Source organism: Pirellulaceae bacterium, assembly GCA_029243025.1.
Taxonomy (GTDB): domain Bacteria; phylum Planctomycetota; class Planctomycetia; order Pirellulales; family Pirellulaceae.
On the sequence record JAQWSU010000002.1, the window covers coordinates 1 to 230,686 of the forward strand.

The window sequence follows — 230,686 nt, forward strand, 5'->3', positions numbered from 1 at the left end:
CGGTTTTGTGAAGGATCCTACCGTTTCGGCACAAGGATTTCCGACGGATCGTTCTGAGTCTGCCGGCGAGTCGCCTCGAGTGAATCCTCCAGCCGGTTTTGTGAAAGATCCTACCGTTTCGGCACAAGGATTTCCGACGGATCGTTTGGAATCTGCCGGCGAGTCGCTCGGAGTGAATCCGCGAACAGAGTGGGTCAAGGAGCTAACGGTCTCGGCCTCAGAGAATTTGCCTACGGAAAGGCTTGGGTTTGACGGGGTAAGTTTGCTGCAAAACTCAGCGAATTTCTCGAAACAAAACGAGTTGAAAAAGGATGTGACCGTATCACAACCAACGGTTGGGGATCCACTGATGTCGCGGCGCCCGTCTTCGCGAAGCGGCGATAACCCGTTCAGTGTAGAGAACACAAGATCCTCACAAATTTCCTTCGACTCGCAGGCGGCCTTCTTTGAGTCTGCCCCACGTTCGGCCAGTTCTGTTTCTCAGGCTAGATTAGTGCCAGAATCGGTTCAGTCAAATCAGACCGTCGCCGGTCATAAGCCAGGGTCAAAACAGCAGTGGGCGCAACCGACTGCAAACCCTTCGAGGACTTCCATTCAGGTTGATTCCCAACCAATAGTGCGGGTTCAGCCAGGTCTGCGTTCTAAGTCGACAGCGACTGCCGCGACGACTGTAGTCGCCGCGGAATCCGATTTTCATCATGTGGTTTATCCGGGATTAATTCACGCAACGTTGCCCCCAAGCTGCAATTGTGCTTCACCGGTGGCTGAATTCTGGCGGCCGGAAGGCATGGATTTACCTTGGCCGCCCGACGAATACATTTGCGATGGTGGGGACGCTGATGCTCGCGTTACTGTCAATCGTGAATCTCAGGTTTCTGGACTCAATCTCGAGGACACGGTTGCTCATTACGACACGGAGGATGGACGTACAATCGTCACGCCTTCAAATTCTGTGTGTATCTACTCACCTCGTTTTGCGTCCGTTCGGAAAATAATCGGGGTTCGCGAGGATGATCGGCTGCTCAGTCCTGGACTGGTTGATCTGCCTTTACCTCCGATGGTCGAGGACTTGACGCGTCCTCCTTTGGTGATTGAACAGCCGCTACCACCGAGACGGTTGCTAGATATTGACGGTCCGTTGGCACTTCGTGACCGAAGACGAGGGCTCGAGATCGACCAGGCGGTTCGTGTTGCTGAGCTGGTTCGAGAATTCCAGGCCTATGAAGATTATCAGATCATGCGTATTGGGATTGATAAATCTGCAGATAAGGCGCGAATTATTGAGCATATCACGGCAGCGATTGAGTGGTCGCGTGCAGAGGCTCTTGAGGTCATCATCGATGAAGAGATTGCCAACGCCGACACGGCGATCCAACGTACGGGTGTTGTCTATCAGATTAAGGATGGACCTCCGTGCCTGCGGATCATCAAGCTGGCAAATCGGGGCGATGCACTCCCTGGCGAGATCGTGGAATTCACTCTTCGTTATGACAATATTGGTGAGCAAACCGTTGAGAATGTGACGGTGATCGATAACCTCACAACACGACTGGAATACGTTCCTGGCTCGTCGCAAAGCGACCGAAAGGCCGAATTCTTTGGCGACGAAAATCAAGGTGAATCACTCGTTCTGCGGTGGGAGATTCAAGAGCCTTTGCAACCCGGTGACGGAGGTTTAATCCGGTTTAAATGCAAGGTTCGTTAGTGTCGACGGCTTGACACTTGTTGTTCGACCAAGGGACCTTTCGCTAGAATGTCCCAGATTCGTGCTGGCTTGCCTCATGTTCAATTGAGCGTTGGCGCGCTTCACTCGTCGCTTCTGATGCGTGATTGAGTTCTGAGATGTGACTTCACGTTTCTCTGCCGGTGCAAGGAGATTTGCATGCAGCCCAACTGGATTGCCGATCGCACGCAAGCTTTTGACAGTAGTGGTATTCGGAAAGTTTTCAACTTGGCTGCGAAAATGACCAATCCGGTCAATCTTTCCATCGGACAACCTGATTTTGATGTGCCGGAATCAGTACGTATGGCGGGAATCGATGCCGTTCAGTCCGGGAAGAATGGATATGCCTTGACGCAGGGCATGCCCGTTTTGCGAGACAAGCTTCAGCTTCGTGTTGATGAGCAATATCAGCATGCGGATCGCCAAGTCTTTGTCAGTTCAGGTACGAGCGGTGGCCTGGTTCTTAGCCTGCTTGCCATGGTGAACCCGGGTGACGAAGTTATCGTTTTTGATCCCTACTTCGTGATGTATAAGCCACTTGTGCAGTTGGTCGGAGGCATTCCGATCGTGATTGACACTTATCCGAACTTTGAGATTGACGTGAATCAAGTGGCTGCAGCAATTACTCCCAAGACAAAGTTGATTCTGTTCAATAGTCCCTCAAATCCTACCGGAATTCTTGAGGGCGAATCCCAGACGAAGGCAATGGCCGAGCTTGCAGCGGATCGCGGAGTTGTCTTGGTGTCAGATGAAATCTACGGAGAGTTTTGCTATGACAAGCCATTTGTCTCCCCTGCGGTCTATAACGACCAATGTGTTGTGATCGACGGGTTTTCAAAGAGTCACGCGATGACGGGTTGGCGAGTTGGATATGTGCATGGTCCTGAGGCCGTTATCGACACGATGGTAAAGCTTCAGCAGTACACCTTTGTGTGTGCCCCGCAACCGGCGCAGTGGGCAGCTGCCACGGCGATGGACTGTGATGTGTCGCTCTTAATGCATGCCTACCGCGAGAAACGCAATCGCATGGTGGACGGTTTGAACAAACACTACGAACTCGCGCTGCCAGGCGGCGCTTTTTACGTGTTTCCCCGGGCGCCAAAAGACAATGGCACAGAATTTGTCAATCAGGCAATTGAAAACAATCTGCTCGTAATTCCTGGGGGGATTTTCAGCGAACGCGACACTCATTTTCGAATTTCTTATGCGGCCGATGATGAAACGATCGATCGAGGAATCGAAATCCTGCAGAAATTGGCTGGGGGAGTATAAAAAAAGAGGCCGTTACCGGGAGTAACGGCCTCTTTTCACATCAGCGCTTCGAGATGAGTGCTACGCACTCTTTGATTGTGGGGGTAGCTTGAAAAGTTTCTCGCGACCTTCCACGATATCGTCGGTGATTAGGAACTTGCTGCCAGCTTCTTGATCGGGCAGGTCATACATGATGTCGAGCATTACTTCTTCGATGATCGATCGAAGACCTCTGGCACCCGTGTCTTTTCGGAGCGCCTTTTTGGCAATGCTGCAGAGAGCACCTTCGGTGAAGTCCAACTCGCAGTGCTCCATGCGGAAGAGACTTTGGTACTGACGAACCAAGGCATTCTTGGGTTCGGACAGGACCTTCACAAGCCCTTCCTCGTTCAGCGGGGTCAATGCCGAAGTGACGGGTAAACGGCCGACCAATTCTGGAATGAGACCGTATTCCAGGATGTCATCACTTGTGACGTTCGGCAGCAACTCACCCAGCCCTTTTTCCGTATCGTGCTCGGTCGGCTGACCAAATCCGATACTTCGACTGCCGAGGCGTTTACGAATAATGTCCTCGACTCCGACGAATGTACCCCCGCAAATGAACAAAATGTTACTGGTGTCCATCTGGATGTATTGTTGCTCAGGATGCTTGCGCCCGCCTTGCGGTGGGACATTTGCTGTTGTTCCTTCCAGCATTTTGAGCAGGGCCTGTTGCACTCCCTCACCGGAAACATCGCGAGTGATCGAGACGTTTTGTGAGGTCTTGCCGATCTTGTCAATCTCATCAATGTACAGCACGCCACGTTGAGCTGCTTCGATGTCAAAGTCTGCCGCATGTAGTAATTTGAGCAGGAGGTTTTCTACGTCTTCACCAACGTAACCTGCCTCGGTGAGCGTGGTGGCGTCGCCAATCGCGAACGGCACATTCAAGACTCGGGCCAGGGTTCGCGCTAGGAGCGTTTTGCCCGATCCGGTTGGTCCAATCATTAAAATGTTGGACTTTTCGATTTCGATGTCAGACCCTTCCCAGCCTAACGCCAAACGCTTGTAGTGGTTGTGGACAGCGACGGCCAAGACTCGCTTCGCCGCACTCTGACCAATCACGTACTCGTCGAGTTGATGAACGATTTCGCGTGGAGCGGGAATATCATTGAACAACTGCTTGGTTGTTCCACGACGTCGCTGCTCTTGTTCCAAGATTGATTGGCACAGTTCGATACATTCTCCGCAAATGTAAACGTCGCCGGGGCCCTCCACGAGAGGACCCACGTCGCGGTAGCTTTTGCGACAGAACGAACAGAAGGCGTTCTTTTTTGTGGTGCCTCCCCCTCGTCGGGTTGTTGAACCATCCTTACCAGCGGGCATGATTGCTCCTTTCGGCTCGTCGGCACGCCAGCTTTTCTATTGCTGGCTGTGTCCGGCCTGGTGATTGTCCCTGGTGTTTTGCTCGATTGGCCGCTGTGTCAACTAGACAAGCTGTTTTGGCCGTTTGGGTCATCCGTGTCCGCACATTCACCTCGAGCCTAACTACGAAATCGATGCCCTCGCTGTTCTGATCTATTCAATTAAATAAATCAGAAAAGCTTTCCCTGGCACGACAGGTCAGCGGTTAACATTCCGGGCCAACCGGTAGAACCTGTCTTAATTTGAATCATCCTCTCGCTTTACCTTGGCTTGAAGTTCCTCAGCCAGGATCGTTTTTATATCTCGGAATTCTGTATCGCTCAGGACACCTCGGTGACGCATTTCTCGAAATTTTGTGAGCATCGTGCTGGAGGTTTCGGTGTCTTCGGACTCACCGCGAAACCTTCGCACAACGTAAACCCCGATGACCGATAAGATCGCCAAAATAGCCAGGGAGATGATTACACGAGCTTGCGGACTGCGCAGGAAATCGGTCATGGGGGTCATGGGGCAGTTCGGATTGTCCTCGCGGCCATCGGAGACAGTTTCAAACGGAAGATATTATGCACATGCGGTATACGGAGTCCAGGAAGAAGAGCCAATTTGGGGATGTCATAGGGGAAAATCCGGCCGGTTGATCAGCCAGAGATCCTGTGCGAGTTAAGTGTCCGCTATCGGAACTAGTAGCCACATCCAATTGGCAGCTTGTTGGAGGTAGAAACTCGGTGTTTTTTGCTGGCCTGTCGGTCAATCTCGCCTCTTCATTCTACTCACGATTCCCCTTCCGACTCGGTAATTGTTAGAATTTGGGCAGGGGACCGCGGTAACCGGCGTATTTAGGACGAGGGTACAGGGATTCATGGCGATTCAATTTCAATGCCCCCATTGTGGGAAGCAAACTGAAGTGGCTGATCGTTACGCCGGTAAATCGGGGCCCTGTGTTGCCTGCGGCCAGACGATTCTAATTCCCGGTGTGGCCGCCGACGCTGTTGCGTCGACGGCCGATGGTCGTGGAGGGGCGAATCGAAATCCCATGGTGTTGATGATGCTTCTCCTCGGTGGGGGCTTCTTATTATTTGCCATTGTGATTATTGGGTTGCTTATCGCCCTGCTGTTGCCGGCTGTTCAGGCTGCTCGTAGCCACTCGCACCAGGTTCAGTGCTGCAATCAAGTGATGCAAATCGCCCAGGCATTTGAGCACTACCAACAAGTTCACGGCCACTATCCGCCCGCTTACACAACCGATCAGCAAGGTCGTCCTCTCCATAGCTGGAGGGTGCTGATTCTTCCCTATCTTGGGCCTGATGAGGTTGCCTTGTACGATCAGTTTGACTTGAATCGGCCATGGGACGATCCGGGGAATCGGGAATTAGTCGACCAGATGCCTGCCATTTACGCCTGCCCGTCGAATGAGACGGCATCAGCAATGAGCGAAACCAGTTACTGCGTCGTGGAGGGGCCCGCTTTCATGTTCGATGCGGACAAAACCGTTTCGAAAGAAGATCTAATTGGAGCTGGGCAACCTGTGCTGATGCTTGTCGAGGTCAACCATTCGTCGATCGAGTGGACGGAACCAGTTGATGTTGATGCGGCGAGACTGGCATGCGGGATTAATAGTGGCCTGCAAGGCTGTTGTGGGAGTGAACACCGTGAGGGAATTGTCGTCGCAAACTCGGATGGCTCTACCCGAATGGTTTCCGAGGTAACTGCGCCGGCCGAATTGGTTGATATGGCAACTCTGGGGGAAGTCCCGGTTGAAGTTGAGTAGCAAACGAACGGTTTCCTCGGCTGAATTCTGACGGTCTGCCAGACGGATTCTTGGCAGGAGCCCTGTCAGCTACTCCTCGACTGAAAAAAATCTCAAGCAGCCAGTGGGGGAGCGCCGATGAACCCCTACGTAGGTCTGTAGTCATCGCTTGTGTCCGGGGGATGAGTTCGTGGGCAAGTTGTTTTCGTTGGCTGTAGTGGGGTTTTCATTCAGCAGTGCCTGCGGCGCGGTTTGTGCCCAGTCGACATTTGCGGAAAGACCTCCCGGTGTCGAACCGATCGTAACTCGTGAACATCTGTTCTCGATTCCTTTTTATCTGAATCCTCGTCAGCGGCGACCCGAGGAACTGTTTCTCTATGTTTCAGGGAATCAGGGGAAAAATTGGTCGTTGTATCAACGGCGTGCACCCCACCAGGTGAAATTCGATTTTCAAGCTGGCGGCGAAGGTGAGTTTTGGTTTGTCATCAGGACACCTCGCTCGGGAGCAGCACCGGATAGTTATTCTCATCCGGAAAAAATCGTGATTGTGGATCAATCGAAACCAGAGCTCGAGCTGAACGTTGAACTCGGAGCGACGGGGCAGGTCAAGGCCAGTTGGGATGCAAATGATCCCGCTTTGGACACCAGTACGTTTGAGCTGTCGTATCAACTTCCAAACGACGAGCAATGGCGACCCGTTACCGTTCGTTTGCCTGTCTCGCGTGGCGATAAAACGTTTTCAGGTGAAGTCTCTTGGGCTGTATTTGGCCAAGAAGGAAAGGCTCTGGTCCGCGTTGAGGTTTTGGATCGAGCTGGTAATAAAAGCGTCATGCAAGATCGGGTGACGCTTAATCCCGTCGCATTGCACAAAACTAACTCGGATTCTTCCAACGCCCATGCGCATTTAGCCGCCAAGCCTGATTTACATAAAACAACCTCGGAGAGTACAGAATCAAAGACCGATCTGCCCCCACCTTCGACTTACGATGCAAAGCTTCCGCTAACGCTGACTGAGCGGTTGATAGATCATTCTGGAATTCGGGACGAGCCCCAACCAACCCGTTCGCTTCCAGCTCGTGACAACGGTTGGACATCGACGGCGCAGGATCAATCTGGAAGTGATCCTTTTGGGAATTCATTCGGATTGGTCGACCCGATCTTGGATCCGCTTGATGCGCTGAGTCGAGCCAATACCGAACCTGTGGCTGGCCGATATCCGCTGCCGGTTGCCAATCAGTTCGTACCGAATGCCAGTGGACCGAATGCCAGTGGACCACCAGCGACACCTGGTCCTTCCGTGCCGGCGGTGCAGGTCACCGATTCCAACCGCTTTAATTTGGACTACGAAATTTCTGATACGGGCGAATCAGGAATTGCGCGCGTTGAATTGTGGATCACCAGAGACGACGGCCGATCCTGGAACCCGTTTGGCGTGGACGAAGATCGTGAAAGTCCCTTTCAGGTGGAAGTACCCACGGAGGGTAAATTTGGTTTTCGGCTTTTGATTCACAACGGACGAGGAGCTTCATCGCGGCCGCCTCAACCTGGCGAAGCCGCAGATCTGTGGGTTGCTATCGATCGGTCCCCACCACAGGGAGCGGTCCGCTCGGCTCGATTTATCGAGGGAGCCCAGGGAAAGCAGTTAACGGTTAGCTGGGACGTGGCTGATGCAAATCTGGCGGCGGCACCGATCCAACTGAGTTACTCAGATCGTCCCGACGGTCCCTGGATGCCCTTAGATCGGCCGGTGGCCAATACAGGGCGACACGACTGGAAGTTGGATTTTCGTTTACCGCCGGAAATCTATTTGAAGCTAAGCGTGCGAGATCTTGCGGGGAATGGGGCCGAGATCCTTTACGATCAGCCTGTAAGAACAGTCAGTCCGCCTCCCTCAGGTCGAATTCGAGCGGTGCGCCCGATCGAAAAGCTGTAACAAGCGAGGCGCCCCCGTCTCCCTTTTCAAGGGGAGTTGGTCACGTTAGGCTGTGCGGAGTCCGTTATTTTCATCGGTGGGGCTTTTCGCAGGCTGGGCCATTCTCATGTCCGAATCCATTCATGCTTTCGACTTCATTCAGCAAGGTCAGGTTGATGAATTGCCTGGTGTGATTGCGATTGCAGGAGACGAGCGTTTCTTAAAACGCCAAGTCTTTGAGCTGTTAATGCCTGCTGACGCGGATGTTTCGGATTTCGTTGGGGATAGCTGCGAATGGCGTGATATTCGGGATGAATTACGAAGTGGTTCGCTGTTTGGAACGGGGATGCGTCGTGTTCTCGTATCGGACGCCGACGGCTTTGTCTCGCAACATCGGAGTTCGCTTGAGGAGTATGTTGCCAAACCTTCGCGGTCCGCTGTGTTAATGCTTGACCTCGGGGCTCTTCCATCCAACACGAAGTTGTACAAGGCGATTGTTGCCAGGCAGGGAGTGATCAATTGCCGGTTGCCAGAAACCAAAGGTGGTCGTAGTAAGTCAGTGGACACCGTCCGACTCAAAAAATGGGTCACTCGTTGGGCTGCAGCAAAGCATCACATCAAACTCAATGATCAAGCTGCCGATGAGTTGGTCGATTTGATTGGATGGGAGCTTGGGTTGCTGAATCAGGAAATGGCCAAACTGGCTCTGTTTGTTGAAAAGGATGGCAAGGTGGATGTGGCGCTTGTCGACCGGGTGGTGGGAGGCTGGCGGACTCAGACGACCTGGGACATGTTGGATGCGGCCGCAATGGGAAATGCCGCACAAGCGCTTGAGCAATTGGATCACTTGTTGCAGTCTGGGGATGCTCCGCAAGCACTGTTTGGATCGATCGCCTGGTCGTTGAGGCGGTTTGCTGCTGCAACTCGAATCTATCAGCGAATGGAGCGCACATCCGGACGTGGTAATTTAGCAGCTGCTCTCGAGCAGGCCGGATTTCGCAAGTGGCCGAAGGAAGCAATTCCCAAAGCAGTTGAACAACTCAAACAGATTTCTCGTGCACGCGCCACGCACCTCTATCGCTGGTTGTTGGATGCGGATCTGTCACTCAAGGGAAGTCATTCATCGCCACAGCGAGCTCGTTTTGCGCTCGAAAAGCTCATCTTTCAATTAGCTCGTCAACGTTAAAATCTGCGAACTATCGGCTGCGAAAATAATTGGCCGTTCGCTCAGGTGGATCGCTTCTTGATCAGTCCACCGACCACAACGTCGGTTGCTTTGCCGTGCAGTGTCCAACCTAGCAATGGAGAATTGCTGCTTTTGGATTTGAAATGTGACGTATCGACTTCCCATTTCAGGTGAGGGTCAATCACGGTCACATCGGCGTCGGATCCGGCTTTGAGAGAGCCCTTGTGTGCCAGCTTCAGGATTTGAGCCGGGTTCGTTGTGAGTTTTCGTATTGCAAGTGGCCAGTCCATGTGACCTGGGGTGACGAGCTTCGTGCCCACCATTCCGAGGCTCGTTTCGAGGCTGATCATGCCGAAAGGAGCCACGTTGAAAACGTGCATTTTCTTTTCGGTAGCCCGGGGCGCGTGGCCACTACAGATCACGTCAAGCGTTCCATCGATCAGGCCTGCCAAACATTCATTGAGATGATCTTGCGAACGCAGGGGCGGGTTTAGCTTCAGGTTGGTATCAAAACTTCGCAGACTTTCGTCGCATCCAACGAGGTTGGTGAGACTTAGTCCTGCCGTCACTCGAACGCCGCGAGCTTTGGCACGACGAATAAGTTCAACACTGCCACTGCTGGATATCTTGAGTAGATGTAGAGATCCCCCGGTGGCTTCCGCCAGGCGGATATCACGTCCCGTCATGACGTCTTCCGCCTCGGGCGGCATCCCAGACAAGCCCAGAATGGTGGAGACCAGGCCTTCATGCATCACTCCATCGTGGTTTAGTTCTGGCACTTCAGGTTGATTCAGGATGGGACGATCGAACATCTGACTGTATTCGAGGGCACGACGCATTAGCTCGGCGTTGAATATTGGCCGATTTGCATCGGTGAAACCGACCGCACCAGCTGCAGCGAGTGAGCCGATTTCAGCCAGTTCTTCGCCAGCACGATTCTTACTCACACATGCGAGTACAAAAACGTTGCAGTTGTTCGCACGCAACGCTTGGTACCCGATGAATTCGACGTTGGCCTGGGTGTCGGTCGGGGGATCGGTAGAAGGCAGGCAGGCAATCGATGTGAAGCCGCCTTCGATTGCGGCAGCTGTACCCGTTTCGATCGTCTCGTCATCTTCCCAACCCGGCTCTCGTAATTCGACGCAAATATCAATCAATCCCGGTGCCACAATCTTGCCTGTCGCGTCAATCGTTTCATCTGCGTCCTGAGTCGACACGTCGATGCCAGCTACTTTGCCGTGTTCAAGCAATAGGTTCGATACACGATCCAAGTCCTGGCTTGGGTCGACAATGCGTCCATTCTGGATCAAGATTCGCGTCATGGGGGAAGCTGTTTTCTCGAGGTGGACTACGTTGAACAGACGAGCCATAAGGCTGCCATTCGGACAGCAATGCCATTTGTTACTTGATCGAGGATGACCGAATGAGCTCCGTCAGCAACTTCGGTGGTTACTTCGACGCCCCGATTGATCGGACCTGGTGCCATGATGACGATTTTGTCTTTTGCCCGAGACAAACGATCACGATTCATCGCATACAGTAACGCGTATTCCCGGACCGATGGAAAAGGTCGTGTGTATTGTCGCTCAAACTGGATGCGCAGCAGATTTAACACGTCACATCGGGGGAGAATGTCATCGAGGTTGTGCGCGACTTCGACCCCGAGCTCTTCCCAATGTTTCGAAACAAGCGTCGATGGTCCACAAACGATGACGTGAGCGCCAAGTTTTTTAAGGCCCCAAATATTGGATCGGGCTGTGCGACTGTGTGCAATGTCCCCGACCAAGGCGATAGTCAATCCCGCAATGCGGCCAAGCTTTTGACGAATTGTGAGAATGTCAAGCAGGCCTTGCGTCGGGTGCTCGTGTGGGCCGTCACCCGCATTCAATACTGCAGTGTCGAGCGTTTTTGCTAGCACATGTGGCGCGCCGGGCGAGCGGTGTCGGACCACCACCACGTCGACGTTCATTGCCTCGATGTTTTTCGCCGTATCGATGAAAGATTCACCCTTTGACAGGCTACTGCTTGACGCGCTGAATTCCACCGTATCGGAACCTAAGCGACGGGCCGCCAAGGAAAAGCTGGTTCGAGTTCGTGTCGAATTCTCAAAAAACAGATTCGCCGTTGTCCGACCTTCAAGAACGGGGATCTTTTTCTGGCAATTGTCCGTCACGGAGCGAAAGTAATCCGCCGTATCCAGGATTGTCGTAATTTCATCAGCACTCAGACTTTCAAGGTCGACGATGTGACGACGTTTCCACGATTCGGGCTTCGTAAGTGTTAGATTCCCGTCGTCCATACAAATATCAGTCTCAGCTCAAAGGTTCGTATTTTAGTTACGTTAGATTGTACGGGCAAATTGCCGCAGATTTTATCACCAAAGCTGGAGGATTCAACCGGCTACCAGCGACCTGTGCGCAAAAAATCAGAAATCAAGCGGATACTTTTCGGAGAAGTTGGATAGAATCAGAGGGAGTAGGGATGAGTTAGGGGGATTCGAGGTATCTGGAGATCGTAGCATGCCCGAACAAATGGGTTTGATAGGAGTTCACTGCTCGACGGAGCAGACGCATCTCGCGGACTATCTCGCCGCTCGTGGCTATCGGATTGAGAGGATGGATCAGGGAGCTGTCTACAATATTCCAGATGTCATCGTCACGGATCAGGAAAAATTGCCAGAGTTGGCGTTGGCTCCCGAAGCTCAAGAGCATTTAGGCGTGGTCGGAGTTGGAGTCTCCCAGGGGGTTGATGTGACGCTCGGTTCTGACGTTCAGGGCCACGAGTTGGCGGTCGCTGTTGAACTGGTCATGCAGATTGTGTCCCTCCGTCGGCAGCGTGATCAGGATCGTAAAGAGAGCCAGCGATGGTACGCACTGGCGATGTATGATCCCCTCACCGGCTTGCCAAATCGCCGTGCTTGGCAAAATGAACTAACTCGCCGCTGTGGAAAGTCCGCGTCGCTTTGCGTGGGCTTGATTGACATCGATTTTTTCAAGCGTGTGAATGATTCCGGCGGTCACGATCTGGGCGATGCCGTGTTAAGGGAAGTGGCTGTCGCGATGCGCGCCCATCTTCGCGAATCTGACTTTGTCGCACGCATCGGCGGTGACGAGTTTGGGCTCCTGCTTTCAGAGGTTGCTGTTGAGGAAGCCCACAAGGTTGTAGACCGGATGCGAGACCATGTTTTTCAACACCTCGGTCACCGTGGGATGCCACGGGCCACTACCAGTGCCGGCTGTGCTATCGTGGACAGTGGCAAGAGCAACGAATGTGAAGACCTCTACCATGCTGCGGCTCAATCATTGCACGCAGCCAAGCAGCAGAGCAGGAATTGCACGGTGATTTATCGCGAAGCGCACGTCAATGATTGGAGTTCGCCGACCGTCTGAAGCGACTACCGCCGCTGCGAATGCATTGCTATTTTTTGTCATTCATGAGGATCGCCTTCAAGTCCATACGTCGACGCGTCGATGACTGGTCGAGACGAATGCAAGGGGGGACTTGAATTCGTCTACACGTGTTACGTGAGAGCGTTGATCGTGTGAGAGCAGGAAAGCAGGATCTTAAAACCTTGGTTTGAGCTGCCTGATCTTAACTCTCAAACGCAATCAAGCGAATGTGATTCATGGCAATGCCAGCAAGTAAGGAGTGCCTGCGATGTCCCCCCGTTCTTTGATCACTCTGATTCTGTTTGTCGGTCTTCTCTGCACGGCCAATGGGTGCGCGAGTTTCACCCCCAAAATTGCCTTACCTGGAACGGAACAAGAATCAGCGGAGATAGCGGCCACGCCGCAGGCTGCCTGCTGGGTTGAAATGCGTCCTGTTTCCGGCAAGGCCAAACGGGTTGAACTGCCCGTCGTTCCGGACATGCGGATCGAACAGGTATTGGACGAAAGTAAGGCCAGTTTTCGCCGAATGAACGTTTACATTTTGCGGTCTTCACCGGACAATCCTAACCAGCATGTGAAACTTGAAATCCGCTTCGATCGAGATTCGGGCCAAGTCAAATGGGATACCGATTATGCGATCCATGCCGGGGACCGAGTGATTATCAAGGAAGAGACAATGACCGTTTTTGATGAGGCATACAACACCTTGTTGGGCCCTGTGATGGGACGAATCGGCCGTTAGGCCTTCTGCTATCGCTATCGTTGGGCCACGCGCCAACGTGTTCGGAATAGCCAGATCATTGCCGTCAGCAAGAGTGAGTTCAGGGCAGCGGTGAAAACAATGTAGGCGGACCACATGCGCCAACTCGGCGGAAAAGATCGGTTTTCGGTCTTGTTGTTATTCCAGTTGGTCATGATTGTTTCGGTGTTCAGCGGTACGGAGAACGCGGCGGCGAACGGGCTGCTAACGGAAATTGTCTGGGCGGAGCTCATATCCAATCCGCTCCTGCTACCGAAGGTGTTCGCAAATGCGGTGATGGCCAGCGGTGCACAATAAAGCAGACCAATGACTAGGTAGGTGGTTATAAGACTGGTCGTGGTCTTTCGAAACACGACGGAACAAAATAACGCGATCACCGCGGTTGTCAGGCACGACATCAGAATGATTCCCATGTAGGCACCCACCGCGAGGAAATTTTTCCAATAGAATGTGACCATTAAGCATGCCAAAAATAAAGGCCACACGAGGAAGAGAGTGAGGACACTGGAAATCCTTAATCCTGCAATCAGTTTGCCAAACAAGATTGTCCAAGGTTTCAGGGTTGTCGTAAGCAGCAAATCAAGCGTTTGACGTTCCCGCTCACTCGTGATACTACCTGCTGAGAAAACTGGACCGACTAGCATGTTGAAGATGACGACATAGCCAATGTACCAGCCGGCGCGCTGCGGGTACATAAAAAGGCAACCCGCCATGATGGGAATCGCGAGAACGATGCTGATTTGAATTACGAGTCGGAGCATCAAAGTGCCCTGGCTGAAAATTTCGCTGTGAATTTCTTTGTCGTAGACCGGATTCGTGTTGTCCGGCATCAAATCTTCGCGTTTGGGTGGTGCAAACAGTCTGTCGGGAAACTGGTCTCGTTGGATGATGAGTCCGACAACGTGCTGAGCTTCGTCCTCGAGATCAACGACTTCCTTGCCCTCACTTCCCACATCTGGCGGATGGAGCAGTCTTGCGGAGGTATTCAGAAATAACGCCACACAAGCGGCTGCGCAAATGATGGGAAACATGGTGGCGGTAAAGATGAGCCGTGTCTCCCCCTGCCCTTCGAAACTCATCCAAATCAGGATGGCAAGCAAGGCGAGCGGAAGGATCAAGAGGTATGAGGCGACGAGGGATGCTGCTGTGCGACTAAAATAACTGCTGCAGGCGATGCTGATCATTCCAAAGGTGAGTACCGATAGAAACAGCCCCAAATAGGCCGCCAGCACTTCATAAAACGACACGCCACCCAATGGTAGGCAAAGCATAACAATTGGTAGGGAGGCGAAAATCAACAAGGCAAGATGAACGAGTGACGAGAATAATTTTCCGAGCGTGATGGCTGTTGGTTTGAGGGGACTTGCCAAGAGCATCTCGTACGTTTTTCGTTCCTTCTCGCCGGTTATGGCAGCTGCTGCAAAACTAGGAGCCATGAGTGAAGCCAAAATGTACTGTCCCAAGAAGAACAGGTTGACAAGCGACTTGGCTTGATCGGCATTGGCTTCGAGTCGGGTTTGTTGCGGCCAAGCAAAATAAACGACGCACGCCAACACGATTTGGTAGACGAACAGCAGAACGAATGCTCGTTTCATGCGGAGATTGACGAGCAGTTCGCGCTGAAGTACGGGGTTTTCAAGCAGGTACATTGAGACGCTCTTTGCAGTTCTTCTCGCGGCAACTCGGGATGGCCCCGAGTCCACCTGGCCCCGAGTCCACCTCGATTCCGGGACAGCTCCCTCAAATCGTTCAGCATCGGACAAGGTTACGCGGCGATGCTGATCCTTTGCTCATTGCAGACGGTGAGCTCGAACACGTGAACTTAATAATTCCGTGGGGTGATCCGCCCTTGCACGCGCGACGGGAGCCCAACAATGCGAAGGAATCCTTCCGCGTCGGTTTGGTTGTAGGAACCCCCTCCTTCCATCGTCGCGATTCCTTCGTCATACAGACTGTTCGGACTCGAACGTCCGTCGACGATGATGTTTCCCTTATACAGTTTCAAACGCAGCTTGCCGGTTACATGCTGGGTCGCTTCGCGAATGAAGGCGAATAGCGCGTCCATTTTGGGGGTGTACCACAAACCGTAATAGACCTCTTCGGCCACTTCTGGAGAAAGTCGATCACGCAGGTGGATCAAGTCTCGATCAAGGGTCAGCTGCTCAAGTACCAGCAGTGCATCGTAGAGAATGGTCATTCCCGGTGCTTCGTAAACCCCCCGACTTTTCATGCCCACAAATCGATTTTCGACCATGTCGATACGGCCAACGCCATGACGACCACCAATTTCGTTCAGCTTCAAGACGATGTCCAGCGCGGTGCACTGGTCACCATTGATGGCTGTCGGCACGCCGGCTTCAAAGTCAATCGAGATCGTTTCCGGTTCGTCGGGTGCCTCTTGGGGTGAAATCGTCATGCCGAAGTCGACTGCTTCGACGCCGTTGACGTCGAGATCTTCAAGCTCGCCCGCTTCGTAGCTGATGTGCAAGCAGTTTTCGTCCGAGCTGTATGGTTTGGCGGTTGAGGCTTTGACCGGAATGTTTCTCTGCGCACAGTAGTCGATCATTTCTGTCCGACCTGGAAAGGCTTGTCGAAATTTTTCAATTCGCCAGGGTGCGATCACTTGTACAGCCGGATCCAGAGCTTCTGCCGCCAATTGGAAACGGCATTGGTCGTTACCCTTCCCTGTCGCACCATGGGCGTAGGCATCGGCACCCACTTCGCGTGCTACCTGAAGACAAATTCTGGAAATCAATGGACGAGCGATTGAAGTCCCCAGCAAGTAAATGGATTCGTACTTTGCTTGCCACTGGAGCACTGGGAAGGCGAAATCACGGCAGAGTTCTTCTTGGGCGTCAATGATTTGGGCGCTGACGGCGCCGCAATCTTTAGCTTTCTGCAGAATGGCTTCTCGGTCCTCACACGGCTGGCCAAGATCAACATAGACGGCGTGCACCTCGTAACCTTCGTCTTGTAGCCATCCAAGAATCACGGAAGTATCGAGGCCGCCGGAGTAGGCCAGTACACAACTCGGCATGATCAGTAACCTTTCCTCTGAGTCGTCGATAGTGGGAATTGCCCTAGCGGGTCGCACAATGAACCACCGGCAGGAACCACTGGCAGCCCGGCCATTTTGGATTGCAGCGCGTAGACTGACAAGGCTTGATCAAGCCAAGTCCGCGGTGTGTTACTGGTTTTAGGGGGATCGGGCGTTTTCTCGAGCTGAAAAAACCGGTACGTTAGGGAGTATGGACCGTGAACAGTTAACGAAATTGTGTCGACGATTTGTCGCTGGCGAACTCGAAAGTCGTCGGTTTTTGGCGGAATGTTTGGCGGCGACAACCTCTCAATCGGACGAGGTTGCCATTGATCTGGATCGGGTTGATCGCTGCGGATTTCCTGAGGTGGTGTTCGGAGAGGGGAAATCTCTTGACGCGATCAAGGCGGCAGTGCGAGCCTTAAACGATCAAAATCAGCCTGTTTTGGCCACGCGAGTGTCGCCCGAGCAAGCGGCGGCAGTGAAATCAGAGTTCGTCGACGTGGAGTATAATCAGGTGGCCAAGACTCTGAGGTTGGGAGATCAACCGACGCTGATGGGCCGAGTTGCTGTGATTACGGCGGGAACTTCGGATCGTCCCATCGCCGAAGAGGCTCGAGAGACGCTCCATTGGATGGGGATTCGAACCCATGTGATTACCGACGTGGGGGTGGCTGGTCCTCATCGCTTAGCTGCTCGTTGGATTGATTTGCAAGCTTTGGATGCGGCCGTCGTGATTGCAGGAATGGAAGGCGCTCTGCCCAGTGTTGTCGGTGGGTATGTTGATTGTCCCGTTGTGGCGGTGCCCACCAGTGTCGGATATGGAGCGAGTTTCGACGGTTTGGCCGCATTGCTTGGAATGTTGAACAGTTGCGCTGCCAATGTTACGGTTGTTAATATCGACGCCGGCTTCAAAGCAGGCTATGTTGCTGGACTCATTGCTCACCAAAAGCATCGGGCTGGCACGTCTGATGGCGACCATCACTAAAGTGCGAAACTCTTGAAATTGATCCGACGTATCGCCGACATAACCCCCGAACTGCAATTCGGGGCAGTTACGATTGGTAATTTTGATGGTGTCCATCACGGACATGCCAAGATCCTTCGAAGGCTAATCCAGCATGCGCGTCGTGTCGGTGGGCCGGCAGTCGTATTTACGTTTGATCCCCATCCGGTTCGTCTGTTGAGACCGTCTCTAGCTCCTCCGCCGTTGACTTGGACCGAGCGAAAGATGGAGCTGGTGGCTGAAATTGGTGTGGATGCTTTGGTGGCTTACCCCACGGATGAAAAATTGTTGGATTTGTCACCGCAAGAGTTTTTTTCGGATATCATTTTAGACACGTTTCGAGCCCAAGTCGTGGTCGAAGGCCCAAACTTTTTTTTTGGCAAGGATCGCGCTGGAGACGTAAAACTTCTTACTGAACTCTGCCGAGTAAATTCAATCACTGCCGACACGGTAAAACCGGTGGAAAGCGATGATCGGTATGTTTCCAGCAGTCGCATACGCGATCACATTGCGGCCGGTGATGTTGCTTTTGCTCGCGAAATGCTGACGCAACCCTATCGGATTCGAGGGGTGGTAATTCATGGTTCCGCTCGTGGTGCCGGAATTGGATTTCCCACTGCCAATGTTGATGCTGTCGATACCTTGCTACCCGGACCGGGTGTCTACGCTGGCCGAGCCTACTGTGAAGCTGGGGTCTGGCCGGCCGCTATCAACCTGGGTCCGAATCCAACCTTTGGGGACCAATCTTGCAAGTTGGAAGTGCATCTCATCGGGTTTGATGGTGGACTCTACGGTCAGTCGCTCGAGGTGGACTTTCTAGCGAGGCTGCGCGACGTTCAGTCGTTCGATGGAATTGATCCGCTGAAAAAACAGTTGCAACTCGATGTCCTCAAGGCCACGGAAGTCTGCCAAGGCTTTGCTACCAGAGCGGGAGAATTGCCGTGAATCAGACTCTCGCTTTCATTGAGGACCGCCTGATGGATCGGCTCCAGATAAATTGGCTTCTGCACGAAGGAACAACACGATGAAGATTGATTGGCCAAGATTCGTGGAAGTTATTAATGCGAACGAACGTTTTCTGCTCACGAGCCATATTCGACCGGATTGCGACGCTCTCGGTAGCGAGCTTGGAATGGCAGAAGTGCTTGAAGCACTCGGCAAAAATGTTTTGATCGTTAACGGCCAATCGACGCCGCCCAATCTGTCCTTTATCGATCCGAGCGGTCGGATTCGAACAATTGCAGAGGACGTTCAGCCGTCGGATTTGCTCGATCGCCAAGTGTTGATGGTGTTGGATACCAGTGCATGGGCCCAACTCGGCCCGATGGGCGACGTCCTCAAATCAACATCCGCAAAAAAAATCATCTTAGATCACCATCTTAGTGAAGATGATCTGGGAGCCGAAGCGTTCAAGGATCCGCAGGCTGAGGCCACTGGCCGCTTGGTCGTTGAAGCGGCTGAAAAGCTCGGGGTCGAATTGACACCTGCCATGGCCACGCCGCTCTACGCTGCGATTGCGACAGACACCGGCTGGTTTCGTTTTCCTTCAGCTGGCAGCGGTACTTATCGAATCGGAGCCAAGTTAATCGATGCTGGAGCGGATCCGCCGACCATCTATCGAGATTTGTATGAGCAGCAGACGTTAGGGCGGTGCCGACTACGTGGCGTGATTCTTTCTCGCCTTGAAACGGAACTCGATGGTCGTTTTGTTCATACTTACGTGCTCAAGGAGGACTTCGATCGAACCGGGGCAACTCCGCAGGATACCGAGGATGCCATTAATTTGTCATTGACGATCAGCGGAACTGAATTTGCCGTGATTTTGGTTGAGCAGGCCAACGGAGGGGTCAAAACAAGTTTTCGCAGTCGCTGCGGTTTGGATTGCAGCAAGGTTGCGGAACATTTTGGTGGCGGAGGACACAAGGCGGCTGCCGGTGCATTTATTGAGGAAGCTTTCGAGTCGGCACAGGCAAAGGTGCTTGACCACGTGCGCAGCCTGCTGCGATAATCACCGTCCCCCCCCACCTAGAATTTGTCGGCTCTTGTCGGTAAAGGGTCGAAGTCTGAACATGGCTTTGCTCAAGGCAATGTCAAAAGGAGAAACAGAGGATGAATGAGTCTCATTCCTCGGAGCATTCTGACCGTGATTCGGAAGCTCCTCGCCGCAGTTTTCTGATGAGATTTACGACAGGCCTGCTTGCGGCCAGTCTTGGGCTGCTGCCGACGTTATTTGGATTCCTTTTTTTTCTCGATCCCCTGCTGCGAAGACGCGGGGCGGGTTCGACTTCGGGAGAGGAACAGTCGCATCGGGATTCGGAAGGCTTTATCAAGCTTGACGCGAAGGTTGATGCTTTGCCCGACAATGGTGCACCCATGTCGTTCAAGGTAGTCGATGATAAGGTGGATGCCTGGAATAAATTCACGGGTGTGGAGGTTGGCACCGTCTGGCTTCGCAAAAAGCCTGATGGAACCGTCATTGCCTTCAACACCATTTGTCCGCACCTTGGCTGTGCCGTTGATTATCGCTCCGGAAAACGAGACTTCTTCTGTCCGTGCCATACGAGTGCCTTCAATTTAGATGGAGTTAAACAAAATCAAATACCTCCCCGCGGTATGGATCAATTGTCAACCAAACTCAAGGCGGAAACGGGCGATGCAATTTGGGTTAAGTACGAGAACTTCTTAGCAGGCCGTAAGGAGAAGGTACCCGTCAATGGATAAGTTGCTTAATTGGCTCGACGATCGGACTGGGTACCGAGACCTTTTAAACGATGCGCTTTACGAGTCGATACCGGGTGGGGCCCGCTGGCGCTACGTTTGGGGAAGCACGCTGGTCTTTACGTTTGCGATCCAGATGATCACGGGCGTATTTCTCTGGATGGCGTATAGTCCCAGTGCGCAAACCGCTTGGGAGAGCGTTTTCTACATCGAACACCAAATGTATTTTGGTAGCGTTGTCCGCGGTATCCATCACTATGCGGCTCAAATGATGGTTGTCTTGCTGGCGGTGCATCTATGTCAGGTGATAGTCGATGGTGCCTATCGAGCGCCCCGCGAGATAAACTTCTGGATCGGTTTGATCCTGATGCAAATTGTGCTCGGCTTGTCGCTGACTGGCTACCTTTTGCCTTGGGACCAAAAAGGCTACTACGCCACGCAGGTCACCACGAAAATTGTGGGTGCAACGCCGCTTGTCGGGCAAGAATTGCAGACGTTGGCTCAGGGAGGAACTCAGTATGGTCATCACACCCTCACCCGCTTTTTCGCCATGCACGCCGGAGTTTTACCCGCGACGTTGATTTTCTTTCTAGTCATTCATATTTATGTTTTTCGTCGGCACGGCATCACGGTCCCAGACCCTGATCGGAAAGAAACCGAAGCTTTCTGGCCCGACCAAGTCTTTCGAGATGCCGTGGCTTGCCTGGGCATTTTTGCAGTGATCCTCGCGCTGGCTCTGTTCAAAGGTGCCGAATTAAGTGGACCGGCGAATCCATCCGAAGCGTATTCTGCAGCTCGACCCGAATGGTACTTCTTGTTCCTGTTTCGCTTCTTAAGATTCGAAATTGTGGAACACTACGGCTTGGCGTTTGGGGCGATCTATGTTCCTGCGGCCGTGATGTTGATCATCGCTCTCATGCCTCTGATTGCCTTGGTACGTGGTGGGCATCGATTTAATGTTGCATTTACTGGTGTGTTGATGGTTTTGATCATCGGACTAACGGGACTCTCGCTCTACGAAGACTCAGTGGATACCCAGCACCAAGCTGCCCTCGCCGAGGCAGCGCGTGACGGACATCGAGCAGTTGAACTGGCCGGCGGTTCCGAGATGATTCCAATCGAAGGAGCTGGAGCCCTTTTGCGCGAAGATCCATTCACTCAAGGTCCCCGCTTGTTTTCCCAGTATTGCGCTTCGTGCCACCGGTACGATGGTCATAACGGTCGAGGACGATTGGTGATGGACTTGAATGCGGAAACAGGTGTTGAGGCCGCATCGCTCCCGACGGCTCCTGATCTGGCAAATTTTGCCGATCGAGAATGGTGGCGGCGCGTTTTGACCGATTACAGACAGTTGATGTCTCCGCTACAGCATGCGGGCTATGATGTCGAGAGTTCTACCGAGGAGGGAATGCTCTCTTGGTTTGACGAAAATGCCGAAGCATTGAGGGATGAAGCAAATCGTGCCGATGTGGACGCGATGGTGGAGTATCTCGTTTCGCAAAGCCAGCGGCCCGGATTGAATCTGAATGAAGAACTCGTCCAACGTGGTGAGGAAATCTTGAGTTCGGGTTCGCTTACCCAGGGTGAATTCACCACTTGTGACAATTGCCACGCTGAGCTGGGCGGTGAATTTGTAGTGGGAACAGACAACGGAGGCATCCCCGAACTGAATGGTTACGGGTCGACTGCTTGGTTGAAAGCGTTTGTTGAAAACGCGGGTAGCGAGCAGTTTTACGGCGAAAAAAATCAGATGCCCGTCTTTGCCGAAAAAATTTCCGCCAAGAATCTCGATCTGATCGTTCGTTGGATGACTGGTGACTACGCGGAGACTGAAGTGCACGATTATCCGTCGAAAGTGAAGGAACTGCAGGAACAATTGGCCCCCCAATCGTCGGTCGTTGGAGAGGCTGGGCCCGCACCATCAAAGTGACCCGTTCGAAGTGGGGTCTAGAATCGACGTTTTCCGCATTATCGCTAGAGTTTAACGGTCAGGCTGCCGAAGAAATAAGGTGTCGCGCTGCGAATGAATTTCGCTGGCGCCGGCCCGATTGGGCAGAAAGATGATCGAGAATGTGGTGCAGTACTTGCGGAAAAGATTTGCCCGTACTTCCGACGGCCGATGACCCGGAGGCGTTCACCTGTATCGGATGTCGCCAGACGTCGGTACATTTCGCGAGTGAGATCACGCGCTGGGATACGGCCCATCTGCGGGTGGAACGCGAAGCTGATTCGGAACATTTGGACGATGTGTGTCCGGTAGAACCCCCACCGGTTTTTGACGCGGACTTCGAATGGCACGATGCTCATGTTCGGCCAACACTCGCCGATCGAGAATCCTCTTTACAACCTGCGATCAAAACGGATCTGCCGCCCAAAAATCAAGGAAAGCGACGCCGACTGCGGACATGTTCCTCGTTCACTTGTTGGTCCCTGTTGACTCTTGGCGTGGCTCTTTTCGCGTGCGGGGGAGCCTTGATTGCCTATTCGTTGACGGGCGATCGCGATGAGCTCTGGAACCTGGGAGCACCCATGGCACTTGCCGGTCAAGCCATTTTTCTCATTGGACTTGTCCTGCAACTCGATATCATCTGGCACCAAAGTCGACAGACATCGCGGAATCTGTTTCACTTGGATGATCGATTGGCGCAGTTGCAAGATGAACGTGAGCTAGTGGAAGGTTCCGATTTGCAGCCTAGCCCGATTGCTCGGCAGAATGGAGCTGAGAGCCGTAACCCTCAGGTGCTGTTCAAGGACTTAAAAGGCCAACTCGATACGCTGTCAGAGAAGATCGCATCGAAGTCGCCGCAGTAAGTAATGGTGCCACTCCAGTGTCACGAGCTTTGGGCTCGAAGAAGTGTGTCGACGATTTTCGATGGCGATAGATCGGCAAGCAGCACATCAGGTTTTTCCTCGGCGAGTTCTTCAATGGGAAAACCGCCCGTGGCAACCGCGACGGAATTTGCACCGATCGCCTTTGCACAGCGAATGTCGTTTGCCGTATCTCCGATAACCCAGACATCGCGGGGGGCAATCGATTTCTGTAAGTGGGCTCTGGCGCTCTCTAAGGCCGTTTTCGCAACATGATTGCGGGACGTATGGTGATCCCCATATCCACCGAAATCGAAATAATGCCAAAGGTCGTAGTGACGAAGCTTTGATTCTGCTCCCGCTTCTAAGTTGCCGGTTAGCAGTCCCAAATGAGAGTGCGGGCACGCATGCAGTTGTCCGATGGCTTCCTGCACGCCAATCAAGACTTCACCCGGTCGTTCTGCCAAAAAAGTCTGCAGATGTTTGAGATAGGCGTCTCGAAATCGAAGCCAGTTTTCTTCCGTTACAGCAATCTGATGGGCTTCGAACAGATCGCGAGTGATTGCTCGATCCGTGCGGCCAGCAAAGCGGATCGGATCGCGTTTCAATTCGACCACACCAAAGCTGTCGGTCAGGGTTGAAAAAGCGGCTTCCTGCCCGGCCCCGCCACTCACAATCAGTGTCCCATCGATGTCGAATAGCCAGATTTTCATTGTCTCTCGCTGCTTAGCTTGATTCCATTAACGTCAGTGGAATCTCGAGTTCTTCTTGTTCTTCCGTGCCCAAGCCACGAATGATCTTGAGTTCGATTGGTTGGCCCACCTTTTGGCTTTCCAGAAATGTAAACCATTCATCTAAATTGCTGATCGGATCTCCATTCGCAGCAATAATCAAATCTCCATAGTCCACCATCTGCCAGGTTCGATAACCACGACGGTATTTTACAGCGCGCGTTGGTTCTAAGCCGGCTTGATCCGCGGGTGTATCCGGAAGAACGTCGTGAAACAAAACGCCTTTGAGTTTCTGTTGACGTGTGAACCAATCGTGCACCGGAACAACCCCAATGGCCGGTCGTGTCAACTGTCCGTTACGAATTAAATCCGGAACGATGCGGTTGACGGTGTCTACGGGGATCGCAAAGCCAATTCCGGCGTAAGCGCCGGATGGACTGTAAATCGCCGTGTTGACGCCAATCAGTAGCCCGGCGCTGTCGAGTAAAGGTCCCCCTGAATTTCCCGGGTTGATGGCTGCGTCCGTTTGGATCACGCCGTCAATTGTGCGACTCGCATTGACGGTCCCTGTTTTTTCGTTGGTGCGGATCTCTCGGCCGAGAGCGCTGATGACTCCTGTGGTCAGCGTGTGGTCGAGTCCAAACGGGTTTCCAATTGCAAATACCTTTTGACCGACACTCAAGTTGTTTGACTCGCCAAGCAAGATCGGTTTGAGCGTGTTTTTGTCAGCGGTGATTTTCAGTACGGCAAGATCTTTGCCAGGAGCTCGACCCACCAGAGTGGCATCCCACACGGACTGATCTGAAAGCGTCACCTGTGCTCGATCTGCGTTGGCGATCACATGATCGTTTGTGACGATGTGGCCCTGTTTGTCCCAGACAAATCCCGATCCACCGCCTTGATTCAGTTCGGTTTCATTGAACGAGAGCGAATTTTGAGATCGCTGGGTAGTCGTTATAAACACCACGGCGGGCGCGTTTGCTCGAAACAGCTCGATGGTGGATTCTTCATCCTGAGCAAGCTGGCCACGTGGCGTGATCGGTCTCGGTTGTGCATTCGGGTCGTGAAGTGCACGGGATTTCCACTGCCCGTACCAAACGGCTGCTAGATAACCAACTAACAGCATCAAAATGTAGGGAAGCATGCGTGCGAGAAGAGGACGCGGTGCAGACGGATTGGCTTCGTAGTTCATAAATGGCCAGGGCCGTTTCGAGGCGTGGAGGGGAAACGATTGCTGACTTGTCAGCGATCTCCTAGCTTATGATCGACTGCGCGGATTCGCAACGCCGTTTCGAGCACGATTCTTCAGCTTGGACCAAGCGCATCGCCGTCAGCAAACCCGTCAGCAATTGGCGAATCAAAGAGATTGGAGTCGTGAATTTGACACAAATCGCGTCCTTGGGCGGCCTCGATTGGTGCGAATGGAAAAAGGCGAGCTGCCATTTGCGGCAGGAATCTACAGAAATCAGACCACTCCGCGGAGTCGGGTATGCTCTGATTTTGCCCTCCTCGCGTGATAAGGAGCAACGTCCGTCGAGATCGTTCCGAGAGTCAGAGCCAATGGTTGAGCTCTATCTGCCGTGAGTGCGAGATTTTGAGCATTTCCGTGTGAGAATCGTACATCAGAATCAAAAGAGTGTTCATTCGCCGACACGGCGTCTCAGTGATCGGAATCAGTGATGGCTCAAATAAGTTGTCACCTAGGGCTTGGTCTCGGTGTGTCGAATGGTCGAGCTGCGATACCAGATGCGGTGCCGGGGCACGTTTTGCGAGTCTGAACGCCCATGATCGGGATGCTGAGAATGCCGCAGTACGATTTTGACTTGCGGGTTTTACACGGCTGCAAGGCGAACTGTGATTTCGGCGTGCATTTGGGCGTTGTTTATGCGGAGATCATCCTGGCGTCATTTCGATAGCAGCGCCAGGCCAGCCAGAAAACTACTCGGGTACGACGGCCACCAATTCCTCGGAAACCGCTTCGATTGCCTCATTGGTGATCGATCGGCGCTCTTCGGCAAAGCCAATCAACAGGGCTAAGTCGCACAAACGGTTGATTTGCCGAGGATTTCCGTGGGTGACGGCATGAATTCGTTCTAAGGCCAACTCGTCAAAAATCGGCTCGGCGGCCCCGGCTTGGTTGAGCCGATGATTCACGTAGCTGACACTTTCGTCGAGGTCCAATGGCCTCAATAGGCACTTAACTGCCAAACGTTCTTCGACACCCGGATGTCGATCGATCGTCGGCAGAAACGACGTCTGTCCGACGAAGAGCAAGGTCAAGCCGATACCATGTTGGCTTTCGAAGTTAAGCAGCAATCGCAGCATGTCCAAGGTGGTGACCTCGGTGATCAGTTGAGCTTCATCAACCACCACGACTGCATGCCTTCCTGCCTCGCTGTTCTCCCGCAGAGCTTTCTCAATCCTACGCACCGCGGTTTCCGTGGGCAGTGGCCCGCAGTTGCCCGAATCTGGATTGAGTTCTTCTGCCAAGTAGGTCAGAAGTTCATTGGTCGGCATTTGGGGGAATACTAAATGGACTTTGGGTGTGATCGTTTTGGGAAGCATTCGAAACATGGTTCGGATGAGCAACGATTTACCCAGGCCGGGGGCCCCGGTCAGGACTGCGCCATCACGCCGACTTTCGATGGCGTAACGCAGTTTTAGTAGGGCCGCTTGATGCGTTTCGCTCGGATAGTAAAAGGACTCGTTCGAGTTGTTTTCGAACGGCTTATGTGTGAGTCCCCAGTACGATTCGTACATGATTTAATTCCTAAGCGGTCTTTTTGAGGTTGATGTGATCTGCGATCGAAAAATTCTCAATTGTTTCAACGATCCGATTCGAGTGTTGTTTCAGGTGTCGTTTCATTTGCAACAAGGCGTCATCCGATGTCTGGCGAACATCACGTATGATGAAGTGAGCGGCTGTTACATCTTCCATCTCGCTGCTCCACACGGGGCGTCCCGCAGAGGTATCGAGTAGAATGAGATCAAACGCGTTGATGAGCGATCCGACCATCGTGCGAAGTGTTTGGCCAAACCCGAGCTCGCCAATTGACCAATCGCTGCTAATCATCGGGAGAATTGAAAACCGATTCTGGAGTGATCGAATACAGCATTCTTCCAGCGGCTCTTCACCGCTCTCAAATCGTTCCCAGCCAAATTCGACCGATAATCCCAGCGTTTCTGCCAGATTCGGCTGATCGTGATTGGCGTCGATGATCAATACTTCGTGCCCCTGTTGTGCCATGAAGTAGGCAAGTCCAATCGCGAGGGTTGTTCGTCCTTCGCCCGGATTGCAGCTGTGGATACTTATCAGCTTTTGCTGGTCATGAAACACATCGCGAATCAAGGATCGCACGCTGTACAGTTGCTCTTGGAGTCCATCGTGCATCTGGAGACAAGGCGATGGAAGCTGAAACTCGTCGACTTCCCAAACGGGTTTGAACGACAGCGGGGGCGACGTTACGACGGTTGGTTCCATCCTGACAACGGAAGCTGTTTGCTGTAGCGATGGCGTTGGCTCCTGAGGCTCAACAGGCGTTGACTCCTCGGGTTCTAACGTGGGAGGATTGGTCTCGAGTGAAACGGACTTGCACTCCCCTGCCGGATTGACATGCGGCCGTTTTGCCGTTTCTCTCGACATCGTGTGGTCGTCCGCTGTCGGGTTGTCGAGCGAACGAATAGTCGTGTCGACGATAAATCCCGTGTAGTTGCGGTTGGTCGGGGTTTCGACTTCGAGCGGTTCGTCAATTATTGACGTGGATTGGCCGATCGGGGCGGAGGCGAGCTGATCGGGTGTCGAATCGGCCACTTCGACGTAAAGCTCCGTATTCGCTTTATCTCCGGAAACGGCCTCTGGGGCGATTGGTTGATCTTCCTTTGAGAATGCTCGAATGAACGCTTGGTCCAATGATGTCATTGTCTCGACCTTCCTGGTGTTGCGCGTGATGTTGTTACCCGTCAAGAATCAATTTCGCCGTTGTTCTATTCCCTTGCCGTACGGCGGGTAACGGGTGGCACCACATAGTCGGGATCTTTGTAAGTGGACGGGTCTGTTGTTTGATAAGAGTACTGAGGTTGCAAATCCTGCGTGTACGGTTCCACAGTCTGAGGGCGACTCGGTTGAAGTTCGCGACGACGAAAAGTGGGTGTGCGATTTGCTTGCGGTACCTGATTGAGATTGGTCTCAACAACAGGCCGTTGCTCGATTGTCAACGGGTCCAACGCGGGGGCCGACTTGTTCTCGTTTCGCGGCCATTCAGATTGATTTAGTCGGGTTGTTGGAGCAACCGTTGTTCTCGACGGTCGAGACTTGGTTTTGGCAAAAGTTGATTCGATCGCTGTTCTCGAGGCGATGTCAACTCGCTCCCGGGAAGAAATCTCAGCCTGTGTGACTTGAGTTTTCGGACTGACTGGAGGAGCGTTGCGTTCGATGATGGAGACATTGTTAAAGAGAGCTTCTGATGGCGGATCTGCGTTTGTGATTTTTTGTCGATCTGGTTGGGTCACCGCCAGAGACTGGTTCTCTGACTTCCGCAAGGGCGCTTCCGTGATGGGTTTGATAACGGTGGACGAATCCTGATTGACGAGGTCATTCGGGGTTGGTTGACTTGAGCGACCCTGAATGAAAAACCAGACAAAAATCAACGAAATGGCAATGCCGATGCCGGGTAATATGCCCCGAATCGCTTCAGGCAGCCGCCGAGGCAGCTTAAGTTCTGCCTGGCTTCTGGCGGTCGACCAGTAGACGTGGATCGTGTCTCGAAGTCTTTTTTCTGTGCCCGTTTTTTCATTCTTGGGCGAATCTGAAAGCTGGGAATTTTCCGGCATCTTCCCTGAGGCCGCTGCTTCGAAATCGATTTTTTCACCATCCGTTTCGACCATCTCCATTGGCTGGTGGTTCCAGTTTGGAATGGTCAAAATGGGACGAGCGACTCGTGTCGGCTCGTCTTCCTTTGTGGGGGTGTTAAGATGTCGAGGGGCGATGGGCTTCATTGGTTCTTGTCCAGACGTAACTTAGCCAGTTAAGCTTTATGCTATCGAGAGGTAATGGAGCGGTCGGCAAGGCGGACCGCCAGCCTCTATAATCGGCCTCCTTATGACTGATCTTGAGGGTTAGGTAAGCTTTTCCGGTTAACCGTCACCCGATGAACTATCCTGGCAATCGGTCGAGCGGTGGCTGGACGGATCAAAAATGGGGTGACCGTACGGCCGTAATGTGACCGTAATCGCGTAAGGTGGCGGTCTTCGTCGCTGAAATTGTGCTGTAAGCAGCTAGAAACCATCAAAAAGATCGAATTCATGATTTTGCGATCCTCCGTGAGTCAGACCGAACAAAACCTCCGAGAACTGTTGCAGGATCGAATCCTCGTCCTCGACGGTGCCATGGGAACGATGGTGCAAGCATTGCATCTGGAGGAGGCCGATGTTCGAGGCGAACGATTTAAGAATCATCCCGTTGATCTGTTGAACTTTGTGGATGTGCTTTGCCTGACCCAGCCGGACGCTGTCACCGAGATTCACGGCAAGTATCTCCAAGCTGGGGCTGATATCGTCACTACGAACACTTTTGGGGCGAGCCCGGTTGGAGTGGAAGAATTTCGGCTCGATCCGGAAACAGTCAAAGATATTAACCAAGCGGCAGTGGATTGTGCACGACGTGCCACCGAACGATTTTCGACCGCTGATCGTCCTCGGTTCGTAGCCGGATCGATTGGGCCCACGACGAAGCAAACGGCAATCTCAACCGATGTCGAGGATCCAGGTTTTCGGGGTGCAACTTTTGATCAAATGGAGGCGTCTTATTTCGACCAAGTGAAATCGCTTGTCGAAGCAGGGGTCGACATTTTGATGCCGGAAACAGTAATCGACACTTTGAATCTCAAAGCCTGCCTGTTTGCGATCCAGCGTTACATGGATGAAGCAAACGTGACCGTTCCGGTGATGATTTCGACCACCTTCAATGAAGCAGGTGTGACCTTTGTTTCCAGTCAATCCGTCGAGGCGATGTGGAATTCCATTTCACATTTTCCTTTGCTCAGTGTCGGGATGAACTGTGCCTTGGGGCCAAAATTGATGCGTCCGCACATTGAAGAGCTTTCAAAAGTCTCGGACGCATTTATCAGCTGTCATCCGAATGCCGGACTGCCCAATGAAATGGGCCAGTACGACATGAGCCCGAAGAAATTAGCGGAATGGATGGCAGAATTCGCTCGTGAGGGTTGGTTGAATATCGTTGGTGGGTGTTGCGGAACGACCCCGGAGCACATTCATGAGATTTTTGGGGCGACTAGTGGGATTTCGCCGCATCAACAGCAGACGATTGCGCGGTTGCCGCGACTCAGCGGGACACAGTCATTGACACTGCGTCCAGATGCCAATTTCACCATGATTGGCGAACGTACAAATGTGACCGGTTCGAGGAAATTTGCTCGGCTCATCCGAAATGGTGAATTTGAGGAAGCGGTCGAAGTCGCACGACAACAGGTTTTGAATGGTGCGAGTGTGATCGATATCAATATGGACGATGCTCTCTTGGATGGTGAGCAGGCGATGACTCGATATCTGAATCTTATCGCGGGTGAGACCGATATCAGTGCTGTTCCGGTGATGATCGATAGTTCTAAATGGTCGATCATTGAGGCGGGACTCAAGTGTGTCCAGGGAAAAGCGATCGTCAACTCCATAAGTCTCAAGGATGGAGAGTCTGAGTTTATTGAACGGGGTAGGCTGATTCGTCGTTATGGTGCCGCGGTCGTTGTGATGGCATTCGACGAAACGGGGCAAGCGACAGGGATTGAGGATAAAGTTGCCATCTGTCGCCGAGCCTTCGAAGTTTTGACCGAACAGGTTGGTTTTCCAGCAGCGGACATCATTTTTGATCCTAACATCCTCACTGTGGCGACGGGCATTGCTGAACACGACAACTACGCGGTCAACTTTATCGAGGCAACTCGGCGCATCAAGCTGGAATGTCCGGGGGCGCTGGTTTCTGGCGGTGTCAGCAATATTTCATTCTCATTTCGCGGCAACGATGTAGTCCGGGAAGCAATGCACGCGGCGTTTCTCTATTATGCCGTCAAAGCTGGGATGGATATGGGCATCGTCAATGCGGGGCAACTCGCGGTTTACGACGAAGTACCGAAAGATCTACTGGACCGTGTCGAAGATGTGATTCTGAATCGCCGCGAGGACTCTACCGATCGACTCTTGGAACTAGCCGAGTCCTTCAAGGGTCAAAAAGGAACCGTTTCCAAAGAAGATCTCGCTTGGCGCGATGTTCCTGTGGGAGATCGGCTCAAGCATTCTTTGATCAAAGGCATTGATAAGTTTATCGAGCAAGATGCTGAAGAAGCCCGCCAAATGGCCGATCGATGTCTTGCCGTGATCGAGGGGCCGTTGATGCGTGGAATGACGGTCGTTGGAGATCTGTTTGGCGAAGGCAAGATGTTCTTGCCGCAAGTCGTGAAATCGGCTCGAGTGATGAAAAAAGCAGTGGCCTATCTGCTGCCCTACATGGAACAAGAAAAGATCGCCGCGGGAATTCAGGATCAGTCCGCCCGGGGCAAGATTCTCATGGCGACTGTGAAGGGGGACGTTCACGATATCGGAAAGAATATCGTGGGTGTGGTCTTGGGGTGTAATAACTACGAAGTGATTGATCTTGGGGTGATGGTGCCCTCTGAGAAAATTCTGGCTGCCGCTATCGAACACGGTGTCGACATGATTGGACTGTCCGGTTTGATTACTCCGAGTCTTGATCAGATGATGCATGTTGCACGCGAAATGGAACGTTCCGGCATTGAGATCCCGTTGCTGATCGGCGGCGCCACGACGAGCGCAAAACACACGGCAGTAAAAATTGCACCCAATCTGAGTCAACCAACGGTGCACGTGATTGATGCTTCGAGATGCGTCGGTGTCGTTGATCGCTTACTCAGTCCAACCATGCGTCGCGAGTTGGTGCAGGAAAACCGCAATTTGCAACAGCAATTAGTGGCTTCTTACCAACAGCGGGATGTAAAGCTGAGCCCTTTTGCCGAAACTCAACAAAAGCCGTTTCCAACCGATTGGGAGCAAGTATCGATCGAGAAACCAAGCTTTATCGGAGTTCGAACACTCAGTAACATCGATCTGAATCAATTGCGTGAATTCATCGACTGGTCGCCCTTTTTTATGGCCTGGGAAATGAAGGGGAAATATCCTGCAATTTTACAAGATCCAAAGTTAAAGGAAGTCGCTCAGGAACTGTTTGACGATGCAACGAAGCTGTTGCAGGAAATGATCGATCAGGGAAAACTTGAAGCCAAAGCCGTTTATGGTTTTTGGCCGGCAGAATCCGATAACGAAGATGTCATTTTGTTCGAAGACGATAGCCGCACCACACCCACGAATCGGTTCCACTTTTTGCGTCAACAATGGGAACGAAAAGGACAGGATCATTTTCGCTGTCTCTCCGATTACGTTGCACCCCGTTCGTCGGGGCGCCAAGACTACTTGGGAGCCTTCGTGGTGACGGCTGGCCTCGGAGCAGAAGCTCTTGCCGAGTTTTATGAGGCGCAACATGATGATTATCGTTCCATCCTGGTGAAGGCACTGGCCGATCGGCTCGCTGAAGCAGCAGCAGAGTGGTTGCATCAAAAAGCTCGAATTGATTGGGGGTTTGGCTCCAAGGAATCTCCGAACAAAGATGATTTGATCAATGAGAACTACCGCGGTATTCGCCCGGCGCCAGGTTATCCGGCATGCCCGGATCACACCGAAAAAGAGGCTCTGTTCAACCTCTTGGGCGCGGAACAGGAAATTGGCGTTTCCTTGACGGAGAGTTTTGCCATGATGCCGGCCGCAAGTGTGAGTGGTTTTTACTTCGCCCATCCGGAAGCTCGCTATTTTTCGGTGGATCGACTCACGAGTGATCAAGTTGCCAACTACGCGGCGCGTAAGGGGATGACGGTTGCAACCGCGGAAAAATGGTTGGCTCCAAATCTTGGCTACGAGCCAGGCTAGTAGCTGCTAATTCGGTTAATCATCGACCTGCTTTCCGGTTCTTGCCAAGACCCTGGTAAGATGCAGGCCTACTGCGATTTGCCCGTTATCCATCCTTGGCGTCGTGGCAAACAAGGCTGGATCGGCGCGAAACTGCGAGTTTTTCACATGATTGGCACCGTCAGATCACTGTTCGGCCTCCTCCTCTGCTCAGTGTTTTTTAGCAGCTCTTGGGGTGATTCGGCTGACCATGGCTACCGGTTGTTGGTTGACAAAGCCTATTTGCCAGCTGATTTCGACCAGGAAACGTTTGACCAAGTCTGGCAAGTCTGGCCTGAACCGCTGCGATCAAAAGCTTACAAAGCGACAGTTGCCGAACGCCGGAAATTAGCTTTCGAACGCTACGGGCTCAGCCAGAGACCCGGAGAGCGAGCGGGGAAGCCGCTGCAGTATGTGGTTTCGGATGATGGTCAGTGGTCGATGAACTGCTTTTCCTGTCACGGTGGCCGGGTGAATGGTGTCGTCACCCCAGGGGCGCCCAACACCGACTTTCGACTTGCCACGATGACCGCCGAGATTCGTCTCACAAAGTTGAAAGCGAGTAAGCAGCTCACGCGAATGGATGTGGGTTCGCTCTTTATGCCGCTAGGAAGCAACACTGGCACAACGAACGCAGTGATGTTTGGCGTAGCGCTGATGGCCTACCGACAGCCTGATTTGAGTTTTTCTGGGAGGCGATTGCCACCACCCATGGTCCATCACGACATGGACGCCCCGCCGTGGTGGAACATTTATCGCAAGGAAAAACTCTATATCGATGGCTTCGCTCCGTCAGGCCCTCGGCCTCTCATGCAGTTTATGCTGGTCGAGGAAAATGGACCCGAAAAATTTCGGGAGTGGGAATCTGATTTCGAACATGTATACTCCTACATTCAGTCTCTGCGAGCTCCCGAGTACCCCGATAGGATCGACCAGGTTTTGGCAAAACAGGGCCAAGTGGCCTTCCGACGCGCATGTGCTGAATGCCACGGTTCCTACGGTGAGGCGGTCGATTACCCGGAACGCACGATTCCGCTGGACGAGATCGGTACGGATCCGGTTCGACTGCGAGCTTTGACGTCGGTTCACCGCAAAGGTTACGGAGAGAGCTGGTTCGGGCATTTTGGTACCAAAACTGTCGAACATGATCCGGTCGGCTACGTCGCTCCACCTCTCGACGGTATCTGGGCCTCGTCGCCCTATCTTCACAATGGAGCCATCCCAACTCTCTGGCACCTTTTGCATCCGGAAGAACGTCCCGTTGTTTGGAGACGATCGGCACAGCAGCTCGATTTCAGCCGAGTTGGATTGCACGTGGACGAATTCGAGCAAGTTCCAGAAATCGGCCGTTCTGCGACTGACCGACGTGAGTTTTTCGATACGCGGCGGATTGGAAAATCAGCTTCGGGCCATGAATTCGTCAATCGGCTATCGGATTCGGAAAAGCATGCAGTTTTGGAGTATTTGAAGACACTCTGACGGCGACCCGAGAAGCGATGCCCGCCCCTATTCGCTTTTATCGGCGGGTGTTAACATATTCCGATCAAAGGATTCGATTGGCCGTTTGCCGTGAAAGGTACCCGATTACCATGACGCAATTACTGGAAGCTCGTAACGGGAAGATCACACCCGAGATGGAGTATGTGGCGGAGCTCGAAAGCCTGAGTTCCGAAGACGTTCGAATAGAAGTTGCCGAAGGACGAATGGTGATCCCGGCCAATCGTGTCCACCTCGATGCATGCTTGAAACCGATGGCGATCGGCATTGGGGCGTTGTGCAAAATTAACGCGAACATTGGTAATTCGGCTGTAACCAGCAACGTCGACGAAGAGCTCACCAAGTTGCAAACGGCGATCCACCATGGTGCCGATACGGTCATGGATCTCTCAACCGGAAAAAATATCGACGACATTCGAAATGCGATTATCCAAGCCTCTCCGGTGCCCATTGGCACGGTTCCGATCTACCAGATGCTCGAAGAGCTTGGTGGCGAAATCGAAGATATGCGACCACAGCACTTTCTCGACATGGTAGACCATCAGGCAAAGCAAGGGGTCGACTATATGACGATTCATTGTGGCGTGTTGCTCGAACACCTTCATTTGTCAATGAATCGGGTGACGGGGATTGTGAGCCGAGGCGGCTCTTTGATTGCAAAGTGGATGATGGCCCACCGCAAACAAAACCCGCTCTACACGCACTTTGGTGACCTCTGCGAGATCATGCGACAGTACGACGTGACCTGGAGTTTGGGGGATGGTTTGCGACCCGGGTCCATTGCGGATGCGAGTGACGATGCCCAGTTCGCGGAATTAGATGTTCTCGGCGAACTGGTCGAACGAAGCTGGGAACACGGGACGCAGGTGATGGTAGAAGGTCCTGGCCACATTCCAATGGACCAGATTGATATGAACATCAAGCGTCAAATCGATGTTTGCAAAGGTGCTCCGTTTTACGTGTTGGGCCCGCTCGTCACCGATATCGCTCCTGGCTATGATCACATCACCAGTGCGATCGGCGCTGCGATTGCTGGTTGGAGTGGGGCAGCAATGTTGTGCTACGTCACGCCGAAAGAACACTTGGGACTTCCTGACGAGGAAGATGTGAAGCAGGGAGTGATCGCTTACAAGATCGCTGCTCATGCTGCCGACCTGGCCCGTCATCGCAAAGACGTTCAAGAACGAGATGATGCCCTTAGCAAGGCCCGTTTCGAGTTTGATTGGGCCGAGCAATTTCGGCTCTCGTTAGATCCCGAAACAGCTCAGCGATATCACGATGAAACACTGCCGCAAGACACCTTTAAGAGCGCACACTTTTGCAGCATGTGCGGTCCCAAGTACTGCTCGATGAAGATCACAGAAGATATTCGCGAAATGGCAAAACAGGGCGAATTAGTCGAGATCGAAAACCCCGTATCCTCTTAATGGCTGCGGTGGGATTCGGGTAGACCCACTCGAAGGCCGCTCAACTTTCCGCCTTTAGGGGGCGATTGTTGCTTGGACGATTGCTTGATCCGGCTGCGGCAGTGACACGATCAGTGAGTTGCTTTTCACGTCGAAGTTAATCGACCCGCGACCGGTTGGCTGAAATTGTGCCGGTCCGATCTTTCTCACGATCTTTTCACTTAATTCTTCATATGACTCGCCAGCCGGAAGGGGATAAAATTCCACATCCATATCGGTCGAAATCGCCTCAAGGGATGTGATTTGTAAGGTGGCGTTGTCAAGAATTCGATAGGTCAGCCCCATGGGCTGCAGCAGCTTGGCCAAGGCTTCTTTCAGCGGAAGGTCCTGGCAGAAGAACTTCATCTGGTCCCTGGGAGACCATCCTGCGAGGTGCAGTGCATACCAATCGACAAGCAGCTTGATGTCAGCTTGATCCTCGATCGAGGCGGCGATTGCGTCGAGATTGGCGTCACGCCAGACTCGCAAGGTAATCGGCCGTTGGCTCGCTCGTAGTAAGTCCCTTTTGGGGGTCAGTTCGACAAATTCCGGTCGAATCCTACTTTGGGCAATGCTTCCTCTAGCGAGCCGAAGTCGTTCGCAAAGCAGTAGGATTTGATACTGAACCGTATCGTCGTGCTCAATGACCAAGGTCGTGCCATCCACCTGGCATTTGCCTTCACCGCCCTGGGAGGCCCAAGATCCGTACTCTACAAACTTTTGCAGCCATTGCGAAAAGGCTGCCATGCTTTCGGGATTGTTGTCGCACAAATCGCCCACGCGATGGTTCAGTTGGGTCAGTTTACCTTGACTGGATTTTGCCGTGGTGACAATCAGTTGTCCATCAACCACGAAATAACCCAAGTGCAACTCGCCGAGTAACTTTGTTAGGACTTGCCCGACCGTCGATTCGTTTCGAATTAACAGGTCAACAGGCTTATTGGCGGTGAGGTTGCGTCGTCCCAAACCATTTGGATCAATTGTGATGGGAATAGTGCTGTAATTGCTGATCGTTCGTAATGCATTTGCAAGCGAGACACTCTTGAATTCGACCGCAATGATCGGGTCTTCAAGCCGAGATGCAACATCCACTTTGTTCGGAATGGGGCGAGTTGGTTGGAGCGGTTTGACCAAAACCGTTTTCTGTTCGGCGACGTTTGGTTTTGGCTTCGGTTGCGTCGGCACGGGGGGGGGGAACTGTTCAGTCGAGTCAGGAGATTGAAGCCAGCGGGCAAAACTGGCGAGATCGTCATCAGCCAAGTCGATTTGTTGATTATCTTGAGGTTCGTTGGGGAGAGTTGTCGGCGAACTCTCCGATTCCTGTTGTTCTTGTTCAACGACTAATGCCGGCGATGGTTGCTCGATCGGGGTGTCCTCGGAGCTCGTCTTTGGCTCGGAAGTCGGCCTCTTTTCGATGTCTGGTGCCGTGACAGTTGTTGACTCATCGTTACTCAGTCGGTTAGCAGTGTCGTCGGATGGGTCGGGTATTGAAGGCTCCTGGGAAGTTGGCTGATCTGTTTCGGTGATCGCAGTTGCTTGGGACCCATTCGTAATCGCTGGCTTGACACCTCCGTCGGCTGCAGGTTGGGAAAGCATGAATCCAGCGAGCCCGAGCGCGGCTGTGAGGCCGAGTATGCAGCCACCGATGACGATCACGTACGAATGCCGGTTTGCTTGCTGGCTGGGGACAGTTTCTGCGAGCTGATCGGTTTCATTGGACTCATTCTTCTCAGTAGATGGCTGCACAGGCTGAGCCGTTTCGACGGTGGCAGCCGCTTCGGCGAACGATTCTTCGGGGAGCTCACTAGAGCTGTCTTGATTTCTCCAACGTTGGGAGGTTGCTTCGGCCTCTTCGGAGGTGTGGTTAGCAGGACCCGTTGCTTCCGTTTCGCTCGTGGTTGGGTGGTCAGTTGCCTGCGTTGGCTCATCAAGGAATTCGTGGAGATTGTCGAAAGAGCCGGAGAGCATTGAGGAATTCGCAGCCGTCTCTCTGTCGCTCTCTGACAGTTGCGGGGGATCATCGGTGGTTGAGCTCTTTGGAGACTCCACCAGAACCATGCTGCCGCATTTGGGGCAAGGCAAGATTTGGCCAATGGCTTGCGCGTCGCGCACCGTCAGCCGGGCTCTGCAGGTTGTACATGCGATGCGAAACGCTTCCACGCCCGATGTCCTATCTCAGTTTTGTGTTCCAAGTAGATCGGCAGACAGAGGAGAACGAGAGACCCGATCTCGAGGGTCCGTCTCGCTGCCGAGCCCGAATTCTCTATTTACTCTATTTTAGTCATTGATTCGAGGGATTTGCCAGGAATTGTTTTGGCAAAGAATAGCCTTTTTGAGTCGCGGCGGTGCGGGTGGTAATCAGGATGGTTTTACCGGTTGATTCGTCACTAGGGGCCAGCACCCAGACGAGTTTTTGCTCTACCGACGAAAGTGAATCGGTTCGAACCGGGTTCGCTTGTCGGACTAGCTGCGTGAGAATCTCGTCGACCGTTTTTTGCTTAAGCTGGACATCTCGGATCTGTTGATTTCGAGTAATTCCGGCCAATTGGAGGTCGCTGCCGACGATCTTGATCTGAATGTTTTCCGACGGAAAAGTATCTTTGAGGACCGCAGTGAAGTCTCGCAGCGCGAATTCCAGCGAGAGTTGAGGAAACGACAGATTCATAGAATGCTCGAGAATCCTGCGCCAGTCCGTGGGTTCGGGGCTTGAGGGCGGTTCTTGCGGGGGACTGGCACCGGAGGCTTCGATGGCCAATTGGGAGGCAAGCACCAGATTGTGAGCCGATTTTTCGGGTGCCACAAAATTGATTACCGCACATTGGTCCGTCACTCCAATCCGAGCTTGATCATGAAGAAAACGAAGCATCAGCGGGAATCGCAGGGCGATGGGTTGCCAAAAACGTTCAATGGTTGTGCGCCCAAGATAGTCATTCACTTTCTCGGGAAGGCTGCTCAATCGTTGTCGGCAGGTAGCGGCCAACCGAAATGGATCCTGATCCAAAGAAGAGGCAAGTCGGACTTCACCGTAGAACGGGTTCTCAAAATGAAGGCTCACGGTGGCAGCTTGGACTTCGTCTCCAAGAAAATTAGAGATCGGCCCACGCAGCGCAGTGTAGATTCCGCGGAGTGTTTCTCGGCCATCCGCGTTCAGGAAATGTGGATCAAATAGCAGCGTGAGATGGCGTTCTCGATCTGTGAGGCGCCGGAGCCTCTCGATTTGACGTTTTAGCAGCGGAGGCGTACCGCCAGTTTTCACTATTTCGGTGATTTCTGTTTCGTCAGCAAAACAGATGACGTTTGGATCTTCTTTCGGCACGATCGCATGGTAGTCGGCTATTTGCCAGCGTTTACCGTCCGGAGAATCTTGATGGTTGATTCGTGTTAACAATTCTGTGACGGTGGGCTCCGAGTTGAATTTTGCGACGATTGTGACTCGGGGGGAGCCAACATCTTGGGGGGTAAGGGCGATCAGCAATTGATCGATTTCTGCCAAGGAAAGTTGTAACTCCTCAAACAGAGCTTGCACGTGATCGTTTAATGGTCCCAGGGCGTTCAGAACCGCCGGTCCTTCATCGGATTCCAGCATCGCGCGTGGGCGAGCAATTAAGAAAAATTGAGCCGCTGGCGGGCTGTAGGAAAGTTCAATTGGCTCACCCTTTGTCGGAGACTGCCAGAGCGTCTGACCGTCGTCGTCGATCAGCGATTCATCTTTTGCAAGGTTGATTGCTGTTGGGGAGGCTACTGGTGTGGGGCTAACGCCCTGCTCTGTTTTTGACTGGTGTGTTGGATCCGCAGGACTCTGAACTCGGGGCGCACGCCAGTTGATGATCAGTCCGATAGCAAGCATCAAGATGCTTATCGTAACGGCTGCCATGCCAAATCGTTGCCAAGTCGGGCGGGAATGCGTCGGAGATTGGCCTGCTGTCACTTGGGAGGAGCCCGTATCGACGATGGGAGTTTCGATGACCGGCGTTGGTGATGTTTTGAAGCTGGCGACTTCTGGCGGGCCGCTCGCGACGGTCGTTGGAATAGATTCTGGTGGTGCGACAGGTTGAATTGGTGTCGAGCGATTCTGAGGGGAAACCAGATGGGTTGGAATCCGCTCTCGTTGTTTTTCAAGATGTGACAAATAGAACCCTTCTGTCGATCTTGGTCGGGCCAGGCGTGCTTTGGGTGCGCCTCCCAGAAAAGCCTCTAGCTTTCTTGCGACTTCGGCACTCTGCTGGTACCGGAGTTCTGGGTTCTTCGCCATCATGAAGGAGGACACTTCGCTCAATCCACTTGGCATTGCACGAAATTCATCGAGTGGGCGAACCGGTTCCGTGGCATGACGCTGCATTTTTTCAGCGACTTCTCCATCCGGAAAAGGCGGTTGGCCTGATAGCAGTTGATAAAAAATACAACCTAGTGCGTAGATGTCCGAAAGCGGAGTGGGCGCTTGTCCCTGCCTTTTCAACTCTGGAGCCAGATAGTCCGCTTGGTCCAGCAAGCGTTGTTTGGGATCGGACGCGGTGAAATCAACAGGGGCGTTTCGTTGCAGTGGCAGTCGACGCAGTCGTGAATGGTTGCCCGGCTGCAAGACCAGTTCGTTCGGAAGCACGAATCCGTGGATGAGGGTAGCTGTGTGGATTTGATTGAGTGCGAGAGCAATTTGGTGGGTAATTCGTATCGCGTCACCGCTGGGTAACGGTTGTTCCTTTGCGAGCAGGCTGCGAAGGGTGATTCCCTCCACATCCTCAGAGATGGCAATTCGAAAGGGACCGTCCTGAATGGTCTCATAGCAGCGGTCCAGATGAGGATGATCGAGACTCTGGTGCCGTGCTGCTTGGGATTCGATTTCTGCCCAATCGTCCGCAGATCCGTGCCAGAAATGTAATAGGACACGGTGATTGGTTGGCCGGTGTACGCCGGCAAATCGACGAATTCCGAGTCCACTTTCCACTCGGTCGTTGACCCGGTAATCGCCGAAAAAAAACGGTCCTGGCTTGCCGGCTAAGAGAACCTGTGCCTGATAAACGCTGAGTCGTTTTTCACTCACTAGCCAACTGGCAAGTGTTCGTGCGTTGGCGTCAACGTTGGCTCCACTGACTGCCTGAAAGCGATCATGCAATGTGGTGCATTCACTGGCACTAAATAGAGAGCTCGTGCGAGCAAGCTTCCAAAATTGTTCGATCGGAACGGACATGCCGACGGGGCCTCAAAACGGGGTGAGGATTTCCGGCTCCTGCCTGGAGTTGAACCGAGCGGCCCACCACTTTCCGCTAGATCTCAGTCTATCATCGACCGTCCAGTTCGGGTCTAAAATGGACGAAATCCTCGGTGCTCCAACGAGTCTGCTGCATTTGCTTTAACGCTTGGCTGCGGCTGATCTGCTTTCTGAAACCTGACGAATAATCTCACTCGCTCGCTGAATCTGTTCGGTTGTGACGTCCAAATGAGTGAGTGCTCGCACGCGTTTGTGCGACTCGCAGAGCATATGAACGTTGAGGCAAGCTAAATCTTCTGCAAACTCATGAGCTGAACCTAGCTCTGAATCGACGTCAAAGAAGACAATATTTGTCTCGACGGAGTCTTGAGCCAAGCGGATTCCAGGCGTGTCTTGAATGGCTGTCGCCAACAGTTGAGCATTGGCATGATCTTCAACCATGCGGTCGAAGTGATTGCGCAACCCGAATAAGGCACCAGCGGCGATGATGCCGGACTGTCTCATTCCGCCGCCAAATAGTTTGCGGTGTCGGCGAGCTTCCTGCATAGCCTCCGCAGATCCGACGAGCGCGGATCCCACGGGCGCACCAAGTCCTTTACTAAAGCAGACGCTCACGGTGTCAAAATCAGTACAAAGGTCAGCCAAGGATATTTTGGTGGCAGCGGCTGCATTGAACAATCTGGCTCCATCGAGGTGGGTCCGGAGTCCGTTTTTATGCGCCCAAGTGCAGATGGCAGTGACTTCCTGCTGCGGTTGAATCTTGCCACCCCCTCGATTGTGCGTATTTTCCAGGCAGACCAGTCTTGTTCGTGTGAGGTGGTCGTTCTCTGGGCGGATCATATGCTGTAATTGTTCGAGCGTGACCACACCGTGGCCACCGTCGACCGTCCTTGCGACCACTCCGCTGAGTTGGGCGAATGCCCCCTGTTCGTAGTTGAAGATATGGCAGTTGGTATCGCAGAGGAATTCATCGCCCGGTTTGCAATGGACTCGGATGCCAACTTGGTTGGTCATCGACCCGGAAGGCATGAAGACCGCTTGTTCCTTTCCAAGCAAACCGGCAATTTCTTCTTGCAATTCGGCGACCGTTGGATCGACGTCAATGACGTCGTCCCCGACATGGGCAGCAGCCATGGCCTGCCGCATTTCGGCTGTAGGGCGGGTGACGGTGTCACTTCGTAAGTCTATACGTTCATGCGACATAATCGAGGCTCGGCGGATCGTTTGGTGGAATTGACATGAGCCTACCAATCGCCTTTGCCAGATTCCAGGGGGCAGTCCGAGAGGGCATTGCGTGGGCTAGGCGGCAACTGCGATTCGAGACAAAATACTCCGGTGAATTCTCTTTTTCTTGACGGTATAACGGATCAAATGGCTCCAATAAATCTCAATATCGATTTCATTGATATCCGCGAGGGCGACGCTCAACCCACGTTGGAAGCCCTACGACGGAAACTCAGCCCGCGAGGCGACGTCACCAGTGATGCGAGTCGTTTGCGGACGATTGAGGTGTTTGGCGAACCGCTTACACCGATGCAGGTAGTTGAAAAAATCTGCAGCGATGTTCAACAGCAAGGAATGAATTCCTTATTGGACTACTGCCAAAAACTTGATGGTGCCGAACTGAGTGCGGACACGTTGCGGGTTCCAGCAGCTGAGCTCGCCGCCGCCCATCAGCAGGCGGATCCGGATTTTCTCAGAACGATTCGCCGGATTCGCGAAAACGTGAATGAATTTCAGTCAGCCATTTTACATCAGGATGTGGAGGTAACCCGAGAGGTCGGCGTATCGCTGAAGCAGCGATATTTGCCGCTACGACGAATTGGCATTTGTGTTCCCGGTGGGGCCGCTGCCTATCCCTCAACGGTCCTGATGACTGCGGTTCCCGCACAGGCGGCGGGTGTCGATGAAATCGCTGTTGTTGCTCCTCCAACACGCTTCGGTGCTTACAACCCGGATATTCTTGCCACCTGCCATGAATTGGGGGTCAGCGAGGTATATCGAATGGGAGGTGCTCAGGCCGTGGCAGCGCTCGCCTTTGGGGTGACCGGCATCGAACCCGTAGACAAAATTGTGGGGCCGGGCAATTTGTTCGTTGCACTGGCAAAAAAAACGGTGTTCGGAGAAGTTGACATCGATTCTATCGCTGGGCCGAGTGAGGTTGTCGTTTTGGCCGATGGGGGGGCACATCCTGCGGACATTGCCGCGGACATGCTTGCTCAAGCGGAACACGCTCCGGGCGCAAGTATTTTGATCGCGTGGGAAGACGATGTGCTGAAAAACAGTCTGGTTGAACTGAATCGTCAAGTTGCAGAACTTTCTCGCAGCGAATTAACTGTGCAAAGTTTAGAGAACTTTGGAACTCTGATCCGTGTCACGGATGAGGAGGAGGCTTGTCGCTTGACCGATTTTATCGCACCCGAGCATCTACACATCGCGACCGCGAATGCGGATGAACTTTGTCTGAAGATTCGCAATGCTGGGGCAACGTTCCTTGGTTACTTTACCCCGGTCGCCTTGGGAGACTATGCTGCTGGGCCGTCGCACGTGTTACCCACCGGTGGAACCGCTCGCTGGGCGAGTGGTTTATCGGCCAATGATTTTCTTCGATCAGGAAGTGTGATTCAGTATTCAAAAAAGGCTCTCCTTGATATTGCCGAAGATGTAGGTCGTCTCGCCGATAAAGAAGAACTAACTGCCCACCGGGCAAGCGTTGACGTTCGCTTACGTTAAGGCTTTCTAGTGCGGCAACCTCGAAGGCAGTTGTTATGAAGTATGTTCGTCCAGACATCGCCGCAATGGCCGGCTACGTTCCAGGTGAACAGCCGCAAGTCGGTAAGTTCATCAAGTTGAATACGAATGAGAATCCGTATCCGCCTTCGCAAAAAGTGATTCAAGCAATTCATTCTGCTGCTGAGACGAGTCTAATTCGGTATCCAGATCCGTTGGGAACACCGTTCTGCATGCGAGCAGCACAACTCTGGGACGTGGAGCCGGATTGGATTCTCTGTGGAAACGGTAGCGATGATATTCTGACCATTCTGACGCGTGCGATGGTGGCTCAAGGTAAATTGCTCAGATTGCCTTATCCGAGTTATGTCCTGTACAAGACCTTGTCGCAGATTCAAGGAGCTCGCAGCGAGGAGATCAAATTTTGTCCCGATTGGTCACTTGATCAAAGTTTTACTCGACACGATCCTGATCTGGGGATCGCTTATCTGCCGAATCCGAATAGCCCGTCGGGGACCGTATTGAATCCGGAGGAGGTTTTGGAAATTGCTAATCGGCTGGATTGTCCGCTGCTCATCGATGAGGCTTATGCTGATTTCGCCGATCAAAATTGTGTGCCCCTTGTGGCCCAAAATGAAAAGATTATGGTGTCACGCAGTTTGAGCAAGGCGTATGGATTGGCCGGATTGCGATTTGGTTATCTAATTGCGCAGCCTCAGATCATTGCACAGCTGAGAAAAGTGAAAGACTCCTATAACTGTGATGCGCTTTCGATTGCTGCGGCCACTGCGGCAATCGACGATCAGGATTGGCTACGAGACAATGTGGAAACCGTCCGCAAGACCCGTGAGCGAACACAAGTGGCTTTGACCCAACTCGGATTTTCGGCGCAACCGTCCCAAGCGAATTTCATCTGGTGTACTCACCCTGAACGGACTCTCAAAACACTTTATGAAGAAATGAAAGCTAAGCGGATTCTGATCCGATACATGCACTATCCTGAATGGGGTGAGGGCATCCGAATCACCGTGGGGAGAGAAGGGCAAATGGACGCCTGTTTGTCGGTACTGGAGTCGCTTCTTTAATCGATGGTTGTCGGTAACAGGTGCAAGAAAGTTGTGCAAGAAAGTCAGGGAGCCCTCGTCCCACCTTCCTTTCAAAAAGTGATTCAATCATGTCGCGTTTAGCCAAGATTGACCGGAAAACTGCCGAGACGGACATTCAGCTCACGCTGGACTTGGACGGTACGGGAGTTTCTCAGATTAGCACAGGCGTCGGTTTTTTCGATCACATGTTGGATCTGTTTTGTCGCCACGGTTGCTTTGATCTCTCTGTCGAAGCGCGAGGCGATTTGCACGTTGATCAACACCATACGGTGGAAGATGTTGGAATCTGTTTGGGGCAAGCCCTCAAGCAGGCGGTCGGTGATAAGCGAGGGATCCGACGCTATGGACATTCTTTATTGCCGATGGAAGAATCTCTTGTGACCACCGTCGTCGATTTGAGTGGTCGTTTCTATCTTGTTTTTGCCGCAAGCTTTCCCTCAAGTAAGATTGGCGATTTTGACAGTGAGCTTGTGCAGGAGTTTTGGCAAGCTTTTGCTGCGAATGGGCTGATGAACTTGCACATCGTGCTCCAGCATGGTTCCAATAGCCACCACATCAGCGAAGCCATGTTTAAGGGGGTCGCTCGAGCCACCCGCATGGCGGTCGAACTCGATCCTCGCGTGACTGGAGTCCCGAGCACGAAAGGCACTCTCGGCTGATCAGACGGCGTTTGCCCACCCGGCAATCGCCGGTTCGGACCAGCGTTTTCGTGCGGTGTCCCACGAGTTTCAAACTACTCGTTCACGTAAGTTTCTAAGAATCTCGCCAAGCGATGGAAATCGCTGTCCGGTTTGATGTATCGAACTGTCGTGACGAGAGTTTCCGGATCGATGAGGGTGTTGAAATCGACATAATGTAAGTCGAGTTGACCCGATACGGAAACCATGACGCCGTTGAGACCTTCCTCGACCAGAGCACGATAGGCACCGACACCAAGTTGTCCTCCGAGCATGACATCGAAAGCACGTGGTTTGGCACATCTCGACTCATATCCAAGTTGCAGGCCGGTGACTTTGCGGCTTCGACCGGTTTCTTTTTGGTAGGCTTCCGTGATGAGTCGAGCAAACAAGCAACTCAAGTTCACTTCGGAGATCGCGATGTGGCCATGGTCATCTCTGTCAATCCCTTCCAAGTATTTGTAGGGCAGGTATTCGGCGAGTCCTTCGGCCATCACGATGACACCAAACGGTTTGCGATCGGCTTCGCGTGCGAGCATCACTTTGATCATCTTGCCAACGACTCGGTCGATCTCCATGATCTTTCGAGTTTCCGACTCGCCCGTCACTGAATTCGTGATGGTTTCACTCGTCGCGTACTCGCCCGCGATATCCTCGATACTAATCACGAGACTTGCTTCACCCGCGATGGCGGCCCCATAGGCAAGCCAGCCGGCGCTACGTCCCATCGTTTCGCAGAGGAAGTAAGATCGTCCGGCTTCTGCGTCGTAGATCAGATTTCGGATTTCACTCGCGATGAATTCGACAGCTGTGAAGTAGCCGAAGGTGAAGTCGATGCCCATGTAATCATTGTCGATCGTCTTCGGCAGGTGAACTACCGGGATGCGACGGGCGTCTTCGTGCAGGCCGTCCTGAAAAACTTTCAGTTTGTTAGCTGTTTTAAGTGTGTCATCGCCACCAATAGAAATCAATGCATCGATTTCCAGCGAGCGAAGTGCTTCGTAAACTCGCTGCAGAGGGGCTGACTTTTCCGGGTCGTCGAAATCTGCCGGAGCGGAGATCAGCTTGCCCGGATTACTGCGCGCCGTGCCGAGCATGATTCCTTGTGAGTTCCTTGTGCGTTTCAGCACTTGGGAATCGATCACGCGGTAGTGTTCATCCGCCTTCAACGGCCGTTCCGGCGAGTAATCGATCAGATTTGAGTAGCCATGCAAGATGCCCGTCACGTGAATGCCGTTCCTCAGGAATGAGGCAGCAGCCGTTGAAATGACGGCGTTGGCGGCCGGGGCTGGACCTCCGGCAAATAAAATGCCGACGCGACGAATGGAGTCGTTTCTGGGCACAAATCACTCCGAACTGCAATTGGATAGTGGGAAAGCGAGCCTATTTTGAGCGGTCAAAACAGCGAGCTTTGAGGGCTTGTTGTTTTGGTAATCTGACTGGAAACAATCTGAGCGCGAGACCAGCGTCCCGAGTGGGCCTGATTTTAGTGGCTACGCCCCGCCTCGCCAAGGACGCCAGTTCACGCTGTGAACGGAGTTTCAGAAAGTTCGCTCGACAAACGTCGTATCCACCCAGCCATCCGCAAAGGTCGTGTCACGAAGAATCTTTTTGTGGAAGGGAATAGTCGTGTTGATCCCCTCAATTCGCAGCTCATCAAGGGCACGTGACATGCATTCAATCGTCTCGTTTCGTGTCGGTTGATGAACGATCAGCTTACCGATCATAGAATCATAATAAGGCGGAACCGTGTAGCCGGCGTGAGCGTGTGAATCGAATCGGACGCCTAAACCCCCGGGGACAATCATTTTGGCAATCGTTCCTGCACTTGGACGAAATCCCTGGGCGACGTCCTCGGCATTGATTCGGCATTCCATGGCGACGCCATTGATTTGGATATCCGACTGAGTCAGCCCGAGTGGCTCTCCTGCCGCAATGCGTATTTGGGATTTGATCAAGTCGATTCCCGTAACCATCTCGGAAACGGGATGTTCGACTTGGATTCGTGCATTGACCTCGATGAAGTAGAAATTGTTTTCTTTGTCGACGATGAACTCAACTGTGCCCGCGTTGGTGTATTTAGCATGTCGGATCATTCGAACCGCAGCTTCACACATCGAGTGTCGAGCTTCGTCGGATAGGTTGGGCGCTGGACTTTCTTCGACGAGTTTTTGATGACGACGCTGTGTTGAACAGTCTCGTTCCCACAAATGAACTGCGTTGCCATGGTGATCAGCAAGAACTTGTACCTCAATGTGACGCGGATTTTCGATATATTTTTCCAAATAAACGCCGCCGTTTCCAAAGGCCGCTTCGGCTTCTTTCTTCGCTTGTTGTAAGGCCGACTTCAAGGCGAGGTTGTTGGCCGCAACTCGCATGCCCTTGCCGCCTCCACCTGCTGTGGCTTTGATCAGGACCGGAAATCCTATTTCGTGAGCGATGCGGACCGCTTCTGCATCACCTTCGATTAGGCCGTCACTGCCTGGAACCACCGGAACTTCGGCGTCTCGAGCAAGTGAACGAGCTTGGTTTTTGTCGCCCAACTGTTCCATCGCCTCGGGCGAGGGGCCAATAAAGTCAATCTTGCAGCTGCGACAAACCTCATTGAAATGAGCGTTTTCCGCGAGAAAACCGTAGCCAGGATGAATTGCTTCAACATTGCCCACTTCGGCTGCGCTGATCACGTTGGCAATCTTCAGATAGCTGTCCGCTGACTTGGCGGGACCGACACAAATGGCTTCGTCGGCCAGGTCAAGGTAGGCGCTACCACGATCGCCTTCGCTGAAAATAGCAACGGTCTCGATGCCCATTTCTCGACAAGCCCGAATGACTCGTAAGGCAATTTCACCACGGTTGGCAACCAGGATTCGTGTGTACATTCGCTATTTGCTCGTGTTCACTTTAAAAAGTGGTTTACCAAACTCGACCGGCTCTTCATCGTCGATAAGAACAGCGACGATCGTGCCGGACGTTTCCGCCGGGATTTCATTGAAAACCTTCATCGCTTCGATGATGCAGACGGTTGTGTCAGCGGACACGTTGTCACCGACCTTTACAAAGGAAGGCGAGTCGGGATTCGGTCGGCCGTAGAAGGTACCCACCATCGGACTCTTGATGATGACAACGTTTTTGTCATCCTCGGCGGGGGCGGCAGGCGCTTCCACGGGGGATAAAGCAGGCTCAACCGGCCGCGCTACCTCGGGAACTTGTGCGGTGGGTAATGCAACAACCGCATCGGTCTCGTTGCCGCGCCTCAGTCGAATCCGTTGCTCTTCTCGCCGAAGGTCGATCTCGGAAAGTCCATGCTCTTCCATCAATTCGACAAGTTGCCGAATGCGTTCCACGTCAAAGACTTCTTCCGGATTGGGCTCTGAGCCCGTCATATGAGTCTCCCCAAGACAGATAAAAACGATCAGTTAGAAATCATCCGACGTCTGGCCGGCGTGCACCGTCCAAATCAGTCAACAATACACGAGTCTAAATCTTTGGGGACGTCTGAAAGCACATCGTGACCATCACGCGTCACCAAAATATCATCTTCGATACGCACCCCGCCCCAGCCTGGAAGGTAAATGCCCGGTTCGATGGTAATCACCATTCCGGCCTTCAGCGGCTGTTCTTGTTTTATCGCCAAACGCGGTGCTTCGTGAATCTCCAATCCGATCCCGTGACCCAAGCCGTGGCCAAATTTCGGACCAAATCCGGCTTTGGCAATGACGTCGCGAGCAGCAGCGTCCACGTCACTCATCAAGGCACCCGGCCTGATTGCGTTGATCGCCTTAAGCTGAGCTTTCAACACAACTCCATAAATACGCTCGAGTTTCGGCGAGATTCTACCGGTCACCAAAATACGCGTCAAGTCGCTTGCGTAGAGCGTGGCCCGGGCTCCCCAGTCAATCAAAACAAAGTCACCCTCTTCAATTCGTTGATCTGTTGGCACGGCATGCGGGAGAGCTGCTCGAGGTCCAACTGCAACAATTGGCGAGAAGCTGCAGCCGGTGCCGCCAAAGAGGCGAATCTGGTGCTCAATTTCGGCTGCGATCCGTTTTTCCGTTTGCCCACCCTGGAGAGCTGCCCGAATCAGGGCGAATGTTTTTTGCGCCAAACGAACCGACTCGCGAATTTCATTGATCTCGTGGCGATCCTTGATTTCCCGTAAGGCTTCGATCAAACCGGAAGTGTTGCAGAGTGGCGTTGCCACAAGTTGGTCACAAAGACGGCTGTAAATACCCAGGGTTAGCGTGTCTTCCTCAATTGCCAAACCGCTTAGTCGCTGTTTTTTTGCTATTTTTGCCACCAGTTGGAGGAGCGAGACCCCGGTGGATCGAGAAATCACCTCTAAGCCCGGGCATTCCTCGGCCAATTGCGTGGTATATCTCGAATCGGACAATATCCAAGCGTCCTGCTGGGTGAGCAGCAGATAACTGTCATCGCCGGTGAAACCCGTCAGATAGGTGACATTCGTGAAGTTTGTCACCAGCATCGAGTCCGCGCCTGTTTTCTTCAGTGAGCGACGGAGCTTGTTCAAGCGAGCGAGAAACCGATCATGCATCTCGGTGGTTCCTTTTCTACGGGACAATCAAGATCGTGTTTGCTACCAAGTCAAAGCGGACTTGGCAAGGCAAGCTTGTCGTTGTCGTTGTTGATCGCATCGCTTGACAATCTGGCATTCCGTCCAAAAACTGGAAGCGAGTTGACGAAGTTTCATAAGGAGAAGGTTTTAGAAGGAGAAGAGTTGCGGATGAACGAATCCAAATCCGAATGGGTTGTTTCCACCACCGATGCGACGTTTGTTCAAGATGTGATTGAACGCTCTCGTGTGCTGCCAGTCGTGGTTGATTTTTGGGCGGACTGGTGCCAGCCTTGCCGTGCACTCACCCCGTCTCTCGAAAAGTTGGCAGAGGAAAATCAGGGGCGATTTCTGCTGGTTAAGGCAAATACGGAGGAAACGCCGTCCGCCGCAGCTCAATTTGGCGTCCAATCGATTCCCTCCGTTTTTGGACTCCGTGATGGAGAAATTGTTGACGGTTTTAAGGGAGCCTTGCCTGAAGCTGACATTCGCGTTTGGTTGCAGCGAATGATGCCGTCGGAGTCGGAACAGTTGGTGGAGCAGGCGAAATCGATTTTGGCAGATGACGAAAAAGGGGCCGAACAACTGCTTCGGCAGGCTGCCGAACTGGAAGGCAACCAAAGCGATGCAAGAATTGCCTTATTGGAGCTCTTGCATCGACAGGCACGGTTTGATGAGTGTCACGTGTTGATCGAATCGCTCGAAAAAAGAGGCTTTCTGGAACCAGAGGCTCAAAAATTGAAAGCTGCCGTTGAATTACAGCTGCATGGTCAGAGTGCAGGTACGGTAGATGATTGTCGCAAATCGTTGGCTGGAAATCCTGATGACAGCCGGATGCGTTTGCAATTGGCGGAGTCGCTTGCCGCAGCCGAAATCTATGATGAATCGCTCGAAAACTGCTTGAAAGTAGTGCAGCTGGATCAGGGGGAATTACGCGAGCAAGCGAGGCAATTGATGGTCGACATCTTTAAGTTGCTGCCGGCTGATTCGGAGCTGATTCGCGAATATCGTCGGCAGCTTTCGATGGCCCTTTACTGATGCGGCTGGTGATTGAGCAGCACCTGCTTTCAGCCGGTCGCTGGAGCTCCGGGAAGTTCGTTTTTTGTCCCGAGAATGGGTTAATCCATACTGGCTTGCCCTAAAGCTTGGCGAAGAGCCGTGATGGCAATTTCACCGAATTGTCGAGCTGGCACTTGCCAGATTTGTGGATTCATCAGTTCGATGGAAACACACTTTTCGTATTTGATTTCTTGCAAATAGGCGACGATTGGTGCGATGGCAAAATCGCCATCACCCGGGAGGATGCGATCTGAATCGCTGGCAAATTCTCGAGGGACGTCAGCCAAATCACACAGTTGCACGTGAAAGAGATTTTCGGAGTTCAGCAGGGCGAGATCGGCATACTTGCTGGGGCCAATGTTGAAATGAAACACGTCCAAGCAAATACCCAAATGAGCACTTCCTACCTCCTCAACCAAAGCAGCGACGGTCTGAAGATTGTTTCCAAACGCCGAACGAGCCTGGAATTCCAGGGCAAGCTTTATTTGATGTTTGCCTGCTGCCTCGGCCGCCTGTTGGAGGGACAATTTTGTGCGGTCGATTAGACTTTGGTTCAGCGGTGCCAGCACATCACAAGCCATGACCAGGGTGCGAATTTCCAATTCCTGGCAAAGTTCAAGGCGTCGCGCAAATAGCTCCCAGGCAGACGCTCGGGCCTCTCCCTGCGAGCTCAGAAGACCCCCCTGGAAGCTCGCAACAAATGGCGTGACCTGATGTTTTTCAAGTAAATGACGGGCGTCCGATAGAGAACAACTTTGGATGTATTCCTCGAGTTTGGTGAGCCAGATCTCGACCGCTGGGCAATGGCTGGCCGCGTAGTCGGCGATGTCGTCCTCAAAATTCGAATTGAGTGTGCAAACTTGGCTTAATGCTGGAATCATTGGATATTGCTCGAACGGGGGAGAGATATTTCTGTTGCAACACTCCTAGTGCATTCGATCGGATGCGACAACCTCTGCCAAAAGGGGAATTCTTTGACAAAAGCCGTTTCTCCGCCGAGAATCGGACCAGTGATGTACTTTCATTGGCTTTATGACTGATCAGGCACTCGCATGACACGCATCCTCTTCTTGGCTGGGCTCTTGTCGGTGCTCTTGCCTTCCCAACTGGCTTGGGCTCAATTGCCGAAAATGTATTGGTCGGATCGAGGAGCCAACACGATTCGTCGTGCCGACGTTGACGGTACTCACAGCGAACTCTTAGCCTCCGGGATGTCTCAAGTCCGCGGTGTAGCGGTCGACTTCAGCAATGGAATGCTCTACTGGGCCGACAACGGCGCCGATCGCATCCGGAGAGCTCCGATTGATGGGGGGCTTCCGGAAGATCTGGTGACGACCGGTTTGCGTTTTCCGGCGGGCATTGTACTAGACGTTCCCTCGAACAAGATGTACTGGGCCGATGCATCGGCAGGTAAAATCCAGCGAGCGAATTTAGACGGCAGCAACGTCGAGGATTTGGCGACGGGGCTCGGTAGTCCCTATTTTCTCCGATTGGATCATGCGGACCGACACATTTACTGGACCGATTATGGCACAGACAAAATACAACGTTCTGACTTTGACGGTGGCAATCTGGTTGATTTGGTGACCACGGGCTTGCAATTGCCTCGAGGCATTGATCTGGATTTGGCGGGCGGCAAGATGTACTGGGCCGACCGGGGCACCGATCGCATTCAACGAGCTAATTTGGATGGTTCGAATATTGAAACGCTGCACACTGTGCCTCCCCAAGGTGTTGACGCGGCTCCCCATGGGGTTGCCTTAGACGTGGAGCGTGGCCATTTGTACTGGGTCGACAATGGCTTGGTGACGATTCAGCGTTCCAATTTAGATGGAAGTGGAGTCGCGAACATATTAACGTCAGCGAGTGGAATCTTGAAAAAACCCTGGGAAATCGTGCTTGATCTGAACCAAATCACCGAACCTGGGTGTGATTTTGATGGCGATGGTTCATGTACTGCAGCCGATGTGGACGCTTTGACACACGTTGTCATGGCTGGCACGAATGAGTTGGTGTTTGACCTAAATGATGACCAACTCGTGAACCAGGCCGATCGTGTGTCATGGGTCAAGGATTGGAAAGAAACTTACTTTGGCGATGCCGATCTGAACGGCGAATTCGACACGTCCGACCTGGTGACCGTGTTTGGTGCTGGGAAATACGAAGACTTGATACCGCAAAATGCTAGTTGGACGGACGGTGATTGGGACGGTGATTGGGATTTTACGAGTGGTGACCTCGTTGCAGCTTTCCGGGACGGCGGCTACGAACAAGGGCCGCTTACGGGCGTCAACGGCGTGCCAGAGCCCCGTTCGCTTTCGCTCGTGGCTGTCTGCCTTGTGCTGATGACGCTGGTATCTCGTCAGGCAAAAACAGGGAGCAGTTTCCCGGTCGCCCTTTGAGGGCTCGTTTTCCCTGCCGTCTGCAAATGTTTTTATTGTCGCAGACGCTGTTGCAGCTCTTCGGCCAGATCCGCGATCTTGATGCGATCTTGATCGAGCGTATCACGGTCACGAATGGTGACCGTTTGATCAGAGTCGGTTTGACCATCGACCGTGACGCAGTACGGGGTCCCCGCTTCGTCCTGCCGACGATAACGTCTACCCACAGCCCCCTTTTCATCGTAAAAGACGTTGAAATGCTGCTTGAGTTCGCGATAGATCTTCTTGGCGGTTTCAGGCATTCCATCCTTTTTGACCAGTGGGAAAATCGCGGCTTTGATCGGCGCGAGTCGTGGGTGGAATTTCATGAGCACCCGGGTTTGCATTTTGCCTTTGTCATCGGGAGCCTCATCCTCGGTATAGGCTTCGCACAAAAACGCAAGTGTCGCGCGGTCGGCTCCTGCTGATGGTTCGATTACGTGGGGAACATATTTTTCGCCTGAGAGGTCGTCACGATAGGTGAGGTCTTTGCCGCTTCCTCGCCACTTTGGTTGGCCATGTTCATTTTTTTCAACTTCCAACGGATTGGTGTTTGGGTCCAGTTTGCCCTCCATGTGGCTTCGTAGGTCGAAGTCACCTCGGTGGGCAATACCCTCCAGTTCGCCAAATGTGCCTTCCGGGAGAAATGGGAAAGCGTATTCAATGTCGGCTGTGCCCGTGGAGTAGTGACTAAGTTCGTCCTGGTGATGGTCGCGCAATTGCAATCGTTCACCGGCCAGTCCCAGATCGGTGTACCAGCGGAAGCGGCGATCTCGCCAATATTGATACCATTCTCGGGAGCGATCGGGGTGGCAGAAGAATTCAATTTCCATTTGCTCGAATTCGCGAGAACGAAAAGTGAAATTGCGGGGCGTGATTTCGTTGCGGAAGCTTTTGCCCACTTGGGCGATGCCGAAGGGAACGCGGACACGTGTGCTGTCTAACACGTTTTTGAAGTTCACAAAGATGCCTTGAGCGGTCTCCGGTCGCAGGAATGCGGCACCTTCTTCGCCAGATAAGGCGCCGACGTAGGTTTTGAACATCAGGTTGAATTCGCGCGGTGTGGTGAGCGTTCCGACTTCCTTCGCATCTGGGCCAAGTACGCAATCAAAATCTTCGATCGTGGTCAACGACACGATTGAACCGTCCCAGCTGAGCTTGGCCGCGTCTTTTGCCCGCAAATTGAGCAGCTTCAACGCTTTCTTTTGCAGGTCATCTTCCGCATGTTCGGATTCTTCGACCGCCACAAAGACCCGCCGATCTTTTGCGTCAATCCAGCGGCCACAGACTTGGTCGTGACGGTAACGCCGTTTTGATTCACGGCAATCGACCATGAAATCATGGAAAAGGTCGTAATGTCCCGAGCATTTCCAGACCTGAGGATGCATGATGATCGTGCAATCCAACCCCGTCATTTCGTAGCTGCTCGGGGCTCCCGAGGCAGTGCTCGAATCATCGTGAGCCGTGATCATGTCGCGCCACCAAGCCTCTTTGACGTTTCGTTTGAGCTCAACGCCCAACGGGCCGTAGTCCCAGAAACCGTTAAGCCCGCCATAAATCTCGCTAGATTGGAAGAGAAAACCGCGTCTTTTGCAGAGCGAAACAAGTTTTTCCATGTTCATGATCGGGCTTCGTTTTTCGGTGGAATTATTCAGGAATTCACGCTTGTTACTGCGAAAAAAAGTTCAGGAATTGACTAATGTAATCGGACCCCATGGCTCAGGTCTACGCCAAGAAGGGGATCATTGATCGGCCGCGAGGATTTGCCAGTCGTTCAAAAATAGCTCGGGAACAACTGTCAAAGCATCGATCCGTGCTGCGATTTCGATATCAGCGGACAGGTTGATGCTCGCCAGATTTCGACCTCCCGTGGTATCGGCCAATTGCTGGGTCAAACCTTGGTGCGATACGGCTTCTCCGCCAATTGATTGCCAAACGTCACAAGCCAACTGGGCACTGTCGTTGAAGACCAACTTCGTATCGATTGCTTGTTGCCGGGTGGCAAGAGCGCCGGCGAACAGAACATCCTCTCGCGTGACCTCTCCGTTGGTTCCCGCACATACCAGTTCGATCTCCGGTGCATTTTCGATCGACCGAGAGATTGCTGAGAAATTGACAAAACTGCCGATCAATACGCGATGGGCCCCCAGGCAACGCATCATTGCCCGGGTGCCGTTCGTCGTTGTGAACATTAATCGATTACCATCCACCCGATCGGACGTGTATTCGGAGGGTGAATTTCCCAGATCAAAGCCGGGAATTGGCTTGCCCTGTCGTTCCCCGCCCAGAAGCACACCTAGCTGGCTGTTTGCTCTGTTTTTTTCAGCTCGCTCCCTCGCCTCGGAGATTTCGAGACAAGGCACGATTGAGTGGATGCCGGCTGCCAACGCATGGGCGATAGTGGTGCTCGCGCGCAGAACGTCGATGATCACGACGATGCTGCGACCGGGCTCACGAGGCTGGGTGAGTTCAGGCAGAAGGTGGACTCGGAGATGTCTGGGCATGATGACTCTCGATCTTCTGTAGGGGGGAAGCGAGCTCGCACGTTGCTTCGCGGTCCCGTCGTGACAACCGAGTGGGTTGCCTCAAATCGCCGGCAGATTCATCAGATTAGCAACACGATCAGTCGAATTGTGCGAATTTTTGCTGATCTTATCGGTTCTTGCGATAGCGCAAGGTCCCCTCGCTGCCAAGCTGGCACTTGTCAACGAAATGGCGGGTGACCTGACGGTATGCGGGCTGTTAAGGTATTCTCTTGATTTCGGTTACATCCTCGGCGGGAAGCGGACCCCAGCCCCACAAGAGCGTAGTACGATCGAGCAAGTCATGGTAGTCGACAAATCAGACGACCGCGTGCAGCAAATGTTTGGTGCGATCGCGGGAAAATACGACCGAATGAACCATCTTTTGTCGATGAACATTGACAAATACTGGCGACGGTGGACCGTTGGGAAAGTGCCGCCTGACGATTCGGGACCCATTCTGGATGTTTGTACAGGGACAGGCGACCTGGCCTTAGCGTATTGGAAGATAACGAAGGGTTCCGTGCCGATCGTCGCTACCGATTTCTGCCCGGAAATGCTAGATGTCGGCCGTCAGAAGCAAAAAGAAGCCGGAATCAACGACAGCTTGCGATTCCTGCAAGCGGACACCCAACAACTGCCGTTCGCCGACGAGGAGTTTCAGTTGGTCTCGGTTGCGTTTGGCCTCAGAAACGTTTCCGACACGGACCAAGGGATTCGCGAGATGGCTCGAGTTTGCCGATCCGGTGGTAAAGTTGCGATTTTGGAATTCTCGATGCCGGCGTGGGAGCCCTTCAAATCGCTGTATGGCTGGTATTTTCGCCGAGTCCTTCCCAAGGTGGGACAGTGGTTGGCTCGCAACAACGAGGCAGCCTACTCTTACCTGCCGGAGAGCGTTGGAGAGTTTCCCTATGGCCAAGCTCTTGCCGACCGGCTGATCGACGTGGGTTTGAAAGATGTTCATTTTTACCCGCTCACCCTTGGTGTTGCCACTTTGTACGTTGGTCGAAAACCTTGACGAAGACTGGGAGTTTGGCCTCGGCCATGTAGGAATACGAGATGATTGAAGCGACTCTTCATGATCAAAAACTGACAACTCGCGATCTGCTTCAGCGACAGGTAATCTCGGCTAAGAAATTCCCGTTCGTCGCTTCGGCGCCCTTGGCTGCGTCGGTTTCACCCACATCATGGCTTCGTCGACAAACCACTCGCGAAAAGCTGGTTTGGTCCAACCGAGGGGATTCGGCAACGGTTTGCGGTATTGGCGCAGCCAGCACTGTTGAAGCGGATCCAGGCATGCCCGCTGCAACCGTCTTCGACGAGTGCCGTCGTATCCTCGATGGAGATCCACAACTCAACTTTTACGGTGGTTTCGCCTTCCGGCGAGATCGCCCGATCGCAACGGGTCCTTGGCAGTCGTTTGGCACGGCGAAGTTTTGGCTTCCGAGGGCAACTTATGATGGTTCGGTGATGCGAGTCGTCGTGTTAAATGCGGCCGATCGCGACACGTCGATCGACTTTCTGCAAAAACTCCACTGGAACGTTGAAATTCCACCGAGTCGCATCCCGCCGGCGACTCAAAGACGGGATCTGCCGGAGCTTGGAGATTGGGAGCGATCCATCGAGAAGTCGCTTGAGCTGTTTCAACAGGAGGTACTCGAGAAGATTGTTCTGGCGCGGAAAGCCACTTTTGAATTTGCTGAGACGCTGTGCCCGGTCGCCCTCAGCGAGCGTCTGGCAGCGGCGACTCACGCGTGCTATCAGTTTTGTTTCCAATTCGACGGACGCAACGCGTTTTTGGGGGCGACGCCGGAATGTCTCTTCAAACGAAATGGAAGAGAATTGACGAGTGAAGTCGTTGCGGGGACGCGTCGCCGAGACGTTGATGTTCAAGTAGACCGCCGACTGGCCGAGGAACTGTTGGCGAGTACGAAGGACCAGCTTGAGCATGACATCGTCAGGAAAAGCATCCGTCAGCGGTTGCACGCACACGTCGAGAGCTTGCAGGTCGACTCGCAGGCCTCGATCCTGAAATTGGCGAAAAAGCAACATTTATTCTCCCGGGTGTCTGGTCGACTTCGGGCAAATGTCAACGATGGTTGTCTCATCGAGCGATTGCATCCAACTCCCGCGGTTGGTGGCTATCCCACTGAGAACGCTCTGGCGGAAATCGATCGTTTGGAGCCTTTCGATCGCGGGTGGTACGCGGGGCCGGTTGGCTACATTGGCTCCAACGACGCCGAGTTTGCGGTTGCGATCCGATCTGGCTTGGTTGGAGGCCGGCAGCTTTCGCTGTATTCGGGTGCTGGAATTGTCCCTGGTTCGACTGCCCAGCTTGAATGGGAGGAGATCGAACATAAAATCGGAGACTTCCTCGACATCATTCAGCATGCGGGATAGGAACCAGTCCGCAGCCACAAGGCGTGATCTCCGGACTACAAACGTCTCCCAGGAGCCAGGCCTGATGAATCAAAAGCCCTCGACGGATCAGCTAAACCACGATTGGGCATCAGCGCTGGTGACCCGCTGCGTTGCTCAGGGAGTTGATCATTTTTTCGTCGCACCCGGCTCTCGTTGTACCCCGTTGACCGTTGCGATTTCGGAGTGTGCTGAGGCAAAGGTGATCCAGCATTTCGACGAGCGAGCTCTGGCTTTTGCTTGCCTCGGTTTTGGGCGTGGTCGGAATTCAGCCGCTGCCTTCGTCTGCACATCCGGCACGGCTGTCGCGAACGCCCTGCCAGCGGTTGTCGAGGCCTCGATGGATGGCGTTCCTTTATTGCTACTAACCGCAGACCGACCTCCTGAATTGCGTGAAACGGGTGCGAATCAATCCATTGATCAGCAGAAGATATTTGGCGAGTACGTCAGGTGGTATTTTGATCTCCCCTGCCCCACTAACTCGATTCCACTCCGGTCGCTCGCAGCCACTGTCGACTATGCAATCGACCGATCGAGATCAGGCCCGGTGCATCTCAATTGCATGTATCGCGAACCATTCGGTGTTGGAGCCGATTCCTCGCGGGTGATTGAACGGTTGTCGCTTCCAAATCTGCCAGCTCCATTGGAGATGCGTGTTGATCTGGAACTGGCTGGAGGAGACACCCTCGTTATCGCAGGGAGATGTCGAGAGTCGGAGGCATTAGCTGCGCGGCGCGTCTCTGCGCGGCTGGGTTGTCCTTTTTTAGGAGACGTAACCAGTGGTCTGAATGGACTCGCTTTCGATCTGCAACTCCTCAGAGCCGATCATTGCGTTCCGCAAACCGTGATTCATTTTGGAGGTCGCATCACCTCGAAACGTTGGTGGCAATTCATTGATTCCAATCCACCCCAGCATTATGTTCATGTTAGCTCGGATGGTATGCGTGTGGATCCGGTTCATCGAGTTACCCAAAGGTATACAGGGTCGATTGAATCGTTTTGTGACGGAATCAGGCTGGAAAATTCGAGCGGGGCTGCGTTTGAAAGAAGTTGGGAGGCCCATTCGTCCACTGCACTTGAAATCGCCGACCGGGTCTTGGATGAAAACGGTCTGTCTGAACCGTATGTGGCCCGCCAAATCGCTCGGCAAATCCCGCCGAAGCACGCTCTGTTTCTGGGGAACAGCATGCCGATCCGTGACATGGACATGTTTGGACGGTGGGATGCCGAACGTGCCTTATCCGTTGGAGCCAACCGCGGTGCGAGCGGTATTGACGGCATCATGGCGTCTGCGGTCGGCTTCGGAATCGGCCTTGATAATCCGGTCACGCTGTTGTTAGGTGATTTGTCCGCACTTCACGATCTCAACTCTTTGGCGATGGTTGCGAAGGCCGCGCCCCCGGTCGTTGTCGTGATCATCAATAACGACGGAGGAGGAATCTTTCATTTCTTGCCCGTCGTCAACGAAACGCCTGAATTCGAAGAATTTTTTGGGACGCCGCACGGATTTGGATTTGAGCATGCGGGAGCGATGTTCGGTATCAAATACTCAAAAGCAAAAACATGCGAGGAGTTTCAGGATCAGTATCGAATCGCCACTCGCGGTCATTGCTCGGCAATCATTGAGGTCATGACTGAGCGGCAAAGCAACATCCGATTGCACCGCACGATCGAAAAATTGTTGCGGGACGTCGTCCAATGAACTCGCTTGTGTTGATTCACGGTTTCCTCGGATCGCCTGCCGACTGGGGGGAGGTGCAAAGTTCTTTGTCGTGCGTTTCGGATTCGATCACGATTCCATCTGCCAACTGCTGGCAATCCGGGATCGAGGCGATTTGTCGGGATTTACCTCCGGATTGTGTGATCGTTGGATACAGCATGGGCGCTCGCGTCGCACTTGGCTGCGCGCTCGCGGATTCTGAGCGGAAGATTCGTGCTGCCGTCTTCGTTTCCGGAAATCCTGGATTAGCAGGGAAGTTTCGAGAAAATCGCTGGCAGAAAGATTTGGAAGTATGTGAGATGTTGGCACGTGGCCCGATTGATGAGTTTTTGCGGCGGTGGTACCGGCAAACCGTTTTTCAGCCACGAAATGCAGCGGAAATCAATTCGCTTGTTGCTCAAAAGGTGAATTTGGATCGCCAACGCCAAATCGAGCTAATGCGAACCTATTCGGTGGCCAAGCAGCCAAACTATTGGGCTGGGCTTTCTGAGCTAAAAATCCCCGTAGCTGTGGTTGCCGGCGAGCTTGATGACAAATACGTTGACATCAGTCGGCAGATGGTTGAACGAATCCCCAAGGCTGAGTTGCATCTTGCCGCGAATTGCGGACACATCGTGCATCGAGAACGACCTATGTGGTTCGTTTCGATGTTGGAACAATTTGTCACCCGTTTACCAGAGGAGAGTTGACCGGATGAGTGGAATTGCCTGGGAGACCATCAAGGAATTCACCGATATTCGTTATGAGCGTTTTGATGGGATCGCAAAAATTACGATCAATCGACCGGAAGTACGAAATGCCTTTCGGCCATTAACGGTGAACGAAATGCGAACGGCACTTCAGGATGCGCGACAGGACGCATCGGTCGGTGTGATTATTCTAACGGGTGAAGGTGAGAAAGCTTTTTGTTCTGGCGGAGATCAGAAAATACGCGGGGAAGCAGGTTACAAGGACGAGTCTGGTACCGAACATCTAAACGTTCTTGATTTCCAACGAGAAATTCGTAGCTGTCCCAAACCTGTGATTGCCATGGTGGCCGGCTATTCGATTGGTGGTGGCCATGTTCTCCACGTGGTGTGTGATTTGACGATTGCCGCCGACAACGCGATTTTCGGTCAGACCGGACCCAAAGTTGGCAGCTTTGACGGTGGATATGGGGCCAGTTACTTATCGCGAATTGTCGGTCAAAAAAAGGCACGCGAGATTTGGTTTCTTTGTCGGCAATACAACGCCCAGCAGGCGCTCGACATGGGATTGGTCAACACTGTGGTGCCGTATGCTGAACTCGAGAAGGAAACGGTTAGCTGGTGTCGCGAGATTCTCTCAAAATCGCCCGTAGCATTGCGTTGCTTAAAGGCGAGTTTGAACGCGGACTGTGATGGCCAAGCGGGTTTGCAGGAGTTAGCCGGCAACGCGACCATGTTGTTTTACATGACGGAAGAGGGGCAAGAGGGACGCAATGCATTCGTAGAAAAGCGACCTCCTAATTTTTCGCAGTATCCGAAACGCGGCTAGTCGGTCCCCCGCAAGGAAGGTAGGTTCCTGATGTTTCGTGTCTGGTTGCAAGCGGCGCGTCCCAAGACATTGCTGGCGAGTGTTTGTCCGGTAATGATTGGAGTCGCGCTGGCCTACCGTGATCACCTGTTTCATCTGCCGTCGGCTGTTGCGGCCTTAGTGGGTGCTTTATCGATCCAGATTGGTACAAACTTCTGCAATGATTATTGTGACTTCATGCAGGGGGCAGATACTGAGGATCGAAAAGGGCCGACGCGGGCGGTGCAAGCCGGTTTGGCGACGCCACGACAAATGTTGGTCGCGACGGTGCTCTCTTTCTTGATCACCGTCTTGATCTGCATTTACTTGGTTTATCGAGCAGGCTGGCCATTCGCTGTGATCGGAGGTCTCAGTATTCTGTTTGGCGTGCTTTACACGGCCAGCCGATATTCGTTGGCCTATTTGGGACTTGGGGACCTGTTCGTGCTGGTTTTCTTTGGTCCCGTGGCAGTGGCTGGAACCTACTACGTGCAATCGCTCCAATTCGCACCGTCAACCGTGATTGCTGGCCTTGCCCCGGGATTCATCTCAGTGGCTATATTGGTGGTCAATAACTTGCGCGACGTTGACGAGGACCGTTCTGCAAACAAGCGAACACTTGCCGTGCGATTTGGCCTGACCTTTGCTCGAGTTGAGTACCTGATCTGCATTTTGGCAGCTGCTGCGGTTCCCGTTGGTTTGTGGCAACTTGGCGATTTACCGGTTGGTGTCTTGATCGCTTCCCTCATGCTTGCCCCCGGTGTGGGGATGGCTCGCCGTCTTGGTGACCTGCAGGGCTCGAAGCTCAATCCGTTCTTAGGAAGAACAGCGGCGCTTTTGCTCGGCTACACCTTGATCTTTTGCTTAGGATGTGTGTTTGTGTGGTAGGGTTCCGATTTTATCGTTATTGCATACCGCTTGCCAAACCTTTGCGGCTGCACGGAGAAGACGTGACAACGCGCGCCGGGATTCTGGTGCACTCGGAAGTCACGAATGGCTGGGGTGACGCCTCACCCTTGCCCGGTTTTAGTGTTGAAACGTTTGACGATGTGTTGAAGGCCCTTCCGGGCTCTGAGCTGGAATTTCCGCCCAGCCTTCGCTTTGCTATCGATAGCGCAAACAACCAGCCAATAATAGAAACGGATCGGGTGGTGCCCGTCAATGCGTTGTTGATGGGTGATTGGGACAGCGTGCTCAGCCAGGCAGAGGCTGCTGCACAAGCCGACTATCGATCCGTGAAGCTGAAAGTTGGGCGACAATCTGAATTGATCTCTGACATTGAACTCGTCAAAACAGTCGATCGGATTCTGCGACCAGACCAAACACTGCGGTTAGATGCGAATCGTGCCTGGCGGCTTGAACAGGCTGTGGAATTCGCCAATGCAGTTCGCGATCTAAATATCGAGTACATCGAAGAACCTACCGAGTTCAGCAACGATTTGGAAAGTTTTTTCGCTGCGACGGAAATGCCATACGCGTTGGACGAAACACTTCTGGAACAGCGTGACCTGCTGCGTTACGAGAATGCTGCGGCACTGATTGTCAAACCCACCTTGCTTGGAGGCGTTAAGATGATTCGTTCGTTGCTGAATTGGGGCCTGCCTCTCACTTTTAGTTCATGTTTTGAAAGTGGGGTGGGTATTCTCAATGTGGCCCGCTGGGCCGCCGACTACGCTCCCCATACGCCTGCCGGATTGGATACCTATCACTGGTTGCAAAATGATTTGCTCGCAGATTCGTTGGACATGTCAGGCGGGCAATTGTCGCTCACTGCTACGAAGGTCGACCTCAACAGAATTGAGGAAGTGGTCCTGTGACGCGTCTTCCCTGCCCTGTCAGCCTTGCGGCCCGTCGATTTACTACTCGAATCGCCGTTCAGACGTCCACGGGTGGAAAGTCGTTCCTTGAACTCGATCGGGATGTCACGCTGGCACGTCAGCAATTTGTCGAATTGGGGATCACTGCCGGTGAACGTGTCGTGATCCAAGCCGAAAATTCTTATCGGTTGATATGTGCCGTTTGGGCCTTGTTCCGAATACGGGCGGTCACCTGTCTGATCAATCCACGTTGGCCGGAACTTGCCGTCGAAAATGCAACCAAATCTGTCGATGCAAAATTCGTTTTTTCGGAATTGAAAACCCCGACCTCCGATTTGTCGACGCCAGACGCAGCGATGATTGGAAATGAGGAACTGAGTCGTGCCACGGTGGACGATCGGGTGTTTGCCACGATTGTGTTTAGCTCTGGCAGCACGGGAAGTCCGAAGGCGATCGTCCACGATCTGAAGGCCCATTTGGCGAATGCCGAGGGAGCCAATGAAAATCTTCCCTTAGTGCCCGGGAATCGATGGCTTTTATCGTTACCTCTTTGTCACGTTGCCGGCTACGGAATCTTGTTTCGTTGCATCGTAGCTGGTGCGACGGTGATCTTGGCCCGACCGAATCGCCGATTGTCACAATTGTTGACAGACGATCGAATAAGTCACGTGAGCGTCGTACCAGCACAGTTTCGACAACTGGATACGAGCCTCGTTATGCCCGCAGCGTCGCTGCGGGCAGTTCTGCTAGGGGGAAACGCTTGGTCTTCCCGGCAGGTGTTGGCTGCTGTCGAACGAGGTTGGCCGATCTACACCACATACGGGTTGTCGGAAATGGCATCTCAGGTCACCACGAGTCCCGATCCAGTTTGTAGAGAAACGGTGGGGAAAGCAGGGACGCTTCTGTCGCGACGGCAATTAAAGATTGCGGACGACAACGAAATCTTAGTTCGTGGTGAGAGCTTGTTCCGAGGTTATTTGGTAAATCATTCGGTCAATCTACCGGTTGACTCGGAAGGCTGGTTTCGCACGGGAGACCGAGGGGAAGTCGATGGGGCCGGCTGTTTGAAGGTGCTTGGTCGGAAAGATCTAATGTTCATTTCGGGTGGGGAGAATATTTACCCGGAAGAGATTGAATATTGGTTGCAAGAGCTGCCAGATATTCAATCTGCTGTGGTGGTAAGCGTGCCGCATCCGACCTTTGGTTGTCGGCCGATTGCTTTTGTGGCAGCGGAGCAGCAACAACCCGAAGTTTGGCGACGCTTGTTAGAAAAATCGTTGCCGAAATTTAAGGTTCCAGATCAGTTTTACCAGTGGCCGACCGTTTGCCGCCGCGATGCAAAGCCAGATCGGCGCCAGTTAGCTGATCTGGCAGTGGAATTATTTGCTGCTGAGTCCTGAGTTCGAAGGATCAAGGGAATTTTAGGTTCGTCTTGGGTCGTTCGATCTGCTGTTGCAGGTTGGCGAGCTGATCACTGAGCAGGTCAATTTGCCAGTAGACATTGTCGATGAGTGCGAGCACATCTTTGGGGTTGCTCCAGGTGTCGACTCTGAGCTGAGCAAGTTCTGCGACGAGTCTCAGACGCTCTAATTCCAGTTTGCTGTAAAGTAAATTCCGTTGCGGGTTTTCAAGTGCTTGGAGGTAAACTTGTTTGGCCAAAATGGCTCTTTCTTTGGCTTGGAGCAGATGAATGTTGATTGCATCACCTCTCCCTGAACTTTGTTGCAGTGCCTTGAGTTGCAACTCAGCGACCTTCATTTGCAGTCGGCGTCGCTGCACCTCACTTGGCGAAAATGACTTTGCAACTCGTTTGTTGGCGTCTAACACTTGTTGCAGCTCTACTTTTGAAAGCTCCAGGTAGACACGCGCATATTCAACTCGTGCTTCGCTTGGATTTGGCTCTTGCTTGGTCGTTGTCTGTTTTTTTTCAGTGCCTTGCTGTTTCGCTTCCTGAGCGATGCTTGAAACATTCGCGATACCGAAAATCAAAGCCAATGCGACGAGTGTCGTCGATCCTAGTTTCATCGTAGGGTTCTCCAGTTATCCAATCAATCAGTTCATCCGGTCGCTTGACGAACAATCAGGCCAGACGATGATGACTTGCCGCGAAGATACATCCTTTTCGTAGCGTCGGTTTTGAACTCATTTGCAAAAGTCCACTCGTCAATATAGCCCGACGAAGCCGTGTCGCCACAGCCGGTCTGTCGAACAATCGGTCTGTATTGTATCCCATCCACTTTCGAAGCGACTGTAGGCATTATTGGGATGATTCAGCCCACATCGCTCAGTTGCAGCACATTACCGTAGCGTTTTAGAACCATTTTTCTCAGTCGCGAAAAATCTGGATTTTGGAGCCCCGGATCCTCCTTTAGTAGCTTGCGAGCGCGGGATCGGGCCCGTTCCAGCATGGGGGCGTCGCGACGGAGGTCGGCGACCATTAAGGGAGGCAATCCGTGTTGTCGCGTGCCGAACAGTTCGCCGGGACCTCGTAGTCGAAAATCGATCTCGGATAACTCAAAGCCATCGTTTGTTTCGACGAACGCTTGCAGTCTTGCTTGAGCGTCTTCAAGCTTGGGGGCGGCAAACACGCAGACAAAACCCGAGTGTTCTCCTCGGCCGATTCGCCCGCGTAGTTGGTGCAGTTGAGCAAGTCCAAAGCGTTCGCCATGTTCGATTGTCATGAGATTGGCGTTGGGAACGTCGATGCCGACTTCGACGACCGAAGTGGCAACGAGGACTTGTGTTTCGCCTCGCTGAAAGCGTTCCATGGCTGCTTGTTTTTCCGCGGATGACATGCGTCCATGCAGCAGATCCAGTCGGAAGTCAGCTAGGGGACCGTTCGTGAGGTTTTCTAAGGCTGCTTCGGCGCTCGTCGTTTCATCATCGTTGTCGTGAACAAGTGGGGAGATCACAAAGCCCTGTTGGCCTTCTCGCAGCTTGCGTCGATAGAATTCCCACCATCGATCTCGTTGTGATTCGTCGGCAAGGTAGGTGTGCACTGGCTGTCTTCCCGGCGGGCGCCCTCGCAGGACTGAGACCTCCAAGTCACCGAACACAGTCATCGCCATGGTGCGTGGGATAGGAGTTGCGGTCATCACGAGATAATGAGGAGTGAAGCTTTCTTGTCGCAGCATCGCTCTTTGTATCACGCCGAATTTATGTTGTTCGTCGATGATGACGAGTCCTAGTTGTTTATAGTCGAGCTGTTGTTGAATAATGGCTTGAGTGCCGATCAAGATTCCTACACTACCGTCAGCGACAGCGGCTAACGTCTTACGACGGTCAGCGGCCGTGCTGGCTCCCGTTAGTAAACGCATTTCAACTTGACTGTGACTTAGCAAACGGCTGAGCGTTTGGAAGTGTTGTCGAGCAAGGACTTCGGTAGGTGCCATCAAGACGGCTTGATGAGTATGAGCGACCGTCAGCAGCATGGCGTAGGCTGCGACGGCTGTCTTGCCGCTGCCGACGTCTCCCTGTAGGAGTCGATTCATTGGAATGGTACCAGCGAGATCTGTGGTGATTTCGCGAATTGCAGCATCTTGATCCTGGGTGAGTTCAAAGGGAAATAATCGGCGGATTCGTGCGTCGATCTTGGCAGAGATTGTTAGTGCCGGTGCACTTTGAACAGTTGATAATTGTTGTTGTCGCATCGCGAGACCGACTTGCATTACAAGCAATTCTTGAAAAATTAGGCGGTCGCGAGCAGCCGACAATTGGTTTTGGTCTGTTGGTTGATGAACTTCTTGCAGAGCGGTTTGAATAGGGCAGATTTGTTCTGAATCGATAAACGCTTGTGGAAATACCTCGGGGACTTGGTCAAGCACCGATTCGACCACAATTTTTGTGATGCGACGGATTTCGTGCTGCTTGAGCCCCTCGGTGAGCGCATAGATGGGCAGGATTTCGCCAACCGAATCCTCCGGTTGGTCGATGTGCGTGATGCGGGGGTGGGTGAATTCCCATCTCAGTCCTCGGCGTCGGGGAGCTCCTGAAAGCATCAATGATTGCCCAGGGCGAAATTTGTCTCGCATGAAGGGCTGGTTGAACCAGGAGGCTCGAACAACGTTCGTGCCTTGTCGCAACAGAACTCCCAGCATGGTTTTTCCCGATCGGGTGACACGCTGTTCGATCTCGACGACTTCGACCAAGAGGCTGGCCGGTTCATTTTCACGCAGTTGCTCGACAGTGAGACGTTGAGAAAGGTCGAGGTAATCGCGTGGGAAAAAAAAGAGTAAATCCTGGGCGGTTCGCAAACCTAGCCGCTCAAGCTGCTGGGCACGGTCAGGTCCAACGCCCTTTAGAAATTGAGCCGGAGTGGCGAGCGTCCAATTTGCCGAATTCGAATCCATCAGCGAATTCTAGCCTGAGAGGATAGCGATCGAAAACCCGCTTGAAACCGTTTCTCTGTTTTGATTCGAAGTCTGACCGAGGACCGTTAGCGATATTGTTGGTAGGCTGCGACGGCCAATTCGTCGCAACGATCGTTTTCTGGATGGCCACTGTGCCCCGCCACTCGGGTGTAGGTGAGCTGATGTTGACTCAATAGTTCATCGAGTTGACGCCACAAATCCTCGTTTTTTACCGGTTTCAGTTGGCCCTTTTCTTTTCGTTTCCAGCCGTTGGACTTCCACTTTGGCATCCATTCCGTCATGCCTTTACCCACGTAGACGCTGTCTGTGAACAATTCAATGCTGCAGGGGCGCTTGAGCGCTTCCAGGCCCCGCACGACCGCAGTCAGCTCCATCCGATTATTCGTTGTTTCAGATTCACCCTCGGAAGCTTCCATCTCCTTGCCCGTTGCCAGATGCCGAAGAATGTATGCCCAACCCCCTGGGCCTGGATTTCCGCTACAGGCGCCGTCGGTAAAAAGATGAACTTGAGCCGACATGCAAAATTCCTTTTTTGATTCCCAAGGTAACGATCAGGATCCACTATCCGTGCGAAGTGGCATCCCGATCTATCACTGTGTCTGTCCAAAGGGCCGTGTCTGAAGTGAATCACTGTGTCTGAAGTGAATGGAGGCTTAGCCATTGGGTGAAGATGGCAAGACGGATTCTCCGCTCGTGTTGGGTGGATCCGACAAAGTGGGTTCGGTTGTCGTGGATTCAGCCAACCCAGAGTTTGTTCCCCGCATCGCGTTTGCTCGCTGAGTCTTGGTGGCTTCTTCAAGTCTGGCGGCCAACGTCGATTCCATCCGTGGAGATGCCTTGCGATGCCAAGGCAGACGAGCTGTAAACTTGCTGCCTTTACCCAACTCGCTTTCAAAGCTAACCTCGCCACCGAGCAAACGGCATAATTCTTTCACGATCGAAAGTCCCAGGCCGGTGCCCGAGAATTGTCGTGTCAGATTGTCGCCTCCCAGGATGGTTGAACCTTGGCGGAATTTTTCGAAGATTATTTTTCGATCATCTTCACTGATGCCGACACCCGTATCCTCGACCGTGAGGACGAGAAAACCTTCGTGGTCCCGATCGGCGGTCACGGAAATTCGTCCACCTTCAGGCGTGAATTTGATTGCATTGGACAGCAGGTTGGTGAGAATCTGCTGGACCTTACTTTGGTCTTGGTGCATCGCGGGCAGGTTCGATTGCACATTCACCGTGAGGTCAATGTTTTTTTCTTCTGACAACGCCCGCACCAGGTCGCACTGTGCTTTGACGACAGGGCCGATGGAAAAGTCGGTTAATCGAACGTCCATCTTGCCATTTTCCATCTTGGCCAGATCCAAAATGTCGTTGATCATTTCGAGCAAGATTCGTCCGGAAGTCCCGATGTTGTTGACGTAACGTTTTTGTTTGCCATTTAGCGCGTCGATGCCGGCGAGTACGTCTGAAAAGCCGATGATGCTATTTAGTGGCGTACGCAGTTCGTGGCTCATGTTGGCGAGAAAATCACTCTTCAACCGATTCATCTCATGCAGTTGCATGTTAGCTTGCGCCAGTTGATCCAGTTTTCCGTCGAGATCCACGTTCACGTTGCGGAGAGCTTCTTGAGTGTCCACGAGGTGACGCAACATACGATTGAAGGATGCAGCCAAATCTTCGAATTCATCGTTGGTTTGGATGTCGGCTCTTAGGTTCGTATTGCCGCGGCTGATTTCATCGCTCACATCTCGTAAGTGATTGAGCGGTTTGACAACAACATAACGAACGACCAGATAGAGGATGATGACTGAGAGGAAGACTGTGATAATTGCTGTCGCCAGAAGGATCGCCCGACTGCGGATCACAGCCGTTTGCGTCTCACCACTTGGGATCGTCACTTTGACAACACGTAACGGTCCGCGCAGTTCTTCATGCGGTTGCTGTTCTGCGGTTTGAAAGACTCCTCCGTTCATCTTGTGGCAAGTGACGCAAGTCTCACGCCAATAAACAGGCTGGAAGTAATAGTAGTTGTCGCGACGTGCCTCCAAATGAGAAACTGGAACTAAACGTTCCGCCGGTTCGCTTTCGTTCTCTGCCGTGGTTGCCGGGTCAATCTCGGCGGCAGGCGTTTCGGTCGATTGCGACGGGTTACTATTGGGAACCGGCTGAACCTCTCCCGCTGTGGCTGATTGGTTTGGAATCGGCCGTTTTCGCACTTGCTCTTCTTGTTCACGTTGGAGCTTCTGCATAATCGACCGTTCCTTCTTGGTCGGTATGCGCGTCTGGTCCATCGCTTTGTCGATATTGCCAACTGGATCGAGTAAGAGGATTTCCCAAACGTAGTTCTGCGTCGTGAGGTCGCGATCGATCGCTTCGACCCAACGTTTCCAACTCTCGTGGCTCGACGGATCGGTGGTCTCACCCAGTGGATCAATATGTTCAAAGTGATAACGGAGTACGCTGAGGTCGACGAAGTCACGACCCGTTTGATGAGTCTTTTCTTTGACCAAGTGCTCCGCGATTCGTTCGGCGTACCAGAACGCGCCCGTAATGAGCAAGAACAGGCAAGCTCCAAACAGGACCAAGCACTTGCGCTCTAAATTGGTCTCGCCAAGGACGCGTTTGAACGAACGATACGACATAATTGGGATCGTTGCCTTCGTTGCTATTCGAAAGGATTAGCCGGTAAATTCGCCACAACGACTTTGAACCCGACGCAGACGCGGTGGGCTACAGGACGATCGCAAAAACTTGGCGACGAATTCGCGATGCGGGAGATGTTTTACCTAGCATCTGTATTTTACGGAGCTTGATGATTCGAAGCCAGACCGATTCAAGCTCTCTACATCATGTCCACCGGATCGACGTCAATGATCCATTGCACGTCATCAGGCGCATGAACGGCGGTTTGGGCGGCACGCAACGCCTCTTTTAGCGGGGTAATTGAGGTAATTTGCAGGAGCATGTGGAAGCGGTATTTTCCTCGTAACTTTTCAATGGGCGCCGGTGCCGGACCGAGTAAGCGAAATTGGTCGTCATCGGCCAGTCGTATTCGGAGCAGATCGGCGATGCTTTCCATCACTTGTTCGGTTTGGGTTTCGCTAGTCCCTCGGGCAATGACGCGAATCATACGGCCGAACGGTGGATAATTGAATTGTTCTCGAATCGGTAATTCGTAATCGGCGAACCGATGGTAGTCATGGCGTTCCGCAGAGCGGATCGCGATGTGCTCGGGGTTGGAAGTCTGGACGTAAACGCGCCCCCCCTTCGGCCCGCGACCTGTCCGGCCTGCCACCTGAGTAACCAATTGAAAGGTTCGCTCAGCGGCCCGGAAATCAGGCAGGTGTAGCGCTGTATCGGCGTTGATGACACCCACAACGGTCACATTCGGAAAGTCGAGCCCTTTGGCAATCATTTGGGTTCCCACCAGAATTTGAACCTCACCTCGACGAAAACGAGACAGTGACTCCTCGTGACTGCCTGGCTGTCGCATGGTGTCCGAGTCCATTCTTAAGCAGGATGCGTTCGGAAAGCGGGATCGTACTTCTGCCTCCAATCTTTGTGTTCCCTGGCCGGAATAGCGGATGCCTTCGAATTTGCATTCCGGACAGACCGGCGGGGCCGGTATTTGGTAATCACAATAGTGACAAACTGCGATTTCACCTTGGCGGTGGTGGGTCAACGCCAATTCGCAATGTGGACAGCGGACAACTTCACCGCAGGCCGGGCATTGGATGTGAGTTGAGAAACCGCGGCGATTGAGTAGTAAGATGACCTGCTCGGTTTTCGATAGAGCTTGTTTCATCGCCTGTTGCAGTTGCCGACTGATCGCACCTCGATGTTGTCGGCTCTGAAAACAATTGCGTAGGTCAATGGTGACGACATCAGGCAACGGTAAATTCAGAACTCGTCGCGGCAATGAAATGAGTCGTGAACTGCTGGTTTTTGCACGCTGCCAGCTTTCGAGCGAGGGTGTTGCGGAACCGAGAATCAACGGAATGTTTTCCATCTGAGCTCGCTGGTTGGCCACATCACGAGCATGGTATCGCGGTAAGGAATCCTGCTTGAATGAACTATCATGCTCCTCGTCAATCACGATTAGTCCCAGTTGCGGTGTAGGCGCAAACACGGCACTGCGCGCGCCCACAACCACGTTCACTTCACCGGAGGCAATTCGTTTCCAATGCCAGTTTCGTTCTCTGTCGGTGAGATGGCTGTGCAGCACGGCGACTTTGGGAAATCGGGAGCGAAACCGCCGTTGGGTTTGTGGTGTGAGACTGATCTCGGGCACGAGAACAATTGCCTGACGACCGTAGGTCACTACTTCCTCAATCGATTGAATGTAAACTTCGGTCTTGCCGCTGCCCGTAACGCCGTGCAGCAGAATCGTTTCGTGCTGTCCGGATTGCACTGCCGAGATAATTGCCCCTATAGCCGACTGTTGATCAGGATTTAGATTGAGCTCCGTATGGTGTTCGGGCGAGGCAACGGACACATCAATGTCTTCTACTCGTGATACTTTTGAATCAACCAGACCTTTTTTGATCAAACCCTTCAAGGGCGAATCTGTACATTCGATTGCAGACTTGATCTGTTGTGCGGTGAGCGGAGTTTGTGAGCTTGCCAAGTGTTTGAGGATTGCCGCTTGTTTCGAAGGCAGTTTGAGTTGAGTGAGTCGAGCGGCGATATGAGTCGGAACCGAATAGAATGTGCGCTCTCGCGTGCCGGCTTGGTACCGAATGGCGGCGGGCAAGACGCCTTCCAGAGCTTTACCCCAGGTCGTGAGATAATGGTCCGCCATCCACCGGGTCAACCGCAGCATGGCGGGGGATGCCAAAGGAGTCTCATCCAACACAGCCGAAATTGATTTGAGACGCCGTTGGACACTGCTTTGTGTTGTGACGTCGACGCAGTAGCCGACGACAGAACGATTGCCACGACCTAAGGGGACTCGCACTCGCTTGCCTACCACAACATCATCTTGTAACTCGTCGGGGACAAGGTACGAGTAGGCATCTGCGACTCCCTCGGCAAAGACGACCGATGCGATGCGGCGCTCCGACTCGTCGTCTAATTGCCAAGGGTCGACCTCGACCTCGAACAGTTCTTTTTGTTCATCGAACATAGAAAATCAATTTCGCTGTCGCCAGTTTCTGATTTTGCAGCACACGAGTGCCATTATGGCAGCCCGTTATTCACCCGGGAGGTCGAATCGAATAGGATCTGGCAGGCTCGTGTGAAAATCCTGCAGGGCTCAGCCCGGGCTCATTGTGTACGCGGTTGTCTGTTTTTTGAAGGACGCACTCTTATGAGATTGGGTATTCTTGGCGGTTCATTTGACCCGGTTCACTACGCGCACCTGCTGATGGCCGAAATCTGTCGGGAGGCCTGTCAGCTCGATCAAGTCTGGTTTTTGCCCGCTGCAGTCGCACCCCACAAGCAGAATCACCAAGTTTCCGACGCCCTTCACCGAGTTGAAATGTTGAAATTGGCGATTGGTGGGCACTCGTCATTTCGAGTTTCCGATCTTGAGCTCAAGCGAGGTGGAGTAAGCTACACCGTGGAAACGTTACGGCACATCCGGTCGCAACAACCGGACGACAACTTATTTTTCATAATGGGAGCCGATTCTCTGCGAGATTTTCCAACTTGGCGACAACCCGAGAAGATTTGCGAATTGGCAATGCCTCTCATTGTTGCTCGGCCAGACTGGCCCAACCCGGATTATCGTGCCCTGGCCGCACTCGTTGGCCCGGAGCGTGCAGAGCAAATTCAACGGTCAGCCGTGACCATACCCTTAATGCAGCTCAGTAGTACGGAGATTCGACAGCGTGTCAGCCAGCAGCAAAGTATCCGCTTTCGGTTGCCTCGCGCCGTGGAAAAATATATCGAAGCTAACCGACTTTACCGTGGCTAGCAACGCAATGAATTCGTTCAGGCACTGCGTCGCAAGCCAAAATATTCCCGCAGAGGTTCTTGAACTTCCACGTGGAAAAGTTGTGGATCGGAGACCAGCGCGTTGATAACCTGGTCGAGTTGCTCCATTGGATTTAACGCCAAATCGACAAAAAGCCATTTTTGGCCGGCAATCTCGCAACTGCCACTCGCGGCTCCGCCCAGCCATTCGTGCCGAATTCCATAGCCCATTCTTTGGGCAAGATCCAAAACGCCGTCCAATAGTTCGACCGTATGCATGCGGTTCCTCTTCCATCCTTGGGCTTTCTTCGCTGCGAATTGCGGACGAATTATAGGCTGATCTCTTTCAGTAGCCCAGGTGAATTCGACGATACCCAACTAAGGCACCGCTAAGTCAGCGCCGGCCAACGCTCTCTGTTTGGCGAGTCCGATCATGCTTCGCGGCATCTAGTGCGGCTCAGCTAAAGTGGGGTGTTTTGGGGGACAGCGTCAACATCGTTCAAAACCAGGCAGTCGAAATACCATGAATGAATCCGAACTGATTCGGCAGCTACGACGCGAAAATGAACAGCTTCGTGAGCAGCTGTTAGCAACCCAAAAACTTAGCTCTCTGGGAGAATTGCTCAGCACCACGACCCATGAATTCAACAATGTGTTGATGACCATCATCAACTACGCCAAGATCGGCTTGCGTCACACGGATCGGGAAACGCGAGACAAATCATTGCAGAAAATTCTGGCAGCGGGAGAGCGCGCCTCGCGGATTACCAACAGCGTACTCGGAATGGCACGTAATCGGGCCAATCGATTCGAGGCTACCAGTTTGCAGAAGCTTATCGACGAAACACTGATCCTGCTCGAAAGGGAAATGAGCAAATATCGGATTTCGATCGATCGTGAGTTTGCCGCGGTACCCGATGTCTTCGCCAACGGAAATCAAATCCAGCAAGTCATCTTGAATCTGATGATCAACGCTCGACAGGCCATGCCCGATGGGGGAACCTTACTACTCGGTTTGTCCCATGACCAAAATCTTGGAATGGTGGATCTGATGGTTCGAGATACCGGGTCCGGTATTCCTCGTGAAAAGCTGCCGCGAATTTTTGATTCGTTCTTTACCACGAAAAATGGACCCGACGAGAGCGGCAAGGGGGGAACCGGATTGGGGCTCGCTGCCTGTCGAAATATCATCGACGCCCATCAAGGACGAATCCGAGTTGAGAGCACGGTGGGAAGAGGAACTGCCTTTACCATCAAGTTACCCGTTTTCCAGCCTGCGGAGTCGGGTCCGGTGTTGTCGCCAGGCCTTCATCGCCCGGAGCAATCGGTGTAGAAGCGGAGCAATCTTTGCCAATCCGCTCGAGCGAACGGCTTACTCTTCCGATACGCGCCGCCCTGGGCGGCCGGCTCGTTTCTTTAACTTCATGTACTGTGGTGGTGGTACGACGTTGTACATCCTCGCGTAGAGATCGCGTAAGATTTTCTGTTCCAACGCGATATCCCGTCCCTGTGGAATCCAGCCCAGCGTCATTTGACCACCGATTCGTTTATCGCTGGGTCTGACCAACGATCCGTCGTATCTTTGAATCACACCACCCACGACAGCTGCCTCGGGGCGAGCGAGGTCTTCAAGTTCCTTCCGCACGATAATCTGGACACCGTATCCGGCGGAGGATGGAGAGACTCGGATTTCTGCTTGACGACGCATCGATTGAAATGTGCTTTCCCAGGTCTGAAAACCGGGTGTGCGATCTTTTCGCCAGATTTCAAGCACGGTTGGGGCTGTTTCTGGCCGAGTTGCGATGTGACCTTCGGTCCTCACATTGCCGATCACTCGCACGCGCTCTTCATGGCTGATATCGAAATAATCGTCGATCGTATCGACAATCTGATTCCAGGCAAAATCCTGGTCGCTGACGGGGATCTCAAGAGGATTGGGCAGTTGGGCCTGAGGACCCGAATTAAATATGCGGCATCCGCAAAAACTCATAGCGAACAGGCAAATCGTCACCGGCGTGAGAAAGTTGCGTATCTGAATGATGGGCTGCGTTTTATTCATGCCAGTCCGATTACAGGAAAAACCACTATTCTGCTTGGCGCGGAGTGTCCTGGAAACAGGCATCAGCTGCAAGGCCAGTCATCCTGCGGAAGAAATGCATGGGCGATGCGTCGAATTCGTGAGTCAGAAAATCAACTCGAGCGGTGCTTCTGCTGGCGGTGCTTTCAGTCCCGGCGGGCTACAGGTGATCCGATTGCCGGTCAACGAGAGTTACTTGAGTTACGTGAAGCCTCGGACTTTCCACTGTCGTATGAAGTTTCCGACGCCGTACGAAAGGGACCCGAAAGAATACCTGCGGAGATGCTAAGAAGAGAAGAAAGCGGGAGGTGACGGAAGGGGCCAATTTAATCTTTCGGGCCTCAGTTCTGACGCAATCAAGCTTTCTTGTTGCACGCATCGCGTGGCCCGGGGGCATTCGAGACGTCTTTTGGCGCTCGGACGGACGTGAGTCGTTCGGTCAGCAAGACATGATCTTTGACGGAGTGAATCGGAAGGGCGCGAGAATTGCTCTCTTAGCCGTAAGTTGCATCCATGCCGAGTCGTGTCTTAAGCTCTTCAAATTGCTGCAAATAGTCGTCGCTCGATGAATGGACATGTTCGGCTTCTGTGATGAACTTCATCTCATTCTGGCAGTCAATCCCGTAAGAATTTAGAATCTTTTCGTAGGGATCTAGTTTTTCACCGTAAACGATTAGCAATTTGTGTTCGTCGAATTGGATTTCTTGGGGGATGCTGGGATTGAGCACCGCGAGTCCGGTGCAGCCATCGTTTGTGAGCAGATCTTCAAAATCCCAGAGTGTGCTGAGCAGCACGGGCATATCCATGTGTTCGCGATAGAGATCGACATGGCCGGTGCCGTTACGCGTGTGGCTCGTCTCCAAGACAACGTCCACGACACTCCCTAATGGTTCGAGCAATTCGATAAAGAGTTCAAACAGATTTTCGTGGCTTGCCGACGCCATGATCACGGGCAGCTTGGTGTTTGAGTCTTGATCCTCGTAGGCGTCGTGTCGATAACCCTGACTTGGAATCACCTTCAAGTCGTAGGATGGTCGAATCGCTTCGGTCAAAGTGAAGGAACCGTATTTTCGAACGCCCAGATGCGCCTCTAATTCGTCCTTCGACAGTTGTCCGAAACTGCTCGTGTCGGAGTTCGACGAAACGGTTTGGTCTTCCTCTTGGAAGACGTTTTGAAAGAAGTTCTTCAGAAAGCCCATCAGTGAACCTCAAATAGCTGTCGTGCGAACGGTGTGCGGGCAAGGGAATAAATTATGAATATTCAAACCTAGTTCAAACTCATCCGTCGCGACGTCAGCGAGTCGTTCGCCATCACTGGCTTGGAAGAACCGCAACGAAATAATCCTTACAAGTCGCGGAATCAACGGGACGTGGCGTCTGGCAGGGTAACGGGAATGCGGAGCTTGACTTAGGACGAGTCCTAGAAGTCTAGCACTCGTCGTGTGCTGAAGGCTGGAACTCGGCCTCGAAAATAAACAATGCTCGGCTCGGCAAGTCCAGGATTCGCGGATCGGGCTGAGTTTGTCAGTTTTGGTTCGGATCAACGGGACGCATCCCGTCGATTCTAGAACTCGGTATACTTCAGGAGAACGACTGTCGAGATGCCTGTCTTCCAGAAGGAGTGAGTGGGAATGTTGGCTTTATGTCAGCTGAAATTGGTTGTGCCCGGCCTGCTTGCAACGATCGGGCTGGTGGCAATGGGAGTCGGTTGTGCTCCGTCAACTGGTGATTCGGAATCGCCAAGCCTCGCACCTGCGATTTTGGAGTCACAAGCTTCGCTGCCCGCACCCGTCGTTACAACCGTTGATATCGATGATGCCGAAACATGGGATCTGATTCGCATATCGGGCCAGCCTATCGGCTACCAGGTGACACGTTGGAAACGAACGGTGGTCCAGGGTGTGGAAGTGCGACAGATTTCGGCAGAGTCCCGGTTGAAGCTGCAGCGATTCGGGCAGGTGACCGAGGAGACCATGTCCATCGTGAGCCGGGACAGCTTGTCAGGGCAACTGCAGTCGTTTGCCACGCGGATTGCGTCGGGAAACAATCCAATCGTAACAACGGGGCTGCTTTTAGAGGGCCAGTTGAATCTGGAAACGGTAGGGGGAAGTCAGGCACAAACCTGGATTCTGCCGGTGCCAAACGGTTGCGGCGGTCTGTTTGCCGTGGAGAGTAATTTGTTGTGCCGGCCGATGCTACCGAGGGAAAGTCGTTCGCTGACTGCCTTTGTGCCCGTCGTAAATGTTGTCTCGACCGTGGAGCTGACGGCCTTGGAAATGGAGCATGTTCAGTTGCTCGGGCAGACCGAGCAATTGTTGCATATTGTCAGCCAGACAAGTCTTGCCTCTGGACAATCGCTGCGAGCTGATTTGTGGTGTGATCGAGCGGGGCAAATCCTCAAAAGCGAAATGGGTGCTCTACAGCAGGAGACGATTCGTGTCCAAAAGCAGATTGCCTTGAGTGAAATCAAAGGGGAGTTCGATTTGGGGAATGCATCGATTGTGAAGATCGATCCTCCCCTGCCCTCGCCTCGTAAGACTGGGCAAGTTCGTTATCTGGCGAAGTTGGAAAATGAAAATCCTGCCGCGATCTTTGCCGAACGTCCTTATCAACGAATTTTTCCGATTGATGAGCGTCGGGCAGCGATTCAGGTCACCGCAGTGCGTCCCTCGACGATGGATTCGCCCGTCGAGGATACGCGACCGCAGGATTCCGATCGGCAGCCTTCCGCTGCCATCCAAAGTCGTGATCCGCTGATCCAAAAGTTAGCCAATCAGGTCGTGCCCGTTGATGATGATCCCTGGACCGTTTCGGTTGCCATTGAAAAATTTGTTTATGACTACGTGACTGAGAAAAACTTTTCGACCGCGTTTGCCACCGCTGCGGAGGTGGCAAAAAATAGGTCTGGGGATTGTACCGAGCATGCGGTTCTGACGGCTGCAATTTGTCGTGCACGCGGCATTTCAGCTCGAATTGCAATTGGACTGGTTTACGTTCCCGCACAATCTGGATTTGCTTTTCACATGTGGAATGAAGTTTGGGTGCAAGATCGATGGCTCCCGATTGACGCGACTTTGGGGCGGGGAGGAATTGCTGCGGATCATCTTGTCTTGACGACAAGCAGTTTTGATGCTCAGCAATCGTTTGCGAGCTTTCTACCTGTGATTCAGACGATCGGCCAACTTACGCTCGTCGTGGAGGAGGTCGAATCAAGTCCATGACGACTGGTCGGAGAAATTGGACGAGATATGATAGGCTCACATGACCTGTATTCGAGACGAGTTGAAAGATAAAGATGAGGTGAATTCGGTGCGCATCTACACCAAAACAGGAGATGAAGGTGAAACAGGTCTTGTTGGAGGCGCGCGGATCGCGAAGGATGACGCGAGAATCGAGGCCTACGGCACGATCGACGAACTCAATGCAGCAATTGGCGTGGTGCGCAGTGTTCGTCCCGTCGCTGATCTGGATCCGCTACTGGCGGCCATTCAAGGTGATCTTTTCAGTCTAGGGGCCGAGTTGGCTTCTCCTGCAGCAGGACCTGCCAAGCATCCAGCTATCACTGATGACCAGATCGGCCAACTTGAGACGAGCATTGACAGCTGGGAGGCCGATTTGCCGCCCTTGCACAATTTTATTCTGCCGGGAGGGAGTCTCTGTGCGGGCCATTTGCATTTGGCGCGGGTTATCTGTCGACGTGCGGAACGACGCGTGGTCACGCTTGCTCGCACCGATTACGTAGCAGCTTCTGTGATCCCTTTTTTGAACCGCTTAAGCGACTTGCTGTTCGTGTTGGCGCGGGCGGAAAATGCCAAACGCGGCGTTGCGGATACGATTTGGAAGTCGGACCGCTAGGGAGTCACTTTCTCGATAGTGAGTCCTTGCAAAGATTTTGCTTGAAAGGGTGCTTTATTCTCAAAACGCGATTGATTACGCTATGGCCTTATTGCGAACTGCAATTAGGCACTGCGGTTTGTACCATTGCCTTCTGGTTCAGCATGGTCGAATTTGGCATCGACGGGCGGCTTGCTGGCGTTTTGTAGTCCCAACGGCGGGGGATTTACTAATGTCGTGGCGACGTCTAATTGTCGTATTTACAGTTCTGATCGGTTTCTCAACAGCATTTTCACACACCGTTTATGGTCAGGAAGAACCAGCGGTATCCACGCAAGATGCGATCGCGACCAGCGTGGACAAAACGACTTCTGTTGCACACACCGCCTTGGAGGCGGCCAACAATGCTTGGATGATGACATCCGCTGCTCTGGTGCTTTTCATGACTGCTCCGGGTCTGGCTATGTTCTACAGTGGTCTCGTTCGGAAGAAGAACGTGCTGAGTGTCATGATGCAGTGTTTGTTCTTAATGGGATTGATGACGGTGATTTGGGCGCTTTGGGGGTATTCGTTGAGTTTTGGAGCGGCGGACGGAGCCAATCCTTACATCGGAAACAGCGAATTCCTCTTCATGAACAATCTGACGATGAAGGATGGCGTTGCGCCGGGTGATGGTTTGCCCGTGCTGACCTTCATGGTTTTCCAGGGCATGTTTTTCATCATCACACCCGCGCTGATTTGTGGAGCGTTCGCTGAACGGATGAAATTCAGCTCCATGGTGGTTTTCATGATTTTATGGGGGACGTTGGTTTATTGTCCTCTCTGTCATTGGGTCTGGGCTGGCGGAATTCTCGCCCACGGTGCCGAGGGAGCTTGGGGTGGCGGTGCATTAGATTTTGCCGGCGGTACGGTGGTACATATCAGTTCCGGTGTTTCCGCATTGGTAATCGCCATTGTGATTGGGCGCCGTTTGGGGTTCGGTACCGAAGACATGCGTCCTCACAATATGACCTACACGGCTTTAGGTGCTGGAATGTTGTGGGTGGGTTGGTTTGGGTTTAACGCGGGTAGCTCGGGTGCTTCGGACGATTTGGCCGCAAACGCGCTCGTTGTGACGCATTTCTCAGCAGCGGCGGGAGCTATTGTTTGGGCGGTTGTCGAATGGATTGCACGTGGAAAACCAAGCATTTTGGGTACCGCTTCGGGTGCGGTCGCCGGCTTGGTTTGTATCACCCCCGCATCGGGTTATGTCCAGCCGATGTCGGCTCTCGCGATAGGTGCTGCCGCTGGAGTCGTTTGTTACTTTGCTTGTGGAGCTTTGAAAAGTGCGATGGGTTATGACGATTCGTTAGATGCCTTCGGAATTCACGGCATTGGAGGCGCGCTGGGTGCGATTTTAACGGGTATATTTGCCACGACGGATGTTAATCCGGGTGGTGCAGACGGCCTGATGTACAATGCGACGGACGGCATGCAATTGTTAATTGGCCAAATTGTCGCCGTAGGAGTTACGGTTGTTTTTGCAGTCGTTATGACGCTAATCCTAATCAAGCTGTTAGACGTCACGATTGGGATACGAATTAGTCAAGAGACAGAGATTCGTGGTTTAGACATCAGCGAACACGGTGAGGAAGGTTACTTGCTCTACTCTTGATGGTGAGGTGATGCGATCTCCTTCAAGGGGGTTGCGAAGCTTGGCATGAAAAGGGTTCCAAAACTGTTCGTTTGATCGACCAGCGTTGTCGCACAGGAGTTTAACGAGATGAAAAAAATCGAAGCAGTCGTTCGACATTTTAAATTAGAAGAAGTAAAGAATGCTTTGTCAGAGCAAGGTGCTCATGGAATGACCATCACCGAAGTACGTGGCTTCGGTCGGCAGAAGGGTCACAAAGAAACCTATCGCGGTACCGAATACACAGTAGATTTTGTACCCAAGGTCAAAATGGAGATTGTTTGTGCCGACAGTCAGGTGCAAGCGACGCTTGACGCGATTATGCGTGCGGCTCAAACGGGGCAAATTGGTGACGGAAAGATTTTCGTTACCAATTTAGAGACAATCGTTCGAATTCGCACCGGGGAAACGGGTGAAGACGCACTGTAAGTGCGTCCTCTCTGCATGAAACTGGCTCCCACGAGTCGCAATCGTGATTCGTGGGAGACTTTTTTGCGCGAACCGGAACCTCAACTTTGTAACAAAGTTGGCAGAGGCGGTGGGCGTGCCGCTGATGGCGGAATCAGGCATGAAAAAGCGAATTCGCGACGATGTTGTCGGCATCCGCAATTGGGTGGACGAGGGCCGTCAAAAGCTCTTTCAGCAGCATCGGAAAGGGTCGCCCGGAATCCAGGTTTGTACGCAGCTCAATGAACTGCTGGATACACTGGTTCTCGAAATCTTTGAAGCTGCACTTGCCTCTTATGACGAGGATCTACAGCAGACGGTTCGATCACGTATCGCGCTCGTCCCGCATGGTGGCTATGGCCGACGTGAAATGGCGCCCTACTCCGATATTGATTTGATGCTCCTGCATACGCAGGGGTCGCTCCAGCTGGTGGCTCCGTTGGCGCGACGTTTGGTGCGTGATTTTTCGGATACGGGGATCGATTTAGGCTTCAGTCTGCGGACGATCGGGCAGGCTTGCCAAATGAGTGCTCGCGATCCCATCATCTTTACTTCACTTGTGGACTCCCGCTTTCTCGGTGGGAGCGTGCGATTTTTTCGCCGCTTCGTTAACGCATTTGACAAGAGCGCGCGACGCAGCACGGCCTCGCGGATCCGGATGGTGGGGGAGGCTCGCCGCGAGGAACGGGCCAAGTATGGTGAAACCGTCTATTTGCTCGAGCCGAATGTCAAACGCTCGCGAGGCGGTCTCCGCGATCTGCAGTTGATGCGCTGGATTGGCTTTATTCGCTATCGACAGGCAGATCCGGCGATCTTAACCCGCGGGGGGCATCTGGATGGGCCTGATTACCGTAGGCTTCGCCGTGCGCAAGATTTCTTGCTCAAATTGCGGAATGAACTCCATTTTCATGCAAAGAGTTCCAAGGATGTGCTCTATCGGGATGAGCAAGTACGAATTGCCGAACTTTTTGGTTATCAGGGCAATGGAAATGTGCTTCCGGTCGAGCAGTTCATGCAGGATTATTTTCAGCACACTTCGGCCATTCGTCAGATCGTCGCTCACTTCACCGATGGTGCTCGTTGGCGTCACCCGTTCTTGCGCAAATTTGTCTCAAATCTGACCAGTCATCACGTGGGAGGGGATTTTCGCGTTGGCCAATTCCATATTTCGGCAACGCAAAAAGGCTTGGGGAAAGTGACTTCTAACCTTGCTGACGTGCTGAGGATTATGGATTTGGCGGGACGATACAATTGTCGCATTGATCACCCAACTTGGCGTGCGATTCGTACCGCCATGATGTCGCGAAACGATATCAAGGTTGATCGGGCTGGGGCCGAGTCTTTTCGTTCGTTGCTCTCGCAGCGGAATCGTCTTGGTCGGCTGTTGCGACGACTTCACGAGTTGCGAGTTCTCGAAAAACTTGTGCCAGGTTTCGCTCATGCGCGTTGCTTGTTGCAATTCAATGAATATCACAAATACACGGTTGACGAGCACTCCTTGCGAGCGGTTGAACAAGCTACCGAATTCGCTCAGGCCAGTGGGACGCTTGGTCGTGCCTACAACAAAATAAAACGGAAATACTTGTTGCACCTGGCCCTGTTGGTTCACGACTTGGGGAAAGGGTTTCCGCGAGACCACAGTGAAGTTGGTGCGGAGCTTGCTGTTGATGTGGCAAAGACATTGTATCTTTCCGAGAAGGATACTGAGACACTCACGTTCTTGGTGCGCCACCATCTGATGTTGTCACACCTTGCGTTTCGTCGCGACACGAGCGATGAATCGATTGTGATCCAACACGCGGCTCAGATTGGCACTCCCTCGCAGTTGCGAATGCTGTTCGTGCTGACTTGTGCTGATTTGGCCGCGGTTGGCCCCGACGTACTCAATGACTGGAAGATTGATGTGTTGGCCAAACTTTATCAACGGATGATGCGTCACTTGAGCGGTGAAACACAATCGCCCGACGCCGATCAGCGACTGGCCGAACAACGGGCTGAACTCGTGACGCAGATCAGCGAAAGAGATGATCCTGATTGGCTGGCGGAACAAATTGAATCGTTGCCCCCCGCTTATTTGGAAGGTCCTTCGTCCCAGTATCTGATCGCAGATTTGGAACAGATGAAGGTCGTGGAACGAGATGCACCGATCGCTTGGGGACGCTATTTGCCGGAGCGGCAGGTTGTTGAGTATTCGATTGGTTTTATCGAAAACTCTCGTAAAGGAAGTTTCCATCGACTGACCGGGGCGCTGTCGGGCAAAGGCATGGAAATTCTGTCGGCGGAAATTCACTCACTTGCGAAGGGTCTCTGTCTTGATCGATTTTATGTCAATGATCAAGACTATCGTGATCAACCGCCGGATTATCGATTCCGCGAGGTTGAAGAGAGATTGGTGAATGCGTTGTCGACACAGCGCCATGAACCGCCCACATTTCGCCAGACCTGGCAGTCGTGTCGGCCTCAGGCACCCGTTACCGACCTGCCGGTTCAAGTTCGGGTTGATAATACAACATCGGATTTCTTTACCATTATCGATGTCTTTGCACACGATCGACCAGGTCTGTTGTATCGGATTGCGAAGACCTTAGCCGATCTTGATTTGTCTGTCGCATTCGCCAGGATTGGAACTTACCTTGATCAAGTTGTGGATGTGTTCTACGTCACCGATTCGGCCGGTAATAAAGTTCAAGGAGATGCAGTGCACGACCGAATCCGGCTGACGCTAACGAAGGCAATTGAGCCGGTGGAGAACGAGTCGCCCAGTTAATTCGATAGGACGAGTCTAGGGTCGGCGTTTTTGACACTTTTCGCAAAAGAAAGTGGAGCGTTGAGCTTGGACAATGCGATCGATCAGATGGGTTTTACAGCGGGGGCACGGTTGGTCGGTCAGATTGTAGACGCGATGGTGATTCTGGTAGCTGCCGGTTTGGTTGAGTGCGTTACGATAAGTGCCATCAGAAAGAGTGGAGCCTTCGTAGTAGATCGCTTCGTTCAAAACCTCTCGCATGGCTGCCTGAATTCTTTTGTATTGGTTCTTCGTAAGCTGATCACATCGCTGCTGGGGGTGGATCTTAGCAACGTGCAATATTTCAGAGGCGTAGAGATTGCCAATCCCTGCAACAGCCTTTTGGTCGAGCAACGCCACTTTGATTTCCCGACGACTTGCCTTCAGACACTCGTACAGGTCACTGGCCGAAATGGACAATGCATCCGGCCCAAGATGACGTGAGCCAAGACGTATTTCGAGCTGTTCATTCGAAATGAGCTGAAGAGTACCCAGTCCGCGGCGATCCCAGAACCAGAGCCATGGTGTTGTTTCGCTTTCAAGCCGGAGACCCAAACGTAAGTGCGTCGAGTTGGGGGGATCTGAGAGCAGAATAAGACCGGTCATCCGCGGTTCAATGATCACGGATTGCTCAGAGGAAAGTCCTAAGACGATCCGTTTCCCGATTCGGTGGATGGTTTCAATTTTGCAGCCAGGCAAGTGCCGTCGCAGCTGGTCGCGAGACGGTTTTACGCTGATCGGCTTCAGGCGGCAGGGAGGAAATTTCACTTTCGCAATTCGGCAGCCAACGACCGAGGAAATGCCCCGTTTCATCGTCTCAACTTCCGGCAATTCGGGCATCACAGCCTACCTAAAATACACGGGTTCACGGAGGGAGGTTAGCAGAGTTCCACGCTCACGATGTTAGGTAATCATAGGGATTCATTGCCGGCTCGCCCAGGCTTGACCCGTGCCACGGACCTGGCGATGGTCAATTGGATGGTGGCTTGCTACGATGGAGGAATGAGCACCAATACCTCAAACCAAGCGACCAGCAATGTCCCCGACGAAAGAGGCCGATTTGGTCAGTTCGGCGGACGCTACGTTCCTGAAACACTGACAAGAGCCTTGGATGAGCTGACAGAAGAATACGAGAAGGCACGCGTTGATCCGCAATTTCAAGCACGGCTCGACGAACTGCTCCACGATTATGTAAGCCGCCCATCACCTTTCTATTTTGCTGAACGCCTGACGGCCGAGTGTGGAGGCGCGCAAATCTGGCTGAAACGTGAAGATGTGAACCACACGGGTGCGCACAAAATTAACAACACCATCGGTCAAGCTCTGTTGACGCTGAGGATGGGTAAGAAACGTGTTATTGCGGAGACCGGGGCTGGTCAACATGGAGTCGCGACCGCGACCGCCTGTGCTCGCTTTGGTTTGCCGTGCGTTGTCTACATGGGCGAAGAGGATATCCGTCGGCAGGCTCCTAATGTTTTTAGTATGCGACTGTTGGGAGCGGATGTGAGATCCGTGACAAGTGGGTCGCGGACCTTACGCGATGCGATCAACGAAGCAATGCGGGATTGGATGAGTAGCGTCGAGACAACGCATTACATCCTCGGATCGGCGGTCGGCCCCCACCCTTTCCCGCGCATTGTTCGAGACTTTCAATCAGTGATTGGACGAGAAGCTCGTCAACAAAGTCTCGACCGTTTAAAACGATTACCCGATGTGGTTGTCGCCTGTGTCGGAGGCGGGAGCAATGCGGCCGGTATGTTCTACCCGTTTGTCGATGACGCAGCGGTTGAACTGCATGGAGTCGAGGCCGGTGGGCTTGGTGGCAAGGCCGGACAGCACGCGTCCCCGCTTACTTACGGTGAACCAGGCGTTTTGCACGGAAGCTACAGCTTTGTGATGCAAGACGAAGACGGGCAGACTTGTGATGTTCACTCGGTATCGGCCGGTTTGGACTATCCGGGAGTAGGGCCTGAGCATAGTTACTGGAAAGCGACAGGCCGAGTCCAGTATGGATCTTGTCAGGATGATGATGCCATGCGTGCATTTGATGTGATGGCCCGAACCGAAGGTATCCTGCCTGCTCTCGAGACGTCTCACGCAATCTCTCATGCTATGAAGGTGGCTCGAGAGCGGTCACCGGACCAGGTAATCGTCGTTTGTCTTTCCGGGCGTGGAGACAAAGATGCCGCCGAAATCGCTCGGATTCGTGGTACTGAGCCCACCGATTGAAACTTGCTTCGTGGCATTCATCATCTAAAGCTCGATTTAAACTCCTCTAAGTCAACAGAAGAATTTCCATGTCGGCTATTGATCAGCTATTTCAGGATCTGCGTTCGCAAAACAAAAAGGCATTTATGCCGTTCGTAACCGCCGGCGACCCCGATTTGGACTTTACCGTCGATGTGGTGCGAATGTTTGCTGAGCAAGGTTGTAGTCTGTGTGAATTGGGAATTCCGTACAGCGATCCCATCGCCGATGGTCCCGTGATTCAAGCGTCCTACACACGAGCACTGGCGGGAGGTGTCAAATTGAAGGATATCTTCAGCCGTGTTGGTCACATGGCGGAGGGGAATTCGATGCCTCTGGTGACCATGGTCAGCTATGCGATTGTTTATCGACATGGATTGGAGCAATTCGTAGATGACGCTCAGGCGGCCGGTTTGGCCGGAGCAATCGTGCCGGACTTACTCTCTGAGGAGTCCGCTGAATTGGACCAAATTTGTCGTGCACGTGACTTTAGTTTGATCCAACTCGTGACGCCCACCACTTCTCGCGAGCGAGCCGTTCGCATTGCCGAAACGTCAACCGGTTTCTTGTACTACGTTTCGGTGACTGGCATCACTGGAGCACGCCAAGAATTGCCACCCGAACTCATTGATCAAGTGGGGTGGTTAAAAGAGCAAACGGATTTGCCCATCTGTATTGGTTTTGGTATCGCTCGACCCGATCACGTGCGAACCCTCGCCCCGGTTGCGGACGGACTGATTGTTGGCTCGGCAATCGTCAAGCAGATGGCGGAGGCCGAGTTAAGAGGGCGAAACGGCGTACTGGGGGATCTGAGAGAATTCATTCAAGAAATGCTTGCCTCGCTCGCCGATTAGTTCGTCGCTTAAAAAAAACTTTCCGCGCCTCATTCGCTTAACGCATTTGCGTCAATTCCTACCGATTAACCGGTTGAGGAGGCCACGACGAGGATTCATCTGCTCTCACTTGCTGCATTGTCTGACCAAAAGCTTGACCGGTTGGAAAAGTCGAAAGTAAACTTGAAGGAGCGGTTGGTTTTTTTCACGAGAGACCAATCCTGCTCGTTGGAATGCCGATCCTTATTCATTGCATGTTACGACACAACTCATCTTTGGTGTCGAAAGCGGTCATTGATGGCTTGCGTGCAATTGTTCTCCCCCTGATTAACCAGGAGGCAGTAAAATGCGCTCGACGAATGCGGCTGCGCTACGCCGATACTTTGCAGGTGTTGCTGAACACACTTTTCAAACCCAGATTGGTGTGGCCGATCCGCCCATGATTGATTACATCAGCGATCTGCTGACGCGATTCGTGCGATGTGAAGCGATTTTTCGGGTGCGTAACCTGGCCGGTCGACCTATCCGCGAAGTTGCTGAAATGATGGTCGAGGCGGAAGAACGCGTCGGCAATGCGCGACGCGAAGTCCATCGTCATATCGGCGACTTTACTCTGTTTTGGACTGGGGTCTATCCGGAGGCTGTGCCGCGTTTTGTGGCGAAATCACAGCAAGATCATCTAGTAAACTACTGTGCGGAAGGGAAACGGTCCTATTTGATTGCCAGCCGAATCGAAACCGACGAACCAGAAAACGCTTCCAATGAGCTCTTGGAACGCTTAAGTCGGGAGTTCGAGTTGTGCGCCTATGGATTGCGCGAGGTACGGCGACACTGGGAAAATCATGATGGCCAAGATCCTCCCCAACCTTTCTTGATCAATTGATCAGGTCCGGCGAATCAGTTTTAGGGCGCCACTTTAGGTGACCAGACCTTTGGTGACACGCATGAAGACGTCTTCCAGCGTGGGATCCGTATCGTTGAAGCTGCGGACTTGCACCTCGTTGGCCATTAACTGATTCAGCAAATCGGCAACGCCCTGATCGTCCGTTTCTAGTTCGACCGTGACTTGGTCCTGATCAACTTGAACCTCTCTGCAGTGCGGTGAACTTCTAATGATAGACAGACCGGCCTCCATTCCTGCGTTAAATCGAACTTGCACGATTCGATTTCCTCGGATCCTTCGATAAACGGAGTTAATGGGGCCATGCATTAATAACTGTCCACGTTCAATAATTCCAATGGATGTGCAGCAGTCGGCCAATTCACTGAGAATGTGGCTGGAGATCATGATCGTCTTTCCCATTCGCCGCAGTTCTTTTAGCAATGCCTTCATTTCTAACCGAGCTCGGGGATCGAGTCCGCTCGCTGGTTCATCCAGAATTAGGACGGGTGGATCGTGCACAAGCGTTTTGGCGAGGCAGAGACGTTGTTTCATGCCGCGCGAGAGTCCATTAACAAAATCATCTCGTTTGTGGGTCAAATCCAACAGTTCTAATACGTCGCGGATGACTTGGCCCCGGCGCGCTCGAGGGATCGCGTAAGCCACGGCGAAGAAATCTAGGAATTCCCAGACCCTCATGCCGTCATACACGCCGAACGTGTCGGGCATGTAGCCGACACTGCGACGTACTGCCATCGGGTCCTTGGTGACACTGTGACCATTCACAATGCCTTCGCCACGAGTGGCTTTCAAGAGTGTCGTTAGAAAGCGGATGCTGGTACTTTTTCCGGCGCCGTTGGGCCCAATAAAACCAAACATTTCGCCGGCTTCAATTTTTAGATTCAGGCATTGGACAGCGGTGAATTCGCCGTACTCTTTACCGAAATCAATTAGCTCGATCATCGTCGGGCTCCAGGTTGATATCGCGTTCCGTATTTAGGTCTGACTGCGTTTCAGGGAAATCACCGTACTTAAGATTTGCCACCAGCACGGTTCGAAACGTTTGTTGACTGGCGGCCGGTTGGATGGTCAAACCTGGCATTTTTTGATCACACCAGCCAGCAAGGCGAACATCACCTTCATTGAGTCGAGACGGTGCCAGGGCCAATTGAAGCAGGGAGTGCACCTGGATTTCATCCTTACTTTTGGATTCCAGATCGACCCAACCGCCGAACAACGGTTGGGTTCCGTCGAATGAGATAAATTTCGCTTGGATCGCCGCTTTCGGAGGCAATTCGCCGATCCAAGCCATTTCAACCTGGTCGTTGACTTGACGGATAACGCCGACGTCCTGCAGTTCAAGCGCTGTGTCGTTGACAATCCGGAATAGACCGGGGGCAGGTTCGATCAGGCGTACACTGTTACCCAGTTCGTAGGATTCCTCGCTGTGGACCATTTCGGTTGAGTTGGAGTTGACCAAAAATTGATTTAACCGACTTGCTTCGTTTTTCTTGTCCATTCGTAGGAAAGCAACATCTCGAAACGAAGGTTGTTCCAGGACTCGCGCTGCACCAAACGGTAATGCCAACGCGGATTCGTTTTCGAAGGAGAGGTCGTATCCCGTTGACAGCGACGAGTACAATCCCGTGTAACGCGTCAGGTGAGCACGTGTGAAGTCGGGCTGTGTTTCCAAAATCGCGATCTCGGTGCGACTCCGCACGAAGCCAATGTCCAATTGGGCCATTTGCACTACGAAATAAGTGCTGGCGATCGCGATAATCGGAATGGCTCCCCATGCCCATTCGACTCGTCCAATAGCACGGAATAATGCCCAGTTCGCAGGGACGAGGATGAACAAATAGAGCGCCAAAGTCATCAAGATGAAATCACGTTTGGGAACAGAAATGCCAGCCGCTTTTTGTAAGGATTTGCGCGCTGCTGAACTACAGGCACTAAAATCGTTCCAGCCTGCTACCCCTGACTGCTGGCCGTATCCGTAGCCGGCCACATCGATAGGCTTGTCGTCTTTGGAACTTGACAATCCGTCGTCAGTAGCGTCGCGAGAAAAATAACGAAGCTTCGAGTTAATTAAAGCCTCGACCGGAAAACGACGCGGTTGCATATCGGGTAGGTCAGAACGATAAGCAAAGGTCTCGTTTAAGGCGGTTATGGGCTCCTGGGATTCAAAATCTTCACGAGATCGCTGAAGTGGTCGGATCTTGTTGAGCCAATTGATGCTCAGTCCGTTTTCATCTGAATAGGAATAGCGCCGACCGGGTCGTCTCATCAAGCAACCGTTGAAGAAATTGTCGAAACCACGCCAATTTACAAGCGGACGAGAGGTCAACGCAAAGGAGGTTGTCACAATCCGTCCTCGACCAACTCGCCGTTCTGCAACCAGCTTGTCGCTGCCCGGCACGAATGAACCGCCTTCATTCAATTTTAAATTAAATAGTTCAGGAGCTGACTCGGGATTGATCTCCAACGCACTAACTTGACCTGTCTTCAACGAAGGCACCGTCCAATGTTTGTTCAACGAAGCCACATCATTTGCGTTCATGGCGCGAATGCCGTTTGCCTGTGCTGGCAAATAATCGGCGAGAAAACTGCCCTTCAATGCATCGAGTGAATTCGGACCGCTGATGATTATTTGACCGCCCCAGTGTAACCAGTCCAACATCGATTGCTGCTGGTTAGGTGTGAAAGCGTTGGGGTCAATATCATCCAAGACGACATACGAAATCATGGTCCACATCAATGGCCACGATGGGATCGGAATGCGGCTCGAAACGTTCGGCAACGGCACGATATAGTCAGCTGCAATGCCACCTGTCAGCATGGACGGGTCGGGTGGCTTGATCGAATGAAGTGTTTTGAGGTATCCGTAGCTGTCGGGCCTCCGAGAGAGGACCACACAATAGGTTTGATAGGCTGCCAGCTTTGAGCCAATTTGCGTTTGTGACCAACGGTTTACGCCGCCCGTCGGGAGACGAAGATTGCTGTGCAGCCAGACTTGGCGTTTGCTCGTATTCGTGGTCGGTGCGAAGTAGCTCAATTCGAAAGATTTGGATTGACCCTTGGGAAGCGAAACCAAGCGGCTCGTTCGAAGGCGATAGTGGGAATTCTGCAAGGGCAACGGCTGGTTGCTCGAGCGAGCGGAGCTCAAACAGTCCAGCTCGCCAAAAAAATTGTCCTCATTGGATTTCAATTGTTGCTGGACCGAGAACCAATGCCCCGGTTTCACGCCTTGAAGTACGATGCTTTCATCGGTTGGTAAGACCTTCAGCTCTTTTGATTCAAAGGGCTCTACTTTTTTGGGTTTCTTTGTTTGGGACTCGTCAAGTTTTTCTTCACTTCTTCTTGAAAATAAGTTGCGACAGCCTTCACATCCCGTCGAGAACGAAAGTGTTCCCGCCAGCAAGAGCGAGCTGATTAGACGCAGAACGGAACGGAGGCGATCAGAGGCCACGTGCTTTTTTCTCGAATTAATTGCCGCGAAAGCTCGCCGGTAACCAACGGTTACCGGTCGGCAAATGGGACGATGCTAACTTCCTCAAGTTTACGCGCAAAATGGCTTCTCGGAAAGCGTGCGAAAACTGGGCAATGGATCCTTACAAACGGCGAAAGCAAGGTTCTGCAGGTTTTTTACCGGTATGATTCGGTGCCGAGTGCAAGTGAGAGAGGTGCGGTGTTTCGCAGGCTGCTGCGGAACGGACGCTGACCGTTCGATCAGGCGGGTTGAAGGATCTGGAGTTTGGCCGATTGAATCATCGCTTTGACTCGTGGGCGATAGGCCAGCATGTGAGGGGCAACAAGATGAGCTTCGAGGGCAGCGAGGCTATCCCACTTTTCGACGATGATCACGACGTTCGTGCGCGGTTCGGGTTGTGCGGCGATGTTGGTTTCTACATCAATCGTGGCTCCGTACTCGATACACCCTGCTTCGCTCTGGACTTCTGGAATCAATTTTTGAAACTCGTTCAGGAAGGCGTCTCGCTGGCCCTCGAGCAACTCGATAGTTGCAATCACGTGAATCATTGAATTAAATTGCTTTCCATGAATGGGCTGGCGAATCTCAATCCTGAAGCGGTGTTGGGCACGATCTCTCGCGAACCGACTCCCGGTTCGACATTGTGCGAAATTACGGTGAATGGAACAATAGGGCGTGGCGTGGAGCGGCGATGAATGATGGAGGGCTCGTAAATCTGATTGCAGGGTTTTACCGGTTGGTTTTACCGGTTGGTTTTACTGGTTGGTTTTACTGGTTGGCAATCGTTTGCGCTTTGAGGTTGGAAGGATAAAAAGGAGTCAAGCATGAGAGACGATTTAGTTTCGGCGACAGCCGAGGAAATGGTATCGCTGGACGTCGAACATGCAGTGATTGAACGATATTCCTCCGCGTCGCGTTCTACCGAGCCATCGTTGTGCTGCCCGGTCAAATATGACCCCAAGTATTTGAAGGTTCTTCCCGAGGAACTGATTGAACGCGATTATGGTTGTGGTGATCCCTCGCGTTGGCTCAATCCGGGTGAGACCGTTTTGGATCTTGGATCGGGGGGGGGCAAGATCTGTTATATCGCTTCGCAGGTGGTGGGTCCCGAGGGGAAAGTGTTGGGCGTTGACATGAACGATGACATGTTATGTCTCGCCAAAAAATTTCAGCAAGAAATTGGAGATCGGATTGGTTACCACAATGTCGAATTCTTCAAAGGCCGGATTCAAGATCTTTCGCTCGATCTGGATCGTTTCGATGCGATCTTGGCGGATGAGCCGGTGCAAACTGCGGCGGATTGGCTGAAGACGCAGAATCGTGTCCAGCAACTGTGCAAAGCATCGCCAATGATTCCGAGCGACTCGGTCGATGTTGTGATTTCAAATTGCGTCTTGAACCTCGTCGACTTGGAAACTCGTGCCCAATTGTTTGCGGAGATTTATCGAGTCTTACGAGACGGTGGGCGGGCAGTCATCAGTGATATTGTCTGCGATGAAGCTGTTCCTGAGCGATTGCAACAGGACGCTTCCTTGTGGAGTGGATGCATCAGCGGTGCCTTCGTGGAAGTTGACTTTTTGAAAGCGTTTGCAGAGGCTGGTTTTTATGGAATCGAGCTCGTGGACCGGCCCGACGAACCTTGGGCAACGGTCGAAGGAATTGAATTTCGAAGTATCACGGTTCGTGCCTTTAAAGGAAAAGAAGGACCCTGTATGGATCATCGACAAGCGGTGATTTACAAGGGGCCCTGGAAGCAAGTGGTTGACGATGATGGGCACACGCTGAGACGGGGTGAGCCGATTGCTGTCTGCAAGAAAACGTTCGACATCTACGTGCGTGAGCCTTACGCGGAGCAAATCGTGCCCGTGCCGCCGCGGGTGGCTGTTTTTGAGCCCCAGCCGTTTGATTGCCGACAAGATCAACTGCGGCGTCCGTCGGAAACCAAGGGGCCCGATTTTAATCAGACCGAATTGCCAGACAACTGTTGTGGATCTGACGACTGTTGATAGGGCAGCCAGATAGGCCCTCGTTTACTCGCTCAATTTCGCAATGATTTGGTCACGTGCTTTGATCGCGTTGCTTGTTGGTGTCGAGCTCAGGACGCTGTTGTGATCGAAACCTCCGATGAACAGATCGTCCACTCCCTCCAAGCGTCCTCGTCTCACGGATACGATGCCGTCTCCTCGACCCGCTACCAGTTCGTCAAGTTCGGGAAGATTGGACTTGAGCTGACTCTTCATCTCTCGAATCCAAGAACAGTGTGCACTGACGTGGGCGAGGCACTGTCGGGTTCTCTTCAGCGTGTTCTGGTCTAAGGGCGCATCAGAGCCCAGGAAGATGCTGTACCGCACCTTTGTGTTTCTGGGCCGCGCATTAAGCTGTCGAAGGAAATTCGAATCTGGTGTCATGTCATCTGTAGCTTCCGCCAGACCGTCAACAATCGATCCATAGATGAAACCGGCTTCTTCGCGACGACGATCGCAGGTGATGTATTCAATCAGATCCATCGAATAGGCGATTCGAGCGAGTTGCGATCCGTGGTTGGGCGGGGCGATCATAACCAAACGACGAACATTCCCTGGATCCAATCGAGGATTTTCAATTGTTTCGCGGGCGATTAAGCCGCCCATCGAATGAGTGACGACTGAAATCTCCTGATCCTGTTCGCTCAACACCTTGGATAGGAGTTGAGCCGAGTCAGCAAGTGCCTGGTCATTGGGATAGCGAAACGTGGCGCAACGGTGTCCGGCTTTTTGGGCTTGTTCCACCAAAACGGTCAAATCTTCTGGCCGCGAATTGTAGCCGTGGACGAAGACCACAAGTGAGGAAGACGCTTGCGGCAGCGTCGTATCTTCGAGCATTTGCAGCCCGTAGTCGGGCTGGGTTTGCGGGCCGTACCAACGAAGTGTGCAATTGCGGCAGCAATCTTTCCAACTCGTTTCCAGTGATTCGACGTGGCCCCAGAATCGGCCCCAACCGCGTCGGAGGGCGCCGGGTTCGTTGGCCTCAACCCGTGTGGGTGACGCACCGATTGTGAGACAACAAAACGCAATGGCGAGGGGGAGACGGCAGAAACGAAACATAGGGAGCTCCTGTCGGAATCGTGGTAGGCCTCCACCTATCGTACTGCTTTTCGTCGAGTTGGGGGAAATGCCGGGTGGGAAAGCGTGCGGATGGGATCGCTAACTCTTTTTCTCTGCTGGAGTTATTGAGACTTGGCGTTATTGGGGTTTGATTTGTTGGGAGGCGGAAGTTCGTTGTTCCGTGATTTCAATCGCTTTGAGTAATCCCTTGGCTTTGTTTAGCGTTTCCTGGTATTCCAGTTCTGGAACGCTGTCGGCAACGACACCCGCACCGGCTTGGACGTAAGCCGTTTGCCCTTGCACCACCATCGTTCGCAAGGCGATGCAGGTATCCATGTTTCCGCCGTAATCGATATAGCCGACGGCGCCGGCGTAAGGACCTCGACGATGGGGTTCCAGCTCGTCAATTATCTCCATGGCACGTACTTTGGGTGCTCCGGAAACGGTTCCAGCAGGCACACAGGCCCGAAGTGCATCAAACGCGTTTTGATCTTCCGCCAGCTCGCCAGTCACATTCGAGGTGATGTGCATGACGTGGCTGTAACGCTCGATTGTCATCACATCGCTTAGTTCGACTGAACGATATTTGGCGACACGTCCGACGTCGTTACGGCCAAGATCGACGAGCATCACATGTTCGGCTCGTTCTTTGGGATCGGCGAGTAGTTCATCCGCCAATTGTTGATCTTCCTGATCCGTTTGACCCCGTCGCCGGGTGCCCGCCAGCGGGCGAACGGTGACCTTGTTTTCCATGACACGACACATTATTTCCGGTGAACTACCAACGAGTGTTGCGTCATTCGTTCTCAGAAAGAACATAAATGGGCTTGGATTGACAACCCGCAATGTTCGATAGATGTCGAAGGGATCTGCAGAGATTTCCACTTGCAGTCTTTGGCTGATGACGACCTGGAAAATGTCACCGGCTCGAATGTATTCAACACAGGATCGGACAGCATCTTCGAATCGTTGCTTTTCAAAGTTGGATTGGAACGATAGCTGTAACTTTCCAGACGAATCGATATCGTGAAGATCGAGTTCCGAATCGGGATTCGCCAGTCGTTCGATCGTTTGATCGAGTTTCTCTTGGGCGCGACGATAAACGGTGCTGGCGTCTATGTCGCCCTCTGTGTTAGCAAGCACGATCACGAGCATTGTTTTCGTGACATTGTCAAAGACAATCAGTTGATCGTAGAAGGCGAAGGCAAGATCCGGAAGTTCCCGATCATCTTCGGGGGCGTCCGGCAGATTTTCGGTATACCGGATCATGTCGTATGCGGTGTAACCGACGGCTCCCGCGACGAACGGCAGGTGGGCTAAGCCGGGGACTGAAGCGACTTGGACATTGGAAAGCTGACGGTGCAGCTCATCGAGCGGATCGTCGCAGTCGTATTGTTCGACTTGGTCGCTCGATTGAATGATGATGTGCTTGCGAAATGCCGACAGTTCCCGGAACGGATCCACCGCGAGAAAGCTGAATCGGCCCACTTTTTCGCCGCCGATCACGCTTTCGAACAGGCAAGCGGCCCCCCCAGAGTCGATTTTATGGAAGGCGGAAACGGGGGTCAGGGAGTCGCAAAGCAGCCGTCGATAGACCGGGACACGGTGGTTTTTTGCAGCAAGCTTCGCAAATGTGTCGAATTCGGGTGTATGCGTCATCGGGTCAGCTTAACAACGGGTCGGCTCGCCAACAATGTCCGTTGTTGCAACGAAAACAGGTATAGAATGAGGCGGGATCGTGATCTTAGCATTTGAATTGTTTAAAGTGCCATTTGGATTATCCATCGGTTGGCGCCATCAACCTTGACAGGTTTGGGGCCGCTGTTAGAATCCATCGGGCCGTTGTAAGTCGTGGCGCAATACGGTGTTGCACCTATCTTTGGGCCATATGAGTCAGCTTCCTTACCGCCGAACCTGCATTTTCGGTGGACAAACCCGGGTGAATCGATGAAGTGTAAATTCTGCGAGAAACCTGCAACCTTTCATATCACGGAACTCACGGGTCCAGAGATGCAAGAGTTGCACCTGTGCGAGGATCACGCGCGTCAGCATTTGGCCCCCGGTGACAGCGAGGCCGATGTGCCTTCCACGAGTCTCGCGGGAGCCTTGGCTCAGCAGCTGAAGATTGGCCAGACGGCGGAGGATCTGGCTCGTCTTGATCAACAAGCCTGTCCCGTTTGCGGAATCACCTTTTTTGAGTTTCGTAACGAAGGCCGATTGGGCTGTCCGCACGATTACATTAACTTTGCCTCTGAACTTGAACCTTTGATCGTTAATATTCACGGTTCTACCCAGCACGCGGGAAAGCGTCCCAAGCGAGCTTCCGGCGGATCTGACTGGCAGACCGATCTAATCCGGCTTCGACGCGAGTTGAAAGACGCCATTGAGGAAGAAAAGTACGAGCGCGCGTCGGAATTGCGCGACGAAATTCAGCGAATTGAAGAGATGGCGGAGACTGGAAAGCGACCGTAATTTACACGGACCCAACGGATGGAATTTATGGAACTGCATCGCACGATTCACCGACTTGCTGGCCAATGCGGGCAGTGGCTGCGCGGCTCGGGACCCGAGTCGGATATTGTCATCAGCAGTCGAATTCGACTTGCTCGAAACCTTGCCGACTTTCCTTTTGTGCGGCGTTGCACGGACCATGATCGGGCGGCGATTGAGTCGACGGTTCGCGACCGGCTGGAACGTTGTAGCGACCTGTCCGGGTTGATCTTTTTGGACGTGGCCGACATGGAATCTGTCGACCGACAATTCCTGGTCGAACGCCAATTGATCAGTCGTGAGCTTGCTGAATCTGCCGGCGCACGAGCCGTTGCGATCGATGCGGAAGAACAACACAGCCTAATGATCAACGAGGAAGATCATCTAAGAATCCAGCTGATGAAGAGTGGCTTGGATCTGGAGAGCACCTGGGCGCAAATTAACGAAATTGATGATCTGATCGAGTCTCAGCTTAACTACGCATTTCATGATCAGTTGGGATACCTGACCGCCTGTCCGACGAACGTCGGTACCGGTATGCGTGTCAGCGTCATGTTGCATCTTCCCGCACTCGTGATCACTCGGCAAATTGACAAGGTCTTTCGCAGTCTGCAAAAAATAAGTCTGGCTGTCCGCGGACTCTATGGTGAAGGGTCGCAAGCGATGGGAGATTTTTATCAGATAAGCAATCAAATCACGCTGGGCCGCGACGAACAAGAGCTCATTCGACAGGTTGGCGATGTGGTCCCCGTTTTGATCGACTACGAACGTCGTGCTCGGGAATATTTGGTGCGAGAGAGCCAAAAAGATCTCCACGATCGAGTTAGTCGAGCTTATGGGATCCTCTGTACGGCTCAAACCATTAGCAGCGAAGAAACGATGCACTTGTTGTCGAGTGTCCGCATGGGCGTTAATCTTGGCTTGATCCAAGATGTTGAGATTCCAACGATTAACCAACTGTTCATCCACACGCAACCGGCCCATTTGCAGAAGATTCGTGGTATCGAACTTGGTACAGCCGATCGCAATATCGAGCGTGCACTCTATCTGCAACGCCATTTGTTGAAGAACGCCGACGAGTCCGAGAATAACTAAGTGGTGGCGACGAATTGACGACTTACTTCTGGGGGCTCAGCTTCGCTCTGAGTGCGGGTATGATTTCAACCGGCACGAACTTGGCCAGCTTAGAATCGTCTGCCAGCGGCGTGATTTGCTTGATTAGCGAACTCGACACGTGAGCCAGGTTTTGATCCGCCATCAGGAAGACCGTTTCAATTTCAGAGTTCAACTCGCGGTTGGCGAGCATCATCGTGAATTCTGCCGCGATGTCAGTGAGGGGTCTGATGCCTCGTACCATCACGCTCGCATGGCACTCCTGCACAAAAGAGACGGCCAACCCACTGAAGGTTCGTACTTCGACATTCGATAGATGAGCGGTCACTTGGCGAATCAATGCGACTCGCTCTTGTGGGGAAAACATCGCGGCTTTTTCTACGTTGACACCAACCCCGATCACCAATCGATCGACGAGTCGACTGCTCCGTTCGATGACATTGACGTGACCAAGCGTGATCGGGTCAAACGATCCGGTATAGACGGCTCGTCGTTGATGGGGATCAGTCATTGTTTTGGCCCCTCGAAGGGATGATCATTTTCTGGATCGTGCTGATCATTCGGTCGATGTCCTCATCGCTGTTGTAGGCGTGAGGGCTGATACGTACACCGCCACCGCGGCAGCTAACAGCGATCTTATCGTCCAGACAGGCTCGCCGCACCTGCAGAGGCTCGACTTCTGGGACTTCAAAAGTCACGATTCCGGATTGATGGTCGATCGGCGGTCGAGGAAAGACCCGGGCACCGCAGGCTGCGAGTCGGGTGGAAGCTCGCTCTGCGATGGCGAGGATTCGCTCTGCCAGCGGCGAAACATCGGACCGAAGTCCCTGTTCGGTCAACAGTTCCAAGCTGGCTGCCAAGCCAAGAAAACCAGTCATGTTTCGCGATCCGCCTTCGTAGCGTGCCGCATCCGCCCGCATTTCAAATTGATCATGACTGAATTCGAACGCGTTTTTTACGCTATGCCAGCCGACGCCAGTGGGACGGAGCAAGTCCAGGTGTTCGATGCGAGTGAAAAAAATGCCAGCTCCTTCGGGTCCCAGCAACCATTTATGTCCGTCAGCGGCGAGAAAGTCGATCTGGGTCGTTTTTACGTCAATCGGAAAGACTCCTAATCCTTGAATTGCATCGACAAATAACAAGCTGTTTTGATCATGAGCCATGGTGGCAGCTGCCGCTAAATCAATTCGCCAACCGCTCGAATAGCCAATCCAACTGAGCGAGACGATTCGCGTGCGTTGATCGCAATGTTCAGCGATCCGATTCAGGTCCACGCGCCCCTGATCGGTGGGAACTACCCGCGTTTCGACGCCACGATGGGCCAAGTTCAGCCAGGGATAGCGGTTCGATGGAAACTCGCTGTCCAGCGTGACAACGTTATCGCCCGGTTGCCACGGAAAGCCCTCCGTAACCAGATTAATGCCAGCTGTTGTACTTGGTATAAGCGAGATTTCGGCAGGGCTCGCATTAATAATTTGGCTCGCGAATGCCCTGACTTGTTCCGCTCGACGGTACCATGCTGTCCAGTCAGTCGCCCCATCGTTCAACGCCTGATCGCACCAGTTGCGAATGGCCTTGACGGTAGGCAGAGGCAACGGGGCGACAGCCGCGTGGTCCAGATAGGCCCAGTTTTGAGCGACAGGCATCTGGGCCCGGAAATTCTCCCAACAATTAGTCATCATGTTGTTACCCGTTCGACGTAAAAAATTCTTGGCGTCCGCGCGTCTTTGTTCGATTGCGTCTCAAAATCGACACCTGGGAATATCCTGCTTCACTTAATCTGGTCGTGGATTGTGTCGATTTAAACGAAAGAAGCGACTAGATCGACCCTGACACCCTGTGGTATGTTGCTTCTCCTATTTACCGAGACAGGGAAAGATGACATTGAAAACATGCCAATCTATAATGGCATAATCAGAGGCTACGGGGATTAGTTCGTGGTTGGACTCGCACCTTTAAGGACACAGAGAATGGGCAAGGGGATGACAATTGGAGGCATGGTGATCGCCGTGCTGCTGCTCATTCTTTTCTTGCTTGACCTCATTTTGGGGTTTCCATTCAAGAAGGCCAGTATCACTACGGACATTCTGTTCGTTATTTGTGCCATTGGGCTCGGCTTTCTGAGTTGGTCGACCCTGAAGGATTTTGACTAGCTTAGCGATATCGCAAAACGGTCACTTTTGGCCGGGACTAGCGGTTTCCATCCTTGTAAGCCTGGGCCATGATCTGGTTGGTCTGCATTCCTTCGATCCCGCAACAGACTGGCCGTCGATGATCTCGGATCGCCTCGACAAAGTCATCGATGAGCGGGCTGTGAAGATTTTTGGCCGGAGCGTGAGATTCTACTCTTGTGCCGTCGCGGGTGGTGATGCGGACCTGTTCCTGATTTAAATTCTCGATGTCGATCTGGCCGTCAAAGCCAACAATTCGAAACTGGTCGACGGAAGGTTGAGGACCAAAAAAGGACTGAAGAGTGGCCTGAACCCCATTTTCGAACAGGCAAATCAGCGAAATTGAGTTTTCGGCATCGTAGCCGGCATCGAGTCGCGTGAAGCAAGATTTGACGCTGCGTGCAGCACCGAACAGCTTGACAAAGAGATCGATTCGATGGCTACCGACATCCATGAGCGCCCCGCCACCGCCAATCTTCGGGTCGCCACGCCAGCCATCAGTGGAATTGGGCGAGCGTCCAAAGCCGTTGCTGACGACCGCTGAGATGGCGAACGGGCGGCCGATTTCGCCGGCTTGAATGATCTGACTGACCCGCGAAACGGACGGGTAGCATCGCCGGTAGTAGGCAACCCCTAAGGTGACTCCTTCCTGCCGTGCTGCTTCCACCATTTGCTCGCACTCAGCCACCGACATGGCCATCGGTTTTTCCACCAGGACATGCTTGCCTTGCTGGGCAGCGGCAACCGCGTGAGGGCAATGTAGATTGACCGGAGTTGCCAGGTAGACCGCATCGATGTCTGGATCGCTGAGTAACTGATTAGCCTCCGAATAGCTTCTCGGAATCTCATATTTCTGGCAGAAACTAGATAGTTTTTCTTGGTTTCTGCGGCAGGCAGCCAAGAGTCGACTCTCTGGCTGTTGTCGAATCGCATCGGCCACCCGTTTGTGGGCGATATCCCCGCAGCCGATAATTCCCCAGCGAATTTTCATGGTTTTTTAATCCTGTCTCGAATTTGCTAACCTTCGGAATGCCCTACAGTATTATCGACCGGCGGAAATGAATCGACATTGGTGCTTTTCTAGACGGGGAGTTAAACTCAAGGAGAAGGGCGCTCGCAAGCTGGGTGGGGCATCTTTGACCCGCTACAGCAGCGTGGCGGTCTGGAACAGGAAGTCAGCAATTTGGGGAGGTAGTTGAATGTCGAATCCTTCGCAATTCACTCGACGGGGCGTCTTACGTCTGATGGGTGGTGTGAGTGCCGCTGCGCTTGCCGGCGGGACAGCGACTCCATTACGGGCGGCTCGGCTGGACGCCAAGGTCGAGCGATCGATTAATCGTGGATTAGACTGGGTGGCTAAAAGTCAGTCGAAGTTGGGCCACTGGACGGCTCAGACTTACCCCACCGCCATGACTGCCTTGGCGGGCACTGCCCTCCTCTGCTCTGGTTCCACAACGACTCAGGGGCCGTATGCCCGTAACATTCGGCGGGCGGTGGATTTTTTGATTGGCAAAGTTCGCGACAATGGTCTAATCGGAGATCCGCAGCGTGACAATCGCTACACCTACGGACATGGCTTCTCCATGCTTTTTTTGTCGCAGGTGCTCGGTGAGGAGGAAGACCAAGATCGTCGCTCTGAGTTGATCGATATCCTCCGCAAGGCGGTCGAGTTCAGCGGGCGTGCTCAGACAAAATCTGGTGGATGGGGCTATATTAGCGCCGCGGATGGAAACGACTTCGATGAAGGATCGACCACGATCACTCAGGTGCAGGGCTTGCGCGGCTGTCGTAATGCGGGGGTTCCGGTGCCGAAGGATGTGGTAGAAAACGCCAAAAAGTACATTTACCGCTGCAAGAATCCAGACGGTGGAATTTCCTACAGTTCTCGCAATCGCGGCTCGTCTCGGCCAGCGATCACTGCTGCCGCACTGGCCGCGTTATACAATGCTGGCGATTACGACAGTCAGCACGTTCCGTCGATGATGAAGTATTGCAAAAAGAATCTTTATCGACTGACGGGCGGGACTCAACATTTCGGTCATTGGCACTACACGTACCTCTATTACGCTCAGGTCGTTTATCGCGAAGGTGGAGAAGATTGGGTCAAGTTTCGCGATCGGTTGAACACGCATATCATCGGTCAGCAGTCGGGTGATGGTCATTGGAATGGGAATATAGGCCCCATCTACATCACTGCGATTAGTTTGACGATTCTGCAGCTCGAGCGTGGATTTCTGCCGATTTACCAGCGTTAATCTTGGGTGGACAAGATGGCTTGAAGGATGCCATCGTTCGTCGCTTCGGCGGCCTCAGCTGTGACGGAAAATCCGAGTTCTTTCATGGATGCTGAGGTCAGGGAGCTGATTGTGGCGATTTTAATTTGATGCAGGTCGTCCCCGAAGAGTCTCACCAATGAGTGGGCGATCGCCGAGCTTGTCACCGTGACCCAATCGACTTCATTTGCCGATACTTTGGCTGCTATTTCGGGTGCCGCAGTGGTGACATCAACGTGGCGGTAGACGGTGATGCAGTCGACTTCGGCCCCCTCTTTTCGCAGCTCATCAGCAAGGAGTTCTCGTCCGCGGCTGGCTCGTGGCAGGAGGAATCGCTTTCCAGCGGCTTCTTCCTTGAGCGCCTCAGCGAGGCTTTCCGATCGGAAAGATTTGTCGGGGCGGAGATCCACCTGTAGGTGATATTCTTGCAGGGTGTTCGCTGTGCGGGTCCCCACGGCGGCGAGCCTGTTTGTGCCAAGGAGTCGCAGGTCCTGTCCCCGCTCGAAGATGCGATCCAGAAATCGACGAACGCCATTCGAACTTGTGAAAAGAATCCAGTCGTATTCGGAAAGTCGGTCGATAGCACGGTCGACTTCGGCCCAGCTGTCCGGTGCCTTGATCGCAATCGCTGGTTGACGTAACACATTCGCACCCAAATCGCGCAGCTCGTTTGCCAGTTGAGCCGCTTGATCCTGGGGACGAGTCACTAGGATCGATTGCCCGAAAAGGGGTTTGCTTTCAAACCAATCCTGAGTTGGTTGATGGTTGATGTCACCTACAATGGCGATCGCAGGAGGTGGAAACTTTTGGTAAGGGGTTACCTGATTTGCGACTTCGTGGAGTGAGCATCGCAGCGTCTGTTGGTCTGGCCAGCTGCACCGTCGAATCAAGGTGACCGGGGTCTTGGCGGACATTCCGGCCTGGATGAGTTGTTGACTCCAATACCTCGAGGTCGTGATGCCCATGTAGAAGACTAATGTGCCGGGGAAGCGCGCCAGCGCCTGGAAGTCGATGGAGTTCTGTTTTTTTGCCGGATTTTCTTGCCCGGTGATGAAGGCAACGGCCGAGGCATGTTCGCGGTGGGTAATGGGAAGACCCGCGCAGCTGGCTCCTGCCAGGGCGGCAGTGACACCAGGAATGACTTCAAACGGAATTCCGGCGTCGCTCACGCTGCCTAGCTCTTCGGACGCTCTCCCGAAAACCATCGGATCGCCACCTTTCAGCCGCACGACCGTTTTACCTTGCAACGCTTCCTTGACCAAGCGAGCATTGATTGCCGTTTGCGACCAAATGGTGGAACGTCCGTGCCGGCCGAGGCAAATCTGATCCGCCTCGGCTGCTGCATGCTCTAAAATTGCGGGATTTACCAGGTAGTCGAATAAAATAACGTCGGCTTGTCGTAATCGCTCCAAGCCACGTAGCGTAATTAGGCCAGGATCTCCTGGGCCAGCCCCCACAAAGTAAACGATGCCCCTTGAATTCATGCTCGGCTCGATTGCCTGAGAGACCCGCCTGCGAGTTGCCGAGCTAGGACTTCGGCGAACGCTCTTGGATTTCCAGTTTGATGGGTGATAGAATCAGGGATATTGCCCTGCGTTTCGCTAGGTCTCTAATCTTCTTCATTTGCTAGTCTGGATTATGGCAACGGATCGTTCCACGAATCAACCGGCCTCTGAACAGCCGGTCGCCGAAAATAAAGTGATCTCGCCCGCAATTCGTAAACGCCTGCAGCGGTGCTTCGAACGGGGAAGCGAGCTCGCTAGACTAGAAAAAGCCGATCATGATTACGCGCACACGATGTTTTCAGAGTGCGTCCTGAACGATCCGGGCAATCTGGAGTACGTGGAGGCGATGCTCAGCAACCTCCAGCGGAAATATAAAAACAATAAGCGAGGAGCTCGTTTGAAGGGCTTTGGCGGTCGAGGTGTTTTCAAAAAAGCTGTTGCTTCCGAAGATTGGGAAGAGGTCTTGCGGATGGGGATGGATCTGCTGAAGACGAATCCCTGGGACGTAACTGCCTTGCGTGGATTGGCCAATGCCTGCAAAGCCAATCACTACAACGAAGTGGAATTGCGATATCTCAAGAATGCGCTCGATGTCAATTCGAAGGATATCGAGGTGAACAAGCATTGTGCTGAGTCATTGGCACGGATGGGGCAATTTGACCAAGCTATTGTCTGTTGGCATCGGATTGAGGAATTGGATAAGGGCAATGTGGAAGCCAAAAAGAAGATGTCGGAATTGACGTTAGCCAAGCAGTTGGGCGGCACGTTGCCTGAGGCTGCAAGCAGTTCGACCGCCAAGCAGCCGGGCAAACCGGCTGACACGCCGGCGAAGTCGGCGCCTGTTCCGGCGAAGAGTTCCAAGACGGTCGAGGATTCCACGCCGTCGGTTGAAACCCTTGAGCAAGCCTTGGCAAAGGACGCGGGAAATCTCGATCACTATGTTCAATTGGCACAGATCCACACGGAAAATCAGCGATTTCGCGAAGCCTATCAAACTTTGAAGAAGGCGTTGGAGGCTTCTGGTGGTCGAAATCTGCAAATTCAGCAGCGGATGGAAGAGGCCCAAATCCGGATGATTCGGTCTCAAGTGGTCATTGCCGAGCAGCGGGCTGAGAGTGAAAAAACGACCGAAGCCAATGATTTGGTGAGACGTTTTCGAGCCGAATTGAATCGGCAAGAGCTGCTGATTTACAACGGTCGCTGCGAGCGATTTCCGGATGACTTGGCATTACGTTCTGAGCTCGGTGTGCGGCTTAGGCGGGATGGGAATTTTCGAGAAGCGATTAAGGCATTCGAAATGGCTCGCAATGATGCGAATTTGCGGGCTGCGGCCACTCTGGAGATGGGAGAGTGTTTTCAGCATCTCAAACGGTATGGAAACGCAATGAAATGTTACCAATCCAGCTCCACGGATCAGACGGCAAAGCCAGAAGTTCGAAAACTGGCGCTCTATCGGGCTGCCGTACTGGCCACTGCGCTGAAGAACTTGGAAGCAGCGACCGGCTATCTGGAAAAGGTGATCGAATTGGATCCCGATTATCGGGATGCCAGACCCCGGCTGGACAAACTCAAACAAATCAGCGATAGTGGGTGATTCGATTCAAGCGGAGGTCAGCCCCGAGGATCAGTGGCTGACGAACGACCCCCGGTTAGAGCTTCTGGAATTATGCCAAATACTGCCAGCGCAAAAAAACGTTTACGTCAAAGTTTTGTTCGTCGCGAGCGAAATCGGTCGATTAAGTCGGCTGTTCGAACTCAGATGAAGAAGGTTCGCGAAGCCATTAAGGCCGGCGAGATTGAAAAGGCGGAAGCCGAATATAAGGATGCGGCCAAAGGTCTTGACCGTGCGGGAGCCCGCAATATTTTGCACCCCAACACGACTTCTCGTTACAAGTCGCGCCTTCAGCGACTAATCACAAAGGCTAAGCAGGCTACCTGATTCGGGTAAGCCATGCCACGCTGATTGCGACGTTTTGATACGGCTTCATGCGTCGCCACCTGAGGGCTGCTTCAACTCAGTTCCACTCAATCCGATCTGCATCGAACACAGGTCCCTCCACGCAAGTTCGGCGGAAATCGGACTCCCCGTGGGCGTCTTTCACCCGAGCGACGCAGGTGAAGCAAATGCCAATCCCGCACGCCATTGGGGTTTCGAGCGAAACTTGTGCGGGAACCTTTCTCCGCGCTGCGATGCCGGCCACCGCTTGCATCATCGGTTCCGGCCCACAACACACGATCCGTGCTTTTGTCTTAGGGTGCTCCGTCGCGTCGCGGTCAAGAATTGTCTCGAGCAAGTCGGTGACTAATCCAGGACGCCCTGCTGAGCCGTCATCGGTGCTGATTTGCACGTCGACGCCGGCCGCTTGAAAGTCGTTGACGCCGGCCAACAACGCTTCTGACCGCGCCCCATAACAAAGAGTAACTCGACTCACCGGTCTAACCTGCCGCGGTGAAAGACCAAAGACTTGCACTCCGAGATGCTCCTTGGCGAGTGCTAAAAATGGTGTCTGACCGATACCGCCGGCGACCATGATCAAGTGGTCCGTGATCTGGGGAGGGAAGCCATTTCCCAAGGGGCCCCAGACATCGATTTCTTCCCCAACTTGGAAACGGGCGAGCCGTTGCGTCATCTTGCCACCCACGATATAAACCACATCCACCGAGTCGGGCCGGCCGTCTTTGCCCGTTTGGGTGTCATACATCGCCAAAGGGCGACCGATCAGTGGGTCTGACCAATTTGCCAGCCGAAGCATGAGGAACTGCCCGGGAGTGACTTGCTCTGCGATGGCTGGACAGCCGAATCGCAAACGGAAGGTGTCCGCGGCAATTTGGGAGTTCTCAAGGATCGCCACACGATGTTGTGAGGCGTGATCGGCGAAAACGGCGGAGTCTGTTTGCATCATCCGTTGCCTTTGCTATTTTCTTTTTGCAGGTCGTTCCGTTCGTCGAGACTTGCCGCGGTTGCTGCGTGGCCGTCCGCCAGAGATGGCTCCTCTCGGCCCCTTTTTGGACGATTTGCCACCACGCGTCGGCTCGCTGGAAGCCTTCTTACGCGCTTTCGCTGGTGACTTGACCGGCGTCTCTGTCAGCTGTTTCAGACGACGGACTTCATCTCGCGTTAATTCTCGATGGGCCCCGATGGGGAGTTCTCCCAGGCGAAGGCTGCCGATGGAAATTCGGGTGAGTTGCTGGACTTTATGACCGACTTGGGCCAGCATTCTGCGAATTTCTCGGTTGCGGCCCTCTGTCAAAACAATTTCCAAGACGGACTTGCTCTCGTGGGCTCGCTTCATCCGAACCGCTTGGGCCCGAACTTTGCCATCGGAAAGATGAATGCCCGCTCTTAGCTTCCGTAGCGTGTCGGCCGTGGGCTTGCCGACCACCGTCACTCGATACGTTTTGGGAATGCTGTATCGTGGATGGGCCAGGTGATTAGCGAGATCGCCATCGTTCGTGATCAGGATCAGGCCGGAGCTTGATTTGTCGAGTCGGCCAACTGTGAACATCCGATCAGGATCGTCGACCAGGTCAATTACACGCGTCCGGGCCCAGGGGTCCTTGGCGGTCGAGATGATGCCCGTTGGTTTGTTCAACGCGAAATATTTCAGTCGAGGAATTGAGACACGTTGGCCGTCCACCCGGATTTCTTGGTTTTGGTCGTCCACACGCGTGCCAAGCTCGTCGACCACCTTGCGGTCGATTTCAACTCGACCGGTAACAATTAGTTCTTCGCACTGTCGTCGACTGCCAAAACCTGCAGTTGCCAGCACTTTTTGTAGGCGAGGGGCCCCTTTTGAGGGGGTTTGGCGAGTTGGACGCTTGGCCATGAGGTGGTGTTTCCAGAGAGACGGTTCAAGAATCATCCTATGATAGCTGTCGGACAGCTTAAGGCCTACTGCCAGCGAGTAATGCGATGCCATCGCCCGGATCAAGCGGTTGAAGCTGATTCCGGACTAGCCGTGCCAGAGGGTCGCCGATATGCTCCTTCCTGTTCCGGGAACGGTCTGTAAAAGGAAGCAATCATGTTTGGCACTCATTCCTCTCTCTGTGTGGGGACGCTGCTCGCGGTCGGCTTTCTGCTGCCGGCTGGCTGTGCCCAAACGACTCCGAACACAGGCTATCCGTCGGCACAACCGTATGTCGGACCGACGCAACCTTATGGGGGAGGTCCAGCATGGAGTGGTGCACCCGGGTCGGTTCAGTCCGCGCCGCCCCAGCTCCAACCGCCTGCCAACGCCATCCCGGTGCCGAGCTACGCCTCGCCCCTGCCGCCAGCGCCTCTGGTGCCGCGTATCGAGCGTCCCAAGTGGAGGAATCCGGGGACGATTGCTCAGCAAAGGCAGCAGGCAGAACAATATGACCCCTATGCCTCGATTGATGCGGCGCCTGAAATTGTTGGTGGCCGTCCGAGAGATTTTCTATACCCGACCCCGGAAGCCACGCGATCGAACAAGTTTCGCGGCAATTTCGAGTGAACCTCGATAGGCAACCTTTAACGGCACGATCTAGCTTCCGTCTCTCACTCGACGCTCAGATCTTTCGCCGAAGGCAAGTAAATATCAAGCCAAGTCGACTGTTCCGTTGGTTCAATTTGGCAGCGGCCACTGGCGGCTGGCAAAAGCATCGTTTGCCCGAGGGTTAATGCGGACGGGGCAGGATCATTCGATACTCTCAGGCTTCCCTTGAGAACGGCAAGGATGTGAAACCGTTGGTCACCTCCGATCTCTGTCGTAGAGTCGCCCGTCTGCCGGTCGAGTACGAACTTATCGCACAGGACGAGTCGTTCACGCGATGGGTCAGAGGTGGGTTGCGGGGTTTGGGGCGCAGCAGGACCGAAATCGTAATTGATCGTTTCCAGCGATTCCTTGATATGTAATTGTCGCGGCTCTCCATTGCCATCGACGCGGTTCCAGTCGAACAGCCGAAATGTTGTGTCGCTGGATTGTTGAATTTCAGCAACTAAAAGCCCAGCTCCAATCGCGTGGACGAGGCCGGCGGGAATGAAGAGGCACTGGCCCGATTCTGGGTGAAAGCTGTTTAAGCACAGTTCCGTTGTCCCACGTGCCACTTCTCGTGCGAGGGCTGCCTGATCGAATCCACGCTTGAGCCCTGCGTACAGTTGGCTTTCTGGTTCGGAGTCCAAGATGACCCAGGCTTCGGTTTTTCCCAGGTCGGGCGGATCCAATCGACTTCCTTGTTCGTCGTTCGGGTGAACTTGAACAGATAGGTCAAGTTTGGCATCCAAGAATTTGAATAAGAGTGGGAATGAGTCAAAGGGGGGCTGTTTACCAAACAGTTGTTCGGGGAAATCGGTAACGATTTGGTTTAAAGTGGAACCGGCCAGTTCGCCGTGGGCGACGATGCTTTGGTCTTGGCCATGATCGACGATTTCCCAGCTTTCTGCATAATCATCACCAGGTCCAAGTGGCTTATGCAGTACGGTTTCCAGTCGCCGTCCACCCCAAAGATAGCGGCGAAATGTGGGTTTAAAGCGGAGAGGATAGAGCGAGGGCATCGATTCTTCCGACTCGAAAAAGGTGGAGGAATAGGGACGTTAAACAGGCCCGCCAAGCGTTACGTTGGATTGCGACACTTTCGATAGGCTCTGTCATCTCGGAATCTTCCTGAAATTGCAAGAGCGTTGAGCGGTCGCGCCGTGATTGCCGGGGGTTGAGTGAAAAAAAGGTCTTGGTATGATAGGGCTTGCTGAAAAAGCGCTTTCGCATGCGATTCTTCGTGTGTTCGCGATTTCTGCCTCTGACCCATTGATGTGGTTGCACGCAGCGCTCTCCCCCTTGGCCTTTGTGCTTCTACTGTTCGTCCTTGGCGTGACTGAGCGTTCCGCAACCCTCCGGGATGTGAACACTCTTCGTTCCACGAGTTTCCCTCTGCAATATCGTTGAATCATGGTCCAACAGCCAAACGAAGATCTCTTTGAACCGAGCAAAATGACTTTTGGTGAGCACCTGGAAGAACTCCGGGTCTGCTTAGTGCGAGCGCTGATTGGACTCGCGATTGGCTTTTTGATCGGGTTGCTCTTTGCAGGGGCCGTGGTTCGCAAAATCGAAGTTCCGCTCAAGTCTGCTTTGGACAAGTTCTACTTTGAAAAGGCTGTCAGCGAGTTAAAGTCCGAGTATGGGAAAGATGTGCCTGCCGACTTACAGAGTTTTATGCAGGCAGACCAAATGGTTTACGAGGAGGTGTATTGGGAGACTATTGAAATCGAGCGAATTTTAGACAGCTTGAATTCAACCAATCTGGAAATTGACGAGTCGGTCGAACAGATCACTGGTAAGGTTGTCGTCGGGGCCGGACCTGGTCCTCCCACCTCGGTTTTCGTCAAGACTCGTATTTGGAAGCCTTTGGATGCTCGCATCACATCGCTTAGTGCTCATGAGCCGTTCATGATCTGGCTCAAGGCAGCGCTGATTACTGGGGCGGTGATTTCGAGTCCCTGGGTGTTTTGGCACGTCTGGTCGTTTGTCGCTGCTGGGTTGTATCCCCACGAGAAAAATCATGTCTACTTTGTGGTGCCCTTTAGTTTGGGCCTTTTTTTGGCGGGAGCCGCCATGGCCTTCTTCTTTGTTTTTGAGCCGGTCTTAGAGTTTCTTTTCGGTTTCAATAAACTCATGAAGATCGATCCCGATCCGCGTATCAGCGAGTGGATGAGTTTTGTGTTGTTTCTGCCGCTGGGGTTTGGGATTAGTTTTCAGTTACCTCTCGTGATGCTGGTGCTCGATCGCATTGGAGTGATGAGTGTCAAAACCTATCTGGAAAAATGGCGGATCGCTGTGCTCGTGATCTTCGTGGTGGCCATGTTGTTGACCCCTGCTGATCCGATCAGCATGTTGTTGATGGCCGGCCCGCTTACCTGCCTTTACTTTGGCGGAATCGCCCTGTGTCATTGGCTGCCCAAGCGGAAAAATCCTTTTGGGGAAGGTTATGATCCTGCCTAACTTGACGGCGGAGTGAGTAACGCGTGCGAGAGGCCTGAAATTTAGAGCGTGTGGGGTCCGCGCAGGGCGACCGAGGTTGGGGCAGATTGAGTGAATGGAGCGAAGCGATTGGGTGGCTAGATCGCTTCGGAGCCGCGCTCGCCTGTTCGGATTCGTAGGCAATCATCCAGTGGAAGGACAAAGATTTTTCCGTCACCGATTTCGCCTTTATCGTCGGAGCGACCTCCTTTGATAATGGCGTCGATCGTGGGCTCTACGAATTCGTCGTTGACCGCGATTTGCAACTGGACCTTTCGCACCAAGTTTACTGAGAACTCATGCCCACGATAAACTTCGACATGGCCTTTTTGCCGACCAAAGCCTTGACAGTCCATCACGGTGAGACGAAAAACTTCCACCTCGGTGAGTGCGGCCTTGACCGATTCCAGGCGATGCGGCTGAATGATGGCAATTATCAGTTTCATCGTAAACAAGGCTTCCAAGCAGGCGAGTTTGATACCGAATTCGAGAGTCCCAGTTTGAGTTGAATGTAGCGGGCCAAGCCGCACGCGGCAACCGCAACGTTAATTGCCAATTTCGCAGCATCCCATCGCAACAAGATCCCAAATGCGAATTGCTGTAACGTTTGGATGATTCGAAAGGAATAAACGTGTCTGATCATGTCGTGGTCCTGTCGATTCCCGGTTTACGGGCGGAAGATCTGTCCCGGATGCCTCATCTCAGTCGTTTGACGGTGGCCGGTGATCGAGCACCGCTCGCCCCCAGTACCCCTGCCGTCACTTGGCCCGTACAAGCAAATATGCTCACAGGTGAATTACCGTCCCAACATGGCGTTGTGGCAAACGGATTTTATTGGCGAGACGAACGCCGCGTCGAAATGTGGACGGCGAACAATGAAAAGATCTTAAAGCCCCAGATTTGGGATATTCTTCACCAATATGACGAACAGCTAACATCGGCCGTCTGGTTTCCAATGCTCAGTAAGGGCTCAAAGGCTGACTATGTTTGTATGCCAGCTCCGATTCATAATCCGGATGGCTCGGAATCGCTTTGGTGTTACACAACGCCGACCGAATTGTACGGTGATCTCCGCGATGAGTTTGGGCATTTTCCCTTGCAGAATTTTTGGGGACCGCTCGCCAGCATAAAGAGTTCGGCGTGGATTGCGGATTCCGTTTGTTTGGCGGCGCGGCGATACAAGCCCCGTTTTGCCTTTGTGTATCTGCCACACCTCGATTATGCGGCGCAGAAGACGGGGCCGGACAGCCCGAAAGCGCTGAAGGCGTGTGCCGAGTTGGACGAAGTGATTGGCCGAATGGTCGCTGAATATTCCGCAGCTCTGGCCGGAAATCAATTGCTTTGGTTAGTAGCGAGTGAATATGCGATTGTTCCTGTAAATCATGTCACCTACCCCAATCGTCTGTTGCGCGCTGCCGGTTTGTTGGCGGTTAAACCTGACGGTTCCGGAGAACAGCTTGACTTTGAATCGAGTCGGGCTTGGGTCTTGGTGGATCATCAAGTCGGACATGTGTTTATCGATGATCCGGCAGACCTGGCAAAGGTGGTTGACTGTTTTCGAGGCCAGGATGGGATTGATGAGGTGCTGATAGGCGAGGAACGAGCCAAGTATGGTCTTGATCACGAGCGTTCAGGGGAGATTGTCCTTATTTCTTCCAAGTCAAGTTGGCAGGCCTATTACTGGTGGGAGGATGATCAAAAAGCGCCAAGCTACGCCCGTACGGTCGACATTCATCGCAAGCCAGGCTACGACCCAGTAGAGATGCACCTTGATCGGGCCACGATGGAAACTCCATTGGATGCAACACTTGTACGGGGGTCTCATGGAGCACCCGCCCATCATGAGGCACAGTGCGGTGTACTCTTGTCATCGCAGCGAGGAGTTTTTGTGGAGGCACCGCTGGCCGACACGGACGTATTCGATATCGTATTACGGCAGTTCGGGATTTGAGATGCTCGTGCAGTGGGACGAGCGATCAGTGGCCGGCGGGTAACGACACCTCCGGTGGCGTAAATTCAAAACCCTCGCTCTGTCGGAAGAATTCGAGCGGGTTCTCGTAAACGATTTTTCGAATGAGGCTTTCCGGGTGACCCCGACGACGCATTTCCAAAATGAAGTCGGGAACCGCGGTGGGTTTTGAGGGACCCCAGTCACCAGCGGAATTGACCATGAGACGCTCGGGTCCATATCGTTCCACCATGTCCGCCGCACGGGCGGGGGTGCATTTGCTAACAGGATATAGCGTCATCCCTGCCCAAAAGCCGTTTTCTAATACGCCACGAATGGTGTGTTCCTCAACGTGGTCGACCAACACACGATGGTGCTCGAGTCGTTTGTCATCACAGAGCATATCCAGAATCATTCGCGTGCCTTGATACTTGTCTTGAAGGTGCGGAGTATGAATCAGGATTTGTTGCTGATATTCGGCAGCCAACTCGAGATGATCCAGGAAGATGGTTGCTTCGTTTTTTGTGTTTTTGTTGAGTCCGATTTCGCCAATTCCGAGGACCCCGGGTTTGTCAAGAAACTCGGGGATCATGGAAATAACTTCTCGTGACAGTTTTACGTTTTCGGCTTCCTTGGCGTTGATGCAGAGCCAACTGTAGTGTTGCACTCGGTATTGCGAGGCTCGTGTGGGTTCGAATTCGGTCAATTGCCGAAAGTAATCTGCAAAACTTTCTGCACTACCGCGGTCGAAACCAGCCCAAAATGCGGGCTCGCTCATACCGACGCAACCCATCTTGGCTAGGTTTTCGTAGTCGTCGGTTGTTCGAGAAACCATATGAATATGAGGATCAAAGTAATACATGGAGTTGGATCCCAAACTGACAGAGGGTGGATTTAGACGTCTAGTTGGATGGTAACTGAAAGGTCTGGCGCCAATCCGGTTCGTAGGTGCGGGAGAAAATCAATTGGAGTTGCTCGGCCCGCTCGTCGCTGGAATTTAAAATCATCGTCAACGCGTCGCGAAATTGTTGGAGGCGGGGCTCTTCGTCGACGCGGCCAGGACCACGATCAATCCGATCAAGTGATGCAGCGATTTCCAGGAGTTTGGCGCGAATTTCAAGATACTCCCGATCGAGTACCTGTTTTGCCGACATGACTGGGGTGGGGGTGGGTGAGTCCATTGACGAATCCTCTTTTTGGGTCGTGACTAACTCGATTTTCGTCATCTCCGACTCGCAAATCAAGACAGGGCTGTCGCATTTGCTGGCTGGTCACCCAGTTCGGTGAGTCAGAAGGGGTAGAGTATGCCGGTGGAGTATGCCGGTGGAGTATGCCGGCTAGTCGGTTGTCATGCAGGCAGAATCCGGGCCTGTCGAGTGGTCCTGCTGAGAAACAGGCCCTTTGTGGCTACCGAACGGCTTGACGCCCACTGAGCGGTTTGCGCTGACGAAACACGCTGCCTGACGGTTCTTTCGATTCGGCCGATCCTTCAAAATCAGCAGCTCGCATTTTACGGCCCAAGGGGATGGTGCGTTTTTCGCCATCGTAACCGATGAAGTCCAATAGTCGGTTGAAGGAAATTTGCTCGACACCCAGCTCAGTCGCTTGGTCGAGCATCTTTGTCCACGCGTTTTGACTGGCTGAGTCAGTGGCTCCATCTACCCCCACGTTGGGGCCATCGCCCTTGATCAAGTAACGAGTGCGAAGCGTCATCTTGCCATTGATTTCGCCGCCCTGCTCTTCAGCATCGATCGTGCCGTTGTTTAAGAGAATCAAACGCTTGATGATTTCGCGATCATCTCGACCGTCGTCGTTGATGTCCATCGCGCCGGCCAGTGCGAAGTGCATAGCGCTATTTGCGTTCCATAGCGGGGTGTAAACCACATCCGCTGGCAGCACGGGATTGTCAGGATCGTCCTCGGTGATACGAGCCTCCGAGAGATTCTCGTTCACAATACGTGTGACTTCAATCGTTGCCTTCCGCTCTTCCTGGGCCAAATTGTTTACATCCACTCCGTATACACTGAAGGTTACTTGCGGTCGCAAGCCGTCGTCGGACCCGAGATTCAAGAACACAATGCCTGTCTTGGGATTCACCCACTCGATTTTTCCGTCCGGTGTCTCAAACGAGAGCGTTGTGAATTCGTCCAGTTGTTCGTCTCGACGCTGGATGATACTGCGTTGATTCGTCACCTCTTTATTGAGATTTTCAATTTCTTGTGTCGTCTTGGTTTGTAGATTCGTAAGTTGATTTCGAGTTTTGTCGATCTGGCCTGCGATCGTTGTTTTTTCCTGGTTCAACCGGTTTCGCTCACCTGCGAACTCATTACGAGTTTTCTTCAAATTGGCATCCGTTTCGGCCTGTTTCTGTTTCCAGTTAGCAACCTCTGTCTGCAATTGAGTTTGGCTCGTTTTCAGATCGTCAGCCAGCTTGTTGTTTTGTTCATTGAGCGTCTGAATCTGTTCATTGCGGTCTTGGAGCGCTTTCAACAGATGGGCCGGCAATTCCTTGTAAGTCCGCTCAACTTCGATCAGCCCGCCTGCAAAGGTTTGCATATCTTTGTCATATTGCGTCTTAATTTCCGCGTTGGGTGTGTCTGCCGAATGGCCGATCCACATTTTCAATTCAGTCGCGTTGTCGCTTGCGTCACGCGCGGTGCTCTGAAGTTGTGCGTTCTTAGATTTCGTTTCCGTCAACTCTTGTCCCAGTGTTTCCGAACGATTCCAGAAAATGTAAGTGGTGACTGCAAGAATCACAGTCAGCATGACAAAGACGATCAGCGATATTTGCAGACCTTGGCTTTCACGACGGGCCATCTTTGTTATCTCCGTTTGACCAGGTTGCCATGTACGACCGCAGGCGATCTCGCGCGGGTCGCAAGGTTGTTGTCTGGTGTTGTAAGTAATCTGGTTAGAGTCGGTAAAACTGGTGCTTTGCCTGTGTTCAGGGGCCTACGCACGGGTAGGTGGTCTCTGTTCCCAACCGACGAATGCGGACATGATGAACAAGGTTTTTCCAGATAAGACTATATGCAGATTGTACTTAGCGTAGATTCCAGTGTCAACGAAACGAGCACAATCGGTGTGATTCTTTGGTGATTCGCAGCGGTTATCAGAATTGTCGTTTCCGTGCCGATTAACCGGTGTCTTTTCGTTGGTGGTTGAGTCTCAATTTGTGAACTCTGGGATGAACGCTGGACAGTTTGCCTCTCGTCTGAAAGCGACTGGCATCGCCGGAGAGGGGGGGTTATGTTATTAGACAGTGGTGGCCGTTTGTACGAATGGGTTCAAGGCCGCCGACTCACATCGTTTTCGCCTCTTTGATCCCAGGCGGTTCTCGGCAAACTCCATCCAAATTCAGCCGGGGCACTTGGTCGGTTTCGATCGACTGGAAGACTGGTATTTTTCGGTTGTCAGCCAGACATCCGCACTTGTAAATACGTACTTTTTAATTTTTCACTCCTTTGTTTGCCTGCATGATTAACCCCCTGTGAGGATTCGATGCTTACCATCGGCGTCATTGGCGGAGTTGCCAGCGGAAAGACGCAGGTTGCCAGATGCTTTGAGCAAATCGGCCTCACGCGTCTCGACGGGGACGCGGTTGGGCACGAAGTTTTGAAGCAACCGGAGGTCAAGGCCGCCTTACGCGTTCGCTGGGGCGATCAAATTCTTGACGCAGATGGTGAAATTGACCGAAGCTCTGTGGCACGGATTGTGTTCAATCAAGGGGATGGAAAGAAACAAGAATTAGAATTCCTGGAGCAAAACACTCACCCGGCGATCAAGGCTCGCTTGTTAGCAGCTATCGAGTTCGCTCGAGAGCGGAATCTCAAGGGAGTCGTGCTAGACGCGGCCTTGATGATCAAGGCGGGGTGGGATGAATTTTGTGATCACCTCGTATTTGTTGACGTTCCGGCATCAATTCGGCTTCAACGCGTTTTGGATCGCGGCTGGACTGATACTCAGTTTGAGGCCCGCGAGCGGGCACAGATTCCTTTGGCGGACAAGCGTCAAAAGGCCGACACAATCATTGACAATTGCGGTCGGCTTGAGGAGACTTGCGAGCAGGTTCGAAACCTGTGGGCAATCTTGTCTTCACAAGTCAACTCTGCTGACCCCTAAACGAGAACCATTCCTTCCTTCGTCGCTTTTCACGCGTCGTGATCACTCGCCTTTCAATGTGAGGCAATCGCTTCAATGTCTGATACCAAGAGCAGTCGCGCGTCTTCGGGGAAATCCGGAACGCATCGCGGAAGACGACGGAATTCGTCGGACTTTGGCAAAGATGTATTGCCAAAGAGTAAATCGTCTGGTGCCGCATCGAACGATAAGTCGCACGAGGAAATCCTCGAAGACCAGGAACCTTTGTCGCTCGCCGAAGAAATTGTTGAGGAAGGCGGGGCGATTTCACGGGAACCCCATGACCGCTATGAGAAGGTGAAGCAGGGGGAAATTCACATTGCGGAGCTCCAGAAGATGAGCATGTCGCAGTTGATTGAGGAGGCCCGGCGTGAGAAGGTGAATGAAGTCTCTGGCTTAAAGAAGCAAGACCTCATTTTTCGCATTCTGAAAGAACGCGTGAAAATGAACGGTCTGATGTATGGTGAAGGCACCTTGGAGATCCTCCCTGACGGATTCGGTTTCCTCCGGAGCCCCGACTACCACTATCTCTCGTGCCCCGACGATATCTATGTTTCGCCAAGTCAGATTCGGCGTTTTGGATTGAAGACGGGTGCAACCGTCGCGGGACAAATTCGTCCACCCAAGGAAAACGAACGTTACTTTGCCTTGTTGCGTGTCGAAGCAATTAATTACCAAGATCCCAACCTGATGGCCGATAAGGTCTCCTTCGATGACTTGACGCCTCTTCATCCGGATCAACGTATCTCGATGGAAACGAGTCACGAGGACATTGAGGGAAGAGTCGTCGACATGATTGTGCCGATCGGGTTCGGTCAGCGTGGATTGATCGTGAGTCCGCCGCGCGCCGGGAAAACGATCCTGATGCAGAAGATGGCGAAAGCCGTGCTGGAGAATTTTCCGGAGACCCACGTGATCATGCTGTTAATTGATGAACGGCCTGAAGAAGTCACGGATATGGAGCGAGAGGTCAAAGGAGAGAATTGTGAGGTGATCAGTTCTACCTTTGACGAACCGCCGTCTCGGCATCTGCAGGTTTCCGAAATGGTTTTGGAAAAAGCAAAGAGGCTCGTCGAATTCGGCCACGATGTTGTGATTTTTCTCGATTCAATTACCCGACTGGCTCGCGCTTGGAACTCGGAATGTCCTCAGTCTGGGAAAATTCTTTCCGGTGGACTCGATGCGAATGCCATGCAAAGACCAAAGCGGTTTTTTGGCTCAGCCCGAAAAGTCGAAGAAGGGGGTTCGTTGACCATTTTAGCGACCGCTCTGATCGACACGGGAAGCAAGATGGACGAGGTTATCTTTGAGGAATTCAAAGGCACCGGAAATCTGGAAATCGTACTCGACCACAAGCTGGTCGACAAACGTATTTGGCCGGCGATCGATATCAATCGCAGTGGAACTCGTCGAGAAGAAATGCTGATGGATCCTGAGGAGTATCGGCGAGTGGTCGTTCTGAGACGTGTGCTCAACGACATGAGTTCACCTGAAGCCATGGAGCTATTGGTCTCCAGATTAGGGAAGACTCAATCGAATGCGGAGTTTTTGATGAGTATGAATTTGACATAAGGAATGTTTTTCGTGCCACGTCATTTGGAAGGTCAACCGGGTGAGACGAAGGGGGCGGTGGCGATCGTTGTTGCTCGATACAACGAATCAATTACGTCCAACTTGTTGAAAGGAGCACTCGAAGCTCTGCAAGAGCATCAAATTCCGGACGATTTGATTTCGGTTGCTTGGGTGCCTGGAGCTTGGGAAGTCGCTTTGGTGGCCGGGCGTTTGGCGGACAGTGGGGATTTTGCGGCCGTAATCTGTCTCGCCGCGGTGATTCGTGGTGAAACCACCCACGACCGGTACATCAACCAGCAAGTCAGCCATTCATTGGGGCAAATTGCCTTACGTTCGGGCGTGCCAACGCTTTTTGGTGTGTTGACCTGCAATTCGCTGGAACAGGCGATCAATCGGAGTGGGGGTCGGGTCGGGAATAAAGGACATGAATGTGCCGTTGCCGCCCTGGAAATGGCCGATCTGATGCGGCAGATGCCGACTGCGAAACACGAAAGCTCCGCAGATTGAACTGGCGTTGTTGATGTTTGTCGCATCAAAAACGCAGCTTGTTCGGCCGGGGAACCGCCGTTGATTCCACTCCTAATTGTGGGAATCTGGCCTGAGTCGGTTGGCCGATTCAGCTCGAATCGTATAATTTGCAGCGAACGAAGCTGACGGTGTTGCTGCCGGTCGGAGCGGTTGCTCTGGACAGGTGAGTAACGCCTTACCCACCCTCAACTAACCTTGAGTGACCGAATGCCCCGACGAAGTCGCGCACGTGAAGTTGCCCTGCAGGTCCTCTACCAGGATGATTTGAACCCCAGTCACAGCATGAGCGCATCCGATGACTTTTTGCGCTCGCGACTGAATCACAACAAGGAGCTGGTTGAATTCGGACAATCACTCGTGTCTGGAACGCGGAGAAATCGGCCCGAACTGGATATATTGTTGGTCTCTCAGGCGGACAATTGGAGCCTGCAGAGAATGGCGGCGACCGATCGAAACATTCTGCGGATGGCTGCCTTTGAAATTCTCTATTCCGAAACCCCCGGACGCGTTGCGATTAATGAAGCCGTCGAATTGGCGAAACGCTTCGGATCGAAGAACTCCGCTCAATTCGTCAACGGTATTTTGGACGGCGTGCTTAAGCTTCGAGATCAAGAATCGGACGCTTGATTCGAATAGCGAGGGGGTGGGCTTCGTTTCGAATGGTCTCGTCTCCGTGACTGTTGCGCCGTAAACTGTGGGAATATCTGCCTCGTGTTTATGTCGATTGAGAGAGTGTCATGGGTTTATTCGATCGTTTTGGGAAAAAGACTGATACACCCCCAACACAAGATCTGGCCGAAACGGCTCAGGCTGAGAAGACCGGGGGATTGTTTTCCCGATTTCGTCGTGGCTTGAAGCGAACCTCGGATTTGCTGAATACGGATATCCGAGATCTTTTTAAGCAGGAGGGGCAGCTGGTTGATGATGAACTTCTTGACCGGCTGTATGCACTGCTGGTTCGAACTGATATGGGGGCGGGGCCCTCGCGAGAAATTCGCGATTCTGTCCAACAAGAGTTTCGTGGGCGAATTGTCCAAATGAACGAAGTCTTGGACCGCGTCAAGGCGAAGCTGCTCGAATACATGGCTCAAGAACAATCTCCCCTGGCGACGGCCGCCAAGGGTCCCACGGTCATCTTGGTCGTCGGAGTTAACGGATCGGGCAAGACGACTTCGATTGCAAAGCTAACGCAGATGTGTGTCGAGCGAGGTGATCAAGTTGTTTTGGGCGCGGGCGACACTTTTCGCGCTGCTGCTGTGGAACAATTGACGATCTGGTCCGAACGACTTGGGGCAGACATTGTCAAAGGACAGTCCGGAGGTGATCCAGCGAGCGTTGCTCATCGGGCCGTGGCTCGAGCTCTCGAAACAAATGCAGACACTTGTATTATCGACACCGCGGGACGTTTGCAGACGCAGTCCAACCTGATGGAAGAGTTGTCGAAGATTCGACGTGTGATCGAGAAACTGATTCCTGAAGCGCCACACGAAGTGATTCTCGTTTTGGATGCGACGGCCGGGCAAAACGGTCTGAGCCAAGCCAAGGGCTTTTCCGATGCCGTTCACTGTACCGGCATCGTACTCGCCAAACTGGATGGTACCGCCAAGGGAGGGGTGGTGATTCCGATTCGGCAGCAGTTCGAAATTCCCGTGAAGTACATCGGCGTGGGTGAGCAGGCCAGTGATTTGGCTGTCTTTAGCCCCCAAGAGTTCGTGGATGCGCTGTTCGCGACGGACTAAAGATCCTTGCTCCTCATCCGTTCCTCTGTCCGTTTGACCGGGTTGGCTTCCACTCGAAGTCGCGATACGGCTCCCATGGAGAGGCGCTCCTCACCGGTGTAAAACCCAGAAAAACCACCTAATCGTCAAAGTTTCACCAGAAGCTGTAACGGCTGGGAAAGGTTTAACGGAAGAAATAGTCGTAATGGATCCACCGCTTATACCGGTCGATAGTCAGTTCCAGATGGCTGCGACCGCGGCAGCAATTGAGTTGAACGGCAAAGGCGGATCGCTCGCTCGCCGCTCCGGAGCAAATCCAAGGGACAGAAGGCGCTGAGAACTGTTCGAACGAATGCTGGCCTTTGCCAATTTCCTCTTTATTTTGCAAACATGGGCCGGGTAACGAGCGGTTGGGAGTCAAATCGCCCGATCTGCACTCTGCATTGCAAGCCTTCATGATCTCCACACGCGGTGATCTCCACACGCGGTGATCTCCACATGTTTCAGGATCTCCACATGTTACAGATGTCTAATCGGTTTGATATTGGTTTGAACCAATGATTGAGGCCGATCGTTTTCTCGAATGCTGGCTGTCTGAGTTTAAATCTTGCCGATGTCCCTTCTGTGCGAGCCAGCTGTTTGTTCTGGTCGACCGAGACGATTCGGTCTTGGGGATCGAAGACAGGGCGACTTTCTTTGTTTTGGCTGCAATGCAGAAGAGGTTTGGCTTTGCCGTTAGCTTCGTGAATGGTTAGTCGAATCGATTTGAGGGCAGTTTGACGACTCGCGCCGCCGTAGATACTGCGTGATCCAGTAGCTCAACGTATTCGATAAACTCTACCAAACCGGCATCTTTCAACGTTCGCTTAGGAATTGTGAACGTATTCAGCAAAGCTTAACAGTTGGCCAAAAGAAACACCAGTTCTTGATGATGTTGAGCTGAATCTGGCTGGAATGTGAAACCGATAGATCCACTCAGGAGAAAAATGTACGGCGAATTCGACCGAGGCATTTTCTCTCAATATTTTTGTTTTTAACCGCAACGTTGAGACCCTCCACGGCGCACTGACTCGCGTCGTTTCTCGCTAGTTTCCACGGATTTGGAGAAAAGAATCATGAGACTATCTACATGGGCCTGCGCCTGGGCAATGACTGGGTGCCTGTTCATGGGCGACGCGATGGCGCAAGAGTTGCGTCAGCCGTTTTCTGTGCAGCCGGCCGGTTTTGACTACAATCGCTACTTGCAAGAAGAATCTTCGCCGAGTGATGTTCCTCCTCCAGTGAGCATCTCGGAGCAAGCAGAAGGCAATCAGGAGCACGCTGAATCGCACTCCGAACCGCACGCTGCATCGGCTGCGGTCGGAGGCAGCTGTTGCGATACGGGATGCGACAGCGGTTGCTGCAGCACCGGATGCGGTTGTAGCACTTGCGATTGGTGCTGCCTGGGTGAGGCGTTCTCGATCTCAAGCTATCTCTTCTGCGATGGCTCGCCATGGTCGGTTGGTGGCTGGACGCAGTTTGGATACACGCAACGTTCCACTGGTTTGTTCAACAATCTTCCCGGTGATATTAACCTTGCACAGCAATGGGCTTGGATCGAAAAAGAAGCTCATGGCGAATGCTGCTGGGACTGGGGTTTCCGCGCCGACATGATGTACGGTACCGATGGCTACGATACTCAGGCGTTTGGTAACGATCCAGGCGAATGGGATTTTCAGAATGGCTTCGACCACGGTCGTTATGCCTTCGCTATCCCGCAATTATACGGCGTACTCGAAAAAGGCGATCTGAGCATCAAGTTCGGTCACTTCTTCACCCTGGTTGGATATGAAGTAGTTCCGGCTCCCGATAACTTCTTCTACAGCCACTCCTACACCATGTACAACAGCGAACCGTTCACCCACACGGGTGCTCTCGCTACCTACTCGGTGAGCGACAACCTCGAGGTCTACGGTGGTTGGACTGCTGGTTGGGACACTGGTTTCGACGTGAATGACGGCGGAAGCAACTTCCTTGGTGGTTTCAGTGCATCGCTAACAGACGACCTGAGCTTGACCTACATCACCACGATCGGCGACTTCGGCTTCCTCGGCGACGACGGCTACAGCCATAGCGTGGTTCTGGATGCAACGCTGACCGACCGACTGAACTACGTCTTCCAGACTGATTACCTGGACGTCAACAGCACTGGCCAGCTTAGCTACGGCATCAACCAGTACTTGTTCTACACCATCAACGATTGCCTGGCCGCAGGTGCTCGAGTTGAATGGTGGAAGTACAATCCAAACGTAGCAGGCGAAAGCATGGTCTCGTTGTACGAAGCCACATTCGGTGTCAACTTCCGACCCCACTCGAACTTGGTTATCCGACCTGAAATTCGAGATAACTGGGCTCCTTCAAGCAAAGCCGCTATGAACAATGGCGATGTCAACACCTCGATCTTCGGTGTCGACGTCATCGCTACCTACTAGTGTGAGCTGACTTAAAGAGTTGATTTCGAAAGGGTCGCGTTCTCGGACGCGGCCCTTTTTTTTGGGGGGGAGCCTGCGACTTTTCTCTTTGGTTTTCCCAATCCGTTCGCGTCTCGACCTCTCTTTGCCATCAGGATAGTCCTTGCTAGGTGGCGCGGCTATCGGTGCCGCATCCTTGTGCAGCCCTTTTCAGCCCTCGGCAGTTCGATGGTTGATGTTGGTTTTATAAATGCCTACCGGATAGACGTTTAAGTCTTCTCTTGTGGCGAAAAGTCGTCTCCGTTCGGCATTCTGGCACGACGCTTGCATTGCTGCCCATCGGAACTGCATTGATTCCGGGCCCGTTTCGATCAGTTTTCTGGGTGAGCCTCATTGGCTCGAGATATGACTATCCTTCTCACAAGGCAAGACGATTATGTTTGACCACGCGATACTATTTCGGAAAAGCTTGCTGCTTGCGGCGGTATTTGGACTAATGATCGGGACAGTCGGATCGGTTTCGCTGGCTCAGGAGGAGGCTACCGCGACGAAGGAGGCTACCGCGACTGAAGCGACCCCCCCAGCAGAAGCCACGAAGCCAGAAGCACCGGCCGAATCAGCGTCGGTATTGGCTTTTGCTTTCGACAACTTTGCTCTCTTTATTTGTGCTGTCCTGGTCTTGTTCATGCAGGCCGGATTCGGGATGCTCGAAGCCGGTCTGAACACGGCGAAGAGTACGGTGAATATTCTCTGTAAGAACCTGATGGATCTTTGTGTCGGAGTGTTGCTCTTCTTTTTCGTTGGATACGGACTGATGTACCCCGGCTATGAAGAGGGTGACAACAAGTACATCAACTTTGGAGCGCCGATGATCAGTGCTTTCGATGGAGAGCCGGGCCCTGGAGTTTTGCTGCCGCAGGTTGATTTCCTCTTCCAGGTTGCTTTTGCTGCAACTGCAGCGACCATCGTCTCTGGCGCCGTTGCCGGACGGATGAAATTTGGATCTTATCTCATTTATAGTGCATTCTTGACCGGTTTGATTTATCCTATCAGCGGATATTGGAAATGGGGTGGTGGTTGGCTCGATCAGCTTGGGTTCTATGATTTTGCTGGTTCGATCGTCGTGCACGCGGTGGGTGGTTTCGCTGGGTTGGCAGGAGCCATTGTTTTGGGGCCGCGTTTAGGAAGATTTGTTGACGGAAAGTCGAATCCGATTCCTGGACACAATTTGACGTTTGCTGCTCTCGGAGTATTTATTTTGTGGGTGGGGTGGTACGGCTTTAATCCTGGTAGTCAGTTGGCTTTTTCGTCTGTTGCAGATATTGAGGCTGTTGTCATGATTGCCACTAACACGACGCTTGCTCCTGCTGCCGGTGGAATCGTCTGCATGCTGATCGCATGGCTGATCTACGGCAAGCCTGACTTGACAATGGGGCTCAACGGGGCACTCGGCGGTTTAGTCGGTATCACGGCTAACTGTGACAGCGTGACAAACCTTGAAGCCATCGCGATCGGTGGTGTGGCCGGTGCTGTTGTCTTGTTTGGCGTCCTGTTGCTCGAGAAGCTTAAGATCGACGATCCAGTCGGAGCATTCCCTGTCCACGGGTTGGCCGGGATTTGGGGCGGTATCGCAACTGGTATCTTTGGCGATTACGCTTTGGGAATTCAAGTGCTTGGATCACTCGTGATTCCACTGTGGGCGTTTTCTACGATGTTTATCCTGTTTGCTGTGCTCAAAGCGATTGGCTTCTTGAGAGTTTCGGCGACGGATGAAGAAATCGGTCTGGATATCTCCGAGCACGGTATGCGAGCTTACGGGCCGGGCACTGTGAGTGCTGGAGGACAAAACTAAGGAAATTGATGAAGCTTTCTTCGGCTCTTGCCTGGGGCCAGAAGGATACCCCAAGGGTTCGGGGAAGTGTCCGCCTCATTTCCTCGAACCGGGGTATTTCTTATTGAGCTTGAAACGTGACTCAGAAATGGGTCACGTTTTTTTTTGAGGGCACTCTTGCGCTGGAAGGGATGCCAAGTTAATCGTTCGCTGCCCCGCAGTGCGCTGTTTAGCTGCTTTGCTGATCCACTCGAACTTTCCATCACTTTTCTGTCGTTGGTGACGAGCAGGCGGAATAATTTTGACCGCTTGAGGACGCCTTCGAGGGCAGACTCACTTAGGTGGAGTAGACCCAACGGCCCAACAAGAGTGTGGGGACCAAAAGCGCCAGGACGCATACCGCGTAGAACGGCCCGACAACGGCGAGACAGATTGCCGCGTTGAGAACGATCAGTGTCATGATTGCTTGCTTTACTGCAGCTTGGACATGCGAGGGGGTGGGCGAATGAATCGCGTGGCCGCAGCGACGAAAGACTGCAAAAGTGAGAACGATCAAGAGTAAAGGCCAGACGACGGCGTTTGTGAAGAGCGTAGGCGTTGCTGCGGGAGAAAACGGAAATAGGCCGAGCAACACGATTCCGAGCAGCATGACGGTCGTGGCTGAAATTAAACGGGAACGACGACTGTCGTGGGCCTCGTTTCTCGCAAACCAAGTGACCCCTACGATATAGACTCCCATCCCACCCGCGACGAGCCATTGGTCGGCGTTGAAGCCGAAAAGGGACGAAAAGTTCCGATCGATGCTCATGCCGAGTAAGACATTCAGGAGACGACAACTGCCCATCGCCAGGGGAGCGAGAAAAGTTTTTTTGACGACTCCATCGTAGGTGACGATCATGAATGCCAGTAACGTGGCGATGATTCCCGCTCGCGAAGTTGAGCCTTGCTCAAAGGCATGAAGTGTATCAACGAGCCAAGCGGAACTGATTCCAAATGCGAGCAATGCAACGCCCAGGATCGTCGCGCTACCTTTGTTGATACGACCGGAGGGTAGCGGGCGATCCGGCCGGTCTCGCTGGTCAACGGCAAAATCGAAAACATCGTTTAGAACCATACCCGCGAGATAGAGGCAGGAAGATGCGATTACCAGTCCTGAGAATGTAAATATCTGTTCGGGAAGTTTGCCGCCGACAAATAAAAACCCCATCGTGACGTCAGCAACGGCTGTGAACACATTTGGGATTCTGAGTAATTGAAGATAGGCAAGCAGCCGTGAACTCGATCTGGATGCAGAATTCATCAAATCGCTGCCCTGCTCTGTTTTGATGACGCCGTTTTGATGGCCTAGGTGAACGTAATTCCAATCTCGTTCGCAATCTTCATCAAGTATTCTCGCGCCTCGTGGGCGGCCTGATCGGGGCTGTCGATATAGGGATAAAGTTCGACCGTGACCCAATCATCATAGCCTGTCGCCTGGATCGCTTTCAGAGTTGCTGCAAAATCAATTGCTCCGGTGCCAGGGATCATGTGCTCATGTACCCGCGACGCGGCGATGTCCTCGAAGTGATAATGGCGTGTGTACGGCGCCATCTTTTCGACCCAGTCTTCGGGATCTTCGTTAACACAATAAGCGTGTCCAATGTCAAAATTCAGTCCGATCATTTTCGAGTCAATTCGATCGGTGAAGGCGAGGTATTGGTCGAAACGTTCGATCAGAAGTTCCGGCTCTGGCTCAATTAATAGTTGCACGCCGAGGTTTTCTGCGACCTCGACGCATGGCATGAATTCATCATAAAAAAGATTGGCCGCATCATCCCAGCTTTGTCCGGCGGCCAAATGGCCGCCGGGTTCGGTCGTGATATTTGGCGCACCAATCTCCTTGGCCAACATTAAGGCACGTTTCGTGTGCTCACGGCGGATAGCTCGATAGTGAGGATCGGGATCGGTCCAGCCGGGGTGCCAGTAGGGCTGTCGGGGATCATCAATTGCGTTCATCATGAACGCATTGATGTTCGCCACCGTCAGGTGATGTTCTTCGAGGTGATCGCGAATCGACTGTTTACGTTCTTCTAATAAGCCGGCGGGCCAAGCGTGTGGCACATCCGCCAAAACTTCGATTCCACGGTATCCCAGGCTCGAAATCTTTCGGATCGTATCTTCAATCGAGAAATGCATGTAAGCATTACTGCTGAAGGCCAATTTCATTCCATCGCTCCTCGAAAATCTGTCAACCAAACTCAAGATTCTACCTTGAACCTATCGCCCTCGAAACCGCACCTGCGGGGGCGATGGATTTAGCTGCTTGCGCTGCGGTAACTGGCTAATGCACGCTGGAAAATCAGCCGGCTGGCAAGCAAACTACCCAAAGTTGCGACGATTGCGAAAGCAGCCAATTGCGAGCTGCTGCTGTTCCAGGGCTGCAGCGGTTTCGCCAGCAGGCGGGCCGGGACATTGATCACGATCAGTACAGGGATAATGAAAGTGAAGAAGTTCCGAAGCGGCTGTCCGAAGGTGCCGGAGTAGATTTCCATCGGGTATCGCGAAAAATTCGTGATATAGAACCAAAAGTTGTACAGCGTTTGATTGCGACCAAGCCAAATGCTCGTCGCGGCCAGACTGATCATCAGGCTGTAAAGAATCGTGACACCACAGGCGAGGTAGAATGGGTAGAGGAAAAATGCGATAGGATGGATTGTGAGTGGATTTTGGCTCCGCGTGGTTAGCTCAATCAGGCTCACAATGAGCAGGATCATACCCACGCCAAAGTTTGCAAGAGAAGACCATTCGACGCGATGGATGGAGATTAAAAATTGGGTATCGATCGGTTTTAACAAGGCAAAATCTAGATTGCCTGAGCGGATCAATTCGCTGAATTCTTGGGCATTTGGCATGAAGAAAGCTTGCACCACGCTGTTGATAAGCATGGTGGTGGCCAAGAAGACAAAAAACTGATATTTGCCCCAGCCCGTTCCGTCTGTTGTAGTGGCGCCAATTTCTGTCGTGTATTGGAAAATCAAAAGATAGAAGCCAAGGTTCATCAACACCCAGGACATGGATGAGATACATTCGATCAGGAAATTTGATCGAAAGGACATGTCACGCACCAAACTATTTCGGACGATCGTCCAAAACACGGTTGAATAGGATGTTCGGTGTGGCGAGCTCATCCCTTTTAGCCTCCAAATCCGCTGTAGCGATTGATTCCACGACGCCAAAGCACACGACTCAAGAAAATAAAGAATAAGATCCAGAGCGCCTCAATCAGCAAGCCTTTGACCAGCGCCATTCCCTCGATTTTTCCGAGAAAGACTGCCGACGGGAAATAAGCCAAGTATTGAAGTGGGAGCCACTCGACAATTGTCCGCCAGGGTTCCGGCAACATATCGAGCGGAAACATGTGTCCGGATAGGAAAAAACTAAATAGCATGTAGACGAATAATAACGAGCTCACCTCGAGGAACCAAAAACTGATGAGTCCGATGCACGATTCCAGGAAGAAGCCCAGTAGGAATCCCATCACGAGCGAACTGGCAAAAGCCAGCAGGGTAATCGGGTCGGGCCAGCCATCGTTAAAGTAGTTTCGGCAAACGAAGAACACAAATGCGAACGGTAATGTGGCTACCGAGTAATAAGCCAGTTTGTGTGCGATTCGCGAAAGCAACAGAAATCCAGTCATGTCAATTGGCTGAATCAGAAACTTTTTGATTTCACCATTTCGCACTTGCAAGCCGATCCCGCTGGCCAACGCCGGCATACTTGAGAAAGCGCGGCTTATCATCGTCAGCAGATAATAGGCCACGAAGTCGTGGTAACTGTAATTTCGGATTGTGCCGGATGTGTCTCGGGCATCACCATTCATGCCCTCGAAGATTGCCGCCCAAAGAAAGATCTGAGTCACGATTGGTAGGAACCGCATCAGCGTACCCAAGGCAAAATCGCCTCGGTAAACCAAACGTTCCTCGAGGGCGATTTTCAGGATCGTCCACCAAGTGGCTACTCTTGCGAACATTTGAAACCGTCGTTATTTCGTTGGGGTTGCCGAATGGGGGCCTTCGGAGTACATGCTGGCGATCACTTCCTCGAGCGGTGGATCTTCGACGCTGACGTCCTCGATCGAATGGCGATCCAGGATGGAAGCCAGGCTGCGAGCGACGTATTGTCGTTCAATTCGCAGTGTTGCCTTGGGAGATTCGATTTTCAGGATTTGGCCGTAGCGATCTAAATCTGTTGGAACGCTGTCTTCGGCAAACAACAACGTCACTAATTTGGAGCCGCTGAAGCGATCCACGATGCCTTTCAGCGAACCGTCGTATTTGATTTGACCATCGGTGATGATGATGACACGTTGGCAGAGGGCTGCCACATCCTTCATGTAGTGGCTGGTGAGCAGGACCGTGGTGTTTCGCTCCTGTTGATATTGCTTGAGGAATTGTTGAATGTTGTATTGAGCGACAACATCGAGTCCGATGGTTGGTTCATCCAGAAATAGCACTCGCGGAGAATGGAGCAATGCGGCGATGAGTTCCATCTTCATACGCTCGCCAAGTGATAATTCCCGGACCGGTTGTTTCAAGAGTCTGGCGACGCCCAGCAATGACGTAAGTTGGTCGCAAGTACGATTGAATTCTTGGGAATCGATCCGATAAATCTGCTGATGCAAGCGAAGAGATTCTTGGGCCGGTAGATCCCACCACAATTGGTTCTTTTGTCCCATCACCAACGCGAATTGGCGACGATATTCGTTTTCCCGCTTCCAGGGGACGTGCCCGAGCACGGTCGCTTGCCCTGATGTGGGGTAAACGACACCGGAGAGCAGTTTCAAGGTGGTGGTCTTGCCGGCTCCATTCGGCCCCAGAAAGGCGACGAATTCCCCCGATTGGACCGTCAGGTCGATGGATCGCACCGCCTCAACGTCACGGTATTCACGCCGGAACAGACCGCGCAGCGACGCGCCAAGCCCTTCTTGCTTCTGATAGACGCGATAGGTTTTGACGAGGTCTCGGATTTCAATGGTCGGCATGGCGTGGATTATAGAAGGCACAGCATTTGACGGGAAGTGTCGCTGACTGACCAATTGTTTGATCTAAGTACCGTTTGCAGCCCAAGTTGGATCGCGTTGTCGCAGTTGGGGCCTTTCGCTATAATCCGCGCTGCGTTGGCTGGATGACGGCCTCGGGACGGCTGGCTCCGGATTGCAGTCTGGCGAAGTTCCCCCCATTTGGCGAAAATATCGTGACCCTCTCTCTCTATCCTCGCATCGGTATCGGCCACGATACGCACCGTTTGGGTGAAGGTGGCCCGTTGCGTTTAGGCGGGGTGGAGGTGGAGTGCGATCGCCACCTGGTGGGGCATAGCGACGCCGATGTTCTCTTGCATGCTGTCACGGATGCATTGTTGGGTGCGATCTCCTCCGGGGATATTGGAGAGCTCTTTCCTGATACGGATGACGCTAACGATCAACGCGATTCGGCCGATTTTGTACTGGCTGCTCTGGGGAAAGTCCAGGCGGTTGGATTTCAGGTCGGCAATCTGGATTGTGTGATCCATGCTCAAAGGCCGAAGCTGTCAGCCTACAAAAAGCCGATTTGCCACCGATTGGCGGAACTGCTCCAGGTGCCACCCGAAGCGGTGGGCGTCAAAGCCAAAACGGGTGAGTTGGTTGGGCCGGTGGGCCGCCGGGAGGCGATCGTGGCACAGTGTGTCGTGTTGCTCATCCCCGCATGTAGTTAGGAAACAGGAAACGGATTGAATTCTTCTCGGCGACTGAACGGACCAAGCTATGACGACTACCGCAGCAAAACAAACGACGAGTAAGGCGACTCCAACTGTGAAGATCCGCATCTATAACTCACTAACCCGTCAAAAAGAGGAGTTTGAGACGATTCAGCCGGAAAAGGTTGGAATCTACCTTTGTGGACCCACCGTGTATCGCGAAGCCCACATTGGGCATATGGTCGGACCGGTGATCTTTGACACGATTAAGCGATATTTGACTTACTGTGGCTATGATGTGACTTGGGTCGTCAATATTACGGATGTCGATGACAAGCTGATCCAGGAGTCAAATCGCCGCAAAATTTCGATGTCTGAAGTTGCTGAAGAGATGACGGCCGATTACTTGGGAAATCTGGCCGCATTCGGTGTCGATCAAATTGACCACTTGCCGCGCGCAACTGAGAATATGCCGCAAATCATTCTTTTCATCGAGCGTCTCGTCAAGCAAGGGTTCGCCTACGAATCCGCAGGGGATGTCTATTTTCAGGTCGAGAAAAACGCGGACTACGGCAAGTTGAGTAATCGCTCGGTTGACAGCTCACAAGGCGAAGGCGGGGAGATGGCCGCTCGTAAGCGATCTCCGAATGATTTTGCCCTGTGGAAACAAGCAAAAGCGAACGAACCCTCCTGGACCAGTCCTTGGGGAGAGGGACGCCCCGGTTGGCATATCGAATGTTCTGCCATGAGTCACGAAATTCTAGGCGAAACATTCGATATTCATGGCGGCGGACTCGATCTGATCTTTCCGCATCACGAAAACGAGCTTGCCCAAAGCGAGTGCTGTCATGGTAAGCCGATGGTGCGGTACTGGATGCACAACGGGCTAATGAAAGCTGCGGCCGCCGGAAAAGTTGGCGGAAAAGCCGAGCGAGAGCAAGCTGACGTCGACACTAAAATCAGTCGCTCCAAAGGTGCCGGTGGGCTGGCGGAGCTGATCGAGCAGCAAGGGGGCGAACGATTGCGATTCTTCCTGCTTCGCACCCACTACCGCAGCACGATTGTCTTTGGCGAAGAGGGCTTGGCCGAGGCTGGCACGGCACTGGATTCCTTCTATCGGTTCTTTGAGCGATTCGAGCGGATTCTGGGGGAAGATTTCTACAAGTTAGTGGCCCCCTCTCGCCGCAGCGAAGAACAGCCCGCTGGCGAGGATAACGGCATCGTCACGGCCGTGAATGCGAAGCGAATCGCTTTTCTCGAAAAAATGGATGATGACTTCAACACGGGAGCGGCCGTAAGCGAACTGTTCGAATTAGTCCGGCTGCTGAATAAATTTATTGATGATTGCCAGCTCGAAGATGCAAAAAAAAGAACCGATACCAATCTCACCACGCTTCGGTTGGGTGCGACGACGCTGAAGGAGCTGAGTGCAATCTTGGGCTTGTTCCAGCAACCACTCACCGCAGCTGCCGGCAACGATGCGTTGGTCGACGATCTCATGCAGCTGCTGATCCAATTGCGAGCATCGGCACGGGGAAAGAAGGATTTTGAAATGGCCGACCAAATCCGCAATGGCCTGACTGATTTGGGGATTACGTTGGAAGATCGTAAAGACGGAACAGGCTGGAAGCTGGGCTGATCATTTCTAATCCTTGTCATTCGAGAAAACTCCATGGACGGACTAAGGGTTTTAGGGGTCGATCCCGGATTGAACTTGACCGGGTACGGCGTGTTGATCGTTGAGCAGCGGCGCGTGCGGTTGGCGGAAGCAGGTGTGGTGCGTGGTGGTTCGGCGAATTCCCAGTTGGAAAAACGCGTGCGACGCATTCACGAAGGAATTGTTGATGTGATCGAGAGTTGTCAGCCTGATGTGCTGGCGTTAGAAAATCTCTATTCGCATTATCAGCGACCTAATACGGCCATCTTGATGGGGCACGCGCGTGGTGTGATCTGTTTGGCCGCGGCTCAAAAGGAAATACCCGTTCATGGGTACGCGGCTACACAAGTGAAGAAAATACTCACCGGGAGTGGGCGAGCTCCGAAACTGCAAGTGCAGCAGGCGGTGCAACGGGAGCTGAGACTGGCTGACTTGCCTGATCCTCCTGATGTTGCGGACGCCTTAGCAATCGCAATGTGTCACTATTATCTCAGCGGGACGCCTTCGATTGCGTAATCCGTTCAGAATCTGTTGGTCAGGTCAGGTATGACAGTCGTTTGCCTGCCGGAAAGGATGTTGGCTTTGATCACTAAGATTACAGGGAAAATCTTGCGAGTTGGCGACGACTCGTTGCACTTGGCCATTGATGCATTTGAATACCAAGTCCTGATTCCTGAATTCGTGCGACGACAATTGCAAAACCGGCTCGGTGAAAAAGCCAGTTTGCACACCATCGAATATCTTGAAGGCAATCCGACGCAAGGGCGCTTGGTGCCACGAATTGTCGGCTTTCAAAGCGAAGTGGAGCGAGAATTCTTTGAGCTGTTCTGTTCTGTCGATGGCGTTGGAGTTCGAAAGGCATTACGTGCGATGGTGCGTCCTGTTCAAGAAGTCGCCGCCTCCATCGAAGAACAGGACGTGAAAGCCCTGTCGGCGCTGCCTGGTATCGGCCCCGCAACCTCCGAACGCATCATCGCAAAGCTTCGGCGGAAAGTGCCAAAGTTCGCCTTGCTGGTTTCGGAGTCGCTGGCTCAATCGGGTGGTGAGGCGAAATCGGATGTGGTTAGTGAAACGTTCGAGGTATTGCGCAGCCTCGGACACTCGGAAACCGATGCCCGCCGTCTTTTAGATCAGGCACTGAAGACCAAGAAAAAAGTCAAAGATGTTGAGGCGTTAATCCAACTGGTTTACGAGCAAAGCCAGTAAAACTAGAGCGGGAGGTGACCATCGGGATCGGGGTTCACCGTTCAGAACTGAAGTTCGGTGACTCCGGTCGAGGCTTCCGTCTGGTATAACTCAAACCGTTGAATCGACACGAGTTGAAGGGCTGGTGATGTCACGCGAGACAATTTTATCGGGTGAGCCTCAAGGGGAAGATGGTGATCGCGATCTGCGGCCACAATCCATCGATCAGATGGTAGGGCAGCGCAGCGTTTATGAGCGGTTAAAGATCGCCGTCGATGCGGCTGTGAAACGAGAAGATCCGTTGGGCCATATCTTGTTTGATGGGCCACCTGGCTTGGGCAAGACGACATTTGCGCTCTGTCTTCCCAAGGAAATGGGCGTCAACGTTCAACTGACCAGTGGCCCGACTTTGCAGGCTCCCAAGGATTTGGTTCCCTATTTGACAAATGCCGAAGCTCGGTCGGTTTTGTTTATTGATGAAATACATCGTCTCCCCAAAGCAGTTGAAGAGTACCTCTACACTGCAATGGAGGACTTTCGTGTCGATTTGGTGCATGGTGAGGGCACCAACGCTCGCACCTTGAACCTGTGGATTAAGCCCTTCACGCTGATCGGTGCGACCACTCGGGCCGGTTTACTCTCTGCGCCGTTACGGGACCGTTTTCACATCCGCGAGCATCTTGATTTTTACTCTCTGGCTGAACTCACCGAGATTCTCCAGCGGAGTGCGGCGAAACTGGCCGTCGAAATCGACAACGCTTCGGCGGAAGAAATCGGGCGACGCAGTCGTGGTACGCCCCGGGTGGCTAATAATTTACTGCGATGGGTACGTGACTACGCCACCAGCAAGGCGAACGGTGTCATTGACCTGTCTGTCACCGATGCAGCGCTTGAAATGGCGGGTATTGATGGCATGGGCCTCGATCGACAGGATCGAAAGTATCTGGAAACATTAATTCGTGTGTTTGCCGGCGGGCCTGCCGGAGTCGAGGCCATCGCGCACACCATGAACACTGCGACGGACACGTTGGCGGATGAAGTAGAGCCATTTCTGCTGCGTTCTGAATTTGTTGTCCGTACGCCCCGAGGTCGCATTGTGACGGCGAGAACTTATGATCATCTGAAAATGACTCCGAATACGGATGATTCGGGCGGCGATCAGTATCCCCTGTTTTCCTAGGGCCCTATTTTCTGTTCACGACGCGGCTTGTGGGGCGAAGCGGCTGATGGCAGTTGACAGCATGCCCGAACCCCAATAAGATCCGGGGTTTAAGCATGCCCGTCAGGCCGATCTGACGGGTGCGACCGGATTACGAAGTAGCAGGGTAAGAGTCATGGCTGTCCCAAAGCGAAAACATTCCAATTCTCGGTCCGGTAAACGTCGGTCTCACGACGCAAAGAAGGCTCGTCAGCTGTCTTTCTGTCCCCAGTGCAGTGGAGCTGTCCCGACGCATGTAGTTTGCCCGAAATGCGGCTACTACATGGGGCGTACCGTTGTGCAAATGGAAGAAGGTTAACCCACGGGCACCCTTCCAAGGACTCGGTACATTGAGTAAGACGGCGTTTTTGTTTCCCGGACAAGGGGCCCAGGCCGTTGGCATGGGGCAACAAGTCGCGGAATCAGTTCCGGCAGCTCGTCGACTTTTCGACGAAGCGGAGGGGATCTTGGGCTACGATCTGGCCCGACTTTGCGCGAAAGGGCCGGTCGAAGAACTCGACTCGACGGTTTACAGCCAGCCCGCGCTTTTCGTCTGCAGTTTGGCTGCGGTTGAGCAGATTCGCAGCGAAACTCCTGAGATTCTCAACTTGGCCACCGCGTCGGCCGGTTTGAGTTTGGGAGAATATACCGCCCTCGTCTTCTCGGGGGTGATGGAATTCGAGCACGCTTTGAAAGTCGTGCAAGTGCGAGGCGAAGCCATGCAGGCGGCTGCTGACGCAACGCCGAGCGGCATGGTGAGTGTCTTGGGGCTCGACCTTTCCAAGGTCGAGGAATTGTGTGATCAATCCCGTGTCGAGGGGGAAGTGCTGCAAATTGCAAATTATCTTTGCCCCGGGAATATTGTGGTCTCAGGGCATAATGCGTCGTGCGAGCGACTTGTGGAGAACGCAGGGGCCGCGGGAGCGATGAAGGTTGTTGCCCTCGCCGTCGCCGGTGCTTTTCACACGCCGATTATGGAAAGCGCCCTTGAACGCTTAGCTGACGCTTTGGCGTTAGTGCCCATGTCGTCGCCACGGATCCCTGTGGTGTCGAATGTAGATGCTCAAATCCATTCCGATCCAGAAGAGATTCGCGATGTCCTGATTCGACAAGTTGTGAGCCCTGTTCAATGGGAAAGCTCGATGCGACTTTTGCTGGCTGACGGCTACTCGAATTTCTACGAGGTCGGGCCAGGGCGCGTGCTGCGAGGATTGTTGCGACGGATTGACCGTAAGGCCAGTTGCGCCAACGTAGGATAATCAAAATTTTGTCGAATCCAGACGACCCTTCATGAGGAATGAGGAACTGATGAGTGAGAATGCCGCGAGTTGTCTGGGGGTGGATCTTTCGGGTCAAACAGCGATCGTTACCGGAGCGTCTCGAGGTTTGGGGAAAGCAATGGCCGAAGCACTCGGAGCGAGTGGTGCTCGAGTTGCTTGCGTCGCGAGAAATGTCGAAAAACTTGCCGAAACGGTCAAGGTAATCGAGTCAACCGGTGGGCAAGCCAGCGCTTTTCCTTGTGATGTGACCGATCGGGAAGCGGTGGACAAGATTGTTGATGACATCGCTGAAGATTGGGGCAAGATTGACATTCTTGTGAATAACGCTGGGATTACCCGAGATACGTTGTTGCCGCGAATGTCGGATGCCGAGTGGGAGGACGTAATTAATACCAACCTGCGAAGTGCATTTTTGTGGAGCCGGGCTGCTTCCCGCCACATGATGCGGGCTCGATTCGGAAGAATCATTAACATTACCAGCGTTTCGGGGTTGATGGGCAATCCGGGGCAAACGAATTATTCGGCTTCCAAGGCGGGTTTGATCGGCTTGACGCGAAGTCTCAGTCGCGAGTTAGCCGGGCGAAAAGTGACCATTAATGCGGTAGCACCTGGCTTTATTGAGAGCGACATGACGGCCACGCTGGGGGAGATTGTGGTTACAGAAGCTAAAAAAAGGATTCCTGCCAAGCGCTTGGGTCGGCCTGACGAAGTGGCTGCGGCAGTTGTGTTCTTGGCGAGTTCTGCGGCGAGTTACATCACAGGCCAAGTCCTGACAGTCGATGGTGGAATGACAGGCTGACCTGGTCATCTGGAGGATTCTAATTGTGTCTTGACCCCCTTTGCAGGAATCCTCTATCTTGTTCTGCTTAAATGGATCAGATTTTTTCGTGTTGATATTTACATTTAAACCTGGGGCGAGTCTGTCCCGAATACACCTATTTAGGAGGGCGCCAAGGTGGCAGATGTTTCTCAACGAGTGATTGACATCGTGGCGGAGCAGTTGGGCGTCGACAAAGAGAAAGTCGCGCCAGAAACTTCGTTCGTCAACGATTTAGGAGCTGATTCGTTGGACACGGTCGAGCTCGTGATGGAGTTGGAAGAAGAGTTTGATACCAATATTCCTGATGATGCGGCTGAGAAGATTCAAACGGTCGGTCAAGCGATCGAGTTTATTGAGAAGGCTCAAGCGTCCTAATCTATTAGGCGGCAATTATGAAACGACGGGTTGTCGTAACCGGGTTGGGCGTGGTTACGTCGCTGAGTTGTCACGTGGACGATCTGTTTGATCGTGTTGTGGCTGGCGAAAGCGGCATTCATGAACTGCGCATTTTCGATACCGAAAAGTTCAAAGTGAGCTTCGCGGGTGATCTTTGGGACTGGAAACCAACGGATTGCATTCCTCCCAAAGAACTCAAGCGAATTGATAGGTTTAGTTCCTTCGCTCTCGTTGCAGGAACGGACGCCGTTCAAAGCTGCGGTATGGACTTCTCAAGCGAAGATCCATTTCGCTGTGGAGTGATTCTTGGGTCCGGTATCGGTGGACTCCAGGAAATTGAGACGCAAGTCGAGCGACTGTTGTTCAAGGGTCCTGATCGCGTGTCAGCGCTGACCATTCCCAAGCTGATGCTCAATGCGGCGGGCGGAAACCTGTCGATCAAATATGGCATGCGAGGTCCCAACTACACCGTGGCCACCGCTTGTGCGAGTGCGACCAACGCCATTGGTGATGCCTTAAAGGCGATCCAGTACGATGACGCTGACGTGATGGTGACTGGCGGCACGGAAGCGGCCATTACCCCCATGGGGATCAGTGGCTTCGCAAACATGAGGGCTCTGTCGGAACGAAATGATGATCCGACCCGAGCGAGCCGCCCATTCGATCTTGATCGTGATGGCTTTGTGCTCAGTGAGGGAGCGGGCATTCTTATCTTTGAAGAGCTGGAGCACGCAAAGGCTCGCGGTGCACATATCTACGCCGAAGTAATTGGCTTCGGGGCGAGTGGCGATGCGGGCCATATTACTAAGCCAGATGAAGCAGGTGTCGGGGCGGCTCGTGCCATGACCTCCGCACTACGAGACGCGTCCTGCACGCCTGGCCAAGTGGATTACATTAACGCCCATGGAACGAGTACGCCTCTGGGAGATAAGGCCGAGACGCGAGCGATCAAGAGCGTCTTTGGTGAGCACGCCAAGGGGGTCAGTATTTCCAGTACAAAGAGCCAGCTAGGCCATTCGCTTGGTGCAAGCGGGGGAATTGAGCTGGTGTTATCCATTAAGGCATTGCAGCGATCGATCGTTCCGCCAACCATTAATCTGGATACGCCTGATCCGGATTGCGACTTGGATTACACGCCTAATCAGCCCAAGGAACGGACGCTCGACGTGGTGATGAGTAATAGCTTTGGCTTTGGTGGCCACAATGCGTCGGTGGTGATTCAGCGATTTAAATCCTGACGTTTTGCGATGATTCTTGAGATTTTCGCCTTCTCTGCCCTACCAAGTATCGGTTTTTGCTGTTTGCCGGGTTGCCAACAGCATTTCTGCTTAACGTTGAAATTGGCGTGCTTTCTCACTTCGATTGTTTTAAAATGACGCCACAGTGAGCCGAGTTAGTTGTGGAGATGAATCTTCCCTGGCTGGGTCGGTGTTGATTCGCGGCGAACCGAAGCTGGCCTCCGATTGCCAGTGTCTTTTGACAGGAAATCTCATGATGCGAAGCGCAGTGTACGTTTTGGCATTTTTCTTCATCTGTTTTTGCGTCTTGCCGCTGTCGGTTCGGGGCCAAAGACGGTCGGGTGGCAGTGGTGCCATCGCTGAGAATCCAATAGCTGCTTTGATCGATGAGAATAACGATGGGGTGCTCTCCGCCCGAGAAGTTCGGCAGGCCGGAAACGCAATCCGGAAACTTGATACGGACGGTGATGGAAAGATCACGGAAGAAGAGCTTGAACTAGCCGGTGGCGGATCTTCGAAAGACGATGGTGGCGATGAGGATGATCAAGACGAAGATGATCGTTCGAGGCCGTCGCGGACACAAAGACGCACCGCTCCCGCGCGTGGCGGTCGAGATTCGTCGGATGATTCTGAAGCGGATCTGCTGAAGAAGGATTTCGAGGACGCAATCAATCAAGCTGCCGCTTTCTACAAAAAGAAGGAATATCGTGACGCGGGCGAGGCAGTCGAAGATGCGATCGTTGCCATGGAGGATTTGCAAGAGGAAGGTCAGTTGGCAACCGTCACCGGGTCAGTGAAACGACTGGTAAAGGCTCACGAATTGTTGGTCGAGAAGGGTGTCGACTTGCCAAAACTACCAAACTTCGGGCCACCCAAAAAACGAGGTGAGAATGGACGAGCTAATTCGGCAACGGCCAGTCGGTCGTCGAGGGGCGATGAGTCCGAGGAGGAGTCCAGTGCCACCGCACCTCAGGGGATAAGCTTTACAAAACAGATTGCACCGATCTTGGTGAAACGATGTCGCAGTTGTCACATCGACAAACAGGAAGCTGAGCTCAGTTTGAAATCGTATGCAAGTTTATTGGATGGTTCAGAATCAGGAGCGGTAATCGAAAGCGGTGATGCCAGTCGCAGTATTCTGGTCGACCTGGTGCAGGAAGGTGAGATGCCACCCAAGGGAAGTCCGGTGCCTGATGCTGAAATTCAGCTGTTGGCGGAATGGGTTGATGAGGGTGCAAAATTTGATGGCAATGATGAAGGTGCTCCGATTAAACGCCCCCGCAAGTGATCGTGAGCGATAAGACGCAGCAAGCAGCCGGGACGTAGCAAGCAGCCGGGACGCGAGTGGGGACTTTACCTGGCGCAGATTCGATCGCCATCGATCCAATTGACCGCCGTTCATTTCCCCTTTTGGCCTCGTCTGACGCTACCTCAGGCTTCGATTTCGAATCCTTGGCGATTCTCTCTTGCCACGAAGCTCTGGGCTTGGTCATCTCCGATCACTTGTTCCGACTTGGGATTCCAGCGGATATCCCGGTTTAGACGAGCAGCAATGCCCGCAAGGTGGCAGGTAGAGAGAGCACGGTGGTGACTGTCGACGTCGGAAATCGGATCTTGTCGACTTACGGTGGCCTCGAAGAAGTTGCGGAAATGGTCGACTAAAGAGCGGTTCTTATAAACGGCCTCAAGCGCTCCGTCCGGGAGTGGGTTCGAAGTAAGTTCGTCAACGGCTTTGCCGCTCAGTCGCCCGCGATTGACGAACATCCGGCCTTGGGTCCCTTCAAATAGAATTCCATTGCCTTGATCATGACGGATTTCAATTTCCTTTCCATCCGCAAACGTGGCGTTGATCAAAAAGGCCGTTGCCGTGTTGTATTGACTGTCATCGGTGGGATACCCGTCCTTGAACTCAACCGGATGTTTGATCATTTTGGGAGCGATCAAAGAGGGGCCGGTTTCTGTCTTGTCGAGGCCCCAGGTAGCAATGTCGACATGGTGGGCACCCCAGTCGGTGAGTTTGCCGCCAGAATACTCGTACCACCAACGAAACTCGTAGTGGGCACGAGACCAACTTTGCGTTTCTCCATTGTTGCCGGCCAAATATCGGAAAGGCACTTTAGGAGCCGGCCCAAGCCACAGGTTCCAGTCGAGATTGTTGGGAGCGGCGACTGCTGGAATCGCGGGACTTGTTGGCGCGCCGCCGATGCTACATGTCGCTCGTTTTACCGCTCCAATGCGACCATCCCGAATCAACGCGATCGCTTTAATAAAGTTCCGTTCGCTGCGCTGCTGGGTGCCGACTTGTACGACCCTGCTCGTTTGCCGGCAAACATCGCTCATCTGCCGACCTTCCTGAATCGTGAGCGTCATCGGTTTTTCGCAATACACATCTTTGCCAGCCAACATTGCCTCGATCGCGATCTTTGCGTGCCAGTGATCTGGTGTCGAGATATGAATCACGTCAATCTTGTCGTCATCAATGATGGCACGGTAATCCGCAAATGTCTTCGATTTGACCCCCGTCCAGTCCTTGACGATTTGACTGGCCCGATCGCAACGAAGTTGATCGGCGTCGCAGACAGATACGTAGTCGCCATAGGTCCGAACACTCGGTGCCGATCCATGAGGCCCATCAATACCTGTCGCCTTTTGGTACCAGCGACTGCCCGTCCCAATCGCGCCGATGCGAGGTCGGTCGTTAGCACTTACAAAGCCGTGGGCGCGGCTTCCACGACTTGCCAGGATGGCCGCGCCTGCCCAGCCCAATGAACTCTTCAGAAACTGACGACGATGGTTTTGGGGAAACGTCATGAAACTAACCTGCTCGACGGGGCAAAATGAAATTCGCGACAAGCTCAAATTCTTCTGAAGAGCCACCAGGAAATTGCGGCTCCGTATGGGGCAAAGTTAACCCTTCAGCTCGGATTTGCTCACATGCCTAGATGATAACCCATTGCGCCGACGCGTGGCTAGATTTTCGGAAGTGGTCCGGGGCTTTCCGAGCTGGGACTTTTTGACTTCAAGGTGACGCTGAAGCCATCCCAGAGAGCAATTCTGGCCTCCAAGGAGCTTAGAGCTGCTTGCTCGACTCGCTGCCACTTTTTTTCGTCGTGTCCGCAAAGTGACGAGAGCATTTGCTTCGCCATTGGACCGTGGTTGTCGCCATCTAACTCGACGTGCCGATGAAGGTAATATCGGAAGGCAGTTAAAGAGTCCTCTTGATCCCGACTCAATTCGTCAACAATTCGTTGAAATAATCTCGGAAGCAGTTCTTCGCGGCCGTAAGTGAACGCGCCAGCAAGAGCGATCGAGTCGTCGCTGTCGATGATAGTGAAAGAGGACAACACAAACTCCCTCGCCGGCCCAGGAACCAGCGGATCAAAGAGGGCTTGCTTTACCGAAACACCGTTTTGTAGTCGAGAGATGAAATGCCCAATGCACGAGGTATCAGCACCGGCGTGTTGCATCGCTTGGCAGTACTGATCGAAGTGGCTTGCGAAGTTTCCCGCTGAGTCAATGTCGCTTTCCTCGGCCAGCACAATCTCATTGACAAGCCGGCAAGCAAGTCGGTTTTTGGGCGGCAACCAGGGTACGGTGTTGCAACAGATTTTTGTTTGGAGTGCCTTCAGCAAAGACATGAAATCCCAGACTGCGAAGACATGATGTTCCATGAAGGCTTGAAGCTGGCGTACGGACCCAATCTGGGTGTAAATTTCGTGTTCCAGCAGTCGGGAACGAAGCGGGGTGAGTCTGGCCTCGAGGTCGGCTAAGGGCGAGAGTTGTGTCATCGTGAAGTAAGCGATTATGGGGTGACAGATAAGAGTCTCTACTAAATTTTAGTCAATAATCGTCGAATTGTTAGCCGGTGCTCCTCGGGATTCTTGCAATTCGGCCGGCGAACACCTGATGGGGGTCTGGCAAGTTCGTTACGCCAAAAGATTACTGTTCGCGATTCAGCAGGCGAAGCAGGTCCCTCCGCCTTACGACTCCAATGTAGAGATGCGGACTTTGGTTTGTTGTGACTGGAACACAGTCGTCTCGACCCTCACTGAGCAAATGCCAGGCCTCACCGAGAGTCTGTTTCTGCCTGAGAACCTTTTTCGCGTTGACTGCCAAATCTTCCGCGGTGACCAGGGTTTTCATATAGGGATCAAACAGGATGTCGCGGATATCGGGATAACGAATAATACCGATCAGTTCATTTTTATCAGTGACGACAGGATAGGTATTGTCGTGGCTGTGTTCGATATGATCTAGGACTTCATCAAACGGCGCACTCGCGAGTACAGGTTTCACGTTGCGTCGGGTCACGCGACTGACGTCGAGCTGATTTGCAGAGCTGGTGCGGAGTGGATTGATCCCAAACGATTGCATGAGCTGGAAGGCCATGCCGCGCAACTGATCCAGTGGCGAACTTGTGGTGTGTAAAATCGCAGATGCAACAGGGATTTCACCCGCCCGCAGCACGGCCATTCTGACAAGGATTGGGCCGGCAATTTCGAAAAAGACAACCGTGCCCAGGATGATGTCTTGGAGGTGATTTCCCAGTTCAGGGTCTCGCTCGACAGCAATCCCTGAAAGTGCGATGGCCGCACCGGCCTGAGAAAGCAAGGCCGCTCCCAGCCAGCGTTTTACCTGAGGCCCATCTCGATGGGCGTCCGCTGCGAAAAATGTACCGAAGTATTTGCCAACGCAACGCAAGGCAATGTAGGCCACGCCCGTTGCGCCTGCCGCCCACAAGGTGCCAAGATCCATCGCCGCACCGTGGATGACGAAAAAGACGACGCAAAGTAATCCCGTGAGTCGGTCCAAGGCTTCGCTGATCTCGTCTGCCATGTCGGATGTTGAAGCAACGGTCGTTCCCATCGTGAGAAATGTTAATAGATATGGCACTGTCAAGATTTCACATACTGCCATCAGAGGCGCGATGATCGCAGTTAACAAGACGAGCCAACGCGTCGAAGGAATGATGCCGCAGAAATAGCTGACGATGAGACCCGCAATCATGCCGAGTGACGTTGCGATGGCGAGATCACGGGTTAACTCGAGGTATTCGGTGGCAATGGAAACATCAGCACCTCGCGTCGCATGGACAACCACGAAAAGTAATTCGAAAACAATAATCGAAGTGAGGTTGTTGAGGGCAACAAGACCCGTCGTAAACTCGGTGAGTGGTCCTTCGGTTCGGTTTTCCTTCAGAACGAGTACGGTGGTTGCTGGAGCCGTCGCAAGAGCCAAGGCACCGAAGAGTATCGCCAATTGCCAGTTGAGCCACGAGTTTGGGTCGAAGAGACCGAGTAGTAGCATCCCCGTCGATACCAGCAGGAAGGTGGCGCCCAGCTCTCCAATGGACATTGGCAGTAAGCGTTTGATGATCCTTCGAGACCGTGACAAGGAAAAGTGGCAACCCATATTGAAGAGCACCAACGCGATCGCAAAATTCCCGACGGGTTCGAGATAATGCAAATGTTCGATCGGAACGTGATAGCCCGCCAGCGAAACGGTGTAGCCGAAAACGGCTGCAAGCCACTCGAATATTGCGAGCAGTGGTGTGTGGGGTCCGAGTGCCAATCCGATAAGCAGATAGGCGGTGACACTTGGCAGATGCAACTTTCTCGCTGCGAGTCCGGCGAGTAACGCGGCCCCGAGAAGTAATCCTACGGTTAAGGCAAGATACCAGTCTGGATGGGCCAAGATGACGGTTGTCCTGTCGCAAGATTCAACGAGGGTAGCGGTCCAAGTTCGAACCGCTTTTCTTCAACGTAAATAAAATACGGTTTGTCCTGCTGCCGAGCTTACGATGCCTGATCAATTAAGGTCGGGCTTCCCCGACGGCTAAAGAGAGCGGCAGGCTCTGGCCGATTGGCGATTTTGTAGCAAAGGAGGATGTAAAATACCAGAGCGGCAGTAGGTCGTTGATCCGTAAATTGACGGTTTTTTACTGGCCGCAGGCCGCGCCGGTCCTCGAAACTCCGGCTGTCGTGGCAACTGTTGGAAATAGCCCAGGAAACGAACTGCCCTAATTATCGACGCTGGGTTGCTCTGTGGACGATCGGATTATCAATATTCATGAACATCTATTGGGTTAGGAGCTTCTGCCTCGTGAACAGCAATCGGTTGGGGGTGACGCTAGCGTTTCGGTGCGAAAGCGATTGGTGTCAAGGCCGAGGGCGGTTAAGAGTCCGTTCGTAGTAACCAGTTTGGAAGAATGTGTCAGTCGGAATGTTTTATCTGGAAATGTCCCCCACTTCTTCGTTTTTCGATTTTGGTGAAGAGGTCACCTGAGGTTCATGTTTCTTATTGCACGCGCAGTTGTTAATCAGATGGGCGAATCGCTTTTTCTTGCGACTTCCGTAGCCGTGAGTCCCGGTATCTTGGTGTTAAGGATTCGTCGGATGGATTCATCGAATCGCTGTTGGTCCTGATGATTGAGAGCCTGATTACGTGTAGCTACCAAGTGATTAACCATGCCAGTCTGGCTCGCACAGAAATAGGCGATTTGCTTCAGATGGCTTTTTGCGATTTCTTGTTGTGTGTGACGCCAACCAACGCTCGCCGGTCCATGTTGTCTCAAGATTTTTCGTTTGGTGATGTGAGTTAATCGTGTTCTTGTATAGGTGCCCCCGGTTGCCTCGCGTGCATAGTAGAGCGGGTCTGGGATGCGTTTGATTTTCAAGGAGTGGTAGGTGTGAGCCCGATTCCAAAGTTCAAAGTCTTGGGCACGCGGAAGTGTTGCGTCGTAGCGGTGTTTCTGAAACCATTCGGTACGAGCTACGACCGAGGCATGAACAGGGGTTTGTCCGGCAATCAGTCCAGCACTGGTGATTTGCAGGTCCTGGCAGCAACGCTTACCGGTGGCTCGTGTATCCGTATCGATGCTCAATATGCCGGTATCAACTAAATCAATTGTCTGATTATTTTGCAGCATGGCAATCTGTTTGGCGATACGTGTCGGATGCATCAAATCATCAGCGTCCATCCGGGCGATATATTTTCCGTTTGCAAGGTCGACAACTTGATTCAAACGTTTTGCGAGACCTTGATTCGTGTGGTCGGAAATCACCCTCACTCGATTATCGGTCACCGATTGAGCAATTGAGAGGGACGAGTCTCGCGAACCATCGTCAATGAGGATCAATTCCCAGTTCGTGTAGCTTTGCGCAAAGACGGAACGAATTGCATCGGGCAGGGTGTCTTGGTTGTTATAAAACGGTAATCCGATGGTCAGCGTCATAGGGGTCACGCAAAGCAAGTGTCGGGATGGGTGATAACGGTGTCAGTGGATTCGTTTGGAGCTTCGATAAACAGCCAGGAAAAATAGATGCAAACAAGCCACATAAGTCCGAAGTTTAAAAGCAACGAGGGTAAGTGATAAGCGCAGAGGAAAACGGGGCCGATTCTTAGTGGCATGGAAACAGTGGGATGAGTGACCTCAGTGCGGGACAGCCAACCAATGACGAGTCCATAGACAAATACGCCTAGCAGGCAATATCTCGTGCCAATATTTAAGATAAGTTCTTCCAGCATTCCTACTCCGAATCCCCAGTTGAGCCATTCCGGTGATTCGTTCACGATGAAACCCGTGAAATACATCGCGGTCGAACGACCTTTGAATGGGGCTAATTGGCGAGGTACGAAATAAAGGGTGGAGTAGAGATATCCCGACAGTGTTCGTGGTAGAACGTCCGTACCGACGGGAGGTGAAACCTCACTTACTGTTGCGATTACGCCCGCACGCGAGAAGTCGTTGTGAATGATTTCCACAAGTAAGTTGTCATTACGAAGCGTCTGTCCTGCGTAGCTGCCCCGAAAAATCGGCAGGATGACTGCTGCGAAAACAATGCAACCAGTCGCGAGTGCGACCGCTTTCCAGATGCTGATGCGGCGAAAGAAGCTTAAGGCGGCCAAAATGGTTGGAAACAAAATGAGTGTTCGTTGGCTGCAAATAATCGAGGCACAAATGGCGGCAAAAGCGAGGTAAAGAGTGAACATCCGCCCCTTGGGAGTACGAGCATCTTCGGTGGCAGCGTAAAAGGCCAGAATGTACATGGGCAGAGAGAGTAAAACCACCAGCGGACCGAGGTTCGCTCCCACCTGCGACCGCATCAGCCAGATTTCTCCGCCATCGATCAGGTAAGTTAGACCGTACCAAGCCGGCATTGCCGTGGTAATGCAGGCGAGTACGTAAAAGCTGAGACGGCGTCGTGCTTCCAACCAAGGGCGTTCCAACGCATCGGAAAAACGGGTTGATTTTGCAGGCCCAGCTAACTTGGTACCCGCTAGCAGAATCCATGGAGCGACGGACAACATGGAAATTACAAACCATTGAGTCTCTCGAGGCGCGTCGAGGATCGAACGGAAGTAGGGTACTTCATAATCAAATCCGAGCAATTCGACTGCGATCCCAAAGTCGTAGTACAGGACAAATGAAATGGTTCCCGCAATCGCAGGTGCGGGGAGAATCCCACGACGTAACGCCGACCATGCCGGTGCGGCGGCAATCAAGTGGGATGTTGCCATGAGTATTAAAAGACAGTAGATCACGTCGATAGCAGTTCCATCGAGGGAGCGAAATCGGTTTCTGGGGTGTCTTCATGAAGACGCCCTCTCTCGTAGAACTCTTTGAGTTGTGCGAAATTAGTCGCAATATTGAAATTGCTTGCAGCCACTTGTTGGTAGGCCGCTTGCCGAGGGACCGTCATCGGTCGCTTGCGAATTTCAGCAATTGCTTCAGCCCAGGCGGCAGGACCTGCCGCCAATGGGAGCCGTGTGATGAGTTTTGGCACCACCGTAGCCTCTTCCGGAACTGATGACGAAGCAATACAAGGAAGTCCAGCTGCCTGCGCTTCCACGAGAGCAAGCCCCAGTCCCTCATGGTGGGATGGAAAGACAAACGTATCGACACTGCCGAGCAATCTTGCAACGTCCGATCGAACTCCAACAAATCGTACTTGCTGTTTGATCGCTAATTGTGAAACCTTCGCTTCTATTTGCGGACGAAGCTCACCGTCTCCGATTAAAACCAGCACGTAAGTTGGATCGCGCCGAATGAGTTTTTCCATTGTGTCCAATAGATGACTGTGGTTCTTTACTTGGACGAACCTCCCCGTGTGCCCCACCACAAAAGCCGAATCCGGGATTCTTAATTCTCGTCGCACGGCTTGGCGATCAACTGATTGCTGGAAAGGAGTGAGATCAATCCCGCAGTGAATGGTTTGCCAGGGGACTCCCTGGTTGGGGCTGCTATTGAGCGTGATTTGGGCCGCGCGGCTGGCCGCAATCCGATGCGTTGCATGGCGTGCAATCCACTGCTGCATGCTGGATTCATACACGCCGCGAAGTACGGGCCGACGTTTTCCTGGATGGTGAGTCGTCACGTGGTGGCTGTGGGCCACACGCATCGGAACGCCTGCATGGTGCGCCAGTTTTAAGGTCAAACCACTGAAAAACGAAACGTGGCTGTGGACGACCTGATAAGGACCATGTTGCCGTAATAAACTACGGAATGTTTTGGCGTATCGCCAGGGTGAACGCGGAGAGACACATCGCAACAGATTCGCGCCACAATCTTTAAGCACCTCGTCGTAATGTCCCGGCTCGTGACTATGGACCAGGAAGTCCATTGGCAGCTGAAGGCGATCACATTGCTTCAGTAAATTGACCAGCCACGATTCCGAACCGCCGCAGCCGGTTCCTCCGATAACATGTAACACTCGGATTGGGGCGTTCGCTTGCATCGAAATCAGGCACCCGCAGGATGAGAACCAACGGGTAATCTGCCAAGGTGATTGAATTGGAGAATTACGAGTCCGGACTGCTTGCGCGTTGCCAAACGGAACAGAAATTAGCACCGTCGCGCGGGAATTGATTCGCTAATCGCTCGGCTTCTTTTCGCCAACGCTCGGGTAGGTTGCGTTCGTAAAAGGCTCCCATGAAACTGTACGACTGACTCCAATGGAGTCGCCAGTTATTCGCTAACTGACGTTCCATTTGCTCGAGATCAAAACCACGACCTGCCATTGCTTCCGCACGGGAATGGGCGACGTGGAGGTCGACGATTCGTGAAACCACCTTCGGGGAGGGTTCGCGTTTCAGCATGCCAGTGGCGCAAGCAGCAGTGGCTGCTGCTTGCGACGGTGTGCGACGTATCCCTGCCTTTCGGCTCAAAAAGCCAAAGTATGCTGAAGGGGACAACCAACGTCGCCGGCGGTGTTGGCTGACAAACCGATCGTAGGATGAGCTGCAGCTCTCGTTCTTGTAAAAGCGACTCGAAGGTTCGTGGCCAGCCAACCAAAAGGCGTTGCTGCTTAACTTGCTTTGGAGTCTCATTAACGTTTGCTGGGGCGAAGGCAGGTGATGTAACACCGAGTTTGTGGTCAGAATATTGAAATGACCCTCACCTGCGGGCAGCTCATCAAGAGATGTAATGAAATGAGCCGCGGGGTAACGTGGTAAAATCCGACTGCGACAACAATCGAGCATTTCGGGTGACAGGTCATAACACCACAGCTCGACAATTCCATCCGGCTTGAGATGGTTCAAGAGTTGCTCCGCTTCGAATCCGGTACCACAGCCAAAGTCGAGAATCCGCCAGGCAACGCCCGGTGATTGCTCGCGGAGGCGCGCGATCATCTGCTTCCAGATCGGAGGGAGTTGACATTTGATCTCTGCGTGCTCGCGATCATACGTCAGCACTTCCGATTTGTGGTACCAGCGATTAAGTGCTTCAACGACCTCTGCGGTCGGGACTTGAGGGCTGAATGGCTCGAGTAGGGTTTCGGCGTTGGTTAGGCTAGCAATCATAGCTGCTGATATGGACCTCAAAATGGGCCGGGGGGATTTGCGATCGGATTCTGTCCCGTCGATTCGCACTTTGTGGTGGCTTCTATCAGAAGGCTCAAGTGGGGTCAATATTCGTCCTAGGATCAAACAGGTGACAAAGCCCGTTGCCGATGATTTGACATTGATCTCGGATGCTCTGGTTTCTACGATTTGCCTCTCTTTAAACTTCAAACGCAGCACTTTTCGGCAAAGACAGATGAAACTGATGATCTCGATGCAGACCCGTTCGGTGCATCGAAGCTGATTGTCCGATGAGCCTTTCTCGCGATGGAGCCGCTGAAGATCTGGGTGGCAGACCATTAACAGGCGGTGGCTGATCGAACGATTGATTGACACTGAGCTAAATGGCAAAACGTCGACTTCGAAAAGATTGAATGGTTCACACGAAAAACAATCCTTTTACGACCCTTACGAACGCGACTTACGGGTTCTTGCCGACTCTGTCGCGAGATCTGGGCTCGCGGCGTCTTGGGCTGAGGAAAAACTTTATCTGGACCGCGCTGGGGAATCTCTCGGCGGGAGGAACCCAGGTACTCATTCTATGTTTGATTGCCCAAAATATTTCGAAGGATGCGGTGGGGCAATATGCCTTGGCATTGGCGATTATTAACCCGTTGTTAGCATTTTTGAGTTTGCAATTGCGTTCGATGCTAGCCAGTCAGTCGGATCAGGAATGCGATGTTCAGATTTGCATTTCGCTACGACTGGCTACCAATGCGATCGCCGCTTTGATTGTTTTGGCAATTATCTTCTCGGGCAAAACTGAATCACTGGCATCGATCGTACTCGCACTGACCGTGTTGAAACTGTTCGTTGCGATAAGCGATGTCTTTTATGGCCAGATGCAACGCCGGGAACGAATGGACTTCATCGCTAAGAGCCAACTCGTGAGTGGTTTCTTGCAGATTGCGTCTTTTGCTGCTGTAAGCTATCTAACGGGTAGTCTTTTGGTCGCATGTTGTGCAATGGCCGTTGCACCGATGTTGACTCTTTGGCTCTATGATTTACCCGTGTCCCGAGCTCTTGAAGTGGGACACGGCGTTGGAGTATCGGGAAGTCTTTTGCCACGCTGGGATTTCGCGACGATGACACATCTAGCCTGGGTCACTTTACCTTTGGGGTTGGTGACGGGCGTGGTGGCTCTGACCGCGAGTATTCCGCGCTATTACTTGGGACATTATTGGGAGATCGGCGCTGTGGGGGTGTTCGCCGCGCTCGCCTGTCCGGGGTTGGTGCTGCAGCAGTCGATGCTGTCCTTGTCCCAAGCCGCCCTGCCCCGCTTTGGTCATTGTTTCGTCAATGCTGATGGTGCTGGGTGTCGGCGTCTGCTGTGGCGAGTACTGATTGTCAATGCGGTTTTTGGAGTGTTAGGTGTCTTGGCTGGATTGCTGATTGGTCGCCAAATACTCCAACTTTTGTACACCGAAGAGTTCGCACAGTATGATCAACCGCTGGTCTGGATGATGGTTTCTTTCGCTCTCAACTGCATGGGGTCAATCGGTTCGGTTTTGATGGCCGCCAAACGGTTTCGGACCCAATTTGTTATTAGTTTGATCACTCTAGTCACGACAGTGGGTTTGGGGGTGATGTTGATTCCACGATACGGTTTGACAGGAGCGGCCTTGACGTTAGTGGTGGTGTCATCGATTCGCTTGGCGGTGATTTTCTTGGCCGTGTCGTTTGTGATTCGAGAGATGGAATTACCAGATAACGACACGGTAAATCGTGGCGTTAGGGAGTCCAGTCCTGGTCATCCTCAAGCAGCCAGTCGACCACATCGAATCCAATGGCAGAAATGATTTGGTCGTCGCTTCTCACCAGTTGTAATAGATTGGCGGTCGAAATATCTTGCGAGTCTATTTCGGCACTCGCGCTGCGATAGAAATCATCTCGAGCGATGAGTCTGGCCAAACTGCGATGGAGATCGCTCGATTCCGACGCTAATTGAAAATCGAAGTTGGCCGATCGCGACCGGTAAGCGATGGCAAGAAACCCCTTTTCCGACTGGGTGTCGGCAAATACGCGATCGGTTTTCTGCCCTGACAGAAACGCTCGGTCTCGTCCACCATGATCAGAATGGACTTGTAGTAAATTAAATCCGATTGCGGCGTTGCGATAGGAAGACCCAGTGAGGATGCCGGAGTTAGCGGAACCGATGAAGACGTCGTCGTTCACCGAATCGTACAAGCGAGCTTCGTCAAATCCACCCTGGTTACTGTCTGCAAAAACCAGCTCAAAGCCTTCGACATAGTTGTCGAATTCAGGACCCTTGATCACGGAGTACTCGGGTAGACCGTCGAATTGATCATCTCCGGTTGATCCGTATAAGCGAGCTTCGTCCAGGCCACCTTGATGACTGTAAGCTCGGACTCGATTGAAACCCTCCGCATAGTTGTCGAAGCCATTTCCTGTGAAAACCGCATATCTGGGGAGTCCGTGGAAAGTGTCGTTTCCATCGGAGTCGAGGAAACGGGCAACGTCGATACCACCTTGGTTGCTGTAGGCACGGACCAAAGCAAAGCCTTCGGCGTAATTGTCGAAATCGACGCCCTTCATCACTCCATAGCGGGGGAGAGCTGTGAATTCATCGTTGGCTGCTGAATCGTAGAGTCGTGCGATGTCGTGACCACCGGATTGCGAATAAGCTCGGACTTGGTCGAACCCGCGTGCGTAGTTGCGGAAATTATGTCCCTCGATCAGGCTGTATTCGGGGAGTGCGAATAGCGTGTCGTCAAAGGGCGAGTCGTAAAGTCTTGCGTGATCCATGCCGCCAAAAATCGCATGAACCTTCACGCTTTCAAACGCTTCGACGTAACGACTCTCCTTGGGTGTGGTGAGGAGACTGTAGTTGGGAAGACCATGGTAGGTATCGTCCGCGTGCGAATCGTAAAGAACTGCCGTATCATGACCGCCTTGGTGCGAATAGGCACGAACCTTTCGGAAGCCCTCGACATAGTTACGGAAGTTTTGCCCCGCCAGCAGGCTATAGGATGTTTGACCTGTGAAGGTATCGTCGTCGCTTGAATCAAATAGTCTCGCCCGATCGAGTCCCCCTTTTATCGAGTAGGCTTGTACTGAGGAAAATCCCTCGACGTAGTTGAAGAAAGTGGGGCCGCTGAGGACGCTATAGTGGGGCAGGCCTGTGAATTGATCGTCCGCAATTGAGTCATAAAGGTAGGCTGTATCGTTTCCATCGCCAGCATAGATGTATTGTTTTTCAAAGTCGACGCTCTGTATTCTGAGATTGCTTCCTCTGACTTGCAGGGTGCTCGGTGTCACTGTCACTGACTCATTTTGGTCGCTTAGATAAATCCGCAAAACGTCATTGCCCTGCTCCCCATGGAACTGGACGCTGGATTGTTCGTGTTTGGAAAGGTCAAACGTCAGCCCATTTACCGAAAACGAAGCTTGAGGTCCCAGCGTGGCAAAAAAGTTGTCGTCTTGGCTCGTTCCAAAAATATTCAGCTCGTTGCCTTCGATTGAGACGATGTTTGCTAGGGTGATTCGAGTCGGGCTTGTTGACTCAAAATAAAAGCTGTCGCCGGCGTCGACGTCCAGATCGAGTCGATGTTGGACTGATGCAAAGGGTTGGTTGGATGTTACTTGATCCATATCTTGAAATAGATTCAATCTGTTTGGTGGGCTCGTGTCCGCGCTGACCGAAATGGCCAAAATCCCGGCTCGCTCCGTGGTGAATTCGTAGATCGCACCGCCGGTCGTGGTGATCTCGCTGAAGCCGATGGCCCCCAACTCAATTGTCGGTGGCTGCAAGGAGGCGGTGAACGAATATTCTCCCACGCCGGAATCACTGCCGATTCCGATGGTGTACCGTTGATGAGCTCGTACCTCGATGTCGATGACCTTTCCATTTTCGGCGGAAAGGCTGTCCGTATACCAACGAGGTGCAAGCTGAGAAGCCTGGTCGATTTGGAGACGAATCGTGCCTGATTGGGCCGGTGAAAAAGAAAAGTAGTCGACGTCAGTCGGAATTTCGATGTTCCCTGTTACCGAATGGCTGCTGCCAATCTGGCCAAGTGCATGGGCCGTGTTCGCTGCCGAGCCATAATCGTCGATCGGAGCGATTGACTCCAAGGCCGCTTGGAGGTCAACATGACTGTAGAACCGATCGGTACGTTCGTCGAATGTTTGTTGAGCTGTGCCTTGCAGGATTTGGTGAATGGTTTCCACCGAGACGTCGGTGGCTCCCGTTCGTTCCAAAGCCTCACGAATCAGAATGCTGGCGCCCGAGACGAAAGGGGTCGCCATGCTCGTGCCAGATGCGGTGAAAAAATCGTCTGTGATTCCGTTGAAATCATAGAGGTAATCAGGGGCCGTGCTTGTGATGTTCTCGCCGGGCGCAACGAGGACACGATCACTTCTGCGGCTGAAATTACTCAATTCACCCTTGGAGTCATGGCTGGCAACCGCAACGACATGAGGGCTGGTGGCTGGATAGCTTAAGCCGACAACAGGGCGTGTGCGAAATCCATTTCCCGCAGCAACTGCCACGAAAATGCCTTGTTCGTGCAGTTCACTGAATTCGTTCTCTAGGACGGCCCATTGGGGGACTTCTTCTCCCTGCCATTTCGTTCCCAATGAGAGGTTGACGGTTGTGATCGGGTGCTCGAAATTTTGCCGGTTGTCAATCACCCAGCGGAGCGCATTCTCAATCCACTCGAAGCTGCCTTCCCCTTGGTCATTGAAGACCCGCAAGGCGACTAAGTCGACTTCCGGAGCAACCCCAGGATGATCTGTGTCAGCGCTTGCCAGGATGCCTGCGATGTGAGTGCCGTGCAGACCGGCTGGCGCATCGTCGAAAGGGTCGGCGTCATTCTCATCGGTGAAATCCCAACCGCCCACGACACGATGGCCCGTACCAAATCCGCCTCCAAGTGCCTGGTGATCGTAAGCAATTCCACTGTCGATGATAGCGACGGTCTGTCCGTGGCCGCTTAGTCCGAGCGCGTGGGCGTAGGCAACTCCTGCAACCTGATGACCAGCTAAAATGGATGTCTCGTCGCTAACGCTTGTCTGGATCGCCGGCATCTCTGTAGTTGGGTGCGCCAACACCAAGCGAGGCTCGCATGGTTCAACTTGTAAGCTGCGATAGATGTGGAGTCGGGAATCAAAGTGACCCATGAACGGACTCACGTGCGATGGAAAATCAGGGTGTTAGTCGTGGTTGGCATACGTTCGATTCGATCGCGTCGATAGATCACAAACGCGACGACGTGGCGAGTGCCACACAGTACCCTAGGTTACGATCAAACGTGCTTTTTTGGGCAGGACTAAGATGTTGCGGCAATGCATCGCCAGAGTGTCATTTGGCCGCTGTGTCGCCGAAAAACCACCTCGAATTAGCGCTGTTGTTGCCTGGGAACAACATGGGTGGTCGAGAAAGAACGCTGATTCTCAATTGAATCGTGAATCGGCTGTTCCGTTGCCGTGCTCCAAGATGAGGCTAGCGCATTTGATTGTCGATTTGCGCCAATCGTATCTTGACCGTAGGGTCGTTGGGTTTTCTTCGTGCGCACCAACGAAACTGCTGACGTGCCTGCTGGTAATCGCCCGCCTGTTGGAGTCGGGAACCCAAAAGAAAGTTCAATTGATAGTCACCAGGGTCGGCCTCTAACGCTTTTCGTGTAGCATCAATGGCTTGGGGGATCTGTTGTAGATAACTGTGTACTTCCTGGCAACGATACCAGAGGCGAGCAGCTTCCGGACCGGAATACTGACCGGCAAGCATGCCGAGTTGCTCGGAATAATGCTTGCCGGCAATTCGTGCTTCGTCCAACAGGTCCGCGAAACGGTAATAATTAAACAGCCTTTCCAGACCATCGTGGTCCGGTTGAAAAACGGTAATAAATGCTTCCGGATGGACCTGGAGTGCTAACGATTCGATGATCACGGCCTGAATGGCGGGACCTCGACAAAATGCCTGTTGGAGAAACTTTGCGCCCCCTTGCATGTCACCCGCTTGAATGGCGTCATATCCAGCCATGTAAAGCACATCGCCGTCGTGTGGTCGAACTGCAAGTGCCTGGCTGATTAATGCGTTTCGCATTGGGTTGTGTCCTGAAAGAAAAGCCAAGTCGCACAAATGCAGATAGGCTTTGCCCTGCAGGGGCGAAAGTCGGATTGCTTGCAAGGCGTGATTCCTCGCCAAACTCAAATAAGTAAGGTGCTTGCCCGTTGCAACAGTTAGCCATTCGTGCTGTGCTGCAAGCGAGGGAAAATTAGAATTGATGGCAGCCTCACGAATACTCCAAAGACTCATGGGATTTTCGCTGAGCCGTTGGCAACGATCAAAACGTCGCAGGTAGTTGGTCGACAGACGAAGGTGGGCGCGAGCGTCATTGGGGTCATGCCGAAGGGTTGCTATTAAATAACGCTCCATCCGGGTCAGCGACTCCTGATCGTGATGGCCGAACGAGTCCATTTCCCGACGATTGATTTGTGCTTGTGTTTCAACGTCGCGGTCGGTCGTCAGTGATATTTTAAGATAACTTTCCCATGCCGTTGCTGCGAAGGCAGGTCGTTGAAGCGTCGGTAGACTGAGACATGCCACAAAAACAATGGCGATGACGCAAGCGAACGAATGGAAACGGCAAAGCGAAATATCGGACGTATCATTTGCAGCCGGTTGGCTAAGTTGGAACAAACGACCGGCCGCAGCCATGCATAGTACCGTACAAGACATGCATGCTGGGATGTACCAAACAAAATCGACAAACGAGTGAACAATGCTCGCGATCCAAATTGCCAAAAGGACGCCGCTGAGCGTGGTTATCTGTTGAGATGTCGACCGTCGTAAAGAGCTGACCAACCAATAGCCGGTTAACAGGATCAGTGCGGCGACGAGCAAGAAGCCTGGTATGCCGGCTTCCAGCAGAACTTGCAGGTAACCATTTTCAGCGTGCGTGTAACCGAATTCGGTCCATTCGGTCATGTAGACGGGGTAAATATTTTGGTGGCTCCCAACCCCCGAACCCCACCAAGCGAAGTCAGGAACCGCATCAGCAACGGCAGTCCAAATGCGACGGCGAGCGCCGGAAGGGTCGATCTGATCGAGCGAACCGGCTGTGATGGTGCCTAGTCGGGCAAGAAGACGTTGGCGACCATGAATCAAGATCGCGACACTGATGGTAGAGAGCAGTCCGATACCGTAGAACAATGTTTTCCGGTTGATCTGCCGCGTGGTTGTTAGCATGACCAGGCAAGTGCAGGCCACCAAGAGGATAATCAATATTCCTCCGCGCGAAAAACACTGCAGACCCGCAAAGGCGACGGTGACCAGCCCCAAACTCAAGAACATTGGCGTGTGCGGTGAAAATCGCTTTTGTTCCACCGCTGTCTGAAAATGAAACTTCTGAGACTTTTCACGTTGAGCGGCCGCCGTCAGCCAACCGATCAGAGGTGCCATCCCAATTGCGAGGAAGTGCGCGTAGTGGTTTTGGTTTGCAAACGGGCCTTTGACGGTGTGAAGAGTGTTTCTTGATGGATGTTCATAGATCCACAGGAACTTTCCATTTCCCAGCAAGTACTGCAGAAGTCCTAGAACAGCCATTGAGATGGCGGCTAACGCAATCCATTTCAGCAGACGTTCGATATCGGTCAGTGAACGGAGACGCTGATAGGTGACCATGAAGAGAACACTGTAGGCAACGAGAAGGCAGAGGCCGCGTCGTGTTCGCTCGGGAGAGAGGGAGACCGTTTGCCACGTTCCCAGGCTTGCTGCGCTGGCGTTCCACATGGGTAATAATTCGGTTTGTGTGGGGGACATCACCTGAAGCGCGTTGGGTGGCAGAGGAAACAACTGGAGCACAATTAAAACTATCGCCAAAAGGAAGATAAGTTCGGCGCCGGACCAGGACCACTTGGCCGTCTTATCAAAACTTTTGGCGGCGAACCAACTGACAGCGGTTATCCAAACGATTGTGGTCAGCACGAGCTTTCCCAGTGGATGTCGGCCGCCCATGAATAACGGGGCGATAAAGAGTGCCGCCAACAGACCCGCATCGTTAAGACGCAGGAACGCTGCCTGGAAGAGTTGATGAAGGTGGCGTTGGGGTGCAAGGCGCGTGGATCGAGATTTAGCCGGCAGTCGCCGTCTGAGTCGCCATTGAGAAACGGAAGCAAGCACCCGAGTTCGTACTGTGTTCATGAGATTGATCCTTGCGGATTCCAAGGGATCTTCTTCACGCAGCTCGGTTGTTTTCGGTCCAAGTCCGTACGGTTGGGGCGTGCGGTTCGGAGGCGTCTTTCGTCTCCGTTAAATTATCGTGATATCCATGCCCATAGCCCTGGCCGTACCCATAGGTGTATCCGTAGTCAGTATCGGTTGCACTCGAGATCCGATTAATCACCACACCAAGGATGTTCAAGTTGGCGGAACGGATTTCGTCGACGGCCCTGTGTACGAGTCGACGATGGTTCTTAGACGGATGAACGACAAGCACAAGCCCGTTCGTCAAACGTGTCACAATCGAGGCGTCGCTGGCGGCCAGAATGGGCGGTGTATCAATAAGCACTTGGTCGTAATGATCACAGGCCCAGGATACGAATTCCGAAAACCGGGAGGTTCCTAGTAGGCCGCTTGGATCGGCTGGTAAAGTACCCGCGGGTAAGATATGAAGCCCGTCGAGTGATGTTTGTTGAATATGCCGCTGACTGAGATCGTTAACGTCTTCGCTCAATCGCAGTACATCCGACAGTCCTCCCTTGCCACGGAAACTAAACAGTCGTGTGAGTCCCGGACGGCGCATGTCACCGTCGATCAACAATGTCCGTTTACCCGCCTGTGCGGAAGCGACACCCAAGTTGGAGAGGACGGTGGTTTTTCCATCACCTGGTTCCGAACTACTGATTGCGACGCACTCACCGCCCTGGTCCGAGAATGCGAGCGTCGACCGTAGGGTGCGGAACGATTCGCTCTCGACCGCGTTCGGTGCAGTGTGCACCTGTAACGATTCTAGTCCTGTCGCGTCGGACATCGGTAACTGTCTGACAATTGCCAGAATGGAGACATCAAGTTGGTCTCGAAGTTCATCGGCTGACCGGAAGCGATCATCCAAAACGTCGAGTACATAAGCCAAGCCGATGCCGAATCCAAGACCACCGATCAAGACGGTGGAGCAGACGGTGAGTAAGCGAGGAGAAACAGGACTGTCTTTTGCCTTGGGTTCACTCACCACTGCTACGCGAACTTCGGCTTGATCCTGACGGATGTCTAAATTGGCTATTCGATTTCGCAGCGTATCGTGTAACTCTCGTAGCATTTTTAAATCGTGTTCAATGATTGCGACGCGGGCCACACGGCCATTAACTTCGACAGCCTGATGTTGCGCAATTGAGAATTCAGATTCCAAGTTCTTCTCGTGGGCGATTGCGGTCGAAAGTTTGCCTTTGGCACTTGAAAGCAACATCGCACCTAAATTGCGATTTTGCATCGCGTCCAACTTTCTCGCTTTATCAGCACTGTACCGCGCCAAATATTCCTCGTTTTGTCCAACGATGGTTTGAAGTTCCACCAGGTCCGGGTGCGCGCTGCCGTAGAAGTCGCGTATTGCCATTAAGCGGGCGCGGTCTTTGTTCAATTCTCGCTGCAAATTCTTGACGACTTCCTCATCTTTCGCGCTCAAGCCCAACATACTTAAAACTAAGTCGCGACCTCCTGCGTCTTCCATGGATAGCATGAACTGTCGTAGATCTCGGCCCTGGTCAATCGCTTCTTGAATGGCGATCACTGAAGCTTCCAACCGCATTCGGTCTTTTTTGACTTCTAATAAGGCTTCATTTATCTTCACTACGTTATGGACGAGCGGATGAGTGATCGTTGAACCATCACGAAAACCAAGGTCACCAATCTCGCGTTTGGCTCTCAGTAACAGTTGCTCTTTTGCCGCTAACTGTTTTGCGACATCTGATCGACCTTTATCCAGGATCGTTACAATCTCGGTTGCCACATCTCGTTGATTGTCATCAATAAAGTCCAGATAAGATTGCACGATCGCGTTCAGGACGCTTACTGCAGCTTGGTTGTCACGTGACAAATACCGGACTTCAATGAAGTTGGTTGATCGGATTGCATTCGCAGCGAGGTTCGCTCGAAGTGTTTCGACCCATTTCTCACGCGGTAAATCGTAAACGTCAGCCTGGTCCGTCGGGGAAAGTAACGCGATCTGTTCGGCTGCACGATCTAGTACCACACTGCTGTAAAGTAAGCGCTCGTAGGTGGGCAGCATGCCACGGCGATAGCTGTCTGTCCCAGGTAATGCATCTTCGTTTCCCTGGTACATCAACATCAAAGACATGCTGGCCGCATGCCTTCTTGACGCAGTCGCGTAATACAAACCTCCCAGGAGACAGGCGGCAAGCAGTGAGACAATCACGTTCATCTTGCGATGACGAATTGTTCGCAACAATCGCATCGCCGCATGCACAAGATGAGTCTGTGAATTGGAGTTATGCGGTAGGACTTGTTTTCGTTCGTTCATTTTCTACTGTTCAAAGCATCACGAACTGACGTTCGCCATATCGCTGAAATTCCCTTATTCAGCAGAAGTTCATGTTCGACGGCTACACCGGGTGGAGATCTTTATCGCCTTCACCCTGCTAGTACAACCCCAACTGAACTGAATGAGCGTTGCTGCTAGCGGATTGCTTATTCGTTAGATAGCAACTCATCTGATCACCGTAAGTCGTTCAATGGCAGTTTGCTCTTCCCAATTTGTGATGTGGTATCTGCGTGCTGTTGAGGACCGTTGAAAGAAACGGTCGCATGAATATTTCTTTCCTCAAAATTTACGATTGTCGTTAGATGCACTGCTGTAGTGTCTCAAGCAGAATCAACAGAAGGCTTTTCAGGAAAAAACCTAACCTGAAAAGTGAAGGTGGTGTCACAGGCGAACGTTTTGGGTGAGTAGTCACGATCACAGAGGCGTGGGCCCCCTTTCATGGATGGTTGAAAGGCGTTGGCCGAGTCGTGACGAGATCAATGGGAGGGTAGGGAATGTCTTTTACGCCACTTTTATGCGCGTGTGGGGAAAAGTATGTCTTGAAGGCCGAAGCAGACCTCTGTCGTGAAAGAAAATGTCCTGATTGTGGACAACCGTTAAATTCAGCTGCATTCTCGAATTCCCAAGACGCTGATCGAGTTGCCCACGTTGCAACCAGGGAACGAATTCAATTTCGTTGTCCCAAATGCAAGAAAAAATTGCAGGCTCCCCGGAAGGCGATGGGAAAAACCATTGAATGCCCGGGCTGTTCGACGAAGCTTGCGATTCCTGGCAATAGTCACGCAACTCCGAAGATGCCTGCGCCATCGAATGATTACTGAATGAAGCCGAAGCGGATGCCAGTGCACGCTGTGTGCAACGGATTCGATGTGAGTTTTGCCAGCATGAACTACAAGAGCAGAAACAAATTTGCCCTCAGTGTCGCCGACGGAACGTGGCGAACGCTGCGGCAAAACTGACGAGTAAAAAGCTGAGACGTACCGGGCAGGTGGCGCTTGGTGTCGGTATTTCAGTAGTTTACTACCATTTGATACTCTCCTTCACGAATCTGCTTCTCCTCTTTGCAGGAGTACTATTCAATCTGCCATCGTTGCTCGCGATTACTGTTTGGGCTCAGGGTATTCTGTTGCTGTCGTCACCGATCGGGATGCTTATCTGTGCGTTCGCTCCAGTTCCGGTCAGTAGAAGGCTGGTGGTTCTTGCGCTGGTCGCGCAGATCGTTGCCGTAGTTTTCCACTTGGAGCCGATCGAGGATCCTAGGCTTGGAGTACTCGCCTCCCTGGTTGTGCAGAATCTGGCAGGTTTGCTCGGGCTTGGTAGTTACATGCTGTTTGTCGAATATCTGGGGCTGGTAGGGGCAAAAAATTTAGGTGTAGCATCTTCAATTCAGCAGATACGAAATCGAACCATTTTTTCAGTCTTTTTCCCGATTGCAATCAATCTCGGGCTGGTTGTCGTCGCACTCCTCTCGGTGGCGTTTGGGGGGATATTTTTTGTTGTCGTGATGTCAATTCTAGTTTTGATTTATTTGGGTGTTTGGCTGTTGTGGCTGAAGGAGTATTTGGAGTTGCTAAGCTATCTCAAACGCAATTGTTGGGCTGAGAAAGAATTGGCTCGCAACAGACTGACTCGAAAACGTGTGCTGGGGCGATTCGCGGGCCCCGTTTGGGAGGAACCGTTTTGCGGAAACCGTTCGTTACTCGGCTTATCTCCGGTGGATGGCATGCGAGGCACGATGTTGATTGACGGTTCTGTTGGTTCTAGCATCGTCTCCCGGCAATCTCTGGCGTATAATCTCAGCATGACGAATCTCGATGACAAACGCGATCGTTTACTGAAGCAACTGCGATCCTATGGTAGTTGTGCCGTGGCTTTTTCTGCCGGTGTCGATAGTACGGTGGTGGCCAAGGCGGCTTGTCTGGCATTGGGCGATCAGGCGGTTGCGGCAACAGCTCAAAGTCCGAGTTTAGCCCAAGGAGAGCTCGATGAGGCCAAGCGTTTGGCTGACTTGATTGGCATTCGGCATTTGGTAATCAAGACCCAAGAAATGGCAAATCCAAGTTATCAAGCCAATGATTTTGACCGCTGTTATCACTGCAAGACCGAACTGTATTTTCAACTGGAAGGAATGGCCGATCGGCTTGGGGTCAAGGTGATCGCGAACGGTGCGAATCTCGATGATAAGGTGGACCACCGTCCTGGTATGCGAGCAGCACGCGAGCATCAGGTGCGAAGTCCGTTGATGGACGTCGGACTGACCAAGACGGACGTCCGCGAGCTGGCCGCTGAATGGCAGCTACCGGTCTGGAACAAGCCCGCGATGCCTTGTCTGTCCAGTCGAATTGCTTATGGCGAGGAAGTTACTAGCGAACGATTACGAATGATCGATGATGCCGAACGATGGCTTCGCGGCAAAGGTTTTTCCGAACTGCGAGTGCGCTATCATCGCGGTGATCTGGCTCGCATCGAAGTGCCTGCTGGTCAGTTATCGCGTCTATGCGAGTCACCTCTCCATACCGAGTTGGTGGTCGAGTTTCAACGTTTGGGATTTCGGTTCGTAACGATCGATCTTCAGGGTTTTCAATCAGGAAGCATGAATGTGCTTGTTCCGCTTGAACGCGTGGAAATATCTTAAGGCGATACCTGATCCGCGACGCGCAATAAAAAAGCGTCTCCTCCACCGCAATGCCGTGGCGATGCGTTTTGTGAGAGCCCGTTTGCCAAACAAGGGGGGGACGGTAGCTCTGGGATTCGCGATCCGCGCGAAGCGGCTTGACGAATGGCCAGAACGACAATGGTTAAGTCCCCATTCGGGCTGTTTATCGGCTCCCCAGTAAATGACATCGTCAACACGAACATGGCAGAATAAACGCCAATGCTTCCGTGAAGCGGGTCGGATCGTAACAACAAACGATCGTCACCACAAGAACGATGCGGATGACTTTTTTCGGTAGCCTGAAACAGAGCCAGGCCGCAGGAAAATCCCGCGGCCTGGTAGGTTTTCAATCTCAATTTCTGGGCCAGTCGCTCGAACGCTAAACGCGTCGAGAAGCATGGCTTGATCGTCTCTACTGACCCGAGTCACGCAGTACCGGTTCCATCACCTTGGTGTTTCGCTCAACCGCCAGCACAATCGTTTGCTGGGTGGTGCCATCACTGCTGCTGCTGGTTACAGGGAGTACTTGTCGCCGGTCCGGCATGCTCATTCGAATCGTAAATGTTCCGTCGGGACGAAGTTTGATGGGTTCACCCCCAAGTGTCACATGAGCGTCGGATTTGGTGGAACCATAGATGATCATTTCAGCTTCCACATCAAAGTCGAACGCATTGGGCTCCAAGCCCGCCGCACCAACGCCGTATCGCGTCACCATGGGTGAGCCCACGGGACGTCGTAAACGCTCTTCCAGGACTTCCTGCAACTCCTCGGAGGCCATGTCCGATGAGTAACCGCCACTCAAAGCAAAAATGCGTTCGCAATTCTCAGCGACATCGCTCCAATTTTCGTCCATCGCATCGCAACTCCCAGGACGGGGCGTCGTGACGGAGTTGCTGCGGGCGACGGCATGAAATCGTTCATTCGATGCCAAGTAGCCAATTTCAATCCGGTAGCCTTTGGGTGGATTGTTAACGTCGATGTACCAGTTGTTGACTCCACCATGAATCTGGATGTCGCGAACATGCACCTCGGTCGGACTCGATACTACATCGTTGGAGATTTCAATCAAACGAAGCACTGGTTTCGCCGTGTGCCAATATTCGGCCATCGCGGCTTGAGCCCGTTGAATACAGCGACTGGAAAGTTCCCAGTGAGCGTGTAGCCAGAACGGGTCGCGGACCATCAAGACAACGCGGTCTTTGCCCGCTTCTGCCAATTCGGGCTTCGGCTTGATCCGTCTCGGAGCAAGTTTGGGCGGCGCGCCGGAAATATCTTTTAGCTTGTCTTGTTGCCGGTTCTGCTTCTGGATGCGGCGGGCAACCTTCGTTTGGGCGGCTGTCGGTTTGCGGCCCGCGCTGGTTGCTGCTTTACCTCGTGTGCTCGCGACGGTCTTGCCGCGTCCCGATGCGGTTACCGTTCGTTTCCGCGTCGCCTTGCCGTTGCCTTTGGAGCCGTTTTTCTCTCTCGTCGCCACGCTTTTGGCATCACGTACAATCGCACGGATTAAATCTTGCTTGCGCATCGAATGCCAACCCGTGATCCCACGCTTTTTAGCCATCTGGGCCAGGTCTTTGAGCGTGTATTCCTTCAAAGCTGCCGTTGTGATCAAGACACTAACCCTCCGATTTTACCGCTCGGATTGCCGAAGCAATTTCGATGTAGTTATGTTTGTTTAAAGCGTCCTTGAGACGCCACAGGCTCGAATTGCCGGCACTCCTAGCCGGCAAAATTAGCGAATTTTTCACAAAAATACGTCTCGTAACCTGCAGGCGAGGTGTCGGTTTGATTGGGCCCCAAAAAGGGGAGGTGGGCCGTTGGGTGAGGACGCCTATCGTGACTCCGGCTTGTGTCGGACTGGCTGTTGAGGTTGCTTAGCCAGCCCTGCCATGGGGTCCATCCGAAACGAGCCCGTCAGGCTCTCCTTTCGAACCAACCCATCAACGCATTTTAATCAACAATCTGCTTCGACGCAAAAAGTGACCCCCCATTGGAGGTGCTTGAGCTGTCGGAAGCGGCAGGCGTTGGCGGATTTTCGCCTTGTTTTCCCGATTCCTGGTAGTAAACCAGCAAGTAAGCAGCCAACAAAATGGCCGCCCACATGGCCATCCAACTTGTCGAACGACTCCGTCCCATGAAACCTTTGTCCCAAAATAGTCGCTCTAATCCTTGGTAAACTTGGGCCCCCGCCTGTTTTTGCAGAGGTCGAATCGACTCCGCTACTCGGCTGCAGATTTTGCTTATTTTTCGGATTGTCAGTGGGATAAGGAGCCGATACAGCCAGTCGAAATCGAGCAGAATCGATGGGTGACTGACCGGATAGAGTCCGAAATGCAGCAGGGCTGCGAAAGCCAAGCCGGTAAAGAACAGCAATTGTAATTGGTGAATGACATGGGAGACGGTGTAGGGATCGTAGTCGACGGAGTGCGGCAGAATCGAAAATAAAAGGCTTGGCATCAAGCCGAGAGTGATCAGTCCGACGCTGGCCAATCCCATGGCGATTCGCATATTAAGAGGCGCATCTTGAGGGACGGTCTCCGTTTGTCGCTTTCCGAAAAAGATCTCGTAGCAGATGCGGATTCCCGACACATAGAAGACGCCAGCGGAGCCGATTAAGAGTGCAAGCCAAGCCCACGTCAGGTGCTCTTTGGCGACGGCGGAAAGAATGAGCGATTTCGTGACGTAGCCAGCGAACAGCGGTGCGGCCATACCAAGAGTACCAATCATGCAGAAACAGGCGGTCCATGGCATCGCGGAAAAAAGACCACCTAGTTTGGAGGCTCGCCCGGTTCCGGTCTGAGTTATCACGGCACCCACCGCCATGAATAATAGGCCCTTGTACAAAATGTGTGACACGGCATGTCCGGCCGTGCCATTCAGAGCCAACTCGCTACCGACGCCCACGCCGACGACCATGAAGCCGAGTTGGTTGTTCAGGCTGTAGGCCAGCACGCGCCTTAAATCATCTTCAACCGCGGCAAAGATCAGTGGAAAGATGGCCATGATCACGCCGAGGACGATGAGTAGTTCCGTACCAGCAAAGCCACGAGCCAAGCCGTAAATTGCCAGCTTTGTTGTGTAGATGCTGAGGAATACCGTGCCGGTGGCGGTCGCATTCGGATAGGAATCGGGCAACCAGCAGTGGAGTAATGGGAAGGCCGCCTTGATGCCAAAGCTGAGAAAGATTAGCCAAATTGCCAAGCCATCGTCCAGCGAAAACGGACCCTCGAAGGCAAGACTTTGGGTACTTTGATAGTGCAAAATCGAGCCGGCCAGTAACAAGACGCCAGATCCGACTTGGATCAACAAATATCTCATCCCTGCACCGTAGGAGTCCGCTGTTCGTCCTGCCCAAACGAGGAACACGGATGATAACGCAGTGATTTCCCAGAAGATGAAAAGCGTGAGCAGGTCTCCGGCAAATACGGCCCCGATTGCCGATCCGGCATAGATCAGAGCCATTGAATTCTGGACTCGATCGCGGATTTGAATCGCATAGATCACGCTGATTAGCGTGGCCGCGTGAAAAATGTATCCCCAAACAAGGCTCAATTGATCGACGCGGATCGGAGTCAGGGACAGTCCCATCAAGGAGGTTTCCCAACGCATGTCGGTCGGTAGCGAGACCAAATGCATTGTGCTGATCACCGGCAAGAGCAACATCCAGCCTTGACGGACCTTGCCGTGTAGCAAGGGTATCAAAAGGGCTCCCAAAATCAGCAGCGAACCGGGAGGCAGATGATGAAATTGCCGAATCAGCTCAAGCATCGTAATAGTCCTCCTTACGACGCAAAATAAAACCGATTCCTCGGCCGATTAGCACCAGCAAGCTGGTGGTCGCGAATCCCACGAGCGGATAAAAGCCGAACCAACCTTCGAAAGCAAAGTGTGGATGTTTTTCGTAAGCCAACTCGAGCAGTAGGAGAAGCCCACAGATCAAACCGAGGACCGCAGGCAGATAGCCTTTGAGCTTGTCAAAGCGTCGATTGAAATGGTTGGTGGACTCTTGCATTATGACGTTGATTGGGCGATGGGGAGGAGGACTTCGTACAGTCGATCAGCAAAGAAAAACAATGCGATGCCACCAAGAGCGGTGAGGCAGAGAGGCAACACGCACATCAAGGGAGCCTCCTTGATTCCCGCTTGTTCTTGTGCCCCTTTCAGGTAGAAGCCACCAATCGCGACTGGCAACAAATACGCGATATTGAGAAGCGAGCTGATCATGAGAACGGCAATGAAGACAGGTTGGTTGATCGCAGCGGCACCCTCCGCCAAGTACCACTTACTCCAGGTACCGCCAAACGGTGGTAAGCCAATAATGCTGAAGGAGCCCAAGAGGAAAGCGGCCATGGTGATTGGCATCTGACGTCCAAGTCCTCGCATTTGGCTTATTTCTGTTTTATGCGTTGCGACGTAAATTGCACCGGCACAGAAGAACAAGGTGATTTTTCCCACCGCATGCATGGCGATGTGCATGCTGCCACCGATCACGCCGGCCGGACAGGCCAAAGCGGCTCCAAGGGTAATATAAGAGAGCTGGCTGATGGTGGAGTAAGCCAAGCGTGCTTTTAGGTTGTCTTTTGTCAGTGCAATAAGTGACGCAATCAACACGCTGGCTCCCGCGACATACATCAACCATTCGCTGATACGCGTGTCGTGCAGGAGTTCGATGCCGAACGTATAGACCGCGATTTTCATCACCGTGAACACACCAACCTTGACGACGGCAACCGCGTGCAGCAAGGCGCTGACGGGAGTCGGTGCGACCATGGCGGCTGGAAGCCAGCGATGGAAGGGCATCAATGCTGCTTTTCCTGTGCCGAAGGCAAAGAGTGCCAAGAGGATGGTGAGCTCGGTCGTTCCAATGAGGTTTTGCTTGTGAATCTCGGTGAAAATACCGCCGGGTACAAATTCAAGTGTTCCCGTTTTTGACCAGGTCCAAACGATCGCCAGCATCAAAAAGGCGATCGAGGTGGACATCAGGATGCCCAAATAAGTTCGGCCACCGAGCATCGCTTTTTCGGTGCCATGATGGGTGACCAACGGGTAGGTTGACAGCGTCATCAATTCATAGAAGACGAACAAAGTAAACAGATTGCTTGCCATGGCGGCACCCATGGCGGCGTTCATCGCGATTGCAAAACAAGCATAGAAGCGAGTTTGGTGCCCCTCGTGATGGGCACGCATGTAGCCGATGGCGTAGCAGGTTGTCACAATCCAGAGCCCGGACGCCACGAGTGCGAAGAGCATTCCCAAAGGTTCGAGTCGAAACGAGAGGGCAAAGCCTGGCAGCATTTCCAACGCGACCCATTCGGGGCGAGAGCCGGCAAACACGTCGCTGGCCAAACTCATGATCACGCCAAATAGGCCCAGGCCTAATCCGAGTGTGCCGATCTCCCGTAAATTCGGACGTTGACTGAATAGGAGTGCCCACAGCACCGCCATCCAGGGCAAGCCGATTGCGAGTTGGATACGGATTTGGTCGCTCATGATGCCACTCCCAATACCGCACGCGCCGCTTGTTCAGCGATCCCGACTGAGTAAGTTGTCCAGATCCCAAAGATTAAAGTGCCGATGATCACCGCATAGGTTGGCACGAGCATCGTGAGCGGTGCCTCGGCCAGTTTGGAATCGTCCTTCGGTGTTGCAAAGTACGCAACTTCGACGAACCGCCAGACATAGATGAGCGACAACAGTGAACTGAGTAAAACGAGCGCTGCGACGATGCCGGAATTGGCTTCGAAGGCGGCCGTTATTAAATACCACTTACTAATGAAGCCGGCCGTGAGTGGAACGCCGATCAAGCCCAGGCCACCCAACACCCAGGCAAACGTGGTGAGTGGCATGCGACGGCCAATTCCTCGGAGATCGTCGAGATGTAAAGATGGCAATCGCATTGCAAAACAGCCGACCGCCATAAATAAACCGCCCTTGATCAATGCATGGTTGAATAAATGAACGATGCCTGCGGTGAGGCCTGCACTTGTTGCCAGGCTGATCGCCAACACCATATAGCCGATTTGGGCGATGCTGGAGTAAGCCAGCATGCGCTTCAAATCTCGTTGAAAGATCGCGGTGGCCGAAGCGACAAAGATGCCGATGAGCGATAGGATCATCAAGCCACGATCCAGATGCAGCGTGGTGATGGCAAAGCCTGGCTTGAAAATCGTGAAAATCACTCTCAGTAATACGTAAACAGAAACTTTTGTCGCCGTTGCAGCGAGAAAGGCCGTCACGACGGATGGAGCTTGCGAGTAGGCGTTCGGCAGCCAAAGATGTAATGGGAATAAGGCCATCTTGAGACTCACGCCGACCGAGATGAATGCAAACGAAACCAAGATCGTTCGATTGCTCCCTTCCGACGTGATTTGCTCAAGTAAACGTGCTAAATCGACCATGTTGAGGCTGCCGGTCAATTCATAGGCTAAGCCGATACCGATGAGGATGAATGTTGCCCCAATCGTTCCCATGACCAGGTACTGGAACGCTGCCATTAATGCTTTTCGTGATTTTCCCAGGCTGATGAGCGCGTAGGTCGAAAGCGACGAGACCTCCAAAAAGACAAACAGATTGAACAGGTCGCCCGTGATGGTGATCCCCAGTAAGCCGGTTAAGCACATCAAATACATGGTGCAAAACAGGTAGTGCTGCTCCCAAGGGATCTCTTTGCGTAGACTTTGTGGCGCATAGGTGATCACGATGGCACCAATTCCCGCCACAAACCACAGGACAAAACCGCTTAAGGCATCAACGCGAAGCTCGATTCCCAGCGTCGGAGGAAAGTTTCCTAACCGATAGATGATGACGCCTTGGTTCAGCGTTTCGAATAACAACCATGTCGCGATGCCAAAAGTTAGCCAGCAGACGAGGATCGTCATCGCCATCACAATTTGTCGTGTTCGCACCAAGACGCACAGGGGCGCCGACAAGAGCGGGACAATGATTTGCAGAATTGGAAGGTGTTTTTCCATTACGAACGTTCGTCTTCCATCAAGATCTCGTCTTCTTCGATCGTCCCGTAAGCCTCGCGGATGCGAACAATCAATGCGAGAGCGGTCGCGGTCGTTGCGACGCCGACGACGATCGCCGTTAGCATCAGCACACTCGGCAGAGGATGCGAATAGGGACGCTGGGTATCAATCAGGATTGGAGCGGTTCCGTTTTTGATCTTGCCCATCGTGATATACAGTAAGAACACCGAGATCTGAAAGATGTTCAGCCCGATCACTTTTTGTACCAAATTGTTGCGTGCGATCACCATGTAAAAGCCGGTCATCATGAGGAAAATAACGACCCAATAGTTGTAGAGACTGAACATTATTCTGATCTTTCTCTGCCAGCAAACGAAAAGAAGATTGAGATCATCACGGCGGCAACGGTCGCACCCACACCAAGCTCGATCAAAAACATGCCCAGATGTTCGCCACTCGGCAACATGCCCCCGCCAACTTGGTGATCAAGCACGCTGTACTGTAGAAAGTTGCCCCCAGCTAATAAGGTTGCGATTCCCGTTCCACCATAAATCAATACACCGGTTGCCATGAGGATTTCGAGGATGTTGGGCCGAGCAACGCGTTGAGCTGCCTGCAAGCCAAACACCAGCCCGTAGAGGATGTAGGCTGCTGCCAAGATGACGCCGGCTTGGAATCCGCCTCCAGGACCGTAGTCACCATGGAATTGCACATAAAATGCAAGCAGGATGATGTAGGGAATTACCAGCTTGGTGACGACGCGCAGGATCGGGAAGTTGTTTTTCATGGTCGAGAATTCTCACGGCGTGGTCCGCGAAGCAAGATCAGCACCGCGATGCCTGCGGTGAAAATTACGGTCGTCTCTCCCAAAGTGTCAAATCCACGGTAACTGGCGAGTACGACCGTAACGACGTTCGGCGTCGGCTCATGGTGGCCATGATCGGCCTCTTCGTGTTGGGCCTCTTCGTGTTGGGCCTCTTTCGCGCGCGTGGGGGAATTGGCGGTTGGGGAACTCTTGTTGTGGTCCCCCTTTGCAATTTCAAGCGCCACATAGCCTGGCTTCGGATATTGATGGATCGGCGCGTTGGGATCACCGTATTCAGGTAGATCAAAAGTGCCGTAGATGAGGGCGAAGCCCGTCACGAGCACCACGGCCAGGGCAGCCCAGGGAAATCGTTGGGTCGGTTTGGCCGTGCGACTCGTCAGGGCTAGCGTGCCGAGCATCAAGACGGTGGAGATTCCAGCGCCAACTGCCGCTTCGGTGAATGCCACGTCGGGTGCGTCCAGCACGAGCATCCAACCGGCACCCAGGAAGCTAAAGATGCCAGTCATCATCACGGCAGCCCACAGATCTCGCATCCGCGCTACGGTGATTGCCGTGCAGGCGAGCAACGAGAGTAGTGGAATGACAATATATTGTTCGCTGAGTTGCACGGCTTATTTACTCCTCCGGCTCGGAGCGGTGAAGCGGCTCGAGCCCCTCGTTGAGAGCCACCTGTGCAAGTAGGTGGCAGGCTGTGGGACTCGTCACCAAAAGAAATAGCAAGACCATCAGCAGTTTGACGGTTGCGAGTGTCAGTCCTGCCTGGAACATGAGACCGATCAGAATTAGCCCAGCTCCCAGCGTGTCCGTCACTCCTCCTGCGTGCAGTCGTGTGTAGAAATCTGGAAGTCGTACGATTCCAATTCCGCCAATCACTGCAAAGACAGAGCCCGTCAGCAGAAACAACAGGGTTACGATGTGGAGAAAGATTTCCATCAGGAATCTACCGTATCGGCAAAGTGGCCAAATTTTGAAAAGCGAAGCACAGCCACCACTCCAATGAAGTTCATGAGGCTGTACAGTAAGGCAATATCCAACAAGTCCGTCCGCTCAATCACGAATCCAAAAACGCTGATCAGCAGCACGGTCTTCGTACCAAACATGTTCAGGGCGAGGATTCGATCGAATACGGTCGGTCCCCATGCGGCTCGGACGAGTGCCAGGCTCATCGTCACCACGATTGCCAGTACCACTGCTGCATACATCGAAACTTATCCTTCCAATTCCGTGACACGACGATTCATTTCGCCCGACAAATCTTCCGCAGCTCCTTCGTGCGACAAGGCGTGGACTTGAATGAATCCATCTTGTAGCTCAACCGAAATCGTTCCCGGTGTCAGGGTGATCGAATTGGCCATGATCACGCGGCCAACAGCCGTTTTTTGATCCGACTTGACGTAAATCATCGAGGGACTGATTGGTAGTTTCGGATCTGCGATGCGGCGGGCCACATCGAGGTTGGAACTCACGATCTCTTTGGTGAGCCAGGGGAGATAGCGAGTGAATGGTTTCAGGCCGAGCCATACGGGTACCGACTCTTCATCCAGAATGCCCATACAATGGACCGTCCAGAGTGTGAAGGCGATTGACAGCAGCCCCAGGGAGATCAGAAAAACCGTAGGATGCCCCGACCATAGCAGCCATACGAGCAGCAGAGCAGTTCCTAGACTAAGGGCGTTTTTCACGTCGGTCTGGCTCGCAGGGAAATTCGAAAGTTGCTTCCACAGTTCGTAATATACGGAGGCCGACTGACCTTCACAATCGGGGCGAGAATCCATGATCGGTTGGGATTTTCCTGCAGGACATGCTCCGATTACCCATCCCTGGGGCGCCTTCAACGAGTCGACGTCGTTTTCGGGTCGCTCACCCGATTAACTTTCGGCTTACTTGCCCGTTTAAGCAGTGAACTGGGCAGGCAGCCAAGCGACAATGAGTGGCTCGTGATTTGGTCAAACAGCCGGTCGCTCAAAGCGAATCTTGATGTTGGCTGGCTTCGTAAATGTGCACTCGGCAAACGGCTGATGTTTGCGAATAGAACTTTGTGAAAAAAGGCACGAATTCAACTTTCGCTCTGTTGACCAGTTTCGGTGCTTGCGATAGATTGGGGCCAACTTGTGGCGAACGACAGTGGCACGGAGAGTCTAGGTCGTCGCAACTTGTTTGTTGTAAGCTGTTTTCAGTATCGGTCTTATGCTTTTTTGGGTGGCGGCGTTGGCCGTCCCGATCGGCTCAACCACGACTGACGTGAATCAGAATTCCGACGACCGCTCGTCGCATGCGATTGCCTATCAATGGGCATCGAAAATCACGACCGTATCGCTAGAGATGGTTGTGCCGGGCGTCATCGGTTTGTTTGTTGATCGGTGGTTGGGGACTGTGGTGCTGTTTACCCTGGTCGGGTTTGGCCTAGGGCTTACCTTGGGGATTGCTCATCTGCTGCGGATGACGGCCTCCAGTGTTGGAGATGCATCGAACGCGATGTCGGGCGAGCAGGAAAGAACGAAACGGTGACGGAGACGCTGGAAACGTGGATTAAGCGAGTCGGTAGTTGGACGCTGCTGTCCCGGGTCAGCCTGTTGTTAGGCGTGTTTGCTGCCTACCTGCTTCTGGTTGCCCCTGTCGCCTGGTGGCTGGACGGTTTCAGGGGTGTCGTGGCTGCTGGTTTTGCAACCTTAATCTGCTTTGTTTCGGGCTTGCTGGCTTTGGTCGTGACATCCCTTGTGGCCACTCCAGATCGGGCTGCGACGCATGCGGTGCTGGGGATGTTTATTCGAATGAGCTTGCCTTTGCTCGCCTGTTTGATCATTACACAACGTGAGTCGGATCTCACGGCAGTCGGATTTGCTTGGTATTTGGTCGGCGCTTTTTGTGTTGGGCTCTTTGTTGAGACCGCAATGTCGCTTGGTCAGATAAAATCATACAACGGATCGTAGAAGGTTGGGGAACTCCCCATGGCACAAGACGCACATGGCTCGAACGATGGGTCGCATTTGTTGCGCCCGGGTCATTTAATAGGCCACGTTAAAGACGCTGATTACTTTGAGTTTCCACGGGCGCTGGTCGGCGCCGGAGAAAATGTGCCGGCTGCTGAGCGTGGTAAGCTGAAGATTCCTCAGCCTTTCTACCAAGATGGGCAAGCGGCGATCTACGCGCCGTCCACGAATTTGATTGAGCCATTTGACCTGAAGGTCACGAAGTTCATGGTTCTGGAATTGGTGGCTGCGGTGATTGTCGCATTTCTTGCTATCTCGCTCGCGGGTAAAATGCGTGGTGGACGACTGCCGAAAGGTCGTGTCTGGCAAGCGCTGGAGGCTGTGCTTTTCTTTCTGCGGGACGAAGTAGCACGGCCGGCGATTGGGAAAGCCGACGCGGATCGGTTTCTTCCCTTTTTGTGGTCGGTTTTCGGCTTTGTTCTGGCTTGTAACCTGCTTGGCATGGTGCCGTGGATGGGTTCGCCGACCGGAGCGCTTGGTTGTACGGGAACGCTTGCATTGTTTACGATGGCTGCCGTGATCGGTGCTGGTTCGAAGCAGTTAGGCGTTGTCGGTTTCTGGAAAGCCCAGGTTCCGCATATGGAATTGCCGTTCGTGTTGGCTATTTTTTTGAAGCCGATGGTGTTCTTGATTGAAGTGCTGGGAATGATCATCAAGCACTTTGTTTTAGCTGTGCGTTTGTTGGCTAATATGTTTGCCGGGCACTTGGTGCTTGGTGTGTTGGTGGCATTCGTCGGAGTTATTTGGTACGAAGTTACCTCGGTTTCTCATCCACTATTTTTGGGCGTGACAACTGCCAGTATCGTAGGTGCAATCGCTTTGAGCTTGCTCGAGTTGTTCGTTGCCTTTTTGCAGGCTTACATTTTCACGTTCTTATCAGCATTGTTCATTGGTATGGCTGTACATCCTCACTAGGGTTGCAGCGTGTTTAGATTTACCGTTCGTTGAATCAGGAGACGGAAAAAGTGTTTAAGTGGACCAAGATCGCCTTGTCTGTCGTGGCTCTTCTCGCTGTTGCAACACCAGCTATGGCTCAAGATGCCGCAAGTGGTGGAGTGAATGTTATAACCGGTTCGGCGATTGGCGCTGGTCTGGTTATGCTCGGTGCGGGTTTTGGCATTGGTCGTATCGGATCATCTGCTGTGGAAAGCATGGCTCGTCAACCGGAGGTTGCTGGTGGTATTCAGACGGGCATGATTATTTCTGCCGCTTTGGTTGAGGGTGCGACGTTCTTTGCCTTGATCGTCTGTATGCTTGCTGGTTGATCGTTTTTCGGGTTGGATCTACCAAACTACGTTTTACGCAGGGAATATCGCGATGCACGATCGTATGTGGTTGCATCTTGTGGTGTGGTCACTCGCTTTGCTCGGACCGTTGTCCGGGGGTCAAGCGTATGCTGCGGACAATGCAGAAGTGACCTCCGAACAGGATGTTTCGGCTGGTGAACAGGCCGGCACGGGAACGCACGACGCGGATGGGCATGCTAGTGATGGGCATGCTAGTGATGGGCATGCGGATCATGGTCACTCGGGTGATAGCCATGGTGCGGCAGCTGATCACGGCGAAGTGCCGAGTCCAATTAGTGTCGATCCGGATTTGGCTATCGTCACGGCTGTCATTTTCTTTGGGCTGTTGGCTGTGCTCTGGAAGTTTGCCTGGAATCCGATTATCGCAGCTATCGATGCTCGCGAAGGTAAGATGGCGAGCGATCTAGCGGCTGCTGCGAAAGCCAATGAGGAGTCGAAGCGGCTTTTGGCGGCCCATGAAGCAAAATTGGCGGAAGCTGCTGCGGAGGTTCGTCAGCTGTTGGATGGTGCTCGGAAGGACGCGGATGTGCACCGCGAAAAGATTTTGGCGGAGGCTCAGGCCGCTGCCCAATCGGAAAAAGATCGAGCAATACGAGAGATCGAATCGGCGAAAAACGCGGCGTTGCAGGATGTCGCAGAGAAAAGCGTCGATACGGCCGTCGCATTGGCTGGCAAGATTGTGAAGCGGCAGCTGTCTGCTCAGGATCATTCGCAGTTGATCGGTGAGGCCCTAGAAAAGTTTCCAAGTAAGAACTGATCATCTGGTAGACAGTTTTCGGCCGGAATTCGCAGTTAGGCATTCGTTATGGCAGACGACGCGGCAGTAACACCTGAAGTTGATATCGATAAGCAGCGGCTTGGGTCCGTTTATGCGAAAGCGTTTTTGGCCGCGGCTGAAAAGCAGCAGGTCGGGATTGATGCGATCGTCGACGAGTTGGATTCGTTGGTCGAAGATGTTTTGAAACGCTTTCCAGGCTTTGAGGCGACTCTTGGGTCGCAGCGGATTTCCCAGGAAGAAAAAGCGCAATTGCTCGATCGAGTTTTCCAGGGAAAGGCCTCCGAAACACTGTTGACCTTCTTGAAGGTGGTCGGTGCACATGGTCGGCTCGACTGCATTCGGCAAATACGGAACGCAGCTCGAGCCGAGTTGAACCGTTTGCATGGTCGAATCGCCGTGGAGGTGACAACGGCCGAGCCACTGACGGATGAGTTGCGAACTCAGATTGTTAACAAGTTGCAAGAGGCCACTGGAGTGCCGATCGACCTGCAGTGTAAGGTGGATGCCGCGATCATTGGTGGACTCGTCGTGCGAGTTGGAGATACCGTTTACGACAGTAGTGTTTTGAATCAACTCGCTCAATTGAAACGCGAAACACTCGGAAAGACATTCAGCCAGTTGCGTGAATCGACTGATCGATTCGCGGTTTCCGGCTGAACCAAGAATGAGGTTAAGCGAATCCCATGAAGTTTAATGCGGATGAGATTGCATCGGTCATTCAGCAAGAGATCGAGCATTTTAAAGATCAAGTTGACGTGCGCGAGGTCGGCACCGTTCTCGAAGTCGGGGACGGTATCGCTCGTGTCTACGGTCTCTCTGGTGTTATGGCCGGTGAGATGGTTGAGTTTCCCAACGGCGTGACCGGGCTGGCGTTCAACCTCGAAGAGAATAGCGTTGGTGTGATTATTCTGGGGGATTACCTACAGATCAACGAGGGCGATGAAGTTCGAAGTCTCGGGCGATTGCTGTCGGTACCTGTGGGGGAATCGCTCGTTGGTCGTGTCGTGGATCCACTCGGCAATCCGTTGGATGGTTTGGGTCCAATTGACACGAACGAGCGCCGTTTTGTCGAAGATGCGGCACCGGGTGTGGCGGATCGGCAGCCAGTTTGCGAGCCACTGCAAACTGGGATTAAGGCGATTGATGCGATGACTCCGATCGGTCGTGGACAACGCGAATTGATCATTGGTGATCGCAAAACGGGTAAGACGGCGATCGCGATTGATGCGATCCTCAATCAAAAGAATACCGGTGTAAAATGCTTCTATGTGGCGATCGGTCAAAAAGACTCGTCGGTCGCCGGCGTGGTGGAGACCTTGAGGCAACTTGGTGCGATGGAGTACACCACCGTGATTGTGTCGGGCGCTAGTACCCCTGCCCCGCTGCAATACGTGGCACCCTATGCGGGTACGGCCATGGCCGAGCATTTTATGTATCAAGGCGAGCACGCTTTGATCATTTATGACGATCTTTCCAAACAAGCTGCGGCCTATCGCGAACTCTCATTGTTGATGCGACGGCCACCAGGGCGTGAAGCTTATCCCGGTGACGTGTTTTACTGTCACAGTCGATTATTGGAGCGTTCTTCCAAGCTCTCCGACGACAAAGGTGGTGGCTCGCTGACTTCACTGCCAATTATTGAGACGCTGGAAGGTGAGGTTTCGGCTTACATTCCGACAAACGTGATTTCGATCACCGATGGTCAGATTTATCTTCAGCCTGATTTGTTCTTTGCCGGGATTCGTCCGGCGATGAACGCCGGTATCTCGGTTTCTCGCGTGGGTGGTGCAGCTCAAATCAAAGCGATGAAGAAGGTCGCTGGGGGTTTGCGATTGGACTTGGCCGCCTTCCGGGAATTGGAAGCGTTCGCGCAACTTGGTACTGAATTGGATGCAGCGACACAGTCACAGCTTGATCGTGGTTATCGCATGGTCGAGTTACTGAAACAGCCGCAGTATAAACCGCTCAATGAAATTGATCAGGTACTGAGTATTTTTGCGGGTACACAGGGTTACTTGGATTCCATCCCGATTCCAGAGGTTGCGAGCTGGGAAGAGGAGTTCTTGGAGCACATCCATGGCACCTACCAGCAGCTGTGGGACAAGCTTGCCAGCGAAAAGAACCTGAGCGGCGAACTGGACGCGGAGATTCGACGCGTCATCGAAGATTTCAACAAACAGTTCATGGCCTCCCTGGAAGCGAATGCTTCGAGCTAGGGATCTGTGCGGACTGTTGAGCTGGAGTTTTCACGCCGAAGTATGAATTTATTTCCAACTTGGAATGACTTCAGCGGATGGCGGCTGAAGCTACTCTGAGGAATAGTTGTGAGCGTGGCTGGGACTGCCTTCGCCGTTTAGGTTGGCGAGGGTAATAATGACCGATACCTTTGAATTTTTTCGCATGACTGAATAGCGAGTAAGAAATGGCCAAGGCTCGAGCCCTTGATAAACGTCGCAAGTCGATTCGAAACATTCGCAAGATCACCCGCACGATGGAGTTGATTGCCACGGCGCGGTTCAAGAAAGCGATGGATCGTGCCACGGCTGCTACCGCCTATACCGAACGGATCACTGCAATTGTCGCCGATTTAGCACGTGCTGGGTTGGAAGTCAGTCATCCACTGCTTGAGCCTCGTGACGAACCTAAGTCGGCCGTTTTGTTGGTTCTAACCGCGAACCGCGGCCTTTGTGGCGGCTACAACGGAAATGCACAACGGCTGGGGATGGCACGCTGGAAACAGATGCAGGAAGAGTTTCCGAAATGCCACCTTGAGATTTCCGGGAAGCGAGGGATTTCTGGATTTCGGTACCGGAACATCGAACCTGACGAGTCCTACACCCATTTCGAGGATAAGACGAGCTACGAAGAAGTCGAGACACTCGCCAATCGCTATCTTGACGATTACATTGCGGGAAAGCTTGACCGGCTCGATATCGTCTACACGCAATTCGAGACCGTGGCGCGTCAAAAACCCGTCGTGGAAACACTCCTGCCGCTCGGTGGGCTGGAAGGGTCGGGTGAAGACCAGGAAGAGGCGGCGGACTCCTTGTACGAGTTCCTGCCATCGGCCGAAAGCATTTTAGAGGAAATCGTACCAACGAGCTTCAAGATCAAGCTCTTCAAGTGTTTTCTTGATGCAGCTGTCAGTGAGCAAATCTCGCGAATGGTCGCCATGAAGGGTGCCACCGAGAACGCCGGCGATCTGATTAAACAGCTCTCAATGACCTACAACCGTGCTCGGCAGTCTCAAATTACTGGCGAGATTATGGAAATCATCGGTGGTGTCGAGGCACTTAACAAGTAACCGCCTTCGGGCTGAATTCAATAACCTTAAAAAACGTGTAAGGTGAAAGCGAAACAAGATGGCAACTGCAACTTCCAACGTTGGAAAGATCACCCAGGTCATTGGCTCGACATTTGATGCTCAGTTCCCCGAAGATCAGATGCCTTCAATCTACAACGCGGTGAAAATCGTCAGCGATCAAAAGGGCGTGTCGTTGAATCTGACTGGAGAGGTGCAACAGCATCTCGGGGGTGGCCGGGTCCGTTGTGTTGCTTTAGGTAGCACTGACGGTATGGTCCGCGGTCAAGACTGCATTGATACGGGAGCTTCCGTATCGGTTCCTGTTGGCGATGCGACGCTGGGGCGTGTATTCAACTTGCTCGGTGAACCGGTTGACGGTGGGGGTGAGGTGCAGACCGAAGAACGCTGGCCAATTCACCGTGATCCCCCAAAGGTTGAAGAGCTGTCGACCAAGACTGAGCTCTTTGAGACTGGAATCAAGGTTGTTGACCTCCTCACACCGTTTGTGCGTGGTGGTAAAGCCGGGTTATTCGGTGGAGCCGGTCTGGGAAAGACGGTGATTTTGACGGAGCTAATCGCTCGGATTGCTTCGGCTCACGGCGGTTATTCAGTGTTTGCCGGCGTGGGAGAACGAACCCGTGAAGGAACGGACCTCTGGTTGGAAATGCAGGATGCCAAGATCGGTGATACGGGCCGCAGCGTCATCGAACAAACCTGTATGGTCTTTGGCCAAATGAATGAGCCGCCGGGTGCACGCTTGCGTGTTGCTCTGTCTGCCTTGACGATGGCCGAATACTTCCGCGATACGACAGGGAAAGATACCCTGCTGTTTGTTGATAACATTTTCCGCTTCTCGCAAGCGGGTAGTGAGGTCTCCGCTCTGCTCGGTCGCATGCCGTCGGCCGTGGGATATCAGCCCACCCTGGCTACCGAAATGGGAGCTCTGCAAGAGCGAATTACCTCGACCGATAAGGGGGCCATTACCTCCGTGCAGGCCGTTTACGTGCCGGCCGATGATCCGACCGATCCGGCACCCGCGACCGCCTTTGGACAGCTGGACGCCTTTATTTATCTGGAACGATCGATTTCGGAAAAAGGAATTTATCCGGCGATCGACCCGTTGGCTTCGTCCAGTCGTATTCTGGATCCTCAGTATGTGGGGGATCGTCATTACGCAATCGCACGACGTGTCCAAACGACGTTACAACGCTATCGTGAGCTTCAGGACATCATCGCCATTCTTGGTGTTGATGAATTGAGCGAAGAAGACAAATTAATCGTGCATCGAGCTCGACGGATCGAACGCTTCCTGTCCCAGCCGTTCCTTGTAGCGGAAGTCTTTACAGGAAAGCCAGGTGAAATCACCTCGCTGGAGGACACGATTCGCAGCTTCGAAGAGTTGTGCGACGGTAAGTGGGATCACCTTCCTGAACAGGCCTTCATGTATATCGGCTCGATTGAACAAGCCGAAGAGCAGGCTAAGAAAATGCAGGAAGAGGCCTAGTTCCGAGCATGACCTGCCATGATTTCGAAAACACGTCCTTCCAATTCGTCTAGGTAGAGCTTAAATGGCTGAGTTACAATGCGTCGTCGTTACCCCGGAAGAAACGGCTGTCGAGCAAGTGGCTTCGTTTGTCGTTGTCCCGTTATTTGACGGCGAATTGGGAATCGGTGTCGGGCACAGTCCGATGATCGGTCGATTGGGATATGGTGAGATGCGAGTCACCGGTTCCGATGGCTCGAAGGCTCGCTACTATGTCGATGGCGGGTTCGTGCAGGTTGCTGAAAATGTCGTGACCGTGCTGACGGGGAAAACGGTGCCGGTAGCGGATTTGGATTTGGCAACTGCCGAACAACAGATCGCGGAGGCGATGAAGCGGGCTGCCAACACGGATGAACTCCTAGAACTTCGAGATCGGGCCGTCGAACAGGGTCGCGCACAGCTTCGGCTCGCACAACGTTAGTTGTTGTCTGTCGGGCTGTGCTGTCGTTTCTTGCGAAACGTGGCTGACAACGTTGGGCTTCTGGTAGACTTGTTGCGTGCCTGATTTGCCTTCCACGCACCGTTCGCACTCAAGCCGGCTCCTGTCTGGGGTGGTGCTGCTGCCTTTTCTGGTGATCTTTGCCTCCTCGTTTTTTTCCGAACGTGAATTTGCGTTTCGGGACATCTCCCACTATTACGTTCCTTACTGGGGTTATATCCACCAGCAGTGGGCGGATGACGGTTTGCCTTGGTGGAATTCGCTAGAAGAAAATGGTCGCCCCTTAGCGGCCGATGCGACAGCCAGCGTGTTTTATCCTGGGCAGTTGATGTTTTTCCTGCCTCTTTCGCTGTTAGTTGCCAGCAAACTCTACATTTATCTACACGTCTTATTGGCCGCCGTAAATTGTTTTTGGGCGGCGCGGGCGGTGGGCATTTCTCGCGACTCAAGCGTCTTCGCGGCGATCGCCTATGCGTTTGGTGGCAGCATTGTCTTTCAATACTGTAATCCCGTTTTTCTGGTGGGGGCGGCCTGGGCGCCGTTGGGCCTTGCTGCGATCGAATGGCTTGTCGAGTCGGCGCGAATTCGGTTCGCGGCAACGCTGGCTGCGGTGATGGCACTGACTGTACTCGGAGGGAATCCACAATCGGCTTATCTGTTGGTGATTGTCGCTGTGTTGCGAATCGCCTGCACTGCGAAAACTGCGGAACAAGAAGTGGAGTTAGGTGATCAAAAGCGCGAGCAAGTCGAGTTGCAGAATCAGCACCTCAGTCTCTGGTCTCGTCGCATCCGATTGCTGGTCTTGTTAGCGGGGGCAAGCTTTTTCGCCGTGTTGTTGTCTGCCGTTCAAGTGTGGCCATCCCTTGATTGGGCAAGCGTCAGTGAGCGTGCGGATTACAACGCGCCTCGTTCTTTAGTAGAGATCGTGAGAGACGTCTGGAGTGATGGGGCAGTCCAACTAAACGGCTTGTTTCAACCACCAGAAACGGGGACGCATCGCGCTGGTCAATATAACTTCAGTATCGGTCCTTGGCGTTGGGCAGAAATGTTGTGGCCGAATTTTAGCGGTCGTCCGTTTCCAAGAAACGAACGCTGGCTGAATGGGATTCCCGCAGAGGGGCGTTACTGGTCGCCGAGTCTCTACATGGGGTTGCTGCCGTTCCTGCTCGGTGCTTCTGCCTTGCGACTCCGCTCTCGCGATCAAACACAGCGCTGGCTCAGTTGGTGTGTTTTGTTGTTTGGGCTGGGTGCTTTGGGGGGGTTCGGTTTGTTTTGGTTGTGGAGTGAATTACAAATCGTAGGGGGAGAGCGACCGTCAGAACTTTGGGCGCCCGTGGGTGGCGTTTATTGGATGATGAATGTGCTGTTACCTGGTTTTGTGGTGTTTCGATATCCGGCCAAACTTTGGACGTTTGTTGCGTTGGGCTTGAGCTTACTTGCAGGCAAAAAACTTGACGATCTGCTCAACTTGTCCAACCCATCTTTCAAGCCGGTTTTGTTATTGTTTGGAGCGATCACCTTTACTTTACTGGTGGGAGCCTTCCTGTTCGTGAAGCCGATTCAAACATGGTTCGCTTCTGTTCCACCTGATCTTGCCTTTGGACCGCTGGATCCAGCATCGACGTTGAATGGCTTACGTTGGACGCTTGTGCACAGCTTGATCATTGCGGGGGCCAGCTATTTGTGTCTCGGTGAATTTTGGCGTCTGCGGAAGTCAGCGATCCCAATCGTGTTGATTACGGCGGTGGATTTAGCGATTGCCAATGCTTGGATGGCTCCGACCACAACGATGCCCGACACGGACTCTGAATCGCCCTTCGTGGAAACGCTTCGTGCCTCTGATCCGGCGGGCAAACGTCCAGTCACCTATCGATGGGTGGTGTCGGGGTGGTATCCGCGCAAATGGGAACGGGAGTCAGAATCAAAACGCTTAGAACAAATCGTTGTCTGGGATCGCGAGACGCTACGTCCGAAATACAATCTGAATGATGGAATTGCGGCGATGAATAGTTCAACTTCGTTCGCATCGATTCAACAGCGGGCAACGCTGAACCTTTTGCACCAAGCGGCAAAGCATGATTTTCCAGAATTCTATCAGCTATTGAATGTGCTTGGCATTGAATATGTCATCGCCCCGGCCACAGTCGGCTTGGCGGAGCCTCTGGAGCGATTACTGCCACAGAAACCGACGTTTGTTACCCAGTCGGCCGCTCTTTGGCACAACCCTCAGGTAGGACCGCGTGCGTGGATTGTACATCGGCTGCGTCGCACGGAAGACGATGGAAGGTCGCTCGACTTGCAGACTGACCTCGAGCGAATTTTGCTTCCCCAGAACGAGAATGAAAGCATTGGTCAGTGCGTGGTGCTGGAGCCGTCGGTTGAGGTTTCAGGGATCCTCCGGCAGATTGCTCCGAGCGATCCGAGCGATCCGGCGTCGACGGAAGCGGAATCCTGTGAGGTTTTGTTTGATCAGGATTCGAAGTTGGTGATTCGAGCCCATCTTGAACAAGCGGGATTCGTGGTGGTGCGAGACAGCTACGCACCTGGTTGGAGTTGTCAGGTGAAAGAAGATGGTTCGCCATCTCGGCCCGCTTCGGTCTTGCGTGCCAATCGAATTATGCGGGCAGTAGCACTGCCGGCCGGAATCTATCAATTGACAATGGTTTATCGACCCGAATCGGTTTATCGAGGCGCGACGGTGAGCGTTATTGCTTGGCTGTTCTTGTTGCTGGTCGCTCTGCTGTGCGCGGTTCGAAAGCGATTTTGATTAGATGCGGTAGTTCGCCGAGGCATCCAGTTCATCGGGACGGTCCGCACGCATCTTCAACCTTGGTTGTTCGAGCACCACGGTCGTGTGAGGCTCGACGCTGTGAGTTAACCAGACGCTAGAACCGACCACCGAATCATTACCAATGTGTGTTTTTCCACCGAGCACTGTCGCGTTCGCGTAAACCACCACCCGGTCTCCGATTGTGGGGTGACGCTTCATGCCTCGAACCAGGCGTCCGTCGGAATCGGTGTCAAAGCTCAAAGCTCCGAGTGTCACGCCCTGGTACAGTTTGACATAGTCGCCAATTTCGCACGTTTCGCCGACAACTACCCCCGTTCCGTGATCAATGAAAAAGTATTCTCCCACTTGCGCGCCTGGGTGAATGTCGATGCCCGTTTCTTTGTGGGCCCATTCGGTCATCATGCGGGGAATGAAAGGAACACCTAGGCGATGCAACTCATGCGCCATGCGAAAGACCGTGATCGCATGCAGTCCTGGATAGCAGAAGATGACCTCGTCTCGACTGCGGCAGGCAGGGTCCCCTTCGAATGCCGCTTGCACATCGGTTGCCAAAAGTTTTCGCAGTCGTGGCAGCGATTCTAGAAACATGATCGCCATCGCCTGCCCCTTGGCTTCAAAGTCATGCTCTTCTTCACTTGGTTCTAGTTTCGATTGAAGGCGTTCCTCGTGCTGCAGAGCTCTTGCGATCTGATTGGTGAGTTTGTCGTGCAGTCCGTCGATCAAGTCACCCACATGGTAGGAAATGTTGCCGAGATGTAATCCTTCGCGACGGCGGTAGCCGGGATAGATTATTTCCCGCAGATCTTCAATTGCCGAGATGATGATCGAATAGCTCGGCAAGGGACAATGTCCCAAATGATTGATCGTGCCGATTTCCGAATAGGAAGCGACAACTTGATTGGTTAGCTTTGGAAGTTGTTCTTTGAGTCGAAAGTCGGAGGCCATGTTGGGCTCCTTTCCGAGAAATCTCAGACGCATTTTGGATTGGTCACGCAGGCCTGAGAACGCCGCCACGAATCGGAGAGCGAAGCATCGAAACGGAGCTTCGCAACCGTGGCATGCAAAGGGGGCTAAGTATCGCAGGCAGTTCTTGGATTTCGGAACGTTCCCTTCACCTAATCGCTCTCAATGCTAGGCATTTCGCGCAGGTGGGGCAAGCGCTCCTATCTTTATTCGGACAAAAATCGAATTCAGCTTCAACGAAAATGTCCGCTGGCTCTGCGAGTCAGGAAATTGCAAAGAGCTAGCGAATCACAAAATTCGATAAAACCGGCTGGGAATCGCGCGGTCGGTCGTGAATCGCTGCTCCTTACTTATTCGTCTTCTTCTTCTTCCTGCATCTTGGCTTTCGCCAAGATGTCTTGCTGAACGTTGGGAGGTACCACATCGTAGTGGTCGAATTCCATCGTGTAACTGCCCTGCCCGCCCGTCATACTTGAAAGGCTACGAGCATAGGTTGTGACCTCGGCGAGTGGAACTTCCGCGTGGACCGTTTGGAGATTCCCTCCGGCCGCATCGCTGCCAAGCACTCGTCCTCGCCGTCCTGACATGTCACTGTAAACGTCCCCCACATGGTCTTCTGGGACTGTGATCGCCATTTTTACGACCGGTTCCAGTAGGCTGGGCTTGGACTCTTGGAATATGTTCCGGAATGCCATGGAGGCCGCCATTTTGAAGGCCGTTTCCGAACTGTCCACAGGGTGATGTTTTCCAAAGTGGACTTCGATGCAGACATCCTGCACGTTGTATCCCGCGATGACACCCCGTTCCATGCGTTCATGAAAACCTTTGGCAATGGCTGGCATGAAGTTACCGGGAATCACGCCACCGACGACCGAGTCGACCCACAAGAAATTGTTTTTCTCGTTGTAGTGATAATCTTTGAGTTGCGGAAATCGATCCTTGGTGATGTATTCCTCGAGATTCACGTCACGAGGGAGCGGCCACATTCGAATGTGCACTTCACCAAACTGTCCCCGGCCTCCTGATTGCTTCTTATGACGGTAGCTACCTGCTGAATCGGCCTGAATTGTTTCGCGATAGGGTATTTTAGGTTCTTTGGTTTCGACTTCTAGCTTGTCCCGTCGGGACAAACGTTCTTGGATGACCGACAAGTGTAGTTCACTCATACCCGTCATCACCAACTCTTTCGTCTGACCACCACGGTCCAGGTGGAAGGTTGGATCTTCTTCGACAACTTTATTGAGTGCACCAGATAACTTGGTTTCGTCGCCGCGACTCTTGGGGCTCACCGCAAGTCCGACCATTGGCATGGGGAAGCTGATTTCCGAAATTTCGAATTCACCGATCATTGCCCCCGTATGCAGATCATCCATTTTTGCAACGGCCACAATGTCCCCCGGGCCGGCACTGTCGACGGGAGCCGTTTCGGATGCTTGGACTTTCAATAACTGTCCAATCTTCACTCCTTTACGCGCTGAGGACGCGGGGACTGTCTCATCTTTTTTAAGCGTACCGCTGAAGATCCGAATGAAGCTGAGTTTTTGTACGAACGGGTCGATACGCGTTTTGAAGACTTGCCCGACCAGAGGCCCGTCCGGATCGCAGCTGAGCTCGATTTCTTCTCCATCTTTCAGGGCCGTTCTGGCAACGTCAGCTGGAGACAAGCAGCACATGTTAATCGCGTCAAGCATTTCCGAGACGCCGATGTCCATTTTGCCGGAACAGCAAAGAATCGGGACCAAGGAGCCCTCCCCGACAGCTTGCACAATCAAACGCGACAGCTCCTCCTCCGTGGGTTGGGTGCCCTCAAAGTAACGTTCCATCACCTCCTCGTCGACCTCGATGATCGACTCAATCAGCGGTTCACGAATTTCATCGGGATCGACTAACGCGCCGCTGGCGTCACCGACTGGCTTCAGGGTATTCACGACTCCCTTTAGCTGATCTCCCAGACCGATGGGAATCGTGAGCAATGCACATTTCGTTCCCCACAATTTCTGAATGCTGCTGATCAGGCCGGGAAAATCAATGTTCTCATCGTCCAGCTTATTAATGATGATGACGCGGCCCAATTTCGCTTTGCCAGCTTCATCAAATACTCGGCGCGTGTTGACTTCGATACCTGAGTGAGCGTTGATAACGATGGCCGCGTTGTCGACACCACGCAAAGCCCCGATCGTTTGCCCAATGAAATCGGGATAACCGGGGGTGTCGATCGCGTTATATTCTTTTCCGTCATGAGTGAAATGGACGACGGACGCCTCGACCGTGTATTTGTGGGTCTTTTCTTCGGCATCGAAGTCGCAAATGCTGGTTCCGTCGTCGACACTTGGCTGGCCGCTGACGGCGCCGGACTTGATCAAAATCTTGTCGACCAGAGTGGTCTTTCCAGCTGATCCATGACCGCAAAATGCAACGTTTCGAATGTCCGCGACTTTTGCTTTCGCCATGCCAATGTCCTTATCTATTTAACGTTGAGTTATTTTAAAGATTTATCGACGCGTCGGACGGCCCCGTCTCGTGTTGGGACGCAGCAGGTTACCTCATTTGCTCCTGCCCGATGCCTTGCCGCAAAATGCATCCGGATCGGAAGGCCCACACGCGAACAACCGTACGATGGGCTTAGCTTTGGCACAGAAACATCAGGAAAACGAGCAATATCGCACAGAAAATGGGCACTGACAAGTAGCGGAGGCCCTAAGGGAGTTCGGCAAAGTTTTGCAGAATCTGCAAGCCCTGCCGCTGGCTTTTTTCGGGGTGAAATTGCGTGGCGAAAAGATTGTCACGCCAAATCATCGAACAGAAGGGACTTCCGTAATCAGTTTCGACGGCAATACACGAGGTGTCAGTCGGTACGACGTAATAGGAGTGCACGAAATAGAAAAAAGATTCTGACGGTATGTTGGCGAGAATGGGGGCCGTGCGTCGTATGGAAACTTGATTCCAACCCATGTGTGGAACTTTATAGTTGTCAGGCAGTTCGAAGCGCGTGACCTTGCCTGGCAAAAGCCCCAATCCCTCGTGTTCACCATTCTCGTAGCTAACATCAAATAGCAATTGCAAGCCCAAGCAGATTCCCAGAAAAGGCTTGCCTTGCTCGACTTGATCGCAGATGGGTTGCACCAGTTGCCGTCGCCTGAGCGCAGCCATCGCGTCTTGAAAAGCGCCGACTCCCGGCAAAACAACCTTGGTAGCTGCCGCGATCTCCTGGGGATCACTCGTTACGACAGCCGAGTGCCCGACCCGTTCGAAGCCCTTTTGGACTGAACGCAGGTTACCCATTTCATAGTCGATAATCGCAATCATCTCTGACGTTCCTCTCATCCTGCGAACAGAAGCTTGCCGAGTTCAGTGGGACACTCCATCTGCTCGACAGGTTCGGCTACGCATTGTAAACGGTATTGCCGAGTTGCGTCAGCAGAGAGAAAGGGTTGCCCACGCGGTTGCGAGCTTAGCGATTGCCGGCCGTTTGTGGATAAACGACGATTTCTACGCGCCGATTCTTAGATTGACCGGTGACAGTGGCATTCGAGGCGAGCGGGTAATTCGTTCCGTGCCCGAGGACGAAGAGTTGCGATTTAAGTGACTGATGTTGAGCACTAATTGCCTCAAAAACCACCATGGCTTGGGCAGCTGTGAGTTGGTGAGCGCTTCGCCAGCCGGTCGCGCTAGTTGGTTCTGATTCGGCATGAGCTTCGATGCCCACCACCTGTCGTGGGTAGTTACGCAAAATCGCATCGGAAACCTGATTAATCACGAGATTGGCATCGGGTCGCAGAGAAGCGCCGTCACTTGCAAAGAGTCGATCGGTCGGGATTTCGATGCGGACCAAGTCACCGTCCTGTCGAACGTTAAGCCCCTCCACAGTCACTGCGGTCAAACTCTTGCGGTAGCTGTTATTGGCAGTGATTGCTGCCCCGCTGCGTCGCTGCGAAGAAGTCAGTAAGGAATCGTATTTGTCGCTCGCTTCTTCCGACGTTTTTAACGCGTTAGCTAATTGATTGGAGGTTTCTTTAAGGCGTTGTTGTAAGAGATTGTTTTGGTCTTCCAGCAACTGAACACGCTGTTGAACTTGAGAAAAATCTGCGTAGAGATCTTGGTTGCGCTGATCCAAACTCTTGGCACGACGTCCAAGTTCATCATATCGCCCCAACGCTTCACGTGCCTGGTCGGCGAGCATGACTTCTTGTGCTTTTTGATCGTTGCTTATGTCAGTTTTTGCTTGCTGTTGTTGTTTTTGCAGTGCGGCCAGTTGGGATTCTGTTCGCGCTTGCTGTTGACGCATTGTTTCAAGCTGTCGTTGTTGCTCATTGGCGAGGCGCACTTGTTCGTTTGCCTTGGCCTGCATGTCTGCAGCGTAGGACGAAGAGGGTGCGGCAGTGCCAAATGTATTGACACCCGAGTAGGGAGTCGCAGGCGTTTGGCCGCCTTGATTTTGATTGCAACCGATGAAGCCAAGCATCGTGAAAATGACACACACCGCAAGTTGGGCACGCATGCGGCGGGAGACGAGTATTCGATTTAGAACTCGCAAGATCATCTGCTTAGGCATCGCCCGTGGCGATTCCTCCGGGGGTTGGCACCGAACAATTTTCAGCGCGGAGATAATATCGATCCACGCTAGAGGCTGCAAGACCAACCCCATGGCTGATCGCAGGTTGATGGCCTCGGCGATTCGCCAACTGCTAGCAGGGGAGATTTCTTGATGTTGTGCTAGCGGGGGCGTACCGCTCGAATCAGGACTAACAGGATCCCGAGCAGAATCAAGCAGACGCCAAACACCAGCGGGACGAACCATCCCATCGCAAAGACTGGGATACCCCAGCGGTTCCAAATGGCTGGCCAGAAGAGAATTAAGAGAATGGTTGCCAGGCTGAGGAAGGGACCATAGGCAATATCTTTACGCTGGGTCAAAATCCACTGGGAAATAGCGATGATGACCCCCGCGAAAGGTGCGAGGAAAAAAATGATCAGGGACGGTTGCCAGCCAACGAAGGCACCGATCATGCCCATCAAAGTGACATCTCCAAATCCCATTGCCTCTTGCCCAAGTGCAAGACTAGCGACGATGCGGACCAGCCAGATGACGCTACCGCCGGCCGCCATTCCCACCAGAGATGTCAGCAGGCCTTGCCAAGCGAGCCCGCCCCGCCACCAGACGGCGACGCTGGCGGCGGATGTCGCCAAGGCCAAGCCGGTCATGAGTAGTGTGCCACGGTGACGACCGATGCTGGCGAGCAAATAGCGAACAAACTTCCTGGAGCCGCTCCGATACCAGAGTGTTTTGGGCAGCATTGCGTACCACCATCCGACGATGCAGGCCAAGCCAATGCTTAAACCTTTGGCGCCTTGCAAATCGGCCGGCCATGGATTCGGTTGGCTGAGCCACAAGGGGGATGTGACAATGGGAGGGGGCAACTCACTCCAAGCTGGTAACAGACTAATGGGCAGCACGGCCGCAAGTAGCAAACCGATTAAGGTGCCGGGAATCGTGATTTCGTCGGGAATCGTTTGTTCGTCCAAGTCGATAAAAGTCGCGACGGTCATGAAGCAGATCAAGATAGCATGGCTGAGAAACTGAGCACGGATAACCGAATCTGCAATCGGTAGGGAGCCCAAGGGATACAGCCCTCGTTGCATCTCAAGCCAATACAGGGTAACCAATCCAGCGGCCAATCCGAGTTCGATAACCATCGGCCGCAGCCAGAATCCCTCGCCATGAAGGCTTGACTCGCGGCGTAACCGCCACCAGCCAAGAATCGGGATACGATCGAGAGCTGTTCGTGGAGCTGTCTGGGCCGGTGGTTTGGACCAAGGGCTGATCGTTCGCTTGTGCCACGCCAGACGATAAATCCCACGATTGATTTGTCCGCCTATGAAAAGCGAGATCAAGGCAATGGCGACAAGTTCCAAGGGCATGGCAAATTAGCTAGGGTCGTTTTGAGAAGGAACATCGAGTTTCTTGAGGATATCGTCGACAATTTCGCTGGGGGTTCGTCCATCCGTATCAATGATGCAATCTGAGCTTGCTTGATAGATCGGTGTACGCTCGGTTAACACTTGTGTGATCTCAGCGAAGCCGCCAGATTGAGTGAGATTGGGACGTTGGCTATCGGAAAGGAGATCATCCGTAATGCGTTGATAAATTGTCTCAGCGGTGGCTCGTAACCAGACGACAGGGCCAGCAACCTGCAATATCTGGCGATTTTCGGGTCGTATAATGGTGCCGCCACCGAGGGCCAAGATTAGCTTGTGCTGTCGCGCCATTTGAGCAACGACTTGTGACTCGAGATCCCGAAAACGCGGCTCGCCCTCGTCGTCGAAGATTTGACGAATTGGCCGACCGACTAACGACTCGACTTCGGCATCTGTGTCGACGCAACGCCACCCGAGACGTTCGGCGAGTAGCTGTCCCACCGTTGTCTTGCCTGTACCTCGATAACCCGTGAGTGATATCAGCATAGGGCGTTCAGTTTGGACGTTCGTATTTGGCTGGGCCAATCGTGCGTTTGAGGACATCTCGCATCAGATCGGTGGGAGCCGGTTTTCCAGCGAAGTACTGGAATTGTAAGGCGGCTTGGCGAATGAACATGTCAACGCCGGTAACGACCACGCAGTGTTTTTCCTTCGCGTGTTTGATTAGCAGGGTCTGCTCCGGATTGTAGACCGTGTCGAAGACTGTCATCGCAGGACGAAGTCGATTTTTTTCGAAGGGCGTCTCGTCCACATTGGGGTGCATGCCGATCGGGGTGCAGTTGAATAGAATGTCGGCGTTGAGCGTGTGACGTAGCTCCCAGTCAATTACTTTGCAGTTTAATGTGTCGCTGAACATGGTGGCTCGTTGGGGAGAGCGAGCTGCTACGATCACGGTCGCACCACGGCGAGTGAGTCCATAGGCAATTGCCTTTGCAACGCCCCCGGCTCCGAGGATTAGGGCCGTTTTTCCGCTGAGCGATTTTTCTTGATCAGGTAGTTTCATGATCTCGGCCAAGCTGTCCATCGCTGCTCGATAGTCGGTGTTGTATCCAATGATTTGGTCGTCTTGGAACACAAGGGTGTTGGCAGCTCCAATCCCTTGAACGGCTGGGTCAACTTTTGTGCAATGCGCCAAGACCGATTCCTTATGGGGAATGGTCACGCTCAAACCTCGAATACCGATGTCAGGGCAATCCTTGAGGAATTGGCTTAATTCTTCGCGTGGAACGCGAAATGGCAAATAGACTTTGTTGAGATCTAATTTTTTGAATGCCGCGTTGTGAATCACAGGACTCAGGCTGTGTCCAATTGGGTCGGCGATGACGCCGTAGACGTCGGTGTTCTGGGTGATCGTCTCGTATCGATAGGTTTCGGTCATTTGCTTGAAGCTTAACTGACCGGGAGCCAACGTTCGTTCGTGATGGAAGGTCGCGTAGGTGAACGGGGCGCCAAAACGGGCGGCTAGGACACGTGTCGGTGTCCCCATGTCGCCCATGCACATGCCGAGAGTTGGGATGTCACTTTTGGCGATAAGGTTTAACATCCGCACGTTATCATGCGGACGATTCGCCATCGTCGCCAATTTGATGACGTCTGCTTCCATCGTCGCCATGCGGGCGTGAATCTCGTCTAGATTGTCAGGTGTTTTTGTGAAGTCATGCAGACTGATGACGCGTTTAGTTTTTCCATACCGAGGGATCGACCCGGCGACATCATCTTCAATGTCGATGTACTCGACACCTTCGGCGATTGCAGAACGCAGCAATACCAGGCGTTCGGCCTCCGTTCCGCTCCATTTTCCGCCGTCGGCTGGGCGACGGCAACTGATTAATACGGGGCCCGGACGATCATCGAGTAATCGCTTGAGGTTGACTTCACCCGAGATATAGTCGAGTCGTAGTTCGACAAGCTTGGCGCCTTCCTCAACTAAATGAGCGTGCTCTGCTCGCATGTGCCGATGTCTGCCGCGACCGATACAAACGCAAATCATGAACTTCGAGCCTAGGGGGTTAATTGAGTTGTGGGGTAGCCGTCGCAGGGATATACAGATAGGAGTTGCGAAGCATTTGCCTGCGGACAGCCGTTTCCTATTTTGGCTGACAATTGAGCTCGGATCAAATCCGTTTGAACCGACGATCGAGTTCCTGCTGGGTGAATACTAACGTGGTAGGCCGGCCGTGGGGGCAGTGGTGTGAGTCCTGAACGAGCCCGCGATGCTCAATAAGTGTCGCAATTTCGGCGGCGGAAAGCCGGTCACCCGACTTAATCGCTGCTTTGCAACTCATCATGTTCAGTAATTCATCCAGAATGTCCCGACGTTCCAATGTTTTTTCTTCGATCACTAGCTGTTTGGCGATTTGTTGGATCAGTTCGACCGGGTCGACGTTACTCAACATGGCAGGGTAGCCTGACACCAACACCGTATCACCGCCGAATGGATCGACGGCAATTCCTAGTCCTTTGAGAATTTCTTGGTTTTCCAGGACGGCGGCCGCTTCGGACGGAGCCAGGTCGACAGGCTCTGGACTCAGCAGTCGCTGAACTTCCACGGTTCCTTGAGCTGCTTTTTCTCGGAATTGCTCATAGAGAATTCGCTCATGTAACGCATGTTGATCTATGATGATCAGCCCTTCCTCACAAGCGGTGACGAGGTAACGATTGTGGGCCTGCAACGCCTGGAGTTTCTCTGGCTCGACTGACGGTTCGAGCATGTTCGATCTGCCAGCTGGGTCGGGGGAGTTCGGTGAGCCGTCGTCGGTCGTTGGGTTCGATTGCCAAGCGGACGCAGTGGGCACGGCATCAAATCGAAGTTTGACCTGCTCTCCTGTTTTAACAGGGCTGTCGAAGGGACGGTGCTCGGGGATTTTGCCCCGAGCCCAGTCGGTTACCTGAGCACGGACAGTCGCCGCTTGCGACGGGTCGACGGCGTTGACCAGCGTTGCAGAATCGGGTGCGGGCTCGACTCGAGCCGTAAGATCGGTCGCGAGAAATCGAGAACGCAGCGTGCCAAGTAATTGGCTGTAGATGCGTCCCCCATCTTGGAAACGCACCTCAAGTTTACAAGGGTGAACGTTCACGTCTACGGTGTCTGGTTCCATCTCAAAACGCAAGAAAGAGATGGGATAGCGACCCGTCAGTAGAAGTCCTCGATAGGCTTCGCCCAAGGCGTGCTGGAGCGATCGATCCTTGATATGGCGGCCGTTCAGGAATAGATATTGCATCTTGTTACTGCTGCGACTGTGTGTTGGATTAGCAACGTAGCCACTCAGTTTCAAGTTGTCTTCTTCGCTGTTCACCCAAATTAAGGCATCGGCGACGTCGCTGCCGAAAATCGCCGCAATACGTTCTCGCCAATCCGTGACGGACGGCAGATCAAACAGGGTGCGTTGGTTGTGCTGCAGAGAAAACTGCACCTGTGGGTAGGCCAACGCAATGCGGGTGAATGCTTCGGACACGTGTCCGAGTTCGGTCTGTGTCGTTCGCATGAATTTGCGACGAACGGGCGTGTTGAAAAACAGATTTCGGATTTCGAGTGTTGTGCCCTGGCTACAAGCACATGGCGCGACATCGCTGAGTTGGCCGCCATTTACCGACAGTTCGAAACCAGCCTCCGCGTCTTGCACCTTACTACGGATTCGGAGTTGGCTGACTTCGGCAATGGAGGCCAGCGCTTCACCGCGAAAACCGAGCGTATCGACTGCAAACAAATCATCGGCAGATTGAATCTTGCTTGTTGCATGACTGGCGACCGAAAGCAGTAATTGCTCCTGTGGGATTCCCCAGCCGTCATCAGAAACCCGAATCAGATCCGCCCCACCCTTTTCCAGGATTACCTGGATCTGACCGGCTCCCGCATCGATTGAGTTTTCCATCAACTCTTTGACCACGCTGGCTGGACGCTCGATGACTTCGCCGGCAGCGATTTTGTTAATCACGCTGGTGGATAATTGCTGAATGGGCGGGGGCGAATCCGTGCTCATATTCGATTTCCTCGGTCTGGATCTCAGATCCCATATTCCTTGATCTTGCGGTACAGAGTCCTTGCTCCGATTCCCAGGATTCGTGCTGACTCTTCGCGATTTCCGCCGGTCAACGTCAGAGTTTGTTCCACGGCCCAACGTTCGATCTCACTGAGCGGTTGGCCAATCAGTTCCATGGGACCACCCATCTCTTTGACGGTGTTCTTTGCCGCCGCATCGTCTTCGAGTTCCATTGGCAAATCATCGACGTCAAGGATCTCATCCGTATCGATAACCACCATGCTTTCAATCACATTTCGTAACTGTCGGACATTTCCGGGCCAGTCGAACGAGAAAAGTTTTCGGCTTGCGTTTCCACTGACCCCCCGCACGGTTTTTCGGTGTCGCTTTGTGAATTGTTTTCGGAAGTGATCGCAAAGCGGGATGATATCGTCTCGGCGGTCCGCCAAGCGGGGCAGATCAACCGTGATCACCTTTAAGCGGTGATAGAGGTCTTGTCGGAAAGAGCCATCCGCGATTGCTTCGTCAAGATTGCGATTCGTCGCTGAGAGCACACGAACATTAACGCTGACCGGCTTGTTTTCGCCGACGCGGACAATCTCGCCGCTTTCCAGCACTCGCAGTAATTTGATTTGAGTGGGCATCGGCATGTCGCCGACCTCGTCAAGGAAAAGCGTACCTCCGTGAGCATATTCAAATCGCCCGACGCGGTCGGTTTGTGCGTCCGTGTAGGCGCCACGAACATGGCCAAATAGTTCGCTTTCAAGTAAATGCTCACTCAACGCTGCGCAATTCAAGGCAACGAATGGTTTCTTTTTGCGGGGACTGTTTTGATGCAGTGCCTGTGCGATCAGTTCCTTACCCGTTCCTGTTTCTCCAGAAATTAGCACGCTGGCGTCAGTGGGAGCGAGTCGCTTGACTCGCTCAATCAACGCTTTCATTTTTTCGCTGGCATAGATAATGCCTTCGAAGCCGAAACGTTCGTCGAGACGTTGATGAAGATTGACATTGGCAAGCTTCAAGCGAACCGCATCAGCTGCCTTCTCTGTCACCGCTCGGAGTCGATCGGGGGTGAGCGGTTTTTCCAGGAAATTGAAAGCTCCCTGTTGCATCGCTTCGACGGCTTTGGGAACGGATGCATGGCCGGTAACGACGATCACTTCGCAATCCGGCAAGGCTTCTTTAGCGCGGCACAGAATCTCCTCGCCATCGATTTCATTCATCACCAAGTCGGTGATGACCACGTCGAACGAGTCCTGATCGATGTACTTGGCGCCGTCTGGTCCTGACGTGGCGACTTTGCAGGCATAGCCCACGCGATCCAGCGTTTCCGCCATGGCCTGTGCGTGGCTTTTGTCGTTATCGACCACTAGCACCCGTATGGGTGTCGTGGAATTATCGGAGGAAGACTCTTTCGCGTTCGCCATGAGGGCGATGATACAAGATCATTGCATGACGGTCGATTAGGGGACCGACAAACGGTCAAATCTCAGCGATGTGACCATCTTCGGGGTTTTCAACCGGAGCCTCTTCATTCGAGGCTTTTTGAGCGTCTTCCAGTCGAGCTGGAACCGGGAATTCTAGCGTGAATTGGGTGCCATGCCCGACTTCACTTTGAACGTCAATGCGCCCTCCATGGGCCTCGATGACCTTCCGAGCAGTCGGCAATCCCAGGCCGGAACCACCGTCTTTGGTTGAATAGAAGGCATCAAACATGTGGATTGCGGTGTTTGGATCCATGCCACAACCGGTGTCGATCAAGTCGAGGGCGACCCCTTTCCGCGTTTGACGGGTTCGTGCTGTGAGCTCTCCGCCCTCGGGCATTGCCTCCAGCGAGTTTTTGACGAGGTTGACCAGCGCAGCCTCGAGGGGCTGTTCATCTTGCATGATGCTCGGTAGTTCCGGATCGAGATAGCGAAGTATTTCAACGCGATCTTCGTCGGCTTGAGCCTGGAAGAGATCAAGCACTCGCTCAATCTGCTCATTGAGACTACCTGGTGTAAGATCCAATTTTCGAACTCGCGCGAATTTAAGGAAATCATTCAGCAAGTTTTGCAGCCGTTCGCACTGACGCTGCACAATTTGGATCTTCTGTAGTGAACGCCGGCGGTTGACGGGCTGTTCTTCTTCAATGAGGTCTTCAGTCAGCAGATCGACATTCATACGAATCACGCTGAGCGGATTCTTAATCTCGTGTGCAAGCGCACCGGCGAGCTGAGCGATTTCGTTGTATTGTTGGATCAGCTGTTGCGTGAATGCATCGTAATCAGGTTGATCGTATTCATTCATCGCGAATTATTGTACCGAAAGCAAACGCCCGGCAGCTGGCTGGCTGTCGGGCGTTTTTGGGATATCGCTTGACGACCTATTCTTGGTCATCCTGTTGTTTGTCGTCTTCACTCTCACCGCCCGCTTCGTTCTCACCCTCTGTCGCTCGGCGACGACTCAGCTTGACGCGGTCGTGGTCATCAATATCGATCACGAGCACCTTCATCATGTCACCGACTCGGCACACGTCCGATACGTTGGTAACGTACTCACCAGAAAGCTCGCTGATGTGACAGAGTCCATCTCGGCCTGGCAGGATTTCAACAAAGGCACCAAAGTCTTTGACGCTGGTGACGCGGCCTTCATAAATCTTTCCGACCTGAACCGTCTGTGTCAAAGCCTCCACCTGAGCCAAAGCTGCTTGGGCCCAATCAGCATTGCTGCTGGCGATGGTGACAGATCCTTCGTCGTCGACTTCGATGACAGCGCCGGTTGTCTCTTGGATGGAGCGGATTGTTTTGCCGCCCGGTCCAATCAGCAAGCCGATCTTTTCAGGATCGATCGAAGTGCGAATTAGACGTGGTGCGTAGCGCGAGGTTTCTTCACGGGGGCGAGAAATCACGGTGAGCATCGATCGGAGAATTTCCATGCGTGCCTCGCGTGATTGAGCCATCGTCGCCCGAATCATGTCACCACTAATTCCATTGATTTTTAAATCAAGCTGGATTCCCGTGATGCCGTTTTGCGTGCCTGCGATTTTGAAATCCATGTCACCGAAGTGGTCTTCGCTACCGAGAATGTCGGTTAACAGGACCCAGTTATCGTCCGATTGCTTAATTAGCCCAACCGAGATGCCGGCGACAGGGTTGGTGATCGGCACGCCTGCGTCCATCAGTCCAAGTGTGGCACCACACACAGAGGCCATTGAACTTGAACCATTCGATTCCAGGATGTCTGAGACGACACGAACTGTGTAGGGGAAGTCTTCCACGTCAGGCAACACTGGATTGACAGACCGTTCGGCCAAAGCACCGTGACCAATTTCACGACGTCCTGGACCCCGGATCGGCCGGCATTCGCCGACGGAAAACGAAGGGAAGTTGTAGTCCAACATAAATCGCTTGGAGTATTCTTCGCCTAGGCCATCAACTCGTTGCTCGTCACGTGAGGTGCCTAAGGTGATTGAGATGAGGGATTGAGTTTCACCCCGTTGGAAAACGGCCGAGCCGTGCGTTCGAGGTAGAACGTCTACGAAGCACTCGATGCCACGCAGGGATTTGTTGTCTCGTCCATCGGAGCGGGTACCGGCAACGATTAGGTCGCGAACCACCTGCTGTTCCAGATCATGCCAAGCAGTACCGAGGGCTGCCGAACAAACGGCATTTTCGGCATCCGGATCAGGGATGATCTCGCTCTTGACGCGGTCGTAGACTTCGCTGGTGGCTTCGCTGCGAGCTTGCTTGCCCGTCGTTTGCTGAGCCGTTTTGAGATCGTTGTAGTAGCTGTTGGTCAATCGGTCTAACAGGCCCCCATCGTCAGGTGACTCGAAAACGATTTTGGTTGGGTTGACCTTTTCTCGCAGTTCTTCCTGCATCTGGCAGATTTCTTTGATGTGTCGGTGGCACTCTTCGATCGCCTCGAACATTTGTTGTTCTGGCATTTCGCGAGCGAAGCCTTCGATCATCAATACCGATTCCATGTTGCCCGAAACGATCAGATCGAGATCGCTATCTTCCAAGGCCTCAAAGGTGGGGAATGGAACCAATTCGCCATTGACTCGTCCGAGTCGAATCGAAGAGACGGGGCCATTGAACGGAAGGGGCGAGATGTGAACAGCTGCCGCCGCTCCGTTCATCGCTAACACATCTGAGTCATTCTGCCGGTCGCTGGAAACGACAGTGGACTGGCACTGGACCTCGTCCATGAAACCATCCGCAAACAGCGGACGGAGGGGGCGATCCATCAACCGCGCCGTGAGGATCTCCTTCATGCTCGGTCGACCTTCTCGCTTGATAAAGCCACCCGGGAACTTTCCTGCTGCGGATGTTCGCTCGCGATAGTCGCACGTGAGCGGGAAGAAGTTTGTGCCCGGTCGTGCAGGACCGGTGGCACAAGCATTAAGGACGACGGTGTCTCCGTACTGAACGATGACAGCTCCTGCGGCCTGCTTTGCCAGGAAGCCGGTTTCAAACGAAAGAACCTCGTTACCAATTTGTTTCTCTACTCGAATTTTCACTTTTTCATTCCTCAACTACACAACCAACATGAAAAATTGGGCGACCCCAGGACTCAAAACTTTAACGAGAATCGCGCAGACCGGAGGGCGGGATCACTAGTTTTCAACACCCGCAACGCGCTTAGAACGATAACCGATGCACAATCGGCTGTCAGCAGATGACGGAAGGATGGCTGACGAGCAGTCAGAAGCAGCTTTACTACTTGCGAATCTCAAGCCGACCAATGATGGCCAGATACCGCTGCGGATCAATCTTCTTCAAATAGTCCAACAGGCGGCGACGACGACTTACCATGCTCAAGAGTCCACGCCGGCTGGCGTAGTCCTTGTTATGCGTCCGCATGTGTTCCGTGAGGCCATTGATTCGAGTGGTCAGAACTGCGATCTGAACCTCCGGTGATCCCGTGTCGGAATCCGCCCGTTTGTAATCTCGAATGATTTCCTGCTTACACTCTTTGGTGATGGTCATTCAACTACCTAGTCTACGCTTCGTCCTACAGCCGTATCACATTCCGTGTTCTGTTACCAACGTCGTGAGGTATCGCGATTCCCTACGCTTAGTTCTGCGTTCTCACTCCTACCACTAACCCTGACACAGTCACTAACAGATCGTAATCCTACCAATCACATTTTTATTTGCAACCGCAATTGAACCTCCGTGTTGCAATCGGCCCTCCGCCACTGGCAAGTTGAGCCGTTGAGCTAAACTCGGAGGCGCACGGCAGCGGCAGCCCTCCCTCCTGCACGGTGGAACGGTCAGCATGCTGGAACGGTCTGCAGTCGGGTTGAATCTGCAGTAACTTGCTGGCCTTACCCGCCTTTCCCGCCGCCTAATGGTCGATCATCGCACTCCGATGAGCTGTTGAGGCGCGGTGCGCCTGCAGTGGCCCTGTTTTTTCGCTCAGAAAAACCACACGAATCGAAAATGGCTTGCGGATCGCCTCGAGCACCGCCGCGTGCTACACCCGATTCAGAATCCACGCTATTCAGAATCATAGTGAGGGTCGTAGCCCGTTTCCTGGCCAGAGTACTCGCGGCGTCGCCGCCGCCCGATTCGCCTTCGCCGTGGATAATCTTCGTAGCGAGCTCGACGGCGGTGGATTGAACTGCCGGCTTCATCAATAAGAAAGCCGCCCAACAATCGGTAAAAGACCAGAATTGTCAGAGCTCCCAAGGTACCGCAGACTAGCCCGACGGAGGTAATGGGGGACACCTTGGCTTCGGTGATAAGGGAATAGACGCCACAGCCGATAATCACGCCTGTGATTCCCATCATCAGCGTGGCTAGGGTTCCTCCTGGATCTCGGCCAGGCATCAACGCTTTCGCCAACAGTCCGACACAGGTGCCAAAGCCGATCCAGATCAGCAGTAATTCGAATCCAGCTTGGACTTCTTCTGAGAAGATTGGGTCCATGGAATTTGCTCCGGTATTGAGTCGTTTCAAATGGGCGAAGTGGTTTGGCGAAAACCTTTCTCGTCGCCCATGCGGACTTCTTGCCTCAGAGATTATCGACGGGTGGGCAAAAACGACTTGAGTTGAGCAGCCTGTATATTCGTCTTATTTTGGCTTGACTGCGCAGGTTGTCAGGGTGGTGACTGTGGTTTCGGCCTGCTGCCCGCGGAGTTCAGTGGGGAGGAGCTGGACGATGAGGGGGGCGCTGGACCCTGCAGCCTGCTCACGCCAGCCGTTTCCGCCTTGGATTCGGCCCGATCACTTGCGAATTGACGCAGCCCCAGCCAACCGACGAGTGCCAGCATGAGAACGAGGGAAGCCCACAGCACGGCGTCTCTGACTACGGCTAGGCCCGTCTTTAAGTGCGGAAGGATAGCGATTGCGACGATGATCATCGTCAACGTGGACGTAATGCAGGAGATGACGGTTAGAATCTCATACAGGCTCATCAAACTTTGCCCTTCGGTCGTGACAACGCGCATCCGTTATGAGCTGGGCTTGTTGCGATCCTTCCTCTATTCCTGACCTTATCGGCCGTGTTGAAATCGTCAAGCACTTCATGGGCCGTCAGAATGATCTAGACGAAGAGTGTTTGTTGAGGCGCGCAATTATGGCGGTATGCCAAAGTCTGACGTCTCAGGCGGTCTTGCGGTGGGCGACAAAAAACCGCAGACGCGCAGCCGGTCCGCGTCTGCTGTGATTTCGATGGCGCCATGAATAGCCGTATGGAAAATTTGGCAGCCAAGTCGTTCGGAGATTGATTGGTGGCTGTGGTAGGAAGCAGGATTTCCGCTGCTGATGATGATCCATTCGGGGACGCACCAATCGGCGAACCGATCGGGGCTGCTATTTTGGCTGCCATGGTGAGGTGACAGCAGGACGTCGACGTCGACCAAGTATCGATTCAGTAGACGTTCGAGGCCGCTCTTCTCAATGTCACCTGGTAAGAGAATGGTACGCTGGCAGTAATCGATTTGCAGCACAATACTCATTTCATTGTCAGTAATCACCCGCTCCCCTTCCTGCTGATGGTTTGGCTCGGTATTCACTGGGGGTGGATGCAGTACTTTGACTCGGCAGTTTTCATGTAGAAACAGATCGCCCTCCTGGATCTCGTTCCATTCGACGCCATGTTGGGCTGCTGCGAGATGCAAGCGATGCAGAGCCGGGCGACGTCGGTGCGCATGGGGGCTGGTGTAAATCGCCCGCACGGCAAAACGATCGATGATTTCTGGAACTAAATTGTAGTGATCAAGGTCTGCATGCGAGACGATCACCGAGTCGATTCTGCTGATGCCTCGCGACCAAAGGAGGCGCGAGACGATATCGATTCCAGTTTTTGAGGCCCCGAGTTTGCCGGCATCATAGAGCGTATTTGTTCCATCGGGGAATTCAAGGAGAACACAGCTGCCGTGGCCGACTGAGATGATGGTGCACCGCAATTGCTCCCTCTTTCGACCGTTTGTCAACTTTGCTTCAGCCACAAAGACGATCAGAAAAAAGGTCCCAAACAGTAGCCAAGCACGCCGGGAATTCCGTGCCGTGGGGTGGCAGATAAGTACCATCAAAGCCGAGTAAAATAAACAAATCCAAGAAATGCCCGGGCCCGCCAGCCAGTAGTGACTGCAGGGCCACTCGTCTGCTTTTGCCACGATGCCCAGCAACAGTTGGAGCTGCCATCCGCACAGTGATCCGCTGACGACTGCCAGCGGCGGAAAGAGCACGTGCAAAATCAAAACGCCCAAGGCAGAGTACAAACTAATTGCAATTGGTAGCCATAAGACAACGCTTAGTAGGATTGAAATTGGGCAGAAGATATGAAAGTTTTTTGCAACGAGCGGGAGGGTTACCAGCCAAACCATCGTGCTGGCGAGCAGCATGCTTGCCACTCCCGTTGTGACTCTTCTTCCTAGCTTCCAGCCCATCGAACGACGTCTCCAGATCAAACGATCCAGCGGATCTTGAGGGGGGCCGTTGAACCAGCTTTTTCCTGCGATGGAGAGCGCGGTAACCGCTAAGAATGAGAGTTGTGTGCCGATTTGGAACAGTTCACAAGGGTTTCGGAGTAGGATCACCAGGGCGGCAACGGACAAGCTATTGAAGGGAGCGATTCGACGGTAGTTCAGCCATCCGAAGCAGACGATTTGAATGAGCAAGCAGGCCCTCAGCACCGGAGGTCTTGCCTCCGCAAGAACTGCGTAGCATGCGACCAAAACCATGGTGTAGACGACGTGATGCCGTCCGGGCAACAACCCGACTCGGCTCGCAAACAGAATCAATGAAGCGACGATACCGACGTGGAGGCCAGAGACGACGAGCAGGTGCATCGTCCCGGTACGGAAAAAGCTGTCCCGCTGGTGGGTGGTTAACGAGCCTCGTTGCCCCAGCAGTAAGGCACTCGCGGTTGGGGCTGTCTCGTGGGGCAGATACTGCCGAAGCGTCCAGGAACACCATCCTCGGAAATGTGCCAGCCAGTGTCGAAAGCCGGGAGCATGACGGATCAGGACGACACATTCTGGATGAGGTACTTCGAGTTGGCTCAGTTGTCTCTGGGCTCGAAAGTGTCTTGCGCGATCACGTTCACCCGGATTCTTTGGCGAGGGGATTGCACGTAGTCTACCGGTGATTTGCACATCGTCGCCCGCTCGAATGCCCGTCAATTGTCCGAGTACGGTCACTAATTGGGTTCCTGAGAGGAGCTGTTGGGGGGGGCCGGTGATCGCGTGGGCGCGGACTCGGAATTGGGTGCGAGTCATCGCGATCGGGTCGTCTGGCAGAAAAAAAACGGGACTATTTTCTACTGTTGCGCGGACGGAGATGGGAATTCCTGTCGCGACTAGGTTGCCAGTCGCATATCGGGAAATATCCCGAGTGTCGTAAAAATTCCAATACAGATGATGCCAGCCTGCTCCGCAACAGGCGATTGCTAGCAGGATTAACCCAGTGAACATTTTCGGGGATCGGCAGCTGCCCCAGCCACCCATCAAACTCAGCAATCCAATCGACCAACTCCATTCACACGCGATTTCGAGGCAATAGTCGGCTAAGATTCCCCCGCTGAAGGTGAAAAGCACAACGACCCAGCAACTGGGGCGGGAGAAAAACGGCGAGATCCATCCGTTCGGCATGACAGCACCCTAAAAAGAAGGTGATTTGCGCCGTGCTTTTGGATTTTCATCGATGGATGGAACAATTTGCAAGCTGACTCATGGGAACAAATATCAAGGTTTCATCGTCTTAGATGTTTGAAAGAGTTCTTGACGGGGAGAGACTAACCTCGACACTTAACTTAGGACAGATAGAAAAGTTTCGAGAGGCAAAAAATGTCGAATGGTGAAAACAAAGCGCACACGGCCACCGCTAACCGTATCGCTCAGCTCTTGGGTGCGAGTTACAATTCTGGCGATGGCCACGATATCCAAATTGATGACGTGGTGATTGAGGTTGAGACGACAGCTACCGTGGAGTCGAGGATTGCGCAGCTGGCAACGACCGAGGGTCGAACTTACGTCGCTTTAACCAATAAGGACGGAGTTCGCGAGGCTTTACGTTTAGCGAAGGGAACGAAAGTGGGGGTCATGGATCCCCAGGGGAATATTGTTAAGGAGTCGAATGGTGAGCCTCTCCATCAGCCGCAGGAGTGATTCTTCACAAGGACCGCCGCAACCGTCCGAGAGATTCGCAGCATGTCGATGAATCGAATTTGGAAAGTTGCCGGCGTCAACTTTGATCACTTTCACATGGGGGATTTGTTGCGGATGGTGTTCGACCACCCGCAAGCTGAGATTGTTGGTGTGTGTGACCAGCAATTGGATCGAATGGGCGATGCAATTCGCAACTTCGATATTGGCAAAGATCAAGTCTTTACCGATGTGGATGCTTGTTTGGAGACGACTCGACCGGATCTTGTGATTCTTTGTCCCGCGACGGCAGACCATGCCGAATGGGTTGAGCGGGTGGCACCCCATCAAGTGCACGTGCTGCTTGAAAAGCCCTTTGCCGCTTCGATTGCGGACGCCGATCGGATTGTGGAAGCGATGCGATCGACAGGGCGACAATTGGCGATCAATTGGCCCCTGCGATGGTATGCTTCCCACGTCACGTGTCATCGGTTGATTACCGAAGATCGAATCGGTGATGTACAGGAGGTGCATTATTACGATGGCAATCGAGGCCCCTTGTGGCACGGAGCGGACAAGATTGAACACGAGCCTTCTGCGGCTGAAAAAGATGCGAGCTGGTTTTACAAACACCAGTCTGGAGGAGGTTCACTTCTGGACTATCTGGGGTACGGAACCACTTTGGGTACGTGGTTTCAAGGGAATCGCAAGCCTTTGGAAGTAACCTGTATGACGGACCGCTCTGCCGGTCTTGAGGTCGACGAGCACAGCATCACGATTGCCCGATACGAGCATGGCTTATCCAAGTTTGAAACGCGATGGGGGACATTTACGGATCCCTGGACGCATCAGCCTCAACCCAAGTGTGGATTTGTGGTCAAGGGTAGCGAGGGAACAATCAGTAGTTACGACATGGAGTCGCAGGTTCGTCTGCAAACGCGAGCGAATCCAGCAGGAGAAGATGTTTCTGCGGAGGCTTTGGTCGCACCATTTTCGAATCCAGTTGAGTATTTTCTTCATTGCCTCGAGCGAGAATCAGCGATTGCTGGCCCGCTATCAGCCGACGTTTCTCGTATTGGACAGCAGATCGTTGATACGGCGTTTCAAAGCGCCGAACACGGACGCACGCTCAAGCTACTGAACGCTTGAGTGATCACCGGAAAGTCGATTCAGAAGGCGGTTCCAGATGGGGTCAGAAGATTCTTCGTATGGTCTGAGTCACGTTCCTGACGCTGAGGCTGTTCGTGGCCCTGAACTGGACTATCTACCGACGATGCCGACGGACTATCGGCCGAAAATTGGCTTGATTGGTGCCGGAGGGATCAGCGAATATCATCTCCGTGCCTACCAAGTTATGGGCTTGGACGTCGTTGCGATTTGCGACCTGGACGAATCCCGGGCGATTGCTCGACGCGATGCGTTCTATCCAGACGCAATGGTGACTGATGATTATCGTCGTGTTTTGGCGATCGATGAAATTGAAGTCGTCGACATAACAACGCATCCGATCGAACGTGTCCCGATTCTGGATGCTGCTTTAAAAGCCAGGAAGCACGTTCTCAGTCAGAAGCCGTTTGTCGAAGATCTCGACGATGGAGAGCGTTTGGTCGAGTTAGCCGAGCAGCAGGGAGTTAAATTAGCGGTCAATCAGAATGGGCGTTGGGCGCCGCATTTTCGTTACTTGACGTTAGCGGTTCGGCATGGCGTGGTGGGAACGGTCTCGTCAATCGACTTCGCGATGCAGTGGGATCATACCTGGACCGCCGGGACGACGTTTGAGGAAATACACCATCTGTTACTCTACGATTTCGCCATTCACTGGTTCGACATTGCGACGGTCCTGATGGAAGGACAAGAACCCGAACGTATCTTTGCAACGGTCAGGCACGCCGATTACCAGCAAGTCAAACCTCCTTTCTTGGCACAAGCCGTTGTCGACTTTCCTACGGCCCAAGTCCATCTCGGTCTTAATGCTCACGTTGTTTGGGGGCAGGAAGATCAGACCACCATCGTTGGGCAAGCAGGGACCCTGCGAGCGACAGGTCCAAGCTTGAATGAGCAGCGCGTGCAACTTTGGACAGAAGCGGGGTACTCCCCGATTCAGTTGGCAGGTTGCTGGTTCGAAAATGGTTTTCAGGGCACCATGGGTGAGTTGCTGTTGGCGATCGAGCAAGATCGTGAGCCTGAAAATTCGGCACGGTCGGTACTCAAAAGCTTGGAACTTTGCTTTGCTGCTTTGGCGAGTGCAGATCGGGGTGAGGCGGTGCGACCCGGAGAGGTACGCTGCATCTGAGCCAATCGCTATCTGAGCCAATCGCTAGCGCAAAAAAAAACCCACATTGAGTTGTGGGTTTCCCAACTGGGTTGTCTTCAGGGATTAGTTACCGAAGCCGTTGTCTTCGAGTTTGGAGTCAATTCCACCCCAAAGACCGCCCGTCTCTCCGCCTACGACGCCGATTGCCGCAATGATAGCCATCAAAATGAGGGCCAGTAACACAGCATACTCGACCGCCGTCGCAGCATCTTCATCGCGACAAAGGTTTAGGAGCTTGCGAATCATGTTTGCGTATTCAGTGATGGGATGATGTGATTGAAAGACCTTCGTTCTGAGCCTCTGTAAAAATTCTAGTATCCGTCGCCGATCGATGCGCGAAATCGAGACTAGTGAGCTGGGAAATTCCCGAGTAGCTCCATTTTGATTCCTATGATCCGCACAACTAGGGCCACGACCGGCAACAGGAACAGGCAGAAGAAAACACTGCAGCCGAGTCGTGCGAAGCCAAATGTTGATCGCGCTTGGCTCTCTTCGTCTTTTTTCTTGACTTCTCGGTCGTGCCGTCCCCGATCGTAACCGACTGCGTAAGCCTTGACCGAGCCTTCTTTTTTTCCGTCGCGATGCCCCTTATCAAAGCCAGAACGCTTCCCAGCGGAAAAGCCAAGTTGGTAGCCTGCAAGCATGCCAACTGTTGCGATGATGACAATTACGGCGATCAGAGTCGACGACATCGGATGTCTCCGTGAAATGCCCAAGAAAAAGCAATTCGCGGATTCTAATCTTGAGCCGATCGAGTCGTAAACGTTGGTTTGATGCCAAAAGGCAACCATGCTGCCTGCGCTAGATCAGGTCCTGAGGCCGCTTGCGACGACGTTGGCGGCCACATTCCTGGCAAATCCCCGAAATGATCAGACGGTGCCCGGTCACTCGAAATCCGTGCTCGCGAGCCACTCGTTCGCGAAGTTCCTTGAATTCTTCGCTGCGAAATTCGATCAGCTTGTTGCACTTTTGACAGAGGAGGTGGTCGTGCTGTGGGTAGCCGTAGTCGTGTTCGTAGACGGCTCGCCCACCAAGTGTCATTTGCCGAAGGAGGCCAGCGTCGACCAACTCGCGAAGCGTTCGATAAACGGTCGGCCGGCTGACACGTTGTGGGGTTGAGATCCGTGACAATTCATCAATCAGATCTTCCGCGTCGAAATGCTCGTGTCGCTTAAATACGTGCTCCATCAAGCTTCGTCGCTGTTGTGTAAACCGCTTGCCTTTGCTTTGAAGGTATTCTTCAAAACGTTCCATCGGCGATAGGGCAACCTGAACGGTACCGAGTGAAAACTGCGTCATCTACCGGCTCGTTTCTCCGAATTGGCACTGTTGAATCGGGTTGGGTAGGCTGAATCGTGAGATTGATCACCTCGCACCCCCACCTCTATCTTGCGATATTCGAGGTGAAATCGCTACTGCTCAATTCTAGTTTTGTGCCAGAAGACCGCAAGAGACGGTTCTCGTGATTGGGAACCGCTGGGCAGAATCGTCTGGCCAACGACCATCCCTGGCGCCGGCCGACACATGATTGGTATCGATTGGGTTAGCCAATTTCGTCGAGAAGTTTTCCGACGGCTAAATCCAGTTTTTCATCGGTTTCGTAGCTTCCTGCCGCGATTTCCGCTCGAATTTCCGTGACTCGGTCGGCACGGATATCCGCCACGCTGTGGACTTGGCTTACCATATCAGCCTCTGCCGAAATATCGACTTGGTCGATATTCTGAACATCATCAGCAGTGGCTTGCGGCTCGATCGCTCTCGCCCGATGAGGCGCTTTGATCGATTGTGGGCCATCAATATGACCGGGGCCGTTAATTTCCATGACGCTTCTCCCCCAAATTGCTTGTGAATCTGGTGCTTGAACTTAGGTTTCGAATTGACCGTTTCTTGGTTGCGACCTGTTGCGAATCAGCAAAATCGCTTCGATATTCTTATCCCGCTTATCCGCATTTCGCGAGCGCGATAAACCAGGAGCTTCGATCTCAGAGCCTTGAAATTCGCTCTCGAGTCGGGTCGCGGTCCGTGTCAAAGAAAAGCGTTCCGTGCGTCAGACGTGACAATCGCGAGGACCAGAGTGAAGTCAGGATACGGTATCGGCCAATTTGCTGAATCGCATCGACAAAAGTTTTACTCGGCCTCTTGGTGCGGTTATCGCATCTCTCGGCAACTGTAGCAACTTTGCGGGATCGCGGTATCGAAAGCGAAATAACCTCCATGTTGATTCTTAAAAGATCGCGGGTTAGCACCAGTTTGCTGTCTGTTGTTGTGCATTTGGCACTTTTTTCGACGACTGGCGTCGCGCCGTGGTCCGTGGCGCCTTGTCATGCTGATACGTGTCGGTTCATCAACTGGTTCATCAGGACCCTTCTATTAAGACTGGTCCGTTTGAACGTCACATCCGGTCAGTGAGTCATTCCGTCTGATCGGCGCGTGAGCCGGAGTATAGGAAATCACGTCCTGACTCACAATGTCAGCCAGGTCGCGTCTCGTCGGGGATACTGGCATGGGGTTGCTATCGGGTTATTGCTGGCAATAAAGAAAGTAACGGATTTTTGGCGGCCTGCCCGAGGGGAAAAACGCGTTGTTTTTGAAGCCGATTTTAACGAATGCAGGTACCTACCGACTTTGGGGGAGGTGAACCTCGAACTGCTCGCAGGTTTCTACGTAATGACTATGATGATTAGTAAGGGAAAGCTATCGCGCGAGGGATTCGTCGATGTTGCCCGCTTGGGATGGCACAGCGTTTCAGGAGGCATTCTAAATGGCACATGAAACACCAGAATCTTTGTTACTCGTTTTATCAAAGGGAGCCGGGGGAAGCCGACTGGCTGTCGATTTGGAGTCTTTTTTGCAATTCAACGCGGAAATTGACCAGGATTTGGACAATCTGTTGGACCGTTGGGCGGATTTTGCCACACCTTCGTCGATGCGAGAGGGGAGTTGGCGGAGTCGCGAGATGTAATTTGACCGTCGCCCGAGACTCAAAAGTAGGTGACTGGTTCCTGCGGCGAACTGCCAGATTCCTGCGGCGAACTGCCAGAGATGATTGTTCTTGAACAACTCTTCCGATCGGCTGATTGCGGCCGATGGGATCTTTTTTGACTTTTGGGTGGCATCGTCACTCCACCCTCCTCCGATCAATCGTAATGGTCTCTCTCGGTGATTGACGACGCTTGTCGCTTGGCTTTCGAGTTTCGGTCAGCGATCGACTCTGCTGGGGGACCTGCTATTTTCGACGTGCAAACAGATCGACTTCAACCCAGAATGGATGCAACCGATCGACCCGCGTTCGTGCGTCTTCGAGCATTGTTTGGATGTCTGGGCTTAAGTTGTGATTTCGTGTTTTGCCGTTGAATGTGATGGCAACGCGGCGGCTTAAATCGATCCATTCGGGGGCGAGCCAGAGGGTCGCTTGTTTTGCTCCCGTTTTGACTCCCACCTTGTTATTGGTATAGACGCGAAATGAGATATTGGTGGGGCGAGTGGCTCGCGGCGGTGGCCACTGGAGCGGTGACACCACCGATCGCTCAGGGAGCTGTGACATCTCGAGGCACCAGAAGAAACTATCGCTCTCCCGCATCGAAACGCATTCGAATTCACGACGGTAGAAATCTCGGCGGTGAAGTCTCATCCAGTCGAAGATTCGGTGGATTTCATCGTAAAAATGCTCGTGGCCACGGCCAATGTATTCCACGAGCGTCGTGTCAAATTTAGGACGGGTCATGTAACGGTCGATGTCGCGACCATTCATTGTCATTTTGTCGCCATCCAGCTCGCCAGAAACGAGGTAGAGTGGCACATATTTGGCGTTTTCCCAGTATTGCGAGATGTATTTTGGTGAATTGTTGCCGTAATCGGCAACAGCAACGATCGGGATCACACCTGCCCAAAGGTCGGGATGTGACAGGCCGATGTCCCAGGCCGCGTCTCCCCCGATTGAATGGCCGCTGAGAAACACCCGATCAGTGTCGATGGCGAAACGCCGGGCCGCGTCCCGAAGGCTTGCCAGCACCGCACCATGTTCGCGTGAGGAGTAGCCGTAGCGACTCTGATTGGGGTGCGTCCAGTGGGGAGCGATCACAATGTATCCGTGTCGTGTTGCCTGCCCGAGTCGAACTTTGTGGGTTTTACTGTAAGCGCCAGCCCACCAATCGATTTGCTGGCCGGGAGTTCGCCCTGCCCCGTTGAGTGTGATGATGGTTGGGTAGTTACGATCCGGTGAATACTCGTCGGGAAGTTGAACTTCATATTTTACCGGGTTCGAACCTGGCGTTTGGAGTTTGAAGTGTCCAACGGGTGCATTTGGCTGGGGTTCGGTCACCAGTGGGGGTTTGAGCAGTTTTAGAATTTCTGCCACACGAGTTGGCGTTCCACCCTCTTCCTGTCCAAGTCGTTGGAGAATCGAGGCTCGCGCTTGAGGGGTGGTGGTCGTCAGGTATTCGTCCACGAGATCTCGGGAACGGACTAAGCTTAACGCCTCAGATAAATTCTGCGATGCGGCTCCGGATCCGACCACCCAACCGCTGATTAATAAGGCCAGTTTGTTTTCGTTTGGCATATTGAGATCATCTGAGAGGCGTTGGAAGTCGGCAAGTCTCGGTAGCATATTGCTTCCCAATTCTTCCGCCAATTCTCGCTGGACGGATTCCAGCTCGCCCTGCCAGCGTTTGTTCTCGGTGGCACGAATTAAGTCATTCAATTGGGTTTGAATTCTAGCGACACGGCTGGCGTTTTCTTCATATTCCTTCTGTAATTCACTCACCTTGACCATTACCTGCGTCGCAACTCCGTCGCTCGGGAACGAATTCAGAAAGGTTTGCACCCGCTGATGTTGTCCGGCATTTTTTCTCAGCGTTATCTCGTCAACTAACCTTTGAGCGCTGTATTGCCGAAGTTGAGTCAATAGTTCTTGCAGTTCCTGCAATTCCGGAAACTCCCGCATCGCTTGTTCCAGTTCGATGCGTGCATCGTTGTATCGTTCGGCACTGAAAAGAAGTCGCACTATTTTTAAACGCCCGTCCGCGTCCGATGGTGACACATTTCGCAGCAATTCGCTGAGTGTTTCACGCGGAATCGAACTGGTCGCGATCCGAGAGTCCCATTCAATTGCAGGTGTTCCCGCTAGGCCCTGCAGTTTTGTGTAGAGAGGCGTGATTTCCGTAATGCCTTGCACAATGTCAACACGTCCTCGGGCCGTTTGGATTGAAAATGTGCGATGGCCGTATTTGTCAAATGGAGAGACCCCTAGAATCGATGTGATGCTGCCCACACGGCGTCGGCCTTTGGCGACCGTCTGGTTAACTCGAATTCGTTCGAGATTGTCTGAATCACTTTCGCGAAGCGAGCCATCCTGGACTTGATACCAAGAGAGGTAGGTTCGACGGAGGCCATCGTCGAGCAGCACAATTTGGTTAACATCGACGCCTCCCGCCGAAATATTGGCGACCAGGGGGTTTTCGGCGACGCTCGAGAGATAACCGAGCTTTCCGCGGAGCAGCATGCCGTTTTTCGCCATCAATTCGGCGGCGAACCCTGGGCCGACTTGGGCCGCAAAGGCAAGACCACATGCGATGGTCGTCCAGAGCACGTGCCTGCATGACCATTGATTGTTCGAATGACAGCGCAAGCAAACGGTCATCATAAAAAACCTCTTCGATAAAGCTGTTCCGGCTGCGGAACGATTGGTGAACGCTTGGCTGGCTCTGATTTGAACCGGCTGCACTGAATCGCTCCGCTCATTCCATTCTGTCGGCCAAGTCGACAAAAAGTCAACTGAATCCGTATGCTTTATCTCGATTTACCGTCAATGGCCAGGATTGACATGCACGCCGGTGACACGCACAATCGGATCGTTCCGCATTTTCCGATGATGAGATAAACGCTTCGTGAATTCTCAGCGCTTCGTGACATTCTTGGTGGTTGCTTTGCCCGTTCTTGTCGTGGCTTTTGCCGTGTTGATGGGGGGCTATGCCCTGTCGGTGGTGGCTCAAGATGCGGCCGGTGCGCGAGTGCTCTGGTGGGTTGCGATGGTCTGCATCATGTTACTCGTGATGAATGTCATTCTGCTTGTGGGGCTGCTCGGCTTCGAGCACCTGCGTCGTTCGAGTCAGCAAAAAACGGATTTTGATCAGCAAGCCTAGTATTGTGTGGCGGGTTCACTGGGGCCGCCGCGGCGAATGGAAGTAGTCGGCCAAGGAACAGCCAACCCATGGTTCAATTCATTTGTCCCGAATGTGAGCAACCTCTTGAAGGTGTGAATGATACGACTGCACCCATTCTCTGTCCAAGTTGTGGCATTCATCTCAGCTTGGATGGGGTTGGTCCAAGCCTATCATCGCGTCTGGAGCGAGACGGACCACCTCCCGTGCCTAAAGCCGATTATGAGCAAGCATGGATGGCACCGGACGGGGGATTTTTGCGCGTTCGTCGGTCGATTGTCTATTCACAGGCCGTGCTGCTCGCCGGTGTTTCAATTGTTTCGTTCGTTTTGGGGGCCGGGTTCGGTGGGCTGTATTCGACCGATTCAGGACGAGGGCAGCCGATTGATGGACCGTGTGATATTCAGGGAACGGTGAGTCAAGCGAACGGAAACGAGCAGGTGGTTGCTTTGGGGCAAGCCGTCGTTATCTTTGTTCCCGTGGATCGACGTCCGGAGGAACGTTGGTCGATCCAGGGAATCAGTTCAGCGGGGAGTTTACCGCCGTCGGATCATCCATCATTGGTCGGTATTCGTTTATTGGGTGGGGCCTATGCCAAAACCGATCCTCGCGGCCGGTACGCGGTACGGGTGGCGGCTGCTGGAGATTACTACGTTTTGGTGCTCGGCGGGCGTCAGAAACGTAAATCTGACTGGAATAAACGCGATCTGGCGGAGATTGGGCGATATTTCGAGGACGTGATGGGACTGTTGGCCAACAGGGAATATCGCTGGCAAAAAGTGACGGTCACGCCTGGCGAACGGTGGGACGTGTTGTTTGAGCCGATTCGTTCCGAGCGTGATGGCCAGTCATCACGGCATTGATCACGTCTGTCACGTCGAACCAGTATTCGGTCCCCAGCTGATCTCGTAACAAATCCAGTCGACGGTCGGCCACATCAATGACCTGTTGTTGATGTGCTTCGACTTCCATCCAACGAAGTAGATCGTATTCATCACTCAGGTAAGTCACGATGAAAGGCTGTTTTTCCGTTCCTTCACCTGTTGTCGTCAGACCCAACAGGCAAGCGCGACTAAGCTGCTTTTCTCGTTCTGCTGAAGCTGTATCACCCGATTCTAGGGCCGAAATCCCAACCAAATAGTGGAATCGGGGGCTTAGACTCCAGATCGGCAACAATTCCAGAGCGTTTTTGCGTACCCGGGAGTAGTCACCCGCATCGAAGGCTAATTCCAGATTACGTAACCCATTTGAGTACGGATCGTAATCCGGATGTTGAATGATCTGTTCGCGAGCGAAGAGATAATTGTCGCGGGTTGGTTCTTCGACGAAACTCAGGAAGCATTCATCGAAGGTTGAACTTCGCATAGCAACTCGCTGGGTTAAGAAAACGATTGGGAGTTGATCGCAAGTTGTTTCACACGACTGCTACCAATCGTAACGACAACAGAAGGACGAGGCAACAATCAATCGGCGTTATTTTGGTGAGTGAGCCGATGACGAGCTGTTGTCGTGCCGTTGATGAGCAACAGCGAAGATAGGCGCATCGCAACTCCTCGAATGGTTCAGCCGATGATTTCCCGCTTTCGCTTCACGTAGTCCCAGACGACGAAACGATCGAGGTCTTTCCCTGCTGTGAAGAACACTCTTCCTTTCGTGCTTTCAGCGAGCCGATGTGCAAATCGAATATCTTCCTTTGATTGGGACCAACTGGGGATCAGAAACAGATTGATGGTGATCGCTTCCCGAGAACATAGTTGTCCTTCACGCATCGTCGCGGCTTCGGTGCGTGGATCCGGTGGATAGAGCATATAGAGCCAGGAGTCATCAAAATGTGCGGTGGGTAGCCCGTCGGTGATCAGGATGACCTGTCGATTGGGCGTGTCTTGAGTTGCCAAGAGGCGTCGGGCTAACTGTAAGCTGTGCTGAATGTTAGTGAAGTGAGGGTGAATCATGCCTTCTGAAATATCATCCCGACTCATATCGGCTCGTAATTGCACAATGGGGTCATGAAGGGTGACCGGCTTGGGCATTAAATCAATGATCTCGACAGCCGATCGGGCTTTGGCGAACGTGAACATTTCGATGAACTGAAGGAAATCTCCGGGGAACTCCCGGCGAATGAGCCCGTCCAGTGCCAATGCCATGCGTTTTACGTTGATATACTGACCGTCGTACCGCATCGATCCACTCATATCCATGATCACCACGGTCGCGCACTTTGGCGTATTTCGGGTGCGATGGACCTCGATATCGTCATGTTTGATCTGAATCGGCAGTTGAGGGCCCTCCCGCAGCATGGCATTGATGAGGGTTTGAGGAATGTCGATGTTGGCGAGCGAGTCGCCAAATTCGTAAGGTTTGGTGGCGGGGATTTCAACCGCTCCCTCGCCGTCGATTGGGCCTTGGTGTCGCCCTGTACGAGCCGCTTGAAGGTCGCTGAAGATGCGTTCCAATAAGCGGCCTTGGAACATGCGGTAGGCCTGGGGAGTCAGTTGAAAGGCACCGTCCTTTTTTTCTAATCCTTGACGTTCGGCGATTTCACGCGTGTAGTCCTCAATCATTTGTTGCAGAGCTTGCAGGTTTTCGAGATCCCCCGGTTCGGCGAATTCGGACAAAGCATCCAGGTCAACCAGGCCAATTTGTGCGTTTTCCTTTGCCTCTTCGAGCTGCTTAAGCAACTCGTCAATTCGGGCTAACTCCTCTTTGATGGCTATCGCTTGAGGTACATCCATCGATCGACGTCCGGTGAACTGGTACTTCGACGTGAGTTCGTCGATTTCGTACTGTTCTCCCAAGCGTTCAATCAACTGGACAAGATCACGTGCAAAGGGTGATTGGTCGTCGGAGGCTGCATACCAAAGGCGTTCCAGTTGGTACAGTTGCTCGGTTCGGACGGCCTGGTCGAATCGGCCCTTCAACCGTTTAGGCGGATTCGATTCGCGACTTAGATCGCGAAAATTGTTGCGAGCGGTCGTTTGGACCTGATGCGTTTCGTAGGTCTCGAGAATCTTGCGTTTGCGTTCCAAGAGCATCGCGATAAGTGCGTCAATGCTCGGGCCCAATCCTTGGATTTGACTTGGATCGAGTCGAACTGCCCTCGCCAATTCCTCAGGCGTCAGATCGCTTTGACCGCCAAACATGAGCCAATGTTCAAACGCTTTTGAGACGAGGTCGGGATCTGGTTGCGTCGGACTCGGGAACCGTTTTGGATCGTACTTTTGGTAGGTGTGGATCACGCCGCCGAGTGGCCGTTGCTCACGTTTCATAGGAAATTCGTCCATGGTGTTGGGAGCGAGAGATCCGTTCGGTGGCGTACAGTCCTGCCAACACGAATTCAACACAAGACGCTCGAACGGCCGTATCCTCGGCTGCGTTCACCTCGAACGCTTTTGTCCAAACCGGAGGAACGCGCTGCAGCATCTCCGCATAGTGAGACGAGGGCAGCATGTCACCTACCTCAATTCGGACGCCTTTGGAAAAGATGGCGGCAATCTCCTCCAGTCCGTGTCGATCAACATATTCTTCGAAGACGACTCGAATCGCCTCGGCCGTGACTGCATCGAGAACTTGTCGCTCGCTCATCTGGCTACTGCCCATTAAGTCGAGTTCCAGTTTTCCTAGAGCGGACGAGTAGAGGTGCCCCAGATCACTGATTCGCGGTACTGCTGGTCGTTCGTCCAGTACGACACCCCGTTGACGAGCGCTGGCGATCATCGTCCGATAGTTGGCAATCGAGAATCTGGCGCTGACTCCCGATTGTTGGTCGATGTATTTCGAGTGTCTCGCTTGAATGGTGATCTGCTCGACAATTTCCTTCATGAAATACGGTACCGTCACCGGGTAGGGACCCTCGAGATCCATTCCGGATTCTTGCTCTATGATCTGAACGCCGAGTTGTCTCTCGCGCGGATAATGCGTGTGAATAATTGAGCCAATTCGATCTTTCAGCTGAGGAATGACTTTTCCACTGCGATTGTAGGTGGACGGGTTTGCGGAAAACAAAATCAAGATATCAATGTCAAAACGGACGGGGTAACCTCGAATTTGCACGTCGCGTTCCTCGAGGATGTTGAATAGTCCCACTTGAACCAGTTCGTCGAGTTCAGGGAGTTCGTTGATCGCAAAGATCGCTCGATGCATCCTCGGAATCAGTCCAAAATGCAACGCCTCTTCGGTCGACATACTAGCGCCGCCCGCCAATTTGGCTGGATCAATCTCACCGATGATGTCCGCAAACTTCGTCCCCGGCGCCAGACGTTCTGCATAGCGGTCTTCCCTGGCCCACCAAGCGATCGGAACCGACTCTTCATCGTGATCGAGGATAAATTGACGTGCAATTTGGCTGAGCGGACAGTAAGGATCTTCGTGAAGTGGCGCCTGGGGGATATCGAGGTAGGGAATGTGAGGGTCGAGAAACCGAACCAAATTTCGCATCAGGCGACTTTTGGCCTGCCCTTTTTCGCCCAAGAACAACATGTCGTGATTCGCGATCAGTCCGAGGTTGATTTCTGGCACCACGGTGTCTGTGTAGCCCAGAATCCCCGGAAACAGATCTTCTCCTGTTGCCAATTGATCGATGAAGTTGTCATAAATCTCCCGCTTGATGGATTTCGACTGCCATCCGCTCTCACGCAATTCTTGGAGATTGGTTGCTCGTTGACTGATTACTGACATAAACGTAGGACTCCGCGATCATCAGAAATAAGGACCGAACGATTATAGAGGGTGTCGCGGGTTGGCCAACCGTTGCTACGGCCAAGCCAGCGACGATCTTGATTTTTCACAGGCGAGCAACCATGGATTGGCCGCAAGTTGCGACGCCTTCGATCGGAAAGGAGCAATTCGCTTCATCAGTAAAAAAAACGTCGATGGGTGGGCGGGCCGAATCCGGGATACGGGGCGTGACAAGCAAAGTAACGATCCCCGTTGGCGAACGGTCTCCCTGCAGCGACCACTCGAAGCACACATTCGATCTGTTGCTCCCTCAAAGCTGAACTTGGCCGACGTAGCTTCTTGCTGCTATTCGTCGGTAACGCAGCCTTCAGAAGCCGATTTGACGTTTTTGATGTACTTGAACAGGGTTCCTCGCGTGGCTTTCAATTTGGGAGCTTGCCAAGCTTTTCGTCGCTGTTGAACTTCTTCGTTACTGACGTCGAAGTCAATGCGTCGGTTTTCAGCATCGATGGTCACTTGATCTCCGGTTTTTACCAACGCGATTGGCCCACCGACTTGAGCCTCAGGAGTGACGTGCCCGACAATAAAACCGTGAGAACCTCCCGAAAAGCGACCGTCCGTCATGAGGGCCACATCTTTGCCAAGACCAGCACCCATGATGGCCGAGGTGGGCGTCAACATTTCGGGCATTCCTGGTCCGCCTTGGGGGCCCTCATAGCGAATGATCACTACGTCGCCTTTAAGGATCAGATTTTTTTCGAGCGCCTCGAGCATCTGCTCTTCCGAATCAAACACATTGGCTCGCCCTGAAAATTTAAGTCCCTCTTTCCCCGTTATCTTGGCGACTGCACCTTCGGGCGCCAGGTTGCCTTTGAGAATCTGGATATGGCCGGTGGTTTTGATGGGATTGTCGATCGAATGGACAATGATCTGGCTGGAGGAAAGACCGGGCAGTGGTTCGAGATTGTCGCCTAATGACTTTCCAGTCACGGTAAGGCAATCGCCATCGAGCAGCCCTTTTTCGAGCAAATACTTCATGACTCCCGGGGTGCCACCGACCGAATGTAGATCCTCCTGGACGAACTGGCCACTTGGCTTCAAATCGGCGAGGAAGGGGATTCGATCGCTAACTGCTTGAAAGTCATCAATTCCAAGCTCAACGTCGACGGCTCGTGCCATGGCGATCAGATGCAGGACCGCATTGGTCGATCCTCCCAGGGCCATGATCATGACCATCCCGTTCTCGAACGCCGCGCGAGTCATGATGTCTCGCGGCTTGATATCCTTTTCCAGCAAATTGTGAATGACTTTTCCAACGCTCAGGCATTCATCTTGCTTGGCAGGGTCCTCGGCAGGAATCGAACCGCTGTAAGGAAGCGACATTCCCATGGCCTCAATCGCGCTGGCCATTGTGTTTGCCGTGTACATGCCACCACAGGCTCCGGCACCGGGGCAAGAATGACGGACGATTTTTTGGCGAGTTTCCTCGTCAATGCTGCCGGCCAGATATTCACCATAGCTTTGGAAGGCTGAAACGATGTCCAGTTTTTGTTCGTTCCAGATTCCAGCGCGAATTGTACCCCCGTAAACCATCAGTCCAGGACGGTTCAAACGACCGAGAGCCATAATGCAGCCGGGCATGTTCTTGTCACAGCCGGGAACGGTTACGCAGGCATCGTACCACTGACCACCAACGACGGTTTCGATCGAATCGGCAATCAAGTCGCGGGATTGCAACGAATAGCTCATCCCGTCGGTGCCCATCGAAATACCGTCACTGACGCCAACCGTGTTAAATCGAAAACCGACGAGTCCGGCGTCGGTCACCCCTTCCTTGATGCGTTTCGCTAGATTCAACAAGTGCATGTTGCACGTGTTTCCCTCGTACCAAATGCTCGCAATTCCGACTTGCGGTTTTTGCATGTCGTCTTCGGTCATGCCCGTGCCGTACAGCATGGCTTGGGAAGCACCTTGGCTTTTGGGCTGTGTGATTCGGCAACTATACTTGTTGAGATCGCCGCTCATCGTTGTTGCTCCAAAGGATATCGAAAGGGTATCGAAAGGCCCAATTCTAAAACCCTTGAAAGCCGAGCGGTAGTAGTGGCCGTTTCTCCGAACGGTGCAATCGACGTGCAATCGACGGTGCAATCAACGGTGCAATCAACGGTGCAATCAACGGTGCAATCGACGTGCAATCGACGTGCAATCGAATCATTGCCTTGAATTGCTTCCGTCCCCGATCGTTACCTGATATCATCACGGCATCACTTTTTACCTTGGGTAAGCACTTTCGCGTAAGGTGAGGAGTTGGGAGATTTTTCAAACGAAAGGGAGCCCGAATGAAATGCCGAATGATGGTGCTGGTGATTTGCCTGACTTGTTTGTTGGGTACCCCTGTCAAAAGTCAGGAATCAAAGTCCCTGTTTGACGGAAAGAGTTTGCAGGGATGGGAGGGCAATCCGGAAATGTTTCGGGTTCAAGACGGTGCGATTGTGGCCGGAACGCTGAAGCAGCCCATTCCGCAAAATGAATTTCTCTGCACCAAACAAACTTTCGGTGACTTTGAGTTGAGGTTGAAGGTGAAGGCACTTGGTGACGGTGTCAATGCGGGGATCCAGTTTCGAACACGCCGCATTCCCAACCATCATGAAGTGATCGGCTATCAGGCTGATGTGGGGGGGATGTGGTGGGGCAAGCTCTATGACGAATCACGTCGTCGAAAAACCTTGGCCGGTCCGGCCGATACGGTCGACATGAAGCAGGTCGTTCGTCGAGGAGACTGGAACGAATACGTAGTGCGATGTGAGGGGCCACGTGTTCAAATGTGGCTGAATGGGACTCAAACGGTTGACTACGTTGAACCCGATGGAAAGATTGCACGCCAAGGTGTTATTGCGGTGCAAATTCACGGGGGACCGCCGTCAGAAGCCTGGTACAAAGACATTCGCATCTCGCCATTGAATCCATAGCATGAGTTCCCCACCAGAACCGAATTCTCAACGTCTGGCTAAATCGGGCCGTCCGCCTCGAGCGATCTATTTTGATCTGGGCAATGTTTTACTCACCTTTGATCACTTGCGGGCCTGTGAGCAAATGGCCCTTGTAGCCGGAGTGTCGAAGGATCAAGTCCATGACTGTTTGTTTGAGAGTCATGGTCTGCAATTAGCGTACGAGCGAGGCGATCTGACCAGTGAAGATTTTTGTGAGCGATTTCGGCGGCAGCTCGATGTTGTTGTTGAAGACGAAGCCTTGTTACTGGCTGCCAGCGATATGTTCGCTCTGAATTCTTCGATGATTCCTGTCGTCACCCAGCTTGAAATTTGCGGATATGATTTGGGGATCCTTTCGAATACTTGCAAGGCTCACTGGGATTTTGTCACCGATGGCAAGTATGATTTCTTCGATCTGTTTCAAGGCCCGACCGTACTCAGTTACGAAGTTCGCTCGATGAAGCCCGCTCCGGAGATCTATCAAGCAGCGATTGAGTCTGTGGATTGTGAGCCGAGAGAAATCTTTTTTATGGATGACAAACTGGAGAACGTCGAGGGCGCCCGTGCCGCTGGGTTGGATGCGGTGATTTTCACCACAGCTGAGCAATTGGTCGAGGAACTTGCCAGACGGGGCGTTGAGCTCAACGCTTGACGCGCGACCGTGCAGATAACGCGTCGTTGATGGCTGAAGAATTGCTGAGCGAATTTCATCGTTTAGATGTAATGATTGATCAAATTCTCAATCATTTCCTGGCGACCGCTTTTGTTCGGGCTGATTTCACCCTTTTCGAGCATGTACGATTCGAGCGATTCAAACGATTGCTTGCCCGATTCGATTTCGGCTCCGATTCCAGAATCCCAGTTCTCGTAACGATCTCTCACCACTTCCGCGAGTGCTCCGTCGGCGCGAATTGCTGCAGCGACTTTTAACCCACGCGCGAATGTGTCCATGCCCCCGATATGAGCGTGGAAAAGGTCGATCGGTTCAAAGCTCTCGCGACGTACCTTGGCATCGAAATTCACTCCTCCCGGTGCAATCCCGCCATATTTTAATAGTGTCAGCATGATTTCGGTTGTGAGGTACAGATTGGTCGGGAATTGATCGGTGTCCCAGCCAAGCAGTAGATCTCCTGTGTTGGCATCAATCGATCCGAGCAAATGCTGCATGCCAGCGTAATCTAATTCATGCATCATGGTGTGACCGGCCAGGGTGGCATGATTCGTTTCGATGTTTAGTTTGAATCGATCCGTGAGTTCGTAGGCTCGTAAGAAATTGATGCAGGCGGCCGCGTCGGAATCGTATTGGTGCTTGGTGGGCTCTTTGGGTTTTGGTTCAATCAAAAAGGTACCTTTGAAGCCGATCTTGTCGGCGTAATCGACAGCCATATGAAAAAATCGGCCGAGATTATCTAGCTCTCGTTTGAGATTTGTATTGAACAGGTTTTGGTAGCCTTCACGGCCGCCCCAGAAGACGTAGTTTTCGCCGCCTAGCTCCTTGGTGACTTCCAGACATTTCTTGACTTGTGCAGCGGCGTAGGCGTAGACGTCGGCATTACAAGAGGTGGAGGCGCCGTGCATATACCTTGGGTGGCTGAACATGTTTGCCGTACCCCAGAGTAATTTGACGCCAGTTCGTGCCTGCTCTTCTTTGAGAACCTGTGCCACGGCATCCAGGTTACGGTTTGATTCCGCCAGCGTTTCACCTTCCGGGGCAACGTCACGGTCATGAAATGCGTAGTAGGGTGCCCCGATCTTTTCGATAAATTCAAACGCAACTCGGGCTCGATTGACCGCATTCTTGACCGAATCGCTGCCATCATCCCAGGGACGAAGCATCGTCGGTGCGCCAAACGGATCGCTGCCATTTCCACGAAAGGTGTGCCAATAGACAATGCTAAATCGCATATGATCCTTCATCGTCAGGCCTTCGACGACCTCTTTCTCGTTGTACCACTTAAATGCCAACGGATTTTTGCTGGTTGGCCCTTCGTAACGAATCTTTTCGACTTCAGGAAATGCGGCCATCGTGAACTCCTCAATCTTTACTCTTCTCATCGTTAAAGTGGCTAAGGCGACATGGTGCCACATGTTCTCGAGTGACGCAAGACACGCCCGCTTGTTCGTAGGCGGGAATGGCAAGGTTTCGTGGTCAGTCGCTGGAACTACTCGTTTTTCGCGCCAAGATCCAGTCGCCAACGGATGGCCAGAGCTGGGCGATGGCAAACAGCCAGCGAGCGGAAGAGGGAACGATCAATTCAGGGCGTCGTTGTTCACAGCTTTTTATGATTCGCTCTGACAAATCGGCTGGGGCAATCGCCTTGACTCTCGCACCCCCCCCCGGCTGACGCGCAGTAGCTGGCAGATCGGCTGCGGCCTGATCGTATCGGCTGCCCGCATCATCGCGTCGAATGGGACCGGGGCAGACCAATAAAACGTGAACTCCCGATTCTTGCAGTTCGAGTCGCAATTGATGGGTGTAGCCTGCGATGGCGAACTTGGTTGCCGGATAGGCACCCAGGAAACGTGAAGCGGTTTTGCTTGCCAGTGAGCCGATGTTGACCAGGTGTCCTTTCGACTGGGCGAGATCATCTGCTACGGCTCGAATGCAGCGAACGGTGCCGAGGAAATTCAGATTCCACAACGTTTGGAAATCTTCGGGGCTGGTGTCCAGGACGGCTTTCCTTGCAGATAATCCGGCCGCGTTGACCAACGCATCGATCGAATTCGACCGGCAACGAATTTGCTCAAACGCATCTTGCACTTGTTGTTGCTCTGTGATGTCGGTTGGCAGGACGGTGACTTCCGCCCGATAAGATTTGAGTTCCCGTTTCGCCTTTTTCAGTGCGTCGGAGTCGCGTGCGAGCAATACCAGCTTGGCCTGCCGTTTGGCAAACGCTTTTGCGATTGCCAGTCCCAAACCGGCCGATCCACCCGTCACAACGACCGTTTTTCCCTGCCAGTGGCTCACGTTCGATCTTCCCATGCCGTGGTGAAGGCTAACTGAGGCAAGCCCAGCTGACTGTGAATGAATTTCGCAAGCATCGACAAATGGGGATGCTCCTGTTTAATTCGGGCTGCCGGCGAAGCAATACATGGCCTCTGCGGTGCGGATGTAGATTCGATTTAACCGCGCAACCGGAGTTGCATAGATTGGCTCACCGAAATCATGAGATGAAAGGATTTTCCATTCCGAGTCGGCGGAGACGACTGTGACCACACCCTGCTCGCTGGCGAAGTAAATTTTTCCAGCTGCGGCGATTGGTGAGGCGTAATAGTTGCCTCGCCCTTTAAGTCGGCCACGTTTTCGGACTTTGCCTGTCTCTGCGTCCAGGACTGTCAGGATACCCCCGTCCTTCACGAGGTAGATATGGCCGTTGTGGTAGAGCGGGCTGGCCACGTACGGTATGCCTTTCGCATATCGCCACAAGATCTGATTTTCACCTAATTCGCCATGGCCGCGCGGTCGGACTGCGATGATCGCATTATCGGCACGCTGGAAAACTTGTGCCTGCTTTTCCCACTCGGGCTGATCGATCCCTTGATCTTGGTCGAGATCGATTCGGAAAAATCGTGTGAGAACGGGACCGAGTGGTAACTCGTCTCGGCTAATTTTTCGATCATCGTTTTTGTCGTATTGTTCAATCGCATCGGACCAGGAATCCATGGTGATTCGCTCACCCACATCGCCACCCGGTGACCAGGTGGCAACATACAATACATCGTCGTGAATCGCTGGGGTGGTATTGACGATTCGAGCGAGACCATGCATCCACCAAAGACGCTTGCCTGTTTTGGGGGCGTATCCCGTCAGGGTTAAAGCGCCGGCGACGACGATCTGTTGTTCTGGTCCCGACTCAAAAACCACGGGAGTGGCATAGCTTCGAGTGAATTCATTCCGCGTGACTTCCCAGCGGGTTCGACCGGATTGTGTATTTAATGCGAGCAGGAAATTATTGGTATCGTGGTCTTGGTTTAGGTATAAGGTGTCACCTAACAAAACGGGGGAACTCGCAGCGCCGAATTCGTCTTGAAACGGACCCAATGGACGTGACCAAACCCTATTTCCATCGTGGTCGTAGCACAGCAGCCCATAGCTGCCGAAAAACACAAACACCCGGTCACCGTCCGAAGCGATTGTCGCGGCTGCTGGGCTCCCAACGCGATGGACTTCTTCCATTCGAGTCGCCGGTGCCTTGCGTTTCCACAGAGGTCGACCTGATGCCAAGTCACAGGCAACCGTAGCCAGTTCCTGTCGCTCCTGATCGTAAGTCGTGAGGAAAATTCGCTCGCCAGAAATGCAGGGTGTAGAGTGGCCGGCCGAAAGGGGCTGGCGCCAAAGCGTGGTATCCGATCGATCAAAATGCACGACTAGCCGGTCCGGCGATTTGGATTGGCCGCCATCGGAGCGGAAAAATGTGTATTGTTCTGCCCAGCCGTTAGAAACCGAATAAACCGCACTAGTGAAAATGAGCGTGACGATCCATGAACGCATGAGGGGACTCCCCTACTTTTTGCTGTCTTTTTGCCCGAAATGAGCGCCTTTGCAAGGCCGTTTGAGCCCGGATTCTAACGGAGTCAACCTGCGAAGTACATTGAGCTGTTTTTGTGCAGCCGCCGAAATTCGAAGCATAATAGGGATTCGTTTTCTCTTGCTACCAAGCCTCAGCTTCTCTTGACGAATCACTTGGGTCGATAAATGCAGCCTACGATGACATTGGCCGGTCCAACCCCGGACGCCTTGGACGAAATGCAAACGTCCTCGCCCAAGAACGAAAAAGTCTTTCGTATCTGGGCTGTGAGCGAATACTACTTCCCGAATTTTTCCGGCGCCGCGATTCAAGCGCATCAAATACTCGATCGACTTGCTCAGCAGGGCCATCAAATTCAAGTGCTGACAATGGCCGACCAAGCGGCTCGAAAACTTGCGGGTCGTCAAATGGAAGTTGATCGCATCAAGGTCAATTACCTTTCCGTATTAAATCGTTCCAGTTTGCGCTGGTTGCCAATTGGGAAGGTGAGAATTCGATCACTCAATGAACTCTTTCGCCGGGCGTCATTCGACTTGAAGGTGTTGTGGAAACTTGTCTGGCAGGGCCGCCGAGGCGATATCGTTCAGTTTTATGTGATTGGCGAGTTGACTCGACTGGTCATGTTGTTCGCTTCGTTGCGGGGCATGCACACCGTCATTCAGATTTCTCTTTGTGGCGCCGATGATCCGTGCTCAATACGTTCCAGCGTGATGGGGTTGTCTGCGCGGATGATGCGTTCATGTTTTTATACCGCTGGACGCATCGTGGGTTTGTCGACGGCGTTGACAAAAAGCTGTTTGGATTTTGGCCTCTCCAGGAAAGCGGTCTCACGTATTCCAAATGGCGTGGCATTGGAAAAGTTTCAATCGTCCTTGAGCGATGACCGTGACCAACTCTGCGACAGACTGTTTTTGAATCCCGATCAGCGGTACGTCGTCTTTGTCGGATCCGCAATCTATCGAAAAGGGATTGATGTGGTAGTTGCCACTTTCATTGAGTTAGCGTCTGAACGACACGACGTTGATCTATTGATTGTTGGCCCTTGTGACTTCGGCGATCGCACACGCCATGGTGCCGAACGACACGAATTAGTGACGCATCTGAAAGCGTCTCTGCAAGATCGAAAATTGTCGGATCGCGTTCATTGGCTCGGTGAAGTCAATGATGTGATTGATTACCTCCGAGTTTCGGAGGTGTTCTTTTTTCCGACTCGTCGAGAAGGCTTACCCAATGTCGTGGCCGAGGCGATGGCCGCTGAATTACCAGTGATTACATCGTTTATCGACGGAGTGACGACCGACCTGGTGGAATCTGGCATTCACGGCCGCTTGGTACACGGCCACCATCCCCTGCACTACCTGGATGCGCTAAGGGAATTATTTCGGGATGAAGAAAAACGCACTCTGATGGGGCTTGCGGCCGCCCAGCGCGCGAAACGAGAGTTTGATCTTACGCGGATTGCCAGGCAATACGAGGCACTCTATAACGGGCTGCTGGAGAGCTGACCCCAGCAAGAGGGTCAAATGCCGCCGCCGAGGAGGCATTAGCAAAACCGCCTGAGCGGACTCGAAGATGAAAAAATCTTGTCGACTGCTGTTCGATGACCTATGCTTCGTCCAGAGTCTGTAACATCCAAGGAGATCGAAATGAAGCCCCGATTGATTGCTCTTGTATTTGCCTGTGGGTTCTTCGCACTGGCAATCGGAAATACTGCACTGGCAGGTTGTGATGACTGTCGCTGTTGTCCACCGCCGCCTGTAGAAATGACCTTCTGTGCAGAAGATCCCTGCACCTGTTGCAAGTATGCTGTCGAAGTCTGTGTGCCGGCCTGTTGCGTGAATGAAGCGCCGTGCGTCACCTGGCGGCATGGTATCTTTGGACGCCGCATTGCAACTTACACTTGGAAGTGCTGCGGGTTTTCCTTCGATGTGGTCGTCAATCGGCACGGCCGACACTGGGTTCGTTAGCCAACCTCAACGGTTCGATCCGGATCAGGCAATCGGGTTTAGATCGGCTGCGTAAGGTTTTTAAAACACACTGGCGACAAATGGGGCTGGCGAACGGATGTTCGTCAGCCCTGTTGCTTGCGCCGAGGCGACCGACGTTTGTCGTGATCGTGGCTCATTCTATTGATCGAGCACCTCATTGATCGAGCACCTCGAATTTACTGACTTCCCACGTCAATTCATTGAGAGAACCCCATTGAATGCGTTGATATTTTTTGGGGTAGCCGAATTCGGCATCGAAATTAGCTCGCAGTGTGAGTTCTGGCGCCTGCGGGCTACGTTGAAGTTGGGATTGAACATCGTAGTCGATCGTCCGAAACATGCCATCGACGGTCCAAGTTGACATCGTTCGAGTGTTCGTGAGCGCGTTATTGTTAAATTTGGCCACTACCACCTGACCATCCCGAACTTCGGTCCAGTATCGGCCGGGCTGCCGGCCCTGAACGGTAATCTCGATTCGGTAATTGGGGAGTTTTTGGGAGTGCCATTTGTCTTTCGCGGCTGCGAAACGTGTGGCAGTCAGTTCGGTCAGATGGCCCGGGCCGAGGAAGAACATGAAGAGCAAGGTGGCGACCAAGCCGAGACAAGCTCCCAGAATGAGGGCGAAGAGGCGGAATCGCATGCGTCTTAAGTTCGTAGGCCGTTTGTCGATTTGATCCATGGTGTTGGGGGATCCTCTTGTTGGTGCATACACGCCATGCGAACGATTTGACTCTTTTTCACCGTCTGTTTGTTGTCCGTTGCGACGTTCATGCCCGTGGGTGCGCGATTGCCTACGGAATCGTCTGATCGACATCCTGCTTTTACCGTGGTATTTTGACGTCACGTGCCCCCTATCGTCAATGAATGGAATGAAATGTCTGGATTTCAACCGCTTGAAAGTCGCTCTCGGACGAAGATCGTTGCGACGATTGGCCCCGCCTGTCAGTCACGTGAGATGCTTGAGCAATTGGTCACGGCCGGCGTCGATATTTGTCGACTTAACATGGCCCATGGGTCTCGCGAGGACCATCAACGATTGTTCGACACGATACGTGAAGTTGAGCAAGATTCGCAGTATCCGATCGGAATACTCGTAGATCTTGCAGGCCCGAAAATCCGCTTGGGTGAGCTTTCACCGAATCCGCTCCCCTGCATCGTGGGGCAAGAGTTCACCTTTGTACGAGAAGCTGCTCAGGCGACGGCTGGCCAATTGACCTCGAATTATCAGCCATTGATCGATGAATTGACAGCTGGCGACCGTGTTCTCATGGCGGATGGCACAATCGAGATGACCGTCGTAGAAAAAACGTCTGACCAAGTGCGTTGTTGTGTGGTTCAGGGAGGAGATTTACGGAGTCGCCAAGGTATCAATTTACCCGGTGTCCAATTGAGTGCGCCGGCAATGTCCGAGGTCGATCGCGATAATGCACGATGGGCGGCGATGAACGGAGCAGATTTCATCAGCCTCAGCTTTGTGCGGTCGGCGGACGACATTCGCGGGCTCCGATCGTTGCTGGAAGAAGAAGGCGGCTCGGCCTTGACGATTGCCAAGATCGAAAAGCCGGAAGCACTCGAAAACCTTGAGGATATTGTCAAGGCTTCCCATGGGATTATGGTTGCCCGAGGCGACTTGGGGGTTGAAATCGATGTAGCCACGATGCCGGTTGCCCAAAAAAACATTATCGACGCATGCTCGACCTGGAAGAGGCCGGTGATTGTGGCTACTCAGATGTTGGACAGCATGCAACGAGCAAGTCGGCCAACGCGTGCCGAGGTGACAGACGTTGCCAATGCCATTCTCGATGGGACCGATGCTTGTATGCTTTCAGGTGAAACTGCCATCGGTCAGTATCCGATCGAATCGGTTCGTATGATGAATCGTATTATGAAATCGATTGAAGAGAATCGTCTCAATACCATCAGCTGCTCGCAGCATTCGCAAGATACGAAAGTCCATGAGGTGACTTCTGCGGTGGTTCGGGGGGCCGGGGGGATCGCGGCAGAGATAGCCGCGAAAATTGTTGTGGTTGCGACTCGCAGCGGCGCCACCGCGCTGACAAAAGCCAAGGAACGTGATTTGATACGTACCGTCGCTGTGAGTGATTGTCAGCAAACGTTACGGCAGATGTCACTCTACTGGGGGATTCATCCGCTTCCAGGTGCACCGGACGACCTCGAACACCGCTTGGTCCAATTCATTGTTGATTGGGGACTCGAATCGGGACATCTGATCGCGGGGGATCGAGTTGTGTTTGTCACGGGCACCGGTGTCAAAGCGGACGCACACAATTTGCTGATGATTCACGAAATCGCATCATGATCGGTCTCGAATCATGATGCCCAGCAGCACGTTCACTCTTGATGACCATGCCAGTCGGCTTGCCACCAAGCGAGAAGAAAAACTTGCATCAGGCTGAATAGCCAAAAACTAAAGAGGCCACCGAGAATACCCATCGCGGTGCTGCCGAAGGCGAAGGTCGTCAGCGAAAGGGGTTGGGTGCTGGTGAGATTCAACGTCAGTCCGCCGCAGATAGCACCTGCGACACAGCCTAGCCCGGTCATGATTCGCATGAACCATCCCAGCGGCGCTCGTCGACTCAGACGTGTTGGCGGGGCAAAGTGGCTTGCTTCCGGGGGGCGGCGCAACATCGAATCGGGCCCATCTTCTGGTTCATTGGATGACCGTTGAGCGTTATCCCGAAGTCGGCTACCGATCGCATTCCCGGCTACATGGGTCGCCACGATCACCAAAGCCATGAGCAAGGCACTGCCGACGAGCGGCCCAGCGGCTACGAACGCAGCTAAGCATCCGCAGAACAGGGCAACCAATCCAAACATCGTGCGCAGGCCAAACCGGGGTGGGCCAAGGCCGCCCGCTGCCGGATTAACGTTAGTTTTTTCCGTCTGTACCATCTCGTGACCGTGTCGTGGAGTTTTGGTAGCTGCAACGTCGAAATTATATCGAGAAGCGGGGAAACGACTATTGATGACTCTGTGGGGAGGCGTCGCCTGGGAAAACGATTGGAATCGACCTCCGTCCCATCATCTCAGCCTAATCGGATTATCTTGGTAAAGTTGGCATTCTGTCGTTGCTGATGGGGGAGGAAAATGTTCAGATCGGGCCAAAAAGGCCAAATCGGACAAGCCGATGAGGAAATCGGAGGTGACGCTCGCAGGAAATCCGACGAAAATCGGTCGGGAGCTGTGGACAACCGATTTCAAGAAAAACGCACGCGAGTACGGTTGCAACGGTAGAGCGGGCTGACCGGAGCCCTTTCATTTCGTCCGCTGAGGGAGTCGTTTCCCCGTTTTTCGGTGAAAAATTATTGACGT

The 230,686-nt window shown here is 53.0% G+C and carries 191 protein-coding genes; 91 read left to right on the forward strand and 100 right to left on the reverse strand.

All coding sequences use genetic code 11. The features are described from left to right. Both P8N76_00150 and P8N76_00155 read left to right on the forward strand, forming a co-directional pair. Positions 1 to 1,705, forward strand: a 1,705-nt coding sequence (locus P8N76_00150; protein ID MDG2380058.1) for a hypothetical protein, incomplete at its 5' end; no start/stop codon positions are given. Positions 1,706 to 1,882: 177 nt separating this feature from the next. Continuing rightward, positions 1,883 to 2,995, forward strand: coding sequence for an aminotransferase class I/II-fold pyridoxal phosphate-dependent enzyme (locus P8N76_00155; GenBank protein ID MDG2380059.1), 1,113 nt, complete (start codon positions 1,883 to 1,885; stop codon positions 2,993 to 2,995). Positions 2,996 to 3,055: 60 nt separating this feature from the next. Here P8N76_00155 and clpX read toward each other — a convergent pair whose 3' ends face one another. Together clpX and P8N76_00165 are read right to left on the reverse strand one after the other, a co-directional pair. Beyond that, complete coding sequence (clpX, locus tag P8N76_00160) at positions 3,056 to 4,339, reverse strand: ATP-dependent Clp protease ATP-binding subunit ClpX (GenBank protein ID MDG2380060.1); 1,284 nt, start codon at positions 4,337 to 4,339, stop codon at positions 3,056 to 3,058. A 276-nt stretch (positions 4,340 to 4,615) separates the two neighbouring features. After that, positions 4,616 to 4,885, reverse strand: coding sequence for a hypothetical protein (locus P8N76_00165; protein MDG2380061.1), 270 nt, complete (start codon positions 4,883 to 4,885; stop codon positions 4,616 to 4,618). Positions 4,886 to 5,237: 352 nt separating this feature from the next. On the opposite strand from P8N76_00165, the gene P8N76_00170 reads away from it, so the two are divergent. The 3 genes from P8N76_00170 to holA all read left to right on the forward strand — a co-directional run bounded on the left by P8N76_00170 (position 5,238) and on the right by holA (position 9,223). Next, positions 5,238 to 6,146 (forward strand): DUF1559 domain-containing protein, encoded by a 909-nt coding sequence (locus P8N76_00170; protein ID MDG2380062.1) that lies wholly within the window; start codon positions 5,238 to 5,240, stop codon positions 6,144 to 6,146. Positions 6,147 to 6,315: 169 nt separating this feature from the next. After that, entirely contained in the window at positions 6,316 to 8,058 is a 1,743-nt protein-coding gene (locus P8N76_00175; protein MDG2380063.1) for a hypothetical protein, read from the forward strand. 106 nt (positions 8,059 to 8,164) lie between these two features. Next, positions 8,165 to 9,223, forward strand: a complete 1,059-nt coding sequence (holA, locus tag P8N76_00180; GenBank protein ID MDG2380064.1) for a DNA polymerase III subunit delta — start codon at positions 8,165 to 8,167, stop codon at positions 9,221 to 9,223. 41 nt (positions 9,224 to 9,264) lie between these two features. Here holA and P8N76_00185 read toward each other — a convergent pair whose 3' ends face one another. Together P8N76_00185 and P8N76_00190 are read right to left on the reverse strand one after the other, a co-directional pair. Beyond that, positions 9,265 to 10,545 (reverse strand): dihydroorotase, encoded by a 1,281-nt coding sequence (locus P8N76_00185; protein MDG2380065.1) that lies wholly within the window; start codon positions 10,543 to 10,545, stop codon positions 9,265 to 9,267. A 26-nt stretch (positions 10,546 to 10,571) separates the two neighbouring features. Continuing rightward, positions 10,572 to 11,522, reverse strand: coding sequence for an aspartate carbamoyltransferase catalytic subunit (locus P8N76_00190; GenBank protein MDG2380066.1), 951 nt, complete (start codon positions 11,520 to 11,522; stop codon positions 10,572 to 10,574). Positions 11,523 to 11,742: 220 nt separating this feature from the next. Between P8N76_00190 and P8N76_00195 the strand changes: the two genes are divergently transcribed. Together P8N76_00195 and P8N76_00200 are read left to right on the forward strand one after the other, a co-directional pair. Then, entirely contained in the window at positions 11,743 to 12,612 is an 870-nt protein-coding gene (locus P8N76_00195) for a GGDEF domain-containing protein (GenBank protein MDG2380067.1), read from the forward strand. Between the two features lie 268 nt (positions 12,613 to 12,880). After that, on the forward strand, positions 12,881 to 13,354 hold the full coding sequence (locus P8N76_00200; GenBank protein MDG2380068.1) for a hypothetical protein: 474 nt from the start codon (positions 12,881 to 12,883) through the stop codon (positions 13,352 to 13,354). Between the two features lie 14 nt (positions 13,355 to 13,368). Here P8N76_00200 and P8N76_00205 read toward each other — a convergent pair whose 3' ends face one another. Further along, positions 13,369 to 15,021 carry an ABC transporter permease gene (locus P8N76_00205; GenBank protein ID MDG2380069.1) on the reverse strand — a complete coding sequence of 551 codons (1,653 nt, stop codon included), beginning with the start codon at positions 15,019 to 15,021 and terminating at the stop codon, positions 13,369 to 13,371. Positions 15,022 to 15,194: 173 nt separating this feature from the next. Continuing rightward, complete coding sequence (locus tag P8N76_00210) at positions 15,195 to 16,409, reverse strand: argininosuccinate synthase (protein ID MDG2380070.1); 1,215 nt, start codon at positions 16,407 to 16,409, stop codon at positions 15,195 to 15,197. Between the two features lie 211 nt (positions 16,410 to 16,620). Between P8N76_00210 and larB the strand changes: the two genes are divergently transcribed. From larB to P8N76_00240, 6 genes are all read left to right on the forward strand, one after another. Continuing rightward, positions 16,621 to 17,397, forward strand: a complete 777-nt coding sequence (larB, locus tag P8N76_00215; protein ID MDG2380071.1) for a nickel pincer cofactor biosynthesis protein LarB — start codon at positions 16,621 to 16,623, stop codon at positions 17,395 to 17,397. A 12-nt stretch (positions 17,398 to 17,409) separates the two neighbouring features. Further along, complete coding sequence (locus tag P8N76_00220; GenBank protein ID MDG2380072.1) at positions 17,410 to 18,360, forward strand: bifunctional riboflavin kinase/FAD synthetase; 951 nt, start codon at positions 17,410 to 17,412, stop codon at positions 18,358 to 18,360. Positions 18,361 to 18,439: 79 nt separating this feature from the next. Then, the gene (locus tag P8N76_00225; protein MDG2380073.1) at positions 18,440 to 19,423 is read left to right on the forward strand and encodes a bifunctional oligoribonuclease/PAP phosphatase NrnA; all 984 of its coding nucleotides are present in this window, start codon (positions 18,440 to 18,442) and stop codon (positions 19,421 to 19,423) included. Positions 19,424 to 19,524: 101 nt separating this feature from the next. Next, positions 19,525 to 20,136 (forward strand): Rieske 2Fe-2S domain-containing protein, encoded by a 612-nt coding sequence (locus P8N76_00230; GenBank protein ID MDG2380074.1) that lies wholly within the window; start codon positions 19,525 to 19,527, stop codon positions 20,134 to 20,136. Next, on the forward strand, positions 20,129 to 22,063 hold the full coding sequence (locus P8N76_00235) for a cytochrome b N-terminal domain-containing protein (protein MDG2380075.1): 1,935 nt from the start codon (positions 20,129 to 20,131) through the stop codon (positions 22,061 to 22,063). Before P8N76_00230 ends, P8N76_00235 begins: the two co-directional genes overlap by 8 nt. A gap of 140 nt (positions 22,064 to 22,203) precedes the next feature. Then, positions 22,204 to 22,944 (forward strand): hypothetical protein, encoded by a 741-nt coding sequence (locus P8N76_00240; GenBank protein ID MDG2380076.1) that lies wholly within the window; start codon positions 22,204 to 22,206, stop codon positions 22,942 to 22,944. A gap of 20 nt (positions 22,945 to 22,964) precedes the next feature. Here the strand turns inward: P8N76_00240 and P8N76_00245 are convergent, their stop codons facing one another. From P8N76_00245 to P8N76_00265, 5 genes are all read right to left on the reverse strand, one after another. Beyond that, complete coding sequence (locus tag P8N76_00245; protein ID MDG2380077.1) at positions 22,965 to 23,654, reverse strand: HAD hydrolase-like protein; 690 nt, start codon at positions 23,652 to 23,654, stop codon at positions 22,965 to 22,967. Between the two features lie 13 nt (positions 23,655 to 23,667). Continuing rightward, positions 23,668 to 24,864: a trypsin-like peptidase domain-containing protein gene (locus P8N76_00250; GenBank protein MDG2380078.1), complete on the reverse strand. Its 1,197-nt coding sequence runs from the start codon at positions 24,862 to 24,864 to the stop codon at positions 23,668 to 23,670. Between the two features lie 746 nt (positions 24,865 to 25,610). Beyond that, on the reverse strand, positions 25,611 to 26,432 hold the full coding sequence (locus P8N76_00255) for an AAA family ATPase (protein ID MDG2380079.1): 822 nt from the start codon (positions 26,430 to 26,432) through the stop codon (positions 25,611 to 25,613). Between the two features lie 10 nt (positions 26,433 to 26,442). After that, positions 26,443 to 27,591, reverse strand: coding sequence for an AAA family ATPase (locus tag P8N76_00260; protein MDG2380080.1), 1,149 nt, complete (start codon positions 27,589 to 27,591; stop codon positions 26,443 to 26,445). Positions 27,592 to 27,656: 65 nt separating this feature from the next. Further along, the gene (locus P8N76_00265; GenBank protein MDG2380081.1) at positions 27,657 to 28,667 is read right to left on the reverse strand and encodes a hypothetical protein; all 1,011 of its coding nucleotides are present in this window, start codon (positions 28,665 to 28,667) and stop codon (positions 27,657 to 27,659) included. A gap of 306 nt (positions 28,668 to 28,973) precedes the next feature. Between P8N76_00265 and metH the strand changes: the two genes are divergently transcribed. The 3 genes from metH to thiC all read left to right on the forward strand — a co-directional run bounded on the left by metH (position 28,974) and on the right by thiC (position 35,620). Then, on the forward strand, positions 28,974 to 32,678 hold the full coding sequence (gene metH, locus P8N76_00270; protein ID MDG2380082.1) for a methionine synthase: 3,705 nt from the start codon (positions 28,974 to 28,976) through the stop codon (positions 32,676 to 32,678). A gap of 60 nt (positions 32,679 to 32,738) precedes the next feature. Beyond that, complete coding sequence (locus P8N76_00275) at positions 32,739 to 34,175, forward strand: cytochrome c (protein ID MDG2380083.1); 1,437 nt, start codon at positions 32,739 to 32,741, stop codon at positions 34,173 to 34,175. 110 nt (positions 34,176 to 34,285) lie between these two features. Then, entirely contained in the window at positions 34,286 to 35,620 is a 1,335-nt protein-coding gene (thiC, locus tag P8N76_00280; GenBank protein MDG2380084.1) for a phosphomethylpyrimidine synthase ThiC, read from the forward strand. 54 nt (positions 35,621 to 35,674) lie between these two features. On the opposite strand, the gene P8N76_00285 is transcribed toward thiC, so the two are convergent. The 3 genes from P8N76_00285 to P8N76_00295 form a co-directional block, all read right to left on the reverse strand. Continuing rightward, positions 35,675 to 37,606 carry a hypothetical protein gene (locus tag P8N76_00285; GenBank protein ID MDG2380085.1) on the reverse strand — a complete coding sequence of 644 codons (1,932 nt, stop codon included), beginning with the start codon at positions 37,604 to 37,606 and terminating at the stop codon, positions 35,675 to 35,677. Positions 37,607 to 37,919: 313 nt separating this feature from the next. Beyond that, positions 37,920 to 40,823, reverse strand: a complete 2,904-nt coding sequence (locus P8N76_00290; GenBank protein ID MDG2380086.1) for a protein kinase — start codon at positions 40,821 to 40,823, stop codon at positions 37,920 to 37,922. Positions 40,824 to 40,985: 162 nt separating this feature from the next. Then, positions 40,986 to 42,047 carry a GntG family PLP-dependent aldolase gene (locus P8N76_00295; GenBank protein ID MDG2380087.1) on the reverse strand — a complete coding sequence of 354 codons (1,062 nt, stop codon included), beginning with the start codon at positions 42,045 to 42,047 and terminating at the stop codon, positions 40,986 to 40,988. Positions 42,048 to 42,215: 168 nt separating this feature from the next. On the opposite strand from P8N76_00295, the gene hisD reads away from it, so the two are divergent. From hisD to hisB, 3 genes are all read left to right on the forward strand, one after another. Then, complete coding sequence (gene hisD, locus P8N76_00300) at positions 42,216 to 43,577, forward strand: histidinol dehydrogenase (GenBank protein MDG2380088.1); 1,362 nt, start codon at positions 42,216 to 42,218, stop codon at positions 43,575 to 43,577. A 35-nt stretch (positions 43,578 to 43,612) separates the two neighbouring features. Next, positions 43,613 to 44,659, forward strand: coding sequence for a histidinol-phosphate transaminase (hisC, locus tag P8N76_00305; protein ID MDG2380089.1), 1,047 nt, complete (start codon positions 43,613 to 43,615; stop codon positions 44,657 to 44,659). A gap of 89 nt (positions 44,660 to 44,748) precedes the next feature. Next, complete coding sequence (hisB, locus tag P8N76_00310; protein ID MDG2380090.1) at positions 44,749 to 45,339, forward strand: imidazoleglycerol-phosphate dehydratase HisB; 591 nt, start codon at positions 44,749 to 44,751, stop codon at positions 45,337 to 45,339. Between the two features lie 74 nt (positions 45,340 to 45,413). Here the strand turns inward: hisB and P8N76_00315 are convergent, their stop codons facing one another. The 4 genes from P8N76_00315 to P8N76_00330 all read right to left on the reverse strand — a co-directional run bounded on the left by P8N76_00315 (position 45,414) and on the right by P8N76_00330 (position 49,909). Continuing rightward, on the reverse strand, positions 45,414 to 46,700 hold the full coding sequence (locus P8N76_00315) for a 6-phosphofructokinase (GenBank protein ID MDG2380091.1): 1,287 nt from the start codon (positions 46,698 to 46,700) through the stop codon (positions 45,414 to 45,416). Positions 46,701 to 46,898: 198 nt separating this feature from the next. Next, a complete protein-coding gene (accC, locus tag P8N76_00320; GenBank protein MDG2380092.1) occupies positions 46,899 to 48,236 on the reverse strand; it encodes an acetyl-CoA carboxylase biotin carboxylase subunit in 1,338 nt (445 codons plus the stop codon). Positions 48,237 to 48,239: 3 nt separating this feature from the next. Further along, a complete protein-coding gene (gene accB, locus P8N76_00325) occupies positions 48,240 to 48,740 on the reverse strand; it encodes an acetyl-CoA carboxylase biotin carboxyl carrier protein (protein MDG2380093.1) in 501 nt (166 codons plus the stop codon). Between the two features lie 74 nt (positions 48,741 to 48,814). Then, positions 48,815 to 49,909 carry a Xaa-Pro peptidase family protein gene (locus P8N76_00330; GenBank protein ID MDG2380094.1) on the reverse strand — a complete coding sequence of 365 codons (1,095 nt, stop codon included), beginning with the start codon at positions 49,907 to 49,909 and terminating at the stop codon, positions 48,815 to 48,817. 189 nt (positions 49,910 to 50,098) lie between these two features. Here P8N76_00330 and P8N76_00335 point away from each other — a divergent pair, with 189 nt between their 5' ends. Continuing rightward, on the forward strand, positions 50,099 to 50,965 hold the full coding sequence (locus tag P8N76_00335; GenBank protein ID MDG2380095.1) for a tetratricopeptide repeat protein: 867 nt from the start codon (positions 50,099 to 50,101) through the stop codon (positions 50,963 to 50,965). 80 nt (positions 50,966 to 51,045) lie between these two features. Here P8N76_00335 and P8N76_00340 read toward each other — a convergent pair whose 3' ends face one another. After that, positions 51,046 to 51,867 (reverse strand): sugar phosphate isomerase/epimerase, encoded by an 822-nt coding sequence (locus tag P8N76_00340; protein ID MDG2380096.1) that lies wholly within the window; start codon positions 51,865 to 51,867, stop codon positions 51,046 to 51,048. A 171-nt stretch (positions 51,868 to 52,038) separates the two neighbouring features. On the opposite strand from P8N76_00340, the gene P8N76_00345 reads away from it, so the two are divergent. Continuing rightward, positions 52,039 to 53,388 carry a hypothetical protein gene (locus P8N76_00345; GenBank protein ID MDG2380097.1) on the forward strand — a complete coding sequence of 450 codons (1,350 nt, stop codon included), beginning with the start codon at positions 52,039 to 52,041 and terminating at the stop codon, positions 53,386 to 53,388. Positions 53,389 to 53,420: 32 nt separating this feature from the next. On the opposite strand, the gene P8N76_00350 is transcribed toward P8N76_00345, so the two are convergent. Together P8N76_00350 and P8N76_00355 are read right to left on the reverse strand one after the other, a co-directional pair. Next, positions 53,421 to 55,022 (reverse strand): glycine--tRNA ligase, encoded by a 1,602-nt coding sequence (locus P8N76_00350; protein MDG2380098.1) that lies wholly within the window; start codon positions 55,020 to 55,022, stop codon positions 53,421 to 53,423. A gap of 126 nt (positions 55,023 to 55,148) precedes the next feature. Continuing rightward, positions 55,149 to 55,910 carry a 2-phosphosulfolactate phosphatase gene (locus tag P8N76_00355; protein ID MDG2380099.1) on the reverse strand — a complete coding sequence of 254 codons (762 nt, stop codon included), beginning with the start codon at positions 55,908 to 55,910 and terminating at the stop codon, positions 55,149 to 55,151. A 322-nt stretch (positions 55,911 to 56,232) separates the two neighbouring features. On the opposite strand from P8N76_00355, the gene ubiE reads away from it, so the two are divergent. The 8 genes from ubiE (at position 56,233) to menE (ending at position 64,816) form a co-directional block, all read left to right on the forward strand. Next, positions 56,233 to 56,946, forward strand: a complete 714-nt coding sequence (gene ubiE / locus P8N76_00360) for a bifunctional demethylmenaquinone methyltransferase/2-methoxy-6-polyprenyl-1,4-benzoquinol methylase UbiE (GenBank protein MDG2380100.1) — start codon at positions 56,233 to 56,235, stop codon at positions 56,944 to 56,946. 41 nt (positions 56,947 to 56,987) lie between these two features. Continuing rightward, positions 56,988 to 58,328 (forward strand): isochorismate synthase, encoded by a 1,341-nt coding sequence (locus P8N76_00365; protein MDG2380101.1) that lies wholly within the window; start codon positions 56,988 to 56,990, stop codon positions 58,326 to 58,328. A gap of 64 nt (positions 58,329 to 58,392) precedes the next feature. Beyond that, entirely contained in the window at positions 58,393 to 60,048 is a 1,656-nt protein-coding gene (gene menD / locus P8N76_00370) for a 2-succinyl-5-enolpyruvyl-6-hydroxy-3-cyclohexene-1-carboxylic-acid synthase (protein MDG2380102.1), read from the forward strand. After that, entirely contained in the window at positions 60,045 to 60,755 is a 711-nt protein-coding gene (locus tag P8N76_00375) for an alpha/beta fold hydrolase (protein MDG2380103.1), read from the forward strand. The genes menD and P8N76_00375 overlap by 4 nt, the downstream gene beginning before the upstream one ends. Before the next feature lie 13 nt (positions 60,756 to 60,768). Next, positions 60,769 to 61,581 (forward strand): 1,4-dihydroxy-2-naphthoyl-CoA synthase, encoded by an 813-nt coding sequence (gene menB / locus P8N76_00380; GenBank protein ID MDG2380104.1) that lies wholly within the window; start codon positions 60,769 to 60,771, stop codon positions 61,579 to 61,581. A 30-nt stretch (positions 61,582 to 61,611) separates the two neighbouring features. Then, positions 61,612 to 62,487: a 1,4-dihydroxy-2-naphthoate polyprenyltransferase gene (locus P8N76_00385; GenBank protein ID MDG2380105.1), complete on the forward strand. Its 876-nt coding sequence runs from the start codon at positions 61,612 to 61,614 to the stop codon at positions 62,485 to 62,487. Next, positions 62,469 to 63,416 (forward strand): o-succinylbenzoate synthase, encoded by a 948-nt coding sequence (menC, locus tag P8N76_00390; protein ID MDG2380106.1) that lies wholly within the window; start codon positions 62,469 to 62,471, stop codon positions 63,414 to 63,416. Before P8N76_00385 ends, menC begins: the two co-directional genes overlap by 19 nt. Then, positions 63,413 to 64,816: an o-succinylbenzoate--CoA ligase gene (gene menE, locus P8N76_00395; protein ID MDG2380107.1), complete on the forward strand. Its 1,404-nt coding sequence runs from the start codon at positions 63,413 to 63,415 to the stop codon at positions 64,814 to 64,816. Before menC ends, menE begins: the two co-directional genes overlap by 4 nt. A gap of 10 nt (positions 64,817 to 64,826) precedes the next feature. On the opposite strand, the gene P8N76_00400 is transcribed toward menE, so the two are convergent. The 5 genes from P8N76_00400 to priA all read right to left on the reverse strand — a co-directional run bounded on the left by P8N76_00400 (position 64,827) and on the right by priA (position 72,905). Continuing rightward, the gene (locus P8N76_00400) at positions 64,827 to 65,441 is read right to left on the reverse strand and encodes a hypothetical protein (protein MDG2380108.1); all 615 of its coding nucleotides are present in this window, start codon (positions 65,439 to 65,441) and stop codon (positions 64,827 to 64,829) included. Positions 65,442 to 65,686: 245 nt separating this feature from the next. Next, positions 65,687 to 67,765: an ATP-dependent DNA helicase RecG gene (gene recG / locus P8N76_00405; GenBank protein MDG2380109.1), complete on the reverse strand. Its 2,079-nt coding sequence runs from the start codon at positions 67,763 to 67,765 to the stop codon at positions 65,687 to 65,689. 86 nt (positions 67,766 to 67,851) lie between these two features. Next, positions 67,852 to 68,304: a ribonuclease HI gene (gene rnhA / locus P8N76_00410; protein ID MDG2380110.1), complete on the reverse strand. Its 453-nt coding sequence runs from the start codon at positions 68,302 to 68,304 to the stop codon at positions 67,852 to 67,854. 135 nt (positions 68,305 to 68,439) lie between these two features. Next, on the reverse strand, positions 68,440 to 70,422 hold the full coding sequence (locus P8N76_00415) for a HAMP domain-containing sensor histidine kinase (protein ID MDG2380111.1): 1,983 nt from the start codon (positions 70,420 to 70,422) through the stop codon (positions 68,440 to 68,442). Positions 70,423 to 70,622: 200 nt separating this feature from the next. Further along, a complete protein-coding gene (gene priA, locus P8N76_00420) occupies positions 70,623 to 72,905 on the reverse strand; it encodes a primosomal protein N' (GenBank protein ID MDG2380112.1) in 2,283 nt (760 codons plus the stop codon). Positions 72,906 to 73,088: 183 nt separating this feature from the next. Between priA and nadD the strand changes: the two genes are divergently transcribed. Further along, the gene (gene nadD, locus P8N76_00425) at positions 73,089 to 73,697 is read left to right on the forward strand and encodes a nicotinate-nucleotide adenylyltransferase (protein MDG2380113.1); all 609 of its coding nucleotides are present in this window, start codon (positions 73,089 to 73,091) and stop codon (positions 73,695 to 73,697) included. A 17-nt stretch (positions 73,698 to 73,714) separates the two neighbouring features. Here the strand turns inward: nadD and P8N76_00430 are convergent, their stop codons facing one another. Next, positions 73,715 to 73,975 (reverse strand): hypothetical protein, encoded by a 261-nt coding sequence (locus P8N76_00430; protein ID MDG2380114.1) that lies wholly within the window; start codon positions 73,973 to 73,975, stop codon positions 73,715 to 73,717. Positions 73,976 to 74,219: 244 nt separating this feature from the next. Between P8N76_00430 and P8N76_00435 the strand changes: the two genes are divergently transcribed. Beyond that, positions 74,220 to 75,029 (forward strand): ATP-binding protein, encoded by an 810-nt coding sequence (locus P8N76_00435; protein ID MDG2380115.1) that lies wholly within the window; start codon positions 74,220 to 74,222, stop codon positions 75,027 to 75,029. A 39-nt stretch (positions 75,030 to 75,068) separates the two neighbouring features. Here P8N76_00435 and P8N76_00440 read toward each other — a convergent pair whose 3' ends face one another. Beyond that, positions 75,069 to 75,755 (reverse strand): hypothetical protein, encoded by a 687-nt coding sequence (locus P8N76_00440; protein ID MDG2380116.1) that lies wholly within the window; start codon positions 75,753 to 75,755, stop codon positions 75,069 to 75,071. Between the two features lie 512 nt (positions 75,756 to 76,267). Further along, positions 76,268 to 76,972 carry a hypothetical protein gene (locus P8N76_00445; protein ID MDG2380117.1) on the reverse strand — a complete coding sequence of 235 codons (705 nt, stop codon included), beginning with the start codon at positions 76,970 to 76,972 and terminating at the stop codon, positions 76,268 to 76,270. A 432-nt stretch (positions 76,973 to 77,404) separates the two neighbouring features. Here P8N76_00445 and P8N76_00450 point away from each other — a divergent pair, with 432 nt between their 5' ends. The 5 genes from P8N76_00450 to glnD all read left to right on the forward strand — a co-directional run bounded on the left by P8N76_00450 (position 77,405) and on the right by glnD (position 84,493). Then, positions 77,405 to 78,994 (forward strand): transglutaminase-like domain-containing protein, encoded by a 1,590-nt coding sequence (locus P8N76_00450; GenBank protein MDG2380118.1) that lies wholly within the window; start codon positions 77,405 to 77,407, stop codon positions 78,992 to 78,994. Positions 78,995 to 79,034: 40 nt separating this feature from the next. Continuing rightward, positions 79,035 to 79,628: a cob(I)yrinic acid a,c-diamide adenosyltransferase gene (locus P8N76_00455; GenBank protein MDG2380119.1), complete on the forward strand. Its 594-nt coding sequence runs from the start codon at positions 79,035 to 79,037 to the stop codon at positions 79,626 to 79,628. Between the two features lie 211 nt (positions 79,629 to 79,839). After that, positions 79,840 to 81,261 carry an ammonium transporter gene (locus P8N76_00460; protein ID MDG2380120.1) on the forward strand — a complete coding sequence of 474 codons (1,422 nt, stop codon included), beginning with the start codon at positions 79,840 to 79,842 and terminating at the stop codon, positions 81,259 to 81,261. A 108-nt stretch (positions 81,262 to 81,369) separates the two neighbouring features. Beyond that, positions 81,370 to 81,708, forward strand: coding sequence for a P-II family nitrogen regulator (locus P8N76_00465; protein ID MDG2380121.1), 339 nt, complete (start codon positions 81,370 to 81,372; stop codon positions 81,706 to 81,708). A gap of 139 nt (positions 81,709 to 81,847) precedes the next feature. Further along, entirely contained in the window at positions 81,848 to 84,493 is a 2,646-nt protein-coding gene (glnD, locus tag P8N76_00470; protein ID MDG2380122.1) for a [protein-PII] uridylyltransferase, read from the forward strand. 15 nt (positions 84,494 to 84,508) lie between these two features. Here the strand turns inward: glnD and mutM are convergent, their stop codons facing one another. Next, entirely contained in the window at positions 84,509 to 85,351 is an 843-nt protein-coding gene (gene mutM, locus P8N76_00475; GenBank protein MDG2380123.1) for a bifunctional DNA-formamidopyrimidine glycosylase/DNA-(apurinic or apyrimidinic site) lyase, read from the reverse strand. A gap of 162 nt (positions 85,352 to 85,513) precedes the next feature. Between mutM and trpB the strand changes: the two genes are divergently transcribed. The 3 genes from trpB to P8N76_00490 all read left to right on the forward strand — a co-directional run bounded on the left by trpB (position 85,514) and on the right by P8N76_00490 (position 88,474). Continuing rightward, positions 85,514 to 86,740 carry a tryptophan synthase subunit beta gene (gene trpB / locus P8N76_00480; GenBank protein MDG2380124.1) on the forward strand — a complete coding sequence of 409 codons (1,227 nt, stop codon included), beginning with the start codon at positions 85,514 to 85,516 and terminating at the stop codon, positions 86,738 to 86,740. A 68-nt stretch (positions 86,741 to 86,808) separates the two neighbouring features. Beyond that, a complete protein-coding gene (gene trpA / locus P8N76_00485) occupies positions 86,809 to 87,612 on the forward strand; it encodes a tryptophan synthase subunit alpha (protein MDG2380125.1) in 804 nt (267 codons plus the stop codon). A gap of 325 nt (positions 87,613 to 87,937) precedes the next feature. Beyond that, positions 87,938 to 88,474, forward strand: a complete 537-nt coding sequence (locus P8N76_00490) for a hypothetical protein (protein ID MDG2380126.1) — start codon at positions 87,938 to 87,940, stop codon at positions 88,472 to 88,474. A 33-nt stretch (positions 88,475 to 88,507) separates the two neighbouring features. On the opposite strand, the gene P8N76_00495 is transcribed toward P8N76_00490, so the two are convergent. The 3 genes from P8N76_00495 to P8N76_00505 form a co-directional block, all read right to left on the reverse strand. Continuing rightward, positions 88,508 to 89,434 (reverse strand): ABC transporter ATP-binding protein, encoded by a 927-nt coding sequence (locus P8N76_00495; protein MDG2380127.1) that lies wholly within the window; start codon positions 89,432 to 89,434, stop codon positions 88,508 to 88,510. Beyond that, complete coding sequence (locus P8N76_00500) at positions 89,418 to 91,940, reverse strand: hypothetical protein (GenBank protein MDG2380128.1); 2,523 nt, start codon at positions 91,938 to 91,940, stop codon at positions 89,418 to 89,420. The genes P8N76_00495 and P8N76_00500 overlap by 17 nt, the downstream gene beginning before the upstream one ends. 260 nt (positions 91,941 to 92,200) lie before the next feature. After that, the gene (locus tag P8N76_00505; GenBank protein MDG2380129.1) at positions 92,201 to 92,509 is read right to left on the reverse strand and encodes a putative quinol monooxygenase; all 309 of its coding nucleotides are present in this window, start codon (positions 92,507 to 92,509) and stop codon (positions 92,201 to 92,203) included. 276 nt (positions 92,510 to 92,785) lie between these two features. Between P8N76_00505 and P8N76_00510 the strand changes: the two genes are divergently transcribed. Then, entirely contained in the window at positions 92,786 to 93,967 is a 1,182-nt protein-coding gene (locus P8N76_00510) for a methyltransferase domain-containing protein (GenBank protein MDG2380130.1), read from the forward strand. A 24-nt stretch (positions 93,968 to 93,991) separates the two neighbouring features. On the opposite strand, the gene P8N76_00515 is transcribed toward P8N76_00510, so the two are convergent. Then, positions 93,992 to 95,044, reverse strand: coding sequence for an alpha/beta hydrolase (locus P8N76_00515; protein MDG2380131.1), 1,053 nt, complete (start codon positions 95,042 to 95,044; stop codon positions 93,992 to 93,994). Between the two features lie 138 nt (positions 95,045 to 95,182). Then, positions 95,183 to 96,703, reverse strand: coding sequence for an anthranilate synthase component I (gene trpE / locus P8N76_00520; protein MDG2380132.1), 1,521 nt, complete (start codon positions 96,701 to 96,703; stop codon positions 95,183 to 95,185). A gap of 288 nt (positions 96,704 to 96,991) precedes the next feature. On the opposite strand from trpE, the gene P8N76_00525 reads away from it, so the two are divergent. Further along, positions 96,992 to 97,516 (forward strand): UvrB/UvrC motif-containing protein, encoded by a 525-nt coding sequence (locus P8N76_00525; GenBank protein MDG2380133.1) that lies wholly within the window; start codon positions 96,992 to 96,994, stop codon positions 97,514 to 97,516. A gap of 27 nt (positions 97,517 to 97,543) precedes the next feature. Further along, entirely contained in the window at positions 97,544 to 98,629 is a 1,086-nt protein-coding gene (locus P8N76_00530) for a protein arginine kinase (protein MDG2380134.1), read from the forward strand. Positions 98,630 to 98,651: 22 nt separating this feature from the next. Here P8N76_00530 and coaD read toward each other — a convergent pair whose 3' ends face one another. Then, on the reverse strand, positions 98,652 to 99,158 hold the full coding sequence (gene coaD / locus P8N76_00535) for a pantetheine-phosphate adenylyltransferase (GenBank protein ID MDG2380135.1): 507 nt from the start codon (positions 99,156 to 99,158) through the stop codon (positions 98,652 to 98,654). Further along, positions 99,151 to 100,329 (reverse strand): aminotransferase class V-fold PLP-dependent enzyme, encoded by a 1,179-nt coding sequence (locus P8N76_00540; protein ID MDG2380136.1) that lies wholly within the window; start codon positions 100,327 to 100,329, stop codon positions 99,151 to 99,153. Before P8N76_00540 ends, coaD begins: the two co-directional genes overlap by 8 nt. A gap of 288 nt (positions 100,330 to 100,617) precedes the next feature. Between P8N76_00540 and P8N76_00545 the strand changes: the two genes are divergently transcribed. Then, the gene (locus tag P8N76_00545; protein ID MDG2380137.1) at positions 100,618 to 100,800 is read left to right on the forward strand and encodes a hypothetical protein; all 183 of its coding nucleotides are present in this window, start codon (positions 100,618 to 100,620) and stop codon (positions 100,798 to 100,800) included. 37 nt (positions 100,801 to 100,837) lie between these two features. Here the strand turns inward: P8N76_00545 and P8N76_00550 are convergent, their stop codons facing one another. Next, positions 100,838 to 101,809 (reverse strand): Gfo/Idh/MocA family oxidoreductase, encoded by a 972-nt coding sequence (locus P8N76_00550; protein ID MDG2380138.1) that lies wholly within the window; start codon positions 101,807 to 101,809, stop codon positions 100,838 to 100,840. A gap of 253 nt (positions 101,810 to 102,062) precedes the next feature. Here P8N76_00550 and P8N76_00555 point away from each other — a divergent pair, with 253 nt between their 5' ends. Further along, the gene (locus P8N76_00555; GenBank protein ID MDG2380139.1) at positions 102,063 to 103,073 is read left to right on the forward strand and encodes a terpene cyclase/mutase family protein; all 1,011 of its coding nucleotides are present in this window, start codon (positions 102,063 to 102,065) and stop codon (positions 103,071 to 103,073) included. Here P8N76_00555 and cobA read toward each other — a convergent pair. Further along, positions 103,070 to 104,575, reverse strand: a complete 1,506-nt coding sequence (gene cobA / locus P8N76_00560; GenBank protein MDG2380140.1) for a uroporphyrinogen-III C-methyltransferase — start codon at positions 104,573 to 104,575, stop codon at positions 103,070 to 103,072. The two genes, P8N76_00555 and cobA, sit on opposite strands and share 4 nt — an antisense overlap. A 313-nt stretch (positions 104,576 to 104,888) precedes the next feature. Between cobA and P8N76_00565 the strand changes: the two genes are divergently transcribed. Together P8N76_00565 and rpsT are read left to right on the forward strand one after the other, a co-directional pair. Further along, the gene (locus tag P8N76_00565; GenBank protein ID MDG2380141.1) at positions 104,889 to 106,190 is read left to right on the forward strand and encodes a hypothetical protein; all 1,302 of its coding nucleotides are present in this window, start codon (positions 104,889 to 104,891) and stop codon (positions 106,188 to 106,190) included. Positions 106,191 to 106,262: 72 nt separating this feature from the next. Next, positions 106,263 to 106,535, forward strand: coding sequence for a 30S ribosomal protein S20 (rpsT, locus tag P8N76_00570; protein MDG2380142.1), 273 nt, complete (start codon positions 106,263 to 106,265; stop codon positions 106,533 to 106,535). A 76-nt stretch (positions 106,536 to 106,611) separates the two neighbouring features. Here rpsT and P8N76_00575 read toward each other — a convergent pair whose 3' ends face one another. After that, positions 106,612 to 107,499 (reverse strand): dihydroorotate dehydrogenase electron transfer subunit, encoded by an 888-nt coding sequence (locus P8N76_00575; GenBank protein ID MDG2380143.1) that lies wholly within the window; start codon positions 107,497 to 107,499, stop codon positions 106,612 to 106,614. A gap of 12 nt (positions 107,500 to 107,511) precedes the next feature. Then, on the reverse strand, positions 107,512 to 108,423 hold the full coding sequence (locus P8N76_00580; GenBank protein ID MDG2380144.1) for a pseudouridine synthase: 912 nt from the start codon (positions 108,421 to 108,423) through the stop codon (positions 107,512 to 107,514). Positions 108,424 to 108,618: 195 nt separating this feature from the next. Between P8N76_00580 and P8N76_00585 the strand changes: the two genes are divergently transcribed. Then, a complete protein-coding gene (locus P8N76_00585) occupies positions 108,619 to 109,071 on the forward strand; it encodes a hypothetical protein (protein ID MDG2380145.1) in 453 nt (150 codons plus the stop codon). A 44-nt stretch (positions 109,072 to 109,115) separates the two neighbouring features. Here the strand turns inward: P8N76_00585 and P8N76_00590 are convergent, their stop codons facing one another. Further along, positions 109,116 to 110,111 (reverse strand): class I mannose-6-phosphate isomerase, encoded by a 996-nt coding sequence (locus P8N76_00590; GenBank protein ID MDG2380146.1) that lies wholly within the window; start codon positions 110,109 to 110,111, stop codon positions 109,116 to 109,118. Between the two features lie 391 nt (positions 110,112 to 110,502). Between P8N76_00590 and tatC the strand changes: the two genes are divergently transcribed. Next, entirely contained in the window at positions 110,503 to 111,552 is a 1,050-nt protein-coding gene (tatC, locus tag P8N76_00595; protein MDG2380147.1) for a twin-arginine translocase subunit TatC, read from the forward strand. Positions 111,553 to 111,668: 116 nt separating this feature from the next. Here the strand turns inward: tatC and P8N76_00600 are convergent, their stop codons facing one another. Next, a complete protein-coding gene (locus P8N76_00600; protein ID MDG2380148.1) occupies positions 111,669 to 112,016 on the reverse strand; it encodes a P-II family nitrogen regulator in 348 nt (115 codons plus the stop codon). Positions 112,017 to 112,201: 185 nt separating this feature from the next. Between P8N76_00600 and P8N76_00605 the strand changes: the two genes are divergently transcribed. Next, positions 112,202 to 113,521 carry an alkaline phosphatase family protein gene (locus P8N76_00605; GenBank protein MDG2380149.1) on the forward strand — a complete coding sequence of 440 codons (1,320 nt, stop codon included), beginning with the start codon at positions 112,202 to 112,204 and terminating at the stop codon, positions 113,519 to 113,521. A 25-nt stretch (positions 113,522 to 113,546) separates the two neighbouring features. Here the strand turns inward: P8N76_00605 and P8N76_00610 are convergent, their stop codons facing one another. From P8N76_00610 to P8N76_00620, 3 genes are all read right to left on the reverse strand, one after another. After that, on the reverse strand, positions 113,547 to 114,380 hold the full coding sequence (locus P8N76_00610) for a TatD family hydrolase (GenBank protein MDG2380150.1): 834 nt from the start codon (positions 114,378 to 114,380) through the stop codon (positions 113,547 to 113,549). 40 nt (positions 114,381 to 114,420) lie between these two features. Beyond that, positions 114,421 to 114,744, reverse strand: coding sequence for a hypothetical protein (locus tag P8N76_00615; protein ID MDG2380151.1), 324 nt, complete (start codon positions 114,742 to 114,744; stop codon positions 114,421 to 114,423). Positions 114,745 to 114,925: 181 nt separating this feature from the next. Next, positions 114,926 to 116,335: a hypothetical protein gene (locus P8N76_00620; protein ID MDG2380152.1), complete on the reverse strand. Its 1,410-nt coding sequence runs from the start codon at positions 116,333 to 116,335 to the stop codon at positions 114,926 to 114,928. 684 nt (positions 116,336 to 117,019) lie between these two features. On the opposite strand from P8N76_00620, the gene coaE reads away from it, so the two are divergent. From coaE to amt, 7 genes are all read left to right on the forward strand, one after another. Further along, complete coding sequence (gene coaE, locus P8N76_00625; GenBank protein ID MDG2380153.1) at positions 117,020 to 117,640, forward strand: dephospho-CoA kinase; 621 nt, start codon at positions 117,020 to 117,022, stop codon at positions 117,638 to 117,640. Between the two features lie 330 nt (positions 117,641 to 117,970). Continuing rightward, a complete protein-coding gene (rho, locus tag P8N76_00630; protein ID MDG2380154.1) occupies positions 117,971 to 119,230 on the forward strand; it encodes a transcription termination factor Rho in 1,260 nt (419 codons plus the stop codon). A gap of 12 nt (positions 119,231 to 119,242) precedes the next feature. Beyond that, complete coding sequence (ribH, locus tag P8N76_00635; GenBank protein MDG2380155.1) at positions 119,243 to 119,737, forward strand: 6,7-dimethyl-8-ribityllumazine synthase; 495 nt, start codon at positions 119,243 to 119,245, stop codon at positions 119,735 to 119,737. A gap of 228 nt (positions 119,738 to 119,965) precedes the next feature. Further along, on the forward strand, positions 119,966 to 120,385 hold the full coding sequence (gene nusB, locus P8N76_00640) for a transcription antitermination factor NusB (protein ID MDG2380156.1): 420 nt from the start codon (positions 119,966 to 119,968) through the stop codon (positions 120,383 to 120,385). A 110-nt stretch (positions 120,386 to 120,495) separates the two neighbouring features. Further along, a complete protein-coding gene (gene ftsY / locus P8N76_00645; GenBank protein MDG2380157.1) occupies positions 120,496 to 121,497 on the forward strand; it encodes a signal recognition particle-docking protein FtsY in 1,002 nt (333 codons plus the stop codon). 1,094 nt (positions 121,498 to 122,591) lie between these two features. Continuing rightward, complete coding sequence (locus tag P8N76_00650; GenBank protein ID MDG2380158.1) at positions 122,592 to 123,947, forward strand: outer membrane beta-barrel protein; 1,356 nt, start codon at positions 122,592 to 122,594, stop codon at positions 123,945 to 123,947. 415 nt (positions 123,948 to 124,362) lie between these two features. After that, the gene (amt, locus tag P8N76_00655) at positions 124,363 to 125,778 is read left to right on the forward strand and encodes an ammonium transporter (protein MDG2380159.1); all 1,416 of its coding nucleotides are present in this window, start codon (positions 124,363 to 124,365) and stop codon (positions 125,776 to 125,778) included. A 316-nt stretch (positions 125,779 to 126,094) separates the two neighbouring features. Here the strand turns inward: amt and P8N76_00660 are convergent, their stop codons facing one another. The 5 genes from P8N76_00660 to P8N76_00680 form a co-directional block, all read right to left on the reverse strand. Beyond that, the gene (locus P8N76_00660; protein MDG2380160.1) at positions 126,095 to 127,057 is read right to left on the reverse strand and encodes a UbiA family prenyltransferase; all 963 of its coding nucleotides are present in this window, start codon (positions 127,055 to 127,057) and stop codon (positions 126,095 to 126,097) included. 44 nt (positions 127,058 to 127,101) lie between these two features. After that, on the reverse strand, positions 127,102 to 127,962 hold the full coding sequence (locus P8N76_00665; GenBank protein ID MDG2380161.1) for a sugar phosphate isomerase/epimerase: 861 nt from the start codon (positions 127,960 to 127,962) through the stop codon (positions 127,102 to 127,104). Positions 127,963 to 128,051: 89 nt separating this feature from the next. Continuing rightward, entirely contained in the window at positions 128,052 to 128,924 is an 873-nt protein-coding gene (locus P8N76_00670) for an ABC-2 family transporter protein (protein MDG2380162.1), read from the reverse strand. Between the two features lie 5 nt (positions 128,925 to 128,929). After that, positions 128,930 to 129,766, reverse strand: a complete 837-nt coding sequence (locus tag P8N76_00675; protein ID MDG2380163.1) for an ABC-2 family transporter protein — start codon at positions 129,764 to 129,766, stop codon at positions 128,930 to 128,932. 12 nt (positions 129,767 to 129,778) lie between these two features. After that, entirely contained in the window at positions 129,779 to 130,777 is a 999-nt protein-coding gene (locus P8N76_00680; protein ID MDG2380164.1) for an ABC transporter ATP-binding protein, read from the reverse strand. 209 nt (positions 130,778 to 130,986) lie between these two features. Here P8N76_00680 and ispF point away from each other — a divergent pair, with 209 nt between their 5' ends. The 11 genes from ispF to P8N76_00735 all read left to right on the forward strand — a co-directional run bounded on the left by ispF (position 130,987) and on the right by P8N76_00735 (position 140,531). Next, positions 130,987 to 131,487 (forward strand): 2-C-methyl-D-erythritol 2,4-cyclodiphosphate synthase, encoded by a 501-nt coding sequence (gene ispF, locus P8N76_00685; protein MDG2380165.1) that lies wholly within the window; start codon positions 130,987 to 130,989, stop codon positions 131,485 to 131,487. Positions 131,488 to 131,536: 49 nt separating this feature from the next. Next, positions 131,537 to 133,108 carry a cysteine--tRNA ligase gene (gene cysS, locus P8N76_00690; GenBank protein MDG2380166.1) on the forward strand — a complete coding sequence of 524 codons (1,572 nt, stop codon included), beginning with the start codon at positions 131,537 to 131,539 and terminating at the stop codon, positions 133,106 to 133,108. A 33-nt stretch (positions 133,109 to 133,141) separates the two neighbouring features. After that, positions 133,142 to 133,642, forward strand: coding sequence for a crossover junction endodeoxyribonuclease RuvC (gene ruvC / locus P8N76_00695; protein ID MDG2380167.1), 501 nt, complete (start codon positions 133,142 to 133,144; stop codon positions 133,640 to 133,642). Positions 133,643 to 133,699: 57 nt separating this feature from the next. After that, complete coding sequence (locus P8N76_00700) at positions 133,700 to 134,332, forward strand: helix-hairpin-helix domain-containing protein (protein MDG2380168.1); 633 nt, start codon at positions 133,700 to 133,702, stop codon at positions 134,330 to 134,332. 127 nt (positions 134,333 to 134,459) lie between these two features. Further along, entirely contained in the window at positions 134,460 to 135,491 is a 1,032-nt protein-coding gene (gene ruvB / locus P8N76_00705; GenBank protein MDG2380169.1) for a Holliday junction branch migration DNA helicase RuvB, read from the forward strand. A gap of 154 nt (positions 135,492 to 135,645) precedes the next feature. After that, the gene (rpmF, locus tag P8N76_00710; protein ID MDG2380170.1) at positions 135,646 to 135,828 is read left to right on the forward strand and encodes a 50S ribosomal protein L32; all 183 of its coding nucleotides are present in this window, start codon (positions 135,646 to 135,648) and stop codon (positions 135,826 to 135,828) included. Between the two features lie 31 nt (positions 135,829 to 135,859). Beyond that, positions 135,860 to 136,768, forward strand: a complete 909-nt coding sequence (gene fabD / locus P8N76_00715) for an ACP S-malonyltransferase (GenBank protein ID MDG2380171.1) — start codon at positions 135,860 to 135,862, stop codon at positions 136,766 to 136,768. A 49-nt stretch (positions 136,769 to 136,817) separates the two neighbouring features. Then, positions 136,818 to 137,588, forward strand: a complete 771-nt coding sequence (fabG, locus tag P8N76_00720) for a 3-oxoacyl-[acyl-carrier-protein] reductase (protein MDG2380172.1) — start codon at positions 136,818 to 136,820, stop codon at positions 137,586 to 137,588. Positions 137,589 to 137,744: 156 nt separating this feature from the next. Then, positions 137,745 to 137,984, forward strand: coding sequence for an acyl carrier protein (locus tag P8N76_00725; protein ID MDG2380173.1), 240 nt, complete (start codon positions 137,745 to 137,747; stop codon positions 137,982 to 137,984). Positions 137,985 to 138,001: 17 nt separating this feature from the next. Beyond that, complete coding sequence (gene fabF / locus P8N76_00730; GenBank protein ID MDG2380174.1) at positions 138,002 to 139,243, forward strand: beta-ketoacyl-ACP synthase II; 1,242 nt, start codon at positions 138,002 to 138,004, stop codon at positions 139,241 to 139,243. Between the two features lie 253 nt (positions 139,244 to 139,496). After that, entirely contained in the window at positions 139,497 to 140,531 is a 1,035-nt protein-coding gene (locus P8N76_00735; protein ID MDG2380175.1) for a hypothetical protein, read from the forward strand. 143 nt (positions 140,532 to 140,674) lie between these two features. On the opposite strand, the gene P8N76_00740 is transcribed toward P8N76_00735, so the two are convergent. From P8N76_00740 to P8N76_00770, 7 genes are all read right to left on the reverse strand, one after another. Continuing rightward, positions 140,675 to 142,054 (reverse strand): Gfo/Idh/MocA family oxidoreductase, encoded by a 1,380-nt coding sequence (locus P8N76_00740; GenBank protein MDG2380176.1) that lies wholly within the window; start codon positions 142,052 to 142,054, stop codon positions 140,675 to 140,677. Positions 142,055 to 142,212: 158 nt separating this feature from the next. Continuing rightward, positions 142,213 to 143,031, reverse strand: coding sequence for a DUF3050 domain-containing protein (locus tag P8N76_00745; protein MDG2380177.1), 819 nt, complete (start codon positions 143,029 to 143,031; stop codon positions 142,213 to 142,215). Between the two features lie 151 nt (positions 143,032 to 143,182). Next, the gene (locus P8N76_00750) at positions 143,183 to 144,937 is read right to left on the reverse strand and encodes a cation:proton antiporter (GenBank protein MDG2380178.1); all 1,755 of its coding nucleotides are present in this window, start codon (positions 144,935 to 144,937) and stop codon (positions 143,183 to 143,185) included. Positions 144,938 to 145,562: 625 nt separating this feature from the next. Then, positions 145,563 to 146,477, reverse strand: coding sequence for a glycosyltransferase family A protein (locus P8N76_00755; GenBank protein MDG2380179.1), 915 nt, complete (start codon positions 146,475 to 146,477; stop codon positions 145,563 to 145,565). A gap of 5 nt (positions 146,478 to 146,482) precedes the next feature. Further along, entirely contained in the window at positions 146,483 to 147,787 is a 1,305-nt protein-coding gene (locus P8N76_00760) for a hypothetical protein (GenBank protein ID MDG2380180.1), read from the reverse strand. Then, positions 147,784 to 148,980 carry a glycosyltransferase gene (locus P8N76_00765; GenBank protein ID MDG2380181.1) on the reverse strand — a complete coding sequence of 399 codons (1,197 nt, stop codon included), beginning with the start codon at positions 148,978 to 148,980 and terminating at the stop codon, positions 147,784 to 147,786. The genes P8N76_00760 and P8N76_00765 overlap by 4 nt, the downstream gene beginning before the upstream one ends. Positions 148,981 to 149,044: 64 nt before the next feature. Further along, positions 149,045 to 150,046 carry a class I SAM-dependent methyltransferase gene (locus P8N76_00770; protein ID MDG2380182.1) on the reverse strand — a complete coding sequence of 334 codons (1,002 nt, stop codon included), beginning with the start codon at positions 150,044 to 150,046 and terminating at the stop codon, positions 149,045 to 149,047. 413 nt (positions 150,047 to 150,459) lie between these two features. Between P8N76_00770 and P8N76_00775 the strand changes: the two genes are divergently transcribed. Then, on the forward strand, positions 150,460 to 151,884 hold the full coding sequence (locus P8N76_00775; GenBank protein MDG2380183.1) for an oligosaccharide flippase family protein: 1,425 nt from the start codon (positions 150,460 to 150,462) through the stop codon (positions 151,882 to 151,884). On the opposite strand, the gene P8N76_00780 is transcribed toward P8N76_00775, so the two are convergent. The 3 genes from P8N76_00780 to P8N76_00790 all read right to left on the reverse strand — a co-directional run bounded on the left by P8N76_00780 (position 151,817) and on the right by P8N76_00790 (position 160,581). Continuing rightward, a complete protein-coding gene (locus P8N76_00780; protein ID MDG2380184.1) occupies positions 151,817 to 155,224 on the reverse strand; it encodes a S8 family serine peptidase in 3,408 nt (1,135 codons plus the stop codon). The genes P8N76_00775 and P8N76_00780 overlap by 68 nt on opposite strands. A gap of 322 nt (positions 155,225 to 155,546) precedes the next feature. Continuing rightward, positions 155,547 to 158,249, reverse strand: a complete 2,703-nt coding sequence (locus P8N76_00785) for an O-antigen ligase family protein (protein MDG2380185.1) — start codon at positions 158,247 to 158,249, stop codon at positions 155,547 to 155,549. A 34-nt stretch (positions 158,250 to 158,283) separates the two neighbouring features. Then, the gene (locus tag P8N76_00790) at positions 158,284 to 160,581 is read right to left on the reverse strand and encodes a polysaccharide biosynthesis tyrosine autokinase (GenBank protein MDG2380186.1); all 2,298 of its coding nucleotides are present in this window, start codon (positions 160,579 to 160,581) and stop codon (positions 158,284 to 158,286) included. A gap of 955 nt (positions 160,582 to 161,536) precedes the next feature. Between P8N76_00790 and larE the strand changes: the two genes are divergently transcribed. Further along, positions 161,537 to 163,237 carry an ATP-dependent sacrificial sulfur transferase LarE gene (larE, locus tag P8N76_00795; protein ID MDG2380187.1) on the forward strand — a complete coding sequence of 567 codons (1,701 nt, stop codon included), beginning with the start codon at positions 161,537 to 161,539 and terminating at the stop codon, positions 163,235 to 163,237. Positions 163,238 to 163,670: 433 nt separating this feature from the next. Here larE and P8N76_00800 read toward each other — a convergent pair whose 3' ends face one another. The 11 genes from P8N76_00800 to P8N76_00850 all read right to left on the reverse strand — a co-directional run bounded on the left by P8N76_00800 (position 163,671) and on the right by P8N76_00850 (position 172,827). Next, on the reverse strand, positions 163,671 to 164,867 hold the full coding sequence (locus P8N76_00800; GenBank protein ID MDG2380188.1) for a DUF4912 domain-containing protein: 1,197 nt from the start codon (positions 164,865 to 164,867) through the stop codon (positions 163,671 to 163,673). A 338-nt stretch (positions 164,868 to 165,205) separates the two neighbouring features. Next, positions 165,206 to 167,023, reverse strand: a complete 1,818-nt coding sequence (locus P8N76_00805) for a Na(+)/H(+) antiporter subunit D (GenBank protein MDG2380189.1) — start codon at positions 167,021 to 167,023, stop codon at positions 165,206 to 165,208. Then, entirely contained in the window at positions 167,016 to 167,267 is a 252-nt protein-coding gene (locus tag P8N76_00810; protein MDG2380190.1) for a hypothetical protein, read from the reverse strand. Before P8N76_00810 ends, P8N76_00805 begins: the two co-directional genes overlap by 8 nt. Then, positions 167,267 to 168,745 (reverse strand): proton-conducting transporter membrane subunit, encoded by a 1,479-nt coding sequence (locus P8N76_00815; protein ID MDG2380191.1) that lies wholly within the window; start codon positions 168,743 to 168,745, stop codon positions 167,267 to 167,269. The genes P8N76_00810 and P8N76_00815 overlap by 1 nt, the downstream gene beginning before the upstream one ends. Further along, on the reverse strand, positions 168,742 to 170,226 hold the full coding sequence (locus tag P8N76_00820) for a monovalent cation/H+ antiporter subunit D family protein (protein MDG2380192.1): 1,485 nt from the start codon (positions 170,224 to 170,226) through the stop codon (positions 168,742 to 168,744). The genes P8N76_00815 and P8N76_00820 overlap by 4 nt, the downstream gene beginning before the upstream one ends. After that, on the reverse strand, positions 170,226 to 170,573 hold the full coding sequence (locus tag P8N76_00825; protein MDG2380193.1) for a cation:proton antiporter subunit C: 348 nt from the start codon (positions 170,571 to 170,573) through the stop codon (positions 170,226 to 170,228). Before P8N76_00825 ends, P8N76_00820 begins: the two co-directional genes overlap by 1 nt. After that, complete coding sequence (locus P8N76_00830; GenBank protein ID MDG2380194.1) at positions 170,573 to 171,013, reverse strand: Na(+)/H(+) antiporter subunit B; 441 nt, start codon at positions 171,011 to 171,013, stop codon at positions 170,573 to 170,575. The genes P8N76_00825 and P8N76_00830 overlap by 1 nt, the downstream gene beginning before the upstream one ends. Further along, positions 171,010 to 171,660: a DUF4040 domain-containing protein gene (locus P8N76_00835; protein ID MDG2380195.1), complete on the reverse strand. Its 651-nt coding sequence runs from the start codon at positions 171,658 to 171,660 to the stop codon at positions 171,010 to 171,012. The genes P8N76_00830 and P8N76_00835 overlap by 4 nt, the downstream gene beginning before the upstream one ends. 7 nt (positions 171,661 to 171,667) lie before the next feature. Next, complete coding sequence (gene mnhG, locus P8N76_00840) at positions 171,668 to 171,985, reverse strand: monovalent cation/H(+) antiporter subunit G (protein ID MDG2380196.1); 318 nt, start codon at positions 171,983 to 171,985, stop codon at positions 171,668 to 171,670. Then, on the reverse strand, positions 171,985 to 172,254 hold the full coding sequence (locus tag P8N76_00845) for a monovalent cation/H+ antiporter complex subunit F (protein ID MDG2380197.1): 270 nt from the start codon (positions 172,252 to 172,254) through the stop codon (positions 171,985 to 171,987). Before P8N76_00845 ends, mnhG begins: the two co-directional genes overlap by 1 nt. Positions 172,255 to 172,260: 6 nt before the next feature. Then, a complete protein-coding gene (locus P8N76_00850) occupies positions 172,261 to 172,827 on the reverse strand; it encodes a Na+/H+ antiporter subunit E (GenBank protein MDG2380198.1) in 567 nt (188 codons plus the stop codon). A gap of 412 nt (positions 172,828 to 173,239) precedes the next feature. Between P8N76_00850 and P8N76_00855 the strand changes: the two genes are divergently transcribed. The 11 genes from P8N76_00855 (at position 173,240) to P8N76_00905 (ending at position 184,180) form a co-directional block, all read left to right on the forward strand. Continuing rightward, positions 173,240 to 173,560: an AtpZ/AtpI family protein gene (locus tag P8N76_00855; protein MDG2380199.1), complete on the forward strand. Its 321-nt coding sequence runs from the start codon at positions 173,240 to 173,242 to the stop codon at positions 173,558 to 173,560. Next, positions 173,557 to 173,982 carry a hypothetical protein gene (locus P8N76_00860; GenBank protein ID MDG2380200.1) on the forward strand — a complete coding sequence of 142 codons (426 nt, stop codon included), beginning with the start codon at positions 173,557 to 173,559 and terminating at the stop codon, positions 173,980 to 173,982. The genes P8N76_00855 and P8N76_00860 overlap by 4 nt, the downstream gene beginning before the upstream one ends. Positions 173,983 to 174,000: 18 nt before the next feature. Continuing rightward, the gene (gene atpB / locus P8N76_00865) at positions 174,001 to 174,957 is read left to right on the forward strand and encodes a F0F1 ATP synthase subunit A (protein ID MDG2380201.1); all 957 of its coding nucleotides are present in this window, start codon (positions 174,001 to 174,003) and stop codon (positions 174,955 to 174,957) included. Positions 174,958 to 175,070: 113 nt separating this feature from the next. Beyond that, entirely contained in the window at positions 175,071 to 175,307 is a 237-nt protein-coding gene (gene atpE, locus P8N76_00870) for an ATP synthase F0 subunit C (GenBank protein ID MDG2380202.1), read from the forward strand. A gap of 52 nt (positions 175,308 to 175,359) precedes the next feature. Then, positions 175,360 to 176,106: a F0F1 ATP synthase subunit B gene (atpF, locus tag P8N76_00875; protein ID MDG2380203.1), complete on the forward strand. Its 747-nt coding sequence runs from the start codon at positions 175,360 to 175,362 to the stop codon at positions 176,104 to 176,106. 48 nt (positions 176,107 to 176,154) lie between these two features. Further along, positions 176,155 to 176,784, forward strand: a complete 630-nt coding sequence (gene atpH, locus P8N76_00880; protein MDG2380204.1) for an ATP synthase F1 subunit delta — start codon at positions 176,155 to 176,157, stop codon at positions 176,782 to 176,784. Between the two features lie 26 nt (positions 176,785 to 176,810). After that, the gene (gene atpA, locus P8N76_00885) at positions 176,811 to 178,343 is read left to right on the forward strand and encodes a F0F1 ATP synthase subunit alpha (GenBank protein MDG2380205.1); all 1,533 of its coding nucleotides are present in this window, start codon (positions 176,811 to 176,813) and stop codon (positions 178,341 to 178,343) included. Positions 178,344 to 178,549: 206 nt separating this feature from the next. Then, entirely contained in the window at positions 178,550 to 179,431 is an 882-nt protein-coding gene (gene atpG, locus P8N76_00890) for an ATP synthase F1 subunit gamma (protein MDG2380206.1), read from the forward strand. A gap of 58 nt (positions 179,432 to 179,489) precedes the next feature. After that, positions 179,490 to 180,935: a F0F1 ATP synthase subunit beta gene (gene atpD / locus P8N76_00895; protein ID MDG2380207.1), complete on the forward strand. Its 1,446-nt coding sequence runs from the start codon at positions 179,490 to 179,492 to the stop codon at positions 180,933 to 180,935. Positions 180,936 to 180,999: 64 nt separating this feature from the next. Further along, positions 181,000 to 181,395 carry an ATP synthase F1 subunit epsilon gene (gene atpC / locus P8N76_00900; GenBank protein ID MDG2380208.1) on the forward strand — a complete coding sequence of 132 codons (396 nt, stop codon included), beginning with the start codon at positions 181,000 to 181,002 and terminating at the stop codon, positions 181,393 to 181,395. Positions 181,396 to 181,471: 76 nt separating this feature from the next. Beyond that, on the forward strand, positions 181,472 to 184,180 hold the full coding sequence (locus P8N76_00905; protein ID MDG2380209.1) for a hypothetical protein: 2,709 nt from the start codon (positions 181,472 to 181,474) through the stop codon (positions 184,178 to 184,180). On the opposite strand, the gene P8N76_00910 is transcribed toward P8N76_00905, so the two are convergent. From P8N76_00910 to P8N76_00975, 14 genes are all read right to left on the reverse strand, one after another. Continuing rightward, complete coding sequence (locus P8N76_00910) at positions 184,181 to 185,149, reverse strand: serine acetyltransferase (GenBank protein MDG2380210.1); 969 nt, start codon at positions 185,147 to 185,149, stop codon at positions 184,181 to 184,183. Between the two features lie 368 nt (positions 185,150 to 185,517). Continuing rightward, positions 185,518 to 187,617 (reverse strand): elongation factor G, encoded by a 2,100-nt coding sequence (locus tag P8N76_00915; protein ID MDG2380211.1) that lies wholly within the window; start codon positions 187,615 to 187,617, stop codon positions 185,518 to 185,520. 247 nt (positions 187,618 to 187,864) lie between these two features. Then, complete coding sequence (hisH, locus tag P8N76_00920) at positions 187,865 to 188,473, reverse strand: imidazole glycerol phosphate synthase subunit HisH (protein MDG2380212.1); 609 nt, start codon at positions 188,471 to 188,473, stop codon at positions 187,865 to 187,867. Positions 188,474 to 188,618: 145 nt separating this feature from the next. Further along, entirely contained in the window at positions 188,619 to 189,719 is a 1,101-nt protein-coding gene (locus P8N76_00925) for an OmpA family protein (GenBank protein ID MDG2380213.1), read from the reverse strand. Between the two features lie 161 nt (positions 189,720 to 189,880). Continuing rightward, positions 189,881 to 191,086, reverse strand: a complete 1,206-nt coding sequence (locus P8N76_00930) for an A24 family peptidase (GenBank protein ID MDG2380214.1) — start codon at positions 191,084 to 191,086, stop codon at positions 189,881 to 189,883. Positions 191,087 to 191,092: 6 nt separating this feature from the next. Beyond that, the gene (locus P8N76_00935) at positions 191,093 to 191,629 is read right to left on the reverse strand and encodes a shikimate kinase (GenBank protein MDG2380215.1); all 537 of its coding nucleotides are present in this window, start codon (positions 191,627 to 191,629) and stop codon (positions 191,093 to 191,095) included. Between the two features lie 7 nt (positions 191,630 to 191,636). Next, entirely contained in the window at positions 191,637 to 193,133 is a 1,497-nt protein-coding gene (gene aroE, locus P8N76_00940) for a shikimate dehydrogenase (GenBank protein MDG2380216.1), read from the reverse strand. A 124-nt stretch (positions 193,134 to 193,257) separates the two neighbouring features. Next, entirely contained in the window at positions 193,258 to 195,123 is a 1,866-nt protein-coding gene (gene mutL / locus P8N76_00945; protein MDG2380217.1) for a DNA mismatch repair endonuclease MutL, read from the reverse strand. Between the two features lie 23 nt (positions 195,124 to 195,146). Next, on the reverse strand, positions 195,147 to 196,550 hold the full coding sequence (locus P8N76_00950; GenBank protein ID MDG2380218.1) for a sigma-54 dependent transcriptional regulator: 1,404 nt from the start codon (positions 196,548 to 196,550) through the stop codon (positions 195,147 to 195,149). 55 nt (positions 196,551 to 196,605) lie between these two features. Continuing rightward, the gene (locus P8N76_00955) at positions 196,606 to 197,412 is read right to left on the reverse strand and encodes an ATP-binding protein (GenBank protein MDG2380219.1); all 807 of its coding nucleotides are present in this window, start codon (positions 197,410 to 197,412) and stop codon (positions 196,606 to 196,608) included. A 76-nt stretch (positions 197,413 to 197,488) separates the two neighbouring features. After that, the gene (pnp, locus tag P8N76_00960) at positions 197,489 to 199,627 is read right to left on the reverse strand and encodes a polyribonucleotide nucleotidyltransferase (protein ID MDG2380220.1); all 2,139 of its coding nucleotides are present in this window, start codon (positions 199,625 to 199,627) and stop codon (positions 197,489 to 197,491) included. A 199-nt stretch (positions 199,628 to 199,826) separates the two neighbouring features. Beyond that, positions 199,827 to 200,096 carry a 30S ribosomal protein S15 gene (gene rpsO / locus P8N76_00965; protein ID MDG2380221.1) on the reverse strand — a complete coding sequence of 90 codons (270 nt, stop codon included), beginning with the start codon at positions 200,094 to 200,096 and terminating at the stop codon, positions 199,827 to 199,829. 513 nt (positions 200,097 to 200,609) lie between these two features. Further along, entirely contained in the window at positions 200,610 to 201,041 is a 432-nt protein-coding gene (locus tag P8N76_00970; protein MDG2380222.1) for a GlsB/YeaQ/YmgE family stress response membrane protein, read from the reverse strand. Positions 201,042 to 201,688: 647 nt separating this feature from the next. Next, positions 201,689 to 204,208, reverse strand: a complete 2,520-nt coding sequence (locus P8N76_00975; protein ID MDG2380223.1) for a ComEC/Rec2 family competence protein — start codon at positions 204,206 to 204,208, stop codon at positions 201,689 to 201,691. 195 nt (positions 204,209 to 204,403) lie between these two features. On the opposite strand from P8N76_00975, the gene P8N76_00980 reads away from it, so the two are divergent. From P8N76_00980 to P8N76_00990, 3 genes are read left to right on the forward strand one after another with little or no spacing between them, the layout of a single operon-like run. After that, positions 204,404 to 204,724, forward strand: coding sequence for a hypothetical protein (locus tag P8N76_00980; GenBank protein MDG2380224.1), 321 nt, complete (start codon positions 204,404 to 204,406; stop codon positions 204,722 to 204,724). Positions 204,725 to 204,772: 48 nt separating this feature from the next. Beyond that, positions 204,773 to 205,849 carry a Gfo/Idh/MocA family oxidoreductase gene (locus tag P8N76_00985; protein ID MDG2380225.1) on the forward strand — a complete coding sequence of 359 codons (1,077 nt, stop codon included), beginning with the start codon at positions 204,773 to 204,775 and terminating at the stop codon, positions 205,847 to 205,849. 37 nt (positions 205,850 to 205,886) lie between these two features. Further along, positions 205,887 to 206,993 carry a Gfo/Idh/MocA family oxidoreductase gene (locus P8N76_00990; GenBank protein MDG2380226.1) on the forward strand — a complete coding sequence of 369 codons (1,107 nt, stop codon included), beginning with the start codon at positions 205,887 to 205,889 and terminating at the stop codon, positions 206,991 to 206,993. Between the two features lie 84 nt (positions 206,994 to 207,077). On the opposite strand, the gene P8N76_00995 is transcribed toward P8N76_00990, so the two are convergent. The 4 genes from P8N76_00995 to P8N76_01010 all read right to left on the reverse strand — a co-directional run bounded on the left by P8N76_00995 (position 207,078) and on the right by P8N76_01010 (position 208,836). After that, positions 207,078 to 207,260 carry a Flp family type IVb pilin gene (locus tag P8N76_00995; GenBank protein MDG2380227.1) on the reverse strand — a complete coding sequence of 61 codons (183 nt, stop codon included), beginning with the start codon at positions 207,258 to 207,260 and terminating at the stop codon, positions 207,078 to 207,080. A gap of 101 nt (positions 207,261 to 207,361) precedes the next feature. Continuing rightward, positions 207,362 to 207,706, reverse strand: coding sequence for a hypothetical protein (locus P8N76_01000; GenBank protein ID MDG2380228.1), 345 nt, complete (start codon positions 207,704 to 207,706; stop codon positions 207,362 to 207,364). A 109-nt stretch (positions 207,707 to 207,815) separates the two neighbouring features. Continuing rightward, positions 207,816 to 208,313: a transcriptional repressor gene (locus P8N76_01005; GenBank protein MDG2380229.1), complete on the reverse strand. Its 498-nt coding sequence runs from the start codon at positions 208,311 to 208,313 to the stop codon at positions 207,816 to 207,818. 244 nt (positions 208,314 to 208,557) lie between these two features. After that, positions 208,558 to 208,836: a flagellar biosynthesis anti-sigma factor FlgM gene (locus tag P8N76_01010; GenBank protein ID MDG2380230.1), complete on the reverse strand. Its 279-nt coding sequence runs from the start codon at positions 208,834 to 208,836 to the stop codon at positions 208,558 to 208,560. 939 nt (positions 208,837 to 209,775) lie between these two features. Here P8N76_01010 and P8N76_01015 point away from each other — a divergent pair. After that, complete coding sequence (locus P8N76_01015) at positions 209,776 to 209,976, forward strand: hypothetical protein (GenBank protein ID MDG2380231.1); 201 nt, start codon at positions 209,776 to 209,778, stop codon at positions 209,974 to 209,976. Positions 209,977 to 210,240: 264 nt separating this feature from the next. Here the strand turns inward: P8N76_01015 and P8N76_01020 are convergent, their stop codons facing one another. Next, positions 210,241 to 212,655, reverse strand: coding sequence for a peptidase (locus tag P8N76_01020; protein MDG2380232.1), 2,415 nt, complete (start codon positions 212,653 to 212,655; stop codon positions 210,241 to 210,243). A 244-nt stretch (positions 212,656 to 212,899) separates the two neighbouring features. On the opposite strand from P8N76_01020, the gene P8N76_01025 reads away from it, so the two are divergent. Then, entirely contained in the window at positions 212,900 to 213,154 is a 255-nt protein-coding gene (locus P8N76_01025; GenBank protein ID MDG2380233.1) for a hypothetical protein, read from the forward strand. Between the two features lie 68 nt (positions 213,155 to 213,222). Beyond that, on the forward strand, positions 213,223 to 214,035 hold the full coding sequence (locus tag P8N76_01030; protein ID MDG2380234.1) for a hypothetical protein: 813 nt from the start codon (positions 213,223 to 213,225) through the stop codon (positions 214,033 to 214,035). Here the strand turns inward: P8N76_01030 and P8N76_01035 are convergent. From P8N76_01035 to ilvD, 4 genes are all read right to left on the reverse strand, one after another. Beyond that, positions 213,959 to 214,537, reverse strand: a complete 579-nt coding sequence (locus P8N76_01035; protein ID MDG2380235.1) for a DUF4919 domain-containing protein — start codon at positions 214,535 to 214,537, stop codon at positions 213,959 to 213,961. The two genes, P8N76_01030 and P8N76_01035, sit on opposite strands and share 77 nt — an antisense overlap. 197 nt (positions 214,538 to 214,734) lie before the next feature. Then, positions 214,735 to 216,438, reverse strand: coding sequence for a VWA domain-containing protein (locus P8N76_01040; GenBank protein MDG2380236.1), 1,704 nt, complete (start codon positions 216,436 to 216,438; stop codon positions 214,735 to 214,737). Beyond that, positions 216,428 to 217,846, reverse strand: a complete 1,419-nt coding sequence (locus tag P8N76_01045) for a magnesium chelatase (GenBank protein MDG2380237.1) — start codon at positions 217,844 to 217,846, stop codon at positions 216,428 to 216,430. Before P8N76_01045 ends, P8N76_01040 begins: the two co-directional genes overlap by 11 nt. 345 nt (positions 217,847 to 218,191) lie before the next feature. After that, the gene (gene ilvD, locus P8N76_01050; GenBank protein ID MDG2380238.1) at positions 218,192 to 219,871 is read right to left on the reverse strand and encodes a dihydroxy-acid dehydratase; all 1,680 of its coding nucleotides are present in this window, start codon (positions 219,869 to 219,871) and stop codon (positions 218,192 to 218,194) included. A 314-nt stretch (positions 219,872 to 220,185) separates the two neighbouring features. On the opposite strand from ilvD, the gene P8N76_01055 reads away from it, so the two are divergent. Together P8N76_01055 and P8N76_01060 are read left to right on the forward strand one after the other, a co-directional pair. Beyond that, on the forward strand, positions 220,186 to 220,815 hold the full coding sequence (locus P8N76_01055; protein ID MDG2380239.1) for a DUF1080 domain-containing protein: 630 nt from the start codon (positions 220,186 to 220,188) through the stop codon (positions 220,813 to 220,815). Position 220,816: 1 nt separating this feature from the next. Then, positions 220,817 to 221,488 carry an HAD family phosphatase gene (locus P8N76_01060; GenBank protein MDG2380240.1) on the forward strand — a complete coding sequence of 224 codons (672 nt, stop codon included), beginning with the start codon at positions 220,817 to 220,819 and terminating at the stop codon, positions 221,486 to 221,488. Between the two features lie 62 nt (positions 221,489 to 221,550). On the opposite strand, the gene xylA is transcribed toward P8N76_01060, so the two are convergent. The 3 genes from xylA to P8N76_01075 all read right to left on the reverse strand — a co-directional run bounded on the left by xylA (position 221,551) and on the right by P8N76_01075 (position 225,328). Further along, positions 221,551 to 222,861, reverse strand: coding sequence for a xylose isomerase (gene xylA, locus P8N76_01065; GenBank protein ID MDG2380241.1), 1,311 nt, complete (start codon positions 222,859 to 222,861; stop codon positions 221,551 to 221,553). 124 nt (positions 222,862 to 222,985) lie between these two features. Then, positions 222,986 to 223,804 (reverse strand): SDR family NAD(P)-dependent oxidoreductase, encoded by an 819-nt coding sequence (locus P8N76_01070; GenBank protein ID MDG2380242.1) that lies wholly within the window; start codon positions 223,802 to 223,804, stop codon positions 222,986 to 222,988. Positions 223,805 to 223,900: 96 nt separating this feature from the next. Then, entirely contained in the window at positions 223,901 to 225,328 is a 1,428-nt protein-coding gene (locus P8N76_01075) for a PQQ-binding-like beta-propeller repeat protein (GenBank protein ID MDG2380243.1), read from the reverse strand. Positions 225,329 to 225,544: 216 nt separating this feature from the next. Between P8N76_01075 and P8N76_01080 the strand changes: the two genes are divergently transcribed. Then, positions 225,545 to 226,870, forward strand: coding sequence for a glycosyltransferase family 4 protein (locus P8N76_01080; GenBank protein ID MDG2380244.1), 1,326 nt, complete (start codon positions 225,545 to 225,547; stop codon positions 226,868 to 226,870). A 141-nt stretch (positions 226,871 to 227,011) separates the two neighbouring features. Next, complete coding sequence (locus tag P8N76_01085) at positions 227,012 to 227,332, forward strand: hypothetical protein (protein MDG2380245.1); 321 nt, start codon at positions 227,012 to 227,014, stop codon at positions 227,330 to 227,332. Between the two features lie 175 nt (positions 227,333 to 227,507). Here P8N76_01085 and P8N76_01090 read toward each other — a convergent pair whose 3' ends face one another. After that, positions 227,508 to 228,167 (reverse strand): DUF6174 domain-containing protein, encoded by a 660-nt coding sequence (locus P8N76_01090; GenBank protein ID MDG2380246.1) that lies wholly within the window; start codon positions 228,165 to 228,167, stop codon positions 227,508 to 227,510. Positions 228,168 to 228,227: 60 nt separating this feature from the next. Here P8N76_01090 and pyk point away from each other — a divergent pair, with 60 nt between their 5' ends. Then, complete coding sequence (gene pyk / locus P8N76_01095; protein MDG2380247.1) at positions 228,228 to 229,673, forward strand: pyruvate kinase; 1,446 nt, start codon at positions 228,228 to 228,230, stop codon at positions 229,671 to 229,673. Between the two features lie 32 nt (positions 229,674 to 229,705). On the opposite strand, the gene P8N76_01100 is transcribed toward pyk, so the two are convergent. Further along, positions 229,706 to 230,266 (reverse strand): hypothetical protein, encoded by a 561-nt coding sequence (locus tag P8N76_01100; protein ID MDG2380248.1) that lies wholly within the window; start codon positions 230,264 to 230,266, stop codon positions 229,706 to 229,708. Positions 230,267 to 230,686: the final 420 nt, after the last annotated feature.

Excerpts from the sequence above, each read along its gene's own strand:
- P8N76_00155 (MDG2380059.1), top strand. The coding sequence starts at position 1,883 with ATGCAGCCCAACTGGATTGCCGATCGCACGCAAGCTTTTGACAGTAGT.
- clpX (MDG2380060.1), bottom strand. The coding sequence starts at position 4,339 with ATGCCCGCTGGTAAGGATGGTTCAACAACCCGACGAGGGGGAGGCACC.
- P8N76_00165 (MDG2380061.1), bottom strand. The coding sequence starts at position 4,885 with ATGACCCCCATGACCGATTTCCTGCGCAGTCCGCAAGCTCGTGTAATC.
- P8N76_00170 (MDG2380062.1), top strand. The coding sequence starts at position 5,238 with ATGGCGATTCAATTTCAATGCCCCCATTGTGGGAAGCAAACTGAAGTG.
- holA (MDG2380064.1), top strand. The coding sequence starts at position 8,165 with ATGTCCGAATCCATTCATGCTTTCGACTTCATTCAGCAAGGTCAGGTT.
- P8N76_00185 (MDG2380065.1), bottom strand. The coding sequence starts at position 10,545 with ATGACGCGAATCTTGATCCAGAATGGACGCATTGTCGACCCAAGCCAG.
- P8N76_00190 (MDG2380066.1), bottom strand. The coding sequence starts at position 11,522 with ATGGACGACGGGAATCTAACACTTACGAAGCCCGAATCGTGGAAACGT.
- P8N76_00195 (MDG2380067.1), top strand. The coding sequence starts at position 11,743 with ATGCCCGAACAAATGGGTTTGATAGGAGTTCACTGCTCGACGGAGCAG.
- P8N76_00200 (MDG2380068.1), top strand. The coding sequence starts at position 12,881 with ATGTCCCCCCGTTCTTTGATCACTCTGATTCTGTTTGTCGGTCTTCTC.
- P8N76_00205 (MDG2380069.1), bottom strand. The coding sequence starts at position 15,021 with ATGTACCTGCTTGAAAACCCCGTACTTCAGCGCGAACTGCTCGTCAAT.
- P8N76_00210 (MDG2380070.1), bottom strand. The coding sequence starts at position 16,409 with ATGCCGAGTTGTGTACTGGCCTACTCCGGCGGCCTCGATACTTCCGTG.
- larB (MDG2380071.1), top strand. The coding sequence starts at position 16,621 with ATGGACCGTGAACAGTTAACGAAATTGTGTCGACGATTTGTCGCTGGC.
- P8N76_00225 (MDG2380073.1), top strand. The coding sequence starts at position 18,440 with ATGAAGATTGATTGGCCAAGATTCGTGGAAGTTATTAATGCGAACGAA.
- P8N76_00230 (MDG2380074.1), top strand. The coding sequence starts at position 19,525 with ATGAATGAGTCTCATTCCTCGGAGCATTCTGACCGTGATTCGGAAGCT.
- P8N76_00235 (MDG2380075.1), top strand. The coding sequence starts at position 20,129 with ATGGATAAGTTGCTTAATTGGCTCGACGATCGGACTGGGTACCGAGAC.
- P8N76_00240 (MDG2380076.1), top strand. The coding sequence starts at position 22,204 with ATGTGGTGCAGTACTTGCGGAAAAGATTTGCCCGTACTTCCGACGGCC.
- P8N76_00245 (MDG2380077.1), bottom strand. The coding sequence starts at position 23,654 with ATGAAAATCTGGCTATTCGACATCGATGGGACACTGATTGTGAGTGGC.
- P8N76_00250 (MDG2380078.1), bottom strand. The coding sequence starts at position 24,864 with ATGAACTACGAAGCCAATCCGTCTGCACCGCGTCCTCTTCTCGCACGC.
- P8N76_00255 (MDG2380079.1), bottom strand. The coding sequence starts at position 26,432 with ATGTACGAATCGTACTGGGGACTCACACATAAGCCGTTCGAAAACAAC.
- P8N76_00260 (MDG2380080.1), bottom strand. The coding sequence starts at position 27,591 with ATGACATCATTGGACCAAGCGTTCATTCGAGCATTCTCAAAGGAAGAT.
- P8N76_00265 (MDG2380081.1), bottom strand. The coding sequence starts at position 28,667 with ATGAAGCCCATCGCCCCTCGACATCTTAACACCCCCACAAAGGAAGAC.
- metH (MDG2380082.1), top strand. The coding sequence starts at position 28,974 with ATGATTTTGCGATCCTCCGTGAGTCAGACCGAACAAAACCTCCGAGAA.
- P8N76_00275 (MDG2380083.1), top strand. The coding sequence starts at position 32,739 with ATGCAGGCCTACTGCGATTTGCCCGTTATCCATCCTTGGCGTCGTGGC.
- thiC (MDG2380084.1), top strand. The coding sequence starts at position 34,286 with ATGACGCAATTACTGGAAGCTCGTAACGGGAAGATCACACCCGAGATG.
- P8N76_00285 (MDG2380085.1), bottom strand. The coding sequence starts at position 37,606 with ATGCTCTCCGGCTCTTTCGACAATCTCCACGAATTCCTTGATGAGCCA.
- P8N76_00290 (MDG2380086.1), bottom strand. The coding sequence starts at position 40,823 with ATGTCCGTTCCGATCGAACAATTTTGGAAGCTTGCTCGCACGAGCTCT.
- P8N76_00295 (MDG2380087.1), bottom strand. The coding sequence starts at position 42,047 with ATGTCGCATGAACGTATAGACTTACGAAGTGACACCGTCACCCGCCCT.
- hisD (MDG2380088.1), top strand. The coding sequence starts at position 42,216 with ATGGCTCCAATAAATCTCAATATCGATTTCATTGATATCCGCGAGGGC.
- hisC (MDG2380089.1), top strand. The coding sequence starts at position 43,613 with ATGAAGTATGTTCGTCCAGACATCGCCGCAATGGCCGGCTACGTTCCA.
- hisB (MDG2380090.1), top strand. The coding sequence starts at position 44,749 with ATGTCGCGTTTAGCCAAGATTGACCGGAAAACTGCCGAGACGGACATT.
- accC (MDG2380092.1), bottom strand. The coding sequence starts at position 48,236 with ATGTACACACGAATCCTGGTTGCCAACCGTGGTGAAATTGCCTTACGA.
- accB (MDG2380093.1), bottom strand. The coding sequence starts at position 48,740 with ATGACGGGCTCAGAGCCCAATCCGGAAGAAGTCTTTGACGTGGAACGC.
- P8N76_00330 (MDG2380094.1), bottom strand. The coding sequence starts at position 49,909 with ATGCATGATCGGTTTCTCGCTCGCTTGAACAAGCTCCGTCGCTCACTG.
- P8N76_00335 (MDG2380095.1), top strand. The coding sequence starts at position 50,099 with ATGAACGAATCCAAATCCGAATGGGTTGTTTCCACCACCGATGCGACG.
- P8N76_00340 (MDG2380096.1), bottom strand. The coding sequence starts at position 51,867 with ATGATTCCAGCATTAAGCCAAGTTTGCACACTCAATTCGAATTTTGAG.
- P8N76_00345 (MDG2380097.1), top strand. The coding sequence starts at position 52,039 with ATGACACGCATCCTCTTCTTGGCTGGGCTCTTGTCGGTGCTCTTGCCT.
- P8N76_00350 (MDG2380098.1), bottom strand. The coding sequence starts at position 55,022 with ATGGAAAAACTTGTTTCGCTCTGCAAAAGACGCGGTTTTCTCTTCCAA.
- P8N76_00355 (MDG2380099.1), bottom strand. The coding sequence starts at position 55,910 with ATGCCCAGACATCTCCGAGTCCACCTTCTGCCTGAACTCACCCAGCCT.
- ubiE (MDG2380100.1), top strand. The coding sequence starts at position 56,233 with ATGGTAGTCGACAAATCAGACGACCGCGTGCAGCAAATGTTTGGTGCG.
- P8N76_00365 (MDG2380101.1), top strand. The coding sequence starts at position 56,988 with ATGATTGAAGCGACTCTTCATGATCAAAAACTGACAACTCGCGATCTG.
- menD (MDG2380102.1), top strand. The coding sequence starts at position 58,393 with ATGAATCAAAAGCCCTCGACGGATCAGCTAAACCACGATTGGGCATCA.
- P8N76_00375 (MDG2380103.1), top strand. The coding sequence starts at position 60,045 with ATGAACTCGCTTGTGTTGATTCACGGTTTCCTCGGATCGCCTGCCGAC.
- P8N76_00385 (MDG2380105.1), top strand. The coding sequence starts at position 61,612 with ATGTTTCGTGTCTGGTTGCAAGCGGCGCGTCCCAAGACATTGCTGGCG.
- menC (MDG2380106.1), top strand. The coding sequence starts at position 62,469 with ATGTGTGTTTGTGTGGTAGGGTTCCGATTTTATCGTTATTGCATACCG.
- P8N76_00400 (MDG2380108.1), bottom strand. The coding sequence starts at position 65,441 with ATGAAACTAGGATCGACGACACTCGTCGCATTGGCTTTGATTTTCGGT.
- recG (MDG2380109.1), bottom strand. The coding sequence starts at position 67,765 with ATGGATTCGAATTCGGCAAATTGGACGCTCGCCACTCCGGCTCAATTT.
- rnhA (MDG2380110.1), bottom strand. The coding sequence starts at position 68,304 with ATGTCGGCTCAAGTTCATCTTTTTACCGACGGCGCCTGTAGCGGAAAT.
- P8N76_00415 (MDG2380111.1), bottom strand. The coding sequence starts at position 70,422 with ATGTCGTATCGTTCGTTCAAACGCGTCCTTGGCGAGACCAATTTAGAG.
- priA (MDG2380112.1), bottom strand. The coding sequence starts at position 72,905 with ATGTTCGATGAACAAAAAGAACTGTTCGAGGTCGAGGTCGACCCTTGG.
- nadD (MDG2380113.1), top strand. The coding sequence starts at position 73,089 with ATGAGATTGGGTATTCTTGGCGGTTCATTTGACCCGGTTCACTACGCG.
- P8N76_00430 (MDG2380114.1), bottom strand. The coding sequence starts at position 73,975 with ATGCATACGGTCGAACTATTGGACGGCGTTTTGGATCTTGCCCAAAGA.
- P8N76_00435 (MDG2380115.1), top strand. The coding sequence starts at position 74,220 with ATGAATGAATCCGAACTGATTCGGCAGCTACGACGCGAAAATGAACAG.
- P8N76_00440 (MDG2380116.1), bottom strand. The coding sequence starts at position 75,755 with ATGAATAAAACGCAGCCCATCATTCAGATACGCAACTTTCTCACGCCG.
- P8N76_00445 (MDG2380117.1), bottom strand. The coding sequence starts at position 76,972 with ATGGGCTTTCTGAAGAACTTCTTTCAAAACGTCTTCCAAGAGGAAGAC.
- P8N76_00450 (MDG2380118.1), top strand. The coding sequence starts at position 77,405 with ATGTTGGCTTTATGTCAGCTGAAATTGGTTGTGCCCGGCCTGCTTGCA.
- P8N76_00455 (MDG2380119.1), top strand. The coding sequence starts at position 79,035 with ATGACCTGTATTCGAGACGAGTTGAAAGATAAAGATGAGGTGAATTCG.
- P8N76_00460 (MDG2380120.1), top strand. The coding sequence starts at position 79,840 with ATGTCGTGGCGACGTCTAATTGTCGTATTTACAGTTCTGATCGGTTTC.
- P8N76_00465 (MDG2380121.1), top strand. The coding sequence starts at position 81,370 with ATGAAAAAAATCGAAGCAGTCGTTCGACATTTTAAATTAGAAGAAGTA.
- glnD (MDG2380122.1), top strand. The coding sequence starts at position 81,848 with ATGAAAAAGCGAATTCGCGACGATGTTGTCGGCATCCGCAATTGGGTG.
- mutM (MDG2380123.1), bottom strand. The coding sequence starts at position 85,351 with ATGCCCGAATTGCCGGAAGTTGAGACGATGAAACGGGGCATTTCCTCG.
- trpB (MDG2380124.1), top strand. The coding sequence starts at position 85,514 with ATGAGCACCAATACCTCAAACCAAGCGACCAGCAATGTCCCCGACGAA.
- trpA (MDG2380125.1), top strand. The coding sequence starts at position 86,809 with ATGTCGGCTATTGATCAGCTATTTCAGGATCTGCGTTCGCAAAACAAA.
- P8N76_00490 (MDG2380126.1), top strand. The coding sequence starts at position 87,938 with ATGCGCTCGACGAATGCGGCTGCGCTACGCCGATACTTTGCAGGTGTT.
- P8N76_00495 (MDG2380127.1), bottom strand. The coding sequence starts at position 89,434 with ATGATCGAGCTAATTGATTTCGGTAAAGAGTACGGCGAATTCACCGCT.
- P8N76_00505 (MDG2380129.1), bottom strand. The coding sequence starts at position 92,509 with ATGATTCACGTGATTGCAACTATCGAGTTGCTCGAGGGCCAGCGAGAC.
- P8N76_00510 (MDG2380130.1), top strand. The coding sequence starts at position 92,786 with ATGAGAGACGATTTAGTTTCGGCGACAGCCGAGGAAATGGTATCGCTG.
- P8N76_00515 (MDG2380131.1), bottom strand. The coding sequence starts at position 95,044 with ATGTTTCGTTTCTGCCGTCTCCCCCTCGCCATTGCGTTTTGTTGTCTC.
- trpE (MDG2380132.1), bottom strand. The coding sequence starts at position 96,703 with ATGACGCATACACCCGAATTCGACACATTTGCGAAGCTTGCTGCAAAA.
- P8N76_00525 (MDG2380133.1), top strand. The coding sequence starts at position 96,992 with ATGAAGTGTAAATTCTGCGAGAAACCTGCAACCTTTCATATCACGGAA.
- P8N76_00530 (MDG2380134.1), top strand. The coding sequence starts at position 97,544 with ATGGAACTGCATCGCACGATTCACCGACTTGCTGGCCAATGCGGGCAG.
- coaD (MDG2380135.1), bottom strand. The coding sequence starts at position 99,158 with ATGACTGATCCCCATCAACGACGAGCCGTCTATACCGGATCGTTTGAC.
- P8N76_00540 (MDG2380136.1), bottom strand. The coding sequence starts at position 100,329 with ATGATGACTAATTGTTGGGAGAATTTCCGGGCCCAGATGCCTGTCGCT.
- P8N76_00545 (MDG2380137.1), top strand. The coding sequence starts at position 100,618 with ATGGGCAAGGGGATGACAATTGGAGGCATGGTGATCGCCGTGCTGCTG.
- P8N76_00550 (MDG2380138.1), bottom strand. The coding sequence starts at position 101,809 with ATGAAAATTCGCTGGGGAATTATCGGCTGCGGGGATATCGCCCACAAA.
- P8N76_00555 (MDG2380139.1), top strand. The coding sequence starts at position 102,063 with ATGGGTGGTGTGAGTGCCGCTGCGCTTGCCGGCGGGACAGCGACTCCA.
- cobA (MDG2380140.1), bottom strand. The coding sequence starts at position 104,575 with ATGAATTCAAGGGGCATCGTTTACTTTGTGGGGGCTGGCCCAGGAGAT.
- P8N76_00565 (MDG2380141.1), top strand. The coding sequence starts at position 104,889 with ATGTTTTCAGAGTGCGTCCTGAACGATCCGGGCAATCTGGAGTACGTG.
- rpsT (MDG2380142.1), top strand. The coding sequence starts at position 106,263 with ATGCCAAATACTGCCAGCGCAAAAAAACGTTTACGTCAAAGTTTTGTT.
- P8N76_00575 (MDG2380143.1), bottom strand. The coding sequence starts at position 107,499 with ATGATGCAAACAGACTCCGCCGTTTTCGCCGATCACGCCTCACAACAT.
- P8N76_00580 (MDG2380144.1), bottom strand. The coding sequence starts at position 108,423 with ATGGCCAAGCGTCCAACTCGCCAAACCCCCTCAAAAGGGGCCCCTCGC.
- P8N76_00585 (MDG2380145.1), top strand. The coding sequence starts at position 108,619 with ATGTTTGGCACTCATTCCTCTCTCTGTGTGGGGACGCTGCTCGCGGTC.
- P8N76_00590 (MDG2380146.1), bottom strand. The coding sequence starts at position 110,111 with ATGCCCTCGCTCTATCCTCTCCGCTTTAAACCCACATTTCGCCGCTAT.
- tatC (MDG2380147.1), top strand. The coding sequence starts at position 110,503 with ATGGTCCAACAGCCAAACGAAGATCTCTTTGAACCGAGCAAAATGACT.
- P8N76_00600 (MDG2380148.1), bottom strand. The coding sequence starts at position 112,016 with ATGAAACTGATAATTGCCATCATTCAGCCGCATCGCCTGGAATCGGTC.
- P8N76_00610 (MDG2380150.1), bottom strand. The coding sequence starts at position 114,380 with ATGTATTACTTTGATCCTCATATTCATATGGTTTCTCGAACAACCGAC.
- P8N76_00615 (MDG2380151.1), bottom strand. The coding sequence starts at position 114,744 with ATGACGAAAATCGAGTTAGTCACGACCCAAAAAGAGGATTCGTCAATG.
- P8N76_00620 (MDG2380152.1), bottom strand. The coding sequence starts at position 116,335 with ATGGCCCGTCGTGAAAGCCAAGGTCTGCAAATATCGCTGATCGTCTTT.
- coaE (MDG2380153.1), top strand. The coding sequence starts at position 117,020 with ATGCTTACCATCGGCGTCATTGGCGGAGTTGCCAGCGGAAAGACGCAG.
- nusB (MDG2380156.1), top strand. The coding sequence starts at position 119,966 with ATGCCCCGACGAAGTCGCGCACGTGAAGTTGCCCTGCAGGTCCTCTAC.
- ftsY (MDG2380157.1), top strand. The coding sequence starts at position 120,496 with ATGGGTTTATTCGATCGTTTTGGGAAAAAGACTGATACACCCCCAACA.
- P8N76_00650 (MDG2380158.1), top strand. The coding sequence starts at position 122,592 with ATGAGACTATCTACATGGGCCTGCGCCTGGGCAATGACTGGGTGCCTG.
- amt (MDG2380159.1), top strand. The coding sequence starts at position 124,363 with ATGTTTGACCACGCGATACTATTTCGGAAAAGCTTGCTGCTTGCGGCG.
- P8N76_00660 (MDG2380160.1), bottom strand. The coding sequence starts at position 127,057 with ATGAATTCTGCATCCAGATCGAGTTCACGGCTGCTTGCCTATCTTCAA.
- P8N76_00665 (MDG2380161.1), bottom strand. The coding sequence starts at position 127,962 with ATGAAATTGGCCTTCAGCAGTAATGCTTACATGCATTTCTCGATTGAA.
- P8N76_00670 (MDG2380162.1), bottom strand. The coding sequence starts at position 128,924 with ATGAGCTCGCCACACCGAACATCCTATTCAACCGTGTTTTGGACGATC.
- P8N76_00675 (MDG2380163.1), bottom strand. The coding sequence starts at position 129,766 with ATGTTCGCAAGAGTAGCCACTTGGTGGACGATCCTGAAAATCGCCCTC.
- P8N76_00680 (MDG2380164.1), bottom strand. The coding sequence starts at position 130,777 with ATGCCGACCATTGAAATCCGAGACCTCGTCAAAACCTATCGCGTCTAT.
- cysS (MDG2380166.1), top strand. The coding sequence starts at position 131,537 with ATGACGACTACCGCAGCAAAACAAACGACGAGTAAGGCGACTCCAACT.
- ruvC (MDG2380167.1), top strand. The coding sequence starts at position 133,142 with ATGGACGGACTAAGGGTTTTAGGGGTCGATCCCGGATTGAACTTGACC.
- P8N76_00700 (MDG2380168.1), top strand. The coding sequence starts at position 133,700 with ATGTTGGCTTTGATCACTAAGATTACAGGGAAAATCTTGCGAGTTGGC.
- ruvB (MDG2380169.1), top strand. The coding sequence starts at position 134,460 with ATGTCACGCGAGACAATTTTATCGGGTGAGCCTCAAGGGGAAGATGGT.
- rpmF (MDG2380170.1), top strand. The coding sequence starts at position 135,646 with ATGGCTGTCCCAAAGCGAAAACATTCCAATTCTCGGTCCGGTAAACGT.
- fabG (MDG2380172.1), top strand. The coding sequence starts at position 136,818 with ATGAGTGAGAATGCCGCGAGTTGTCTGGGGGTGGATCTTTCGGGTCAA.
- fabF (MDG2380174.1), top strand. The coding sequence starts at position 138,002 with ATGAAACGACGGGTTGTCGTAACCGGGTTGGGCGTGGTTACGTCGCTG.
- P8N76_00735 (MDG2380175.1), top strand. The coding sequence starts at position 139,497 with ATGATGCGAAGCGCAGTGTACGTTTTGGCATTTTTCTTCATCTGTTTT.
- P8N76_00740 (MDG2380176.1), bottom strand. The coding sequence starts at position 142,054 with ATGACGTTTCCCCAAAACCATCGTCGTCAGTTTCTGAAGAGTTCATTG.
- P8N76_00745 (MDG2380177.1), bottom strand. The coding sequence starts at position 143,031 with ATGACACAACTCTCGCCCTTAGCCGACCTCGAGGCCAGACTCACCCCG.
- P8N76_00755 (MDG2380179.1), bottom strand. The coding sequence starts at position 146,477 with ATGACGCTGACCATCGGATTACCGTTTTATAACAACCAAGACACCCTG.
- P8N76_00765 (MDG2380181.1), bottom strand. The coding sequence starts at position 148,980 with ATGCAAGCGAACGCCCCAATCCGAGTGTTACATGTTATCGGAGGAACC.
- P8N76_00770 (MDG2380182.1), bottom strand. The coding sequence starts at position 150,046 with ATGATTGCTAGCCTAACCAACGCCGAAACCCTACTCGAGCCATTCAGC.
- P8N76_00775 (MDG2380183.1), top strand. The coding sequence starts at position 150,460 with ATGGTTCACACGAAAAACAATCCTTTTACGACCCTTACGAACGCGACT.
- P8N76_00780 (MDG2380184.1), bottom strand. The coding sequence starts at position 155,224 with ATGGGTCACTTTGATTCCCGACTCCACATCTATCGCAGCTTACAAGTT.
- P8N76_00785 (MDG2380185.1), bottom strand. The coding sequence starts at position 158,249 with ATGAACACAGTACGAACTCGGGTGCTTGCTTCCGTTTCTCAATGGCGA.
- P8N76_00790 (MDG2380186.1), bottom strand. The coding sequence starts at position 160,581 with ATGAACGAACGAAAACAAGTCCTACCGCATAACTCCAATTCACAGACT.
- P8N76_00805 (MDG2380189.1), bottom strand. The coding sequence starts at position 167,023 with ATGCTTGAGCTGATTCGGCAATTTCATCATCTGCCTCCCGGTTCGCTG.
- P8N76_00810 (MDG2380190.1), bottom strand. The coding sequence starts at position 167,267 with ATGCAAGAGTCCACCAACCATTTCAATCGACGCTTTGACAAGCTCAAA.
- P8N76_00815 (MDG2380191.1), bottom strand. The coding sequence starts at position 168,745 with ATGAGCGACCAAATCCGTATCCAACTCGCAATCGGCTTGCCCTGGATG.
- P8N76_00820 (MDG2380192.1), bottom strand. The coding sequence starts at position 170,226 with ATGGAAAAACACCTTCCAATTCTGCAAATCATTGTCCCGCTCTTGTCG.
- P8N76_00825 (MDG2380193.1), bottom strand. The coding sequence starts at position 170,573 with ATGTTCAGTCTCTACAACTATTGGGTCGTTATTTTCCTCATGATGACC.
- P8N76_00830 (MDG2380194.1), bottom strand. The coding sequence starts at position 171,013 with ATGAAAAACAACTTCCCGATCCTGCGCGTCGTCACCAAGCTGGTAATT.
- mnhG (MDG2380196.1), bottom strand. The coding sequence starts at position 171,985 with ATGGAAATCTTTCTCCACATCGTAACCCTGTTGTTTCTGCTGACGGGC.
- P8N76_00845 (MDG2380197.1), bottom strand. The coding sequence starts at position 172,254 with ATGTATGCAGCAGTGGTACTGGCAATCGTGGTGACGATGAGCCTGGCA.
- P8N76_00850 (MDG2380198.1), bottom strand. The coding sequence starts at position 172,827 with ATGGATTCTCGCCCCGATTGTGAAGGTCAGTCGGCCTCCGTATATTAC.
- P8N76_00855 (MDG2380199.1), top strand. The coding sequence starts at position 173,240 with ATGCTTTTTTGGGTGGCGGCGTTGGCCGTCCCGATCGGCTCAACCACG.
- atpB (MDG2380201.1), top strand. The coding sequence starts at position 174,001 with ATGGCACAAGACGCACATGGCTCGAACGATGGGTCGCATTTGTTGCGC.
- atpE (MDG2380202.1), top strand. The coding sequence starts at position 175,071 with ATGGCTCAAGATGCCGCAAGTGGTGGAGTGAATGTTATAACCGGTTCG.
- atpF (MDG2380203.1), top strand. The coding sequence starts at position 175,360 with ATGCACGATCGTATGTGGTTGCATCTTGTGGTGTGGTCACTCGCTTTG.
- atpH (MDG2380204.1), top strand. The coding sequence starts at position 176,155 with ATGGCAGACGACGCGGCAGTAACACCTGAAGTTGATATCGATAAGCAG.
- atpA (MDG2380205.1), top strand. The coding sequence starts at position 176,811 with ATGAAGTTTAATGCGGATGAGATTGCATCGGTCATTCAGCAAGAGATC.
- atpG (MDG2380206.1), top strand. The coding sequence starts at position 178,550 with ATGGCCAAGGCTCGAGCCCTTGATAAACGTCGCAAGTCGATTCGAAAC.
- atpD (MDG2380207.1), top strand. The coding sequence starts at position 179,490 with ATGGCAACTGCAACTTCCAACGTTGGAAAGATCACCCAGGTCATTGGC.
- atpC (MDG2380208.1), top strand. The coding sequence starts at position 181,000 with ATGGCTGAGTTACAATGCGTCGTCGTTACCCCGGAAGAAACGGCTGTC.
- P8N76_00910 (MDG2380210.1), bottom strand. The coding sequence starts at position 185,149 with ATGGCCTCCGACTTTCGACTCAAAGAACAACTTCCAAAGCTAACCAAT.
- P8N76_00915 (MDG2380211.1), bottom strand. The coding sequence starts at position 187,617 with ATGGCGAAAGCAAAAGTCGCGGACATTCGAAACGTTGCATTTTGCGGT.
- hisH (MDG2380212.1), bottom strand. The coding sequence starts at position 188,473 with ATGATTGCGATTATCGACTATGAAATGGGTAACCTGCGTTCAGTCCAA.
- P8N76_00925 (MDG2380213.1), bottom strand. The coding sequence starts at position 189,719 with ATGCCTAAGCAGATGATCTTGCGAGTTCTAAATCGAATACTCGTCTCC.
- P8N76_00930 (MDG2380214.1), bottom strand. The coding sequence starts at position 191,086 with ATGCCCTTGGAACTTGTCGCCATTGCCTTGATCTCGCTTTTCATAGGC.
- P8N76_00935 (MDG2380215.1), bottom strand. The coding sequence starts at position 191,629 with ATGCTGATATCACTCACGGGTTATCGAGGTACAGGCAAGACAACGGTG.
- aroE (MDG2380216.1), bottom strand. The coding sequence starts at position 193,133 with ATGATTTGCGTTTGTATCGGTCGCGGCAGACATCGGCACATGCGAGCA.
- mutL (MDG2380217.1), bottom strand. The coding sequence starts at position 195,123 with ATGAGCACGGATTCGCCCCCGCCCATTCAGCAATTATCCACCAGCGTG.
- P8N76_00950 (MDG2380218.1), bottom strand. The coding sequence starts at position 196,550 with ATGGCGAACGCGAAAGAGTCTTCCTCCGATAATTCCACGACACCCATA.
- P8N76_00955 (MDG2380219.1), bottom strand. The coding sequence starts at position 197,412 with ATGAATGAATACGATCAACCTGATTACGATGCATTCACGCAACAGCTG.
- rpsO (MDG2380221.1), bottom strand. The coding sequence starts at position 200,096 with ATGACCATCACCAAAGAGTGTAAGCAGGAAATCATTCGAGATTACAAA.
- P8N76_00970 (MDG2380222.1), bottom strand. The coding sequence starts at position 201,041 with ATGGACCCAATCTTCTCAGAAGAAGTCCAAGCTGGATTCGAATTACTG.
- P8N76_00975 (MDG2380223.1), bottom strand. The coding sequence starts at position 204,208 with ATGCCGAACGGATGGATCTCGCCGTTTTTCTCCCGCCCCAGTTGCTGG.
- P8N76_00980 (MDG2380224.1), top strand. The coding sequence starts at position 204,404 with ATGTCGAATGGTGAAAACAAAGCGCACACGGCCACCGCTAACCGTATC.
- P8N76_00985 (MDG2380225.1), top strand. The coding sequence starts at position 204,773 with ATGAATCGAATTTGGAAAGTTGCCGGCGTCAACTTTGATCACTTTCAC.
- P8N76_00990 (MDG2380226.1), top strand. The coding sequence starts at position 205,887 with ATGGGGTCAGAAGATTCTTCGTATGGTCTGAGTCACGTTCCTGACGCT.
- P8N76_00995 (MDG2380227.1), bottom strand. The coding sequence starts at position 207,260 with ATGATTCGCAAGCTCCTAAACCTTTGTCGCGATGAAGATGCTGCGACG.
- P8N76_01000 (MDG2380228.1), bottom strand. The coding sequence starts at position 207,706 with ATGTCGTCGACTCTGATCGCCGTAATTGTCATCATCGCAACAGTTGGC.
- P8N76_01005 (MDG2380229.1), bottom strand. The coding sequence starts at position 208,313 with ATGACGCAGTTTTCACTCGGTACCGTTCAGGTTGCCCTATCGCCGATG.
- P8N76_01010 (MDG2380230.1), bottom strand. The coding sequence starts at position 208,836 with ATGGAAATTAACGGCCCCGGTCATATTGATGGCCCACAATCGATCAAA.
- P8N76_01015 (MDG2380231.1), top strand. The coding sequence starts at position 209,776 with ATGGCACATGAAACACCAGAATCTTTGTTACTCGTTTTATCAAAGGGA.
- P8N76_01020 (MDG2380232.1), bottom strand. The coding sequence starts at position 212,655 with ATGATGACCGTTTGCTTGCGCTGTCATTCGAACAATCAATGGTCATGC.
- P8N76_01030 (MDG2380234.1), top strand. The coding sequence starts at position 213,223 with ATGGTTCAATTCATTTGTCCCGAATGTGAGCAACCTCTTGAAGGTGTG.
- P8N76_01035 (MDG2380235.1), bottom strand. The coding sequence starts at position 214,537 with ATGCGAAGTTCAACCTTCGATGAATGCTTCCTGAGTTTCGTCGAAGAA.
- P8N76_01040 (MDG2380236.1), bottom strand. The coding sequence starts at position 216,438 with ATGAAACGTGAGCAACGGCCACTCGGCGGCGTGATCCACACCTACCAA.
- P8N76_01045 (MDG2380237.1), bottom strand. The coding sequence starts at position 217,846 with ATGTCAGTAATCAGTCAACGAGCAACCAATCTCCAAGAATTGCGTGAG.
- ilvD (MDG2380238.1), bottom strand. The coding sequence starts at position 219,871 with ATGAGCGGCGATCTCAACAAGTATAGTTGCCGAATCACACAGCCCAAA.
- P8N76_01055 (MDG2380239.1), top strand. The coding sequence starts at position 220,186 with ATGAAATGCCGAATGATGGTGCTGGTGATTTGCCTGACTTGTTTGTTG.
- P8N76_01060 (MDG2380240.1), top strand. The coding sequence starts at position 220,817 with ATGAGTTCCCCACCAGAACCGAATTCTCAACGTCTGGCTAAATCGGGC.
- xylA (MDG2380241.1), bottom strand. The coding sequence starts at position 222,861 with ATGGCCGCATTTCCTGAAGTCGAAAAGATTCGTTACGAAGGGCCAACC.
- P8N76_01075 (MDG2380243.1), bottom strand. The coding sequence starts at position 225,328 with ATGCGTTCATGGATCGTCACGCTCATTTTCACTAGTGCGGTTTATTCG.
- P8N76_01080 (MDG2380244.1), top strand. The coding sequence starts at position 225,545 with ATGACATTGGCCGGTCCAACCCCGGACGCCTTGGACGAAATGCAAACG.
- P8N76_01085 (MDG2380245.1), top strand. The coding sequence starts at position 227,012 with ATGAAGCCCCGATTGATTGCTCTTGTATTTGCCTGTGGGTTCTTCGCA.
- P8N76_01090 (MDG2380246.1), bottom strand. The coding sequence starts at position 228,167 with ATGTCGATCAGACGATTCCGTAGGCAATCGCGCACCCACGGGCATGAA.
- pyk (MDG2380247.1), top strand. The coding sequence starts at position 228,228 with ATGTCTGGATTTCAACCGCTTGAAAGTCGCTCTCGGACGAAGATCGTT.
- P8N76_01100 (MDG2380248.1), bottom strand. The coding sequence starts at position 230,266 with ATGGTACAGACGGAAAAAACTAACGTTAATCCGGCAGCGGGCGGCCTT.